The organism is Microbacterium sp. C5A9, assembly GCF_022627955.1.
Classification (GTDB): domain Bacteria; phylum Actinomycetota; class Actinomycetes; order Actinomycetales; family Microbacteriaceae; genus Microbacterium.
In genome coordinates, this window is record NZ_JABXGD010000001.1 from 1 (window position 1) to 230,686 (window position 230,686).

Sequence of the window (230,686 nt, forward strand, 5' to 3'; positions counted from 1 at the left end):
CACCCCCCAAATCCAAGGACCCCCCTGGTGGGACCCCCACCAGCACTGGCACACCCCCACACCCAGCCTCCCCGACACGGGACTGCCCGACGACACTTTCCCCGACAACAGTTCTCCCGCGCCGCTGTCCGAGCCTGCCGATACGGTGAGGACATGACCTCCCTCGCCATCGGCCCCGACGATCGCGCCCGCTGTGCGTGGGTGGGTGATGACCCCGAGTACCGTCGCTATCACGACGAAGAGTGGGGCACCGCGCTGCACGGTGACCGGGCACTGTTCGAGAAGATGGCCCTCGAGGGCTTCCAGGCGGGGCTCTCGTGGATCACCATCCTCCGCAAACGTCCCCGCTTCCGCGAGGTCTTCGCGGGGTTCGACGTCGAGGCCGTCGCGGCGTTCGACGAGGGCGACGTCGAGCGGCTGATGGCCGACGCCGGCATCATCCGCAACCGGGCCAAGATCGAGGCGACGATCGGCAACGCTCGCATCGTCCGCACCATGGCGGACGGCGAGCTCGACGAGTTGATGTGGTCCTTCGCGCCCGCGCCCGCGCCCGGCGCTCGGCCCGCGACGCTGTCGGACGTCCCCGCCGTCACCGCCGAGTCGACGGCCATGAGCAAAGAGCTGCGGCGGCGTGGCTTCCGATTCGTGGGGCCGACGACGATGTACGCGCTCATGCAGTCGGCGGGCATGGTCGATGACCATGTCGTCGGATGCTGGCGAAGGCTGAGCGGGCTCCGCGGATATACTCGGTGACCGGGGGGAACGCCTTGCGCGTGGCGTCAGGCTCAGGCACGGCGCGGTCTCCCTGCACCGACCGTGAGGAGCATGAGTGGCCACGCGCATGGCATCGACCCCGCCGACGTTGGCGGGGTACAGCTACGTGCGCCCCCTCGGCTCCGGCGGATTCGCCGATGTGTTCCTCTACGAGCAGGACATGCCTCGCCGCGTGGCCGCCGTCAAGGTGCTGCTGGCCGACGCCGTGAACCCCGAGGTGCTGCGCACCTTCAACGTCGAGGCCGACATCTCGGCACGCCTCAGCGCGCACCCCTCGATCGTCACGATCTACCAGGCCTCCATCTCGGCCGACGGGCGCCCCTACTTCGCCATGGAGTACTGCCCCGACACGATGAGCGCGCGGTACAAGAAGGCTCCGCTGCCCCTCGCCGACGTGCTCGACACCGGTGTGCGCATCGCCGGGGCGCTCGAGACCGTGCACCGTGCCGGCCTGCTGCACCGCGACATCAAGCCCTCGAACGTGCTGATCAACTCCCTCGGCGCCCCCGTGCTCGCCGACTTCGGCATCGCCGCCGCCGTGATCGACGACGGTGACGGCGAGACGATCGCGATGTCCGTGCCGTGGAGTTCACCCGAGGTGCTGCAGGAACGGGTGACCGGATCCGTCCCCAGCGAGATCTGGAGTCTCGGCGCCACGCTCTACACGCTCCTCGCCGGCCGCAGCCCGTTCGAGCGAGCCGACCGCGGTTCCAACTCGCGTGATCAGCTGACCGACCGCATCATCAAGGCGCGCTACACGGCCGTGCCGATCCCCGGCATCCCGCCGATCATCGACGACATCTTCGCGACCGCCATGCAGCGCGACCCCGCCAAGCGCTTCACCAGCATGGCCGAGTTCGCCGAGCGTCTGCGCTGGGCGCAGTACGAACTCGGCATCCACCCCACAGCTTTCGAAGCGGCCTCGGCCGAGTGGGCGGCCGCCGCGCCCGTGAGCTTCTCCGACTCGGCACCGCGAGGCCCCGTCATCACGACTGTCGCGCCGGACTCGCGCCGTGCCGCACGCGCCGCCCGTCCGCACGCGGCACCGCGTGATCGCGATGACCTTCCGTCCACGCCCCGGACGAAGACCCGCTCGCCGCTGGTCGCCGGTGTGATCGGCGCCGTCATCGGGGCGGCCGTCCTCGCCGGCGTCGGCGTCACGGCGCTGTTCCTGACGGGAGTCCTGTGATGGCGATCGGCGACCGCACGAGAAGCGAAGCGACCCCGCGCCCACGCCGCCGGCTCATCGCAGCGGTCTCGGGCATCGCCGCCCTCGCCGTCGTCGTGACTCTCGCGATCACCGCGCAGGGCTACGAGTCGCAGGAGGTGCCACGCCTCGAATCCGCGGTCTGGGTGATGCGCGACAGCGGACAGTACGCCCGCGTGAACACCGAGCTCGCCGAGATCGACACCGTGCGCAACGTCGACGACCCCGAGGCGGTGTGGCAGAGCGGTTCAGCCGCCGTGCTCTACGCCCAGGGCAACCGGCAGCGCTGGGACGTCGACCCGGCCAGCCCCACGGACCTCCTCTCCGACCCGTCGGCCGAGGGAGCCCCGATCGCCTCGGAGCCGACACCGGCGGGCACGCGCGAGATCATCTCGGCAGGCCCCTACGTCGCCTACCGCACGGATACGGGGCAGGTGTCCGTGACGACGCTCGACACCGGAGCCGCGACGGCGCTCGTCGACCCGTTCGCCGAGGTCGAGGTGGAGGAGGGCGAAGATCCGCCCACCTACACGGCGGACGCCGTCGGCCTGTCACCGGACGGCCTGCTGGCGCTGTACTCGGCCGAAGAGGGCGCCGTCCGACGCTTCGACATCGACGAATACCGCTTCCTCGACGACGGCACCGCGCTCACCGACGCACCCGACGCCGGTGACGACCTCGACCTCACCGTCGTCGGCGACCGCTGGGCGATGCTGCAGGCGAGCTCGGGCGATCTCTGGATCTCGGGTCGTGACGAGCCGACGACGCTCGACGTCGCGGAGGACGCCGCGCTCCAGGCAGGATCCGCCCGCGGCGACGACCTCGTCATCGCGGACTCGGACGGACTCGTGACCGTCGATCTCGCCTCCGGGGAATCCGACCGCACGGTCGACGCCTCGGGAGTCCCCGCGACTCCCGTCGTGGTGGGCGGCGAGACCTTCGCCGCCTGGCTCGACACGGCATCCGGCACCCTCTGGGCCGATGGCGAGACCGTGCCGCTGATCGTTCCCGACGAGGCCCTCGACTCCGCGACGATCGAACCCGTGTTCCAGCAGAACGGCGATCGCGCGGTGCTGAGCGAACTCGGCACGGGACTGATCTGGACAGCCCCCGACGGCGTGCTGATCCCCCTCGAGCAGTGGGCCGTCGAAGACGAGACGGAGCAGGAGGAGGGCACCGTCATCGTCGAGGACGTCGCCGAGCAGATGCCTCCCGTGGCCGTGAACGACGCGTTCGGCGTGCGTTCCGGCCAGCAGGTGCTCCTGCCGGTGCTCTTCAACGATCACGACCCGAACAAGAAGGACGTCCTGTCGATCGATCCCGGGTCGATCTCGGGGCTCGCCGACTCCGGGTTCGGCGACCTGTCGCTCGTCGCGAACGGGCAGTCCCTGGTCGTCAGCGTGCGCGCGGGGTCCGGGCAGACCAGCTTCACGTATGCGGTGACCGACGGGGCAGCGATCTCGGCGCCCGCGACGGTCACGCTCACGGTGGTCGATGACGCGTCGAACTCCGCGCCCGTGTGGTGCGGTGTCGATGCGTGCCAGCAGGAGTGGCCGACCCCGCAGCTCCTCCCTGGCGGCAGCACGATCGTGTCCGCCCTGTCGGGATGGGTCGATCCCGAGGGCGACCCCTTCGTCCTGAGCGATGCCTACGAGACCGATCCCTCGTCGCCGGTGATGGTCGTCCCGATGGCCGACGGGCGGGTCGCGATCCGTCACACCGATCCCAACGCGGCGGATGCCGTGATCCCGGTCACGGTCGTGGTCGAAGACGTGCACGGCGCGACCGCCGAGAAGACCCTCGAGGTGCAGGTGACGGGCAGCCCCGCGCTGATCGCCGCTCCGGTCGCCATCACGGCCCGCGTGGGGGAGCGGCAGTCGATCCGCGTCTCCGACCACCTCTCCGGCGGCTCCGGCTCGTACCGGCTGGTCGATGCGGTGCAGACCGCGGCGACCGCGCAGGGGCTCGAGGTCACCCCCAACACGGCTGCGGGCACCGTCGAGCTGACGGTCGCCGAACCGGGTCAGTACGTCGTCACCTACACCGCGCAGGACACCTCGACCCAGGCGGAGCAGTCGGCCGTCATCCGCGTCACCGCGGTCGACGGGTCGTCGGCGCTCGCGATGGCGCCTCTCACGGCCTTCGTGCGCGAGGGCGAGGACACGACGGTCGACGTGCTCGATTCCGTGCAGAACACCAGCGGCCGGGTGCTGATGCTCTCGGATGCGGTGAGCTCCACGCCGCAGCTGAACGTGCGCGTCGTCGGCAACGAGAGCATCCGCGTCAACGGCACCACCGAGAGCGGCGATCCCGGGGTGATCGGCACGGCGACCGTGACGGTCGCCGACGGCGCGGGAGCGGCCGTGCAGGGCACCGTCACGGTGTTCCTCGCGCCGCCGTCCACGGTCACCCGGCCGATCGTCTTCCCGGATGCCATCACGGTGCGTGCCGGATCGCTCACCCGCATCAGCGTCGCGGCCAACGACGTCGCTCCTCGCGGCGAGCCCCTCGTGGTGCTCCCCGAGGTCACCGGCTCCGGAGAACCGGGCGAGCTGGTCTTCGCAGACGGCAACGCGCTGCGCTATCTCGCTCCGTCGACCCCCGGCACCTACCGCCTGACCTATTCGGTGTCGCTCGAGCGCAACCCCTCGCTGTACGACAACGGCGCGGTCACGGTCACCGTCCTCCCCGCCGGCACGAACCGCGCGCCGACGCCGACCACGCTCACGGGGCGTGTGCTGAGCGGCCAGACGGTGTCGATGCCGGTGCCGACGACGGGCATGGACAGCGACGGCGACCGTGTCGTGCTCGCCGGCGTCGATCAGCCCGAGCGCGGTACGGGCACGGCGACGATCTCGGCCAGCGGGGACTCCATCGTCTACCGTGCGCCGGCCGGCGGCGTGCCCGGCGGGCAGGCGTCGTTCCGCTACACCGTCCGCGACCCGCAGGGCGAGACCGGCACCGGGATCGTCCGCGTCGGAGTCCTGGACGCCGACGTCGACGACGCCGCTCCCGTGACGTTCAGCGACTACGTGCGCGTCGAGGCGGGGTCCACGACCCCCGTCGTCCTCGACCCGCGCTCGAACGATCTCGACCCGGCGCAGAGCGAGCTCGAGATCACGGAGCTGGTGCCCAACGCCCCTCCGGTCAAGGGGAACCCGCTGTACGACCGGCTCACCTCGCTGATCGACCCCGACACCTCGCTGAAGGACGGGCGGATCGTGCTGCGGGCCGGCGACACCGCGGGGACCAACTCGTACTTCTACACGGTGAAGTCGACCCGATCGTCGAGCACGTCGCAGGGCCTGATCGTCGTCACGGTCACGGACGGCGCCGTCACCGACCAGCCGACCGTCGCCGACACCGTGCTCACAGCGCGGGACAGGGACGAGATCGCCGAGCGCGGCATCGATGTCGTCACCGGTCGCGTCAACTGGCCGTCCGGCGACGTGGGCTCGCTGAAGCTGAGCCTCTGGGGCGACCAGCCAGGGTTCGCGGTGCAGGGCGACCGCATCGTCGGCGAGGCGCCCGAAGAGGGCGCACTCGTGCCCTTCCAGCTCACCGGCACGGCGCAGGGCGGGCGCGATGTGGTCGGACACGGGTTCCTGCACATCCCCGCCTTCGACGACATGCAGGTGCAGATCACCCCCGGTGCCACACCCGTCGTGGTCGACGAGGACGAATCGGTCTCCTTCGGGCTGAGCGACTACGTCGACCTGCCGGCGTCCGACACCATCGAGGTCGGCACGGGGCAGTTCACGGCGCAGCGCGCTGCGGCGACGTGTGCCGCCGACGGCGCCGGCGCCGCGGCGTATCAGGCCGGCAGAGAGGCACCCTGGTCGGACACGTGCCTCGTGCCGGTTCGGCTGCAGGGCCAAGAGCGGTGGTCGTACATCGACGTCCCGATCAGCATCCGCCCGGCGGAACCGCAGCTGCTGCTCTCGTCGATCTCGCACACCGTCGCCCCGGGGGCGTCCGAGAGCATCGACCTGTACGCGAACATGGCGAGCTGGGAAGGCGGTCGCGAAGGCGACGTCGGATCGCTCGACTACCGCGTCGTCTACAACGGTTCGGCCTTCATCGTCAACCAGAACGGGTCGGCGCTCACGATCGAGGCCAGGGCGGATGCGCGTCCCGGAAACACCGAGACGGTGAGCGTCACGGTGCCCCGGTACGGGGAGCCCTCGGCATCCGTGCGTCTCGTCGTCGGCGCCGCGCCACCGGATGCGCCCAGAGGCGCGACGTTCACCCGCCAGTGCGTCGTCACCGATCCCAGCTGCTCGATCGAGGTCGTCGACGTCGCCGGCGAGTACGACCCCTTCGCGGGCAAGGCGGGCTCCGGGCTCCGGCTGGTGTCGCTCGGCAGCGGCGCGCGGTGCGACGTCGCGTCGATCTCGACGTCGGGCAGCACCGCCATCACCGCCAGCTGGCCGGGCGGCGGTCAGGCGCCCGGCGGCCAGTGCGTCATCCCGTTCGTCGTCTCCGACGCCCAGGGGCGCACCGGCACCGGCACGCTGACGCTCGACCTGCAGGGGTTCCCGCAGGCTCCCGCGAGCGTCTCCACCGTCGGGTTCACCCGGTCGACCGTCGAGCTCGAGGTCCCGCTCGGAGAGGCCGGACGAGCGCACCCCGCCGTCAGCGCGATCACCGTCCTGCAGGACGGCGCACCCGCGAACGCCTCCTGCAGCCCGGCGGGCGGCGGCGTCTATCGCTGCACGGTCAGCGGTCTCGTCAACGGAGAGCCCCACGCGTTCACCGCCTCCGCCGTGAACGCGGTCGGCACATCGGCCCCCACGTCCGCCCACACGACCTGGGCGTACGCGGCACCCGTCGTGTCGAACGCCTCGGCGGCTCCCGTCTATCGCCCCGGCGTGACCGAGCGCGGTCGCGGAGTGGCCGCGCTGTCGGTCGCGGCATCCGACGACGCCCGAGCGTTCCGCATCGAGGAGACCGGTCAGGTCATCGAGCGCACCGGCGCCACGACCACGGCTGACATCAGCCTCTCGCCCGGTGCGCAGACGCTCACCCTCGTGCCGATCAGCCAGTTCCAGCCGCCGACGGGCGACGGCGGGAACGAGGGCGGCGCGTTCCGCACCTCGGTGACGGTCGCCGGGACCGTGTACTTCGATCCCGCGGGCACGCAGGCGACCGCGGCGTCGAACACCTCGGTGAACGTCGCGGGTGTGCGGGCGCAGGCCAACGGCAGCGCGCAGGCCCTCGACGTCGTGTATCTCGCCTGGCGCTCGGGCAACGCGAGCTGCACCGCCGACGGCGACGGTCGCCTCGTGGTCTCGGGCGCCGAGGTGCAGTCCGCGTCCGCGACACTCACCAAACTCGCCGAGTACTCGATGTACAAGGTCAAGGCGTGTGCCTCGAACGGCTACGGCGTCGCCGAGTCCGCCACGGCCGAGGTGTTCACGTTCGTCTTCGTGGACGGTCCGAACGGGAACAGGGGCTACACGGTCGCGACCCAGCCCGCCTTCCAGGACAACCGCTACGCGTACGGGCTCGAGTCCGCACCGGACATCGCGGTGCGCGACGGCTTCGTGCCGCAGTACACCATGTACGGATCGCCGCGGACGAACTTCGAGCTGAGCCCCGACGCCTCTCCTCTGCCTGTCAGCGTGCGCTCGTGCCACGCCGTGCTGACGATGTACTGCTCGGATCCGGTCGAGATCGTCCCCCGCACGGCACCGACCACGGTGGGCGTGCAGTTCCAGCAGTGCGTGCCTGCGAATCCGCGGGACGTTTTCACGGTGACCGCCGCGGCACGCGGCTCGTACACGCCGACCTTCACCCCGAAGATCGTCGACGGCGTCTCGGTGGTCGACGTCAAGATCACCTGGAACGGCGCGTTCGCCTCGCTCAAATCGATCACGCACCGGGCGCCGCTGTGCACGCAGCCACCGCCCCCGAAGCCCCCGGCCCCCGAGCCGACCGATCCCGATGACCCACTCGACCCCGTCGTCCCCGCCGACCCCGAGGGCTGAGCGTGCCGCGATGACGACTCCCTCCACCCCACCGACCCGCACCCCACCGCCCTGCACTCCATCGCCCTGCTCCGTGCAGGCGCCCGAGACGAATACGGTTGCCCTATGCCTGCTCCCTCCGCTGCTCCCGTGACCATCGCCGCCGAACAGGCCGCCTGGTTCCAGGAGACGTTCTCGATCCTCACCGCCAACGTCGAACAGGCCATCCTCGGCAAGAGGCACGTCGTCGAACTGGTGCTCGCCGCGGCCGTCAGCGGTGGTCACGTGCTGCTCGAGGACTTCCCCGGCACCGGCAAGACCGCCCTCGCCCGAGCGATCGCGCAGACCGTGACCGGCACGAGCACCCGCATCCAGTTCACGCCCGACCTGCTGCCCGGCGATGTCACCGGGATCACGGTCTACGACCAGAAGGAGGGCGCCTTCGAGTTCCACGCCGGTCCCGTCTTCGCGAACATCGTGCTCGCCGACGAGATCAACCGGGCGAGCCCGAAGACGCAGTCCGCGCTGCTCGAGGTCATGGAAGAGGGCACGGTCACGGTCGACGGCGTGACCCGTCCGGTGGGCTCGCCGTTCCTCGTGATGGCCACCCAGAACCCGATCGAGCAGGGCGGCACGTACCGCCTGCCCGAGGCGCAGCTCGACCGCTTCATGATCAAGACCTCGATCGGCTACCCCGACGAGGCGGCGACCATGCGCATCCTGCAGGGTGCCGCGCAGCCGAAGCACGTGCTCGACGGCATCGTCAGCACCGACACCATCCTCACGATGGCCGAGATGTCGCGCGGCGTGTACGTGAACCCGCTGGTCTCCGACTACATCATGCGCATCGTCGACGCCACCCGCCGTGCCTCCGAGGTGCGCCTCGGTGCCAGCGTGCGCGGCGCCCTCGCCCTCTCCCGCCTCGTGATGACCTGGGCCGCGAAGAACGGGCGGACGTTCGTGACGCCCGACGACGTCCGCGAGCTCGCGGTCGTCGCGCTGGCGCACCGTCTCGTGCTCGAGCCCGAGGCCGAGTTCGACGGCGTCACGGCCGTCGCCGTCGTCGGTCAGATCCTCCTCGACGTCGAGCCCCCGCGCGAGAACGGCACTGCGTGAGCTTCAGCACCGAATCGCGTCTGACGCGCACCACGGCGGGCACGAGCACCTCGACCCGCACGTCGACGGTGACGCGCTACGATCGCACGCGCCGCGGCCCCGTCCGCGGTGCGGTGTTCGGCGTGCGCCGTGCGCTGCGCACCACGCGACGCGCGGTCCGACGCAGCGCAGCGTGGGTGCGAGAGACGGTCACCGCCGCCGGGCTGCTGGTCGTGGTGGCGCTCGTGCTCGGCGTCGTCGCCGGCCTCCTCTTCGGATGGGTCGAGGCCTGGGCCGTCGCAGCGATCGCCCTGGTCCTGCTGATCGTCTGCATCCCGTTCATCCTCGGCGCGCACGACTACCGCATCGACCTCGAACTCGATCGTGACCGCGTGGTGGCCGGTGCCGAGATCGGCGCGACGCTCGACGTGCGCAACAACGGCGAGCGGCTCTCGCTCCCCGGCGTCGTCGACGTGCCGGTCGGCGAGGGACTCGTCGAGGCCCACGTCCCGCTCCTGCGACCGGGAGCGCATCACCGCGAGCAGCTCACGATCGCGGCGCACCGCCGCGGCGTGATCGATGTCGGACCGATGACCATCACACGCGGAGACCCGATCGGCATCCTCCGGCGCGAGCTGCGCTGGCCCGACGTGCAGCGCATCCACGTGCACCCCGTGACCGTGCGACTGCCCAGCACGAGCGCGGGACTCATCCGCGACCTCGAGGGCACGCCGAGCACGGCGCTCGTCGACGCCGACCTGTCGTTCCATGCCGTGCGCGAGTACGTCGTCGGCGATTCGCAGCGGCACGTGCATTGGAAGTCGACCGCCAAGACCGGCAAGCTCATGGTGCGCCAGTACGAGGAGTCGCGGCACGCGCGCATCGCCATCATCCTCGACCTCGACGCCGAGTCGTATGAGACCGACGACGAGTTCGAGAACACGGTGAGCGCCGCGGCATCCCTCGCCCTGCAGGGGGTGCGGGACGGGCGCGAGGTGCTGTTCTCGGTGAGCAACGAGATCCCCGAGCACAGCGGGACCGAGGTCCTCTCGATCCGCACCCTCCCCACGGTCACGCCGAAGGCGCTGCTCGACGCCACCTCGACCATCGATGCGGCCGACCGGGTGATGCGACTCGAAGCGGTCACGGCGCTCACCGCCCAGTCCTACCCCGACCTGTCGATCGGGTTCCTGCTGACCGGATCCCGGATGCCGCTCGAGAGGCTCCGTCATGCCGCAGTGAAGCTGCCTGCGGCGGTCGAGGCCGTGGCCGTCCGCAGCGAGCTCGGCGAGCAGCCGACGATGCGCACCGCACGCGAACTCGCCGTCATGACGCTCGGCGCCCTCGGCGACCTGCCGCAGATGCTCGCCCGCGGAGCCCTCCGATGAACGCCGCGGGGCCTCGGCGGCCCGGCGTCCGGCGAGGCGCCGCTCAGCGCGGTGGCATCCGGTGGGGTGGCGTCGACGGTCGGCGTCGGTTCGCGATCTCGCCGCTGATCCTGTGGTCGTTCGGATACGTCGTCGTCGGCATCCTGCTCGCCACCGCTGCGGCCTGGCCCGTCTACGAGGCGCCGCGGGCGCTCGTCGTCGGCATCGTCGGCGGGGTGCTCGGCATGCTCGTCGCCGTCGTCGCGCGGATGCTGCGCTGGGGGCTGCTGCTCGCCGCGCTCGCCGCAGCCGGCGTCTACCTCGTCGTCGCCGTGCCGCTCGCGATCCCCTCGGCGCTCACCTCGGTGCCGGCCTTCCTCGGCGGGCTCCGTGACGCGGTGCTGGGTGTCGCGCTGGGCTGGAAGCAGATGCTGACCCTGAACCCGCCGCTCGGCGAATATCAGGCGGTCCTGATCCCGTTCCTCGTGGTCATGATCTTCGGTGCGTTCTTCGCCACCCTGCTCGTGATGCAGCAGGGGCGTCGCGCGACGATCGCGGTGCCTGTGGTGGCGGCGATGAGTCTGTTCGGCATCGCGTTCGGCCTCAGCGGCACCTCGTCCGCCGTGACCGTGCTGGGGGTCGCGCTGCCCGCACCGCGCGAATGGCTCATCGGCGTCGCCGTGTTCGTCTCCGCTCTGGTGTGGCTGGTCGGGCGCACGCGACTGCAGAGGGCCCAGGCACTGCGCGCCGTCGCCGCGGCCCACGTCTCCCGCCGCGCGACACCGGTGTGGTTGAACGTCCGTCGCCACCTCCTGTCGGCGGGTCTCGCCGTCGTGGCGCTCATCGCGGGATTCGCGATCGCGCCGGCGGCCGCCGGGTGGACCGACCGCTCGGTCCTGCGCGACGAGGTCGAGCCCATGGTCGTCGTGCAGCAGCAGGCCAGCCCCCTCAGCTCCTATCGCTCGTGGTTCGCGAGCGACCGGCTCGACGAGACGGTGCTGCAGGTCGACGGCGACCCGGGCGCCGTCGACCGCATCCGTCTCGTCACCCTCGACTCGTATGACGGCGAGGACTTCCACATCGCACCCGAGGACCGCTTCAGCCGCCTTCCGCGCACGGCGCTGCCCGGTCAGGGGCGGGTGTCTCTCGACATCACGATCGGCGACGCCTACCGCGGCATCTGGGTGCCGGCGCCCGCCGGGCTGGCCGAGGCTCCGCAGTTCGCAGGGGAGCGCGCCGATGACCTCGCCGACGGCTTCCACGTGAACGAGGGCGGTGACACGGCCATCACGGTCGCGGATGCCCCGGGCGGCACGCAGGGACTCGTCCCGGGTGACAGCTACTCGGTGCTCGTCGACGCGCCGTCCGACGGCATCGATCTCACCGCGGCGCAGGGCGGGAGCTCGAAACTCGACACCGACCTGTATCCCGCGCTGGCCGAGTGGGCAGAGCTGCAGGAGCAGCCGCGATCGGGCGCGGGCTACCTCGAGCTGATCGACCGGCTGCGGTCGCGGGGCTACCTCAGCCATGCGCTGCTCGACGACACCTCGGCAGCGGCGTGGATCGCCTCGCTCAAGGAGGCCGACGGCTACGCCTTCGCCTCCAGCTACGCGGGGCACTCGGTGTCGCGCATCGAGCAGCTCTTCACCGAGCTCATCGAGCAGGAGCGTCGAGCCGGATCCGATGCCCGTCCCGAGATGCTCGTGTCGGCCGTCGGCGACGACGAGCAGTTCTCGGTGGCCGCGGCACTGCTCGCCCAGCACTTCGGCCTCGAGTCGCGGATCGTGATCGGTGCACGGCTCGCCGGGGCCGCCGAAGTACCGGGCATCCCCGCCTGCGGTGAGGTGTGCACGGGGGCCAACATGAGCGCCTGGGTCGAGGTCCGCGCTTCCGGAGGCGAGTGGATGCCGGTCGACACGACCCCGCAGTACGCGATGCTGCCCAGTTCCATCAAGGAGGGCGAGCAGCTGCCGGAGCACCCGACCGTGCCCGAGCAGCCGCGGTCCGAGGCGCTCGACCCGCCGCAGGCGCAGAGCGATTCGAACAACGACGCGCAGCCTCTCGACGAGCCCCGGTCCGCGGTGCTGTCCGTCCTGCTGCCGATCCTGCGTGGCGTCGGCCTCGGGCTCCTGGCGCTCGTGCTGCTCGTGCTGCCGCTGGTCGTGCTGCTGCTCGCGAAGCGGCAGCGCGCACGATCCCGGCGCACGGCCGACGACCCCGAGGTGCGCCTCGCCGGGGCATGGGAGGAACTCGCCGACATGTACGCCGATCACGACATCGCGATGGATGCTCAGGGCACGCGTGCGCAGCGCGCGCGGTCGACCGACCGCGCGGCGGCGGCGCGGCTCGCGGCGCTCGTCGATCGCGGTGTCTTCTCGGAGCATCCGCCCACGGATGACGACGCGTCGGCCGCATGGGCGATCGTCGAGGCCGAGCGGGCGGATCTCGTCCGTGCGACGAGCCGGTGGCGTCGCATCGTCACCCGGGTGCGACCGCGGTCTTTCATCGAGCGGGTGCGACCGGCGCGTGGCACCGCGTTCTTCGGGGTGCGGCCCGCTCTCGGTACGCTCGGAATGACCGGATCGCTCGACGATCCGAAGAAGGGGATCTCATGACGGACTCTCCGGAGACCGGCCTCGTCACGATGCTCGCCATCGTCGGCGGCCTCGGACTGCTCATCGGCATCGCCGTGTACGTCTGGTACGCCCTGGCGCTGTCGCGTCTGTTCCCGCGCATCGGCGGGGAGGGATGGAAGGGCTGGGTCCCGGTCCTCAACGAGGCCGAGATCCTCGCGCGCGGCGGTGTGCCCGCGTGGTCGGTGGTCTTCTACTTCATCCCGATCGTCCAGCTGTACGGCCTGTACCTCAAGGTCGTCGCGACCCATCGCATCAACGGCCGCTTCGGCCGCGGCGCCGGAATGACGGTGCTCGCGATCCTGCTGCCGCCGGTGTGGGCGACCGTGCTCGCCTGGGGTGCGGCTCCCTACCCTGAGGGAGAGCGACTCGCGGCGCTGCAGCCCGGACCGCGCCGCACCACGCCTCCGTCGGCCTCCCCGGCGCGCGATGCCTCGGGCTACACGATCCCCTCGCTGGCTCCGCACACGGCTGCGCCCGCCGAGCCGCCGGCACTCGTCTTCCCCGACTACGCAGCCCCGCCCCGCCCCACGCAGCCGTCGGAGTCTCCGGCCGCAGAGGGTGCCGCGCCCGCCGCTGCGGCGCCGTCGGTGTGGGGTGCTCCGCCGCAGCCGCCCGTCGCGGGTGCTCCCGTCGCCCCGGGTGCTCCGGCGGAGTCGTTCGCTCCGCCGACCCTCGCTCCGCCGACGTTCGCTCCGCCCACCTTCGCTCCGCCTCCCGCAGACGTCACACCGGCTCCTGCATCACCGGCTCCCGCTGAGCACGCCGCGCCCGCCGTGCCGCCGCAGCCTTTCGCGCCGCAGCCGCCGGCTTTCGTCGCTCCGCCGTCGCCGTCGCAGCCGCCTGCTCAGCCCCAGCCGCCCGTCGCGTCCGCGCCACCTGTCGCGCCGACGGCCGTGCCGCTGCCGCACGTCTCGTCCGACGCGCCGCAGTTCAGCGGTCACGCCGAGTTCGACGCCTACGCGAACGACCCTGGCCGTGTCGCGTCTCCCACCGAGGGCCGCGAACCCGGCAGCGATGACGCGCACCCGGCGACGGGGATCATGGCGGCCATGGGCGGGGCGCCGTCCTCGGCACCTGCTCCCTCGGCACCTGCTCCCTCGCCACAGGCGCCCGCGGCATCCGCCCCTGCACCGTTCGCTCCTGTGACGCCGTCGCCCGCATCGGACGAGCCTGCACCCGCATCGGACGGCCCGCTCGAGCAGCCGGCCCGCGCTGTCCGACCGGTGCCGCCGTCGTTCCGTGACACCGGCGCCGTCGATGCAGCGCCCCCGGCCCCGAGCATCCGTCCCGCCCCGATGCCGAGCACCGAGCAGCCGCCGGCGCCGGCCGAGTCGGCTGCGCCGATCGGAATGCCCGCCCCGGTGGCACCCCCGGCCGGTCCCGACGCCGGGCTCGCGGGCGACGTCGACAAGACGGTGGTCACCCCGCGTCCCACCGACGACGATCTCGATGCGACCGTGGTCGTGGCCCGCAAGCGCGGGGTGCGCCGATCGCTCGTGCTCGACGACGGGCGCACCTTCGCCCTCTCCGGCGCGAGTGTCGTGATCGGTCGCAACCCCATGGGCGATCCCGGAGAGCAGCGTCTCGCGATCACGGACACGACCCGCACCCTCTCGAAGACGCACGCGCGCCTGGTCGTGCACGATGACGAGTGGCGCCTCACCGACCTGCATGCCACGAACGGCGTCGTCGTGGTCGAGGAGAACGGCACCGAGACTCTGCTCGACCCGGGCGAGAGCGTGACGGGCAACGGACGCTTCATCCTCGGCGAGGTCGGGATGCACGTCGTGGCGGAGCGCGATTCGTGACCGTCTCCTCCGTCGTTCTCAACGTCGCGGCGCTCTCCGACACGGGGCTCACCCGCACCGCGAACGAGGACTCCGTGCTCGCGGCGTCCCCGGTGTTCCTCGTGGCCGACGGGATGGGCGGGCACGAGGCGGGAGATCGGGCGAGCGCTGCCGTCGTCGCAGCGTTCGAACCGCTCGCGGGTGCGACGATCGAGGTCGACGACGTGCGCGAGGCGCTCGGTCGCGCGGCGGAAGTGGTCGAGGGCATCGCGGCGGAGCACAAGCGCGGGGCGGGAAGCACCGTCTCGGGGGTGGCGCTCCTCGAGCACGAGGGCACTCCGCACTGGCTCCTCTTCAACGTCGGTGATTCTCGGGTGTATCGCCACCACGGCAACGAGCTCACCCAGCTCACGATCGATCACTCGCTGGGTCAGGAGCTCGTGGATGCCGGCGAGCTGCGCCCTGAGGACCTGGCGACCTTCGCGCAGCGCAACGTCATCACCCGGGCGATCGGCGGTCCGGACAGCACCGCCGACAGCTGGCTGCTCCCCGTGATCGACGGCGAACGGCTGCTCGTGTGCTCCGACGGGCTGACCGGCGAGGTCAGCGATGAGGGCATCCGCGCGATGCTCACGATGAACGGGCGACCCGAGACCGCCGCTGCGGCGCTGATCAGGCGGGCACTGCACGCCGGCGGGCGTGACAACGTCTCGGTCGTCGTGATCGACGTCGTGTCCGGCGGCTCCCGCACGCGCCCCGCTGACGACGGCACGGCAGGCCTCGCCGCGGCATCCGCCCTGACCGACTCGATGCTCGAAGGCACGACGATTCCGGTGCGGGTGAGATGACCGACGACGAGAACGTCGAAGAGACGGTCATGCTCACGCGCCGCGATCGTCGCCGCGCGGGGGCGAAGGCTGCGGCTGACACGGGCGAGACGCCCGCGGCGTCCGACGCAGAGAAGGCGTCCGACGGGGAGACGGCGTTCGACGCAGAGAAGGCGTCCGAGGCGGAGAAGGCGTCCGACGGGGATCGTGACTCTGTCGATGAGGCCACGGTCGTCGTCGACCGCTCGCGGCCTAGTGCGGATGACTCCGCCGATGAGGCCACGGTCGTGGTCGACCGCTCGCCCGAGCCGGCCCCTGACGTCGACGATCCCGACGATGCTCCTGCCGATGAGGTCACGGTCGTCGTCGACCGCTCGCGGACCGCTGCGGATGAACCAGCCGACGAGGCCACCGTCGTGGTCTCGCGCGCACCGCGCCGCTCCCGACGTCGGAGCGAGTCGACCGATGAGCTCGTTGAGACGGATGAGCTCGATGAGACGGACGAGCTCGATCCGTCGGGCGCGAGCGTCGACCCCTTCGCGGCACCCGCGGTACCCGAGCCGGCCATCTACAAGCCGCGTCCGGCACCGGTGGCGCCGAGCGCGCCTCCCGTCGTGATCGGCGGGGCGGCCCCCACACGCGTTGCGGATCCGGAGCGCCCCTCCGTCGCCAAGCGCGCGCGTCGGTGGAGCACGCTCACGCTCGCGGCATTCGCGGCTGCCTGCGTGGTGTCGGCGGCCGGTCTGGTCGGCGTCGGATTCCTCGTCTTCGGATGACGGCGTTCGTCAGCTGACCCGGGTGGCCTCGGCGTTCGGGTCCGGACGGTTCAGCAGGCCGCCTTCGCGCTCGATCTCCGCCGGATCGATCACGGGGTCCTCGCGGCGGCGTCGGAGAACGATCAGGATGCCGAGCACGCCGAGCAGACTGGTGCCGCCGATCGCGGTGAGCAGCGCGGCGTCGCGGGTGAGCAGGAAGGGCGATGCGCCGTGGTCGGGGCTCACGGCCGCCGCCGGGGGACGGGCAGCGCTGTCCACCGTGTCGAAGAAGGGGCTGGCGGGGCCGCGGGTCGTCTGATCGGGCAGCAGCTCGATCGCGGCCGCCGGCTGGATGAAGCCCCACCCGTTCACGTCATCTCGGTTGTCCGCGTCGGCGCGCAGGGCTGTGGCGGCGAGGCGGTACGCCCAGCCGGCGGGGGGATCCTCGGGGTGGGCCTCGGCGACGAGAGCCGCTGCCGCGCTCGCGTACCCCGTGGCGAAGCTCGAGGCGGGGGCGTCGGAGGCGAACACGCAGTCACCGCCGCCGGGGAAGGCTGTCAGCACGTCGCTGCCCGGCGCTGTCACATCGACCTGCGGGCCATGGATCGACGAGTCCGTCGCGAGTCCGCGCGGGTCTGCGGCGCTGACGCCGAGCGCCTGCTCGTAGGCAGCGGGGTAGCGCGCGGCATCCTCCGCGTCCGCGTCGGATTCCCGGTTGCCCGCGCTCGCGACGACGAGCGCCCCGACCGCTGCCGCATGCTCGACGGCGGCGCGCAGCTCCGCGGAATCCGACGTCTGTGACATCGACACGTTGATGATGTCGGCGCCGTTGTCGGCCGCCCAGTGGATGCCGTCGGCGAGGCGCTGCGAGGTGGGCCCGAATCCCTTGTCGACGTCCTGCTTGCCGTCGCTGCGGAACACGCGGACCGACAGCAGCTTCGCGTCGGGAGCGAGACCCACGACCCCCGATCCGGGGACCGGCTGCGCGGCGATCTGGCCCGCGATGGCAGTGCCGTGCCCTGTCGTGTCGGTGAGTCCGTCGCTGCTCTCTCCGTCGCCCACGAGGTCGACCCCGCCGATCACGGTGCCCGCGAGGTGCGGATTGCCCGCATCGACTCCGGAGTCGACGATCGCGACGACGACCCCCTTGCCCGTGGCGAGACGGTTCGCGTCCTCCGCGCCGAGCCGCGCGAGCGCCGAGGGCGCCTCGGCGGAGAACACGACGGTTCCCGGGGTGCAGGCCTCTCCGGCGGTCGCGGCCGGCACGGCATTCGTGTGCACGGTGCTCGGGCCCGACGAGAGGGGCACCGTCGCGGATGCGGGCGCGGCGGCTCCGAAGACGGCGGCGCCCAGGGCGAGGGCGGCGACGGCGGTCAGTCGGCGACGCATCAGTTCGATCCGGAGCCCGGGGTCTCCCGCGCGGCTTCGGGGCTCAGCGCAGGGCCCGCCGCGAAGAACTCGAGCCACGCGTCCGACACGCGGCCCACATCCGACAGCGAATAGCCGAGCTGGGCGATCGCACCGCTCGCGGCGTCTTCGGCACTCTCGTCGAGCGTCGCACCGGGAATCGCGTAGGCGGTTCCGGACTCGTCGATCAGGACGGCCATTCCCACCGCATCCTCCGATGCGCCGGTCACCTGCATCAGCGCGCCGCCACCGACGGTGACGTCGACGCGGGAGCGGTCCTCGGGCAGCTCCGCGGTGGTCGCGCCGAGGACGGTGCGGGCGTCGTCGGCCAGAACCGCGCAGGGTGTCTGGCCGGACTCGAGGGTGGTGAGCGGCTGCGCGGGCCAGTCGGTGCCGCCGACGTTCGGGATGGTCGGGATGTCGCCCACCTCGGCGGGGGACACCTCGACCTCGCGGGCCTGCGCTCCGCTGCCGAGCAGGTAGAGCTGGTAGGCGAGGGGGCTGAGCAGCCCGAGTTCGCCCGAGGCGAGCGCGACGTATCGCTCGTCGGCCGGTCTGCCCTGCGTGTGCACGATCGTGCCGGCGGTCAGATCGGTGCCGGGCACCGAGGCGCCGAATCCGTTGATGCGGATCGGGCCGAGCTCGTCGCCGGATGCGAACAGGTTGAGCCAGCGTCCGTCGACGTCGAGGATCTCGCTCGCGCCGAGACCCGCGGCGCGCAGCACGGCGTTCGCATCGTCGGGGGCGACCGCGTAGCGCAGGCCGTCGGCGATGACGAACAGGTCTTCGCCGCGCGTGACGACGGCACCCGTGCCGGCCGAGATCGCGGCGACGGGGTCGTCGGACACGGTGACCGCGGCGCCGGTGCCGTCGTCGATGCACGCCGTCCACGACGAGTTGATCAGAGCGTCGGGCGCGGGCAGGTCGTCGGGCGCGCCGAGGATGCCGATGGCGGGACCGACCGGGATGCCGTCGAGGGCCGCCTGATCCGTGCGCACGACCTTGAACTCGCCCGCCGGGATCAGCAGGCGCGCGCTGGCGGTGTTGATCACCGGATACAGCGTGCCCTCGACCGACACGTACCGCGAGCCGGTGTCCGTCGCCACGATCAGCCGGTTGTTCTGCCAGTCGCCGGGAAGGCCGGGCTGCATGATGCCCCAGAACACGCCGACGAGGATCACGCCCACGGTCAGCGCGACACCCGCCACGACGGCGCGCAGCGGCTTCGCCGGGTCGAGCTCCTTGCCGCCGGGGGCGCCGCCGGTGAAGGCGGACAGCAGACGGCGGCGGCTGAAGCCCTGGGCTTCGATCAGATCCTTCTTGGTCGCCATCGGTCAGACGAGCCCCGCCGTGATGACGCCCAGCGGCAGCAGCAGTGCGAGGGCGATGACCTCGACCGTGTCGCCGAGGCGGGTGAGGCGCAGACGCGCACGCGGCGTGAGAAGCGTGAGCCCGACGAGGATGACCGTGGCGACGACGAGCACCAGCAGCATCCAGGTGCGCACGTCGGGCAGTGCGAGAGCGACGGTGATGCCGGTCGCCGCGAGTCCGATCGCGCCGATCGCCATGAGAACCAGCACGCCGAGGCGCGCGTGGATCTGCCGCGACTGGAACATCATCCCCACGAAGGCGAGCACGCACAGCACCGCGCCGAACGCTCCGCTCGCGGCCACGAGCGGTGTCGCGACGAGCGCCGCGAGGCCGAGTGCGGCCCGCAGCGCGATGAGCGTGCGCGTGCCTGCAGCGGCGCGGCGCTTGACCTCTTCGGCATCGATCGGCTCGGGGGCCGAGAACATGTCTGCGTCGCTCTGCGGAGAGATCACGCGGATGCGGGTGGAGCTGAGCGCGAGCCAGGGGATGCCGTTGGCGAGAAGCGCCGTCGTGGCCAGCATGATCGCGTAGGGGGCGAGGGCGTCGCCGAAGAGCGCCGCGGCGGTGGCGGTGACGCCGATCGAGGCGCCGAGGGCGATGGGCACGAGATGGATCTCGGGCTTGTCCTGCGTGACGGCCAGGCCGATACCCCCGACGATCACGAGACCGAGTCCCATGGCGGCGAGCGGCCAGCCCCAGATGCTCTGCACGGGGACCGCGAGATACCCGGCGAGGCCACCGTAGGCGGCGGCGGCGAGGCCGAGGGCGTGCCCGGCCTCGGGCTGACGCAGCCGCATGAGCACGGCCGCGGCGACGCTCAGCACCACCGCGCCGGATCCCGCGATGATGGCGGGGATCAGCGAGGTGGGCGGAGTGGCCACCAGCAGCAGCGCGCACAGTGCCAGGAAGGTCATGCTGATGAAGAGCGCCGTGCGCGAGCTGTCGGCCGGTGTCCACGACCCGTGCTGCTCGGCCGTCGCATCGATCACGGCCTCCACGACGTCGTCGTAGACGCGGGGCTCGCTGGTCAGCCCGCCGCGGACGAGAGTGAGGAGCTCACCCTCGTGCACGCCCTGCGCCGCGGCTCCGCGCGCCGGATCGAGCGGTGTGCCGTCGGCGCGCTGCAGCGCGTAGCCGCCGTGCGTGAGCGTGGGGTCGAGCACGCCGAGGCTGCGGGCGAAGCCGGGGATGATCTCGATCAGCGGTACCTGCGACGGCACGCCCACGTCGAGTCGCCGGTCGTCGCTGACGACGGAAAGTCGCAGCACGGTGCCTGCCGTGGCGCTGCTCTGAGTCATGGAACGAAGCCCCCTCCATGGTGTGCAGCCGCGAAGGAGGACGTGTGGCTGCGCATTCCGCCTCTCACCCTAGTTGAGGCATCCGACAACGCGTAGTCCTGGGGCGGCCTATTCATCCATCGAATGCACGATCTCGGTGCGGACGGCCGCGCCGCTGTGGAGATCGGTGCGGATCTGATCTAGCCTGGCCGCTGAAACGTATCGTGGGGGCCGTTTCGATGTCGTTCCGTTCAGGGACGCGCCTCCGCGTGCTCGGAGCACGACGAAGGGGCGGTATGAGCGACACCGATTTCTGGCTGAATCCGGCCGGGCTGCGTGAGCAGGCGGGAGCCTTCACGCAGTACGCGGATCAGGCGGCGAGCGCTCGCGCCTGGCTGGAGGACCACACGATCACCGACGACGGGAGCTTCGACGCCTACACGCGGGTCGCGGGTGCCGCGATCGAGATCCGGTCGTCGCTGATCGACTGGTTCGATCACCTCGAGCAGGTGCTCGACGGCACGGCCACCGAGCTCATCGCCGTCGCCGACGAGGGCGAGGGCATCGACCAGGAGCAGGCCGCGCTCATCGACGCGACCGACCCCGACGTCTACAACGACAACACCCAGTCGCCGTCGGGGAACCCGGAGCTCGCCCCCAGCTACGACCGCACCGACGACTCGCTCCCGGTCTGGGGACCGCCCACCGGGGGAGCCGCGTTCTTCTGCGACCTCGGCAGCTACGACGAGCTGAACCAGCTGAGCACCAACCTCGTCCCTGGCGACCTCCTCAGCCCGAGCGAGTGGATCGACACGGTCTTGGGATGGCTGGGCGCTCAGACCCTGCCGCAGCGTGTCCTCGAGACCTACGGCGGGCGCTGGGGCGATGTCCAGCAGTTCGCCGACACGATCAACGGCCTCGCATCGCTCGTGGACGACATGCACGGTCACCTGGCCAGCGCCGTCGCCTATGCGGGCATCCAATGGCAGGGCTACGCGTCCAACAGCGCGCAGGCCTATCTCGAAGACCTCCTCAACGCTCTCTCCGATGCGCAGAGTGCGCTGGCCGACGCGGGAACCGTGTTCTCCGACTACTGCACCGGGGTGATCCAGTCCGCCGAGCAGATCGCCGGGGCGATCTACGGACTCTACGACGCCGTTCTCGTCGCGGCCGCGGGCGCGGCCTTCGGCACCGGCACGGTCTGGACCGGCGGAGGAGGGCTCATCGGCTACGGCACGGCCGGCGTCTCGCTGCTGTGGGCCGCCAAGAAGCTCGCCGACGTGAATGGCATCCTGCAGGACATCTCGGCGTTGTACTCGATACTCGAAGCGCTGGGCAATCTGTCCGGCGACCTGTCGAACTTCGCCGCGACGATGCCCGTGCCGACGATGGAGCAGACCTCATGACCCTCGATCCCGCCGCGGACCGGAACCCGGAGCCGCTCGACCCCGATGCGGCGTTCGCCGGTCGCGTGAGTTCCGAGCGAGCGCCGTTCGCGCTCTCGACGATCGCCGCGAGCGCCCCGGTTCTCGTGCAGCTGGCGAGGCAGATGCGCGAGGTGCGCGCCGGCACCGACGACCCGCAGCTGCGTGAGGTGCTGGACGGCATCCTGAACGGTCGCGCTCCGCTGTCGGCGCTGCTCGCGGACGGTGTGCTCCCCGCTCCGCCCTCAGCCATGCCGGATACACTGCGCAAGCTGTGGGAGTCGAACGAGGAGGCGCAGCGATGATCGGTGTGAAGGTGTCGACCGCCAAGGGATCGCTCACGGGCATCGACGGCGGGATCGACGAGATCGCCCGCATCCTCGAGGCGCTTCGCGATGAGATCGCCGCGCTCGAATCCCGCTGGGACGGCGAGGCGCGTGAGGCGATGTCCGTCGCGGTGCGCGACTGGAACGCCTCCCTCGAACGACTGCGGCTCATCGGCCGGGATGCGAGTCGCGCCGCGGGGCAGACGGTCGACCGGGTCGATGCGTTCGACCGTCGCCGAGCCGGCGCGTGGCACCGGTGAGCCGGAGGGCGACCGCAGCTGGGCTCGCCGCAGCCGCCGTGGTGCTCGCCCTCACAGGATGTGCGCCCGGAGCGTCGACAGGACTCACCGTGGCCTATGAGGCCGACGGCGTGCAGCGGACGGTCACGCTCGATCCCGACCAGATCACCTGCGACGAGGGCAGCGTGCACGGGCTCGCGATCTCGAACGACCCGCAGGGGCGCTTCTCGATCGGACTCGGCGGCGATCGCCGCGGGTCGGTCGGCGCCGGAAGCGACGAGGGATTGGTGCTCTTCGAGGGCACCGAGCTCGACCTGTCCGCATCGGGCACCGTGCTCACCGTGGGGTCGTCGGAAGGAGAGGTCTCCGTCATCGAGGGGTGGGAGACCGGTGACGACGTGAACGTCTCCGCCGATGATGCCGTGCAGTACCCGGCTGTCCTGTCCGGATCCATCTCGTGCGACGATCCCGTCTCCGTGCCGGTCCCCGACGAGGGCTCGTCCGAGTCGGCTCCGCCCGTGGGTGTGAGCGTGACGTTCACCGCCGCAGGCGCGGTGCGCACGGCCGCATTCGTGCCGACCTCCGTGTCGTGCGACGCCCGCGTGACGGCGACCGGCATCGATCCGCATCCCGGCACGTTCTCCCTCGATCCGTCGGGGCGGGTGCAGATGACCGTCTCCGACGAGGAGGGCACGACGGAGTTCCGCGCAGACGATGTGGACGTGGCCGCCGAGAGCGACGGCTCGTACTGGCTGAGGAATATCGAGGGCGACGTGCGATTCTGGGCCGGCCAGACCGGTGGGAGGCTCTCTCCCGATGACGCCGAGTCGGACACCGGGACGCTGAGCGCCCTGATCGTGTGCCCGTGACGGGAGCTCGCGGCGGATCCCCCTGCCCGGGGCGAGGAACCGGACTCCGTTTTCTCCATCGAACGTACAAACCGTCCGCGGATGTCCCCCGTGTTCTGGCGATTCCGGGAGATCTGATCTAACCTGGCTCCTGAAACGAATCGTGGGGGGTTGTTTCGAAGTCGTCCCAGCACAGGGATGCGCTCCCCGCACGTGTGTCCGTGAGGACCGGAGGGAGTGAGTTATGGCTGATGTCATCTCCGCAGAAGAGGGGGCTCTGCGCCGCGGAGCCCAGGCGGTGCGGGAGACCAAGTCCGGGATCGACCAGCAGACCAAGAAGGTCCGCAGCGAGATCGAGCAGCTGCGCGGCTTCTGGACGGGTGCGGCAGCCGCATCGTTCACCACGCTGATGTCCCGCTGGGACGAGCAGGCTCGTCAGCTCAACGAGGTCCTCGTGACGCTCGAGGATGCCCTCGCCGGCACCGAGCGCGACCAGGCCGCGACCGAAGAGGCGCACCAGCAGACCATTTCGGGCCTCGGCTCGATGATGTCGGGCGCCTGAGCGCTCGCATTCACAGGACTATAAGGAGAACATGATGCAGTCGATGTCAGTTCGCCCGGAGCAGGTCAACGCTCTGGCAGCTCAGATCCGCAGTGGTTCGCAGGGCATCCGCTCCGAGCTCGACCGTCTCGAGTCCGAGGTCGGCAAGCTCCGCGCAGCCTGGGACGGTTCCGCTCAGCAGGCCTACGACCAGGCTCAGGCGAAGTGGAACCGCTCGCTCAGCGAGATGCAGCAGCTGCTCACGCAGATCGCTGGAAAGACCGAGGAGATCTCGGGCCAGTACGTGCAGACCGACAAGTCGGCTGCCGGGCGGTTCGGGGCCTGATCCCGTGGCGCGGGCCCGGTGCAGAGATGCCCGGGTCCGCGCCGTCTGCTGTGCTGTTCGGCCCGTCGGTCGGAGGGCAGCGCAGATGATTCGGGATCATTGCCGTTGTGAAGAGGAGGGGCGTCGATGAGCATCGCAGTCGACTTCGATGGAGTGTTCGCCGAGCTGAAGCGGCTTCTGCGTGAACTGCAGGAGTTCCCCAGCCCGGACGAGGTGGCCGTCGCTGAAGGAGATGTGTCGAACTCGACGCGCGAGTTCCACCAGGCCGTGGCCGGCGCGGCACAGTCGATGGGAATCGCCACGGAGAAGGTCCTGGCCAAGCTCCAGAACACGCACGACACGATTCGGGCTGCGATCCTGCAGATCGCGGAGCAGGACGAGGCGCTCGCCGACGAGACGAAGCTGATCGTGTCGCTCCTGGACTCCGCCGTGGAGCAGGGGAATGCGCCCTCTCCCGCGTCGACCGGTGCGTCGGCGGGGGCGAGCGGCGGGGTCGCGAACGGCGTCGAGGCCGGTGGCGAGACATCCGACGGCACGGGCAAGGGCGTCGACTACTGATGCGACGCACGCACCGCCGAGTGATCACGATCGCCGGGGCTGCGGCTCTGGCGATCGCTGTCGCCGTGCCGTCGAGCGCCGCAGCCACCACGACCGCCGAGTCCGGCCTGTGGTGGTTCGAGCGAGGCAACGTCCAGGCAGCGCACGACGCCGGATTCGACGGCACCGGTGTGAAGGTCGCGGTCATCGACAGCCAGATCAACCCCGACGTGACCGGTCTCCGCGGCGCTGACCTGACGCTGCGCGAATCGTCGTACTGCTACGACGCCTCCGGCGAGCCCATCCCCACGGTGTCGACCGACTACGTGGCGGCATCGCACGGGACGAAGGTCGCCTCGATGATCGTCGGAACCGGAGAGGCACCCGCGGGCGGCGCTCCGATCGAGGGAGTGGCGCCCGGAGTCGAGCTCCTGTACTACAACGCCGGCGCGGTGCTGGACGGCGTGGTCGGCGACGATGGAGGCGATGAGGCCTGCCTGCAGGCCGACGGGACCGATCTCGGCGACGACCGTCGGTTCGGTCTCGATCGCGCGATCTCCGATGCCGTGACCGACGGCGCGGACATCATCTCGATCTCGACGGGCAGCCTGACCGACGTCTCTCAGGGGCTTGCGGAGGCGTATGCGAACGACGTCGTGGTCGTCGCCGCGATGCCGAACGATGATGGCATTGCCCTGTGGCCCGCGGGCCTCAACGGGGTCGTCGCCGTCCAGGCATTCGGCGAAGACGGCATGATCCAGAACGGCGTGAACGGCAAGCCGAACCTCAGCGACGATGTCGCGATCGCCGCCCCCGGCATCCGCCTGCTGACCCCGGGGTCCGCGGATTCCTGGGACGCGCAGTCGCTGGGTTCCGGGACGTCGTACGCCACACCGATCGTGGCCGGCTTCCTCGCGGTCGTGAAGCAGAAGTACCCCGAGGCGACATCGGGGCAGCTGATCCAGAGCCTGATCCACAACACGGGAACGAAGGGCGAGCACGAGCCCCAGTGGGACAACGCTGCCGGGTACGGTGCGGCCTCTCTCACGGGAATGCTGGCCGTCGATCCGACGAAGTACCCCGATGAGAACCCGCTCTTCAACGCCGACGACCCCAACGACCCGCCGTCGCTGAGCATGGTGAACGAGGCGAAGGCAGCACTCGGCCAGACCGACCCGACCGCTGCGCCGTCGTCTCAGCCCGATGCCACGGACTCGCCGTCCGCATCCTCGTCGATGACGCCGTGGCTCGTCGGCGGCGGAATCCTTCTCGTGCTGTTGATCATCGGCGGCATCATCCTCGCGATCGTGCTGACACGATCCTCACGACGACAGAACACCGAACAAGGGGGCAACCATGGCCGGTAAGCAGAGTGGCGGAGGCTACGAGGCGGAGCTGAATCGCATCCGCTCGCTGTCGGACTCGATCATCCCGAAGACCTCGGCGCTGCTGAACTCCCTGGCGTCGCTCGACCGCGCACTCTCCACGGTGCGGCTCTCCGACTCGTGGACGGGCAGCGCGGCGGAGAAGGCGACCGCGGACGTGGACGAGATCCGCACGAAGTTCAGTGACATCCGCGGCCTCGTCGAGGCGATCGACTCGGCCGTCGGCGAGGGCAATGACGCGCGACGCACCGCGGCATCCGCCGAGCTGCCGTCGGCGTCGATCGATCCCTTCTGGGCGAACGCGGCGAAGGGGGCATCCTTCGTGATCCACCCGGTGCTCGGACCGCTCGCCGCCGACACCGCGCTGGACGCGATCGGCGACTTCATGGGCAACCAGCGCGAGGAGGCGGCCAAGCAGGCGGTGGAGAACGTCCAGAAGTCGCTGGTCGATCCGACGGACAGGATCAGAGCGGCCTCGAACAAACTCAACGGGATCGAGGTTCTCGATTCGGACGATCAGAAGATCAACGACGGCGGCCTCGACGGCCCTCAGATCAACGCTCCCCGCATCGGCACCCCGGGGATTCCGAGCGGTCCGTCCGGCTACACGCCCGGTGGCGGCGGCTACACGCCCGGTGGCGGGGGCGGCGTCGGAGAGTACGTCCCGCCGGTGCCCATGAACCCGGACCTTCCGACCTACCCGACGACGCCGACCTACCCGACGTTGCCTGACGGGCCGGGCAACTGGGAGTACGACCCCGATGGGCCGGGCGGCCCGGGCGGTCCCGGCGGTTCGGACGGCAGCGACCCCACGGTCGACTTCCCGGGCGGCGGCGTTCTGCCCGGCGGCCCCGGCGGAACGGGCGGCGGCTACCCGCTCAATCCCGGCGGCACCTTCCCCGGCGGGACCATCGGCGGTGGCGGCGGAATCGGAACGGGCATCGGCGGCGGTATCGGCGGAGTCGTCGGCGGCGGTGCCGGAGCTGCGGCGATCGCCGCGGGATCGAAGATCGCGGGCATCGGCAGCATGGGCGCGCTCGGAGGCTCCGGCCTCGGCGGCGCGTCGGGTGCCGGGCTCAAGGCGGGCGGCGGGCTGCTCGGCAACTCCGCGCTCGGCGGTGCCGGCGGTGCAGGCGGTGCGGGCGGCTCTGCCCGGCCCGGAGGCATCGGCGGTGTCGGCGGTGTCGGCGGCGCGGGCAGTGCCGGTGGTGCGGCGGGTTCGTCGGGTGCAGCCGGATCCGGCATGCGCCCGGGGATGGGCATGATGGGTGGTGCCGGCGGTGCTGACGAGGAGGAGAAGGCCAAGCGCTCCGGACTCGGCGGTCCGGTGGCCCCGAAGCTCGAGGACGAGGAAGAGCGGGGACCGCGCGCCAAGAGCGCACAGGCAGGCTCCCGCGACGATCACGCAGAGTGATCCGCGTGAGCGGAAGAGGGGGCGTGCGGCCGAGGTCGCACGCGGTCGATAGGGTGCAGGTGTGTCTGTCGAGATCGTAGAGCGGCGCCGCATCGTGCTCCAGAGCGAGGACCGGCGTATCGACCTGTCGCTTCCGTTCGACGAGACCCTCGACGATGCGCTGGTTCTGAGCGGGCTGTCGACGGCGGAAAGCTTCGTGACCGTCGGGCCCGGAGGATTCGAGGTACCCGGTGACACGGAGTGCGCGGACCTCATCGACGGCGGCCTGTATGCACTGATCGATCGCTCGGCACTCGCTCCCCGAGCGGTGCGCGACGCGGCCCATGCCCCCACCCGGGTCGACCACGGCGCACGATGGTGGATGCTCGCCGTGAGCGGGCTTCTCCTCGTCGCCGTGTTCACCCAGGGGGCCGGCGACCCGCTTCTTCGTCTTCTGGTCGCGCTGGTCCTCGTCGTCGGAACCCTCGGTGGCGCGATCGCCTGGGCGCGACGCGACTCGATGGCCGGCGTGCGCGGCATCCTCGGGGTGCTGGCGCCGGTGCTGACGTCGTTCGCGGCCGGTGCGCTGCTGATCCCGGCGGACCTCGAGTCGAGCGCTCACCTCTCGACCGCCGCGGGGTTCCTCGCCGCGGGCATCACGACCGCCCTCGTGGCGGTCTCCGCACGAGCACGTCCGATGCGCGCCGCTGCGGGGACGGCCACCGTGCTGCTCGTCAGCCTCTCGGCCGTGTGGGGGCTCGCTCTCCTGCTGCGCTGGGGCCCCGCCGATGCCGCGGCCATCTCACTCGGCCTCGTCCCGCTCGGCCTCCGCGCGCTCCCCAGCAGCCTGGTCAACCTTCCCGAGGGCTATTTCATCGACTACAAGCACTTCATGACGAGTCGCTGGACCGTGCGCGGGGCGATTCCCGACTCGGTCGGCATCCTGCGGACCGAGCGCATCACCGCGGTCGTCGACGACTCGTCGGCGCGGCTCGTGGCGGGCACCGCCGTGCTCAGCGTCGTGGCGGCGATGATGGCGCCGGTCGCCTTCCTGCGGCCCTGGTCCGCCGACCCGATCGTGGTGTCCGGCGGCATCGCGTTGCTGGTCTGCGTCATCCTCGCCCTGCTCCTCACCCCGCGCCACACCACCTCACGCGTGCTCCGCTGGCTTCCTCGTGCCGCCGCGGGCGCGGTCTTCGTCGTCGCCGCGCTCCAGACCGCCCTCGCGCTCGGCGCGGGCTTCCAGGTGCTCGGCGCCACGGCCCTCTTCGCGATCGCCCTCGTCTCGGTCGCCGTGGTCGTCCCGATCTCGCGCGGCTCGAGTTCCCTGATCTGGTCGCGCTTCGGCGACGCGTTCGAGTGGCTGGCCGTGGCCCTGTCGCTTCCCGCCGCGCTGCTCTTCGCGGATTCGTTGTCTCTCCTCCGTGGAATGATGGCGTGATGAGCGGGAACGGTGAACCACAGCCCCGGCCGGGAAGTGGCCCGATCCCTCCGATGCAGCCCGGTGCGGTTCCTGCTCTGCCCCCCGCGCTGATCGCGGCTCCTCCCGGTGTCGACGGTGCTCCGCTCCAGCAGACGCCGGCGGCCGCCGCCCCCACACCGCTGGTGACCTCGCGTGTGCGCGAGCGTCGTCCTGCCGAGGGACTCGGCCCGGCTTTCGTCGGCGTCCCGGCATCCACCGGGCTGCGCATCGCCGCGTTCACGCTCGACGCCGCGGTCGTGATCCTCGCTGCGGCCGTGGTGCTGATCACGACGCGCAGCGTGCTCCTCGCCGGGTTGACCGTCGCAGAGCTCGCGATCTTCTTCTGGGTGCTCGAAGCGCGGACGGGACTCACTCTCGGCAACCTGGTGCTGCGCCTGCGCAGCGCTCGGGGTGATCGTCCGTACTCTCCGGGTGTCGGTCGGCAGTTCGTGCGCGGTGCGATCACCGGCGCCGGTTTCCTCGTCGCGGTGGGCAGCTGGGTCGTGGTCGCCTCGAGCGCCTGGGACCGCGACGGTCGACGCCGCACCTGGGCCGACCGCATCGCGGGCACGGTCGTGGTGTCGGTGCCGCCGCGCGCAGCCGCGAGCGACCCCGCCGACGTGGCGTCGCCGTCGCTTCCTCCCGCCGTGGCCGAATCCCTCGCGCCCCCGCAGGTCGTCGCTCTCGGTGCGCATCCCGTGCAGATCGACGAGGATTCCGAGCCGACGGACGCACGGGCCGCATCCCACCGGGCGGAGCCGCAGATCTCCGCGACGTCCGGCGAGGAGAAGCCCCTGTTCAGCGTGGCGCCGCAGACCGGTCAGCAGCCGGTCGCCGATGCTCCTGCGGCGTCCGACACCGGCGCGCTGCTGCTCATCTTCGACACGGGGCAGCGGGTGCAGCTGCCGCTTCCGCTCGCGGCCAACCTCGGTCGCGGTCCTGTCGCGAGCGCGCATGACGACCGCCTCGTGATCGTGACCGACCCCGACTCCTCGGTGTCGAAGACGCACCTGCGCATCGAGCACTCCCGAGGCCGCACCTGGGTCACCGATTTCGGATCGACCAACGGATCGGACGTGCGCTCCGATGACGGGCAGACGACCGAGCTCGTCGCGGGTGAGCGGATGCTCCTCGACGACGCCGATCGCGTGCGCATCGGAAACCGCAGCTTCACCATCAGCCTCCTGCTGGGCACCGACAGCAGTGCCGGAGAGAGAGCATGACAGGACCCCGTCTCGCACCGCCCCGCGTCCCCTCGGGAAAGGTGCCCGTCCAGGCTCCTCCCGAACTGCAGCCGAACGACGGCGGCATGGGCGTTCTGGGGTCACTGCTCCCGATGCTCGGCAGCGTCGGCGCGATCGTCATGGTGACGATGTCGAACCAGTCGGTGACCGGTCTCCTCACCGGAGGCATGTTCCTGCTGTCGTCCCTCGGCTTCGTCGCGGTCAACGGGTGGCGCCAGCGCTCGCAGCGTCAGGCGGCCACCCTCAGTTCGCGCCGCGAGTACCTCGCCTATCTCACCGAGCTGCGGCAGACCGTGCGCGTGGCGGCGCGTCAGCAGCGCCGCGCCGCCAACTGGCACCTGCCGGCCCCGTCTGCGCTTCCGTACATCGCCGAGGAGCGCACCCGGGTCTGGGAGCGCAGCGTCAATGACCCCGACTTCCTCTCCGTGCGGGTCGGCACGAGCGATCAGCCGCTGTGCATCACCCTCGAAGCGCCCGAGCTCCCTCCGCTCGCGCAGCTCGATCCCGTGGCCGCATCGGCGGCGCACCGGTTCATGCTGACGCACGAGATGCAGAAGAACCTCCCCGTCGGCATCACGCTGCGCGACTACGCGCGGATCGAGATCACGGGTGACGAGAGCGAGTCGCGGGCCCTCGCCCGTGCGATGCTGCTGCACGCCGCGACGATGCACGACCCCGACACGGTGCAGATCGTCGTCGCCGCGGATGCCGCCGTGCTGCCGCAGTGGGAGTGGGCCAAGTGGCTTCCGCACACGCATTCGCGCACGGTCCGCGACGGACTGGGCGCGGCGCGCATGATCGGATCGCAGCTGTCGGAGCTCGAGGACATGCTGCCGGCCGAGGTCCGCGAGCGCCCTCGGTATGCGCGAGACGGCTCGTCGCCCACGGTCCCGCACATCGTGATCCTGACCGACGGCGCGAGCACCTCGTTCACCGACGTGCTCGTGAGCGGAGACGGCGTGCAGGGTGTCACGGTCATCGATCTGCCGTCGCGGTGGGCCGACCTCGAAGACCCGCACGCGCTCCGCATCGCCTTCGACCCGGCGTCGAAGGGTTCGCGCGCCGAGCTCGTCAGCCTGCAGGTGTCGACGCGCCCCTTCGAGGCCGACGGCATCAGCATCGTCGAGGCCGAGGCGACAGCGCGCCGGCTCATGCCCCTCTACTCCGGCGGCACGGCGATCGCGAAGAAGAAGAGCTCGACGGATCAGGCCGAGCTCGTCGAGCTTCTGGGCCTGCCCGACGTGCGCGACATCGACCTCGATGCGGCCTGGTCGCCGCGCCTGGAGCGCGACCGTCTGCGGGTGCCCATCGGTCAGACCGAAGACGGCAGTCCGCTGATCCTCGACATCAAGGAATCCGCGCAGCAGGGTATGGGACCGCACGGTCTCATCATCGGAGCGACCGGTTCGGGAAAGTCCGAGGTGCTCCGCACGCTCGTGCTCGCGCTCGCGATGACGCACTCGCCCGAGCAGCTCAACTTCGTGCTCGTCGACTTCAAGGGTGGCGCCACCTTCGCGGGCATGGCGGACATGCCGCACGTGTCGGCGATCATCACCAACCTCGGCGAGGAGATCTCGCTCGTCGACCGCATGCAGGATGCGCTCCAGGGTGAGATGGTCCGACGTCAGGAGCTCCTGCGTGCGACGGGGCCGTTCGCCAACGTCGCGGACTACGAGAAGGCCCGACGCGGGGGGCGCACGGATCTCGCTCCTCTGCCCGCGCTGCTGATCGTGGCCGACGAGTTCTCCGAGCTGCTCTCGGCGAAGCCCGAGTTCGTCGACACTTTCGTCAACATCGGCCGTCTCGGACGATCGCTGCAGGTCCACCTGCTGCTCTCGTCTCAGCGGCTCGAGGAGGGCAAGCTGCGCGGCCTCGACACCCACCTGTCGTACCGCATCGGTCTGCGCACCTTCTCGGCCGCCGAATCGCGCACCGTGCTCGGCGTGCCCGACGCCTATCACCTGCCCACGCAGCCGGGTGCCGGCATCCTGAAGTCCGACACCGAGACCATGACCCAGTTCCGTGCCGCATACGTGTCCGGACCCCCGCCCCGCCGCCGGCGGCGGGCGTCGTCCGGGTCGACGCAGACCACGGGGTCCGCAGCGGTCGAGCTCTTCACCGCCGCCCCGGTGTGGCGTGCCGAGACGCCGGTCGACGAACCCGAGGTCGTCGTCGATGCCGAGCCCGAAGAGAAGCGCAACACGTTCGAGATCGCGGTCGAGATGATGAGCGGTCGCGGGCCCTCCGCGCACCAGGTCTGGCTGCCGCCGCTCGAGACCCCGGCGACTCTCGATCAGCTGTTCGGCGATCTCGTCGAGGACCCCGCACTCGGCCTGATCTCGCCGCGCTGGCGGGGCGCCGGGGCACTCACGGTCCCGCTCGGGATCGTCGACGTGCCGCTCGAGCAGCGTCGCGAGACCCTCGCGGTCTCGCTGGGCGGTGCCGCGGGGCATATGGCCATCGTCGGCGCCCCGCTCAGCGGAAAGAGCACCCTCGCCCGCACGGCGCTGGTCGCGCTGGCGCTCACGCACACCCCGCAGGAAGTCCAGTTCTTCGTCATCGACTTCGGTGGCGGCAGCTTCGCGGGTCTGCACCGATTCACCCACGTCAGCGGTGTCGCGACGCGCTCGGAGCCCGATATCGTGCGGCGTACCGTGGCCGAGGTCACGAGCCTGCTCAACGCCCGCGAGGTGTACTTCCGCCAGAACGGCATCGATTCGATCGACACGTATCGGCAGCGACGTGCCCAGGGCATGGCCGATGACGGCTACGGCGACATCTTCCTCCTCGTCGACGGCTGGGGCACCCTGCGCGCCGAGTTCGACATGCTCGAGCCGCAGATCCAGGCGATCGCCGCGCGCGGTCTCACCTACGGCGTGCACGTCGTGATCACGGCGGCGCGGTGGATGGAGGTTCGCGCGAATCTCAAAGATCTCATCGGCACGCGCATCGAGTTGCGTCTCGGAGACCCCTCCGACTCCGAGGTCAATCGCAAGGCGGCTGAGAACGTCACCTCGCTCCCCGGACGTGGCCTCAACGGCAACGGGCTGCAGATGCTGACCGCACTGCCGCGCATCGACGGCGTCGACGATGCGTCCTCCCTCTCGGACGGCATCGACGACGTGGCGCGCAAGGTCGCCGCGGCCTGGCACGGTCCCGCCGGTCCCAAGCTCCGCCTGCTCCCGTCGCAGATCGGGCATGCCGACCTGCGCGCCGTCGCGGCCGCCGCATCGCCCGACGGGACGGAGCCGAGAGAGATCCTGCTCGGCATCGACGAGGCGAACCTGGCGCCGTTCTCGATCGATCCGATCGCCGAGCCGCTGCTCTACCTCTACGGCGACGCCGACTCGGGCAAGTCCTCGATGCTGCGCGGAGTCGTGCACGAGATCACCCGTCTCTACGCTCCCAACGAGGCGAAGATCTTCGTGGTCGACTACCGGCGCGCGCTGCTCGGCGAGATCCCCCAGGAGTACCTGGGCGCGTACCTGACCTCGCACGAGATGACCGAGGGAGGCATGAGCGAGCTCGCCCAGTTCTTCCAGAGCCGCATCCCCGGGGCCGACGTCACCCCCGACCAGCTGCGCACGCGATCGTGGTGGACGGGCGCCGAGGGCTTCGTGCTCATCGACGATTACGACCTGGTGTCGACCTCGCAGGGCAACCCCATCGCGGTGCTCGCCCCGCTGCTGGCGCAGGCGGCCGACCTCGGGCTGCACGTCGTCCTCACGAGGCGCACGGGTGGGGCGAGCCGCGCTGCCTACGATCCGATCATCCAGCGGATGACCGATCTCGGCGCGACCGGCATCCTGCTCTCCGGAAGCCCGGAGGAGGGCCAGCTCATCGGCAAGGTCAAGGCGATCCCGGCGATCCCCGGTCGAGCGCAGATCGTCAGCCGCGATCGCGGACTCGTCTCGGCGCAGCTGCTCTGGGTGCCGCCGAAGTACCAGTGATGCACGCACGATGAACGCCGACGGGCCCGCCGATGTCGTCGGCGGGCCCTTCTGCGTGTCTGCTAGCGAACGGCGTCGGCGAGGTGACGCGCGTTGTGGCTCAGCACCTTCACGATGATGCCGTGGCGGCGGAGTTCGGCCGCGGTGCGCACACCCTCATCGGCGTCGCGGCCCAGGGCGTTGATGTTCGCCACGACGAGCACGTCGCCCTTGTTCAGGGTCGCGATGAGGCGCGACAGCCGGTCGCTCCAGCTCTCGAGGATGTCGGGTGCCGGGTGGCGGAAGCCCTCGATGGGGACTCCGAAGCGCGTCAGGTCGTCACGCTGCTCGACGACGGAGGGCATGCCCTCGCGCGACACGACGAGTCCCACGAGGCGGGAGCCGTCGGGGCGGGCGAGCCAGAAATCACGGTTCTGCTGCAGCTCCGTGAAGCACTTCGGGCATTCCGCTGCGGCGTGCGGCAGATGCAGCGGGCTGGTCAGCGCCTCATCGACGGATGCCGTGGTCTTCAGCGGATCGATCGTCTCGCTCATCGCGCACCTCCGCCATCCATTCTGCCCTGTCAGAGGGCTCGACGGGGAACGTTCACAGCAGCCCGAGGGATCTGACGGCGTCGCGCTCCTCGATCAGCTCGGCGACCGACGCGTCGATGCGCGCACGTGCCCAGTCGCTGACCTCGAGACCCTCGACGATCTGCCACTCGCCGTCGACGGAGAGCACGGGGAACGACGAGATCAGTCCGGCGGGCACGCCGTACTCGCCGTGCGACATGACTCCGGCCGACGTCCAGTCGTCGGTGCCGTGCACCCAGTCGCGCACGTGATCGAGGGTGGCGTTCGCGGCGGATGCCACGGATGACGAACCGCGCACCGCGATGATCTCGGCCCCGCGCTTCGCGACCCGGGGGATGTAGGTGTCGGTGAGCCAGGAGGGCACGTCACCCACGATCGCATCGAGCGCCTCGGTCACGGGGCGTCCGGCGACGGTCGCGTGCGACACGTCGGGGAACTGGGTCGCCGAATGGTTGCCCCAGATCGGCACCCGTCGGATCGTGTCGACGGGAGCGGCGAGAGTCTGCGCGAGCTGGGCCCTGGCGCGGTTCTCATCCAGCCGCGTCAGCGCGGTGAAGCGCTCGGCGGGAACGCCGTCGGCCGAGGCCGAGGCGATGAGCGCGTTGGTGTTCGCCGGGTTCCCGACCACGGTCACCCGGACGTCCGGCGAGGCGTTCGCGGCGATCGCGGCGCCCTGCGGTCCGAAGATGCCGGCGTTCGCGGCCAGCAGGTCGCCCCGCTCCATCCCCGGTCCGCGCGGACGCGCACCGACGAGAAGGGCCAGGTCGCATCCGTCGAAGCCGACGGCGGGGTCGTCGGTGACCTCGACGTGCTCCAGCAGCCCGAAGGCGCCGTCCTGCAGCTCGAGGGCCGCGCCCTCGGCGGCACCGAGCCCCTGCGGGATCTCGAGCAGTCGCAGCCGCACCTTCTCGTCCGGGCCGAGCAGATCCCCGGCGGCGATGCGGAAGAGCAGCGCGTACCCGATCTGTCCGCCTGCGCCGGTGATGGTGATCGTGGTCGTCATGACACGAGCCTACGACCGCAGGATGCCGGTGTGCATGGGATTCGGCCTGTACCCCGCGTCTCGCCGTGCGCCCGCGAGGTGGCGTGTGCTCGGGAATCCGCCCGCAGAGTACCCTCATGGCATGACCTTCAATCCCGACGCCGACGTCTCCGGAAACACCGCCCGTCGCCGTGGCCGTGGTGCGGTCGTGGCCGGAGCAGGCGGTGTCGGCCTTCTCGGCATCATCGCGCTGATCGCCGGTCCGCTGCTCGGCATCGATCTCACGGGACTGCTCGGCGGCGGCGGGGGAACGGGCGGCGGCACGGAACCCGCCGAGGGCAGCGTGATCGAGAACTGCCTGACCGGCGAAGACGCCAACGAGCGGGTCGACTGCCGCGTGGCGAGCTCGCAGCTGGCACTCGACGGCTTCTGGGAGGACCGCGTCGACGGGTACCGCGCCCCGGGCTTCATCATCGTCGACGGGGCGACCGGCACCGGATGCGGCACCGCGTCGAACGCCGTCGGCCCGTTCTACTGCCCGCCCGACGAGACGGTCTACATCGACCCCACGTTCTTCGAGCTCATGCAGCAGCAGTTCGGCGCGTCGGCCGGCAACCTCGCCCAGCTCTACATCGTCGGACACGAGTGGGGCCATCACATCCAGTACATCACCGGCGACATGGAGCGGTACCCGAACAACGGCACGGGGCCGGACAGCAACGGCGTGCGCATCGAGCTGCAGGCCGACTGCTACGCCGGGGCCTGGATCGGGCAGATGACGCAGGAGACCGACAAGAACGGCGTCCCCTATCTGCAGACGCCGACCGAGTCGCAGCTGCAGGACGCCGTCAACGCGGCGTACACGGTGGGAGACGACCACATCCAGGAGCAGTCGGGCTTCGTGAACCCCGAGAGCTTCACCCACGGCACGAGCGCACAGCGCCAGGCGTGGTTCGCGACCGGCTACAAGTACGGTCTCGACACCTGCGCCGAGCCTCTCACCGCCTCGGCCGGAGAGCTGTGAGGCTGGAGTCATGAACCTCGACGCGCTGTACCCGCCGATCGAACCGCACGAGACGGGGGAGCTGCTCGTCGGCGACGGGCACCGTGTCTACTGGGAGGTCAGCGGCAACCCCGACGGCAAGCCGGTGGTGTTCCTGCACGGAGGGCCGGGGAGCGGCACATCGGCCTGGCAGCGTCGCTTCTTCGACCCGGAGCGCTACCGGATCGTGCTCCTCGATCAGCGCGGATGCGGGCGCAGCACCCCGCACGCGAGCGATCCGGAGGCGGATCTGCGCTTCGTCACGACGGCGCACCTGATCGCGGACATCGAACTGCTGCGCCGCAACCTCGGCATCGAGACGTGGCAGGTCTTCGGCGGGTCCTGGGGCAGCGCCCTCGCGCTCGCCTACGCGCAGGCGCACCCTGAGGCGGTCAGCGAGCTCGTGCTCCGCGGCATCTTCACGCTTCGTCGCGAAGAGCTCGAGTGGTTCTACGAGGGGGGAGCGGCGGCGCTGTTCCCCGATCTCTGGGAGGAGTTCGTCGCGCAGATCCCGGTGCTCGAGCGCTCGCACATGATCGACGCGTACCACCGTCGCCTGTTCGATCCGGATCCGGCCGTGCACGAACCGGCCGCCCTCGCGTGGTCGCGCTGGGAGGCGTCGACCGTGACGCTCCGGCCGGACGCCGCGCAGATCGAGGCGATGTCCGATCCGCGCGCGGCCACCGCGTTCGCGCGCATCGAGAACCACTTCTTCGTGCACCGCGGATGGTGGACAGAGGGGCAGCTGATCGCCGAGGTCGATCGCATCCGCCACATCCCCGCGGTGATCGTCCAGGGGCGCCATGACGTGTGCACGCCGATGATGACCGCGTGGGATCTGCATCGTGCATGGCCCGAGGCGGACTTCGTCGTGATCGACGACGCCGGCCACTCGGCCGCGGAGCCGGGAATCCAGGTCGCGCTGCGAGAGGCGACCGACCGCTTCGCCGGCTGACTCCCTCCTGGGTCGTCATCCCGGCGCCGACCCTCCCGCCGACCTCCTGCGCGGTCAGGCACGCAGTGCCGCGGTGAGCGTTCTGATCAGTCCGAGTGCGCCGCCGTTCGCACGGAAGCGCGTGAGGCCCTCGCTCACGACTGCGCCCGTGCGGGCCGAGACGAACCACGGCGGCTTCGGCAGGATCGTGCGACGGCTGCCCCGTCCGGACGGGCGGAGCGACCCGCCGATCCAGCGCGGGAACGGGCGGAAGGGTGCGCGCAGCACCGAGCGTTCCACGCGGTCCAGCAGCAGGGCGTTGTGCACGACGCCGATGCCGCTGCCGACCTGATCGATCGTGTTGCCCGGGAAGGCGCCCCAGGTCAGCGTGGGGGTGATGAAGGCGAAGGCGGTCCAGCCGTTGATGGCGATCGAACCGTAGCGCAGTGCGGCGATCGCCCGATCGAAGCCGGTGCCGAGTGACCTCTCGGTGGCTGGATCGATCAGCAGGTTGGCGCCGAGCGTGCCCTGCAGCCGGTCGTTCGCGTACGACACGGCGGCATCGAGGAACTCCTGCCCGTGGCCGGGCAGAGACACGACGCCCAGCACCGGTGCGAAGTACTCGGTGTTCTGCAGCGCCGTCGCGTCGTCGTCCGACTCGATCTCGACGAGCATCCGGTCGCCCAGCACGAGCGCATCGGGGTAGTCCTGCGCCGCGAGATCCATGCGCGAGGACGACCCGGGGTACCAGGTGGGCCGCTCGGGGGCGTTCGCGTACGCTCGTCGCAGCGCGGCTCGGAACGCGTCGGCCTGCGCCCAATCCGACGACATGACGACGACCTGTCCGGCGATGCAGTTGTGACCGCTGTTCTGCAGGCGCATCGTCGCGACGTGCTCGGCCTGATAGGCGAGGTCGGCGTCGGTCCACTCGCCGGGCACGACGATGATGGGCGAGACCCCGCCGAGCTCGGCGGTGATCGGCTTCTTCAGCTGCGGGCGGTTCTCGCGACGTCGCCGTGCGGCGCCCGGTCCCGTGCCCCAGACGATCGCGTCGAACGTCGTCGCCGATCCGGTGATGTGCACGTGGGCGAGGTCGGGATGCGAGGTCAGATAGGCGCCGACGGCGGGGCCGCCGCGAACGATGCGCAGAAGGCCGAGGGCGATGAGCGGTGCGAAGGCGCGCTTGTACACGGGGACGAGGGAGTCCTGGGTCGGGTTGACCTTGAGCAGGGCGGTGCGATTGTGCGCCAGCAGCTCGTAGAGCACGTCGAGCACCGGGATCGACGTGACATTGCCCGCGCCGAGCACGAGTCCGACTCCTCCCGATTCGCCGGGGATCCGCTGAGCGAGCCCGGCGGCGGCACGCGCGGCATTCGGGGTGACTCCGGGCTCGAGCCAGACCTCGCCGGCGAAGCCCGAGAGCAGGAAGCGGTCGATGCCCGTGAGCGGGAAGGCGTGCACGCGCGTGCGTCCGCCGGGAGCGCGGTCGAGGCGGATGCCGTCGAGAGGGTTGGTCCCCGACGACAGGCGCGAGAGCGTCTCGATGTACGCGTCGAGCGCGCCGAGCACGCTGTACGGTCCGCTCAGCCACTCCTCGCCGCGCAGCGGATGCCGGGAGTCGATGCCCTTGGAGGAGGCCGCGGTGGTCGCCCAGTCCTCCGCGACGGCGGCGGTGCTGGTGCGCACACCGTGCAGCAGCGTGACCCGCTGCGCGAGCGACAGGGCAGCCCAGGTTCGCGAGCCGATGTGCAGCTCGCGGATCGCCGCATCGAGCCGTGCTCGTTCTCCTTCGCCGAGTTCCGGCTGATCGCTCGCGGGCTTCCGGCCGGCGGCCTTCGTCGGGGTGGACGGCGTGGTCGCAGAGGTCATCGGCGGCTCCTTCGAACGGGATCCCAGCTTATGCCGGAGGGGAGACGTCGATGTCGGATCGACGCAGGCGGTAGCGCCGCAGCGTGACGAGGCTCGCGGCCATCAGCGTGGCGGGCAGAACGCTGAAGCTCAGCGCGATGCCGGCGACGGCGGCATCCGGCTGCGCGGTCGTGACTCCTGCCACGGTCGAGACGTATCCGGTCGAGGCGAGGGTCGCGGCCACGGCGGACGCGCCGAGAGCGAACCCCACCGTCTCGCCGGCCGTCCACACTCCGGTGAACGTCCCGGCCCTGCCGCGTTCACCCCCGGCCACCCGCTCGTCGTGTGCGATCACATCGGGGAGCATCGCCATCGGGAGCGCCTGCAGGCCGGCATACGCGACGCCGGCGACAGCGACCGAGACGTAGATCCAGTCTCCCGGCGACCACACGGCCAGAGTCAGAGACGCTGCGGCCGTCAGGAACAGGGTGCTGGCGATGCCGAACGCACGTTCCTTGCCGATCCGTCGTGCCAGGGCCGCCCATGCAGGCGTCGCGACGAGCGCGGGGCCGACGAGTGCGAGGAAGACGAGCGTCACGGCATCCTCGGAGCCCAGCACCCAGGTCGCCACGTACTGTGCGGCTGCCAGCATCGTGCCCGTCGCCAGGGCCTGCAACAGGTAGGTGCCCAGCAGGGCGCGGAAGGGCTGGCTCCGTCGAAGCACCCGCAGGGCCGCCGCGTACTGCGTGCGCAGACCGGTCGGGATGGTCGCGTGGTCCTCGGGCGGGGGCGGCGCGGCGGCGACATCCGCCGTTCGAGAGGCCACCCACATGCCCAGGCCGATCGCGACACCGGCCACGCCACCCATCAGCAGATAGCCCAGGACGGGGTCCGATGCGGCGCTGCGCAGTTCGGGACCGCCCGCCCCGAACAGCAGGATCGCGGCCGTGAGCACCACGACGCGCCACCCGAGCAGTCGCGTCCGCTCGTCGTAGCCGGAGGTGAGCTCGGCCGGAAGCGCGATGTACGGGACCTGGAAGAGGCTGAACGCCGTGGCCGTCGCGAGAAAGGCGAGCAGCACGCAGATCGCTCCCGCCGCCGGCCCCCAGGACGGCGGCACGGCGAACGTCGCGGCGAAGAAGAACGGCAGCGAGAGGGCCCCCGCGACCATGAAGCCGCGGCGCGATCCGGTGCGGGCGAACTGCCGGTCGGATGCCGCGCCGATCACCGGGTCGATCACGACGTCCCAGATCTTCGCGACGGTGACGATCGCACCGGCCACGAGCGCCGAGACGCCGAGGTTGTCGGTGAGGAAGTACGTGAGTACCAGACCGGGCAGGGTCGCGTAGCCTCCCGAGCCGAGCGAGCCGGCGGCGTACAGCGCCACGGTGCGGGGGGACAGGCGAGCAGACACGCGGCCGGACGGGCGGTCCGATCGGCGACGGTCCGGCCGACCCGATGCGCGCTCAGGGCGAGCCGGGGTGCTCATCGCGCCAGTGTAGCGGGGCGCGAGAACCGGCCGCGGGGCCGAACCTCCGGTGCCGGTGGGGGATCGGCGGCGGGGTCAGATGAGGGAGAGCTCGCGCAGCTTCGCCTCGACGTCGGCGTTGGACGGCTCGACGTGGTGCGAGCGGTCGGGGTAGACCACCACGGGGATGTTCGTACGTCCGGAGATCTCCTTCGCCACATCGGCCGCGGAGGGATCGGCCACGAGGTCGACGTACGTGTACTCGACGCCGAGGGCGTCGAGCTGCTTCTTGGTGCGGATGCAGTCGCGGCACCAGTCGGCGCCGAACATCGTGATCGCGGATTCTGCGGCAGAGGTCATGTCTCAAGCCTACGGCGGTCCAGCTGAGCGCGGACGGAAAGCCAGGCATTGTTCGGTACGGCTAGCCTTACCTATACTGGTCGCATGAACCACGCGTGCGAGCACCTCGACGATCCGGACTGGGAGAACATCGAGGGAGCCGTGCTGATCGCCGGCGATGCCGCCGATGCAGGCGTGATCGCCGGCATCGCCGCACGACTGCCCTGGGATGCGGAGGGCGTGATCCTCCTCGAGGCAGCCGCGCGCATCCAGTTCCGCCACATCGACGTGCCCGAGGAAGTCTCGGTGCGCTGGCTGCTGCGCGGCGACGGGGCGCGCCAGCATGCCAAGGGCGAGCGGCTCGCGAACGCCGTGCACTCCTGGCTCATCGAGTGGACGTGCTCGGAGCCGCCCGCGCAGTGGACCGTGTGGCTCGGCCCGCACACGCCGCCGCATGTCGCGCGCATGGCGCGCAGCCTGCTCGGCGTCGCGAACTGACGGAGTCCCGCAGCCGGCAGAGCGTCAGACCGAGGCGAGTGCCGCCCCGCCCATCGCCGTGCCGCCCAGGTTCGCGCCCGCGGTGATCGCGTCGAGCGCGCGTCGCAGCGATGAGCTCGAGGTGTGGGCCGTGTACGGGAAGTACACGACCTCGACGCCGACCTCGGCGAACTCGCGCTCGAGCCGCAGGCCCTTCTCCGTGCCGCGCCAGTCGTCGCCCTTGAAGAAGTGCGTGAACTGCACGTCTCGCCACGAGTCCATCTTCGACGGAGTCGTCTCGACGTACACGTCGTCGACGAACGAGATGTGGCGGACGATCTCCGCACGCTCCGCGGTCGGGATGACGGACTCGATGCCCTTCACCTCCCGCAGCATCTCATCGCTGACGACACCCGCGACGAGAACGTCGCAGTGCTGCTTGGCGTGACGAAGAAGGTTCAGATGCCCGACATGAAACAGGTCGAAGGCACCAACGGCATAGCCGATGCGCGTCCCCATGATCTCCCCAGATCAGTGATTCCCCAGGAGCGGATCCCCATCCGCTCAGCGACTCCCACAGCCGCATTCCGGAAGTCTAGCAGGTACGGGTTTCGCCGTGCATAGGAACACATGGAACTATGGATGCCGCAGCGAATGCTCGCACAGGCGAAGGGGGATGCTCGTGGCGACAGCGGTCACCGTCATCGTGCCGACCTTCAACGAACGCGACAACGTCGCCGAGCTCGTCGAGCGCACGGCGGCGGCGCTCGCCGCGTACGACGCGGAGATCCTCTTCGTCGACGACAGCTCCGACGACACCGCGTCCGAGATCGAACGCGTCGCGGTCGATGCCGCGATCCCCGTGCGGGTCATCCACCGCACCGAGAACACCGGAGGGCTGGGCGGAGCGGTCGTCGTCGGACTGCGCGCGGCCGCATCCGATCTCTGCGTCGTCATGGACGGCGATCTGCAGCATCCGCCGGAGCTCCTGCCCGCGCTGCTCGTGCGTCACGCCGAGGGCGACGCCGATGTCGTGGCGGCCTCGCGGTACGTCGGAGGCGGCGACACCAGCGGTCTCGGCACGGCCGTGCGCTTCGGGGTCTCCCGGTCAGCGACGTGGCTCACCCGAGCGATGTTCCCCATCCGCCTCGCCCGCAGCACCGATCCGATGACGGGCTTCTTCCTGGTCGACCGCAGTCGTCTCGACCTCGATGCGCTCAAGCCGCAGGGCTTCAAGATCCTCCTCGAGATCCTGGCGCGCACGGATCTGCGCATCGCCGAGATCCCGATGGAGTTCGGCGAGAGGCGCCACGGCACCTCCAAGGCCAGCTTCCGTCAGGGGGCGACGTTCGTCGCCCATCTGACGAGACTGCGATTCGGCAAGATGTCGCTCTTCGCCCTCATCGGTGCCATCGGCGCCGTCGCCAACCTCGGCATCATGTGGGCGCTGACCGCCGTGGGCGTGCCCTACATCTGGGCCGCGATCATCGGCGCCGAGGTCACCATCATCGGCAACTTCATCCTGCAGGAGAAGTTCGTCTTCGCCGACATGCGCACGGACGCCCGCGGGCTCGGAAGGCGCTTCGCGGCGTCGTTCACCTTCAACAACATCGAGGCGGCGCTGCGCATCCCGGTCATGGCTCTCATGGTCGAGACCTGGCACATCTCGAGCGTTCTCGCGACCGGGCTCTCGCTCATCGTCGCGTTCTTCGCGCGCTTCCTCTTCCACTCCCTCGTCGTCTACGCGCCGGCGCGGCGCGGACGCACAGAAGCGGCGGTGTCCGAGCCGAAGCCGGACACCGCCGCGATCCGAGTCCTCCGTGCCATAGACGCGGAGGCGATGAAGCCGGGAGAGCTCTAGCGCAGCTGAGCGCTCAGACCCGACCAGGGTGAGGTCACCGCGCGCGGGGCGACCTTCGACAGGTAGCCCATGATGCGGATGTTGTCACCGGTCGCCGCGGTCGCGCCGCCCTTGGCGGTGATCTGCCAATCGGGCTCGCTGGCGTCGGCGACCCAGGCCTTCGCGAGGACCTTGCCGTTGACGACACGGATCGAGACGCGCACATCGTCGCCGGGTGCGTAGGAACCGCGTCCGGCCACCACGACGTCCTTCAGGACCTCGGTCTTGTTGCCGGTCACCTTCGCGAGCGTCAGGCGGAGGGTGCCGGATGCCTTGAGGGTGACGGTCGCGCGGTAGCCGTTCTTGCCGTCATCCGACGAGAGGGCCTGCAGCGAGTGGTACATCACGCCGGTGCCGATGTTCTTGGGCACGGTGAAGGTGACAGACCCCGCGGTGCCCCCGGCGGTGGCTCCCTTGTAGTCGTGGCGGATCTCCTGGCCGGGGCGCAGCGTGAACGCGCCGGACTCGACAGCGGGCGGCTTCACCACCGGAGGCTTGACCACGGGAGGCTGTGTGACGGGAGGCTTCGGCGCGGGCGGCTGCGTGACAGGCGGCTTCGTCGCGGGCGGCTGCGTGACAGGAGGCTGCGTGACAGGCGGCTTCACGACGGGAGGCTGCGTGACCGGAGGCTTCACGACGGGAGGCTGCACGACCGGAGGCTGCTGCTGCTCGCCCGGCTTCGCCATGCGCCAGATCTTGAGGCTCTCGAGCTTGATCTGTCCGCCCTTCCACCCGGAGGCGGGAAGGCCGATGCCGCACGAGGGCTCCACCGGCGGGCAGCCGATCTGCAGGGTCACTCGCGGGTACCAGGTCGCTCCAGGCCGCTCGAAGATGGCGTCCCAGTCGAACCCGGCGCGCACATCCTCGGGACCCGCGTCGAGCATGACGTGTCCGTCGACGCTGATCACGATGCGATCCGGCGTCTTCTCCATCACGTATGTGTGGACGCCCGTGGGGTTGGAGTTGGGAAGATGCTCCCAGCGCACCGAGCCCTGCAGGCTGCGGTGGGTGGAGCCGTACTCGTTGTGGATGGTCGCGGCGGGACGCGCGTCGTCGCCGAAGACCTCCATCAGGTCGATCTCGCCATGGGCGCTGTCCAGCGGACGCAGCCACATGAGAGCGGGCCACAGCCCGGGGCCGAACGGCACCGAACCGGTCACCTCGACCCGCGAGTAGTTCGGGATCTCGATGTCGAGTCCCTTCGCGTCGCCGGAGGTGTACGCCGCGTTTCCGCGCGCCTGTGCGGCGCCGCGGACGGTCAGACCTGTCGATCCGAACGAGACGTTGCTCGGGATGTCGTACGACGAGGTGTTCGCCGCCTGGCCGGTCTCCAGCGTCCACCGGCTGGAATCCGTCAGGTCGACGTCTTCCTGGTGGATCCACCCGGGCAGGTCTTTGTCATCGGCGGCGGTGGCTGGTGCTCCGCCGAGCAGGGAAATGGTGAGTATGGCTGCGCCGAGCGCAGCAAGAGACGTCTTTCGGGAGATGCTCATAGTTCGGAAAACTCATTCCGTCGGACCCCCTCCGCGGAAAAATAACGCTTTCATCACAGCATGTCGCCGCCCCCGCGGTCAAATTACCGGAGCGCCATATGACAGTATGCCGGACTGCTGGGGATTTTCTCCGAGACTCTCAGAACCGCATCTCGCTGGCGGGCGAGGTGACGACGGCACCCGCGGGAACATCCTTGAAGACGACCGCATTCGGGCCGATCCGTGCTCCCGCGCCGACCGTGACGGCTCCGATCACGACCGCGCCGACGCCGATCTCGACGCCGTCCTCGATCGTGGGGCAGTCGTCTGCGCGCTTGCGATTGCCCAGGGTCACTCCCTGCCGGATCATGACGTCGGCCCCGATGCGGCTGGCCGGATTGACGACGACACCCACTCCGTGGCGCAGCCGGAGACCGGGTCCGACGGTGGTGCTCACGGGCAGCTCGATCCCCATGAAGCCCTCGGTGACCACCTTGTAGGAGCCGCCGATGAGCAGGAACAGGAGTCGCGCGACGGGGCCCCGCTCGGCGCGCCAGCGCTGAGCCCGTCGGAACCAGCGCAGCACGAATCTGCTCTTGGGGTACGACGCGTTGGCGCGTCTGTCGGCGGTCACGGCGCGGCGATAGGCCTGCCGGGGAGTCGCGGCGGAACTCGCGGCAGAGCCGTCGGAGGACCGTCGCGCTGACAGGGCAGGCACTGCGTCCGTGGTGCCGGGGCGCGTGTCCTCATGGACGCGACCGGCGAGCCAGGCGCGGCGTTCCGCGAGCTTGCGGCGCAGAGCCCGGCGGGCGGACTGCGAGTGCGATTCGACCGCGCGGTCGAAGTCGATCGCGAACCGGTCGACCTCGGCAAGCTTCTCGTCTGCGGACCGACGGTCGTCGATCGAGAGCGAGGTGATGCGGACGGCGGGGGAGCCGAGCAGCCGCTGCGCCAGAGACGAGTACGCCTCTGCGAGCTCGGGGTTCTCCCACGACGACCGGCGCCAGTCGGCGGACGCGGTGACCTGCGAAGGGTGCACGCGGTACGCGAGCCCCGGCAGCGCGAGCCTCTGCAGGCGCATGCCCCGGGCCGCCATGCGCAGCCAGAGGTCGTAGTCCTCGGTGGGGAGCTCGCGATAGCCTCCGGCGTCGACGACCGCCGACCTCCTGCCGAGGAAGGTCGAGTGCGCCACGGGGTTGGTCAGCAGCAGGTGCATGCCGAAGTCCTCCGGGGCGATGCCCGACGGGCGTGGCACCCCCGGTACTCCCGATCCCCACGTGACGACGGTGCTGAAGACGCCGTCGACGCCGCTGTCCATCGCGCGCAACTGGCGCCGGAAGCGTCCGGGGAGCACGATGTCGTCGGCATCCATCCGAGCGACGAACTCGCTGTCGGTCGCGTCGAGCAGGTCGTTGAGCGTGGCGGCCACCCCGCGATTCGGTCGGGACAGCACCCGGATGCGCTGGTCATCGACGGCGCGAGCGGCATCGGCTGTGCCGTCGGTGCTCCCGTCGTCGAGGACGACGACCTCGGCGTCGCGCGGCAGGGCGCGCACGGTCGACCGGATCGCTGAGGCGATGGTGTCCGCCGCGTTGTAGGCGGGCACGATCACGGACAGGCGAGGCATCTACATTCCTCGGCCGCGCTTGTTCAGCGCGGACACGACGCGCTCTCCCGAGACGAGGCCCATGCCCACGACCATCGCGAGATACGCGCGCGGCTGGCGGATGTCGTGTCCGATCGCCCGTCGCGCCCACGAGCGTGCGCGGGGACGGTCGCCGAGCGCACCGTGCGCGAAGGCGATCTGGCCCTCGATGCGCGCCTGCCCCTCGCCGCTGCGGACGAACTCGGGGTGCTTGGCGAGGAGGTAGCTCAGGCCGTCTGCGATGCCCTGCCACTTCTCACTGAAGTACGAGGTGCGATCCCAGTGGATGATGGTGTGCGCCTCGGAGACCGCCACGACGCGCCCCGCCTTGGCAGCGCGCAGCAGGAGGTCGTAGTCCTCGCCGTACGAGGCCGGCAGCTCCTCGTCCACGAGGCCGATGGCTCCGCGGAGGGCGTCGGCGCGCACGACGAAAGAACTCGGGTGCAGCTCGGTGATGCGGGAGCGGAGCAGATCGTCGAGCGTGACCGATGCCGGCGAGAGACGCGCATGCGTGCCGCCGGCGGAATGGATCTCGATGCCCGTCGCCGCGAGGACCACGCCCTCGTCGTCGAACAGCGGCAGCTGCGCGGCGAGCTTGGCCGGCTTCCACTCGTCGTCGTCGTCGCAGAACGCGATGAGATCGGCGGACGCCTCGAGGATGCCGGTGTTGCGTGCCCCGGCGAGTCCCGGAGTACGGGAGTTGTTGACGGCACGCAGCGTGTGCGGCCCGCGCTCGAGGTCGGCCAGCTCGTCGATGTCGGTGCCGTCGTAGACGAGCACCACCTCGATCGGCTGCACGGTCTCCTGCGCGAAGACGGATGCCACAGCGCGACGAAGCAGCTGTGGACGGTTACGCGTCGCCATGACGACGCTCACGATCGGTTGCACCATGGACTCCCCAAAGTCGTGGTAGAAATCCGCACTTCCCCAAAAGCACGGTCCGCTCATTCTAGCGGGTGGGTGTCGGCGGAGACAATGACGTCCTTCTCAGCTCGCGCATCGCGAGCGCCGCCGCCGGGAAGGTGAGGATCAGGCCGTTCGGCAGCACTCCGTAGAAGAAGACCTCGACGAGGATCACGAGCTGCACCGTGTGCAGGACCAGCAGAGCCGTGTTGCCCGTGCGCATGGTCGCGAAGAACATCCACACCAGGGCGCCGAGGAAGCAGATCAGCGCGGGGAACCCGTGTGAGAACATCACCATCCACAGGTGCCCCTGGGTGCCTGCCGAGGGAGCACCGTCGGTGAACGACGGGCGGGGCGCGCCGTAGCCGAAGAGCGGCGACTGGAGCGTGCGGACGAAGGTCTCCTCGTACAGGTTCGCGCGGTCCTCGGTCGACGAGCTCGTCTCGACACGGTCCGTGAGCTTGCTCCCGATGTCGAGGGCGACGGCCGCGATGCCGGCGATCACGCCGATGACGCTGAGGAGGGCGACGGCACGCAGCTTGCCTGCGAGGGCGAAGCGGACGAAGAGATAGGCGGCAGCGACCGCCAGGCCGATGAACATCCCCCGGTTCAGAGTGAGGAACGCGGGGATGAGCGACAGCGGGATCGCCAGGAGGATCAGCCAGAACCGTCGGCCCCGTGGGATCACCGTGAGGTAGGCGACGACCATCGGCAGTGTGATGGAGTACACGTTGCCCCAGCCGTTCGTGTACAGGAACGGCGCGGACGGACGGGGGTCGAGGGCGAGCCAGCTGTCCGGGTTGTACTGAGTGAGGCGTCGTACCACCATCTCGCCGATGAGCTCGTTCGCCTGCAGCCCCTGCGGCAGGATGTAGCCGAGCGGAGTGCGGAACGAGAACTCGGGGGCGATGATCCCGGCGAACCCGCCCAGCACCGCCCAGAGCCAGAACAGCGTGAAGACGCCGAGGACGTAGCGAAGCGTCAGGGTCTCGCGTGCGTTGTACACGTACACGAAGACGACCGTGATCATCAGATAGAGCAGTGCGCGGTAGACGAATCCGATCATCCGGCCCGAGGTGTCGACGCCGATGACCGAGGCACACATGAGGACCACGAAGAGCAGCCAGATCGCGAACCCGCGGGGGACCTCGATGCCGCCCCTGCGCACCATGAGAACGACCATGCACGCGGCGAGAGGGATCCACGCCATCTCCGCGAAACCGAGGACCCACCACAGCGGGAAGAAGGCGAGCATCGCCGTGAACGGCCACCGCGGCAGCTCGGCCCGCGGCGTGCCGGTGACGGGCGCGAGCGAGCGCGCTCGACCCGCCAGTGCGATGTGAGAGTTCACCCGTCCTCCATGTCCCCAGGGTTCGCCCCTAGGATAGGCGCACAGACTGTTATGTAGGCGGAAAAACCTGGGGACGACTCCGCGGCAGTGTGAAGGCGAGGGGGATTCGTCCATGGACAACACCGATCAGGCAGGCGCGGCGACGCTCGGATTCGAACAGTACGTGTTCGTGCTCAAGCGGCAATGGCGTCTGCTCGTCGCGGCCACGGTGCTCGGCGCCGTCGCCGCAGGGGGCTACCTGCTCCTGGCCCCGCAGACGGTCACCGCCACCACGACGATCAACCTGAACGTCATCACCACCGAGCCGTTCAGCGCGCAGCGCGCGGCGTCAGGTCTGCTCGACGACGCCACCGAGACCGCGATCGCACGATCCCACGTGGTGGCATCACGCGCCGCGGACCTGCTCGACGGCGACGTGTCGGCGAGCGAGATCCGCAGCGCCTCGACCGTGGCGACCTCGTCGGGCGCCGCCGTCGTCACCGTCGACTACGACGCCTCGACGGCGGCCGACGCGGTGCGCGGAGCGGATGCCGTGGCATCCGCCTACCTGTCGTTCCGCAGCGAGCAGGCGCAGGAGCGCATCACCGTCATGGTCACCAACCTCAACGAGCGCATCGACGCGCTCAACACGACACTGGGCGAGGTGAACCAGCAGCTCGTCTCCGCCGACCCGAGCGGCGCGGCCTACGCGCAGGCGACGACTCAGCGGCAGCAGATCATCACCGAACTCGACGGTCTGCTCACGCAGCGGAACGGCCTGCAGAGCGTCGACACCACCGGCGGAATCGTCCTCTCGGCCGCCGAGGACAACGAGCTCGGCGTCGCGCCGGCACGCACCATCACGCTGCTGACCGGGCTCGCCGCGGGCCTCGTCGTCGGAATCATCGCCGCGTTCGTGTGGAACCCCTTCGACCGGCGCCTGCGCAACGCCTCGGAGATGACCCGAGCGCTCGGCGCCCCCGTGTTCGCGACACTCGATGCGAAGCGCGAGGATGTACCGGCCAAGGGCGCCGCGGCCGATGCGCTGCGCGTCACCCGCGAGCGTCTGCTCGTCGACATCTACCTCGGCACCACCGTCCTGGTGATCGACGCGACCCACTCCGACGAGACCTCGCCGACGGCGGTGAACCTCGCCGTCGTGACCGCGCAGGTCGGCCACGACGTGCAGCTGATCGTCCCGGCGGGCAGCGACGACTTCCGCGAGCACCTGGCGAACGCGCTCGCCCTCGAAGAGTCCGAAGGCGGAGTGGCCGCGTCGAAGACGGTCCCTGCGCTGAGGGTGTTCACCGCCTCGGACTCGGGCGACGAACGCCAAGGCGATCTGCTCCTCACCGAGCAGACGCACGCGGCCATCGCCGGTGCCGACGACGAGACCCTCACCTTCCTGGTGCTGCCCTCGTCCGCGCACCCCGCGAGCATCCTCGCCGGACTCCGACTCGCGCAGTCCGTGGTCGTGGTCACCCGCGAGCACGACACGACGACGACCGAGATCCGCTGGTTGCGCGACGAGGCGGATGCCATCGACACCGCCGTGCTCGGCGCTGTCGCCGAGCGTCGTGTGCGGCGTGAGCGACACGACGCCACGGGGATCTCCTGGCCGTTGGCGACGCGGGCGGAACGCGGAACCGCCGCCCGTACGAATGCACGGGCGGCGGTGAAGGTCGAAGTCGGAGCCGACTCCTGATCGTCAGCGGGAGGCGAGCTTGCGGTACTTGCGTCGCATCGACGCCGCCGAGTGCACGCCGTTGATGACGAAGAGCGCGCCGTAGACCACGAGGAACACCGGGGGCGCCGCCCAGAAGGCGAAGCTCCAGCACAGCACACCGGTATCGGTGGGCAGCAGCATGAGCGACTTGCGCGTTCCGGACGCCTCCGCCGACTCGCCGCCGGAGTTGCGGACGAGCTGCTCGGCCAGGATCTGGCTCATGAACTGCCCGACGCTCATCAGCGTGAAGGCGAGCGCGATGACGGCCAGCCAGATGAGGTCCGGTCGGTGGAGCAGTACGGCGATCGCGACCGTGAGGTGGATCGCCGGGGTGCGGATCGCGTCGACGACGTGATCGAGCCATTCGCCTGCCGGGCTGGATGTGCCCGTGAGGCGCGCGACCTGACCGTCGGCCGAGTCGAAGACGTATCCGGCTGCGAGCAGCGCTGCGGTCGCCAGAGCCGACCACCACGACGGCTCCACGACGACCATGATCGCGAGCCCGATCGCCGATAGTCCCGCACTGATCATGGTGACCGCGTTCGGCGACAGCCCGAGGGTCGCCGCAGATGCGGCGACGCCTCGAGCGAGTCGACGATTCACCCAGCGGGTGTAGGCGGGCACGCCCGCCCCGCTCTTCTGAGCGCGCGTGAGATCGGCGAGGTGGTCGCGGAACCCGGGTCGGGGAGCGGTGGCCACCTCGGTCATGATGCCACGGCCGAGAGCTCGAAGCTGTGGCTCGGTGTCGAGCGGTAGTTCGAGTGGACCTCGACGGCGATGACGTTGGTGCCGACCTGGAACGCGGATGCCGGGACGTCGAACACGAGCGGGGTGTTGACGGCGGCGGATGCGGACACCGCGGCGTTCGCGTAGGTGCTCTGCGTTACCGCCCCCGCGCCGATGTTCTGCCGGGCGACCTCGACTCCGTTCACGTACACCACGACTCCGTCGTCGGCACGTGTCGTCACGGTCACCTTGCTGAAGTTCAGGGCGCTGATCGTGACGGGCTGACGGTAGTAGCTGGTGATCGGTCGGGGCGACAGGGTCGTGTCGAGCGGGGTGGCGAGACCGGTGTGGCCCCAGCCGAAGGCACCCGCACCGGTGCTCCAGGACGCCGCGTCGAAGTCGACGGCCGTCCAGTTCGCGGGTGTCGCGTCGTTCGTGAAGCGATACGACCAGGTCGATCCGGCAGCGACCACCGCGGTGGTGGCGGGTTCGGGCTCGGGCTCCGGCTCGGGCTCCGGCTCGGGTTCGGGCTCGGGTTCCGCGGGCGGGGCAGGCTGGGTGCCGATCGTCGCCACCGCCTCGAGTTCGAAGCTGTGGCTCGGGGTCGAGCGGTAGTTCGAGTGCACCGATGCGGAGATCACGTTGACCCCCGTCGTGAACAGGTAGCCCGGCACCGTGACGACCTGCGGGTTCGCCACGGCTGCGGCCGCGCCGACCGCAGCGGTCGCGTAGGTTCCGACCCCCGCCGTGACGCCGTCGCCGACGTTCTTCCTGAAGACCTCGGTGCCGTTCACGTACAGGACGATGCCGTCATCCGCCCGGGTCGTGATCTTCACCGACTCGAGGGTCGAGGCGTCGGCGACCTGGAAGGCGTGCCGATAGAACGATGCCAGCGGCTTCGGGGTCACGGTCGTGGTGAGCGTGGTCCCGAGCGTCGGCTGTCCCCACCCGAGAGGTGCGGCACCGGACTGCCACGCCGAGCTGTCGTACGCGGCGGTCGTCCAGGCGCCGGAAGGGCCTGTCGCATCGTAGACGTACGACCAGGTGGAGCCGGCCGCGACGAGCGTCGCGTAGGTCGGCTGTGCGGGAGGCGCGACCGCGGTGACCCCGGCCGTCGATGCCGAGGCGTTGCCCCGGGCGTCGATCGCCCGCACGAAGTACAGCGTGCCGGCGGGGGCGGGCGGAAGCGTGGCTGTCGTTCCGGTCACGGTGGCGACCACGCGGTCGTGGCGCAGCACCTGGTAGGCGGTGACGCCGCGGTCATCGGTCGATGCGCCCCAGGTCAGCGAGACCCCGTCCGTCTTGGTGGTGACGGCGAGATTGGCGGGAGTCGTCGGGGCGGCCGTGTCGCGCTGAGCGTGACGGACGAAGCCTCCGGACCACTGGCGGATGTATCCCGGCTGCGTGGAGTAACTCCAGTCGCCGCCCTGCCACAGGGTGCCCTTCGAGTCCACGAAGAGCGCCCAGGAACCGGCGCCCGCACGGGTGTCGAAGTCGCCGTTGAAGCTCGTGATCCGCTCGCCGCTCGTGGCGCTCCAGGCGCCCGATCCGTACACGGCGTTGGCCGAGGTCCATGCGGTGCCGATCGGGTTCCACGTGGTGGATCCGTCGTACTGCGTCTCGAAGCAGTGGCATCCGCCGTACACGGCGTTGCCGTCTGTCGCGATGGCCTGGAAGTCACCGCCGGCGTTGCCGACGGACGAGCTCACGAGGGTCAGTGCGTCGCGGGAGTAGCTGAACAGCGAGTGCTCCGAGCCGCCGAGCCACACCTTGTCGCCGACCTCGAGGACGGCCTGCTGGTAGCCGGTGCGTCCCGAGTTGCGGTTCGAGAAGACGACCGCCCACGGAAGGAGATCGGTGTTCGCCGAAGACATCGCGGCCGCCTTGTCGGCAGGACGCGACTTCGACGTGGAGAAGAAGCCGGCGAAGTACACCCGGTCGCCACGTGCCGATGCATCGACGCTCATGACCGTTCCGTTGAACTCGGGGTTCCAGGTGCCGTCCGGCGTGCCGTTGTTCACGTTGAACCGAGCGGCTCCGCGTGTGTAGGCCTGTGCGCTGGACGTCCCGCCCGTGGAGTGGGTGAACGTCCCGGCCGCGTACAGCCAGCCGTCCTGCACATCGAGCGTGCGGACCACCGGGACTCCTCCGCTGAGCGCGTTGATCAGACGCCCGGTGAAGGTCGGGTCGATCTCGCCCGTCGTGGCGTTGAGCACCACGAGTCCTGCCACGTTCTGGCCGTTGACCTGGGTGAAGTAGCCGCCGACGGCGAGCCGGTTGCCCGGAAGCGCGGCGAGCGCCTTGATCTGGTTGTTGAACGTCGGACGGAACGTCGGGATGAACTCCGCCGAATCGCGCTGGAATGCGGCGAGGTAGGCCTGCGGCTGCGAGCTGCCGCCACCGGCGGTCTTCTGCACGGTGGTGAAGTTGCCGCCGGCGAAGACGGTGTTGCCGACCTCGGCGAAGGCAGACACCTCGTTGCTTCCCTCGATGGTCGACGGTCCCGCTCCGAGACCGGCGACGCCCCAGTTCTGCGTCTGGGCGAAGCTGTCGACGACGGCCTGGTTCGTCACGGCAGGCGTGCCGGCAGCCGCGATCGGCGTCAGCGAGGCCGTCGAGATCTGCGGGCGGATGAAGACCTGCGTGAAGGGGCGGGCGTATCCCGTGTTGGTGTCCTTCGACCACAGGAAGCTGGTCGAGCTGGGGTTGCCTCGGATGTTGCTGCCGAAGCCGAAGCCCATCGCCCAGCCTTCGGTGGCGCCGGTGATGGTGCGCACCCGCACGTAGTTGTTGTCGTTGCCGAAGTTCGAGGTCTGCCCACCGGTGCGGGTGGTGGTGCCGATCTTGTACGACGCCACCCGCTGCTCGTTGTTGAACATCCAGGTCCACTTGTCGCGGGGGCTGGAGAAGGTGAAGGTGAGGTCCTGCCAGGTGGTGCCCGCCTGGTTGGTCGCGCGCACCAGTCGGATGCCCTCGGTGAGGTTCTTGATCGGCTGGTTGTTGTTCAGCTGGTCGATCAGCTCGCCCGACAGCTGACGCGGCTTGAATGCCGCGGTCCCGGTGACGTCGGTGCGGACCTGCGCCGGCGAACCGGAGCCGTTGGTCGAGGTCGCCCACGCCTCACGACCGCGTCCGACCAGCAGCCAGCCACCGCCGTTGGTGGTCTGGTCGCAGTAGAACTGATCGGCGGCGACCATGGCCGGGGTCTTCAGCCAGTACACGCCGTCGGCGGACTGCGGGTTGCGCTGCTTGATCTCCCAGCACGAGGCTGCGGCGGTGAGTTCGGAGAGACCGTCGGCTGTCGGCAGCGGCGTCTCCGCGGCGCTCGCCGCGGTCACCGGCACGAACATGGCGGCGATGGACAGCGCGGCGGTCGCGGCGGCCACCACGAGACGGCCCTTGAACCGGGTCGGCTTGTTGGTCATTTCAGGACGCCTTTCGTGAGCGGCGAAGGTCAGCATGTCGGATCATTCGGGAAACTGTGGCTGGCGATGCGCCAGATGTCGTCTTCTCCCTGGACCAGGGAGAAGAGGTGCAGCGCGCGCGGCATCGTGGCCGTGTCGTCGCCGATGCGATCGCCGTTCGAGTCGAGGATCGTCACTGCGGACGAGTCGATGCACGCCGTGATCTCGGCGGTCGCCGGATCGGCGTCGGCATCGACTGCAGTGACATCGCTCGAGACCAGGGCTGGCGCGCCGGTGATGGTCCATCCCTGGGAGACGAGCTCCTGCCACTGCGCTTCGAGCTCGGCGGCGTAGGAGTCGACGGCGACATCCTTGAGGAGCACCGCGAGATCCTCCGAGGTGCCGACGGTGCTGATCGGTGCGGCGAGAGCGGTCTCGACCGTGATCAGAGCCTCCTCATCGTCGATCTCGCCCTCGACCGGCGGTGCCGCAGGTGCGGGCGTGGCCGTCACGGTCGGAGTCGGTGCCGGGGTCGACGTCGCCGACGTGCCCGTGCCGCTGCTCCCGCCTCCGCCCGCGTCGGGAGAGGTGCTCCCGCCGCCGGAGGTCGTGACCGCGTACGCAGTGACCGCGCCGAGCACGACCACCGTCGCGACGGCGAGTGAAATCCATAGAGCCTTGCGCCTGCGCGCAGCAGGCGTCGCTAAAACGTCCCCAGACATCCCCTATTTCCCCAGTTAGTAGTTGCTCGTCCCACCGAGCGGGCTTCTCCGTGCAAAGAGACGAGAAGCTTCCCCAGGCGCAGAATATCACAAGGCGTGAAGTTCTGACCAGTGTTTTCGTCGTCGATTACCGAGCCGGCCTCCGCAGCTCGTCGAGGTGCAGCCGGCGCCGGTCGAACCGGCACCAGGCGAGGAACAGCAGTGCTCCCGCGGCCGCGGCCAGGAGCAGAGCAAGCCAGGTCGCTCCCAGCGTGAGACGCAGTGCGATCGCAGGCACGGCGACCGTGATCAGCGCCACCACCAGCGGGTACAGGCCGGGCAGGGGGGAGACCCGGAGTCCGAGGACGAATCGCACCTGCACGGAGGCGAGGGCGGCATCGAGCGCACAGGCGACTGCCCACGCCACAGCGGCGCCCGTGATGCCCCAGATCGGCACCAGGACGTAGATGAGTGCGACGTTCACGGCGACCGCGACGGCCTTGTTGAGCGCGGCGAGGCCACTGCGTCCGCTCATGAGGAGCACCGAGTGGATGTTGCCCGCGAGGAACGTGATGATCGAGCCGATCGACATGACGATGAGCACCGCCTGGCCGTCCGCGAAGGACTCGCCGAGCAGCGACAGCGCGACGGGTGCGAAGACCGCGAGCAGCACGTACACAGGAGTGCTGAACAGTACGAGCCAGACGGTCGCGGTCCGGTACACGCTCTCGAGCGCGGGGGTGTCGTTGCGGTGGAGCATCGTGCTGAACATCGGCGAGACGACGACGCGCAGGGCGGTATCGACGATCATGCCGGCCGCGACGAACCTGCTGGCCGCGCCGTAGACCCCGGCGGCGGCGGGGCCGGCGAGGGTGCCGACGATGATCACGGCGAGCCAGATCAGGAGCTGCTCCAGGCCCGAGGACACGACGCGGGGGAGCGCATAGCGGATGGTGCGCGCGGGCACTCCCGAACGCAGGAATCCCGGCTGCGCGGTGCGGCCCAGACGCCGCAGCTGCCACAGCATCACGACCACGGCGGCGACCGCGGCCGGCAGCAGGGGCAGCGCCCAGGCGACGGCGGCCCCGACCGCGCCCGCGCCGATGCCCACGGCGGTCGCGATCGCGAGAGGACGAAGCGTCGGCAGCAGTACGTTGCCGACGAGCACATACGCGTTCACCTTGCCGAGCGCCCGCGTCGCCGACAGCGCGGTCAGCATGACGGAGGCCACAGGGAGGAACCAGACGATCGAGCGGATGGCGGCTGCCACGTCGTCGCCGGGATTCTGCGCTTCCGCGATCAGCACCCCGACGAACAGCACGCCGGCGCACACGAGCCCTGCGATCGCCGACACCAGCACCAGGAATGCCCCGGTGGGTCGCAGCATCGCCCGGTCGTCCTCCAGCTGGCGCGGCAGGATCCAGATCGCCGCCGAATCCATGCCGAAGCGCGCCACGCCGAGGGCGATCGTGAATGCGCCGACCGCCTGCAGCACGACACCGGACCCGGCGTCGCCGAGCAGCCGCCCGAGCACGATGATGAGCACGAGACCCATCACGGCGCTCACGGCCGAGCCGACGAAGCTCAGTGCACCTCCGCGAGCGAGCTCGGAGCGTGCGGTGGGTGGGCTGGTCATGCGCGCGACCTGCGAAGCATCTGCGCGGCGACGGCGGCCATGAAGGACGGGTTGCCGAGAAGGTAGCGCTTCGCGAGTCTGCGAGGTTCGATCATCAGGCGCCAGAGCCATTCGAGTCCGGCGCGGATCATCCATTCCGGCGCACGGCGGTTCGATCCGCTCAGCCAGTCGAACAGCCCGCCGCACGTGAGCACCGCGGCAGGAAGACGGTCGCGGTACGTGTCGACCCACAGCTGCTGTGCCGGGTCGCCCATGCCCACGAACAGGATGCGTGTGCCGTGCGCCGCGATCTCGTCGAGCACCGCGGGCATGTCTTCAGGCGAGACGTAGCCGTGATGCGTGCGCAGCTTCAGCCCGGGTATTCTGCCGCGCAGGATCGCCGCCGCTCGCTCGGCGACGCCCTCGGCGGCCCCGAAGAAGTAGACCGGTATGCCCTCGGCGGCGGCGGAGCGGAGCAGCGGTTCGGCCACATCGGTCGTCGCGAGGCGCTCGGGCAGGTGCCCGCCGAGCAGCTTCGCGGCCCACACGACCGACTGGCCGTCGGCGTAGGCGATGCTCGAGCCGAGGAGTCGCCGCAGTCGCGCGTCCTTGCGGGCGAGGTTGCAGACGTGCGCGTTGACTCCGACGGCGACCTGCGTGGTGTCGCCCTCGGACATCTCGAGCACACGCCCGATCAGCGCGGACTCGGTGAATGCCTCTACACGCACGCCGGTGATGTTGACGGACGTGGTCGCGTCGATCGGATTCCTCTCACTCATCCGCTCAGTATGCCCCGCTGGGCTGCACCATGACTTTGGCGGTGCGCCACATGATCTGCAGGTCGTTCATCACGGACCAGTTCTCGACGTAGCGCAGGTCGAGACGCACGCTCTCGTCCCACGACAGGTCGCTGCGCCCGGACACCTGCCACAGTCCCGTGATGCCGGGCTTGATGTAGAGGCGACGGTACACGGTGCCGTCGTAGGCGGTGACCTCGCTCGGCAGCGGCGGACGCGGACCGACGACGCTCATGTCGCCGACCAGCACGTTCCAGAACTGCGGCAGCTCGTCGAGCGACAGCTTGCGCAGAATCCGGCCCACGCGAGTGACTCGCGGGTCGTCCTTCATCTTGAACAGGAGTCCGGCGCCCTCGTTCTGCTCCTTGAGCGCGACGAGCTGCTGCTCGGCGTCGGTCTTCATGGAGCGGAACTTCACGATCTTGAAGGTGCGGCCGTCTCGGCCGACACGCTCCTGGAAGAAGAAGAGAGGTCCCGGCGAATCGAGCTTGACGAGCAGCGCGAGGATCGGCGTGATGAGCGCGATCGGGATGAGAGCGACGGCCGCGACCATGATGTCGAGTGCACGCTTGAGCAGGTGCCGACCGCCCTCGTAGGTCGGGATCTGCACCTGGATGAGGGGGAGGCCCTCGACCGAGGCGAACGAGATGCGCGGGCCGGCGACGTCGGTGAGGCGGCTCGACAGGACCAGCTCCGCGGCGGTGCCTTCGAGCTGCCAGCTCAGCTGCTTGACGAAGTCGGGGTTCCCCTCGGGGCGGCTCGCCACGATGATCGTGTCGGCGCCGAGCTCGGTGGCGACGGAGGACACGGTGTTGACGTTGCCGAGAACCGGGAACTGCACGCCGTCGATGTCGACATCGCGGGCGTTGCCGTCGAGCAGCGTGGCTCCGACGACCTGATAGCCCGAGGGGCCGATCGGGTGCAGAGTGCGGACGACGTACTCGACGTCGTCTCTGTTGCCGACGACGAGCGTGCGCGAGGCGAACCGCCCCCGCGCACGCTGCGCCGTCAGCCAGTGCCGCCACACCCACCGGGTGATGAGCAGCGTGAGGACACCGAGTGGCAGGCCGACGAGAAGCACGAGCTGCATCGTCTGCCAGCCGAACACGACACCGAACATGGCGATGATCCCGAACGCCAGTCCGCTGGCGTGCGCGACGCCGCGGTATTCGGTCGCGCTGGCGCGGAACAGCGCTGCATCACGAGTATGCAGAGCGCTGAGCATCAGATACCACAGTGCGGCCAGCGGGATGCCGGTGCGCAGGGCCTCTTCCCCTGTGACACCGGTCATCATCTGGACCGCTGCGGTGATCGCGACGGCGAACAGGATGACCCCAGCATCCGAGACACGCAGTCGCATCCGATAGCGTCGCTCCCATTGGCGGCGTCGCTCCAGCGTCGCGGACACGCGTGGCGTGACCGCCGTGTGCGTGACCGACTTGGTGGCTCGCGGTGCGGCGATCGGCGTGAAGACCGACCCCGTGCGAGTGATGCTCAGAGCATCCTCGACGGAAGTCATGCCGAGGCCCCTTGAGCCGTACAGGTACGCAAAATTCCCCAGTGCGCCATGTTTTTTCCCCAGTTGTCCCCAGACCAGGGACCCCACGTCCCCAGTGTCGTCTGCATCCCGACCCCTCGGGTCCTGCGTGCATCCGTGATCCCACATCACGGTTTGCGAACACCGTCCCACACGGTGTTGCTGGCAGCAGGTACTGCAGACTTCGTTCACTCTAGCGGAACCAAACGTTCAGCGGAAGGTAATTCACGCGAGTGGACGAACCAGCATTCCGGTACTCATGAATACAGCGTGGGCCGCCGTCGGTATCCTGACCGCGTGACCACCGCCGCGACGCCCCGATTCCACCTCAGCCGCATGCGGCCGCGTGATCCCGCGCAGCCGCATCGCACGGCGAGCACGCTCGAGCTCTTCTTCGACCTCGTCTTCGTCGTCGCCGTCAGCATCGCGTCGGCGCAGCTGCACCACTCGCTGAGCCACGGTGACTTCGTGCACGGCGTCACCGCGTACGCGATGGTGTTCTTCGCCGTGTGGTGGGCGTGGATGAACTTCACGTGGTTCGCGACGTCCTTCGACACCGACGACTGGCTCTACCGCGTCACGACGATCGTGCAGATGGGCGGCGTGCTCGTCTTCGCGGCCGGCATCCCGGCGGCGTTCGAGCGCGGCGACTTCACGATCCCGGTCCTCGGATACATCGTGATGCGGATCGCGATGGTCGCGCAGTGGCTGCGCGCGTCGCGCGGCGCCGGTGAGCTGCGGTCGGCCACCCGACGCTATGCGCTGGGCATCGCCGCTGTGCAGGTGCTCTGGGTGCTGTTCCTGCTCATCCCCTCCGGGACTGTGCAGATCGCCGCCTTCGTGGTGTTCGCCCTGATCGAGGTGAGCGTGCCGGTGTTCGCGGAGTACCGCCGGCAGACCCCCTGGCATGCGCATCACATCACCGAGCGGTACGGCCTCTTCACCCTGATCGTGCTGGGTGAGAGCCTGCTCGCCTCGGCAAACGCGATCGTCGACGCCGGCCGCGAGCTCGAATCGCTGGTGCCGTTGATCTCCATCTCGGTGCTGACACTCGTCGTGACGGCATCGCTGTGGTGGATCTACTTCTGGCCGCCGCATCACCGCGCGATCACGACCTTCGCCCGCTCGCTGCGGTACGGGTACACCCACTACCTCGTGTTCGCGGCGGCCGCCGCGTTCTCGGCCGGCATCGAGGTCGAGCTCGACGTGCTCACCGGCGAGAGTCATCTCTCGAACGTCGTCGCCTCGTTCACCGTGACGATCCCCATCGCGATCTTCCTGCTCGGCATCTGGTGGATCGCGATCCGCGAGAGTGCCGACCGTGTCGTCAACACGGCGATCCCCGCGGGTGCGCTGCTCGTGCTCCTCGACCCGATCCTGCCGATCCCCGTCGCGATCACCGCCGTCGTCCTGGCGGTGATCGTCGTGATCCTGGTGCTCCGCCCGCCGCTGCCTCAGCGCTCATAGATACTGCATAGGCGAGGCATAGCTCGCTGATCGTCTGCTCGGTGACCATGGGTGCAACGACACCCATCGATCCGAGAGGAGCACGATCATGAGCCGCATCCCCGAACCCGTCCAGACGCCGGAGGGTCCCACCTACGAGGGTCGCCTGCTCGACCGTGTCGACGAGGAGGTCGTCGATCAGGGCGCGGCCTTCGACATCCGAACTCTCGTGACGCGCCGAGGAGTTCTGGGCCTCGCCGGACTCGGCGTCGGAGCGATCGTGCTGGCGGCCTGTGCTCCGGCCGCGACCGGAACGGCGACGACGGGCGACGCGGAGGCGTCGACCGGCGACTCGACCGAGGGTTCCGGCACCGACAGTGCGTCGGGGTCCACGGGCACCGCCGACGGGGAGATCCCGGACGAGACCGCAGGGCCCTATCCCGGCGACGGGTCGAACGGACCCGATGTGCTCGAGCAATCGGGCATCGTGCGGCAGGACATCACGACCTCGATCGACGGATCCGCGACGGCGGAGGGAGTCCCCCTCACCTTCGAGTTCGAGGTGCTCGACATGGCGAACGGCGGCGTCCCCTTCGCCGGAGTCGCGGTCTACGCGTGGCACTGCACCGCCGCAGGGGAGTACTCCCTGTACTCCTCGGGCCTCGAGGACGTCACCTATCTGCGCGGGGTGCAGGTGGCGGATGCCGACGGCAGGGTCTCGTTCTCGTCGATCTTCCCCGGGTGCTACTCCGGACGCTGGCCGCACATCCACTTCGAGGTCTACCCGGACGTCGACTCGATCACCGATGCGGCGAACACGATCGCCACCTCGCAGATGGCACTCCCCGAAGAGGCGTGCGCGGCGGTCTACGCGGATTCCCGGTACGACGGCTCGGCGCGCAACCTGGCACAGACCAGCCTCGCGAGCGACAACGTGTTCGGCGACGACTCGGCGGCCCTGCAGCTGCCCACCATCACCGGCGATGCGACCACCGGATACGCGACGGCGCTGGTGGTCGGCATCGACACCACGACGACCCCCACCGCCGGCTCCGCTCCCTCGGGCGGCGACGGCGGACCCGGTGGCCAGCCGCCGACGAACTGACGCCCCACGAGAACACCCTCAGGAAGAAGGAGAGAGAAATGCTGCAGAACCTCACGGGCTGGCACGCCCTGATCATCCTCGCGATCGTCGTCCTGATCTTCGGCGCCGCGAAGCTCCCCGCACTCGCCAAGAGCGTCGGCCAGTCCCTGCGCATCCTCAAGACAGAGGTCGCCGAGCCCGTCGCCGAGACCTCGGCCCCGGTCGCGCGTCCGACGGAGTAGGCCGTGACCGCTCTCGCCACGTCATCCGTCGCGACGCAGGCCCCGGCGGGGATGCCGCTGTCGGCGCACCTGCGGGAGGCGCGCGTGCGCGCCTCCCGTGCGGCGGTGGCGCTCCTGGTGGGGGTGGTGATCGGATATCTCGTGTCCGATCAGGTCATGGACGTGCTCCGCGCCCCGATCGCCGCGCTCGCCGAGTCGCGCGATGCGAGTCTGAACTTCGACAGCATCACCGGGGCGTTCGACCTCACGGTCAAGATCGCCCTCTTCACAGGGATCGCGCTGTCGAGCCCGGTCTGGATGTACGAGCTCCTCGCGTTCCTCGCCCCGGGCCTCGCACGGCGGGAGAAGAGGTACACGTTCGGATTCCTCGCGGCCGCGGTACCGCTGTTCGTCGCCGGATGCGCGGCGGGTCTGGCCCTGTTCCCACGGATGGTCGAACTGCTCGCGGGCTTCGCCTCGACCGAGGACAGCACGCTGCTGCAGGCCTCGTACTACGTCGACTTCGTCCTGAAGATCGTTCTCGCGACCGGGCTCGCCTTCGTGCTGCCCGTGTTCCTCGTGGTCCTGAACCTGCTGGGGATCCTCTCGGCACGCTCCCTCGTGCGCAGCTGGCGGGTCGTCGTCGTCGCGATCGTGCTCTTCAGCGCGACCGTCACCCCGGCTGCCGACGTGCTGTCGATGTTCCTCATCGCGGTGCCGATGACCGTGCTCTTCGCCGCTGCGCTGCTTCTCGCGTGGCTCCACGACCGGGGCGTGGCCCGGCGCTCCGCCCTCCTCGCGGGTACCCCCTCGGATACGCCTTCGCACGCCCCCTCGGACCAGGAGTGATCATGTTCGGACTCACGATCGAGAAGCTCGTCGTCGTCGCTCTCCTCGCGGCCGTCGTCATCGGCCCGCGGCGCCTGCCCGTCTACGCGAGCCGCGTCACCGCACTCGTGCGCCGTCTCGCGGTGCGGGCGAGCGATGCCGCCCGCCGGGCCGAGAACGAGACCGGCATCGCCGCCCTGCGAGACGACTGGACCACGCTCGACCCGCGGCAGTACGATCCGCGGCGCATCATCCGCGAGGCGTGGGCGGCGAGCGGCGCCGGGGAAGGCGTCGCGGCCACACCGGGCGACCGCGACGCGGCCTCGGGCCCCGCATCGACCATCCTCGAACGGCATGTCGAGGGGGAGTGGGTGACGGTCGGTTCGTCGGGGCATCCGCGGCGGGTCTGGGTGCCCGCCGAGTGAGGCCGGACCGGCTCTGCTGCGGATATTGGTGTCATCTGTTAGACTGTGTGAGCTACGTGTGACATGGCCTCCCTCCAGGCCGCCGCGTCGCCACTGATCAGGGCCATAACGGACCAAGCGCATCGACGCGCGCGATCCGCCTTCGATCTCACATCTTCGCGAGCCGCATCCTGCGTGCCCGCCGCACAGCAATGAGTATCACCATGAGCACGACCACCTTTCCCACTTCCGATCCGCTGACCTGGAAACAGGCAGACACCGATGTGCACGTCGCGACCCGTGCCGGCGAGTTCGCCGGTTTCGTCGAGTTCGACGGCACCACCCATCTCGTCCGCGACCAGCGCGGTGTCGAACTGGGCACTTTCGCCTCGCTCGACGATGCACAGGAGGCGCTCGAAGGCGCCCACGCGCCCGCAAGACCGCCGCTGAGCTTCACGTTCACGCTGCCGCGCGTGCTCCGCAGACGTCCCCGGAGAGCCCGCGCCTGACGGCCGCGAAACCGTCGACCTGAGAGTTGTCAGGGCATCCCGACGTATTCCGCACGGTGCATGTGGGGAGGGTTAGCCTGAGTTAAGCGTTGGGCGATCTGCCTTGGGCTTCCACAGCTCACGGGCTCCAATCGACAGGAGAGCATCATCTCCATTGCACAGGTCGAAACGACCGCAGCCACCCTCGGACCGGTACGCCAGACGTACTCCGGCAACGCAGAATTCCCTCCCATGGCGCAGGCGTACAAGCAGGTGTCGCAGGTGGTGAAAGAGACCGGCCTCCTGCAGCGCGCAGGGTGGTTCTACCTCCTGGTCGGCGCCGGCCTCGCCGTCGCCCTCGGCGGAGTGATCACCGGATTCATCCTGCTCGGGGACAGCTGGTTCCAGCTGCTCATCGCCGCAGCGCTCGGCATCATCCTCACGCAGGTCGCGTTCCTCGCCCATGAGGCGGCGCACCGCCAGATCCTCTCCTCCGGTCCCGCGAACTTCCGCCTCGCGCGCATCCTGGCAGCCGGTGTCGTCGGCATCAGCTACGCCTGGTGGGACTCGAAGCACACCAAGCACCATGGCAACCCGAACCAGGTGGGCAAGGACCCCGACATCGAGGTCGACACGATCTCGTTCCTCGAGACGGATGCCGCGCAGTCGCGCGGAATCGTCCGCCTGATCACGCGCAAGCAGGGGTGGCTGTTCTTCCCGCTCCTGACGCTCGAGGGACTCAACCTCCACTACCTCGGCGTCAAGCACCTCGTGACCGGCAAGAAGGCCAAGGGTCGCTGGATCGAGCTCGGCCTGATCGCCCTCCGTTTCGCGATCGTGCTCATTCCGGTCTTCCTGATGCTTCCGCTCGGCATGGCCTTCGCCTTCATGGGCGTGCAGCTCGCCGTGTTCGGCGTGTACATGGGCGCCTCGTTCGCTCCCAACCACAAGGGCATGCCGATCATCGACCCGAACGCGCGTCTCGACTTCTTCTCGAAGCAGGTGCGCACGTCGCGCAACATCCGCGGTGGATGGTGGGCCACGTGGCTCATGGGCGGTCTCAACTACCAGGTCGAGCACCACCTGTTCCCGAACATGCCGCGCCCGCACCTCTCGAAGGCGCGCGAGATCGTGCGCGACTACTGCGTCGCCAACGACGTGCCCTATACCGAGACGAGCCTCGGCCGCTCGTACGCCATCGTCATCGAGTACCTCAACCGCGTCGGCCTCGCCGCCGGTGCCGACCCGTTCGACTGCCCCGCAGCCGCTCAGTTCAGCCGCGCCTGAGCACTCCACGAAAGGGCCCCATCCGATCCGGATGGGGCCCTTTCGTATGCGCCGGGCAGGGCCGCCCGCCCGTGCGTGTCAGAGCACCCCGAGCTCCAGCGCGAGCGTGACCGCACGCGTGCGGTCCGAGACTTCGAGCTTCTCGAAGACATGGATCAGGTGGGTCTTCACCGTGGCCTCGCCGATGAACAGGTCGCGAGCGATCTCGGGGTTGCTGCGTCCCGCCGCCACGAGCCGCAGCACCTCGAGCTCGCGAGGGCTCAGCGGAGGGCGTTCGGGGCGGTCTCCGCGCATGCGCGTGACGAGCGTCGCCGCGATCGCAGGCGCGAGCACGGTGTGCCCCTCGGAGACCGCGCGGATGCCGGCGACGATCTCCTCCTGCGGGGCCGCCTTGAGCAGATAGCCGCTCGCTCCCGCCTCGATCGCGCCGAGGATGTCGTCGTCGGTCTCGTAGGTCGTGAGCACGAGCACGCGCACATCCGGCTGCGCCGCCGTGATCCGGGCGGTCGCCTCGATGCCCGACGTGCCCGGCATCCTGAGATCCATCAGCACCACATCGGGGCGCGTGCGAGCGGCGAGGTCGACGGCCTCCTCGCCGTCGGAGGCCTCCCCGACGACATCGAGACCCGGATCGAGCGCCAGGAGTCCGACGATGCCGGAGCGGACGATGGGATGGTCGTCTGCGACGATCACGCGGATCATGACGCGTTCTCCCTCTCTCGGGCCAGCGGTATCCGCACGGTCAGGTCGGTCCCGGGCGAATCGCCGTCCGTGACGGTCAGCGTGCCGCCGACGAGCGCGACGCGATCCCGCATCCCGGCGAGTCCGAAGCCCCGGTCGTCGTCGATCGACACGCCTCCGAGACCGCGTCCGTCATCGCGGATGCGGAGCTCGGCGGACTCGGACGTCAGCAGTGTGATGCGGGCCGCGCCCGCTCCGGAGTGCTTGCGGACGTTCGCGAGCCCCTCCTGCGCGCAGCGCAGCAGCACGACCTGCACGTCTCGGGCGAGCGTGGCATCGGAGGCCGCGACCTCGACGCGCATGCCGGTCTCGCGGGCGAACCTCTCACCCAGCCGGCGAAGCGCCTCGCCGAGCGAATCGGCCGACGGCGCCGGCGAGGTCACCGCGACCAGGGCACGCGCCTCGAGCAGCGCCTCGCGTGCCGCATCCTCGATCAGCCCGACGGCAGCGGGAGATCCGTCGAGACGGGCCCGCTCGGCGAGCATGACGATGCTGGTGAGGCTCTGCGCGATCGTGTCGTGCACGTCGCGGGCCAGGCGAGCCCTCTCCTCCATCGCCCCGGCCTCGCGGCTGGCGGTCTCGAGGCCGGCCTGCGCGGCGGTGAGCTCGGCGAGCAGCGTCTGGCGCTCGGTGCCCCACTCCGCGATGCGGGTGATCCACAGACCGAGGGCGAGGCTGAACGCCGTCGACAGTCCTGCGGTGAGGAAGCCGCCGGCGACGGCATCCGCCGCCCAGTCGCCCCAGGCGGCATAGGAGAGGGCGAGGATGATCCCGTTGCCGATCGTGACCAGGATCGCCTGGACGGTGGAACGAGAGGTCATCCAGATCAGGGGAAGCACGAGCGTCTGCAGCAGCAGCATGTTCGGCTCGAGCACGACCCCTGCCGCGAGGAGCATGATCAGCAGGACCTGGAGCACGGCGGAGCGGGCGGGCGAGGGATCCTCGATGCCGTCGCTGATGCCGACATAGGGTCGCGCCCCCAGGGCGTAGACGAGGAAGACGCCGACCGCGATCCCGATCAGGACCCACCGAGAGCCCGGAAAGCTCTCGGGCACGGAGAGCACGAGGCCGGCCACCGCGAGCACCAGCACCGTCGCGGCGATGTCCCAGCCCCACCGCTCTTTGCGGATCCCACGCGTCATGACCCCACTCTTCCAGTCATCCGTCGCGCCGGATCCACCGGAAGGTGGCGCGGCTGAGGACGATCCCGACGACGAGCCAGACTCCCAGCACGATCGCCACCATGCCGAGGGCCCATTCCCCGCCCGGTTCGACCGCCTTGAAGGAGTCGGGGAGGATCGCGGCGCGCATGCCCTGGGCGATCCACTTGAGCGGGAAGACGGAGGCGACGTTCTGCAGCCACTCGGGCAGCGAGGTGAACGCGATGTAGACGCCCGAGATGAACTGCAGCAGCAGGACCACGGGGATGACGACAGCGGAGGCCGTCTTGCCCGAGCGCGGCACCGACGACAGCGCGACGCCGAGCAGCGCGCAGGTGAGCAGGCCGAGCACGAACACCCAGGCGAAGCGGATCCATGCCTCGGGCTCGGTCGGCAGCTCGACGCGATACAGGACCACCGCGACGACGAGGAGCAGCGCGATCTGGAGGATGGCCGTGACGAACACCTCGCCGATCTTGCCGATGAAGTACGTCGCGGGCGAGATCGGCGTGCTGCCGAGGCGCTTCAGCGTGCCGTCGCTCTTCTCGACGGCGATCTCGATGGACAGCCCCTGGACCCCCGAGAGGAAGATGCCTCCGGCGATGAGGCCGGGCAGGTAGTAGGTGGCCATGCTGATCGTGTCGGGTCCGCCGCCGATGTCGCCCGTGAAGATGGTCGCGAAGATCAGGTACATGACCGTCGGGAAGAGGAACGTGAAGAAGACCTGATCGCCGGCACGGAAGTACTGCCTCAGCTCGAAGCCGATGCGGCGCACGCCGAGACGGATTGTGCGGGACAGGCCGAATCGGGTGGGTGCGGTCGTGGTGGTCATGCCGGCTCCGTGACGTCGGTGAGTGCGGCGGCGTCATGCGCCCTGATCAGTCCGAGGTAGATGTCCTCGAGTGTGGGCCGCACGATCTCCAGCCCTCGCGGCTCGCCCGCATCGCGGTGCAGGTCGGCGACCACGGCGGCGGGGGTGGGGGTGCGCTGCTCGTGCGGCACGCCCGCCGCGTCGATCCAGCGCACCACCGGCGTTCGGGCCTCGGGCCCTCCGATCTCGCCGATCTCGCCGATGGCGGCGATGCGGCCCCCGACGATGACGGCGGCGCGGTCGCCCAGCTGCGCGGCTTCGTCGAGATAGTGCGTGGTGAGCAGGATGCTGGTTCCCTCGGCCTTCAGCGAGCGGATCAGGTCCCAGAACTGGCGCCGTGCCTCGGGATCGAACCCGGTCGTCGGCTCATCGAGGAACAGCAGCTCCGGGCGCCCGATGATGCCCAGAGCGACGTCGAGGCGTCGCTGCTGGCCGCCCGACAGCCTGCCGGCTCGCGCACGCTGCTTCTGCTCCAGGCCCACGGCGGAGATCACCTCGTCGATGTCCCTCGGGTTCGGGTAGTAGCCGGCGAACTCGGTGAGCAGTTCACGCACCGTGAAGGTGCCGGCCTCGCCGGTCGACTGCAGCACGATGCCGAGGCGGGCCTTCCAGTCCAGGCCCCCGCGCTGCGGATCGATCCCGAGCACGCGCACGTCTCCGGACGTGCGGTGCCGGTACCCCTCGAGGATCTCGATGGTCGTCGACTTGCCCGCGCCGTTGGGGCCGAGCAGAGCGAAGGTCTCGCCACGGTGGATGTCGAAGCTGATGCCGTCGACCGCGGTGAACCCGGCGTAGTCCTTGCGAAGGTCGCGGACCTCGATCACGCTGTCTGTCATGTCTCCAGCGTGCCCTCCCCGGCTCGCGGGCGGTAGCCGTAGGGCGGATGATCTCGGCATCCACCGATCGGTTGATGCCGGCCGCGTACGACAGAGGGGGCGTGCGCGGATGGTTCCGCGCACGCCCCCTCTGCGTCGTCCCTGATGTCAGGGGAGGATGCTCAGCGCGAGGACTTCTCGTCGGCCTCGACGACCTCGATCGTGATCTTGCCGTCGATCGTGGCCGCGTCGTCATCGAGCAGCTCGTCGTCGAGAGCCTCGTCGCCGCGGAACTCCTCGACCTGGGCCGCGGTGTCGAACTCGTCGTCCGACTCGTCGACGACCTCGGCGTGCACGGTCTCGATGTCGTCCGCATCGTCGGCGGCGTCTGCGTCGGCATCGCCGAGGGCGGCGACCGACGTGCCCGCGGCGGACGTCGAGGCGGGCGCGGCGTCGCTGAAGATGCCGTCGGGGCGGATCAGCTCACGCACCTCGGCCATGAAGCTGGCGAGCTGCTGCTGCTGCCAACGCAGCTGGCGCGCCTGGTCCTCGGCGTCGCGCAGCACCTGCGACGTGTGCGAGGTGACGGAGTCGACGATCTTCTGCGACTTCACGCGGGCGCGGTCGAGCGTGTCGCGGGCGCGCACCTGAGCATCCGCCTCGATGGTCTGGGCCTGCGAACGCATGAGGCGCTCGTAGTCGTCGGCCTTGCCCGAGATGCGCTGCGCGTGCTCGAGCGATGCGGTGACCTGCTCGTTGGCGTCGGCGGTGATGCGCTCGGCGTGCGCGACGGCCTGGTTGTGCAGCACCAGGAACTCCTGCTGAGCGTCGTCCTGTCGACGGGTGAGGGTCTCTTCGAACTCGAGCACGCGCGCGTTCATCTCGCGCACCTCGCGCTCGGCGTCGGTGCGCAGCTGGGTCGTCTCGCGCGTGACGAGAGAGCGCAGCGCGGCGGCGCCCTTCTCGGCCTCGGTGCGGATCGCGGTGGCCTCCTGCGTGGCCTGGTGCACCTTCTCTGCGGCGTGGGCGGCCTCGCGCTCGATCGTCGCCTCGTGGGCGGTGTACTCGGTGTCGATCTTCAGGCGGATCTGGTCGGCGTCGTGCTGAGCCTGAGTGATGATCCGCGTCACGTCGGCCTCGGCCTCGGCGCGCTGCGTGGTGACCTCTTCGCGGGCTGCCGCCATCAGGCGGTCGGCCTGCACCGCGGCGTTCTGGATGAGGACGTTGGCCTGGTCCTCGGCGACGCGCAGGATCGTCTCGAACTGCTCGCGCGACGGTGCGTCCTGCCCATCGGCGCGGGGGGTGTCGACGAGCTCGTTGGTGAGCGTCAGCACCTGCTGCTCGGTCTCGGCGGCCTTCGCCTTGATGGTGGTGATCTCGGCCTCGAGCTCTTCGCGGGCCGTGCGCTCCTCGTCGCGGACAGCCTCGAGGGCGTCTTCGTGGCGCGCCTCGGCGTCGGCGAGATCGGCCTTCGCCTGCTGCAGCTGGTTGCGCAGCGTGCTCAGCGCGGAGTCGACCTCGGCCTTGTCGTAGCCGCGGAACGAGGCGGTGAAGCCCGACTGCTCGCGCGGCGTCTCTTCGATCAGCTTGTCGAAGAAGTCGGGGGTGCGATCGTTCGAGGGAGTTTCGCTCATGGGTCAGCCTTTCCGGCGCAGGTCACAGACACGGAAACTGTGACGAGAAGTGGTGCCGTCGTGGTGCCGACCGCGGTCACGGGTCGGTGGTCGCCGGCACACGACAGCCTAGTTGCGTCAGGCCGAGTTCGCTCGCCCGGCTTCGCTCGTGACGACGATGCCGTCCGCTGCGGCGCGGGCGGTGACCAGTGCGCGCAGCTCGTTCCAGAACGCCGCGCCCTGAGGCATCCCGAGATAGTCGCGGGAGCGCTCGATCTGCATCCGCGTGGTCGTGCCGTCGGAGACGAGGCGGACGACCGCGTCGTCGGGCTCGACGAATCGGATGCCGTAGCCGCCGTCGCCGAGCACCGTGAACTCGCGGGGACGCTGCAGCACGATCGGGTCGACCAGCTCGCGCACGACGGATTCGGGCGCGTGGAGCACGACCGTGGTGCCGAGGTCATGGAGGATCTCGGTGCGGCGGGAGTCGGCCAGACGGCGCTGCTCACGGTCTGCCGCCGACATCGTCGATCGCCGCACCCACCGCGGCAGGAAGATCGCGAGCACGATCACCGCGGCGATGAGCACGAGGAAGACGAGTGGGCTGTCCACCGTTACAACCTAGGGCGTCGGGGCGCGGGTCAGCCCAGCAGCACCATGATGAGCACGAGCACCGGCAGGCATCCGACGGTCGTGAGGAACACGGTGTCGCGCGAGATCGTCTCGCCGATGTCGTAGCGCTGCGAGTAGTTGAAGACGTTCTGCGCCGTCGGGAGGGCGGCCAGCACGACGACGATCAGCACCTCGGCGGAGGAGAGCCCGAACACGAACTCCGCCAGGGCCCAGGCGATGAGCGGCATCGCGATGAGCTTCAAGACGCTCGCGACGATGATGTCGCGGCGCCGGCCGGGAGCTCCCAGCACGCGCTGGCCGTGCAGCGAGATGCCGTAACTGATCAGCAGCACCGGCACGGCGGCGTCGGCGATCAGCTGCGCCGGCTGCATCACGATCTCCGGCACCGGAATGTCGAACACCGAGACGAGGGTGCCGAGGACCGACCCGATGATGATCGGGTTCGTGGCGGTGCGCACGAGCGTCCTGCGCAGTGACACGCGGTCGCTCGTCACCGCGTCGAGGATCGTGAGCGAGATCGGCGTGAACACGAGCAGCTGCAGCAGCACGACCGGGGCCGGGTACGCGGCGCTGCCGAGGAGGTACAGGGACAGCGGGATGCCGATGTTGTTCGAGTTGACCTGCCCGGCCGACAGCGCGCCGATGAGCGTCTCGCCGGTCGAGCGCTTCCACCACAGTCGGGCGATGAGCGAATGGATCACGATGACGGCGACCGCGGCGATCGCCGAGACCGGCAGCAGGGAGGAGAACAGCATCTTCGCGTCGGCGTGCGCGAGCACCGTGAAGAGCAGGAACGGCGACAGGACGAAGAAGATCAGGCGACCGAGCACGTGACGGGCGTGCGGCCCCAGCAGATCGATGCGCCCGATGACGTAGCCCAGGATGATCGCGACTCCGACGACGGCGAATCCGGTGAGAGTCTCGAGCACCCCTCGAGCGTATCCTCTTAGCAAGTCGAGGGCTGCGAGTCAACGGTTGGGCCGTCATCGGCGTCCGGAGAGCATCCGTCCTACGCTGAGAGCACGTCGAGCCGCCTCGCGCCGCTCTCCGTCGGTCGAACCAGACGTCGTCCTCGGGTTCTCTCGGTCTCGAGCACGAAGATGGGGGTGGGCGCGCCTGCGTGCCTTCTCAACACGACTGCTCCGGTCCCCCTGTTCGGGCATGGGGGACCGGAACCAACTCCTTCTGTGTCAGCCCTGCGCCTCCGCGCCGCGACGCACCCGCCGGTTGTGCAGGCCGATGATCGCGAGCGCGGTGAGAGGGCCTGCCACGACGACCATGGCCGTCCACTGCCAGCCGGCCGTCCCGACGAACACGGCGCCGAGCACGATCAACCCCGCTCCGAGCGCGCGCATCGGGACCGATCCGTGCGGGCTGACCGGCGGTCTGCTGCCGAAGGGAATGCGCGCGGTGGCGTTGGCGGTGATCGTCCGGCCCAGGGCGGTGTGGAACAGTGCGATCCCGGCGACGGCGGCGAGGACTCCCACGATGAACATGCATCGACGCTATCAACGCCTCTCGCTGTTGTCCGAACGGCGACGCGCGGGGTACCATGGCGGAAGCATCGTATACGATGACATCCGCTTCGAAGGAGAGGTGGTCTCCCGATGCTCATCACCCGAGAAGAGCGTACGCACGGCGAAGTCCTGGGCATCAGCCGGTTCCGCGCCGCCGTCGACGACTCGTTCGTGCCGTTGCAGGTGTCGGTCGAGCGCCCTGACCGATTCCGCGGCGTCGTGCGCGGCGCGCAGATCGACGACGTCCACATCACCGATGTGCGAGCGACCGCGCACGTCGTCGAACGCACGCCCGAGCTCGTCGCCCGTGGTGCCAGCCCGTACTTCAAAGTCAGCATGATGCTGGCGGGCACAGGCCTGCTGATCCAGGACGGGCGGGAGACCACGCTGGGCCCCGGTGACCTGGCGATCTACGACACAGACCGTCCGTACACCCTGGCCTTCGACGAGGCGTTCCGGACCATGGTCATGATGCTCCCGCGCCATCTGATCGCGCTCCCCGCCGAGGTGATGGGACAGCTCACGGCGGTGCGCATGTCAGGTTCCGAGGGTGTGGGGGCGTTCGTCGCCCCCTACCTGACCCAGCTCGCCGAGAACCTCGACCAGCTCTCCGGAGCCACCGGAGCCCGGCTCATGCACAGCGCCGTCGACCTGTTGACGACGGTGTTCACCCGCGAGTCGGGGATGGACGACGCGAGTGATCCGCATCGGGCCCTGCTGCGCCGCATCTACGGCCACATCGATCGCCACCTCGCGTCGGCGGATCTCGGTCCGGCGTCCGTCGCTGCGGCGCACTACATCTCCACGCGCCATCTGCATGCGCTGTTCCACGCGCAGGGGACGACGATCTCGACCTGGATCCGCACGCGCAGACTGCAGCAGTGTCAGCGCAGCCTGCTGGATCCGGCATTCGCCGATCGGCCCGTCTCGGCGGTCGCCGCCCACTGGGGCTTCCCCGATGCCGCGCACTTCAGCCGCATCTTCAAGGCGGCGTTCGGAGTCTCTCCGAGCGAGTTCCGCGCGACGCACTGACCGCGATCGCCGCGCGGAACGCCGGGCTCGGGCTCAGCCGTTGACGATGTGCGGGACGGCGACGGACTTCAACCCCTCGACGCCGAACTCCAGCCCGTAGCCCGAGCCCTTCACGCCGCCGAACGGGATCATCGGGTGCACGCCGCCGTGGGAGTTGATCCACACCGTGCCGGCCTGGATCCGCGTGGCCACCCGGCGTGCCTCGTCGCGGTCTCCCCACACCGAGGCCCCGAGACCCACGTCGAGACGGTTCGCGCTGCGCACCGCGTCATCGACATCCGAATACCGCACGATGGGCAGCGCCGGGCCGAACTGCTCCTCGTCGACGAGCGCCACGCCGTCGGTCACGTCGGTCACGAGGGTGATCGGATAGAAGAGCTCGCCGAGCTGCGTCGCGGGCGATCCGCCGGTGACGACCCGGCCTCCGTTCGCCTTCGCGTCGTCGACGAGCCGTGACACGATCTCGAACTGCGCGCGGTTCTGCAGCGGGCCGAGCACGCTGCGCTCGTCGAGGCCGTTGCCCATCGGCATCGCGGCCGCGACCTCGGCGAGGGCGGCGACGACCTCGTCGTGCAGCGAGTCGTGCACGTACAGGCGCTTGAGTGCGGCACAGGTCTGGCCGGTGTTGATGAAGGCGCCCCAGAACAGGTCCTGCGCGATGGCCTTCGGGTCGGCGCTCGGCAGGACGATGCCGGCGTCGTTGCCGCCGAGCTCGAGGGTCAGTCGTGCGAGGTTCTCGGCCGAGCTCTCGACGATCTTCCGCCCGGTGCGGGTGGAGCCGGTGAACATGATCTTGCCGATCGAGGGGTGCGCGGCGAGGCGCTCACCGATCTCGCGATCGCCCGCGACGGCGATCAGCACGTCGGCGGGGAGGACGTCGTTCAGCACCGAGACGAGGGCGAGCACGCTGAGTGTCGTGTACTCGCTCGGCTTGACGATGGCCGTGTTGCCCATACGCAGCGCCGCGGCGATCTGCCAGATCGTGATCATGAGCGGCCAGTTCCACGGACCGATCGCACCTACGACGCCGATCGCGCGGTAGGTCAGCTCGGCACGCGTGGTGCCGTCGTCGACGACGATCTCGGGCTCCAGCGGCGTGGCGGCCGCGGTGCGCAGCCAGGCCGAGCAGGCGCCCACCTCGAACCGCGCATTGGGGCCGTTGAGCGGCTTCCCCTGTTCGCGCGAGAGCAGGCGTGCGAGAGCCTCGGCGTGCGCATCGATCGCATCAGCGGCCGCGTTCAGCAGGCGGGAGCGCTCGGCATGGCCGCGTTCCTCCCAGCCCGGTTGCGCCGCTCTCGCCCGTGCGATCGCCTGCTCCAGCTCGTCGGGCGTCTGCACGGGCGCGTATCCGATCGGCGTTCGCGTGGCCGCGTCGACGACCTCCCGACCGCCGTCGCCAGTCGCCTGGATGCGCCGCAGCAGGTCGTCTTCCGGAGCGGCGGTCGTCAGGTCTGCGGTGGGGTCGGACATCGATGTCTCCTCTGTGCGTGTGGTCTGCACGGGCGGCCCGTGCCGCGCATGCCGAGGGCTTTCGGCCCGCGCCTGGATTCATTGTGGGCGGCCCCGCGACGCCCGACTTGTCGCAGAGCGCGCGCCCGATGTGTCAGGGCGAACGGTCTGCGCACGAGCCGCGCGAGCCGTTGTCGCCGGGCATCCTCGCTCGTACGATCTGGCGTACGGGCGGGGGCGCGATGCCGCGTGCCCGCCGATACGTCGCAAGGAAGGGCGTCCCATGACCCACGATCATCAGCCGGTGCAGCCGCACGACAACGCCGATCTGCTCCCGGTGCGCTCGTCGCGCCGCCGGGGGACGCCGGTGCCGCAGCATCCGCTCGACCCGCTGAGACCTGAGGAGATCGCGCGGGCTCGGGAGATCCTCGTCGACGCGGGACTCCTGGACGCGAACGTGCGCGTGCCGATGCTGCTGCCCGACGAGCCGACCAAGGAGGAGATCGCCGCGTGGGCGCCCGGCGATCCGCTCGATCGGCGCGTCGACGTCACGCTTCTCCACGTCACGACCGGGGACGTGACCGAGGTGATCGTGTCGGTCACGCGCGGCGAGGTGGTGTCGTCGCGTCCGCACGACTCGCGATCGGCACCCTACGGTCAGCCGCAGTACCTCTTCGAGGAGTACGAGCGCGCGGCAGAGATCGTCAAGGCGTCTGCCGAGTGGCAGGCGGCGATGAGGCGCCGAGGTCTCGCGGATCGCATGGATCTCGCGTTCTGCTCGCCGCTCGCCCCCGGTTTCGTCGGGCGCGAGAGCGAGGTGGGACGACGGGTGATCCGCTCCCTCACGTTCCTCCGCGACAGCGAAGACGACATCGCGTGGGCGCATCCCGTCGAAGGGCTGATCGTGCACATCGATCTCATCGAGAACACGGTGATCGGCATCGAGGACGACGGGGATGTCCCCGTTCCGGTGGGCAGCGGGAACTACACCCCGGATGCCGTCGGCACCGCGCGCACGACGCTCAGGCCGATCGAGATCACCCAGCCCGAGGGGCCGAGCTTCGCGGTCGACGGATCGCACGTGACGTGGGAGAACTGGTCGCTGCGCGTGGATTTCAACGCGCGTGAGGGACTCGTCCTGCATGACGTGCGGTTCGACGATCGACCGGTGCTGACGAGGGCGAGCGTGCCCGAGATGGTCGTGCCGTACGGCGACACCTCGCCCACGAGGTTCTGGATCAGCTACTTCGACGCGGGGGAGTACCTTCTCGGCAAGAACGCCAACCACCTCGAGCTCGGCTGCGACTGCCTCGGGGTGATCCGCTACTTCGACGGCTACGTGGCGGACGACCACGGCAACCCGATGCAGATCCCGAATGTCGTGTGCATGCACGAGGAGGACTACGGAGTCCTGTGGAAGCACACCGAGCAGGGGCCCGTGGGCGGGCACGTCCGTCGCTCGCGTCGCCTGGTCGTCTCGTACTTCTCGACCATCGGCAACTACGACTACGGGTTCTACTGGTACTTCTACCTCGACGGCTCGATCCAGCTCGAGGCCAAGGCCACAGGCATCGTGTTCGTCGGGGGCGGCGTTCCCGGATCCTCGAACCCGCACGCGCCGGAGATCGCCCCCGGCGTCTTCGCACCGGTGCATCAGCACCTCTTCAGCGCCCGACTCGACGTCGCGATCGACGGGGAGGACAACCGGCTGGTCGAGATCGATGCCGCGCGCATCCCGATGGGGGAGGCGAATCCGTTCGGCAACGCCTTCACCTGGACGGAGACGCCGCTGCGCACCGAGAGCGAGGCGCAGCGCGTCGCGGACACCTCGGTCGCACGGGTGTGGGAGGTGCGCTCGGCGTCGACGAGGAATCGGCTGGGCAAGCCCACCGCCTACCATCTGCTGCCCCAGCCCACGGCGCTGCTGATGGCGGATCCGACGTCGACCGTGGCCGCGCGGGCAGCGTTCGCGACGAAGCACCTCTGGGGCACCGCATACGACCGCGACGAGCGCTGGCCGGCCGGACGCTACCCGAACGCACATCAGGGCGGTGCAGGGCTGCCCGCGTACACCCACGACGACCGATCGATCGACGGTGAGGACCTCGTGCTCTGGCACACCTTCGGCCTCACGCACATCCCTCGCCCCGAGGACTGGCCGATCATGCCGGTCGACTACGCGGGATTCTGGCTCAAGCCGTATGGCTTCCTCGACGTGAATCCGGCGATGGACGTGCCGGAGTCCGCCCAGGCGCACGGGCATGCGGGTGCGGATGGCGGGCCGGACGGCGGATGCGGTCAGGGAGCGGACTGCACCTGCGGCTGACCGGTACGACGAAGGGGGCGGATGCCACGGCATCCGCCCCCTTCGTGTCCCGCGATGGGTCAGTCGCGTGTCGTCTCATCGCCGAGACGCGGTGCCCCCGTCTCGTCGGCACCGTGTCCGATGCGCGCGTAGACCGCGGGCCTCGTGCGGCGCAGGCGCAGGCCCCAGAGCGTGGCGCCGATCGAGGGGAGGAGGATGACCGCGGGCAGGATGAATGACGTCGGCGTCGTGGCCTGCTGGCCGAGCAGCACATCCCAGTTCACCAGGATCAGCACCCACACCGTGCCGAGGGCGAGGAACGAGATCACGGGGGCGATGAGGCGACTGCCGACGCCGACATCACGCGGGTCGCGACGGAAGAAGCCGACCACCGCGACCGAGACGAGCACCATGAGCAGCACGAGACCGAACGCGCCCAGATTCGTCAGCCACGTGAACAGGGTCAGCACGGCGAAGGGGCCGTTGGCCGGATCCCACCCGAGCTCGCCGATCGCGAAGCCCACGATGACCACCACCGCGATCGCGGTCTGCAGCACGGAGCCCGCCCACGGCGCACCGCTCTCGGCGCGGATGGCGCCCAGACCGCGCGGGAGCACCCCCTCTCGACCGAGGGAGAACGCATAGCGCGCCACGGCGTTGTGGAAGCTGACGACGGCGGCGAACACGCTCGTGATGAAGAGGATCGACATGATGTCGACCCAGATCCCACCCAGCGCGGAGGAGACGAAGTCGAAGAACAGCGGCGGACCCGCCTCTTCCGGGGCGATGCCTCCGGGATCGAGGATCTTGTCGGGGCCGATCGCGAGCGCGAGCGCCCACGAGGAGATCGTGTAGAAGACGCCGATCACTCCGACCGCGAGGAACGTGGCGCGGGGGATCGTGCGCTTCGGGTTCTTGGACTCCTCGCCGTAGATGGCCGCCGACTCGAATCCCATGAACGCGGCGATGCCGAACGCGAGCACGGCACCCACCCCGGGCACGAACAGCGATGCGGGGGTCACCGGCGCGGCCGTGAGCTCTTCGGCCGGATTCGCGAAGGCGACCACATCGAAGACGATCACCACGAGGAACTCGAGAGCCACCAGCACCCCGAGCACTTTCGCCGACAGATCGACGCGATTCACCCCCATCACCCCGACGATCGCTATGCCGATCAGCACCCAGACCCACCAGGGCGTCGCGAGCCCCGTCTTCGCCTCGATGAGCGACGAGACCTGGAATCCGAACATGCCCCAGATGCCGACCTGCATGGCGTTGTAGGCGATGAGCGCGAGCACCGAGGCGCCGATGCCCGCCGGTCGACCGATTCCCTGAGCCACATAGGAGTAGAAGGCGCCGGCATTCGTGACGAATCGGCTCATGGCGGCGTACCCGACCGCGAAGACCGCGAGCACGGCGGCGAGCACGACGAATCCGAAGGGCACCCCCAGCACATGGGTCACCGAGAACGCGCTCGTCGACCCGCCGGCGATGACCGTGAGGGGCGCGGAGGCCGCGACGATCAGGAAGGCGACGGCCGGCACGCCCAGGCGGCGGTGCGCCTCGGTGCGGGTCGCCGCCGTGACGGAAGAGGACATGGCAGCTCCTTCGATGCAGGTGCGGCGCTCGCCGCATGACCATGCTCGCGTCACGAGCGCACAGCGGGTTGTCGCGGCGAGCACGGGACTTGCCTCAGCGGGCACGGCTGCGCGGTCGGCCGATGGCGCGGGCGAAGGACGCTGCAGGATGGGACGCGCGTCGGGGCTCGGCGCCCGTTCGAAGGAGACCGCATGCTCGCCGGGTTCCTGCACGGCGCCGGGCTGGTGCTCATGGTGCTGCACGCGGCGATCGTCGCGCGAGAGCGGACGGGTCGTCGTCGGGTGCAGGTCTGCGCCGAGACGCTGATGATCGTCGCGATGATCGACACCGCGGGCGGTCGCTGGCTCGCGCCCGTGTACTGGCTCGGGCTCTCGCTGCTGGTGGCGATGGGTCTCGTGCTGGGCTCGTCCCGGTCACCCGCCAGCGGCAGAGGCGGACGCGCACGAGTCGACGGTGCGACGGCGCATGCCTCGCTCGGACTGATCGTCATGGGGGTGCTGCTGATCGCCATGCCGTCCGCGAGCGGGGGCGGGCACCCGCACGCGCTGCACGATCACCCGGCGACGGCATGGTCGGTGACGGGGCTCGCGATCATCGGCGCCGCGGCGTTCGCTGTCGCTTCGGTCGCGATCGCGGTGGGAGCCCGGCGCGGTCGAGGGCGCACCGGGCCCGCGCTCATGGCAGCCGCCGTGGGCGCGATGGCCCTTCCGCTCGTGCTCTGAACCGGCGGCGGTCTTAGGCGACAGCCGTCAGGTGGAGGCGCGGACGACGAGACGGGTGGGCAGCACGATCGGCCCTCCCGACAGCTCGCCTCCCGCTGCGGCGTCGGCGAGCGCATCGACCGCCGCCGCGGCCATCTCGCGGATCGGCTGTCGGACGGTCGTGAGCGCGGGGGTGAGCCAGCGCGCGCCGCGAAGGTCGTCGAACCCCACGACCAACACGTCGTCGGGGATGCGTCGTCCGGTCGCGGACGCAGCCGCGTACACGCCCGCGGCCAGCTCATCGGAGCACGCGAACACACCCAGGCGCTCGCCGGGGGCGAGGTCGCGCAGCAGCGGGATCACGGCGTCGCGCGCCGAGGAGCTGCGCCACTCGGCCTGGACGACCGTGGCTGCGGAGCCGGGGAGGGCCTCGCGGAGCCCCTCGCGGAAACCGGCGTGCCTGGTGCGACCGTAGCGATAGCGGGGGAGGCCGAGCAGCACGGCGAACCTCGTCGCGCCGCGCTCGACGAGGTGTGCGGCGGCGGAGCGGCCGCCGTCGTGATCGGTCGTGTGCACGCGGGTGAGACCGCGCGGGGCATCGGAGCGCGGATCCATGAGCACGACCGGGATCGATGCGTCGGCGAGAGCGCTCAGCTGCGGTGCGGTGGGGGAGATCAGACCGAGCACGACGCCGGCCGAACCGCGTCGACGGATGCGCAGCGGCCAGTCGTCGTCGGGGGTGTCACGCTCCTCGGTGAGGACCAGATCGTATCCGGCGTCGGCGGCCGCGGTGCGTGCGCCCGCCGTGACCTCGGCGGAGTAGTCGTCGTCGTACGAGCCCAGGACGAGATCCAGGAGTCGCGCCGACCCGAGAGGGCGGCCGCCGACCGACGGCTCGCGCACGTAGCCGACCTCGCGGGCGACGGCGTGCACGCGACGCCTGGTCGCCGAGGCGAGGTCGCCCCGGCCGTTCAGGGCACGGGAGGCCGTCGCGATGCTCACCCCGGCGGCGTCGGCGACCGCCGCGAGAGTCGCACGCCGCGGCGCTGCGGGGTCGTCGACAGGGGGCATCGCCCCACTCTCGCCCAGCGCGCGGTTTTGCGCAAACTTCTCGACGGTGACCACTGCGGGTGGCATCGTCGGATGCGGAAAGGTGACACGATGACGAGCACACCGCCGCTGCGGATCGCGATGATCGGCACAGGCTTCATGGGCAGGATCCACTCGCAGGCCTGGAGCACGGCTCCGAGGTTCTTCGACCTGCCGTTTCAGCCGCAGAGCGCACTCATCGTCGGGCGCCGCCAGGACGCGACGGCGGATGCCGCGGCCCGCTGGGGGTGGGCGGAGCACTCCCTCGACTGGCGCGATGCCGTGGAGCGCGACGACATCGACGTGATCGACATCTGCACGCCGGGAGACACGCACGCGGAGATCGCGCTGGCTGCGCTCGCCGCGGGCAAGCACGTGCTGTGCGAGAAGCCGCTGGCCAACACCGTGGCCGAGGCGCAGCAGATGACGGCAGCCGCTCTCGAGGCATCCGAGCGCACCGGTGCGGTGGCGATGTGCGGCTTCAGCTATCGACGCACCCCGGCGCTCGCCCTCGCGCGGCAGCTGATCGCCGAGGGGCGGATCGGCGAGATCCGCCACGTGCGCGCCCAGTACCTGCAGGACTGGCTGAGCGATCCCGATTCCCCGCACACCTGGCGCCTCGACCGCGATCGCGCAGGAACGGGCGCGCTCGGCGACATCGGGGCCCACAGCATCGACACCGCGCAGTGGCTCTCCGGACAGCGGATCGCATCGGTCTCGGCCGCGCTGCGCACGTTCGTCGGATCGCGCCCCCGGCGGTCGAACGTCGAAGGGCTCGGCGGCAGCGCGGCCGACATCGCCGATCGGCTGCCGGTGACCGTCGACGACGCCGTCGCGTTCACGGCGCACTTCGACGGAGGCGCGCTCGGGGTGTTCGAGGCGACTCGGATGGCCACGGGTCGCCGCAACGCCAACCGCATCGAGATCAACGGCGATCGCGGATCCATCGCGTTCGACTTCGAGCGCATGAACGAGCTCGAGGTGTACGACGCGACGCAGGATGCCGCCCAGGGGTTCCGCCGCGTGCAGGTCACCGAGGCGCAGCATCCGTACGCCGGTGCCTGGTGGCCCGCGGGCCACGGCCTCGGCTACGAGCACCTCTTCACGCACCAGGTCGTCGACTTCGTGCGGGCGGTGGCCGGCGAGCAGTCGGCGACGCCGGGGTTCGCCGAGGCCGCTCAGGTGCAGCGGGTGCTCGACGCCGTCGAACGCAGCGCCGCACACGACAGCATCGGCACCCCCGTCGATGCCGATCCCACCGAAGGAGATCTCCGATGACACGCACCGCTCTCGTCGTCCGTGGGGGGTGGGAGGGACATCACCCGGTCGAGGCGACCGACTCGTTCCTCCCCTTCCTCCGCGAGAACGACTTCGACATCGTGATCGAGGACGACCCTGAGGTCTATGCGGACGCTGCCCGCATGGCCGAGGTCGACCTCGTGGTGCAGTCGGTGACGATGTCGCAGTGCTCCGCCGAGGCCGTGCGCGGACTGCGTGACGCGGTCGCCGCCGGCACGGGACTCGCGGGCTGGCACGGAGGCGTCGCCGACTCCTTCCGTGCGAGCGCCGACTACCTGCAGCTCGTCGGCGGGCAGTTCGCCACGCATCCGTCCCGGCATCCCGACCTGATCGTCGGCGATCAGACCGACAACTATCTCGAGCACACGATCGAGATCACCGAACTCGGGCGCACCCATGAGATCACCCTCGGCGTCGAGGACTTCACCCTCGTCACCGAGCAGTACTGGGTGCTGCACGACGACCTGATCGACGTGCTCGCGACCACCACGCATCCTGTGCAGCCGTACCATCCGTGGCATCGGCCCGTCGTGTCGCCCGCGATCTGGACGCGCGAGTGGGGGCGGGGCAGGGTGTTCGTCTCGACGCCGGGGCACAGCCTCGACGTCCTGCGCCAGAGTGACGTCCGCACCGTCATCGAGCGGGGGATGCTGTGGGCGGCGCGGTGACCGGGATCGGCATCGTCGGCCTCGGCGTCATCTCGGAGCAGTACCTCGCGACCCTGCTGTCGGCACCGGCCGTGCGCATCGTGGCGGTCGCCGATCTCGACGCCGACCGTGCCCGTGCGGTGGCCGAACGCATCCCCGGATGCCGAGCCCTGGCCTCCGCGCAGCTGTTCGAGGACCCCGAGGTCGATGTCGTCCTGAACCTCACCGTGCCGGCCGCGCATGCCGAGGTCGCGCTCGCCGCGATCGCGCAGGGCAAGGCCGTCTACGGCGAGAAGCCGCTCGCCGCGACCTTCGCCGACGCGATGCGGGTGATGGATGCCGCGGCTGCCGCCGGTGTCCGTGTCGGAGCGGCGCCGGACACGGTGCTCGGGACCGGCCTGCAGACGGCCCGCGCGGCGATCGACGACGGGGTGATCGGCGTCCCCACGTCGGCCACGGCGATGTGGATCTCGGCCGGTCATGAGGCCTGGCATCCGCATCCGGACTTCTACTACCGAGAGGGCGGAGGGCCGCTGCTCGACATGGGGCCGTACTACGTGACGGCGCTGGTGCAGCTGCTCGGTCCGGTCGAGTCCGTGTCGGGAGCCGCATCGCGGTCACGCGACGAGCGCGTCATCGCCTCGGGGCCGCGAGCCGGCGAGACGATCCCCGTCGAGGTCGACACCCATCTCACGGGCATCCTGCAGCATCGCTCCGGCGCGATCTCGACGGTGACGATGAGCTTCGACGGCGTCCGCTCCGACGCCCCGCCGATCGAGGTGCACGGCACCGAGGGGTCGCTCATCGTGCCCGACCCCAACGGCTTCGCCGGAGAGGTGCGCGTGCATCCTCGCGGTGGGGAGTGGGACGTGCTCGAGCCGTCGGCCGGGTTCGAGGATTCCGGGCGCGGCGTCGGCCTGATCGACTTCGCGAGAGGGGAGGGGCGTGCCGACGGCGCGATGGCCCTGCACGTCCTCGAGGTGATGTCGGCCCTGTCGACGTCGGCGCGGTCGGGGGTGAGGGAGGCCCTGTCGACCACGGTCGAACGGCCGACGCGCGTGCCGCTGACCGCCGCGAGCGTCTGGCGTGCACAGGCGTAGCCTGGGCGCATGACCACCACAGCCCGCACGGCCCTCGAGGTCGCCGACTGGCGCCGCCGCGTCTTCGCCCTGTACTCCACGGTGCGGCACGCCGACTCCCCCGAGGAGGCGCACGAGCTCTGGCGCATCGAGCGCGATGAGCTGATGCTGCACCATCCGGCGACGCCGCTGCTGCCCGACGACCGCCTCCTGTTCGAAGGGCTGCCGATCGCCTCGTACGATCCGGCCTGGCGCTTCGAGCTTCCGATCCTCGATGCCGAGCCCGGGGGATTCGACTTCGCGACCGGCACCGACGGGGTGGTGCCCTTCGAGCGGGTCGGCAGGGTCGAGATCCCTGACACGGGATCTCTCGACGTCTGGCGGCTCACGACCTATGGCGGCGGTCTGTTCATCCCGGTGCGCGACGCGCTGGTCGGCACACCCGGAGGCACGTACGGGGGAGGGCGCTACCTGGTCGACACGATCAAGGGCGCCGACCTCGGATCCGACGCGCATCGCGGCACGATCGTGCTCGACTTCAACTTCGCTTACAACCCCTCGTGCGCCTACGATCCCGCGTGGGCGTGCCCCCTCGCGCAGCCGGGCAACGTGCTCGACGTCGCCGTGCCGGTGGGCGAGCTCTACGGCGAGTGACCGGGGCAGCGCGCTGTTCGGCGCGGGGAGGACTCAGAAACGCAGCAGACTGCGGATGGCCAGCACGGCCCCGGCGCGTGCCCACTCCGTGAACTCGAAGGGCTGTACGTCGAGGGGCACGGGCAGGGCGCTCGGCAGTCGTGTGGCCTCGATCGTCTGCACGACGCGCTCGCCCTGAAGCTCCATGACGGCCAGGCCGTCGCCGGTGAGGACGATCTTCTGGGGGTCGAGACCGTTCACGACCGTACCGATGATGATCCCGAGCGCGCGCGCCGCGTCGTCGAAGGCGCGAAGCGCGATCGGGTCTCCTGCCCGCGCTCGCGAGACGGCGGCGTCGTAGTCGAGGCCGTCGTCCGTCTCCTCGTCGGCGTCGCTGATGGCCTGCACGATGCACGCGCTCGGCAGGTAGGCGCTCGCGCAGCCGCGGTGACCGAGCCCGCACTCGGGCCCGGTGGTGTCCACCAGCAGGTGGTCGAGCTGGCCGGCGCGACCGTTGTGCCCGGTCACCACCCGCCCGTCGACCACGAGTCCGAAGCCGATGCCGGCACCGACGGTGACGAGCGCCAGCGACTCGCAGCCGGCGCCGGCGCCGAACCAGTGCTCGGCGGCGGTCAGCGCGCGCACGTCGTTGTCGGCCGTCACCGGGATGCCGAGGCGCTCGCTGAGGAGGGCGGCCAGGGGGACATCACGCCAGCGCAGGAAGAACGAGGCGATCACGATCTGCTGTCCGTCGACGGTCGCGAGGTCGCCGGCCAGGCAGACGCCGGCCGCGTGGATGTCGCTGAACGTCTCGGAGAAGCGCGCGTGGATCCTCGCGATCTGGTCGACCGTGTCCTGCACCGAGTTCGACACCAGAGGCTCCTCGACCGAGGCGACCAGCCGCGCGCCGAGGGTGGTCACGACGGCGAACACCGCGTCGCCGGTGAGCTTGATGCCCAGAAGGTGATGCGCGTCCTCGCTGACCACGAGCATCTCGCTGGGGCGACCCATCGCTCCCCGCAGGGTGATCTCGTCTTCCGCGATCAGGGAGTGCTCGACGAGCAGGCGGGTGGCTCTGGTCATGCTCGCCCGCGACACCTGGAGACGTCGCGCCAGCTCGGCGCGGGGGAGCGGGCCGTGGATCAGCAGCTCGCGCAGCGCGCCGCGCTCGACACCGGTGAGATGGGGCCAGGTGCGCATCTCCGCGCCAGGGTCGTGCTGGGTCACCTGTCCTGCTTTCGGTTCTTCGACACCCGGATCATACCTCCGGGCTATACTGGTGTCACTTTGTAAACTTAGGTAATAAAGTCGCTCAACGCAAGGACGCTCATGGCACTTCGACCTCTCCACGACAACTGGACGCTCACCGCGGTCTCGGGTCCGATCCCGGCCGACATAGCCCTCGACACGACAGCCGCGACCGTGCCCGGCTGCGTGCACACCGATCTTCGCGCGGCGGGGCTGATCGCCGCGCCGTTCGACGGTGACAACGAGTCCGCGCAGCAGTGGATCGGCAGCACCGTCTGGCGCTACGAGACCGAGTTCGACTGGCACGACGACGGGTCGGATCGTCACGACCTGGTCGCCGACGGACTCGACACGGTCGCGACGATCGAGGTCAACGGGCGGATCATCGCCGAGACCCAGAACCAGCACCGGGGCTACCGCTTCGATCTCGGCGCAGACCTGCGCGACGGCGTCAACACGCTCGCGATCACCTTCGCGGCGCCGGTCGACGAGGCGGAGTCGCGCAGCGCCGAGCACGGACCGCGTCCGCATGTGAACCATCACCCCTACAACGCCCTGCGCAAAGCCGCGTTCAACTTCGGCTGGGACTGGGGGATCGACTTCGCCACCAGCGGCATCTGGCGGCCGATCGGCCTCGACAGCTGGTCGGGCGTGCGGATCGCCGCGGTGCGGCCGCTCGTCGACCTCGCTCGCCGCGAGGGCGGAGTCGACGGGGTGCTCGAGGCGCACATCGACCTGGAATGGTCGGCGGTGTCGACCGGAGAGCCGGTTCTCGTGACGGTCGGCGTCGGCGGAGCGAGTGTCTCCGAGCAGGTCACCCAGGGCACGACCGAGGTCGTCGTGCGCGTCGAGGTTCCCGACGTGCGGCCCTGGTGGCCGATCGGCCACGGCGACCAGCCGCTCTACCCCGTCGAGGTCGCGCTGGATCGTGCCGGCGAGGCGGCGGACCGCTGGGCGTCGCGAGTCGGATTCCGCACGGTGCGGGTCGACACGGCCCCGGATGCCGAGGGCGCGCCGTTCACCCTGATCGTGAACGACGAGATCGTCCAGGTGCGCGGCGCGAACTGGATCCCCGACCACGCGTTCGTGACCGAGATCGACGCCGACCGCTATCGGCGTCGCGTCCGCGACGCCGTGGAGGCGAACATGAATCTCCTCCGCGTCTGGGGCGGCGGCATCTACGAGTCCGACGACTTCTACGCCGCGTGCGATGAGGAGGGCCTCCTCGTCTGGCAGGACTTCCTGTTCGCCTGCGCCGCCTACGCCGAGGAGGACTGGCTCGCCGACGAGATCGAGGCCGAGGCCAGACAGGCGATCGTGCGGCTCAGTCCGCACCCCTCGCTCGTCATCTGGAACGGCAACAACGAGAACATCTGGGGGCACGAGGACTGGGGCTGGAAGGAGCCGCTCGACGGTCGCACCTGGGGGCTCGGGTACTACCTGTCGCTGCTGCCGTCGCTGGTCGCCGAGCTCGACCCGACGCGGTTCTACTCCCCGGCCAGCCCGTACTCCTTCGACGAGGAGATCCATCCCAACGACGAGTCCCACGGCACCATGCACATCTGGGACGTGTGGAACACCCTCGACTACTCCGAGTACCGGCGCCACCGTCCGCGCTTCGCCTCGGAGTTCGGATTCCAGGGCCCGCCCGCGTGGACGACCCTCGTCGACGCGGTGCACGACGAGCCGCTCGACCCGTACGGTGCGCAGATGCTCGTGCACCAGAAGGCCGCCGACGGCAATCTCAAGCTCGAGCGCGGAATGACCGGGCACCTGCCCGAGCCGCGGTCGATCGAGGAATGGCACTGGGCGACGCAGCTGAACCAGGCCGCCGCCGTGCGATTCGGCATCGAGCACTTCCGTTCGCTCTCACCGCGCAACACCGGCGTGATCGTCTGGCAGCTGAACGACAGCTGGCCCGTCGTGTCGTGGGCGGCGGTCGACTTCGAAGAACGGCGCAAGCCGCTCTGGTTCGCGCTGCGCGACGTCTACGAGCCGCGTCTCGCGACGTTCCAGCCGCGCGAGTCCGGTCTCGCCCTCGTCGTGCTGAACGACACGGACGACGCGTGGCAGGGCGAGGTCACTCTGCAGCGGACGACGTTCGACGGCCGCGTGCTCGCGCAGTCGGTCACGGCGCAGTCGATCGCGGCCCGGGGCGAGGCGACGATCGTGCTCGACCCCGAGCTCACGGAGTATGCCGACGCCGCGGGGGAGATCGTCACCGCACGCCTCGACGGGTTCGCCACGGCCGTGCACAACCCCGTCGAGCTCGTCGCGCAGAGGCTGGATCCGGATGTGCTCGACGTCGACGTCCTTCCCGCGGCAGGCGAGCCGGGGGTGACGCTCGTGCAGGTCACGGCCCGGGCGTACGTGCGCGACATCACGCTCCTCGTCGACCGGTACTCGGCCGACGCGACCGTCGACCGGGGACTCGTCACGCTCCTCGCCGGTGAGTCCGCGGTGTTCCGCGTCCGCAGTGCGGGTGGCGGAGAGCCGGAGAGTCTGCGGGATCCTGCCGTGCTGCAGCACGGCAACGCGCTGCTGCGCGGGCGCACAGCCGCGCAGTAGACGACACCTCGGAGGGTGTCTCGCCCGGCCGATCGCGACGAGCGACCGGCCGGGCGATTCTCGTGCCTCAGGCTGTTCGCCCGCGTCGCACGGAGACGGTCATACCCGGACGAGGTGCAGCACCACGGCCTGAGCGGGCCAGAACGGCGGGATCTGCAGGCCCACGGTGCCCAACACCGCCCCCGGCAGCGTCACGCCTGCGGATTTCAGCCACTCGGGTGTCGCGAACCCGTGCGGCGCGGCTCCGATCTCGTCGCGGACCCGGAGCCGATACCGGCCGTCGGGGTCGAGTCCGTGCAGTCGGATGCGCTCGGGCAGCGAGTCCTCGAGCGTCGCGACGCTCGCGATCGTGAACACGGCCTCCGATCGGTCGACGCTCACGGCGCCGACGACCCGGAGCGCGGGGTCGCGCACGTCGGCGTGCACGGCGGTTCCGGTGTGGATCGTGGTGCGGAGCTCTTTGTAGAGTGCCGCCCACCGGCGCAGGACCTCGAGCTCGTCGGGGGTGCAGTCGGCGATGTTCCACTCGAACCCGGCAGAGCCCATCAGGCTCGTCGCGAGACGGAACGCGAGCGACGTCGTGCGGCCGGACGAGTGCGCGGTCGTCGGACCGACGTGCCCTCCGACCAGTTCGGGGGCGAGAAGCAGCTGGGTCCAGCGCTGGATGTCCTGCCGCTCGACCGGGTCATTCGAATCGCTCGCCCACACCCGGTCGGCGACGCTCAGCACACCGAGATCGCTGCGCGCTCCTCCCGACGAGCACGACTCGATCTCGAGACCCGGGTGACGCGACTTGAGCTCGCCGATCATCCGGTACGCGGCGAGCGTCTGGGCGTGCGTGCCCGGTGCGCCGCCGTGCTCTGCCTCGACCAGGTCGCGATTGTGGTCCCACTTGATGAAGTCGATGCCGAGCTCGGACACCAGCGCGTCGATGCGGCCGATGATGTGCTCGTAGACCTCGGGCCGCGCGATGTCGAGCACGTACTGCGACCGCCAGGAGAGTCGCGCCGGGGTCGGCAGGTGATCGGCGGGATGCAGCAGCCAGTCGGGATGCTCACGGGCGAGGTCGGAATCGAGGTTGATCATCTCGGGCTCGAACCAGAGTCCGAATTCCATGCCGAGCTCGTGCACGTGATCGGCGAGCGGAGCGAGCCCGTCCGGCCACACCGCGCGATCGACGATCCAGTCGCCGAGGCCGCTCCTGTCATGGCGTCGGCCGAGGAACCATCCGTCGTCCAGCACGAACCGCTCGACTCCCACGTGCGCCGCGCGGTCGGCGAGCGTCTGCAGGAACGCCGGATCGTGGTCGAAGTACACCGCCTCCCACGTGTTCAGCACGAGAGGCCGCGGGCGGGTCGGATGCTGCGGGCGGGTGCGCTGGAATCGATGGAACCGCTCGGACAGCCCGTCCAGGCCCGCGCCCGACCACGCGAAGTACGCGGTGGGCGTCGTATAGGTCTCGCCGTCGCGCAGTGTGACCTCGCCGGTGCGCAGCAGCTCGCCCGCGCCGAGGACGTCGACGGAGTCCGGCATCCGATCGTTGCGATAGGTGACATCGGCGCTCCAGCCCAGGTGCACGCCCCACAGCTCGCCCACACGGTCGCGCGGGGCATCGATCGAGACGAGGTAGAGCATCGGGGAGTCGTGCCCGCCCCGGCCGCGCCTGGTCTGCCGCACCGTCGATCCGCGGGGGATCGACCCCGTGTGCGGAACCTTCTCGCGGGTCCATCGGCCCGCGAACGTGGTCAGATGGTCGACGGCCTTCGGGGTCGGGAGGGTCGCTTCGAGCCAGCCGATCGAGAGTCCGTCGACCGAGCGCCCGCCGCCCACATCCTCGTTCCCCGTCGCGGTCAGCGAATGCTCCACCGTGACGACTCCGCCGACCTGCATCGCGATGGTCGACGTGAGGCGCATGCCGTTGCGCGTGTCGTCGGCGACGATCGAGAGCGCGTGCGCGTCGTCGTCGACCGCGCAGTCGATCCGATCCCACCGCGGGTGCACGGGGAGCCCTCCCCGTGAGACGGCGAGCCCAGGTCGCCCGGCCCATCCGTCGCGGTCCACCGGCAGGATCGACGCCTGCCAGGCGGCGTCGAGATCTCCCGCGCCGTGCTGGCGGCTGACCGCCGAGGCCAGATCGACGAGCTCATCGGCGGTCGGGGACCCGAGGTCGGCCCCCCAGAACAGCACCTGAGGCAGGCTCGGGGCGACGTCGTCGGGCGCGCCGCCCGCGGAGTTCTCGACGAGCAGGGAGACGCCGTCGCGGCGGAGATGGGTGAATCGCACAGCGGTGTTGCGGTCGTGTCGCACGGCGTCAGTGCTGTCGTGTCGCACAGCGTCAGTGCTGCGCGAGGGGGGAAGTGCGAGGTCGGTCATGGTGCCCTTTCGCGGCTGAGTGCGCTCGGAGTGCTTCTCGGAAAACGCTTGACGGACATAGTTTAGCTAAGTAACAATGGGGCCGGAAGGTGAGATTCCTCGATCACCACCACACAGTCGGCGCCGACAGCTCTCAGCGGACGCGCCTGAGAAAGGACCAATGATGTTCCGCAGAAAGCACGATGCTCGACCCTCCGCGCGGCTCTGGATCGCGGGTGCCGCGGCCGCTGCGACCGCCACGCTCCTGCTGTCGGGATGCGCCCCTGCAGGAGGGGGATCGTCCTCGTCGTCGAGTGCAGACACCCTCGTCGCCTACACCGGCCAGTCCGGCGACTACCAGATCAACTTCAACCCGTACTCGCCCTCGCAGATCGGCGGGATCGGCACGATCTACGAGTCCCTCTTCTTCGTCACGAACGTGAACAACGACCCCTACGTGCCGCTGCTCGGCACCGAGTACACATGGAACGACGACGGCACGCAGCTGACCGTCGCGATCCGCGACGGAGTCACCTGGTCGGACGGAGAGGCGTTCACCGCGGCCGACGTCGCGTACACGTTCCAGATGCTCCTCGACACCCCGTCTCTGAACAACGGCGGGTTCGACGGCACCGTCGAGGCCGTCGACGACACCCAGGTGGTGTTCACCTGGGACTACCCGGCATTCGTGAGCGGGCCGACGCTGCTCGGCCGCACCCCGATCGTGCCCGAGCACATCTGGTCGGGGATCGACCCGACCACCGACGTCATGGCCGAGCCGATCGGAACCGGACCGTACACGCTCGGCAACTTCAAGCCCCAGGCCTTCACGCTCGAGTCGAACCCGGACTACTGGGACGGCGAGCCCGCGGTGAAGGCCGTGCGCTACCTCTCCCTGTCGGGGAACACCGCGGGCGCCGATGCGCTCAAGGCCGGCACGATCGACTGGCAGACGGGCCCGGTGCCCGACATCCAGAACGTGTCGACCACCTACCCCGGCTACGACGCCATCACGATCCCGCAGAACCAGGTCGCGCTGCTCACCTGCTCGAACACAGAGCTCGGCTGTGTCGGGCCCCAGACCGATCCGGCCGTGCGGCAGGCGATCTACGCGGCGCTGAACCGCGACCAGATCAACTCGCTGGCCTTCCAGAACACCGCGAGCGAGATCTCCCCGACGCTCGCGCTCACCACCACGCAGAAGGACCTGATCTCCGCGGCCGTGGCCGAGCCCGTCGCACCGAGCACGCCCGACCCCGAGGGTGCCGGCGAGATCCTCGAAGCGGCCGGCTGGGCGAAGGGCGCCGACGGGATCTATGCCCGCGACGGTGAGACGCTCGCGCTGACCGTCGAGGTCGTGACCGGATGGACCGACTACATCACGGCGATCGACACGATGGCCCAGCAGCTCAAGGCCGCGGGCATCGAGCTCAAGGTCTCGCAGTCGTCGTGGAACGAGTGGACCGACAAGAAGGGCAAGGGCACCTACCAGCTGGCGATCGACTCGCTCGGCCAAGGCGCGGCATCCGACCCCTACTACCTCTACGACAAGTACTTCAACACGGAGTTCACGGCCCCCGTCGGCGAGGTCGCCCCGCAGAACGTCGCGCGATTCAGCGACCCCGACGTCGATGCCGCGCTCGCCGTGCTCAAGGCGACGGACCCCGCGGACACCGCCGCGCGCCAGGCGCAGTTCGACATCATCCAGGCCGAGATCGTCACCTCGATGCCGTACATCCCGGTGCTGACCGGCGGCACGACGAGCGAGTTCCACGCCGACAAGTTCACGGGCTGGCCGACGCTCGACGACCTCTACGCGTTCCCGGCGATCTGGGCATCGCCCGACAACGCGCAGATCTTCAAGTCGCTGAAGCCGACGGGGGAGTGAGCGTGATCGCCGCCGCGAAGGAACGCGTGGGTCGGGACGGAGGACGGACGCCGTGAACTATGTCGTTCGAAAGCTGGGGTTCTACCTCGTCGCCCTGTGGGCGGCGCTGACCCTGAACTTCCTGATCCCCCGGCTGCTGCCGGGCAACCCGGTCGACATCCTGCTCGCGAAGCTGCAGCAGAGGGGTGGCATCGTCACCCCGGCGACCCGCGATGCCTACGAGCTCCTTCTCGGCGGCGACTCCGACCAGCCGCTGCTCCTGCAGTACTGGAACTACCTCGTCAACGTCTTCCGGGGCGACCTCGGAGTCTCGGTGAGCTACTTCCCCACGCCGGTGACCGAGGTGATCAGCACCTCGCTGCCGTGGACCATCGTGCTCGTCGGGGTGGCGACGGTGCTCGCCGCGGTCATCGGCGTCACCCTCGGCGCGATCGTGGGGTGGAAGCCGGGCACCTGGCTCGACTCGCTGGTGCCCGCCACGACCCTGCTCGCCGCCGTGCCGTACTTCTGGCTGGCGCTGATCCTGGTGTACTTCTTCGCGTCGACGCTCAAGATGTTCCCGTCGCAGGGCGGATACGACGTGGTGCTCGATCCGGGGTTCAGCTGGGAGTTCATCGGCTCCGCGATCCAGTACGGGTTCCTTCCGGCGCTCACGATCGTCATCGCGTCGGTCGGCGGGTGGCTGCTCGGCATGCGCAACATGATGGTGTCGACGCTGTCGGAGGACTACATCGTCACCGCACAGGCGAAGGGGCTCACGCCCGGACGCATCCTCCGCAGCTACGCGGCCCGCAACGCGGTGCTCCCGTCGATCGCCGGCTTCGCGATCTCGCTCGGGTTCGTCGTGTCGGGCTCCATCGTCACCGAGCAGGTGTTCTCGTACCCGGGCATCGGATCGAAGCTGCTCTCGGCCGTCACGAACAACGACTACGCGCTGATGCAGGGGCTGTTCCTGTTCATCACCCTCGCCGTGCTCGGCGCCAACCTGATCGTCGACCTGTTCTACGGCATCATCGATCCGCGCACCCGGGTGAACGCATGAGGCGCTCGACGATGACCGCGGACTCCGCATCCACGCTCCACCCCTCGGAAGGATTCGGCGAATGACGAACCTCTCACCTCGGACCGAGCCCACCGTCGCCGATTCGACGATGACGCTCGCGACCGCTCGGGCGGAGCGGGGCAAGCCGCCGCGGTCCGCCTGGCGCATGATGCTGCCGACCATGACGCCGTGGCTCGCCTTCGGACTCCTCCTCATCGGCGGCATCACCCTGTTCGGAGTCATCGGACCCCTCTTCGTGCAGGATCCGACGACCATCCGCGACACGGGTCTGCAGCCGCCGAGCGCCGAGCACATCCTCGGAACCACGCAGACGGGGCAGGACGTGTTCGCACAGCTCGCCCACGCGACGGCCGGATCCCTGCAGATCGGTCTGATCGTCGGTGTGCTGGCGACGCTGCTCTCGGCGTTCTTCGGCATCCTGGGTGCCTACATCGGCGGTTTCGCCGACGAGGCGTTCTCGCTGTTCTCGAACGTGTTCCTCGTCATCCCGGGGCTTCCGCTCGTGATCGTGATCTCCGGCTTCGTGCCGCAGGAGCAGCGCGGTCTGTGGACGATCGCGGTCGTGCTCGCGATCACGGGGTGGGCGGCATCCAGCCGTGTGCTCCGCGCGCAGACGCTGTCGATCCGCAACCGCGACTACGTCGCCGCATCCCGGGTCGCAGGAGAGAAGGCCGGACGGGTGATCGCGGTCGAGATCCTCCCGAACCTGCTCCCCGTGCTCGCCTCGCAGTTCGTGTTCGCCGTGATCGCGGCGATCCTCGGCGAGGCGGGACTCTCGTTCCTCGGTCTCGGCGCCTCGAACTCCTCGACGCTGGGCACGATGTTGTTCTACGCGCAGAACGGCTTCGCCCTGTCGCTCGGCGCCTGGTGGTGGTTCGTGCCGCCGGGACTCATCATCGCCCTGTTCGGCATGGGGCTCTCGCTCGTCAACTTCTCGATCGACGAGATCATCAACCCCAAGCTCAAGAACGTGCGGCTGCACCGTCGCCGCGCGCGGATCGCGGCCCGCGAAGAGCGCGCCGTCGCCGCCCGCGAGACCCGCGAGAGAAAGGCCCTGGCATCATGACACTCACCGAAGCACCCCCGCGCCGATCCGAGCGGGCGGCGGTCATCAGCATCGACGACCTCTCGGTGGTCTACGAGGTCGAGACGCCGGTCACGGCGGTGAAGAACGCGAGTCTGACGCTCGCCCCCGGTGAGATCCTCGGGCTCGCGGGGGAATCCGGATGCGGCAAGACGACGCTCGCCTATGCGATCAACCGGCTGCACAAGCCGCCGGCCCGCATCGCCTCGGGGACCATCACGTTCCACGACCGCGACGGCTCCGACCTCGACCTGATGGCGCTGGAGGACGACGAGCTGCGGGCCTTCCGCTGGACGAAGCTGTCGATGGTCTTCCAAGGGGCGATGAACGCGCTCAACCCCGTCACGACGATCAAGGCGCAGCTGTGCGATGTGCTGCTGACGCACCGGCCCGAGCTGTCGAAGCGGCAGCGCGTCGAGCGGGCGGGCGACGTGCTCGAACGCGTCGGCGTCGATCGGGCGCGGCTGCAGTCGTACCCGCACGAGCTCTCGGGCGGCATGCGGCAGCGCGTGATGATCGCGATGGCGATGCTGCTCGAACCCCAGGTCATGATCATGGACGAGCCGACCACGGCGCTCGACGTGGTGGTGCAGCGCGACATCCTGCGTGAGATCGTGCGCCTGCGGGACGAGCTCGATTTCGCGGTCATCTTCATCACCCACGACCTCCCGCTGCTGCTGGAGATCAGCGACCGCATCGCGATCATGCTGCGCGGCGAGATCGTCGAGCTCGGCACGGCCGAGCGCATCTACCGCGAGCCCGAGCACGAGTACACGCGACAGCTGCTGTCGTCGTTCCCGAGCCTCAGCGGGTCACGCGGCGGCTTCATCCGCACCGGAGACGACGAAGGACAGGGGGACCACCGATGACCACCATCCGCGTGTCCGAGCTGACGAAGGACTACACGATCAAGAAGGGACTCGGACGCAGCGCGTTCCGCGCCGTCGACCGGGTCTCGTTCGAGCTGGTCCCGGGGCGCACCGTCGCGCTCGTGGGGGAGTCGGGGTCGGGCAAGTCGACCATCGCGCGCATCCTGTCGCGGCTCGAGAAGCCGTCGGGAGGACGCATCGAGGTGACGAGGGACGACGGCACGCCGGTGCCCCGTTCGCTCTACCGCCAGCACGTGCAGATGGTGTTCCAGGACCCGTTCGCGTCGCTCAATCCCTTCCACACGATCGAGCACCACATCGCTCGGCCGATCCGCATCCATCACCCGGACCGCAATGCTCGCGCCGTGCACGAGAAGGTGCTCTCGATGCTCGAACGGGTCAACCTGCACCCTGCGGATGACGTCGCGGCGCGCCGGCCGCACGAGCTCTCGGGCGGACAGCGGCAGCGCGTCGCGATCGCCCGGGCGCTGGCGCCGGGTGCCGAGGTGCTCATCGCCGACGAGCCCGTCTCGATGCTCGACGTGTCGATCAGGCTCGGGGTGCTCAATCTGCTGGGCCGGCTGCAGCGAGAAGACGATCTGGCGCTGCTCTACATCACCCACGACCTCGCCACCGCCCGGCACTTCTCCGATGAGATCCTCGTGCTGTACCGCGGACGCATCGTCGAACGGGGTCCGGCCGACGACGTGATCCTCAACCCCCAGCACGCGTATACGCGCCTGCTCGCCGTCGCCGCTCCCGACCCGGAGAAGATCGGCAAGGTCGTCTCGGGCGAGGTGGTCACCGACCGGTCGACGCTCGACAACACCGTGTGCTTCAACCACTACACGCAGTCGTGGGAGTCGGCGGATCGGGAGCCCGCTCATGCCTGACCGCGGCGTGGGTTCGTGCACCGACCCGGCTGCGGAGGGGGATCGCGGATGACGTCCAGCACCGAACCCGTCGTCGCGGCGCGACGCCGATCGACCCCCTGGCCGACCGAGGGGATCTCCTTCGGCGGCGACTACAGCCCCGAGCAGTGGCCGTGGGAGGTGGTGCTCGAGGACATGGCGCTGATGCGCGAGGCCGGGGTCACCCTCGTCACGCTCGGCGTCTTCTCCTGGGCGGTGCACGAGCCGCGTGAGGGGGTCTTCGACTTCTCCTGGCTCGACCGCATGCTCGACCTCCTGCACGAGAACGGCATCGCTGTCGACCTCGCGACGCCCACGGCCGCCGTGCCGATGTGGCTGCACCGGCTGCATCCCGAGATCCTCCCGCAGGACCGGAACCGGCATCCGCTCGCTCCCGGCGGTCGCCTCGGCTGGTGCCCGTCGTCGCCCGTGTTCCGCGGGTACGCGCTGCGCATCGTCGAGCGACTGGCCGCGCACGTCGCCGGCCACCCGGCCGTGCGACTGTGGCACGTCAGCAACGAGCTGGGCGGGGGGAACGCGCGCTGTCACTGCCCCGTCTCGAACGCCCGATTCCGGGAGTGGGTCGAGGCGAAGTACGTCACCGTCGACGCGCTCAACGCCGCGTGGGGCATGTCGTTCTGGGGCAACACCTACTCGTCGTTCGAGGAGGTGACGTCGCCCTGGGGCGAGACGGCGCACAACCCCGGCCAGCTCCTCGACTACGAGAGGTTCTCGTCCGACGAGCTGCTCGACCACTACCGCGCCGAGAAGCAGGTGCTGCAGCGGCTCGCCCCCGGCGTGCCGGTGACCACGAACTTCATGGTGGGTCTCGGCCCCGACGTCGTCGACTACACGCGCTGGGCCGACGAGATGGACGTCGTTGCCAACGACCACTACACCTTCGGGCCCGACCCTCTGCGCCACCAGGACCTGGCTTTCAGCGGCGATCGCATGCGCGGACTCAGTGCCGGCGGCCCCTGGATGCTCATGGAGCACGCCACGGGAGCCTCGAGCTGGCATCGCATCAATCAGCCCAAGGAGCCGGGGGAGCTCGCCCGGCACGCGCTCGCCCATGTGGCCCGCGGCTCGGACAGCGTCATGTACTTCCAGTGGCGGGCCTCGCGATCGGGCACCGAGCAGTTCCACTCGGCGATGCTCCCGCACTCGGGCCCGCAGAGCCGCGTCTTCCGCGATGTGGTCGATCTCGGGGCGCAGCTCGAGGCGCTCGCCGAGGTGCGAGGCACCACCGTCGCGCCCGCGGACGTGGCGATCCTCCACGACAACGAGGCCGGATGGGCGCTGAAGTCGGGGTTGAAGCCGATCAACGACCTCCGTTACGCCGACACCGCCCGGGCCGTGCACAACGCCCTGTTCGCTCGGGCGGTGACGGCTGATGTCGTCGCCCCCTGGGCCGCTCTCGACCCCTATCGGCTGGTCGTCGTGCCCGGGCTGTTCCTCGTGTCCGACGAGAACGCGCGCGCCGTGCACGACTTCGTCGAAGCCGGCGGCACGGTGCTCGTCACCTGGTTCTCCGGCATCGTCGACGAGGTCAACACCGTGCGCCTCGGCGGGTATCCGGGAGCATTCCGGGCGATGCTCGGCGTGACGAGCGAGGAGTTCTCCCCGCTCGACGCCGACCAGGCGCTGCGTCTGGACAACGGCTGGACGGTGCGCCGCTGGGCCGAGCGACTGCGCGAACCCGAACCCGACGACGGCACCGAGGTGCTGGCGCGTCACACCGAGGGACCCCTCGCCGGCGGGCCGGCTCTCACCAGGCGTCGCGTCGGCGCGGGATCGGCCTACTACCTGTCGGTCGATCTCGACCCGGAGAGCCTGGGAGCGCTCGTCGACCGACTGCTGGCCGAGAGCGACATCGAGCCGACCGCTGTCGTCTCACCGGGCGTGGAGGCCATGCGGCGGGTCGGCGACGGCGTCTCGTATCTCTTCCTCATCAACCACTCCGCCGAGGAGGGGCGGGCCGAAGCCTCGGGCGTCGACCTGCTGACCGGGGTCGAGTATGCGGGGACCGTGTCGGTTGCCGCGGGAGCCGTCGCGGTCATCCGGGAGGCTGCCTAGGGCGTGTCTCCCATTGGGCGGACTCGTGTCGTGAAGACTGCGCCGCGGGAGCTCGCGTTGGGGTTGCGGGAAGATGCTGTCAGAGGCCTGCAGCTTTCAGAGCAGCCGCGACGTGTAGCGCGGTCGTCGGGAACACCGGTACTGGTGCGTCCTGCTGCGTGATGAGGAGCTCGATTTCGGTGCATCCGAGGATGATTCCTTCGGCTCCGGCGGCGACCAGGTTCGCGATGACGTCGCGGTACCTCTGTCGTGACTCTTCGGTGACGATGCCCAGCACCAATTCGTCGTAGATGATGCTGTGCACCGTCGCTCGATCCTCAGCGTCCGGGATCACGGCGGTGATGCCGTGCAATGCGAGGCGTTCACGGTAGAAGGCTTGTTCCATCGTGAAGGCGGTCCCGAGCAGGCCGACCGTTCGCAGATCTGCTGCGCTGATCGCTTCTGCCGTCGTGTCTGCGATGTGCAGGAACGGAACGCGGATCGCGTCGGTGATCCGGTCGGCGACCAGGTGCATCGTGTTCGTGCACAGGACGACGAGCCCTACGCCGGCGGCCTCAAGACCCTTCGCATGGGCGGCGAGGACCGCGCCCGCCGCTTCCCAGTCACCGGAGGCTTGCAGCGCTTCGATCTCGGCGAAGTCGAGCGAGTCCAACAGGACGGGGGCGGAGTGGAAGCCGCCAAGCTCTTGCCGGACCTTTTCGTTGGCGAGCCGATACCAGTCCAACGACGACTCCCAGCTCATGCCACCGAGCACGCCGATCATCTGCATGCGTACATGCTATCGACGGAGCCCAGGGCGTGGATCACATCAGTCGGATCCCGGTGCGATACCGCGAACCCCGTCGACCTCACACACTCAGACTGCCGCGAGCCCCACCACCGATAGGGGAGACGCGTCCTAGACGACCGCGTCCACCAGGCGCTGTCGCTGGGCGCCCAACCCGTCGATGCCGATCTCGACGACGTCACCCGCTCGCAGATACGGGAACCGCCCCGAGAGGGCCACGCCCTGAGGTGTGCCGGTGTTGATGAGGTCGCCGGGTTCGAGCACGAGGTACTGCGACAGGTGGTGCACGATCTGAGCGACGGTGAAGATCATGTCGGCCGTGTTCGAGTCCTGCCGCGTCTCGCCGTTGACGGCCGACCAGAGGCGCAGTGCCTGCGGGTCGACCTCATCGGCGGGCACGAGAGCGGGGCCGAGCGGGTTGAATGTCTCGGCGTTCTTGCCCTTCGACCACTGGCCGCCGGACTGCTCCACCTGGAAGGCGCGCTCCGACACGTCGTGCGACACCACGTAGCCGGCGACGTGCGTGAGCGCCTCTTCCGGGCTCGAGAGGTACCGCGCTCGCGTGCCGATCACGACGCCGAGCTCGACCTCCCAGTCGACCTTCTCGGCGCCCGGCGGGATCAGCACGTCGTCGAAGGCTCCGACGACCGTGTTGGGGTGCTTGTGGAAGAGGATCGGCACGGTCGGCGGGGCATCCCCGGACTCGGCGGCGTGGGCGGCGTAGTTCTGCCCGATGCAGAGCACGGCCTGCGGGCGCGCGATGGGGGCGCCGACCCGCAGCAGGTCGGCCCCTTCGAAGACGGGCAGGTCACCGGCATCCAGGGCCGCGCGAGTCCGCGCGATGCCGTCGCCTGCGAGGAAGGCCCCGTCGATGTCGGGTGTCAGGGAGTCGAGACGCAGGATGCGGCCGTCGTGGCGCACTGCGGGGGTTTCGGTGCCGGCGTCGCCGAGGCGGAGGAATTCCATGGGTGTTGCTCCAGGTCAGTGGGTGTACGGGCGGTGCTTGTCGATGGCGTCGGAGAGCTCGACCCCGAAGCCGGGTGTCTCGGGAACCTTCAGTCGCCCGTTCACGGGCACCGGTTCGCCCACGAGCATCGGCGAGAACATCGGCACGACCTCCTCGGCGGTCGGATGCATCATCAGGAACTCCGCGAAGGGGCTGTTCGTGCGGGTGACCACGAAGTGATACGAGTAGACCGACGAGCCGTGGGGGACGACCATCGTGCCGTGTGCGTCGGCGAGGGCGGAGATCTTGATGAGCTCGGTGATGCCGCCGCACCAGCCGACGTCGGGCTGGATGAGGTCGACACCGGTCTCGAGCAGCTGGCGGAAGCCCCACCGCGTCGCCTCGTGCTCGCCGGTGGTGATCATCATCGACGAGGGCGCGCGCGTGCGCAGTTCGGCGTAGCCCCAGTAGTCGTCGGGGATGAGAGCCTCTTCCAGCCACTTCAGGCCGTAGTCGGATGCGGCGTGCGCCAGGCGCGTGGCGTAGTCGACGTCGAGTGACATCCAGCAGTCGTACATGAGCCAGAAGTCGTCGCCGACCTTCTCGCGCATGTCGGCGAGCAGCGCGATGTTCTTGCGCAGTCCCTCCTCGCCCTCGGCGGGTCCGTGATGCAGCGGCATCTTGCCGCCGATGAATCCGAGTTCCTTCGCCCTGTCCGGGCGGGCGCCCGTGGCGTAGAACTGCAGTTCGTCGCGGACGGGTCCGCCGAGCAGCTCGAAGACGGGCACCTGGCGGATTCGTCCGAGCAGGTCGTAGAGGGCGAGGTCGACTCCGCTGATCGCGTTCAGCACGACCCCGCGCCGACCGTAGTACAGGGTCGACTTGTACATCTGGTCCCAGATGCGCTCGATGTCGGTGACCGCGCGGCCCTCGAGGAACCGGGCGAGATGCTTCTCGACGATGAACGCGCCGATCTCGCCCGCTGTCGTCACCGAGAATCCGACGGTGCCGTCGCTCGCCTCGATCTCGACGACGAGCGTGCCCAGCACGTTGATGCCGAAGCTCTGCCGCGACTGGCGATACTCGGGGTAGACGCTCATCGGGGTCGCGATGTGGTCGTCGATCCAGTGCTCGGCGCCCTGATCGTGGTAGTCGGCGCCGCCGCCGCGCACTGTGTAGGCGCGGACCTCGCGGATGGTGGGTGTGCCGGTCATCGTGTCTCTCCGTCTCGGTCGAATCGGACCAGGATCTTGCCCGGGGTGCCGTCGCCCTCAGCGAGCGCGGCGAAGGCGGCGTCGGCGTCGGCGACGTCGATCTCGCGACTGATCAGTGCGCGGTATGTCTCGGGGTCCGCGCCGATCACCCGGGTGGCGTGCGTGAAGTCGTCGGAGCCGTAGGTGAAGCTGCCGATGAGCGAGCGCTCCTCGGTGCTGACGAGGAACGCGTCGACCGCGACCTGGGGCGATCCCATGCCGACGAGGACGATCGGTGCGCCGAGCGCGGTGCTCGTCAGGGCATCGCGCACGGTCGGAGTGATGCCCACGGCATCCACCGCAGCGTCCGCCAGTCCGCCGCGTGCGCGGAGCTGGTCCGCGAGCGGCCCGTCGGCCGGGTCGATGACCTCGGCGCCGAGCTTCTGCACGAGCCCGCGTCGTGCGGCATCCATCTCGCTGACGACGATCGTTCCGGCGCCCGCATCGCGCAGGGCGATGACGACCGACTGTCCGATCGGCCCGCCGCCGATCACCAGCACGCGCCCGAGGTTCTCCTTCGGCAGTCGGCGCACCGCGTGCACCGCCACGGCCAGGGGCTCGATCAGTGCGCCGAGTGCGATCGGCAGGCCGTCGGGCAGGGGGACGACATTGCGGGCGGGCACGAGCACGTAGTCGGCGAAGGAGGCGGGGATCGCCGCGGCGACGCCGATCACGTACTTGTCGGGGTGGTGCTGCTCGCGCCCGGCGAACTCCGCCGCATCCTCGGCGGGCACCACGACCGGGTTGAAGGTGACGGGCATGCCCGCGGTGAGGTCGCCCACGCCGGGACCGACTGCCGCGATCGTGCCGCTCGATTCGTGGCCCATCACCTGACCGGGGTGGCGTCGTCCGTTCTCCCCTGTGTAGCCGTGCACGTCGGATCCGCAGATCCCCGTGGCGGCGATCCGGATGAGGACCTCGTCGGGTCCGGGTTCCGGTATCGGGGTCTCGCGGACGTCGAGGCGTCCGATCTCGGTGAGTACGAGCTCGCGCATGGCGTGTCTCCTTGCTTCTGCCGACCGGGGTCAGCGCTGGCTGGCGGTTTCGGGGGTGGTGAGTCCGACGCCGTCGTTCTCCCGCACGGCGGGGCTGACGACGCGGCTCAGGGCGATGAGCACGGCGCCGAGGAGGGCGATGGAGGCGAGCACGATCAGACCGGCGGAGTCGCCGAAGGTCGCGTCGGCCCAGTTCTTCAGGATCGGCGCGAGGAAGCCGCCGAGGCTGCCGAGCGAGTTGATGAGGGCGATCCCGCTGGCGGCGGCCGCCCCGAGCAGGAACGACGTCGGCAGCGTCCAGAACACGGGCTGCACGGAGATGAAGCCGGCGGCGCCGACGCTCAGCGCGGCGAGGGCGACGATCGGGTCCTGGATGACCGCGGACAGCACGATGCCGACGCCGGCCGCCGCGAGCGCGCAGGTCGCGATGAGGCGACGCTGCCCCGTGCTGTCCGCGAGTCGGGAGAGCACGAAGGTGATGATCAGAGCGAAGGTCCACGGCACCGCGGTGAGCAGGCCGACCTCGAGTCCGACCGGCTTGCCGACGATGGTCGCGATCTGCGTCGGCAGATAGAACGTCACTCCGTAGACGCTCATCTGGATCGTGAGGTAGATGGCGGCGAAGTACAGCACGACCGGGTTGCCGAGTGCTCGCAGGGCGCCGCGCGGGGAGTGGTTCTCCTTGGCGCTGTTCTCCGCCTCGAGCGCGCTGAGCAGCGTCGACCGCTCGTGCTCGCTCAGCCACTTCGCATCCTTCGGCCCGTTGTCGAGGTAGAAGAACGCGACGATGCCGACGAGCACCGTGAGGATGCCGGTGACGAGGAACATCAGCTGCCAGCCGTGGATTCCGACCTTGCCGTCGAGGTCGAGGAGGATGCCCGAGAGGGGGCCGCCGAAGATGAACGCGAGCGGTGCGCCGAAGTAGAAGAGGCCGTTCACGCGGGCGCGGAACTTGAGGGGGATCCAGTAGGTGAGGAACAGGATGACCCCGGGGAAGAAGCCGGCCTCGGTGATGCCGAGCAGGACGCGAAGGATGTAGAAGATCCACTCATTCGTCGCGAAGACCATCAGGGAGGAGACGATGCCCCACGAGACCATGATGCGCGCCAGCCAGATCTTCGCGCCGACCTTGCGCATGATGAGGTTCGAGGGGACTTCGAAGAGGGCGTACCCGAGGAAGAAGATCCCGGCGCCGAGGGCGTAGGCGGCGTCGCTGATGCCGGTGTCGGCCTGCCAGGCGACCTTCGCGAAGCCGAGGTTGGCGCGATCGAGGAAGGCCAGGATGTACATGAGCAGCAGGATCGGGATCAGCCGGAGCGTGACCTTGCGGACGATGGCGGCGAGTTCCGGCCGCGCGGGGGACTGAGTGGACATCGGTGCATCTCCATTGACGAGGGTTATCCAATGCGTTCACGTATGTGAACTGACCGTCTCAGACCTGAACGCGCGATAGTGTGACACATCGCCACCGCGCGCACAACTCACCCTCAGGAGGACGCATGACCGAGCAGGAGCAGGTGTCGGGCTCGGTGAAATCCGCCGGTCGGGCCCTCGAGATCATCGAGCACCTCGCTGCGGTGGAGGGCCAGACGTTCCCGCAGCTGGTCGCCGCGCTCAGCCTGCCCCGGTCGAGCACTCACGGCCTGCTCAAGACACTCGTGGCGGCCGGCTGGGTCGAAATCGACGTCGAGACCAAGCGCTACTCGCTGGGTCTCAAGGCGTGGCAGATCGGCCAGCGCTACGACGGGCACCGTCTTCTGCTCGAGTCGGGGCCGTCGCTCATGGCCGAGCTCACCGATGAGACGGGGGAGACGGTGCAGATGGCGCGTCTCGATGGTGTCGAGAACGTCTACATCGCGATCAGCCCGTCGCCGAATCCCATGCGCCTCGCCTCGAACGTCGGCATGCGACTGCACGCCCATGCCACGGGAATCGGCAAGGCCCTGCTGAGCACACTCGACGACGACGACGCCCGGCGGCGATTGCATCAGGTCGCGATACCCCGCCTGACGGCGAGGACGCTGACCGACCCCGACGACATCCTGGCGGCGATCGGCCGGGGGCGGGATCTCGGATTCTTCGTCGACGACGAGGAGTTCATCGACGGATGCCGGTGCGTCGCGATGCCGCTGACCTGGCCAGACGAGACCGGGGTCGCGGCGGCACTGAGCATCACCATGCCCACCAGCCGCACCGACGACCGATGGCCGCACTCGATGGTCGAGCCGCTGCGTCGCACCGTGACGCGACTGCGCGCGCAGATGAACCTCGACGGCGCGACGGCACCCCGGCCGTTCGTGGGCTGAGCGGCGACAGCGCTGATCGCCCCCGCGCACCGGCACAGCATCCCGGGCCTGCGCTGCGTCCCGCGCGGGTTGCTCTACGACAGAGAGTCGGAGCTTCGGGTTCACGCGTCGATCCCACCCTGAACCGGGGCAAGGCAAAACCCCCGCCATGTAGAAGCTAGGCGAGGGTTTCTGGGGTGATTGTAATGATCACCCTTGTGGCTCCGACGGGCGTCGATCCCGTGACCTCACGATTTTCAGTCGTGCGCTCTACCAACTGAGCTACAGAGCCGTGCGACCGGCTGAACCTGTCGCATCTAGACGAAAGGCCCTCCTTGAAGAAGAAGGGCCCGTCGCTTAGAGCGACCCTGACGGGACTTGAACCCGCGACCTCCGCCGTGACAGGGCGGCACGCTAACCAACTGCGCTACAGGGCCATACTTGTTTTCAATTATACCGGAAGGAGTGACCCCAACGGGATTCGAACCCGTGCTACCGCCGTGAAAGGGCGGCGTCCTAGGCCGCTAAACGATGGGGCCGGAGTCAGTCCCGGGGGACTTCCTTGCCGACGCTCAAGCATAAGGGAAGATTCGAGCAAAACGCGAATCGAGGGCGAGTCGGCTTCCGCCCGGGCGTGTTCGGGAGGACGATGGACCTGTACGCCCGTGTCGCTCGACCCCCGCCGCGACCTGTTGCGGATGTGAAAGTTGTTGTTAGTGTGGCATCTGTGAATCCGGCGGAAGGGGCCGAGTGAACGACAAGCAATCGCCCGTGGATGCTGCTGCCATGGCGGCGTCCGAGGATTGCGGCTGCGCGCCCACTCCCGCCGAGAGCCGCGCCTTCTGGCAGAAGGGCTCCCTGAGCCGCCGCGGCGCCCTCGGGGTCGGACTCGGTGCACTCAGCGTCGTCGCCCTCAGCGCCTTCGGTGTGACCAACGGCGTCACCGCCGCCTACGCCGCGTCGTACCCCAGCTGGGATGACGTGCAGAACGCCATGCGCAACGAATCGTCGAAGGCCGCGGAGATCTCGCGCATCGAAGGCCTCATCGCCTCCCTGCAGCAGAAGGTCGCCGAGACCCAGGCCGCGGCCGTCGCCGCGGGCGACGAGTTCTACGCCGCGCAGCAGGCCTACTTCGAAGCGATCTCGATCGCCGACGAGCTGCAGGCTCAGGCCGACGCGCAGGCCGTGATCGCCGACGACGCTTCGCGCAAGGCTGCCCAGCTCGCCGCGCAGCTCTACCGCAACGGCGGCGACGACACGGCACTCGAGCTCTTCTTCGCGGGCTCTGCCGACAACGCCGACGAGCTTCTCTCGCGCCTCGGCACGATGGACAAGGTCTACCAGTACAACCAGACGGTGCGCGACAAGGCCACGGCCGCGCGCGACGCCTCGCAGTCGCTCACCGACCAGGCCGTCGTCGCCCGCACCGAGCGCGACCGTCTGCAGCAGGTCGCCGAGCAGAAGATGCGCGAGGCGCAGGCCGCCGCCGATGCCGCCCAGGCAGCGCTCGACGAGCAGTCCGCCAACCTCGCGACCATGCAGGCGCAGCTCGCCGCCCTGAAGGACCAGACCGCGACCACGGTCGCCGGCTACCAGGAGGGCGTGCGCGTCGCCGAAGAGGAGCGCAAGCGTCGTGAAGCCGAAGCTGCGGCTGCTGCCGCAGCGGCAGCCGCAGCTGCAGCAGCTGCCGGTGGTGGCGGAGGCGGCGGTGGCGGTGGTGGCGGCACCGGAGGTCAGCCGGGTACCGGCGGATGGGTTCGTCCGCAGGGCGGCTACCGCAGCGCCGGCTACGGCTCCCGCCCTCGTCCCTGCCCGGCCTGCTCGGCGTTCCACTACGGCGTCGACCTCGCCAACGGCTGCGGCGCTGCGATCTTCGCCGCGCAGTCGGGAACCGTCGACTACGCGGGCCCCAACGGCAACTACGGCAACTACATCCGCATCCAGCACGGCGGCGGCGTCGCCACGGGCTATGCGCACATCAAGCCCGGTGGGTTCAACGTGCGCAGCGGCCAGTGGGTCGGCGCCGGTCAGGTCATCGCGTACGCCGGCAACACCGGAGCATCCGTCGGCTGCCACCTGCACTTCGAGGTCTACATCAACGGCGCGTACACGAACCCGATCGACTTCCTCGCGGGACGCGGCATCTCGGTCTGAGAGCCCCGCCCGCATGCACGAGACCCCCGGCCGCTGAGCGGAACCGGGGGTCTCGTGCGTCGGGCCCAGGCCCGGCGGATGCTGTGTCAGTGGCCCTGCTCGCCGAAGCGGACGATCGCCTCGTCGAGGATGCGCTGCGCCTCGGCAGCGTCGCCCCACTCGTCGACCTTGACCCACTTGTTGGGCTCGAGGTCCTTGTAGTGCTCGAAGAAGTGCGCGATCTCCTTCTTCGTGTACTCGGCGATGTCGCCGATGTCCTGGATGTGCGCCCAGCGCGGGTCCTTCGAGAGCACGGCGACGAGCTTGTCGTCTCCGCCGGCCTCGTCGCTCATCTTGAGCACGGCGACGGGGCGCACCTCGACGACGACGCCCGGGTAGATGGCGTGGTCGAGCAGCACGAGCACGTCGAGCGGGTCGCCGTCCTCGCCGAGCGTGTTGTCGAAGTAGCCGTAGTCGGCCGGGTACCCGAAGGTCGTGTAGAGCACGCGGTCGAGGTGCACTCGTCCGGTCTCGTGGTCGACCTCGTACTTCACGCGGCTGCCGCGCGGGATCTCGATGACGGCGTCGTGTGCGCCCATGCGTGTGCTCCTTGGAAAAGACGGTTGGATGCCGCGCACTAGCCTACCCGTGGCCGACGGGCGCCCCCGGATGCGCGATCCAGGAGCCTCGTGACGACACCGGTGAGCAGCAGGACCAGCAGTCCCGCATAACCGACCGGGGAGACGAAGACCGAGAGCGCCAGCGCGATCAGGAAGAGGATTATCGCCGCGAGGTCGCCCGTGATCCCACGGCGCACGACGTCGGCGGGCGTGGTGGTGAGCTCGGGGTGGCGCAGCAGGTAGACCCAGCCGGCGAGAGTGGTCAGCTGCGTGAGGATCAGCGTGCCGATGTAGACGAGCGGCTGCAGCGTGTCGGTGTCCATCTGCCCGATCATCGCGGTCGGCACCGGCAGCCAGACGATGGTCGCCATCCACGCGATGTTGATCCACAGCAGGGGTGGAGTGATCCACTCCACGTCGCGGTACTGGCGGTGATGCCCCATCCAGAACGTCGCGATGAGCACGAAGCTGAGGCCGAAGCTCAGCAGCTGCCCGGAGTGCTCGACGAAGAACTCCGCTGTGCCGAGCTTGTCCGTCGCGGCGTCCGACACCGACTCCATGAGCGGCAGGATCAGCAGCGTCATCGCGATCGCCACGACCGCATCGACGAACGCCTTGAAGCGCTCGGTCCTGAATCGCCCGTTCCCGGCTTCCTGGTCGACCTGATCTTCCACGTCGTCAGGTTAGAGCGATGCGGGGTGCCGGCGCGACCGCCGGGACGAGATCTCGTCCGGTGATCTAGCGTGGAGCTGTGCCCTCGCTCTCACCCGTCATCGCCGAGATCCGCCTCGCCGTGCGCACCGCGCTCGCCGACCTGCCCGAGGGGTCGACCGTGATCGTCGCGCTCTCCGGGGGAGCCGATTCTCTCGCGCTCGCCGCCGCGACCGCGTTCGAGGCGCCGAAGCTCGGTCTTCGTGCAGGCTCGCTGACGGTCGACCACGGGCTGCAGAACGACTCGGATGCCGTCGCCGCGCGCGCCGCGAAGACGGCTGCAGGGCTCGGACTCGATGCCCTGATCGTCCAGGTCGACGTCGGGGTCGACGGCGGACCGGAGGCGGCCGCTCGGGACGCGCGGTATCGGGTCCTGAAGGACGCCGCGGCGGATGCGGGCGCCACGGCCGTGCTTCTCGGCCACACGCTCGACGACCAGGCCGAGACCGTGCTTCTCGGCCTCGCCCGCGGGTCCGGAGCTGCCAGCCTGCAGGGAATGGCCCCTGTGCGCGAGGACGACGAGGGAGTGCGCTGGATCCGGCCGCTGCTCGGCGTGCGGCGCGAGACGACGCGCGCGTTCTGCGCGGCATCCGACCTCGACGTCTGGGACGACCCGCACAACTCGGAGGAGCGCTTCGCGCGGGTTCGCGTGCGCGACCGCGTGCTGCCGGTTCTCGAGTCCGAGCTCGGGCCGGGCATCGCCGAGGCCCTCGTGCGCACGGCCGAACAGCTGCGCGAAGACGCCGAGGCGTTCGACGAGATGATCCACGAGACCATCGAAGACATCGTCGAGCACGCCGAGGCGGGCATCTCGGTCAGCGTCGCGGCTCTCGCGGCCAATCCGGCGGCGCTGCGCAACCGGATCATCCGTCTCGTGGTCGACAGCGAGTTCGGCGTGAGCCTGACGCGACTGCAGACCATCGAGGTCGCCCGGCTCGCCACGGACTGGTCGGGTCAGGGCCCGATCGACCTGCCCGCCTGCTCCGCCGCCCGACAGGGCGGGCGCATCGTCTTCACCGCGCGCTGAGGGTCGGCGACGAAACGCGCTTCGTCGGTTACTTCTTGCCGCCGAGGAGTCCGCCGAGGAGATCGCCGATCCCGCCGCCGCCCGAGGACTTGCCGCCGCCGAGGAGTCCGCCGAGCAGGTCGCCGATCCCGCCGCCGCCCGAGGAGTTCCCGCCCCCGAGCAGGCCGCCGATCACGTCGCCGATGCCTCCGCCGCCGGACTGCGCCTCTGCGGTCTCGGTCTTCGCGCTCTTGTCCTTGTTCGCGTTGGCGATGAGCCCCATCACGATCGGGGCGAGGATCGGCAGGAGCTTGCCGAAGTCGATGCCGGCCGTCTGCGGCGACTCGGTGAGCTTCTCGGTCACCTTCTTCTCGTCGGCGCCGAGGATGTGCGAGACGATCTTGCCGCCGTCGGCCTGATCGATCTCGTCGACCTTCGCGGCTCCGGCCTTGCCCTCGTGACGCTTCAGCGCGTTCTCGATCGCGGACGAGCCCTCCGACGTGGAGGCGTTCTTCGCGAGGCCGCCGAGCAGCACGGCACCGCCCTGCTCGACCCCGGCCTTCGCGACCTCGGGGGAGACGCCGAGCTGCGCGGCGATGTCGTCGATCGGCACCTGCTTCAGGATGTCGTCAAGAGCCATGGAGAGTCCTTCCGTCAAGGGCATCCGCCCGTCTCACGGCTCAGAGTAGTGCGGATGCCGGGGGCGCACCCGGAATTCTGTAAGCCGATCTGCGGATCCTGTGCGGGAGCATCCGTGCGCGTCGCCTAAAATCGATCCATGCGCGCCGCGGAAATCCAGGACGACCTTGCCCAGATCCTCGTCACCGAGGAGGAGATCATCGCGAAGCTCGACGAGCTGGCAGCGCAGGTCGCCGTCGACTACGAGGGCAAGGAGCTGATCCTCGTCGGTGTGCTCAAGGGGGCGGTCATGGTCATGGCCGACTTCGCGCGGGCGCTGCCCTTCCACGCGCCGATGGACTGGATGGCGGTGTCGAGCTACGGCGCCAGCACCAAGTCGAGCGGTGTGGTGCAGATCCGCAAAGACCTCGACACCGATCTGAACGGCAAGCACGTGCTGATCGTCGAGGACATCATCGACTCGGGGCTCACCCTCAGTTGGCTGCTCGAGAACTTCGAGTCGCGCGGTGCCGAGTCGATCGAGGTGCTCGCGCTGCTGCGCAAGCCCGAGGCCGCCAAGGTCGTCATCGACTGCAAGTACGTGGGTTTCGACATCCCGACCGACTTCGTCGTCGGGTACGGCCTCGACTACGACGAGCGCTACCGCAACCTGCGCGATGTGGCGGTGCTGGCACCGCACGTCTACAGCTGACGACGACGGAGACGACGGCGGACCCTCGAGCCCGCCGGAGGGTACGCCGTGGGTGAACGCACAGCAGGCACCTAGCGCCTGCGCGATACGCTGATCCGACCATGGATGTCAAGAAGCTCACGCGGAACCCGCTGATCTACGTCGCTCTGATCGGTCTGCTGCTGTTCGGCGGCTTCCTGCTGATCTCGAACCTCGGCGCGCCGAAGCAGATCACGACGCAGGAGGGCCTCGAGCTGCTCTCCGGCGAGACCGTCACCGAGGTCGTCACCACCGACGGCGATCAGCGTGTCGACATGACGCTGTCGAAGGCGTTCGAGGGTTCCGAGAACGTGCAGTTCTACTACGTCGAGGCCCGTGCCGCCGAGGTCGTGAAGGCCATCAGCGCCGCCGACCCGAAGGACGGCTTCAACGATGCCGTCCCGCGAGCCACGTGGTTCGACGGCATCCTCTCCCTTCTCCTTCCGCTCGTGCTGCTCGGCCTGCTGTTCTGGTGGCTGCTGTCGTCGATGCAGGGCGGCGGTGGCAAGGTGATGCAGTTCGGCAAGTCCAAGGCCAAGCTCGTCAACAAGGAGACCCCCACGGTCACCTTCGCCGACGTCGCCGGTGCGGACGAGGCGATCGAGGAGCTCCACGAGATCAAGGAGTTCCTGCAGGACCCGGCCAAGTTCCAGGCCATCGGAGCACGCATCCCGAAGGGCGTCCTGCTGTACGGCCCTCCCGGAACCGGCAAGACCCTGCTGGCCCGTGCCGTGGCCGGCGAGGCAGGCGCACCCTTCTACTCGATCTCGGGTTCCGACTTCGTCGAGATGTTCGTCGGTGTCGGCGCCTCCCGCGTCCGCGACCTGTTCAACCAGGCCAAGGAGAACTCGCCCGCGATCATCTTCATCGACGAGATCGATGCGGTCGGCCGTCACCGCGGCGCCGGCATGGGCGGCGGAAACGACGAGCGCGAGCAGACGCTGAACCAGATGCTCGTCGAGATGGACGGCTTCGACCCGAACGCGAACGTCATCGTCATCGCGGCGACGAACCGCCCCGACATCCTCGACCCCGCGCTCCTGCGCCCCGGCCGCTTCGACCGTCAGATCGGCGTCGACGCTCCCGACCTCAAGGGCCGCCAGAGGATCCTCGAGGTGCACAGCAAGGGCAAGCCGCTGGCGAAGAGCGTCGACCTCGAGGTCGTCGCCCGCAAGACCCCCGGATTCACCGGTGCCGACCTCGCGAACGTCCTCAACGAGGCCGCACTCCTGACCGCGCGCTCGAATGCGCAGCTCGTCGACAACCGTGCCCTCGATGAGGCCATCGACCGCGTGATCGCAGGCCCTCAGCGCCGCACGCGTGTGATGAAGGACAAGGAGAAGCTCATCACCGCGTACCACGAGGGTGGTCACGCGCTCGCCGCGGCGGCGATGAACTACACCGATCCCGTGACGAAGATCACGATCCTGCCGCGTGGCAAGGCTCTCGGTTACACGATGGTGCTGCCGCTCGACGACAAGTACTCCGTCACCCGCAACGAGCTGCAGGATCAGCTCACCTATGCGATGGGCGGCCGCGTCGCGGAGGAGCTCGTGTTCCACGACCCGACCACCGGCGCCTCGAACGACATCGAGAAGGCGACCTCGATCGCCCGCAAGATGGTCATCGAGTACGGCATGACCACGCAGGTCGGCCCGGTCAAGCTCGGCAGCGAGGGCGGCGACATGTTCGTGGCCCGCGACATGGGTCGGGGTCGCGAGTACTCCGAGAAGGTCGCGGAGCGGGTGGATGCCGAGGTGCGCGCGCTCATCGAGCAGGCCCACAACGAGGCCTACGAGGTGCTGAGCGCCAACCGCGACATCCTCGACAAGCTCGCCCTGGCACTGCTCGAGGAGGAGACGCTCGACCACAACCAGATCGCCGAGATCTTCACCGAGGTGCGCAAGCTGCCCGAGCGGCCGCTCTGGCTGTCGAGCGAGGCCCGTCCGGTCTCGGAGCTGCCCCCGATCGAGGTGCCGAAGAAGGACGTGCCGATCGCGGCATCCGTCGAGGCCCCCGTCGCCGCTCCGCGCACGCAGCCGGGATCGGCCGGTGCCGGTCAGGCGCGACCCGCGACGGCCTGACCCGTGTCCGTCGACCGCGCACGCGTCGAGAGGATCACGCGCGAGCTGCTCGAGGCGATCGGTGAGGACCCTGATCGGCCGGGGCTGAAGCAGACCCCGTCGCGCATGGCCGACCTGTACTCGGAGTTCTTCGCCGGCGTCGGCGAAGACCCTGCGGCTCCGCTGGCGCACACGATCAGCGTGACGCGAGGGCCTGCTCCCGACACCCTGCCCTCGGGTGCGGTGCTGCTGCGGGACATCCGCTTCCGCTCGGTGTGCGAGCACCATCTGCTGCCGTTCGCCGGTCGCGCCCACATCGCATATCTGCCGGGGGAGCAGGTCGTCGGACTCGGCGCCCTCGTCCGGGTGGTCGAGATCCTCGCGACACGACCTCAGGTGCAGGAGCGCCTGGGCGAGCAGATCGCCGACACGATCGCCGAGAACCTCGACACCCGAGGCGTCCTCGTGGTCCTCGACGCCAGCCACGGCTGCGTCACGATGCGCGGAGGTCGGCAGCCCGAGGCCTCGACGCTGACGATCGCGGCCCGAGGCGACTACACCGACGCCGTCTCGCGCGCCGAGCTCATCGCTTTGATCGGCGCAGGGGCGTCGCACGGATGACCGGCATCTGGGGCATCGTCAACGTCACCCCCGACTCGTTCAGCGACGGCGGGCGCTACCTCGACGTCGACCGGGCCGTGGCGCACGGTCTGCGGCTGCGCGCCGACGGGGCCACGGTGCTAGACGTCGGCGGCGAGTCCACACGACCCGGTGCCGAGCGGGTCGGCCCCGATGTCGAGCAGGAGCGGGTGCTGCCGGTGATCGAGCAGCTCGTCGCCGCCGGCGCCCCCGTGAGCATCGACACCTTCAACGCCGCGACCGCCGCCGCCGCCGTGCGCGCCGGAGCGCGCATCGTGAACGACGTCTCGGGCGGACTCGCGGATCCCGACATGCTGGCCACCGTCGCCGAGACCGGAGCCGACTATGCGATCGGGCACTGGCGCGGATTCTCGTCCGACATGTACGCGCAGGCGGAGTACCGCAGGGTCGCTCGGGAGGTCGCGAGCGAGCTGAAGGAGCGGATGGGCGAGGCCGCTGCCGCGGGCATCGCCCCGTCGCGTCTGATCGTCGATCCCGGCATCGGTTTCGCGAAGGCGGGCGCCCAGAACTGGGAGCTCCTGCGCGGGCTCGACGAGATCGTCGCCCTGGGGCCCCGTGTGCTGATCGGCACATCGCGCAAGCGCTTCCTGGCGGAGGTGCTCACGCATGCGGCGCCGGACGACGACGCAACCGAGGCGCGACGCGACCTCGCGACCGCGGTCACCAGCGCGCTGGCCGCCCGAGTCGGAGTCTGGGCGGTGCGGGTGCACGACGTGGCAGCCACGCGGGATGCTCTCGCGATCGCCCACGCGTGGGAGGGTTGACGCATGGATTTCCTCGACGAGATCGTGCTGACGGGACTCACCGTGTTCGGACGCCACGGCGTCTACGACCACGAACGCCGGGACGGGCAGGAGTTCACGGTCGACCTGACGCTGCGGATGCCGCTGCGGCAGGCGGCGGCATCCGATGACGTCGTCGACACCGTGCACTACGGCGAGCTCGCCGAGAAGGTCGCTGCGGTCGTCGCCGGAGAGCCCGTGAACCTCATCGAGACGCTCGCGGAGCGCATCGCCGATGTCGCACTCGCCGACGAGCGGGTGCACTCGGTCACGGTCACCGTGCACAAGCCGCACGCTCCGATCTCGCTCTCGTTCGCGGACGTCGCCGTCACGGTGCACCGCGCGCAGACCCCCTCGGCCGTCGGGTTCTCACGATGAGCCGCAACCTGACGAACCCGCTCGGTCAGCCCGTTCCCCGCGAAGGGCGTCCGGAGGCGACAGCGGTGGTGGCGTTCGGCGCCAACCTCGGCGACCGCGAGGCGACGATCCGCGCGGCGGCGGAGCGCATCTCGCGACTGCCCCTCGTGAGCGAGGTGCGCCTCTCGCCCCTCATCGAGACCGTGGCACTGCGGCTTGACGGTCCCGACCCCGATGCCCCCGGCTATGTGAACGCCGTCGCTCTCGTGCGCACGCGCCTCGCCCCGTCGATCCTCCTGGGGATGCTGCACGCGATCGAGGACGAGTACGGTCGCGAGCGGCACGAGCGCTGGGGCGACCGCACGCTCGACCTCGACCTGGTCGCCTACGGAGCCGAGACCTCCGACGACGACCGCCTGCTGCTGCCGCATCCGCGCGCGGTGGAGCGCCTGTTCGTGCTGGAACCGTGGCTCGCCCTCGACGCCGATGCGGAGCTGCCCGGGCACGGCCGCGTCGCGGACCTGGTCGCCGGCCTGCGCGCCGCGGACCAGAACGCCGGCGACCAGAGCGCCAGGGACGAGTGATGACGCGATGAAGCGCACGTCTGTCGCACTCCTCGCGGTGCTCGCCCTGCTCGCGGCGGGCGGAGGATTCCTGCTCGACCACATGCTGACCGCGATGGGGCGCACCACCTTCACTCCGTCGCTGCTGCTGCCCGTGCTGCTCCTCATGATCGCGGGGGCCTCACTCGGGGTCGCCTGGCCCGTGCGAACCAGCGTGCGCAGCGGCAGGCGCATCGATCCGTTCCGCGCGACCCGCGCCGTGACCCTCGCTCGCGCGTCGAGCCTGGTCGGGGCGATCATGGCCGGGTTCGGCGCCGGGCTTCTCGTGTTCCTCCTGTCCCGGCCGATCGATCCCCCGGTAGGGTCGACTGTGGCGATGCTGGCGCTGATCGGAAGTGCGGTCGTGCTCTCCGTCGCCGCGCTCATCGCCGAACAGTTCTGCACTCTGCCGAAGGATCCTGATGACTCAGAACCCACAGACCGAGCCGGAGACCCCGGCCCCGCTGAACTCGGCGGAAGTCACTGACGCCGGAGCCCTCGACCAGGGGACCTACTCGCAGCTGCGCACGGCGCGCAACACCGCGAGGCTCGAGCTCGACGGCAGCTGGCACCAGATCTCGCCCCGATACGTCGTGTCGCAGATCGTGCAGAACGTGATCTTCGTCGCCTTCATCGTCGCGGTCGCCGCCGTGCTCGCTCTGGCGCTCGGCCAGACCTGGGCGTGGATCCCGGCGGGCGTGATCGTGGTGATCACGCTGGTCACGCTGATCATCCTGCCCCGTCAGGCGAGGGCGATCGGCTACATGCTCCGCTCCGATGACATCGTCTTCCGCAAGGGCATCCTCTGGCAGCGCATGATCGCCGTGCCGTACGGACGCATGCAGCTCGTCGACATCACCCAGGGGCCGCTCGACCGCGCCTTCGGCGTCAGCCAGCTGAAGATGGTGACCGCGGCGGCGACGACCGGAGTGCAGATCCCCGGGCTCACGCAGGCGGCCTCCGAGGCTCTGCGTGACACGCTCATCGAGGTCGCCGAGACCCGTCGGACCGGCCTGTGAGCGAGCCCCAGCTTCCTCCGACCCCTGCGCCGCCGACGGCGGCGGACTCCGAGGGCCCCACGACGCTCGCCGACGGCGAGTGGCATCGGATGCATCCGCTCACCCCGCTCTTCAAGGGCGGGCTGGCGCTGATCATCATCGCGGGCATCGTGGTGACCAACATGCGCGATCGCCTGATCGCGTGGGCGATCGACCTGTTCTCGCCCGAGGCGCACTACGGCGACTACTCGGGCGGCGACCCCGTCGACTGGGTGCTCGAGAACAACCTGATCCTCATCGCGCTGGCCAGCGTGCTCGCCCTGGTGCTCGTGCTGGTCGGGATCTTCTGGTTCGTCTGGCGCTTCCACCAGTTCCGCATCACCGGCGACCACGTCGAGGTGCGCAAGGGGATCGTGTTCCGCTCGCACCGCCGTGCGCCGCTGGACCGCGTGCAGGGAGTGAACCTCACTCGGCCGTTCCCTGCCCGCATCATCGGGCTCGCGAAGCTCGAGGTCGTGGGAGCGGGAACTGACGCCAACGTCGATCTCGAGTACCTCGCCACCGGCCGCGCGGAATCCGTGCGCGCCGACATCCTTCGACTCGCATCGGGAGCACGGGCCGCACGCCGCGGCGGTGCCGCACCGACGTCCGGTGCGCAGGCCGCATCCGGTGCGACGGCAGGCGTCGATGTATCCGCAGCGTCGGGCGCACCCGCCTCGGTGCGCGGCCAGCTCGTGGGGTCGATGAACGAAGGCGTCAACGGACTCATCAGCGGCGTGGACCTGGCCGACGTCGAACCCGAGAGCGTGGTCAAGATCCCGACCGGGCGCCTCGTGGGATCGCAGCTGATCTCGAGCGTGCTGTGGTTCGTGTTCTTCGCGGCCATCTTCGGCGTCGCGGTGGGCGGCGTCGTGATCGGCTCGCTGATCGACGGCGATCCGATCGAAGGGTTCCTCGGCCTCGGCATCACGCTCGGCATCGGGATCCCGATGATCATCGCGATCGTCGGTATCACCTGGGCGCAGATCTCGAAGTCGCTGCGGTACTCGATCGCCCCGACTCCCGACGGCGTCCGCATCACCTACGGGCTGCTGACCACCGTGACCGAGACGCTGCCCCCGGGGCGCATCTTCGCCGTGGAGGTCACGCAGTCGCTGCTGTGGCGTCCGTTCGGATGGTGGACCATCAGGATCAATCGCATGAGCGGCAAGAGCGCCGCGCAGCAGTCATCCGGATCGGCCCAGCAGTTCAACGTCGTCCTTCCGGTCGGCAAACGCGCCGATGTCGAGCGCGTGCTGTCGCTCATCGTCCCCGATGTGCAGCCCGCCGACATGGCGCTCATCTGGGAGCACGGCATCCTCGGGCCGGTCGACGGCGACCCGTACCGCGTGATGGCGCGTCGCGCCTGGTGGCGGCGACCGCTCTCGTGGAAGCGTCACGGCTACGTCCTCACCGACATCGGTCTTCTGCTGCGTCGCGGCGTGATGTGGCGCAAGCTCGCGATCTTCCCCCTGGCCCGACTGCAGGGAGTGTCGCTCTCCCAGGGGCCGATCGATCGCGCACAGCGCGTGTCCGGAGCGCAGGTGCACACGGTGCAGGGCCTCATCACGGGGTACCTCTCCGGCCTCGAACGCGACGACGCGCTGTTCCTGATCGACGGCGTGACGGCGGCCGCCGCGGCCGCCGCCGAGCGGGATCACAGTCACCGCTGGGGCGAGTACGCGGCCGCGGATGTCACGGTCGCACCGGTGCACGACGGAGCCCTGCCGGCTGCGCCGGAGGGTCCCGCGTTCGCCTACCCGGCTCCGCCCGCCGTCTCCGTCGAGCCTTCGGCGCCGCCTGTGGCTCCGCCGGTTGCGCCGCCGGTTGCGCCGCCGCCTGCTGCTCCGCCGGTCGCGCCGCCGCCCGCTGCTCCGCCGGTCGCTCCGCCGCCTGCTGCTCCGCCGGTTCCGCGCGATGAGTGAACCGGTTCGTCGGGACGGTCGCCTCGGGGTCGGCATCATCGGAGCGGGCCGCGTCGGACCGGTGATCGGGGCCGCCCTCGCGGGCGCCGGCCACGCGATCACGGGCATCACGAGCGGTTCCGACGACGACCGCGCCTCGGCGGTGCTGCCGGACGTTCCCGTCCTCGATGCGCTCGAGGTCGTGCGTCGCAGCGAGCTCGTCGTGGTCGCGGTGCCGCACGACCAGCTGCCCTCGCTGATCGCGGGGATCGCAGAAGTCGGCGGGTGGCAGCTCGGGCAGCTGGTCCTGCACACCGATCCCGGTCACGGCATCGAGGTGCTGCGGCCGGCGGCCGAACGCGGGGCGATCCCGCTCGCGGTGCACCCGGCGATCACCTTCACCGGCAACTCGATCGACCTGCGTCAGCTCCGTGCGGGCTACGCGGCGGTCACCGCCCCCGCCGCCGTGCTGCCGATCGCTCAGGCTCTCGCGGTGGAGATCGGATGCGAGCCGGTCGTGATCGCCGAGGGGGATCGTGCGGACTACGCCGACGCGATCCACACCGTCACCGAGTTCTCGCGCTCGATCATCGCGCAGTCGACAGCTCGCCTGAGCGAGATCGGCGTCGAGAACGCGGGAGGGTACCTCTCGGCCCTCGTGCAGTCAGCCGTCGAAGGCGCCCTCCGCGACGCCTCGCCGCCGACACCGTTGCTCTAGAGGCTCCCGCGGGATCAGCGACCGCCCGAGAATCCGCCTCCGCCGCCGCCGCCCGAGAATCCTCCGCCGAAGGATCCGCCGGCGCTCGACGAGCTGCTCGCACTGGGCGCCGAGTAGGTCGCTGAGGCCTGGGACGAGACCGCGAACGCCACCAGCTGCGCCCTCATGAACGGGGCAGCGGGGTCGCCGATCCAGGTCGCGCCCCGCTGCTCGAACGCGTACACGTGCTCGAGCACCGCACCCCACTCGTCTTCCATGCCGAAGACCATGGCGTAGGGCAACAGTCGCTCGTACACGACGATGACGTTCGCCGTGCCGTCCTGTCGGCGCTCCGCCCCCGAGTACGACTGCAGCATCTGCAGTCGATCGGCCTCGGCGACGCGGATGAACTCCTTCACGCCCATGAGGTACTCGTACTGACCGGCTCCCTCCGGGGTGAGGACCGTGTGACGCGCGAATGCGTAGAACGACGAGAGCAGCACGAGCACCGCCCCGACGCAGATCGCGACGAACGCGGGCAGCGCCGTCACCCGGCCGGCGACGATGCCCCAGAGCCCCAGCCCGAAGCCGGCGAGGACCAGCACGATCGCGAGCGACTGCAGCAGCACGGCCGCGCGACTGCGGGCCTTCGTCGTGAGGCCGCGGGAGGCGGCGGCATCCGTGCCGCTCTGCGCGAGGGCCTTCATCCGCGCGGCGAAGGTCTCGCTCTCGGAGGGCAGCTCGGCGACGCCGTCGGCATCGGCCTCCGCGAAGAGGGCATCCAGCGCCTCGACGTCGAGCTGGTCGGGGATGCGGGCGTCCGGGATGCGGCGCAGCCGCGGCTGTTCGACATCGGAGCCCTCTTCGATGCGGAGTGTTCCGCGCACGGCGAGGTGGACGATCTCGGCCGGGATCGCATCCTTCGCCTTCGGCACGATCGCCGCCGCGAGCAGCGGCGGCATGCTGTCGGGCACGTCGTACTGCGCCACCACGATGCCGGTCGCCGTCCTGCGCGACCTCGAGAAGGCGGTGACGGCGAACCATCCCCCGACCGATACGCCGAGCGCGCCGAGCGCCGCGATCGCGGGCACCGTGTCGGTGACGGGATTCGGCTGCCGCGCGGAGGGCTGCGTGGCGGTGCCCTGATCGAATCCGAGCGCCACGGTGACGCCCTGGCCTGCGGAGAGGTCGCTCGCCTCGACGGCGAACGTCGCGCCGTCGGCCGTCAGAGGGCACTCATCGGTCGACCCGGAGTATCCGACGTAGCAGCGTGCATCGCCCGTGAGGTGTTCGGCGAGCGTGTCGTCGAGGGTGATGTCAGCGCGGAAGCTCTCGATCGGCTGCGTGCTGTCGAGGGGGAGGAGGTCCCAGTAGAACTCGTCGACGCCCGTGTCGGCCGCGAGGATCACGTCTCGCATCTCGTACTCGATCACGTACGTCGTGAGGCCCTGCACGTAGTCGTCGTCGCCGGTGAGCACCAGGAGGAGTCCGTCGTCCTCGTCGGTGTCGTACGGCACGGGGGCACCGGTCTCGTCGGTCACGGACAGCACACGGACATCGAGCCACGCGTTCTCGTAGGTGGTCGGCAGCCCGCGGACGATGCCCTTGTTCTGATCGGTGTCGGGGAACCGCGCGGTCAGCGATTCGGTGACGTGCATGTTCGCCCGCCCCTCGGAGTCGAGCCCGATGTCGTAGCTCGCATCCCACGACGCGTAGGAGAAGTCGTCGACGTCGGCGCTCGCCGCGGAGGTGGGGACCAGCAGGGCCGCCGCACAGAGGGCGACGGCGGTGAGGGCGCGGGCGAGTCGGAAGGCTGCCATGTTTCGAGGCTACCCAGACTCGACCGCAGGGCGAGGGAGGAGACCTCGGTAAACTGGACGGGACTTTCAAGGAGCCCCGAATGACTGACGCGTCTGCCGCGCCCGAGCCGACCACCGCCGCCCCCGAAGAGGACGTCCACGAGCAGAAGGCCGTGCGTCTCGCGAAGCGCGAGCGACTGATCGCGAAGCGGGCGGATGCCGCCGGCGGGGCTTTCCCCGTGGGAGTGCCGGTGACGCACACGATTCCGGCGCTGCGCGCGGAGTACGACGACCTCGAAGCCGGTGCCGAGACCGGTGTGATCGTGGGCGTCGCCGGACGTGTGGTGTTCAGCCGCAACACCGGCAAGCTCTGCTTCGCCACGCTGCAGGCGGGCGATGGATCGCGGATCCAGGCGATGATCTCGCTCGCGAACGTCGGTGAGGAGTCGCTCGCCGACTGGAAGGAATACGTCGACCTGGGCGACCACGTCTTCGTGCACGGCGAGGTGATCTCCAGCCGTCGTGGTGAGCTCTCGATCATGGCCGACGGGTGGGAGATCGCGTCGAAGGCGATCCTTCCGCTCCCGAACGCCTACTCGGAGCTCAGCGAAGAAGGGCGCGTGCGCAGCCGCTACCTCGACCTGATCGTCCGCGAGCAGGCGCGCACGACCGTGCGCGCACGGGCCGCGGTCAACGCCAGCCTGCGCGCGACGTTCGGCAGCCACGACTACCTCGAGGTCGAGACGCCGATGCTGCAGGTGCAGCACGGCGGCGCTTCGGCTCGCCCGTTCATCACCCACTCGAATGCGTTCGACACCGAGCTCTATCTGCGCATCGCGCCGGAGCTGTATCTGAAGCGCGCCGTCGTCGGCGGCATCGAGCGGGTGTACGAGATCAACCGCAACTTCCGCAACGAGGGCGCCGACTCGACGCACAGCCCCGAGTTCGCGATGCTCGAGGCCTACCAGGCATACGGCGACTACAACCAGATGGCCGCTCTCACGCAGGAGCTCGTGCAGCAGGCGGCGATCGCGGTCGCCGGCTCGACGACCGTGACGTGGGCCGACGGCACCGAGTACGACCTCGGCGGCGAGTGGGACCGCATCTCGATGTACGAGTCGCTGTCGGCGGCGTCGGGCCGCACCGTCACCCCTCAGGATTCGGTCGAGGACCTCATCGCCTTCGCCGAGGCGAACGACGTCGATCTGCCGCCTCAGGCCACGCACGGCAAGCTCGTCGAGGAGCTGTGGGAGCACTTCGTGAAGGGCGATCTCGTGCGCCCGACGTTCGTGATGGACTTCCCCGTCGACACCTCGCCCCTCGTGCGGGAGCACCGCTCCATCGACGGCGTCGTGGAGAAGTGGGACCTGTACATCCGCGGCTTCGAACTCGCGACCGGATACTCCGAGCTCGTCGATCCCGTCATCCAGCGGGAGCGGTTCGTCGAGCAGGCGAAGCTCGCCGCCCGCGGTGACGTCGAGGCGATGCCCGTCGACGAGGAGTTCCTCCGCGCGCTCGAACACGGCATGCCGCCGTCCGGGGGCATGGGAATGGGAATCGACCGTCTGCTCATGGCGATCACCGGGCTCGGCATCCGCGAGACCATCCTGTTCCCCCTCGTGAAGTAAGACGCCGGTCACGCGCCTCGCCGGAACGCCCACTCGGGCAGCACGGCGGCGCCGATCATGGTGTCGAGCAGTGAGGCGAGCCCGTACTCGGGCTCGATCGCGCGTGCGAGATCGAGGTAGTGGCCGGCATGGCTCGCGCGACCGAGCGCCCAGGAGATCCATGCGGCGACCGTGAGCGGCGCCGGGCGCGAGAGGCGGGGCGCTCTGGTCGCCGACGCGCGCACCGTGTCGAGAGCGCGGCGCAGGCGTGCGGGATCGGGTGCGGGGCCCCTGCCGAGGAACACGTCTCCGAGGTCATCGGGCACCGCGGTGTGCCCGCCCGAGAAGGCGAGCTGCGCCTCGAGCGTGCGTGCGCCGCCGAGCAGGTCGGTGGCCCACTGCGTGAGCGCGACATCGCGGAAGATCGGGCGATTCAGGCACCACAGCAGTGCCGCGTGCGCGAACGGCGGAAGATCGTCCGGGCTCGCGAGCACCGACTCGAAGAAGGCGGGCAGGTCTTCGAGCAGCGCCAGTGCCGCGATCGCCTGCGGATTCTCCCGGCCGGTGACCCCGCCGATCCGCTCGTGGGCGAGCAGCTCGTCGAGGTCGCGCAGTGCGCGGGCCACGCGCTCCTTCTCCGCCAGGTCCGCATGCGGCAGGTCGGTGCCCGCGAGCTGGTCTCCGGAGACGTCCCCGAGGCCCGCGACCTGAGGAGCCGCCTCGTCGAGTTCGCGGAGCCCCGGCTCGTCGTCGAGATAGCTCGCCCATCCCGACGGCGTCACGCAGAGCGCGTCGACGATGCGCAGTCCGCTGTCGGCTGCGCGGCCGAGCACCTCGTCGATCTCGACCGTGTACGGCAGGACGAGTCCGTCGCGTGTGGAGTACGCCTCGACATCGGTGTAGACGACGACGGCGACGGCATCCGTCTTCTCCACCCGTGCGACCAGGCCGACAGCGGCGTCCGCGTACTCCTCGAGAGACACGTCGTCGTCCGGCAGATCGATGCGCATCGCGCCGTATGTGCGGGAGCCGCGGAAGGGGAGCAGCACGAGACTCCGGCGCGGCGTGAAGCCGGCGAGGGAGGGCACGATGCTGAGGAATTCGGAGGAGCCGGAGGCTCGGAGCACTGTTGTCATCCGGCGAGTGTCGTCGAGCGCTCGACGACGTGGGCGGGGTCCACAGCCCGCGGCGGCGACCGCGCGGGAGGCTTCGGATGTGCAGGAGCAGTGGCCGTGCGTCGCCGAGGGTCGCGTACCATGGAGGCATGGAGAACTTCTGGGTCGCAGCGGCATGGTCGATCCTTCCGACCATCGGTGTGAGCGTCGTGTTCTTCTTCGTGATCCGAGGGATCCTGCGCTTCGATCGCACCGAACGCAAGGTGCACGCGCGCATCGAGGCCGAAGAGCGCGCCGCCCGGGGTCTCCCGCCGCGCTCCTGAGCTCTGTCTGTCGCATCCGCTACTGTGTAGCCAACGCACCGCCACCGGTGCCCACTGAGGCGCATCCCGTCGAAGTGCCGACCCGTCGGGAGGACGAGGTATGACACCCGACACCTGGGCAGCGTGGATCGCGGCGTTCATCCTCGTCCTCGATCTGACGATCCGCATCACCGCGATCATCGTCATCCCGCGGAACCGGCGCCCCACGGCTGCCATGGCGTGGCTGCTCGCCGTCTTCTTCATCCCGTTCGTCGGCGTCTTCCTCTTCCTGCTGATCGGCAATCCGCGTCTGCCGCGAGCCCGACGGCGCAAACAGGATCAGATCAACGAGTACATCGCCGAGACGAGCGAGCACCTGCACTTCGGCACGCTGCGACCGAACGCCCCGAGCTGGTTCCCGCCACTGGTCGAGATGAACCATCGCCTCGGGGCTCTTCCGCTCTCGGGCGACAACGGCGCCCACCTGATCGCGCGCTACCAGGACTCTCTCGACGCGATGGCCGACGAGATCCGCAAGGCCGAGGACTACGTCCACATCGAGTTCTACATCCTGCAGTCCGACGCGTCGACCGACAACTTCTTCCGCGCGATGGAGGAGGTCGCCGCCCGCGGCGTGCACGTCCGCGTGCTGCTCGACCACTGGGCGAACAGGTGGAAGCCCAAGTACCGGCAGACGATCAGACGGCTGAATGCCATGGGTGCGCACTGGCACCTCATGCTGCCCGTGCAGCCGCTCCGGGGGCGCATGCAGCGGCCCGATCTGCGCAACCACCGCAAGCTCCTCGTCGTCGACGGCAAGGTCGCCTTCCTCGGTTCGCAGAACGTCACGGACTCGACGTACAACCTGCCGAAGAACATCAAGCGCGGACTCCACTGGGTCGACCTCATGGTGCGCATCGACGGTCCGGTGGTGCTGAGCGTCAACGCGATCTTCCTCAGCGACTGGTACAGCGAGACCGATGAGGTGCTGCAGGAGATCGACATCTCGCACGCCGAGGCCGGCTCCGGTGACCTGGACTGCCAGGTGGTCCCTTCGGGCCCGGGGTTCGAGGTCGAGAACAACCTCCGTCTCTTCCTCGGGCTGCTGTATGCGGCCAAGGAGAGGATCATGATCGTCAGCCCGTACTTCGTCCCCGACGAGGCGCTGCTGCTGGCGGTGACCGCGGCGGTGGACCGCGGCGTCGAGGTCGAGCTGTTCGTCTCCGAAGAGGGCGACCAGGCGATGGTCTATCACGCCCAGCGCAGCTACTACGAGGTGCTGCTCAAGGCGGGCGTGCGCATCTGGATGTACCGCAAGCCCTACATCCTGCACACCAAGAGCCTCACCATCGACGACCAGGTCGCGGTGATCGGCTCGAGCAACATGGACATGCGCTCGTTCGGTCTCAACCTCGAGGTGTCGATGCTGGTGCGCGGCGAGGAGTTCGTCGCCGAGATGCGGGTCGTCGAAGACGAGTACCGGTCGCTCAGCCGCGAGCTCACACTCGAGGAGTGGAAGCAGCAGCCGCTGCGCTCGACCGTGCTCGACAACCTCGCTCGCCTCACCTCGGCGCTCCAGTAGCGCCGGTGCCACCGAACGGGGTGTCAGAGAGCCGAGCAGGGCGATAATCTGTGGGGCATGGCACTCCCCACACGCGCCGTGTCTCTGCCGGCGACCGCGCTGTCGGCCGCAGCTCTCTCGGCTTCCGCGCTCCTGCTGCTCGTCGGATGCACCGCGGGGCCCGGAGCCACCGCTCCCAGCTCCACGCCGTTGCCGTCGAGCTCGTCGAGCGCCGACGGAGGAGATGACCTCGACGACGTCGAGGCGACGATCCTCGACGAGGGGCGCCTGTTCGCGGTCGTCACGTGGGGGTCGTCGACCTGCATTCCTCAGGTCGACTCGGTGTCGGCCAGCGGGCAGACCGTCTCGGTGGAGCTCATCGACTCGGGTGATGCCGATGCCGTCTGCACCGCCGACATGGCGCAGCGCGCGAGCATCGGCGGCCTGCCCGAGGGGGTGGACCCCACGCAGGAGATCACGCTGCAGGTCACGTACGGCGATGTGACCGACGATGTCGACCTCGACGGGGACCCGTCGTTCACCGGATCACCCGGTTCGTCGACCGAGTACACGCCGTCGGCAGGCTGGTTCGACGACGGCGCGCTGGTGCTGCTCACCTGGGGATCGTCGAGCTGCCCGCCGATCGTGGACGGCGTCGAAGGCTCCGGTGCGACCGGAACCGTGACCTTCGCGGCCGACGACCGAGTGTGCACGATGGACATGGCACCGCGAGCGACGATCATCTCGTTCGGGGACGATCAGGTCGAGGACGACGACTTCACGCTGAACCTCGTGGGCGACGGGCTGGACGGCACCGTCCGGGTACGCGGCTGATCAGAGCGCCACGATCGGGTGCCCCGCCGGAAGGGCGAGCAGCAGCGCATCCGGATCCACCCGGCAGGTGACGCGCACGGCGAGGCCGAACTCGTCGCCGTCGAGCTCGATCGGGATCGGCCGGGGACCCGCCGCTTCGGCGGCCACCCCGCGGAAGTAGTGCACGGATGCGTCGCGGCCCCGTCTCTCGAGCACGCGACGGCCGGCGCGAGAGCGGCGCAGCACCGAGTTGTCCCACCAGATCTTGCGCCACACGCCCAGCCATCCGAGAACGCCGGTGGGCTGGATGACCGCGACGTCGAGGGTGCCGTCGGTGATCGACGCGTCGGGGATCAGCGCGATGCCGGCGGGCAGGGTGCCGCAGTTCGCGAACAGGATGCTGTGCACCTTGGTGGTGTGCAGGCGGCCGTCGTCGATCTGGAAGACCGCACGGAAGGGCTCGGCGGTCACGAGCGATCGTGCGGCGCCGTCGACGTAGGCGATCCAGCCCATGGACTTCTTGAGGTCGGGGCGGGTGTTCGCGATCATGTCGGCATCGAGACCCATGCCGGCGAGCACCACGAAGGCGTGTTCCGCATGCTCGCCGTCTTCTCGCGTGAGGCGTGCCCAGCCGATGTCGATCGGGTGGCGGAAGTCGCCCAGCGCCGCGCGGATCATCTCGTCAGGATCGGCCAGCGGCAGCCCGAGGTTTCGTGCGAGCAGGTTGCCGGTGCCGCTCGGCACGATCGCCAGCGGCACGCCGCTGCCGGCGATGGCTTCGGAGACCGCGCGCACCGTGCCGTCTCCTCCCGCGACGAGGACCACGGAGACACCGCGTGCCAGCGCCAGCGCGGTGAGTCCCTGCCCGGGGTCGTCGATCGTGGTCGGATAGAACGCCGGACGTTCCCACCCCGCATCGCTCGACAGCGATCGAACCCGCTCGCGGAGGTGCTTCTCGTCGACCTTGACGGGGTTGTAGATGAGTGCCGCCTGCCGTCGGACGGGGGCGCTCTGGGTCATGGCGCTACTCTAGCCGCGCGGCTGACGCGCCCGGCGCGCACCATAGACTTGGTGGATGATCGACCTCGCACTCCTCCGCGACAACCCGGAGATCGTCCGCCGTTCTCAGGCCGCCCGTGGCAACGACCAGGGCACCGTCGACATCGCACTCGAGGCCGACCGATCGCGCCGAGCCGCGCTGTCGGCGTTCGAGGAGCTGAGGGCCGAGCAGAACGCCTTCGGCAAGCAGGTCGCGAAGGCGCCGAAAGACGAGAAGGCCGCGCTGGTCGCGCAGGCCAAGGACCTGGCTGAGCGCGTCAAGCAGGCGCAGCAGGCCTCGAACGAGGCCGCGGCGACCGCATCCGCTGCTCTCGCGCGCATCGAGAACGTCGTCGTCGACGGCGTGCCCGCGGGTGGCGAGGCGGACTTCGTCGAGCTGCGCCGCGTCGGGGAGGTGCCGTCGTTCGACTTCGAGCCGCGCGACCACCTCGAGATCGGCGAGATCCTCGGGGCGATCGACATGGAGCGCGGCGCGAAGGTGTCGGGAGCGCGCTTCTACTTCCTCCGCGGGATCGGCGCGCGTCTCGAGATCGCCCTCATGAACCTTGCGCTCGACAAGGCGCTCCAGAACGGCTTCGTGCCGCTGATCACGCCCACGCTCGTGCGTCCCGAGATCATGCAGGGCACGGGGTTCCTCGGCGAGCACGCCGATGAGGTCTATCACCTCGACAAGGACGACGACCTCTACCTGGTCGGCACCAGCGAGGTCGCTCTCGCGGGCTATCACAAGGACGAGATCCTCGACCTCGGCGCGGGCGCCCTGCGCTACGCCGGCTGGTCGACCTGCTACCGCCGCGAAGCCGGATCGCATGGCAAGGACACCCGCGGCATCATCCGGGTGCACCAGTTCAACAAGCTCGAGATGTTCGTCTACACGACGCCGGAGGATGCCGAGGCCGAGCACCTGCGCCTCGTCGTCCTGCAGGAGGAGATGCTGACGTCTCTCGGCCTCGCCTACCGCGTGATCGACGTCGCCGCGGGAGACCTCGGTTCCAGCGCCGCGCGCAAGTACGACATCGAGGCGTGGGTGCCCACACAGGGCGCGTTCCGCGAGCTGACGTCGACCTCGAACTGCACGACTTACCAGGCGCGCCGCCTCGACATCCGCCACCGGCCCGCTGCCGTCGGCTCGGGGGCGCAGGAGGGCCAGGTCGCGAAGACCCAGCCCGTCGCGACGCTCAACGGCACGCTCGCGACCACCCGCTGGATCGTCGCGCTGCTCGAGACGCACCAGCAGGCCGACGGATCGGTCAGGGTGCCCGAGGTGCTCCGACCGTACCTGGGTGGTCTCGAGGTCCTGGAGCCGACCGCGTGACGGCTCGCTGGCTCGTCGGCCTCGACGTCGACGGCACCATCCTGCTGCAGGACGAGACGATGAGCCCCGGAGTGCCCGAGGCCGTCACCCGGCTGCGCGACGCCGGTCACGAGGTGACGATCGCCACCGGACGCAGCTGGATGGCGACCCGGCGCTACGTGGAGCAGCTGGGCCTGACGCCGCGGTTCGTGGTGTGCTCGAACGGCGCGGTCACCATGCGCCGCGTCGGCGACGAGTGGGAGCGGTGGCACGTCGAGACGTTCGACCCCTCGCCCGTGCTCGCGCTCCTGCGCGATCGGCTGCCCGACGCCCGGTACATGGTCGAGCTCGGCTCCGGCCTGCGCCTGTACACCGAGCACCTCGATGACTGGACACTCGACGGCGGCCGTCAGGTCGATTTCGACGAGCTCGCGGCCGAGCCCGTCTCCCGTGTCGTCGTGGTGTCGCCGGGGCACGATGAGGACGACTTCCACCGACTCGTGGCGGACGCGGGCCTCAACGAGGTGTCGTACGCGATCGGCTGGACCGCCTGGCTCGACATCGCCCCGCAGGGCGTCGACAAAGGCACGGCCCTCGAGCGCGTGCGCACCGAGCTCGGGTTCGATCGGGGACATGTGCTCGTGGCCGGCGACGGTCGCAACGACATCGGGATGTTCGGGTGGGCGCTCGGTCTCGACGGTCGCGCGGTGGCGATGGGTCAGGCGCCCGACGAGGTCAAGGCCGCAGCCGGTGAGGTGACCGAGGACGTGAACGCGGGAGGCCTCGCGATCGCCCTCGACACGCTTCCAGCAGCCGCCCAGGTCAGCGCGGGAGAATAGAACTCGGCTAGACTCACGGCTTGTCGGCGGATTCGTCTGTCGGGAGGGTTGTCCGAGCGGCCGATGGAGCTGGTCTTGAAAACCAGTGGGCAGAGATGTCTCGTGGGTTCGAATCCCACACCCTCCGCTTTCTTGAGCACGGTGTCCCCACACCGGAACGCCGAACCGAAAGGCCCCGAGTGAGTCAGAACACCCGCCGCCGCACCGTCGCCCGTCATGGACAGCAGAAGACCCCCGGCGCGGTCAGCCAGCTTCTGAAGTTCATCGCCATCGGTCTCGCCGTGGTCCTCGTCAGCGGCTTCGGTGTCGCGGCCTACATCGTGTACGACCTCTCGAGCACGGTCTCGGCGAACGCGGTCGACCTCGACGGCCAGGAAGACCTTCCGCCGGACATCAGCGCCTACGAGGGCGGGTTCAATCTGCTCCTCACCGGTGTCGACGTCTGTGAAGAGGCCTACGCGCAGTACTTCGGCGACCGCTGCAGCGGCGGCGACTCGGGCGGCACTCTCAATGACGTGAACCTGCTCATGCACGTCTCCGAAGAGCCGCGCCGCATCACGGTCGTGAGCTTCCCCCGCGACATGATGATCCCGATCCCCGAGTGCGAGGACGAGCAGGGCAACGTCCACTCCGCCATGAGCAAGCAGCAGCTGAACGTCGCGTACACCGACGGCGGCCTGAACTGCGTCGCGAAGACCATCACCGATCTCACCGATCAGGAAGTGCAGTTCGCGGCATCCGTCACCTTCGGCGGCGTGATCGAGATCACCAACGCGATCGGCGGCGTCGAGGTGTGCCTCGCCTCTCCGATCAAGGACCGTCACACCAGCCTCGACCTCGCGGCGGGCAACCACGTCATCGAGGGGCTCACGGCACTGCAGTTCCTGCGGACCCGCCACGGCGTCGGCGACGGCAGCGACCTCGGCCGCATCGGCAACCAGCAGCAGTACATGTCGAGCCTGGCCCGCAAGCTCATCAGCAGCGACACCCTGGGCAACGTGCCGATGATGCTCAAGCTCGCCACCACCGGCCTCGACAACGTCAAGGCCAGCACGTCTCTCGCCGATCCGATGAAGATCGTGCAGATCGCACTCGCCGTGAAGTCCGTGCCGTTCGAGGACATCGTCTTCCTGCAGTACCCGACCTTCACCGATCCGGACGACCCCAACCGCGTGGTGCCGGACAAGGCGTCCGCCCAGACGATGTGGGACGCGATCAACGCGAACGCACAGCTGCAGGTCACGCACGAGAACACCGCGAACGACGGTGTCATCCTGCAGGACCCGAACACCGGTGCTCCGGTGGAGACGCCGACCGAGGGCACGCCCACGGAAGAGGTACCCGACCCGACGGCGACCACTCCCGGCGTCGTCGCCCTGCCGGACTCGATCAAGGGCAACTCGGCCGCACAGCAGACCTGCTCGAACGGCCAGGTCGACGGCTGACCCACGCCGAGCTCACGAGAGGACCCCTTCCGCTGCCGGGAGAGGTCCTCTCGTCTTCCGGGCGTCAGGCGCGCGGGGCGGGGGGATAGAGCACGTCGAGCAGGGCCTCGACGATGCCCGGCATGTCGACGCTCGGGTCGATCATCCACTGCAGCTGCAGGCCGTCGGCCACGGCCTGCACGACCCGGGCCGTGGTCTCGGGGTCGAGCACCGCGCGGCGCTCGGCGTCGGCGTCATGGCTCTGCGTGATCGTCTCGCGCAGCCTCTCGCTGCGGTCGAGGAAGAACCCGTGCGCAGGATGCTGCGGGTCGACGGCATCCACCGCGAGACGGGAGAACAGCTCGACCACGCCAGGGGTCCGGGTGTTGCGCCGCACCACGTCGAGGAACACGGACTTGGCCTCGCCGGGATCGAGCTGCTGCGGGTCTCGGCCCTCGTGCTCGTCGCGCTTGCGCAGCACCTCGGTGAACAGCTCCTCCTTCGACCCGAAGTAGTGCAGCAGCGCCGCCGGAGTGACGCCGACGACCTCGGCGATCTGCTTGAGGGAGGCGCTCTGATATCCCCTGGTCGCGATCACGTCGAGCGCGCTCTCCAGGATCTCCTCGCGTCTGGCGACGCCCTTCGCGTATGAACCTCGTCGTGCCATGCCTCGACACTAATCCTGAACGACGTTCGACAACGAACGGCGCCGCGACCGGCTCAGGCGGGGAGGACGAGAACGCCGTTGCGGCGATGCGGCAGGCGCGCCAGAGCGTCGTCGCGCAGAGCAGCCGGCAGCAGCGCCTGAGGAGCATCCTGGAACGCCAGGGGCCGGAGGAACCGGCGGATCGCGGATGCTCCGACCGACGTGTGCAGCGAGGTCGTCGCCGGCCACGGTCCGCCGTGCTGCTGCGACCAGGTCACCGCGACGCCTGTGGGCCAGCCCGCGAACAGCACGCGCCCTGCGCGCTCCTGCAGCAGCTCGAGCGTCTCAGCGGGGTCGTCGTCGGGCTCGGCGTGCAGCGTGGCGGTGAGGCTGCCCGGAACCCGGGAGAGCGCGGCGTGCAGATCGTCGGCGGAGTCGTAGCGCACCAGCAGCGTGACGGGACCGAAGCACTCCTCCAGAAGCGTGTCCGGGCGATCCGCCACCGCACGAGCATCCGTCAGCAGGGCGACCGGGCGCACGCCGTCGACCTCGATGCCCTGCGCGACGACCTCGACGGAGGGATCGTCCTCGAGATGCGCGAGACCGGTGGGGAAGGCCTCGGTGATGCGCTCGGTGAGCAGGGGGCCGCCCGAGGCGGCAGGAACATGCGCCGCGACCAGGTCTTCGAAGCCGGCGCCCGCCGGGATGAACACCACGCCCGGCTTGGTGCAGAACTGTCCCACGCCCAGGGTGAAGGATCCGACCAGACCCTGTGCGAGAGACTCGCCCCGCGCGGCGACGGCGGCCGCGGTGAGCACCACGGGATTGATGCTGCCCAGCTCGCCGTAGAACGGGATCGGATCGGGGCGCCCCGACGCGAGGTCGAACAGCGCGCGGCCGCCCGAGACCGACCCCGTGAAGCCGGCGGCACGGATCAGCGGATGCTGCACGAGCGCGTTGCCCGCCTCGCGACCCTCGACGAGGGCGAGCGATCCGGCGGGTGCGCCCGCATCTTCGAGCGCGGCCGCCACGAGCTCCGCCGTGCGGACCGAGAGACGCGGATGCCCCGAGTGCGCCTTCACGACCACCGGGTTGCCTGCCGCGAGCGCCGAGGCCGTGTCGCCCCCGGCGACGGAGAACGCGAACGGGAAGTTCGACGCCGAGAACACGGCCACGGGTCCCAGCGCGGTGAGCAGTCGGCGCAGCTCCGGGCGAGGCGGCGTGGCAGCCGCATCGGCGTCGTCGACGGTGAGCTCGAGATACGACCCCTCCTCGACGACCGTGGCGAAGAGGCGCAGCTGGCCGCTCGTGCGTGCGACCTCGCCGGTCAGCCGCGGGACCCCGAGCCGGGTCTCCTCGTCGGCGATCGCGACGAGCTCGTCGACATGTGCGTCGAGCACTGCGGCGGCGGCGCGCAGCCAGCCCGCTCGGTCGGAGGCGGAGGAGCGACGCCAGATCGGTGCCGCCGCGGCGGCGGCCTGGACGATCGCGTCGAGGTCTGCGGGGGAGGTGGTCACGAGGGTGCCTTTCCTGCGGTGAGCGGGTCGTCGGTGTGCGGGTCGTCGGTGTGCGGGTCGCCGGTATGCGGGCGGTCGGTGCGCGTGGGGTCATCGGTGAGCAGGGGTGCGAAGCGCATGCCGAGCCCGAAGTGCTCGTTCTCGGTCAGGTATCCGCCGCTGATCGTCACGGGCGCGGGGTCGACGAGCGCGCCGAGGGCGCCGAACCCGGCATCCTCCACATCCTCGACCAGTACCTCGTGCGCCGTGTCGGGCAGAGCGAGCGCGACCTGACCCGAGAGCTCCGGGAGCAGATGAGGATGAAGCGCGGCGCCGTGCGCGGCGGCGAGCTCGGCGATGCGGAGGAACGGCGTGATGCCGCCGACCCGCACGATGTTCGGCTGCACGACCTGCGCGGCTCCCGCGCGCAGGAAGTCGCCGAACCGGTGCACGGTGTGCAGGTTCTCGCCCAGCGCGAGGGGCACGTCGATCCGCCGGGCGAGCTCGGTGTGCCCGTCGAGATCGTCGGCGCGCAGCGGCTCCTCGATCCAGGCGAGGTCGAAGCGTGCGAGTGCGTCGACCGAGGCGGTCGCGCGCTCGAGATCCCATCGCTGGTTCGCGTCGATCATGAGAGACCGATGCGGTCCGAGTAGCGCGCGTACGGCAGCGACCCGATCGACGTCCTCCGCGAGGTCGGGTCTGCCGACCTTGATCTTGACGGCGTCGAACCCGGCCTCGATCCAGCGCTGCACCTGCGCGAGCAGTTCGTCGAGCGGGTAGTGCAGATTCACCCCCGACCCGTAGCCGCGCACGCGTTCGCGGCGGCGCCCGAGCAGGTGCGACACCGAGGTTCCGGCCGAGCGGGCCTCGGCATCCCACAGGGCCAGGTCGAGTCCGGCGAGAGCGATCGTGGTGAGGCCCCCGCCGCCCGCCTCGTGCAGGTGCTCCCACAGGCCCTGCCAGGCTTCGCCGGGAACGGCGGAGCGCCCGACGGATGCCGGGGCGATGTCGTGCTCGAGCAGGGCCTGCACCGCAGGCGCGCCGATCTGCGGGCTCCACGAGAACCCCCATCCCTCGCTGCCGTCGGAGCGCACGACGTGCGTGGCGACGACTCCGACCGAGGTCACGTCGGCCGCCCACGGCCGCGTCAGCGGCACGCGCTGCAGACGCGTCGTCAGGCTCCCGATCGTGGTCACAGCAGTGCGCGTCCCGCCGCGAGGATCTCGGCGAGCCGTGCTTCCTGCGCCGGCGTCGGGTCGACGAGCGGCGCGCGCACCGATCCGACGGCGAGGCCGGAGAGGCGGAGTCCCGCCTTGATCAGCGAGACGCCGAAACCGGGAGTCTCGTCGCGCAGCTCGACGAGCGGGCGGTAGAAGCCGTCGAGCAGGGCGAGGCGGCGCTCCTCGTCGCCCGCGGCATAGGCGCGGTAGTAGGCGTTCGCGATGTCCGGCGCCATGGCGAAGGCGGCGGAGGAGTACAGGGGCACGCCGATGCCGCGGTAGGCGCCCTGGGTGAGCTCGGCGGTGAGCAGCCCGTTGAAGAACGCGAAGTCCTCGCGGCCCTCTTCGGCGACGGCGCGCACGATCAGCTGCGTCGTGCCGATCTCTCCCGTGCCGTCCTTGAAGCCGACGATCTTCGGGTTCGCGGCGAGACGTCGCACGGTGTCGACCGAGTACTGCGCGCTTCCGCGGTGGTAGATGATCACCGGCAGGTCGGCGGCGTCCGCGATCTGCTCGACGTAGGCCGCGAGTCCGGCCTGGGTGCCGCCGACGAGGTACGGCGGCAGCACGAGCAGCCCGTCGGCACCGGCATCCGCTGCCGCCCTGGCGACCTCGATCGCGTGGCCGAGCGGGCCGCCGGTTCCGGCGATCACGGGGACGCGACCGGCCACGGCGGCGACCGCGGTACGCGTGACGGCTGCGGCCTCGGTCGCCGAGAGCGCGTGGAACTCGCCGGTTCCGCAGGCAGGGAACACGCCGCCGGCGCCGGCCTCGACGCCCGTGGCGACATGGGCCGCGAGCAGGTCGTGGTCGATCGTGCCGTCGGCGGCGAACGGGGTCACGGGGAAGAACAGGATTCCGGAGAAGTCCATGGCGGTCCTTTCAGGAGACAGGAGCGGCGGAGTCGGTCGTGGCGCTGACGAGCTCGTCGCGCCAGGTGCGGGTGGGGCGCCAGCCGAGCAGACGGGTCGCCTTGGCGGAGGAGAAGGCGGGGGCGGTGCCGGTGAGCGCCGCCGCCGCACGCTCGGTGCCCGGGTGGAACTGCGGCAGCAGCTCGCTCAGGGGACGACGGGCGAGGGAATCCTCCGCGCCGACGAAGAACACCTCGCCGTTCGGGATGTCGTCGAGGGCGGCGAGCAGGGTGTCGGCGAAGCTCGCGACGTCGCGGGCATCGACGTAGTTGAACAGCGCGGGGGCCGAGAGGGCGGGGTCGTCGAGGCGCTCCAGCACCGTGTGGCCCTGCTGGGTCAGCGCGCCCGCCCACTCCTCGGGGGCGATCACGTAGCAGGGACGGAACGACGCGAAGCGCACGTCGTCGCCGGCCTGCCGCCGCAGCATGGCGACCGTCTGCTCGATCAGCAGCTTCGACAGGGCGTACGCGTTCCAGGGTTCCGTGGCGGATTCCTCGTCGAGCGGGAGGCTGTCGGGGGTCCAGCCGCGAGGAGCGCCGTAGCCGATCACGGTCGGGCTCGACGCGGCGACGACCCGGTGGATGCCGGCACGCACCGCTCCTCCGAGCACCGACTGCGCGAGTGCCGCGTTGGTGCGGAGGATGACGTCTTCGGGTGCGCTGAACGGCACGGCGATCGCGGCGAGGTGGATGAGCGCATCCGCGCCCGTTCCCGCGAGCGTCGAGGCGGTCGCCTCCGCATCGGTCAGGTCGAGGGAGAGCTGCTGGATCCCCGGGCGTTCGAGATGCGCGCTCGGCGAGCGGTCGATCGACACGAGGTCGTGACCGGCATCCGCGAGGCCGGTCACCAGAGACCGGCCCAGTCGACCGGATCCGCCGGTGACGGCGATCCTCACCGGACCGTCTCCAGCAGGGCGATGCCGAGCTCGGCGACCTTCACGGGAAGTCCCGTCTCGAGCGAGCGGTTGCCGGCGATGCCGACCGCGATCGAGCGGATGCCGTCGGTCCAGTCCGCCGGGCGTGCGAGCGGGTCGTCGCCCGGACCCTCGAAGACGTCGGACAGGAGCAGCTCGTCGCCGCCGCCGTGCCCGCCGTCGCCGCCGTCGATCGCCACCTCGTACGCCTCTTCCCAGTGCCGCTGCACGAGGATGCGCTCGCCCTCGGGGCGCAGCGTGGTGGTGCCGTCGCTGCCCGAGAGACTCGGGTCGATGTGCGGGTGCAGCCCTTCGCCGGCGAGCACGGCACCGCGCTCGACGACCTCGAGCTCGACTCGGCCGAGCGTGCCGTTGACCGCGACGCGGTAGCCCTCCCAGGGGGAGTGCGCGTTGAGCGAGTACGACAGGGTCGCGCCCGAGGCGTAGTCGACCACGAGCGCGAGGTTGTCCTCGATGGTGATGCCCTCGCTGAACACGTCGAGGTCGCGCACGTAGCCGTCGTGCTGCTCGGCCTCGAGGTACAGGGCGGTCAGTCGCTCGTCGGTGCGGAGGTCGAGTTCGAAGAGGTCGCCGCCGTCGTGGGTGCCTCGCGCCGGTCGTTCGCCCAGGCCGCGGCTCGCCGCGTTGTCGGCGCCGTAGAAGCGCAGTCCGCCCGAGGCGAAGACGCGGGTCGGCTGCGAGCGGATCCACCAGTTGACGAGATCGAAGTGGTGACTCGACTTGTGCACGAGCAATCCGCCGGAGTTCTTCTTGTCGCGGTGCCAGCGGCGGAAGTAGTCGGCGCCGTGATTCGTGTCGAGCATCCACTGGAAGTCCACCGAGGTGACCTGCCCGATCGTGCCGTCCTGGATGATCTGCCGCAGTGCGCTGTTGCGCGGGGAGTAGCGGTAGTTGAACGTGAGCACGACCTGGCGGCCGGTGCGTTCGACCGCCTCTTCGATGCGGGCGGCGCTCGCCGCATCGATCGTGAGCGGCTTCTCGACGACGACGTCGGCGCCCGCCTCGAGCGAGCGGACGATCAGCTCGGCGTGCAGGTCGTCGCGGGAGCAGATGATCACCCGGTCGACGCGCTCGTCGCGGATCACCTGCTCGAGTTCGTCGGGGGTCGCGAGCCGGGGAGCGGCGACGCCCGCCTCGGCGGCGCGTGCGGCGTGGAAGGCGGCGCGCACCGGGTTCGGCTCGACGATGGCGACCAGCTCGGCACGATCACGGTGCGCTCCGGCGATCGCCTCGACGTACATCTGCGCGCGGACTCCGGCACCGGCCAGGGCATAACGGGTCTTCGTCATCGTGATCCTTCTTTGATCTCGAACGTCAGGAAACGTTTTCTTGACGATAGCACAGGAGATCCGCCGCGCGACCGGAAGGCGGAGTCGGAGTGCCGGCCTCAGACGGTGCGGGGCGGGGCGGAGCTGCCGCGCACGACCAGCGTCGGCGTCAGGGTGAGCATCGGCGTGGCCTCACCGCCGGTGAGCTGCGCGTGCATGGCCGCCCAGGCGCGTTCGCCGAGCTCCACCGCGGGAACCGCGGCGGTCGAGAGGGGTGGCGAGGTGTATGCCGCGAAGGGGATGTCGTCGAAACCGGTGATCGAGATCGCCTCGGGGACGGCGACCCCGCGGGCGGTGAGCGCCGAGAGCAGGCCCATCGCGACGAGGTCGTTGTACGCGATCACGCCCGTGGCTCCGGTCGCGAGCACCTGATCGGCGACCGCGGTGCCGCTGTCGAAGTCGACTCCCGCCGCGATCTCCCGGACGTCGAGATCGGCGGTGCGGGCGACCGCTTCGGCGATCGCCCGCTGTCGTGCCCGGTGCGTCACGCTGCGGGTCGCTCCGGCGAGGTACACGAGTCGTCGGTGACCGAGTGCGGTGAGATGATCGACGATCTCCCGCATCCCCGACTCGTAGTCCGCGCCGACGACGGGCGCGCCGTCCTGCGCGCCGCGGTTGATCACGACGGCGGGGGAGAGCGCGGACAGCAGCTCGCCGAGCTCGGCCTCGGGCATGCGGGGTGCGCAGAGGATCACGCCGTCCGTGCGCAGCCGCGTGGCGCGCGCGAGGGCCTGCTCGGCATCGAGGTCCTCTCGCGAATCGGCGACCAGCACGTGGAATCCGTCGGCGGTGGCGGCCCGACTGAGTCCGCGCAGGACCGCCTGGAAAGTCGGGTTCTCGAGGTCGGGGATGACGACCGCGACCGTCTGCGTGCGGCCGAGCACGAGGCTCCGTGCCACGGGGTTGGCGGTGTATCCGAGCTGCACGGCTGCCGCCTGCACGCGCTCGGCGAGCGCCGGGTCGACGGTCGGGTTGCCGTTCATCGCCCTCGACACCGTCGACAGCGAGACTCCCGCGAGCTTCGCGACGTCGGTGATGCCCGGGCGTGACGATGCGCGTGCCATTCGCGGCTCCTCTGTTACCGCGATCGGCCGCGGCTGTGGTCATACTACGAGAAAACGTTTTGTGAGGAGAGCTCATGGTCGGATCGCCCGAGGACCGCATCGAGAAGCAGGATCGGATCGCCCGAGTGCGCCGCGGCGCCGGGGGAGGCCCGCTCGTGCTCACGTCTCACGAGGCCGTGTCGTGGTACCTCGAGGGAGTGCGGACGCACGTGTCGCTCGCAGGACCGCCCGTGCTCGCCGTGCGGGCGGAGGACGGCGGTGACGTGATCTTCGTGGCCGACAACGAGGCCGATCGACTGATCGCCGAGGAGATGCTGCCGGACGACGTCGACCGTGTGGTCCGGGTGCCGTGGTGGATCCCGCCGGCGGTCGCGGCGGCCGAGACGGCCGGTGTGCCCGAGGCGGAGATCGCCGCCGAGCTGCGGGCCGCCCGGGCGCGCATGCTCCCCGCGGAGCGGTCGCGGTACGGATCGCTCGGGCACGAGACCGCCCGGGCCCTCACCGATGTGCTCGACCTCGTGGGTCCCGAGCAGGGTGAGCGCGAGGTGGCGGCGGCCGTCGCCGGCGCGCTCGCGGTGCGCGGGATCGATCCGCTGGTCGTGCTCGTCGCGGGCGCAGAGCGCGGGGCGTTCCGGCATCCGCTCCCCACCGACGGCGTGCTCGGCGAGCGCGCCATGGTCGTCGTGTGCGGTCGGCGGGACGGGCTGATCGCGAACGCCACCCGGTGGGTCGGAGAGTCGGTCGACGACGAGCGGCTGCTCGGGGTCGAGCGTGCCTTCCTCGACGCCTCGGTGCCCGGGGCGCGGCTCGACGAGGCGTTCGCGGCGGGGACGGCGGCGTATGCGCGCTTCGGATTCGACGCCGACGAGTGGCAGAGGCATCACCAGGGCGGACCGACCGGCTATGCGGGACGCGACCCGAGAGCGACGGCATCCACGACCGATCTGCTCGTCGAGGAGCAGGCGTTCGCGTGGAATCCGACCGCCCAGGGGGTGAAGGTCGAGGACACGATGGTCCGCACCGAGAGCGGCTGGGAGGTGCTCACGGTCGACGAGCGATGGCCCTCGGTCGACTACGAGGGGCTGCGCCGACCGGCCACGAAGCCGTACGGCTCCTGATCGGCGCCCCTCGGGCGTGGACCGTCCGGTCGCGGGCCGGCCGCGCGGCTCAGGCCCGCGACACGCGCACGGCCATGAACGGACGACCGGGAAGCTCGACCCGCACGGATCCCGCGCCGTGCACGCCCGGCAGGCGGTCGACGGTCATGTTCCAGGTGTCGATGACGTCGATCGTCCAGGCGCCGTCGTCGAGCAGGACGTTGCGGAAGCGCGGGCGGTTGAAGCCGAAGTAGCCGACGCGCAGCTCGCCCGCCACCCCGCCCCACGGCACATCCCAGTCGCCGGGCAGCGGATCCCACACACCGTCCGGGGCCTCGGCGAGAAGCTCCTCCAGGAAGCGGATGCGGTCGGGCGACGAGCCGTGCAGCACTCCGCCCTTCGACCACCAGAGGATCTCGTCGTCGAGCCCGAGCGCCGACGGCAGATACGTCTCGCCGTGGCCGACGTACCCGCCGCGCACGGCCCCCTCCCAGAACCTACGGACCATCTCCTCCCCGGTGATGTTGCCCCAGCCCTGATCGATGTCGCCCTCGTACGCGCACTCGTCGATCACGACGGGCTTTCCCCAGCGCTCCCGCCACTCGTCGGTGTTCTCCGCCGTGCGGTACACATCGACGCGCTGGATGCTCACGTGCGTGATCCACGGCGCCGAGTAGTCGTAGAAGGGGCGGCAGTTGTGGATGGAGTTGAGGTGGCCGAACGCATCCTCCTCGCCCACCACGGCCGCGAGGCGCTCCCAGTCGGCGGTGTCCTTGGCCCAGAGCAGGTCGTACTCGTTCGCCATCGACCACCACACGTTCGCGAAGCCCGACAGCCGGCGCACCGCATATCGCAGGTAGCGCTCGTCGACGGCGGGTCCGAGATCGGCGAAGCCCCAGCGATCGTACGCATGGAAGAGGATGAGATCGGCTTCGATGCCCAGAGCGGCGAGACGCAGGATCCGATCCTCCAGACGCCGGAAGTGCGCGGGATCGAAGCGCTCGAGGTCGAAGCCCTCGGCGAGCGAACCGGGGAACGGGAAGTCCGCCGGCTCGTTCGCGTTGTAGAGATACGACTTCGGGAAGACGCACATCCGCATCTTCGTGAAGGGTGCCTCGGCGAGCGTCGCGAGAGTCTGCTCCTGCAGATCGTCGGGCTGATGGGTCCACGCGTACGCGGTGGTGCCGAGCGGGCGGTGCCGCGTGCCGTCCGCGTGCCGGAAGTGGAAGCCGTCGACCCGCACGGGGCCGTGTGCACCGTCGGCGGCGGGGACCACCGTGATCGTGCCGCGCAGGCCGTCGAGCGACCGCGCGGTCGACCGCGTCTCGAACGACCAGTCGCCCGTGGCGTCGGCGAGGGCCCGGATGACGTATGCGCCGTCGCCGTCGTAGAACCCGCCCACCCGCAGCTCGGACCCGTCGCGCACGAAGACCGCGTCGAGCTCGACGTCGACGAACGGATTGCCGTGCGAGGGGCCGTCGATGCGGATCTCCAGCGGCGCCCAGAGGGAGACGGACGCGGGCGACGTCATCGACGCAGACGCCCGGGGCACGGTCTCCGGTTCGTACGCGGGGTCGGGCGCGATCGCCGGTGCAGAGGGTGCGCGCTGCACGTCGTCGCCGATCTCGGCGAGCTCGGCCCAGAGCCGGTCACGGGCCTCCTGCGTCTCGAGCGCCGGCACGAGGGCCACGAGTGACCCGAGCCGTCCGTCGCGGAACTGCACGGCCATCGGCGAGGCGGCGAATCCGGGCATGAGGCGTTCGAGCACGGCGCGTGCGCCGGGATGGTCGAGGGCTTCTCCGAAGGTGGAGCGGCGATCGAACATGACGATCCTTCCGGTCAGGTGGTCGGTGTGTGCAGGTGTGCGGTTGTTCAGGCGGTGGCGGTGCGGACGGCCTCGTCCACGCGGGCGAGCACGGCGGGCGGGCTGAACATGAGGGCGGTCGCGAGGGGACGGCCCGAACCCCAGACCGTGTCGGCGCGGACCGCGTCGACACGCTCGGGAGCCACCTCGGACAGGGCGTCGAACAGCGCCCGATAGGCGCGCGGGTCGTCGATCACCTCGGCGAGCGAAGCGGCGAGGCCCGGCAGCGCCCGGCGGGGACTCGGCTGAGGGGCCGCGTAGCGCCACTCGTGCGACCCCGCAGCGACGTCGTCGGGTGCGCCGGGCACCGACACCGCTGCCGTCGTGTTCGGGGGGACCACGGCCGTCACGACGATCTCGTCGCCGTCACGACGCCACGACACGGATGCCGTGCCGTAGGGCGTCTCGTGCCGTGCGGACGCGTGCTCGAGACCGGCGAGGGGCCGGGGTGCGATGCGCAGACGCCGATAGCCGGCACCGGCCGGAGCGAGCCCTGCCACGGTGCGATGCATCCAGTCGGCGACCGCGCCCAGCGCGTAGTGGTTGAACGAGGTCATCTCGCCGGGGTTCACCGATCCGTCGGGCAGGAGCGAGTCCCAGCGCTCCCACACGGTCGTCGCCCCCTGCGTGACGGGGTACAGCCACGAGGGGCACTCGGTCTGCAGCAGCAGTCGCTCGGCGGCATCCAGGTGGCCGGCGTTCGTCAGCGCGTCCGCGACCAGGGGAGTGCCCACGAACCCGGTCGCGATGCGGTAGCCGCCCTCGCGCACCAGCGCGGCCAGGCGGTCGCCGAGACCCTCGCGGTGGCGCGCGTCGGTGACCAGATCGAACTCGAGTGCGAGCGCGTAGGCGGTCACGGCGTCGCTCATCATGCGTCCGGCGGGCGTGATGTACTGGTCGACGAACGCCTCGCGCGTGCGCTCCGCGAGAGCGCCGTAGCGAGAGGCGTCGTCGAGATGCCCGAGGAGTCGGGCCGCGTCGGCGACCTGACGCAGCGACCGCGCGAGGTAGGCGCTCGCCACGATGTCGGAGTCGACCCGCGCCTGACCGGGCTTGTCGGCGGGGGCAGCCGGGTCGAGCCAGTCGCCCAGCTGCATCCGTCCTGCCCACAGCCCGTCGTCGCCGGCGTCGCGGAGCACCGCGTCGACCCACGCACGCATGCTCGGGTACTGCGCGGCGAGCACCGAGACGTCTCCGAAGCGCTCGAGCAGCACCGTCGGAACCACGGTCGCCGCATCTCCCCACGCGGCGGGCGTCGCCGCGTCGGCGCCACCGAATCCGGGCAGCGCCGCGGGGACGACGAGCGGCACCGCTCCGTCGGCACGCCGCTGCTCGAGCGCGAGGTCGCGCAGCCATGACGTGAGGAATCCGTCGCAGTCGTACAGGAAGCTCGCGGTGGGGGCGAAGACCTGGATGTCGCCGGTCCAGCCGAGGCGCTCGTCGCGCTGCGGGCAGTCGGTGGGGATCGAGAGGAAGTTGCCGCGCATGCCCCAGCGCACGTTCTCATGCAGGCGGTCGAGAAGCGGGTGGGAGGACTCGAACCATCCGGTGCGCCGCATGTCGGTGTGCAGCACGACCGCCTCGACGGCATCCGGCGACACCTCGACGCCCGTGATCTCCGCGTAGCGGAAACCGTAGAACGAGAACCGCGACTCGAGCACGTCGTCGTCGCCCGAGAGGTCGAAGGTCGCCGTGGCGGCGGCGTTGCGGAGCGGGCGCAGGGCGAGCTCGCCGTTCTCGAGGACCTCGGCGTGGCGGACGACGAGGCGGGCTCCCTCGTCGCCCCGTACGCGGATGCGCAGCCTGCCGACGAGGTTCTGGCCGAAGTCGAGGATCCGTCCACCGGACGGCGTCACGATCACCGACGCCACGGGCAGGGTGTCGGTGCGTCGGACCGGCGGTGCGATGCGGGCTTCGGGCACGGGCACGTTCTCGTAGCCCGGGAGCGCGGCGGCGCCGATGCGCACCGGTGCCCACGACGACGGGCTGCGGCGCAGGTCCTGGTGCTCGCCCGGGTAGATGCCGCTGTCGACGACGGGTCCGTCGCCGGCGGCCTGCCACCCTTCGCCGGTCGCGGCGACGGTCTCGGTCGTGCCGTCGGCGTACGTGAGGCGGATCTGGGCGAGGAACGACGGCTGTGTGCCGTAGAGCCGCGCCGCGAAGGCGAAGAAGCCGTATCGCTCGGTGTACCAGGCCCCGGCGATGGTCGCACGCAGCTCGTTGACCCCGTCGTGCAGGAGCGCGGTGATGTCGATCGTCTCGTGCACGAGACGATCCCGGTAGGCGGTCCAGCCGGGGGCGAGCACGTCGTCCGAGACGGCGGCGCCGTTGACCTCGGGCTCGGCGACGCCGAGCGCGGTCCAGAACAGCAGCGCCCGCGCGATCGGACGCTCGAGCGTGAACGACGTCCGCACCTCGGCCGGCTGGGCCTCGCGGTCGGGGTCGGCGAGGCCCACCGGCTGTGCGACCCACTCGCTCTCGGCGAGGAAGCCCGAGGCGACGGCGAGCGGTCGGCTCCACGGCGTGCTCGACCCGCCGACGGAGTGCGCGCGCACGCGGACGGAGCGGACCTCGCCGGCCGTCATCGGCGCGAAGGGCCAGTCGACGAGCACGCTCTCGCCGCCGTCGAGCGCGACGGTCTCGAGTCCGTCGGCGATCTCGACGGACGACTGCAGCCAGCCGTCGTCGGGCGACACGACGGTCCAGCTCAGGCGCGGGGTCGGGGTGGCGACGAACGGGGTGTCGTCGCGCAGCTCGGCCCTGACCGTCGCGATCTGCGCGGTGCCGCTCACTCGTCGTCGCCTTCGGCGGTCCACCGCAGCACCGCCACGTCGCCCGAGCGGGCGTAGACGCCGATCACCCGTCCCGTGAACGACTCGGTGGTCTCGGAGGAGAGGAAGCGGCCGTCGACCGTGGCCAGCTCCCGGCGCTCGCCCTCCGTCGTCACGGCGAGGTGGAACACGTCGGAGGTCTTCGGCAAGCCGCCACCGGCGGCGGGTCGGCGCGACTCGATGTGGAGGTCGAGCACCTCGGACGTCAGCGGGATGCTCCACTCCTGCACGAGATCGGCGACGACGGCCCGGGCGATCACGACGCCCGCCCCGGCCTCGAGCTCGACGTGGAAGCGCTCGTCGTAGCGCACCGCGAGACCGCCGACGCCGGCACGCACGTCGACCGTCACGGTGACGGCGTTCGTGAGGTGCTCCTGACGGCGGCCGAGGAAGACGGGGTGCGGATCGTCGAGCGTGCGTCCCGCTCCGTGCAGCACCAGGGCATCGGGGCGCGCGTCGAGGTCGGCGATCGACGCCGGAGTGGTCCGCACCGCGATCCACTCGCCGTCGAGCGTGCGCTGCGCGGAGAAGTCGACGTCGACGCGGGTGCCGGGTCGCGGGTTCAGCGGCACCGGGTCGATGGCCGGCCAGCCGTCGTCCCGCCAGTGCACGGTCGTCACGAAGGTCTCGCGACCGAGCGCCGAGAACGCGCGGGTCATGCTGCGCGGACGCACGCCGAGCAGCACGCACAGCCAGTCGCCGTCCGGCCCGATGACGAGGTCGCCGTGGCCGGTGTTCTGCACGGGGCGGATCGTGGACCGCGCGGACACCAGGGGGTTCTGCGGCGCGGTCTCGAAGGGGCCCTCCGGCGAGTCGCCGCGCGCGATCGAGATGCCGTGGCCGCGCTCGGTGCCGCCCTCGGCGATCATGAGGTACCAGCGTCCGTCGACCGCGTACAGATGCGGCGCCTCGGGGAACTGGCCCCCGGTGCCCGACCAGACCGAGCGGGGCTCCTCGAGGGCCACGTGCTGGTCGAGGTCGACCCTGACCTGCTGGATGCCGAGATGCTGGCCCACCCCCTCGCCGCTCAGGAGGAGTCCCGAGTAGGTGATGTACACCGTGCCGTCGTCGCCCCAGGCGATGTCGGGGTCGATCCCGTCGAGCGAGCGCGACCCGTCGTGCGTGCGGATCAGCTCGCCGTCGCTCCAGGGGCCGGCGGCGTCGACCGCGGTGAAGTGGAGCATCCCTCGCCCCATCGCATCCGTGATGACCAGATGGAACACCCCGTCGCGGTGTCGGATCGTCGGAGCCCAGGCGCCCCCCGCGGTGGGGACGTCGGCGACCGCGAGCTGATCGTCGCGCGTGGCCACGTGCCCGATGAGCTCCCAGTTCTCGAAGTCGCGTGAGCGGTGGATCGGGATGCCGGGCAGGTACTCGAACGTCGAGGTGGCGAGGTACCACTCGTCGCCCACGCGCACGACCGACGGGTCGGGGTGGAAGCCGTTGAGGAGCGGGTTGTACAGCGTCGTCATGAGGATGCTTTCCGAGTCGGGGGCGTCAGAGGGAGAGGAGTCGACCGAGGTCGCGTGCGAGGGTCACCGCGCGGGGGTCCGCGCCGCCGGGCCAGGGCCCCCGGGCGATGGTCCACGCGAACGCGATGCCCGTGTCGGGGTCGACGCAGGCCAGAGCGCCCATCGCGCCGTCGTGTCCGAAGGAGCGCGGGCCGCCGAAGGCCAGCTGCTGCGAGGGCTTCTGGAAGACCACCGCGTGGGCGCGGTCGCTCTGGTGCAGCACCTCGTCGTAGCCGCGGATCTGCTGCTGGCCGATCTGGGCGACCGTGTCGGCGGAGAGGAGCGGCGGTCGGCCGTCGACGCCGGTCACGCCGACCGCCAGCAGTCGGGCGATGCCGCGTGCGGTGCCCGCGCCGGACCCGGCCGGATGACCGTAGCGCCAGCTGCGCGGGGAGTGGGCGAGGTCGACGTCGTCGGGAAGCGCGAACACCACGGGTCCCAGGGCGGACGCTGCCGGCGGATTCCCGCCGGAGGGCGGAACGACCATCGGCAGCAGCGGCACCAGTCTGTCCTCGTGCTCGGCGGGCAGTCCGAGGAAGAAGTCGATGTCGTGCGGGCCGCGGATGTCGTGCTCGTAGAGCTCGTGCAGTGTGCGCCCGGTGACGCGGTGCACGAGCTCGTCGGCGAGGTTGCCGATGGTGATGGCGTGGTAGCCGAAGGCGCTGCCGGGGTGCCAGAACGGGCGCTCCTCGGCGAGGCGCGCGGCGGCCGCGTGGTGGTCGAGCAGCTCGTCCCAGGTGAGACCGGGCGATGTCTGCGGCAGGCCCGCCTGGTGCGACAGCAGCTGACGCACGGTGACCGCCGCCTTGCCCTTCGCGGCGAACTCCGGCCAGTAGTGCGCCACGCGCTCGTCGAGGTCGAGCTCGCCGCGCTCGACGAGGAGCCCCACCACCACCCCGATGATGTTCTTCGTCACGGAGTACGGGACGGTGAGCGACCGCTCGTCGAGATGCGGTCCGCCCCACGCGTCGAGCACCGGCGCTCCGTGCCGATACGCGGCGACCTGGAAGGACAGGTCGGGATCGTCGGCGAGGGCGTCGTCGAGCCGGGCGACGAGCACCGCGAGGCGCTCGTCCGCCCGACCCTGCAGCGCGCCGGTGAGGCGCACGAGATCGGTCATCGCTGATCCCAGTCGACCCGCAGCGGCAGATCCGTCGCCGAGCATCCGACGTGCAGCGTGAAGCGGCCAGGCTCGACGACCCAGCCGTCGGCCCAGTGCGCGAGTCGTCGCGGAGCGACGGGCACGACCGCCGTCACGGTCTCACCCGGCTCGGCGTGCACCACCGCGAAGCCGACCAGCCACAGGAGCGGCCGTTCGACCGAGGAGTCGGTGCGCTCCGCGTAGACCTGCACCACCTGCTTGCCGCGGCGCGAACCGGTGTTCGCGAGGGTCACCTCGACGGTGTCCTCATGCCGCTGCGCGGTGCCCCACGACCACGTGGTGTACCCGAGCCCGTGACCGAAGGCGTACGCCGGGGGCGTCTCCTGCTTCAGCCAGGCGCGGTAGCCGATGTGCAGTCCCTCGCCGTACACGAGGCGACCGTCGGTCGGGGTCACGTCGGTCACCGGCACGTCGTCGAGCGAGGCGGGCCACGTGGTGGGCAGGCGCCCTCCCGGCTCGGCGGCACCGGTCACGACATCGGCGATCGCGTGTCCGAACTCCTGTCCGCCGAAGTACCCCTGCACGATCGCCGAGACCTCGCCCGCCCACGGCAGCACCACGGGAGAGCCGGCGTTGACGATCACGACGGTCGGGGTGCCGGTGGCGGCGACCGCGCGCACCAGGTCGTCCTGGCGTCCGGGCAGGTCGAGGTCGACGCGGTCGTAGCCCTCGGACTCGACCTTCGCGTTCGTGCCCACGACGACGATCGCGACCTCGGAGTCCCTCGCGGCCTCGACCGCACGGGCGATCAGGGCATCGGGGTCGGTGCGCTCGGGAGCGATGCCCAGCGTGATGCTCAGCGCCCCGTCGAGCGCGCCCTGCGATGCCCGCGTGATCTCGACGCGGATGTCGATGGCGCGGCCCGACTCGACGGAGACCGCGGTGGTGAGAGACGGAGGATTGAGGAACGCCGCACCGAGGTCGGTGCCCTCGAGCACGGGGGTGTCGTCGAGCACGAGGTCGCCGTCGACGAAGACGCGACCCGGGTTCGCCCCGGCGAAGCCCAGCTCGATGCTGCCCGTCTCCGACGGCGTGTACCGGGTGGAGAGCACCACGGTGCGACTCGCCCCGATCGGTGCGTCTCCACCGAACCAGACGAGAGCGGTGGCGCGACGGTCCTCGGCGAACAGCTCGTGCCCCGCCTCGTCGAGGAAGCTCACGCGCAGTCCGGGGTCGCCGGTCACGGGGTTGACGATCGACGACAGGGGGATCTCGGCCACGCCCTCCTGCACCACGGCGCCGATCTCGTAGCGCACGTCGGCGTGGGCGAACGCCGCCCGCAGCGCATCCCACGGAGACACGACCTTCTCGGGCAGCACGGTGGCGGACCCGCCGCCCTGCGTTCGCGCCTCGGTGGCGTTGTGGCCGATGACCGCGACGCGGGTCAGGGTGCCGGAGTCCAGCGGCAGCACCCCGTCGTTCTGCAGCAGCACGGACCCCTCGATCGCCGCCTCCCTCGCGAAGGCGGGGCCGTCGATCGGGGCAGGGACGAGCGCGGCGGTGCCGTCGAGGGCACCCACCCGCTCGGCCAGGAGGAGGATGCGCAGCACCTTGCGGTCGATGTCGCTCTCGCGCACCCGACCGTCGCGCACCGCGGCGACGAGCTCCGACCACGCCGGCGCGGGCCCCGGCATCGCGAGGTCCTGCGCGGCGGCGACGGCGTCGAGCGAGCGCACGGCCGTCCAGTCGCTCACGACGACCCCGTCGAAGCCCCATTCGCTGTTCAGCGGCGTCTCGAGCAGCTCGTTCTCGGTCATGGTGACCCCGTCGACCGCGTTGTACGCGCTCATGATCGACCACGCCCCGGCCTCGACCGCACGCTCGAACGGCGCCAGGTACAGCTCGCGCAGCACCCGCTCGTCGACCTCGACGTCGACCGTGAAGCGGTCGGTCTCCGAGTCGTTCGCGACGTAGTGCTTGGGCGTCGCCGCGACGCCGTTGTCCTGCAGGCCGCGCACGTAGGCAGCGCCCAGCTCCGCGGTGAGCTCGGGGTCTTCGCTGAAGCACTCGAAGTGACGCCCGCCGAGGGGGGAGCGATGCAGGTTGATCGTCGGTCCGAGCACGACGTCGACGCCCTTGCGTCGCGCCTCCGAGGCGGCGGCCGCGCCGTAGCGGTGGGCGAGCTGCACATCCCACGACGCGGCGAGGGCCGACCCGGAGGGGAGGTTCAGCGACGGCTCGCGCTCGTCCCATCGCGGGCCGCGCACTCCGGCGGGTCCGTCCGACAAAGTGAGCGCCCGCAGACCGATCTCGGGCAGCGGCACCGTGGTCCAGAAGTCCGCACCCTGCACGAGCGCGGCCTTCTGCTCGAGGGTGAGCCTGTCGAGCAGCGGTCGCAGATGCGCGGTCGATGCGGCGGACTCCCCGGACCCTGTGGAGGCGGGGGCGACGATGTCTGAGGAGGTCATGCGGCGGATCCTTCGGAGGTCTGCGCGTCGATGAGAGCGCGCCGGTCGACGCGTCGCTGCTGCTGCGCGTCCGGGTCGGGGACAGGGGCGGCGAGGAACAGCCGCTGCGTGTAGGGATGCTCGGGACGTGCGGTGACCTGGTCGCCGTCGCCGGTCTCGACCAGCTCGCCCCGATACATCACCGCCACGCGGTGGCTGATGTGTCGGACGACCGCGAGGTCGTGCGAGATGAAGAGGTACGCGACGCCCGTGCGCTCCTGGATCTCGATGAAGAGGTCGAGCACGCGGGCCTGGGTCGACAGGTCGAGGGCCGAGACCGGCTCGTCGCAGACGATCAGTCGGGGGTCGAGCGCCAGCGCGCGCGCGATCGCGACGCGCTGGCGCTGCCCGCCCGAGAACTCGCGGGGCAGCCGGCGGGCAGCATCCGCCGGCAGCCCGACGCGATCGAGCAGGTCCGAGACCCGGGCGTTCGCCTCGCGTGCGGCGACACCTCGGGCGGTGAGCGGCTCGGCGAGGATCTGCGCGATCGTCATCGAGGGGTTCAGCGAGGAGTACGGGTCCTGGAAGACGACCTGGATCTCACTCGACAGCGTGCGCCGTTCGCGTCGGTTGAGGTGGCCGATCTCCCGACCGTCGTAGCGGATCGAGCCCTCGGTCACCGGGGCGAGTCCCAGCACCGCGCGTCCGAGCGTGGTCTTCCCCGACCCCGACTCGCCCACCAGGCCCACGGTCTCACCGGGGCGGATGTCGAGCGACACCCCCTTGAGGGCGTGGAACGGCTCGGCGCGGAATCCCTTGCCGGGGTAGGTGACGTGGAGGTCCTTGACCTCGAGCAGCGTGTTCACGACCGGCCTCCTTCGGCGGTTCCTGCGGAGATGAGCGGGCCACGGGCCGGACCCTCGTCGAGGATCGCGTCGAGCAGCGACTGCGTGTAGGCGTGCGAGGGAGCCCCGAGGATGGTGCGCACGGGCCCCTGCTCGACGAAGAGTCCCTGCTGCATCACCGTGACGCGGTCGCACAGATCGGCGACGACGCCGAAGTTGTGCGTGACGAGCAGCATCGCCATCTGCCGCTCCCGCTGCAGGTCGCGCAGCAGATCGAGCACCTCGGCCTGCACCGTGACGTCGAGCGCCGTGGTGGGCTCGTCGGCGATGATGAGGTCGGGGTCGGTCGACACCGCTCCGGCGATCAGCACGCGCTGCGCCATGCCGCCGGAGACCTCGAAGGGATACGCCTCGAAGGTGCGCTTCGGGTTCGGGATGCCGACGCGGTCGAGCAGCGCGAGCGACTTCTCGGTCGCCTCCTTCTTCGACAGGCCCAGGTTCTTGCGCAGCGGCTCGACGAGCTGGTACCCGATCGTGAACGACGGGTCGAGATTGCTCATCGGCTCCTGCGGGATGTACCCGATGCGCCGACCGCGGATGCCGGCGTAGGCGCTCTCCGACGCGTCGGCGAGCTGGGTGCCCTCGTAGTCGATCGACCCCGCGGTCACCCGGCCGCCGCGCGGCAGCAGGCCGAGCACGGCGAACGCGGTCTGCGTCTTGCCCGAGCCCGATTCGCCGATGAGTCCGTGCACCTCTCCCTTGCGGATCTGCAGCGAGACACCGTGGACGACCTCGATGTCGTCGCCCTCGGACTGCTCGTACGCGACACGCAGATCGGAGACCGTGAGGATCGGCGTCGATCCGAGAGAGCTCGTCCTCGCGTCGTCGGGATGCACGATCGTGTCGCCCACGACGGGCAGGGGCGCCGAGTCGTCGAGCTCGGACGCGTCGCCGCCCGACAGGCTGAACGAGGTCGTCACCGCAGCGATCGACCCTGTCGCGGTCGTGACCGCGCGGCGGCGGCGCCGACGCACGACCGCCGTGCGCTCGAGCACGTCGCGCATGCCGTTCGCGAGAAGGGTGAGTGCGATGGCCGTGAGGCCGATGGCGAGCGAGGGCCACAGCATCAGCAGCGGCTGCTTGTAGATGTTCGCGAAGCCGTCGTTGAGCATCCCGCCCCAGGTCGGGACGCTCATGTCGCCGAGGCCGAGGAACTCGAGCCCCGACTGGATGGCGATCGCGATGCCGGTGATGATCGCGGACTGGATGATGATCGGGGCGCGCACGACCGACAGGATGTGGCGGCCGATGATGCGCACGTCGGAGAGGCCAGACACCTTCGCCGCGTCGACGTAGAGCTCGCCCCTGACCCCGGTGACCGCGGCGTAGACCAGGCGGTAGTAGGCGGGGGCGAGCAGGATGCCGAAGATGAACATCGCGAGCCACACGCTCGGGCCGAGGACGGCGCGGGCGGCGAGCAGCACGACGATGCCGGGAAGGGCCATGACCAGCGAGGTGACCCAGGAGGCCACGGCGTCGAACCACCCGCGGTAGTACCCCGCGATGAGGCCGGAGACGACGCCGATCACGAGGGCGGTGACGACAGCGACGAGTGCCGCCGCGAGCGTGACCTGGGTCGCCGCCAGCAGCCGCGACAGCACGTCGCGGCCGGCGCTGTCGGCACCGAGCAGGTGCTCGGAGCTCGGCGGCGCGAGCACCAGCTGCAGCGAGGCGAGGTTGGGGTCGAACGGGGCGATCCATCGGCCCGTGATCGCGATCACGGCGACCACGACGAGGAAGACCAGCGAGATCAGCGAGACGGGGCGTCGCACGAGTCGACGAAGCAGCGAGGTCTTCGCGTGCGGCGTGGGCACCGCGACGGGAACGTCGATAGCGGTCATGAGAGTCGCACCTTCGGGTTGAGCGCTGCCTGCGCGAGGTCGATCAGGAGGTTCACGATGAGGACGATCACCGCGAAGGCGATCACCACGCCCATGACGACGGGGATGTCGCCCTGCGTCGTGGCCGACACGGTGAGCTGACCCATGCCGGGGAGGGCGAACACCTGCTCGACGATGACGGCGCCGCCGAGCAGTCCGATGAACTGCACCGCGAGCACCGCGAGGGCGGGGCCGCCGGCATTGCGCAGCACGTGCTTGTAGACGACGCTGCCCGAGGAGAGTCCGCGGGAGCGGAGGGTGCGCACGTAGTCGCGGGACATGGCGTCGACCACCGAGCCGCGCACCTGCTGCGCCACGGCGGCGATCGCGCCGATCGACAGGGCGGCGATCGGCAGCGTGACCGAGGCGAGCCAGCCGCTGAACGACTGCGCGATCGGGATGTACCCGGTCGCCTTGAACCAGTGCAGGTTGATCGCGAAGATCAGCACGAGGTAGAGCGCGATGAGGAACCCGGGGATCGCGAAGCCGATGACCGAGATGAACTGGACGACGGTGTCGACCCAGCCGCCGCGACGGGCGGCGAGCACGCCGAGCACGATGGCGAGGACGGCGGAGATGAGGGTCGCGCCGATCACCAGCGACAGGCTGACGCTGAGACGACCGCTGAGACTCACGGACACGAGCTGACCGTTGAACCAGGAGCGACCGAGGTCGCCCGTCAGGGCCGAGGTCAGCCAGTCCCAGTACTGCACGGCGAGCGGGCGGTCCAGGCCCAGCTCGGCGGCCTTCTGCGCGACGAGCTCCTCGGTGGCGTTCTGGCCGAGGATGCGGCGGGCGATGTTGGCGCTGTCGAGGAAGAGGAGTCCGAAGGTCACCATCGAGATGACGGCGAGCAGGACGATGCCGGCGAGGATCCGGCGCACGATGAACATGAGCATGCTGCGCTCCTGTGGTGGGAGGGATCGGGGTCCGGTCCTCCCGCCGACGGGCGGGAGGACCGGAGGGTCCGCGTCAGGACTTCGGCGTGAAGTCGTAGATCGCGGGGTAGGCGTTCGTCGGGAGGACCTCGACGGCCGTGTTCGCATCCGTGGCGAAGCTGCCCTGCACGCGGTAGAACGGGGCGAACCAGGCCTGCTCGACGATGTACGCGTTCAGCTCCTTCGCCACCGATTCCTGCGTGGCCTCGTCGCCGAACTGGATCTGCTGGATGTACTCGTCGACCTTCGGGTCCTCATAGCCGAACGGGTTGAAGATCGCGGACGGGGCGATCATGAACTGGATCAGCTGCCAATCCGGGTTCTGCTCCAGGGCCATGAACGATGCGGGGAACTTCGGCGCGAGGAGGTCGGCGATGAAGTTGTTGCCCGGGTCGGTGTACTCCACGCCGATTCCCACGTCCGCCAGCTGCTGCTCGATGAGCGTGTAGGTGGTCGCGCCGAGAAGCGTGGACGACGGCATCGACAGCGTGAGGCCCGTCGCGTAGCCGGCCTCGGCCAGCAGCTCCTTCGCCTTCTCGGGGTCGTAGGTGTAGTACTCGTCGAGCGCGGGGTCGTAGGCCGCCGAGCTCTCGGGGAACACCTGCGTGGTGACGGTGCCGTTGCCGAGCTGCAGAGCCTCGAGCAGGCCCTCGCGGTCGAACGCGTAGTTGAGCGCCTGACGCACCCGCACATCGGCGAGCGCGGGGTTCATGGTGCCGGCGCGGTCGAGGAGCAGCATGCCCTGGAAGTCGAGCTCGTTCGCGTTCACGGTCCAGCCCGCTCCCTCGACCTCGGCGAGGTTGTCGTTGCTGGCGAGCTTGACGCCGTTGGCCTCTCCGGCCTTGATCGCGTTCAGCGAGGCCGTGGCGTCGGCCAGGACGTTGATCACGAGGGTGTCGTAGTGCTGGACGTCGGGGTTCCAGTAGTCCGGGTTCTTCGTGTACGTGTAGCTCGTGCCGGTCACCGTGGCTCCGGTGTCGAGCACGTAGGGTCCCGAGCCGACCGGGTCGGTCGCGAGGTTGTCGTTGCCGAGCGACTCGCCGCTGGCCACGAGTCCGGGGTCGCGGGTGAGGTAGTTCAGGAGCGCCGGGTCGGGGGCGCCGAGCGTGATGACGACGGTGGTGTCGTCGGGAGCCTCGAAGCTCGTGATGCCCGCGAAGTAGTTGGCGTCGGGCGAGGTGCCGTCCTTGAAGCGCTGGAGGTTGTCGACGACGACCTGGCCGGTGAGGGCCGAGCCGTCGGAGAACGTGACGTCGTCGCGCAGCGTGAGGGTGAGGACGGTGTTGTCCTCGTTGTACGACCAGTCGGTCGCGAGCCAGGGCTCGATGGTGCCCTCAGGTGTGGCGAGGAGAAGAGTGTCGAAGACCGCCTGGTAGAACGGGGCGCGGTTGCCCCACTCCGAACCGGCGGGGTCGAACGTGGTGGGCGGAGTGATCGCCCCGAGTGTGAGCGTGCCGCCGCTCCCGTCCCCCGAGCCGCCGTCTTCGGTGCCTCCGGCGCAGCCGGTGAGCACGAGAGCAGCGATGGCGATGGTGGCTGCTGTGGCCTTCCAACGGAACATCCTTTGTCCCTTTCGTGGGTGGCGGTACCCCTGCGGACCGCCTCTGGAGGGAGAAGCTAGCAGCAAAAACTAGCGATCGCTAGGTTTTGAAAATAAAAAGCTAGCGAACGCTCGGATTTCGTTATAGAACGGTATCCGGAGGCTCGCGATCGGAGTGGATGGCGACCGCCGTGACGGGGGATACGGTGACAACGATGACGAACACCATGAACAAGGGACCGAAGGTCAGACGCGGTGTGCGCGGTCAGTACGCCAAGACGCGCGAGCGCCGGAAGGCGATCCTCGACGCCGCGCTCGAGGTGTTCTCCGAGGGCGGGTACCGAGCCGGATCGCTCCGGGAGATCGCCCAGCGGGTCGGCATCAGCGAGGCCGGGCTGCTGCACCACTTCCCGAACAAGGGCGCGCTGCTCGAGGCGGTGCTCGACCACCGCGACGACCGCTCGCGCGAGATGGTGCCGCTCGAGTCCGGCGACGGCGCCGCGATGATGCGCGGCCTGATCAGGCTGGCCGAGTACAACGCCTCCGTGCCCGGCGTCGTCGAGCTCTACTGCACGCTGTCGGCCGAGGCGACCTCGAGCGACCACCCCGCACACGGCTACTTCGTGCGGCGCTATGTGTACACGCGCACCAACATCGAGCGCGGGTTCGCCAACCTCGCCGACCGGGGACTCCTCCGTCCCGGGGTGACCCCCTACCGCTGCGCGGTGGCGCTGATCGCCCTGATGGACGGCCTGCAGGTGCAGTGGCTGCTCGACCGCTCGGTGGTCGACATGGCGGATGAGCTGCGGGCGTGGGTCGACGGCGTCGCGGACATCGACTGGACCACGGCGGACGCCGAGACCCCCGCCGTCGACGAGGAGCACGACCGATGAGCCGCATCCCCTTCGTCGACGGCTGGAGCGTCGGCCCGAAGCTCGGCGCCTTCGAGGCGCGCGACGACTCCACCGCCTCGGTGCCGGTGCACCTGCCGCACGACGCCCTGCGCGACCTGCCCCGCTCGGCCGATTCGGTGCAGGGAGTGCACAGCGGATACATCCCCGGCGGCGTGTTCGAGTACACGAAGACCTTCGAGGCCCCGGCGGAGTGGCGCGACAAGACGGTCCGCGTCGAGTTCGAGGGCGTCTACCGCGACGCGACCGTCTTCGTGAACGGCGACTTCGCCGCCCACGAGGCCAACGGATACGCGGCGTTCGTGGTGGACCTCGATCCGTTCCTGCGTCTCGGCGAGGTCAACACGATCTCGGTGGAGGCCCGCGTGCATCGCGACAGTCGCTGGTACACCGGGGGCGGCATCTACCGCCCCGTGCACCTGCTCGTCGACGACCCTGTGCACCTCGCACTCGACGGCACGCTGGTCGTGAGCCGCGACATCGACGACGAACGCGCCATCCTCGAGGTCTCCACGCGCGTCGAGAACCGCACGCGGTACACGGCGACCCGGCGACTGACCTGGACGGTCACCGACGACGACGGGGCGATCGCGGCGACGGGCACATCGCCGGTCACGGTCCTGCCCGGTGGCGACGCCGTGGCGCGCGTGCGACTCGCGGTGGACTCCCCGCGGCTGTGGGGGCCCGATTCCCCGCACCGCTACCGGGTGCGCGCCCTGCTCGACGACGGCGGGACGCCGACCGACGAGACCACGACCGCCCACGGCATCCGCCGGCTGCAGCTCGACACGCGGCACGGGCTGCGCGTGAACGGCGTCTCCGTCGACCTGCGCGGCGCGTGCATCCATCACGACAACGGTCCGCTCGGCGCGGTCTCGATCGCGGATGCCGAGGACCGTCGCGTCCGGCTCCTCCGCGAGGCGGGGTTCAACGCCATCCGCAGCGCCCACAACCCGGCCAGCCGCGCCCTGCTCGAGGCCTGCGATGCGCACGGGATGCTCGTGATGGACGAGCTGACGGACGTCTGGACGAAGTCGAAGACAGCGTTCGACTCGTCGATCGGCTTCGAGGAGAGGTGGCGGCGCGACGTGGCCGCCCTCGTCGCGAAGGACGCGAACCACCCGTCGGTGATCCTGTACTCGATCGGCAACGAGATCCTCGAGCTCGCCACCCCTCATGGGGCGACCTGGAGTCGGCGCATCGCCGAGGAGTTCCGCACCCTCGACCCGACGCGCTTCGTCACGAACGGCATCAACGGCATCATCGCGAACCTCGGGCGGATGGCCGACGCGATGGCCGAGGCCGCGGCATCCGACCCCAACACCATGATGGCGGGCATGGGCGAGCAGATGGCGCGCATGAACTCCTCGGCGCTCGTGACCGAGTCGACGGAGGAGTCCGCCGCGGTGCTCGACGTGGTCGGTTTCAACTACGCCGACTCGCGCTACGACCTCGATGCGGAGCTCTTCCCGAACCGCGTGATCGTGGGCTCCGAGACCTTCCCCGATCGCATCGCCTCGCTGTGGTCCGACGTGCGCCGGCTGCCGCATGTGATCGGCGACTTCACGTGGACCGGGTGGGACTACATCGGCGAGGCCGGCATCGGACGCGTGGACTACACGGATGCCGAGGGCTACACGCCCACCGGCACGGCCGGGCCCTTCCCGTACCTGCTCGCCCAGTGCGGCGACATCGACATCACGGGTCATCGCCTGCCGGCCTCGTACTACCGCGAGATCGCCTTCGGTCTGCGTTCCGAGCCCGTCATCGCGGTGCATCGGCCCGCGCATCACGGCCGTCCCGTCGCCAAGACACCGTGGTCGTGGGACGACGTCGTGTCGAGCTGGACGTGGGATGCTCCCGCGGGGTCGCCCGTCACGGTCGACGTCTACGCCGACGCCGACGAGGTCGAGCTGCTCCTCGACGGTGAGGTCGTCGGGCGCGTCACGGTCGGGGCGCCCCGTGCGCTCGTCGCCCGCTTCGAGACCGAGTACCGCCCGGGCGCCCTCACGGCGGTGGCCTCTGCGGGCGGAGCCGAGGTCGCGCGCACGTCGCTCGCGACCGCCGGCCGTCCGCTGCTGTCGGCGAGGGCCGAGCGTGACGAGATCGCCGCCGACGGTATCGGCTATGTGGAGATCACGATCGCCGACGACCAGGGCACGCTGCACTGCGACCGTGACCGCCCGGTCGCGGTCGAGGTCACGGGCGGCGAGCTGGCCGGGCTCGGCTCCGCGAGGGCGCGCACGGAGGAGTCGTACGGCTCGTCGTCGGCGACCACGTTCGACGGGCGGGTGCTCGCGATCGTCCGTGCGGGGTCACCCGGAGAGATCCGTGTGACGGCGACGGCCGAGGGATTCGCGCCGGCGACTGCGGTGATCGCGGTCCGCTAGATCTCCTCCGAGAGATCGCGTCGGGAACGCGTCGAGCCCCCACGACCGGGCGGTCGCGGGGGCTCGTGGCATCCGGATCGCGTCAGTCGCGCGGTGCGAAGAGCTCCGGCCGGTGGGTCGCGGCGACCAGGGCACGCAGGTCCTCGAGCGACGCGGGCGCCGCGCCGAGTGCCCGCGCCTGCACGAGCACGTTGCCGAGAGCGGTCGCCTCGACCGGGCCCGCCAGCACGGGAAGACCCGAGCGATCCGCCGTCGCCTGGCACAGCAGGCGGTTCAGCGACCCGCCGCCCACCAGATTGATGCTGTCGAGCGTGCGTCCCGACAGGTCGGCCGCCGTCTGCACGGCCTCCGCGAACGCGGTCGCGATCGACTCGACGATCGCGCGCGCGAACGCGGGACGCGTCGTCGGGGCGTCGTCGCCGAGCAGCGCCGCGATGCGCGCCGGCATGCCGCCGGGAGCGCTGAGGCTCGGATCGTTCGCATCGAACAGCGGCGCCTCGTCGGTCACGGCGGATGCCGCGGCGAGCAGCTCGGGCAGGTCGATCGACGTGCCGTCCTCCGCCTCCCACGCGCGCACCGTCTCGCTGAGCAGCCACAGTCCCGTCACGTTGTGCAGGAACCGGTAGCGGCCGTCGACGCCCCGCTCGTGCGTGAAGTTCGCCTCGCGCGCGGCATCCGTCAGCACGGGCTCCGCGAGCTCGACGCCGACCAGGCCCCAGGTGCCGCACGAGATGTAGGCGGAACGCGGCGTCGCGAGGGGCGCCGCGACGACGGCCGACGCCGTGTCGTGCGACCCGACCGCGGTCACGGGCAGGTCCTTGCCGATGCGCGCGGCGATCTGCGGTCGGAGAGTGCCGATGGTCGCGCCGGGGTCGACGAGCGGCGGGAGCACGCGGGTCGGGATGCCGAGGCGGTCGGCGAGCGCCGTGTCCCACTCGCCGCTCGTGACGCCCAGCAGCCCCGTGGTCGACGCGTTGGTGCGCTCGGCCACGGCCTCGCCGGTGAGCAGGAACGCGATGAGGTCGGGGATCAGCAGGGCGGTGTCGGCGTCGGCGAGACGGGCGTCGACGCGGTACTGGTAGAGCGTGTTGAACGGCAGGAACTGCAGTCCGTTGCGCTGGTACAGCTCCTCGGGCGACGCGATCGGGTGCACCTCGTCGACGCCGCGGGCGCTGCGCTCGTCCCGGTAGTGGAACGGCTCGGCGAGCAGTTCCCCGTCGGCCACCAGCCCGTAGTCGACGGCCCAGGAGTCGATGCCGATGCTCTCGATGTCCGGCTCTCGACGCACCGCCTCGGCGAGGCCCTCGACGACGTGCGCGAACAGCGCGTCGAAGTCCCAGTGCAGGCCGTCCTCGCGTTCGACGGGGCCGTTGGGGAACCGCGAGACGAGCTCGAGGTCGAGCCGGCCGTCGCCGATGCGCCCGATCATGACGCGGCCGCTGGTCGCGCCGAGGTCGACCGCGGCGACGGTGCGGACCGTCATCGCAGGAACGCCGCGGCGACGCCCGAGTCGACGGGGATGTGCAGGCCGGTCGTGCGGCTCAGCTCGGGGCCGGTCAGCACGTACACCGCGTCGGCCACGTTCTCGGGAACGACCTCGCGCTTGAGGATCGTGCGGTTGGCGTAGAACTGGCCGAGGTCCTCTTCGGCGACGCCGTAGGTCGCGGCGCGGTTCGCACCCCAGCCCGAGGCGAAGATGCCGGAGCCGCGCACGACGCCGTCGGGGTTGATGCCGTTGACGCGGATGCCGTACTCGCCGAGCTCGACGGCCAGCAGGCGCACCTGGTGAGCCTGGTCGGCCTTGGTCGCCGAGTACGCGATGTTGTTCGGGCCGGCGAACACCGAGTTCTTCGACGAGATGTAGATGATGTCGCCGCCGAGCTTCTGGTCGATGAGCACGCGCGCCGCGGCCTTGGACACGAGGAACGATCCCTTGGCCATGACGTCGTGCTGCAGGTCCCAGTCCTTCTCGGTGGTCTCGAGCAGGGGCTTCGACAGTGAGAGGCCGGCGTTGTTGACGACGAGGTCGACGCCGCCGAACGCGAGCACGGCGTCGTTCAGTGCAGCCTGGATCGCGTCGGCGTCTGCCACGTTCGCCGCCACTCCGATCGCGACGTCGGTGCTGCCGAGCTCGGCCGCCGCGGCCTGGGCCTTCTCGAGGTCGAGGTCGGCGATGACGACGCAGGCGCCCTCGGCGGCGAGGCGGGTGGCGATGGCCTTGCCGATGCCCGAGGCGGCGCCGGTGACGAACGCGATGCGCCCCTGGTGGGACTTCGGCTTCGGCATGCGCTGCAGCTTGGCCTCTTCCAGTGCCCAGTACTCGATGCGGAACTTCTCGGCGTCGGAGATGGGGGAGTAGGTCGACAGCGCCTCGGCGCCGCGCATCACGTTGATCGCGTTGACGTAGAACTCGCCGGCGACGCGGGCGGTCTGCTTGTTGGCGCCGTACGAGAACATGCCGACACCCGGCACGAGCACGATGAGCGGGTCGGCGCCGCGGATCGCGGGCGACTCGGCCGTCGCGTGCGCGTCGTAGTAGGCCTGGTAGTCGGCGCGGTACTCGGTGTGCAGCTCGTGCAGGCGGGCGATCTGCTCGTCGACGGATGCCGTGATCGGCAGGTCGAGGATGAGCGGCTTGACCTTGGTGCGCAGGAAGTGGTCGGGGCAGCTGGTGCCGAGGGCGGCCAGCTCGGGGGCGCGCTCGGAGGCGAGGAAGTCGAGCACGACGTCGGAGTCGGTGAAGTGACCGACCTGCGGCTTGTCGGTCGAGGCGATGCCGCGGATGGTGCCCGCGAGGGCGGCGGCCCGCTCGCGGCGCTCGGCCTCGGGGAGGGCCTCGAATCCGGCGCGCACACCGCCGAAGGGGTCGGCCGCGCCGTTCGCCTCGATGTATGCCGCGGCGGTGTCGATGATCCAGAGCGAGTGGGCCTCGGCCTCCTCCGACGTGTCGCCCCAGGCGGTGATGCCGTGCCCGCCGAGGATGCATCCGATCGCGTCGGGGTTCGCTGCCTTGATCGCGGCGATGTCGAGTCCGAGCTGGAAGCCGGGGCGGCGCCACGGCACCCACACGACCTTCTCGCCGAAGATCTTCGTGGTCAGCGCCTCGCCGTCGGCGGCGGTCGCGATCGCGATGCCCGAGTCAGGGTGCAGGTGGTCCACGTGCGCGGCGTCGACGAGGCCGTGCATGGCGGTGTCGATCGAGGGGGCGGCTCCACCCTTGCCGTGCAGGCAGTAGTCGAAGGCGGCGACCATCTCGTCTTCGCGGTCGAGGCCGGGATACACGTCGACGAGCGCGCGCATGCGGTCGAGGCGCAGCACCGCGAGGCCCTGCTCCTTCAGCGTGCCCAGGTCTCCCCCCGAGCCCTTGACCCAGAGCAGCTCGACCGGCTGACCCGTGACCGGATCGGTCTCGGTGCCCTTCGCCGAGGTGTTGCCGCCGGCGTAGTTGGTGTTCTTGGGGTCGGCGCCGAGGCGGTTCGACCGCTCGATGAGGGCGGCGGCGGTGGGGTTGGTCATGGCTGTTCCTTGTTCTCGGGAGTCGTGGCGAGGATGCGGCGGGCGAAGCGGTCGATCGATGCTGTCGCCGCCGCGAGATCAGGCTTGTTGAGGTGACCGTGGCGGGTTCCCGACGCGGTGGAGATGTCGAGCTCGACGCCCGCGGCGCGCAGCGTGGCGCCGAACGCCTCACCCGAGACGCGGAGCTCGTCGATCTCGTCGTTGATCATGATCGTGGCGGGGAAGGCGCGCAGATCGTCGACGGATGCCGTGCCCGGCACCGCGTAGACGTCGCCCTGCTCGGCAGGGACGCCGAGATAGTTCTCGTACATGACGCGCACGGGATCGGGGCCGAACACGTCGGCCTCGGGATCCGCGTCGAGCGCGGCGCGGAGCTCGTCGTCCGGCGGGCCCTGCACCGCGTGCAGCGTCGGATACGCGAGCACGGCGAGAGCCGGAATCGGACCCGTGCCATGGCTGAGGCGCAGCGCGGCACCGGTGGCGAGGTTGCCGCCGGCGCTCGCGCCGCCGAGCGCCCAGGGGCCGGCGGCGAGGCCCGATGAAGCGGCCCAGCGGAAGGCATGCTCGACCTCGTCGGACGCGACGGGATAGTGCACGCCGTCGCGTCCGGGGGCACCGGCGGCCGCAGCCCAGGTGCGAGGGAACGGCGCGAGCGAATAGTCGACCGACACCACGACGATGCCGCGGTCGGCGAAGCTGCGCGCGACCCAGTCGGCCTCGGGCATCTCCAGCTCGCCGGCGGCGAATCCTCCGCCATGCGCCCAGACGAGTCCGGGTCCCGCAGGTTTCTCCGGCTGGTACACGCGCAGGGGAAGGGGGCGGAGGGGCCCATGGGGCACCCGATCGCTCACGGCATCGGCCCTTCTGTGAGAGGGGCGTCGGGACGCGGGGATCGGCTCCCGCATCCCGACGGGTCTCATGGTGTCAGCGGCCGAGGATCAGGCGCCCCAGCCGGCCTGCACGCCGCCGACGCGCTCGGCGGCGATCTTCTGCTGGTAGCCCGACTCGGCGTAGGCCTTCATCGGGTCGGCGGCGAGGCCGCGCGACTCGCGCCATTCGGCGAGGGCCGGGCGCACGTCGGTGTAGAAGGCGTCCATGAAGACGGCGTTCGCGGCCAGCACGTCGCCGGACTTCTGCGCGGCGGCGAGGGCGTCGCGGTCGACGATGAGGGCGCGGGCCGTCATCTCCTGCACGTTGAGCACCGAGCGGATCTGGCCGGGGATCTTGTCTTCGACGTTGTGGCACTGGTCGAGCATGAACGCCACATCGGGGTTGTTGAGGCCGCCGCCTCGGACGACCTCGAACAGGATGCGGAAGAGCTGGAACGGGTCGGCCGCGCCCACGATCAGGTCGTCGTCGGCGTAGAAGCGCGAGTTGAAGTCGAACGAGCCGAGCTTGCCGAGGCGCAGCAGCTGCATGACGATGAACTCGATGTTCGTGCCGGGGGCGTGGTGACCGGTGTCGAGGCACACCATCGCCTTGTCGCCGAGCGACGAGACCTGGGCGTACGACGTGCCCCAGTCGGGAACATCGGTGTGGTAGAAAGCCGGCTCGAAGAACTTGTACTCGAGCACGAGGCGCTGGTCGTCGCCGAGACGCGCGTAGATCTGCTGCAGCGACTCCTGCAGGCGGTCCTGACGACCGCGGAGGTCTGCCTGACCGGGGTAGTTCGAGCCCTCGGCGAGCCAGATCTTCAGGTCGCGGCTGCCCGTGGCATCCATCACGTCGATACAGGCGAGGTGGTGATCGATCGCCTTCCGGCGGATCGCCGCGTCTTCGTGCGTCAGCGCGCCGAACTTGTAGTCGTCGTCCTGGAACGTGTTCGAGTTGATGGTGCCGAGCGTCACACCGAGGTCCTCCGCGTGCGTGCGCAGGTCGGAGTACGAGTCGACGAGGTCCCACGGGATGTGCAGGGCGACCGAGGGAGCGAGCCCGGTGTAGGTGTTGACCTGGGCGGCATCCGCGATCTTCTCCCACGGGTCGCGGGGGGTGCCGGGCGTGCCGAACACCTTGAAGCGGGTGCCGGAGTTTCCGAACGCCCAGCTGGGGAGCTCGATGCCCTGCTGCTCGAGAGCGGCGAGGTTGTCGGACGAGAGGATGCTCATGAGGCGCTGCCTTCGGTGTCGTTGCGGTTGTCTGGGGTGGATGCTGCGGGCCCGCCGACGTCGGCGAGCTGGTCTTCGAGGTGGAACACCTCGGTGAGTGCGGTGGCCGCCTGGTCGGGGCGACCGTCGAGGCCCAGGAAGAAACGGCCCATCTCGGCCTCCCAGCGGGCGGCCACGGGGGAGGCGGCGAGATACGCCTGGGCGGCCGCGTCGTCGTCGACCTCGTAGTAGCCGATCAGCGTGCCGCCGTCGGCGAGGAAGAGCGAGTAGTTGCGGCGGCCGGCGGCGGCGATCTCCGCCAGCATCTCGGGCCAGACCGGGGAATGGCGGTCGAGGTACTCGTCGAGCAGCTCGGGCCGCACCTGCAGCCGGAAGCACACGCGTGTGGGTGTTGTCATCGTCGACGACTCCTGGGTTGGTTTGTGAATCGTTTCAAGTGTACGGATGCGGCGAGGATCGCGCAAGCTCGGCGCGCGGGCTTGTATCGTTTCATCGACAGTGATCGTCGACGGCGCGAAGGAGCGGGCGTGGAGCATCAAGAACGGGCGTTGGACGCCTATGTCGCACAGGTCTCGACGGACGAGGACGTCCTGGGGGTCGTGCTCGTGGGTTCGGTCGCGCACGGCACCGAGCGCGAGGGATCCGACGTCGACGTGTATCTGGTCGTGACCGAGGAGGCGTTCGCCCGCGCGGCCGCCGACGATCGGTGGGCGTGGATCGATCGGGTGGGCGTCGACTACCCGGGGTCGTACATCGACGTCAAGCTCGCAGACCTCGACTATCTGCGCGCGGCGGCGGAGCGCGGCGACGATCCGACCAGGGCGTCGTTCGTCGATGCGCGGGTGGCGTTCAGCCGCACCGAGGAGCTGGCGGGGCTCGTCGCCGCGATCAGCGCTCTCGGCGACGAAGTGTGGGCGGAGCGCGTCCGCTCTCACATCGCACAGGCGCACCTGTACGGCGGCTACTTCCTGCGTCAGGCCGAGGAGAGGGGCGACCCGTTCCTGCTGCAGCACGCGACCACCCACCTCACGCTCGCGGCGGCGCGCGCCGCGCTCGCGGCATCGCGGCGGCTGATGCCCGGCCCCAAGTACATCCACGCCCTGGTGCGCGAGGTGCCGACGCCTGCGGGCTTCGTCGAGGCCTGGGACCGTGCGCTGACCGAGCAGTGCACTGCCGCGGGCGATGCGCTGATCGGCCAGCTCGATCAGTGGCTGGGCGCGGGGCAGACGCGCGACGAGTCGCTCTCGGTCTTCATCCGCGACAACGAGCTCGCCTGGCTCCGCGGGACGATCCCCGCCGAGTTCTTCTGACGCCACTCAGCCCTTCACCGCCCCGCTCGTCATTCCCGCGACGATCTGCCGGTTGAAGAAGATGTACATCACCAGCGGGGGGATCGTGATGAGCAGGATGTTCATGAACAGCAGGTTCCACTGATTGAGCGACTGGCTCTGGAAGTTGTAGAGCGTCAGCTGCACCGTCGCGTTCGCGTCGCCGGGGAGGAAGTACAGGGGTCCGGTGAAGTCGTTGAACACGGCCACGGACTGCACCACGATGACCGTCACGGCCACCGGCTTCAGCAGCGGCATCACGACCTGGAAGAACAGCCGGATCGGCCCGGCCCCGTCGATGACCGCCGCCTCGTCGAGCTCGCGGGGGATGGTCGAGATGAACGCGCGGAAGAGCAGGATGCAGAAGCTCAGGCCGAACGTCGCCTCGATGAGGATCATGCCGGGCATGGTCTTGAAGAGCCCGATCCCCTGGAGCACCCAGATGGTCGGCACGACGGCCGGCGGCACGATGAGCCCTGCCAGGACGAACACGTTGATCACGTGGTTCCAACGCGACCTGCGCCGCTGCAGGATGTAACCGACCATCGCGGCGAAGACGACCATGATCGCGACGCTCGCGACCGTGAGCACCGTGGAGTTGATGAACGCCGTCACCAGCATCCAGTCCCTCGTCTGCAGCACGGTGACGATGTTCTCCCAGAGGAACCAGCCCTGGGCCGGGAGCGAGAACTCGAAGAGCGCCGCCTCCTGCGGGTTCTTCACCGCGGTCAGGAAGATGAAGGCGAACGGCACGATGAACACGATGATCGAGGCGAGGATCGCGACGATCCCGACCAGGTAGCGCGTGACGAAGAGCCTGGGGGTGAGGGGGCGGCGGTCCGCCCGCCTGATCTTCGCCTTCGACGACCCCGCGGTCGTGATGGTGCGCGTGAGCGTCATTGCTCCACCTGCCTCTTGTTCAGGATGTACTGGATGGGCACGACGATCGCGGTCACCACGAGGAAGAGCACGACGTTGCCCGCGGTCGAGAGGCCGTAGAAGCCGGCCTGGTACTGCTTGTAGATCACCGAGGCGATCACATCGCTGGTGAAGCCGGGCCCGCCCTTCGTCATGGCCCAGATCAGTTCGAACGAGCGCAGGCCGCCGATCAGCGAGAGCAGGATCACCGTGGCCGTGGCGGGCTGCACCAGCGGGAGGGTGATGTTCCGGAACCGCTGCCACGCGCTCGCGCCGTCGACCTTGGCCGCCTCGAAGTACTCCTGCGGGATCGCGACGAGGCCGGCGATGAAGATCAGGGTCGCGATGCCCACGCCCTTCCACACGTCGACGAGGGCGACCGACAGCAGCGCCCATGCGGGGTCGGTGAGCCACCCGGGGCCGGTGATGCCGACGGCGGCGAGAGTCTGGTTGATGAGGCCGTCGAACGGGTCCATCAGCACCTTGAACGTGATGCCGATGCCGACGGTCGAGACGAGCACGGGGAAGAAGATCGTCGAGCGCAGGTACCCGCGGCCGAGGATGGATCCCGTCAGCAGCAGCGCGAGCGCCAGGCCGAGCACGACCTTGAGCGCCGATGTCACGAAGCCGTAGACGAACGTGTTGACGAAGCCCTGCACGAGCATCGGCTCGGTGAAGAACTGCGCGTAGTTCTCGAACCCGATGAACTCGATGTCGAAGAGCGACCAGCGGGTGAGGCTGAAGTAGAACGAGGCGAAGGTGGGTATCGCGAAGAGGACGATGTACAGCACGGCCGACGGGATGTAGAACCAGGTCGGGTACGAGCTGCTGAGGCCGCGGCGTCCGCGTGCTCTCTTCGCGGGGGGTGCGGCGGGTGTCGTGGCGGGTGGGGTGGCGAGTGCGGTCATGGTGTCTCCGTCGAGTCGGGATTCCGGGATGCGGGCGCGGGGCACCCGCATCCCGGAGATCAGCGCGTGGTCACCAGCCGTCGAGGCCGAGCTGCTGAGCCTGCTTCTTGACGTCCTCGTCGTAGAGGGCCGCCGCGTCATCCGCGCCGCGGATGCCGCTGCCCACCTCGACGGTGATGTTCTCGAGGTTCGGGCCCTTGATGGGAGAGAGGAACTCCAGTGCGGGGTTCGTCCGGTCCTCGTCGAAGTACACCTGCATGTCGGTCAGCAGGCCGGGCACGTCGGCCGGCAGCTCGCACGTGCTGATCGCGTACGGACCGGAGGGCACCATCGCCGTGTTCTGCACGTCGCAGCCGGCGGGGGAGTTGATGAACGCGACGAACGACTTCGCCGCCGCGAGCTGGTCGCCCTCGGTCGTCTTCGGGATGTACACGCCGTTCGGCAGCCACACCGTCAGCTTGGTGTCATCGGCGTTCGCCGCCGGAAGCGCGAACACGCCGATGTTCTCGAGGTCGCCCGGGAAGTTCTGCTGGAAGGTCGACACGATGCCGGTCAGGATCGGGTAGTGCGCGCCCTCGCCCGTCGCCACCATGCGCGCTCCGTCGTCGTAGAGCGCCGAGGCGAAGTCCTCGTTCCACCAGCCCTTCTCGAAGCCCTCCTGCTGGTTCGCGAAACCGGCCAGCGCGGGCTCGTCGACGTATTTGCGGTCGCCGGACGTGTAGCCCTCGGCCCAGTCGGCGTCCTGGGCGAGCACGTTCCCGAAATCGCCGAGGATGAACAGCTGGCTCGTCCAGGTGTCGCCGTACGTCTGGATGACGGGGGCGATGCCCGCGGCCTTGATGGTCTCGTTGTTCGCGGCGAACTCGGCCCAGGTGGTCGGAACCGTGAGGCCCAGATCGGCGTAGATCTTCTTGTTGTAGACGACGGCGCCGGCCTGCGTCGCGCCGAAGGGGGCGCCGTACACGCCGTTCTCGGTCGAGACGACCGCGGCCATGTTGTCCTGCATGTCGCCCACCCAGTCCTGGTCGTCCAGGGCGACGAGGTTCTGATCGGGGTTCAGCGCCTGGAAGAGCGAGCCGGAGTTGTACCAGAACACGTCGGCCATCTCGCCGGTGGCGAGCTTGGTCTTCATCAGGTTGTCGCCCTCGGTGCCTGCCGGCTGGGACTCGACCTTGACGGTGATGTCGGGGTTCTCTTCTTCGAACGCCGCGATCATCGCCTCTGCCGATTCGACGTTCGTGCCCGAGTTGGGAACGAGGAACGTGATCTCGGTCGTGCCGTCGTCGCCGCCACCGCCGGAGCTGCATGCGGCGAGGGGGAGTGCGAGAGCCGCGACGCCTGCTGCGGCGACGAGGGCTCTCCGAGTACGGGTGCTGTTCATCCTTTACCTCTCTGTAAAAGCTGGACTCCGGACGCATCCTCATCGTCGAGGTCCGGTGCGGTCGAACGGCATTGAATCCATTCAACTCTCGGTAAGATACGACGATCCCGAGCCTGCGTCAATGATTCGTTCGGAACTCGTCCCGATCCTTGACATCGAGTATTGAATGCATTCAATATGGCTGTGCGCGGTGATACGCAGCCCGCGATGCGATGACGCACCCACCCGGAAGGACCCATGCCATGGCGGCAGCCCCCGATCCCTCGCTGACCGACGCCTCCACTCGGGTGGTGTCCCTGCGCTCTCAGCACGGCGCGGATCTCCTCGGAGTCCCTGGCGCCGGAGTGCGGCTCACCTGGCGGTGGGAGAGCGATGACGAGGAGGCCGAGCAGCGCGGCTACCAGATCGCCGCGGGAGGCGACGGTGCGGCTCCGACGCCCGGCGACGTGGTGCACTCGGGAGACTCGGTCGCGATCCCCGCGGGCGACCTCGCCTCGGGAGAGCGGCGCACCTTCTCGGTGCGCATCGCGACGGCGCGCGGATGGACCGACTGGAGCGCCCCGCTCGTCGTGGAAGCCGGGCTCGAGTCCGCCGATCTCCGGGCGCGGGTGATCGGCATCCCCAGCGAGGTCGAGGGGCCCGCGGCGCTGCTGCGCACCGAGTTCGCCGTCGACACCCTGCCCGAGCGTGCACGGCTCCGCCTGAGCGCGCTCGGTCTGGTGGACGCCTGGATCAACGGTCGGCGTGCCGGCGACGCGCGCCTCACCCCGGGGTGGACGTCGTATCAGGAGCGGGTGCTGCTCGACACGATCGACGTGACCGGCCTGCTGCACGAGGGCACGAACGTCATCGTGCTCGAGGTGGGCGACGGCTGGTATCGCGGGCGGATGGGCTTCGCGCAGCGCACCGAGATCTACGGCGATCGCTCGGGCGCTCTCGCGCAGATCGACACCGAGCACGGGGTGCTCGTCTCGACCGACACGTCGTGGCGCGGCGGCTTCGGCGCGGTGCGATCGGCGAGCATCTACGACGGCACCGCGATCGACCTGAACCACGCGCCAGCGGGTCTGCATACGCCCGGCTTCGACGACGCGCAGTGGACCGCCGCCGAGGTGATCGACTCCGACCTCGGCCGGTTCGAGCCCCGGTCGGCGCCCCCGGTGCGGATCGTCGCCGAGCTCGACATGGCCCGCACGGCCCACGGGAGTGGAGCGCAGTTCGACGCGGGACAGAACATCACCGGCTGGGTCAGGCTCGTCGTGCGCGGCACCGCCGGCGACCGCGTCACCATCCGCCACGCCGAGATCCTGGAACCGTCGGGCGAGCTCCACACCGCTGCGCTCCGGACCGCCGCGGCGACCGATCACTACATCCTCGATCGCGACGGCGAGCACGTGCTCGAACCGCAGTTCACGTTCCACGGCTTCCAGTACGCCCAGATCAGCGGCGACGTCGAGGTGCTGTCGGCGACGGCGGTCGCGATCTCCAGCGATCTGCCGCAGCGGTCGAGCTTCCGCTCCGCATCGGCCGCGCTGGACCGCTTCCACTCCAACGTCCTCTGGTCGCAGCGCGACAACTTCGTGTCGGTGCCCACCGACTGCCCGCAGCGCGACGAGCGCCTGGGCTGGACGGGCGACGCACAGGCGTTCGCGGCGACCGCGAGCACCCTGATGGATGCCGAGGCGTTCTGGCGCAGCTGGCTCCGCGACCTCGAGATCGATCAGACCGACGAGGGCGGCGTCGCCTCGGTCGTGCCCGACATCATCCGCTTCGAGGACATGCGCATGGGGTCGGCATGCGTCGACAACATGGGGCGGGCCGGATGGGCGGATGCCGCCACGATCGTGCCCTGGGCGGTCTACGAGGCCGGCGGCAGCGACGAGGTGCTGCGGCAGCAGCTGCGGAGCATGCGCCGCTGGGTCGAGCACCTGCGTGGCAGGGCCGGCGACGACGTCGTGCTGCCCACCGAGCCGTTCCAGTACGGCGATTGGCTCGACCCCGATGCGCCCGGTGCGCAGCCGTGGCAGGCGAAGGTGTCGAGCGACTACGTCGCGAACGCGTTCTATGTGCACTCGGCCCGTCTGCTCGCGCGGGCCGAGGCGCTGGTCGGCGACGACGCCCGTGCCGGTGAGTACGCCGACCTCGCCGATCGGGTCGCGGCGGAGACCTGGCGGCGGTGGGGAGCCGAGGCCGCCACGACCCAGACCGGCGCCGCGTTGGCCCTCGAGTTCCGCATCGCCCCCGACGCCGAGCGCGAGTCGATCGCCGCCGGCCTGGCCGCGAACGTGCGCGCCGAGAACGGGCGCATCTCCACCGGATTCCTGGGCACACCGCTCGTCCTGTTCGCGCTGTCGAACACCGGCCACCTCGACGAGGCGTACCTGATGCTCCTGCGTCGTGAGGCGCCGAGCTGGCTGTACCAGGTCGATCGCGGGGCGACCACGGTGTGGGAGCGCTGGGACGCGATCCTCCCTGACGGGCGCATCCACTCGGGGGCCATGGATGCCGGGTCGAAGGAGGAGGGCGGCAGCATGCTCTCCTTCAACCACTACGCGTACGGGGCGGTCATCGACTGGGTGTACCGGACCGTCGCGGGCATCGCTCCGGCGCAGCCCGGCTATCGCGTGTCGCGGATCGCGCCGCGCCCCGCCGTCGGCATGGACGAGGCGGCGGCATCGGTCGACACACCGTACGGCCGCCTCGCGATCGACTGGCGACTGGACGGCGACGTGCTGCGGATCGCCGTGGAGGTGCCGTTCGGCACGACCGCCGACCTCGATCTGCCGGTCACGGCCGACTCCACGGTCACCGTCGACGACGGCAGCGCCGCGGTGCGGGTGGGCCCGGGAGCGCACGAGATCACGGTGACGGCGCCCGCCGTCGCCCGACGATGAGAGAGATGCAGGAGAGACATGAGTCTGAGAGTCGCGCGCGTCACCGTCGACGCGCCGCACGGCAGTGACACGGTCGCCACGGCGACCCCGGCCATCGGGTGGGTGAGCGAGTCCGATGCCCGCGGATGGATGCAGTCGGGTGCCGAACTCGAGCTGGAGCTCGACGGCGAGACCCAGATGCATCGGGTCGGCGGTCGGGACTCGGTGCGCCTGCGGTGGCCGTTCCGCCCGCTGCAGCCCCGGGACGAGGCGACCCTGCGCGTGCGGGTGACCGGCTCCGACGGGGCGGTGTCGCCGTGGAGCGAGCCGCGACGGATCGTCGCGGGATTCCTCGCCGACGGTGAGTGGACCGCGCGCACGATCGCCGTCGCCGCACCGACGACGTATGCCGAGCCGGCGACTCTGCGCACGACGTTCTCCGTCGACGGAGAGGTGCGCCGCGCGACGCTGTACGCCACGGCCGTCGGGGTCTATCAGGCGGCGTTCAACGGGGAGGAGGTCGACGATCAGGTGCTGAAGCCGGGGTGGACGCCCTTCCACACGCGCACCGTGCACGAGAGCACGGACGTCACCGCCCTCGTGCGGTCAGGGGAGAACGCCGTCACCGTGCGTCTCGCCGGTGCCTGGGCGACCGAGCACTATGGCTTCCGCGAGAACGCCGCGCCGGTGTACGAGGAGCAGCCCCGCTTCGCGGCGCAGCTGCTCATCGAGTACGCGGACGGTCGTGTGCAGACGGTGCGGACCGACGAGTCGTGGCAGAGCGCGCCGAACGAGGTCACGGCCAGCGGGCTGTATGCGGGCGAGGATCACGACGCCCGCCGCGGCACCTCGGACTGGTCGCCCGTCGCGGTCGTCGCCGACGTTCCCGTGCCCGGAGCGCGGGTGTCGCCGTTCGTCCGGCGCATCGAGGAGCTTCCCGTCGCCGAGGTCATCACGACCCCGTCGGGCCGGACCGTGCTCGACTTCGGCCAGAACCTCGTCGGCCGCCTGAGGATCCGCGTGCAGGGGGCGTCCGGCACGGTCGTCACACTTCGCCACGCCGAAGTGCTCGAGCACGGCGAGCTGGGCACCCGCCCGCTGCGTGCCGCGGCGGCGACCGACCGGTACACGCTCGCGGGCGACGGCGTCGAGGTCTGGGAGCCTGAGTTCACGTTCCACGGATTCCGCTACGCCGAGATCGACGGATGGCCCGGCGTGCTGGACCCCGCCGACATCTCCGCCGTCGTGATCCACAGCGACATGGAGCGCACCGGCTGGTTCGACACCTCGCACGAGCTCGTGAGGCAGCTGCACCAGAACGTCGTCTGGGGGCTGCGCGGCAACTTCCTCTCCGTCCCCACCGACTGCCCGCAGCGCGACGAGCGCCTCGGCTGGACCGGCGACATCCAGGTCTTCGCACCGACGGCGAGCTTCCTCTACGACGTGCGGGGGTTCCTCGACTCGTGGCTGCGCGACCTCGAGATCGACCAGGTCGACGGCGTGGTCCCGTTCGTGGTGCCGAACGTGCTCGGTCCCGCGCGCGCCGCCGCCGCGTGGGGAGACGCCGCCGCCGTGGTCCCGACCGTGCTCTACGAGCGCTTCGCGGATCTCGACACTCTGGAGCGCCAGTTCGACAGCATGAGGGCCTGGACTGACGTGATCGTCGGCTACTCCGGCGATCGGCGCCTGTGGGAGGGCATGTTCCAGTTCGGCGACTGGCTCGACCCCGACGCGCCGCCGCAGCATCCGGCGAAGGCGAAGACCTCGGCCGACATCGTGGCCACGGCCTACGTGTTCCGATCGGCCGACCTCACGGCGCGGGCCGCCGCTCTTCTCGGACGCGAGAGCGAGGCACGCGAGTACGCGGGGATCGCCGAGGAGGTGCGGCGGGCCTTCGTCGCCGAGTACGTGACGGAGTCGGGGCGCATGGTGTCCGACGCGCAGACCGCGTACTCGCTGGCCATCGTGTTCGACATGGTCGACGAGAGTCGTCGTCAGGCGCTCGGCGACCGCCTGGCCGAGCTCACCCGGCTCGGCGGCTATCGCATCGGCACCGGGTTCGTGGGGACGCCGATCATCCAGGATGCGCTCACCCGCACGGGTCACCTCGACACGGCGACGAGACTGCTCACCCAGACGGAGAACCCGTCGTGGCTGTATCCCGTGACCATGGGAGCGACCACGATCTGGGAGCGCTGGGACTCGATGCTGCCGGACGGCACGATCAACCCGGGGCAGATGACCTCCTTCAACCACTATGCGCTCGGGGCCATCGCCGACTGGCTGCATCGCACCGTGGCCGGTCTGGCTCCCGCGACCCCGGGCTATGCGCGGATCGCCATCGAGCCGCACCCGCTCGAGGGGTTCGACGATGCCGAGGCCTCGCACCTGACTCCGTACGGAGAGGCGCGCGTGCGCTGGCAGCGGTCGGGCGAGTCGATCATCGTCGAGGCGACCGTGCCGGCGAACACCGACGCCGACGTCGTGCTGCCCGACGGCAGGCGTCACACGGTCGGATCGGGGTCGCATCGGTGGACCTCCGCCGCACTTGCACCGCGGCCCGAACCCGGCGAGGTCGGGCCCGAGTCGACCCTCGCGCAGATCATCGATGACAGCGAGGCGTATCAGGCGATCGTCGAGGTGCTGGGCGAGCTCCGTCCCGCGATCGCGGAGGACTTCCGCGACAACACCGAATGGAGTCCGCGGCTGACGCTCGGCGAGCTGTTCGCCCGGCTGCTGGGCCCCGAGCCCCGGGCCGCGGTCGAGAGACGCCTCACGGCGCTGAACACCGCGCGGTCCTGACGACGGATCGGCTCGGACGACGTCGATCTCCGCAGAACGGGGCTCCGCAGAACGGGACTCAGTAGAACTCCACCGTGTCGACGCGGTTCATCAGCGGTTCGCCGTCGATGAGCCGCGTCGCGTTGGCGGCGAACAGCTCGGCGATGCGGCGCTCCTCGTCGATGTCGGTCCCGGCGTTGTGCGGGCTGACGAGCACGTTCGGCATCGACCACAGGGGGCTCGTCTCGGGCAGCGGCTCAACGGCGAACACGTCGAGGGCGGCGAACCCCACCAGGCCGCTCGCGAGCGCATCGATGAGCGCGGGCTCGTCGACCGTCGATCCTCGCCCCACGTTCACGACGGTGATGCCCGGCTTCGCCTGCGCGAGAACGGCGCCCGACAGCATGTCGCGCGTCGCGTCGGTGCCGGGCAGCGCGAGCACCACGGCATCCGCGGTCGAGAGGGCGTCGCCGAGCTCGGACGGAGGGCGGATCTCGGCCACCCCGGGGGCGTCGACGGTCCGCCGATGGATGCCGGTGACCCGCGCCCCGAGCGCGTGCAGCTTGCGGGCGACGGTGCGGCCGATGCCGCCCAGCCCGACGACGACCACGTGGCTCCCGTCGACCTGCGGCACCGGGCGGCGTGCGCCCCACTCGCGTCGATGCTGGTCGGTGAGCAGGCGCGCGAGGTTCTGGGCACCGGCGAGCACACCCAGCACCGCGAACTCCGCCAGCGGACCTCCGTGCACACCGCCCGAGGTCGTGAAGGCGATGCGGGCGAGCTGCTCGTCGGTGAGGGCGGCGTCCTTGACCTGCGCGCCGCCGCCGGCCGGAGTCGTGTGCACCCAGCGCAGCGACGGGTTGGCCGCCGCCGTGCGGTGCAGCTGGGTGGGGGACTGATCGGGGACCCCGTAGAGCGCTTCGGCCTGATCGAGCAGCTGCTCGAAGCGCAGCTGCTGCGCGGCCGACCGACGGAACGCGGGGTCGCCGAGGTGGTCGCCCTGATAGAGCTGCGGCGGCAGCAGACCGGGGTCGCGGATCAGCTCGATCCGCGGCTCGAGCTCTGCGATCAGCGCGCAGAGGTCGTCGGGGAGCGGGGTCGGGACGAACACGCGGAGTGCGGTCATGGGTTCTCCGATCGTCGATGCGCGCGTGCGCCGATTCCGACGCACCGTCGACACTAACGCTATAGTTGGTATCGAATTCATAGACGAATGGATATTCACATCGTGTCTTCCCTCACGCAGGAGACGTCCGCCACGCCGGAATCCTCCCCCGCACTCTCCTCCCTCGACGAGCCCGAGGAGGGAACCCTGTGATGACCGACCGATACTGGGAGAGCACCGCACCGGGTGCCGGACGGCGGCGTCCCCGCGCCGATGCGATCACGGACGCGGCCCGCCTCAGCCTCAACGGCACCTGGAGGTTCCGCCTCAGCCCCACGGCGGCCGGCACCGGCCAGGCGTTCCTCGCGGACGACTTCGACGACAGCGCCTGGGACCCCATGGCCGTGCCCTCGCACTGGGTGCTCGAGGAGTTCACGCCCCTCGCGGGCGGCGAGCGGCGACGCATGCTGGGCACCGCCGAAGGGCCGCTGTACACGAACACCGCCTATCCGATCCCGCTCGATGCCCCCCGCGTGTCCGAGGCGAACCCGACCGGCGACTACCGACTCGTCTTCGATGCGCCGGATGAGCTCGAGAACGCCGTGCTGCGCTTCCAGGGCGTCGATTCGTGCGCGAAGGTGTGGCTGAACGGCGAAGAGCTGGGATGGTCGACGGGCAGCCGCCTGCCGTTCGAGTTCGACGTCGCGCTGCGGCGCGGTCGTAACGTGCTCGCCGTGCGCGTGCACCGCTGGTCGGCGGGCACCTACCTCGAGGATCAGGACATGTGGTGGCTGCCGGGCATCTTCCGCGATGTCGAGCTGCTCGCCCGCCCGTCCGGCGCGATCGACGACCACTTCGTGCACGCCGACTACGACCACCGCACGGGCCTCGGCACGCTGCGCGTCGAGGCGAGCGTCGACGCCGTCGTCGACATCCCCGCGCTCGGCATCTCGATCCCGGCGGGCGCGACCGCGCAGGTGCCGGTCGAGCCGTGGAGCGCCGAATCGCCGACGCTGTACCGCGGCACGCTGCGCTCGGCGGGGGAGACGGTCGAACTCGCCGTGGGCTTCCGCCACGTCGAGATCGTCGACGGGGTCTTCACGGTCAACGGGCGACCCGTCACGTTCCGCGGGGTCAATCGGCACGAGCACGATCCGCACCGCGGGCGCACGCTCGACGCGCAGACCATGCGCGAGGACATCGTGCTGATGAAGCGCGCCAACATCGACGCCGTCCGCACCAGCCATTACCCGCCGCACCCCGATTTCCTGCGCCTGTGCGACGAGCTGGGTCTGTGGGTGGTGCTCGAGAACGACCTCGAGACGCACGGGTTCATCTATGAGGGGTGGGAGCACAATCCGCCGGCCCTGCCGGAATGGCAGGATGCGGTGCTCGATCGCATGCAGCGCAGCGTCGAGCGCGACAAGAACCATCCGAGCATCGTGATCTGGTCGCTCGCCAACGAGAGCATGACGGGCGAGGGGTTCGCCGCGATGCGCCGCTGGCTCGGCGAGCGGGACCCGTCGCGGCCCGTGCTCTACGAGCGCGACCCCACCTATCAGGACTCCGACTTCTACTCGCTCATGTACCCCTCTCTCGAGCTCCTCGACCAGATCGGGCGACGCGAGGAGCCGCGGGGCGGGCGGCTCAGCATGCACGGCATGGTGTTCGGGGAGAAGGATGCGGATGCCGATGTGGCCGTCGATCCCGTCGACGAGCGCCGCCGCGGGCTGCCGTTCCTGCTCGTGGAGTACGCCCACGCGATGGGCAACGGCCCGGGGTCGCTGTCGGACTACTGGCGGATCATGCGCGAGCACGACCGGATCTGCGGAGGGTTCGTCTGGGAGTGGATCGACCACGGCTTCGCGACGACGACGCCCGACGGCATCCGCTACATCATGCACGGAGAGGACGTCGACTACGAGCCGAACGGCGGGCGCTTCTCGCTGCACGGCCTGGTCACGTCGGACCGCACCCCGACATCGGGTCTCGTCGAGCTGTCGAAGGCCTATGCGCCGCTGCGCATCGAGGTCGACGCCGCGTCGATCGTGATCCACAACGACCGCCACACGACCTCCACGGCCGACCTGCGCCTCCTCTGGCGCATCGAGCAGGGGGCGACGACGGTCGACGCGGGGGAGCTCGATCTGCCGCCGATCGCCGCGGGAGGATCGGCGACCGTGCCCGCCCCCGCCGGTGACGGCCTCGTGACCGTGAGCGCTGTGCTCCGCGACGACACGGACTGGGCAGACGCCGGACACGTCGTGTCGTGGGGGCAGCGGCAGGCGTCCCCCCTGCCGGTGCCCGTGCTCGCGCGTCCGACCGGAGGTGCGGCGCCGGCGTCGGACACCGAGGGTCCCGACGCCGTGCACGCGGGTGCCGTGCGGCTGGGTGCCGCGGAGTTCGACGGCGCGACCGGGCGCCTGCTCTCCCTCGGAGGAGTGGAGGTCGACGGCCCCTGGATCGACCTGCACCGCGCGCCGACCGAGAACGACCGCGGTCAGGGTGAGACCAACAACATCGCCAAGGTGTGGCATCAGACCGGGATGGACCGTCTGGAGCATCGCACCGATCGGGTGCGCACGGGCGACGGCTGGCTCGAGGTCACGGGGCGGACGGCACCGTCGACGCATCCGCACGGGGTCGTCTGGACGATGCTGTGGCAGCAGCAGGGCGACGGTCTCGAGCTGTCCGTCTCGGCGGACTTCGTCGGCCCCTGGGCCGACACCCCGTACATGCATCGCGACATCTGGGTGCCGCGACTCGGGCTGCTGCTCTCTCTGCCGGGCGGCTACGCCGATGTCGAGTGGCAGGGCCGCGGTCCCGGCGAGTCGTACGTGGACTCCTTCGAGGCCGCGCCGCTGGGCCGGTACCGAGCGGCGATCGACGACCTGCAGGTGCACTATCCGGTGCCCCAGGAGAACGGCAACCACATCGACACGAGCCTGCTGCTGCTCTCGGGCGCCGAGCTGCCGACCCTGCGTGTCGACGGCAGGAGCGTGTTCGACTTCACCGCCCGCCGGTGGACCTCGAAGGACCTGCAGGCGGCGACGCGTCCGTACGAGCTGGTCGACTCCGGGCGGGTCTGGCTCAACCTCGACCACGGGCAGCTGGGCCTCGGCTCCGCATCCGTCGGGCCCGCGACGCCCGAGCGGTACCGGATCCCCCGTGAGCGGACGAGCTGGCGCCTGCGCCTCTCCGTCGGCTGATGCGCCTCTCCGTCGGCTGATTCGATCGTGCCCTCCCGCGCGCCGCAGGCGCACCCGCGGGAGGGTGCGGTCGATCGGATGAGCGTCCCCCGGCCGTCAGGATCCGCCCGGCCGTCAGGATCCGAGGGAGCGGATGTCGTCGAACAGCGTCTCGGCGCCGACCTGACCGCCCTTGAGGAGCAGCTCGAGGCCGTCGATGTCGGGGTCGTCCGAGGCGGCGCGCAGCAGGACCACGTTGCCGATCGGGTTCGCCGCGATCTCGAGCGACGTCACGCCCAGCAGCCGGGTGACGCGCCCGGAGGTGTCGCCTCCCGCCACGATGATGCGGCGCGCGAGGTCGGCCGCGCCGCGGATCGCATCGGCGGCGATCGTCGCGATGCGTTCGAGCGTGTCGGATGCGGCGGGGGCGTCGTCAGAGGTCAGCGCGACGCTGCGGCCGGTCTCCAGGGCAGCGCGCACGAGAGCGATCTGCGCGGCCTGATCCGTGAACGAGAGCGGGGCGACGAGCCAGCCCGCGGCCTTCGCATGTTCGAGCTGGCGTCTCGTCTGCGCCGAGCGGCTGCCCGAGACGGCGAGCACCGGGCCGCGGGACGGCGTCGAGGTGGGGAGGGCGACCGCGTCGCCGGGGTCGGCCGCGCCGATGCCCCAGCTCAGGCCGCCCGAGCCGATCGCGAACACGGGGGCCGGGGCGTCGAGCACCGCTCGGCCGACGATCGCGGCATCGGCGTTGTCGAGCGCGTCCAGCACGACCGCCGCCTGCGGCGACCGGCGCAGCGATTCGCCGAGGCCGGCATACGCGGTGCGCGGGATGCCGCCGATCGGCAGCGATGTCTGGGCGCCGATGTGCCGAGCCAGATCGGCTTCGTGCATCGGGGTCGAGGGGTGCGTCGACATCGTCGGCTGGCGATCGAGGCGGTGGATCACCCCGTTCTCGGCGGCGAAGTGCGTGCCGAACACGGTGTAGCGTCCGAAGTCCGGCTGGGCGAACAGCATCGGCACAGGACGCTCGCCGATGATCTCGCGCCCCAGCTCGACGACGCGGCCGATGCTGCCGATCGACGGAGACGAGTCGGCCGTCGAGCACGCCTTGTACTGCACGATCCGGGGTCCGAGGGCGCGCAGGGCCTCGAGTGCGGGGCGCACCTCCGCCTCGATGCGCGCGGTGGGCAGCGACCGTGCGATCCCCGCGATGCCCACCACGTCGTGAGCGGAGGCCGCCTCGCGAAGCCGCTCGGCATCCGGCACGCCGACGAACAGGCGTCCCGACCATCCGTGCCGGGCGAACTGCAGCAGCACGTCGACGCTGCCGGTGAAATCGTCGCCGTAGTACCCGACGCGCATCGTCGTCGCGGCGAGGGGCACCGTGGGCTCAGACACGGGCCGGACCGAAGCGCTCGACCGCCCGTCGCAGTTCGACCGAGGCGCGGAGCGCGTCGTCGATCGTCTCGCCCCGCTCTGCCGACGCCCATGCCTCGCGCATGCTCGACACCCCGGCCGCGGCGCCGTCGGGGTGACCGTGGATGCCACCGCCCGCGAGCACGAGAACATCGCTCGTGCCGACGGCCGAGTAGGTGGCGTGCGCCAGCCCGCCCCACTGTCCGCTGGAGAGCACGGGGACGGTCGGCGTGATGCCCAGGAGCGGCTGCCGCACGGCGGCGATCGAGTCGAGCACCTCAGCGTCGGTCTCGTAGAACTTGTTGCTGATGCCGTTGGTGTGCAGGTGGTCGGCCCCCGAGAGCCGCGCGATCTTCTGCCATGCACGGAACCCTATCCCCACCTGCTCCGAGCGCATGATGCCCCCGAGCATGGTGCGATGGCCGTGGATCGGCACCTCGGCGTGACGGTGCAGGAACTCCAGCCCCGCGAATCCCACCAGGTTCACGCAGGCCATGACGCAGGTGCCTCCGGCCGACACCACCAGATCGTGGTTGGCCTCGAGCCGACCGATGTCGTCGGTGATGTTGAACGCGTACATCGGCATCACGCCGGTGCGGTCGGCATGCCGCAGGAGCACCGGCATCACGGCCTTCACGCGCGCCTCGAGGGGAGCCGCGGGGCCGTTGCCCTGCAGCTCGTCGTCCTTGATGAAGTCGACCCCCGCGGCGGCGAGCTCACCGACCAGATCGCCCAGCTGCTCGGGCGTGAGGCCGATGCTGGGCTTCACGATGGTGCCGATCATCGCCCCGGCGGGGCGCGACATCAGGCGTCGGGTGCCGTCGATGCCGAACTTCGGCCCGGGGTAGCGCACGGCGAAGGCGGGCGGCAGGTCGAGGTCGATCAGCTTGATGGCCGCCAGTTCCTTGATCTCGAAGAGGTTGCCGGCGACGGCCGCCATCAGATTCGGCAGCGACGGGCCGAAGTTGTCGAGGGGGAAGCGCAGGCGCAGCACGGCGCGGCGGCGGAGTGCGGGGTCGCCGACGGCTCCGGGCAGCGGCGATGCGCCGGTGAGGGGGATCTCGGTGAGGCTCTCGACCTGTGCGGCGAAGCGCGCGCGCACCTCGTCGGACTCCCGCTCGACGCGGACGAACGTGCCCGTCGACTGCTCTCCGGCGAGCACCTCCGCGGCGTGGGCCAGGGGCAGCGAGGTCTCGATGACGTAGGTCGCGATCACGTGCTCTGCGCTCATCGCCATCACCAGACCACCGGCAGCCACACCGACATCTCGGAGGGGCCGCGGTTGCCCCAGGCGAAGTAGGGGATGAGAGTGACCGGCACGGTCAGCAGCTCCGCGTCGTCGAGGTCGGTGTAGAGGGCGTCCTCATCGGCATCCGGGATCACGGCGAGCTGCGTGGTGAGCACGGTCACGGGGGAGCCGGCGATCTCGCGTCGACCCGTCTCGAAGGAGGCGCCGCGGCGCACGGCGGCCTGCTCGAGCACGACGCCGTCGGGCAGATCGGTGCTCTCGAGCGCGTAGACGACAGGACCGCGCTGCACCGCGACCTGGTTCGTGATCTCCTCGGCCAGGCGGTGTCCCCGCAGCACGCGCACCGGCATGGGCAGGGTGAGCACGATGACGTCGCCCTCGGCCCACGTGCGGTCGAGACGCGCGTAGGTGCCGGGCGTCGGTGCGGGTTCGGCGCGGCCGTTCACCGTGAGCGTCGCGCCCGACGACCAGCCGGGGATGCGCAGGTGCACGGGCACTCCGCCCTCGGTGGCCGCCGTGACCGTGAACGCGATCTGCTCGCTCCAGGGGTAGTCGCTGTCCTCCCGCAGGCTCAGCACACCGCCGGCGAGATCGAGCGAGCTGCCGCCGTACTGGTGCACGAAGAGCCCGTCGGACGAGAGCGAGGCCGCCCGCTCGTGGAAGCGCGCGAGGGTGCGGGCGATGTTCGGAGGGCAGCAGAAGCAGCTGAGGTAGCGCTCGCGGAGTCGCTCGTCGGAGGGAGGCGGACTCGGCACGGGGTGGATCGCCGTGTCGCCGGGGCGACGCAGCGGGAACGGCAGATCGCGGACCTGCCGGAGCGGATTCGTGTAGAAGTACTCCGATCCGTCGAGGCTGATGCTCGAGAGCAGGCTGTTGTAGGCGATCTGCTCGATCACGTCGGCGTAGCGGGCATCGCCCGTGAGCGCCAGCATCCGTTCGCTCCACAGGATCATGCCGATGTTCGCGCACGACTCGTTGTGGGCGGTCGTGTTGGGCAGCTGGAACGCGCGTCCGTATGCCTGGTGCACGCGACTGATGTCCTGCTGCCAGGGGGAGGCGTCGGGCGAGGCGCCGTCGTACAGGGCGCCGCAGCCACCGGTGATGTAGAGCTTGGTGTCGACGACGTCGTTCCAGATGCCCTCGAGCACCTCGAGCAGCTCCCGGTCGCCGTTCTCGGCGATCAGATCGGCGAGCCCCGCATACAGATAGTTGGCGCGCACGGCGTGCCCTGCCGCGACCTTCTGCTCGCGCACCGGCAGGCGATCCTGATTGTCGTCGCCGCCGTCGAAGTCGTCGCGGACCCGCAGGAACGCCTCGGCGAGGTCGAGGTACTGCGGGTCGTCCGTCGCCCGGTACAGCTCGATGACGGCCATGTAGTGCGAGGGGCAGATCGCGCTGCGGGCGAGCTCGACCGGCTTGTTGACGGCCAGATCCTCGAGGAACGACGCCGCGCGGCGGGCGACGTCGAGCAGCGTGGTGCTGCCCGTGACCTCGAAGTGCCGCACGCCCATCGTGATCAGATGACCGAGGTTGTATGTCTCGAAGTGGAACCGGTCGGCGAGCGCGACGGCCTGCTCGGCCTGGCGGCTCTGGATGAGCACCGGCGTGTGCAGGTAGCCGTCCTCCCGCTGCACCGAGGCGATCAGCTGCGCGAGCTCCTCGATCTGCGCCGCGAGCGCGGCGTCGGGTGCGACCTCGAGCTGTGCGATCGCCGCCTCGAGCCACTTGTAGAAGTCGCCGTCCATGAAGGGCGGTCCGTCGTGCGTGCCGGCGTCGAGGCCCGCCGCGATGCGGAAGTTGCGCAGGCCGGGGCTGACGTCGCCGTCGCTCAGCGACTGCCAGATGCCCGGCACTGTCGAGGTGAAGGTGCGGTCCTGCACGGATCCCCAGAAGCCGCTCGACCAGCGCGCCTCTGCGGCGTGCAGCGGGCGGAGCGGAGCGTGGGGGGAAGAGGTCGTCATTGAGCGGTCCCTGTGTCGAGTCGAGCGGTCGTTCGAATGGCAGTATGGCACGTTTTCGAGCCCAAGTGAATATTCTTTCAGTACTGAGTGTTGACACGCACCGACAAAATCCGTAACGTTTCACTCACACCGACACACAGCACCATCGACGTCAAGGAGGACGCCTCAATGAACTCTCGCCGCACTCCCCGTGCGCTTCTCGCGTCGGGATTCGCACTGCTCACGATCGCATCGCTCGCGGCGTGCTCGACCGGTGCCGCCGAGGGCGGCGACGGCAGCGCCGGCAGCGGTGCGACGGGCACCGATCCCGACAGCTTCACCGTCCTCAGCGCGAACGAGAACACCACCCTCGCGACCGAGCTCGACGCCCTCGCCGAGGGCGCGTGCAAGGCCGAGAACGAGGCCCTGCCGCTCGAGCACCAGACCGTCGCGCAGGCCGACGTCGTGCAGAAGGTCACGCTGCTCGCCAGCCAGGACTCGCTGCCCGCCCACTTCATCGCCGGCACCGCCATGGTCCGCCCCGACGGGGATCTCGGCGCCGCCGACCTCGTGCTCGACTACAAGAAGGCGCTCGACGACCTCGGCGTCTGGGACCAGATCCTCCCCGCCGCGTCCTCGACCATCGAGAACGTCTACGGGCAGATGGTCTCGCTGCCGTACCAGTACAACCTCGAGGGCATCTTCTACAACAAGGAGATCTTCGCCGAGCTCGACATCGACGAGCCGCAGACCTGGGACGAGCTGCTCGACGCCAACGACACCCTCCTCGCCGCCGGCTACACACCGATGGCCGAGGCCGGTGCCGCGGCCTGGCCCGTCACGCGCCTCATCGGCATGTACGCCTATCGTCTCGCCGGCCCCGACGCGATGACCGCCATCCGCGACGACGAGGCCAAGCTCACCGACCCCGACTACGTCGAGGCGGCGCAGGCTGTCGCCGACCTCGCGGCGGCCGGCTACTTCGGCGACGGCTTCATCTCGAAGGATCCGGCCGCGGCCACCAACGACTTCCTCTCCGGCAAGGCCGCGATGAAGTACGACGGCACCTGGCTCCTCAGCAACATCAACAACGAGGACGAGAACCAGATCGGCATCGACAACGTCGGGTTCATGCCGTTCCCGGCCGTCGAGGGCGGCAAGGGCTCGATCGACCAGTGGCCGGCCAACGCCGGCACCGCCTTCGCCATGAACCCCAAGACCTTCGGTCCGAAGGTGGGTGACTGGCTGTCGTGCATCGCCGAGAACTACGGCGCGCAGGCGCTGTCGGACGCCGGTGTCATCTCGGGCTTCAAGGTCAACGAAGAGGTCGCCGACCTCCCCGTCACCACGCAGGCGATCCAGGAGAAGGTCGCCGAGGTCGAGGAGACCGTGCTCTGGTTTGAGGCGCTGATGGACGGCAAGTCCACCAGCCTCGCCCAGTCCAACATGTCGCTCCTGGTCTCGGGTCAGCTGTCGGCCGAGGACTACATGTCCCAGCTGCAGCAGAGCATCGACCAGAACCGATGACGTCCCTCGTCCACATCGGACACTGACCCCCCGGCCCGGGCCCGCTCCGTGCGGGCCCGGGCCGACACACGTCACGAAAGCACGCCCATGAATCGCGTCTTCGGTGATCGCAAGACGATCATCATCCTGCTGGCTCCTGCCCTCATCCTGTACGTCGCACTCAAGCTCGTGCCGGTCGCCTGGTCGCTCGGTCTGTCGTTCTTCGAGGGCAACACCCTGCGCGGCTTCGAGTTCGTCGGCGTCGACAACTTCGCGAAGTTCTTCCAGGACCCGGCCGGCATCCAGTCGCTCTGGGTGAGCATCATCTTCGCGGTGCTCGCCACCGCGGGGCAGATCGTCTTCGGCTACCTGCTCGCGCTGCTGTACGTGTTCGTGCTCCGCAAGGGATCCGCGTTCCTGCGCACCGCGGTGTTCTTCCCGATGGTGCTCCCGACCGTCGCCGTGGCCCTGCTCTTCAAGAGCTTCGTGGCCGTCGGCGACAACCAGGGCCCGGTGAACGACCTGCTCAACTTCCTCGGACTCGGCAGCGTCGAGTTCCTGGCGTCGACGGTCGGCACCATGAGCGTGGCGCTGGCGATGACGTGGTGGAGCTCGATGGGCTTCTACGCGGTGCTGCTCTACACGGGCCTGCTCGACATCCCCGACGAGGTCATCGAATCCGCGCGCATCGACGGCGCCAACGGCCTCAAGCTCGTGCGGCACATCGTGGTCCCGCTGTCGCTGCCGATCCTGATCTCCTCGATCATCTTCAGCTTCAACTCCACGCTCAAGGTGTTCGACAGCCTGCTCGCCCTGAACGGCGGCGGCCCCGGCACCTCGACCGCGCCGCTCACCCTGTACATGTACCGCACGGCGTTCGAGTACGCCGAGTACGGCTACGGCAGCACCATCGCCCTCGTCCTGACCATCCTCTGCCTGGTGTTCACACTCGCGGTGTTCCGGTCGTCCAGCAAGAAGAACGCGGAGGCCTGAGATGACCGAGACGCAGACCCTGGTGAGCGCACGCCCGCTCTCCCGCAAGACGCCCTCGCCGAAGGCCGGGCGGCAGCTGCTGCGCACCATCCGACGGATCCCGGTGTGGTTCGTCGTCACGCTGCTGCTGATCATCGTGCTGTATCCGCAGGTGTGGATGATCCTCGGATCGTTCAAGACGCAGTCGGAGTTCCTGTCGAACCCGACGTGGGCGCTGCCCGAGACGTTCAACATCGACAACTACATCCAGGCGTTCACCCGCGGCAACGTCGCGACGAACTATCGCAACAGCCTCCTGGTCACGCTGCCGTCGGTCGCCCTGATCGTCCTCCTCGGCGTCGCCGCCGGGTACGCGCTCGAGGTCATGATCTGGAAGGGACGGCACACCACGCTGCTGCTCATCCTCGCCGGCATCATGGTGCCGGGCCAGATGATCCTCGTGCCGCTGTTCACCGTGTACTTCAAGCTGGGGCTCACCAACTCGCTGTGGCCGCTGATCATCACCTACACCGTGATGGGTCTGCCGCTGACGACCTTCCTCATGGCGACGTACTTCCGATCCGTGCCGCGCGAGGTCTTCGAGGCCGCGACGATGGACGGATGCAGTCCGCTGAAGCAGTTCTTCGTGATCGGGCTCCCGCTCATGAAGAACGCGATCCTCACGATCTCGCTCGTGCAGTTCTTCAGCGTCTGGAACGACCTGCTGATCGCCCTGACGTTCACGTCCAAGCCGGAGCTCGCGACGATCCAGGTCGGACTCCTGAGCATGAACGACGAGTACGGGTCGACGCAGTACGGCCCGCTGTTCGCTGCGATCAGCATCAACATCGTGGCACTGTTGATCGTGTTCGTGTTCCTCAACAAGAAGATCATGGCCGGCATGGCCGCCGGTTCCGTGAAGGGATAGTCATGACCCGTATCGCATTCCTGCACACCGGCGCCGTCGTCATCCCGCCGGTCGCGGAGCTCGCGGGGCGTCTGATCCCCGAGGTCCAGACCGTCAACTACCTCGACGACAGGATCGTCGCCGACCTCGCCGACGCCGAGCGGGCGGCCTCCGTCGGGGAGCGCCTCGAGGATCTCGTGCGCGCCGCGCAGTCGGCCGGCGCCGACGCGGTCATGCTCACGTGCTCGTCGATCTCCGGATTCGCCGCCGACCTCGGCGCCGCCGTCGGCATCCCGGTGCTGCGCATCGACGAGGCGATGGCCGACCAGGCCGTCGCCGCGGGTCCGCGCATCGCGGTCATCGCGACGCTGCCGACCACGCTGGGCCCGACGACGGCGCTGATCGCCGAGCGCGCAGCTCTCGCGGCCGCGGATCCCGAGATCCTCAGCGAGGTCGTCGAGGGCGCGTTCGCCGCCGTGGCATCGGGTGACCGCGCGACCCATGACGCGCTCGTCGCGGCCGCGATCGAGCGACTGGCGGCGCAGGCCGACGTCGTCGTGCTCGCACAGGCGTCGATGGCGAGCGCGGCAGCCGCCGTGCACGTCGACGTGCCGGTGCTGACGAGCCTCGAACCCGGGATCACCCGGCTCCGAGATGCGCTCGCCGCGCGCTGACGGGTCGAGCTCAGGAATCGAGCAGCGAGCGTGCCGTGCCCAGGTCGGTCACGAGGGCGTTGACCCACCCTCCGGCCAGTGCGCCGCGGATGGCGTCGACCTTGTGGGCGCCTCCGGCGATGCCCAGGCGGCGGGGGATGCGGCGCAGATCGTCGACGGGGATCGCGATCACCCGCTCGTCGAAGCCCTCCTGCACGGGGCTGCCGTCGAGCCGGTAGGTGCGGTGGCAGATGTCACCGACGGCGCCGTCGGCCAGCAGCTCGGCCCGCTCGTTCGCGGCGAAGGCGTTGCCGCTGGAGGCGAGCACGTCGCTGGGCTCGATGTTGCCGATGCCCATGATGGTCATGGTGAGCTCGCGCCAGCGTCGGCTGATCTCCTGCATCGAGGGATCCTCGAGCAGGGAGTCCCTGATCGCGGCGTTCGCGACGATTCCCGGAGCCTGCACGTGCACGGCCTCGGCGCCGAGGATGCGCGCGAGGTCGCCGAGCAGGTGGTGGCTGTGACCCTGCACCTCGGGTGCGCCGGAGCCTCCGAGCAGCTGCACCACCTCGGTGGCGCCGCGCGCGGCGAACGGTCGCATGCGGTCGACGACCGCGAGCAGGGTCTGGCTCCACGACGAGACGCCGATCCTGTCGGTGCCCGAGAGCGTCGCCTCGAGGTACGCCGCGGCTCCCGCGCCGATCGCCGCCAGGGTCTCGTCGCGGTCGGCATCGGGGTCGACGTCGACCACCACGGCCTCGGCCAGGCCGAAGCGCTGTTCGAGGAGCTCCTCGGTCTCGGCGTAGACGCCAGGGGCCACCGTGACGATCGTGCGGACGATACCCATGGTCGTGGCGCGCTTGAGCAGCCGCGAGACCTTGGCCTGCGAGATGTTGAGGGCGTCGGCGATGTCGGCCTGACGGATGCCGCGCTCGTGGTACATCCGGGCGACCTTGGTCATCAGTCGCACTTGTCCGTCGAGCGGTCGGCTGTAAGTATTCGAAGGCACCAGCGCCGTCCTCTCTCGCGATCTCATGATGATTCGCTAACGAAAGAATATTCAATGCGAGGCGTGTGCGCCACTCGCTACGCCGCACGCACCCACTCATCACCCAGAGGAGCCTGCACATGATCATCGGCGTCACCGGCAGCGAAGGCAAGCTCGGCAGGGCGACTGTGGCGCGACTGCGCGACGAGGGCCACGAGGTCGTCGGCTTCGACCTCGCAGGTCCGGCGGGAGCGGGGTTCACGCGGGTCGACCTCGGCGACTACGGGCAGGTGCTGGATGCACTCCTCGGCGTGACCGCGCGCCACGCCGGTCTCGACGCGCTGGTGCACCTGGCCGCCATCCCCGTCAACGGACTCGTGCCCGACGTGACTACCTTCGAGAACAACGTCATGGCATCGTTCCACGTGCTCCTCGCGGCACACCGCGCGGGCATCCGCACGATCGTCACCGCATCGAGCATCACCGCCACCGGCTTCCCCTACGAGGTGCCGCCGCCCTTCCTGCCGCTCGACGAGAGCCACGCACAGGCGTTCACCACCTATGCGCTGGGCAAGGTCGTCGAGGAGGCGATGTCGGCGCAGCTGGTGCACTGGGCGGACGGCACCTCGATCACCGCGCTGCGCTTCACCAACGTCGTGGCCGCCGATGAGTACGCGACGTTCGAGCGCGCCGCCGAGCCCGGGTACCGTCGTGATCTGCTCGGGTCGTGGGTCGACGCCCGTGACGGGGCACAGGCGGTCTCTCTGGCGCTGCGCCACGCGCAGCCGGGTTTCGAGATCTACCACGTCGCGCATCCGCTCTCCGGCATCGCTGCTCCCTCGCGCGACGCGGCCGAGCGATGGTTCCCCGGAGTGCCCGTGGCCGACGACCTCGGAGCGCACGAGTCGCTGTTCTCGGTGCGCAAGATCCAGGAGCGTCTGGGGTTCGCCCCCGAGTTCGACTGGCGCACGCCCTCGGTCGGACCCGGCCGGAGCTAGTCCGCCGCGCCGGTGCCGGTCAGGAGCGTCCACTCCCCGCCGGCCAGCTCGACGTCGATCGTGGTGACACCGACGCCCGCACCCGCACCGCCGCTGTCACGGGAACGGGAACCGTGCACGCGCACCGAGAAGCGCCGCGTCTGCCGACCGACGTTCGCGGCGAGGACCACGTCTGCGCCCTCCGATCGCGATCCGATCGCCCAGATCAGACCGTCGGGACTGTCTCCGGTGAGCAGCGCGGCGTCGTGCGCGCCGAGGCCGAGAAGCGCCGTCATCGCGTGCTCGGCCGGGGTGCCCGCGAGGCCTCGTGCGCCGGAGGTCTCGAACCATGAGATCGTCGCCACTCCCGGCACCGCGAGTGCGGCAGCGCTCGCGACCAGCCAGGCCGCCAATCCGTCGGCCCGCTGCCTGGCGTCGTCCGCGCCGGTGAACTGCGCCCCGTACCCCTCGCTGAGGTCTGCGCGCGTGGGGCGCGGCTCCGGGCTGGTCGCGACGTTGTTAAAGCGCGGCCGAAGCGCCACGGGGCCGATGTGCACCGGCGGTCCCGCGGCGATGTCGACGCTCTGGCGGGCGATGAGCCGCTGCATCGGCAGCGACTCGATGAGCTGCTCCGTGTCCGCGGTGTGGAACAGGGGGGTGGTGGTGACGGCGATCCCGTCGACGTCGCGGGGGATGCGCTGCTGCTCGCGGTTGAGCTCGGTGAAGTGCGAGCGCGCACCCGCGAGGATCGCCGCGTCGACTCCGGTGCCGGCGATCGCCGCTCGCAGCGCGGCGACCGTCGGGCCGTCGCTCACGTGCAGCACCGAATCGAAGGCCGTGAGGCGGACGACCTCGTACCCGCTCATCGCCCGCGCGGCCTCGCGCAGGGGGGCGGCGGTGCCGTCGGTGATCAGCCGTACGTCGAGCGGGATGCCGTCGTCACCGGCGCGGGCGAGTGCCGCCGCCCAGGTCGGGGTCGTGAGATCGAGCTCGACGACCCGGAAGTCTCCGAGGCGCGACGGTGCGACGGGTGCAGGGGCCGTGGACGCCTCGACGCCGATCTGCGGGAACGCACCCTGCTCGTGCAGGTCGATCACGCTCGCCGCCGGGGCCGGAGGAGGCCCGTCGGGGGAGTGCTCCGCCGCGTCGACCGTGATCGTGATCGTCTGATGCACGCGCTCGCCGGCAGGCAGGCGGTACGGGTACGGCAGGTCCAGCGGTCGGCTGTACGTCTTGAACGAGGCGTCGGTCCAGTTGCGCTGATCCTCCATCTCGAACACGTCGCCCTCGAAGCGGATGCCGGTGCCGCCGTCGATGCGCAGCTCGCGGATGTCCCTGATCGGCTGGTGCGGGCTGATCGCGGTGGGGAACCGCGTCGCATCGACGCTGTCGTCGGGGTGCACCACCGTCACGCCGCTGCCCGCGCTCGCCGCGGGGTGCAGGGTGACCAGGCCCACGCGACACGTGTCCAGGTCGGTGTGGTTCGTCGCATCCCAGTCGATCGTGAGCCGGTGCGCCGCGGCGGTCACCGTGAGGCGTGACGAGATCCGCGCGCCGAGGCCCTCGTGTCGCAGGGTCAGGATCAGCGTGTCGGCCGCCGACTCGACGGCGTCCACGCTCGCCGGGACCGTCAGCCAGCCGTGGTCGCGCACCGCCGCGCGCACCGCACGCACGAGCATCCGCCCGTCGTGCCGGATCTCCGCCAGCTCGTCGCCGCGCCGTGCGATGCTCCAGGCGCCGGAGGTCCACAGCGCCTCATCGTCACGCCACCAGGAATTCCTCGTCGAGTCCACCGTGCCAGCCTAACCGGTTGACCAATCCGGGGCGACGGATGCGTGGGCCGTCACGCCTCGGCGCGGGTGCCGGCGGAGCCGATCGTGCTCTCTCCCGGGCGGATGCGCACGGGCAGCGCGACCCTCTCGTGCACGTGGTCGTGCTCCTCCTCGGCGGCGAGCAGCCGCACGCCCTCGGCGCCCATCGCGAACCCGGGGAGCTCGATCGACGTCAGGGTCATCCAGTCGGCACCGTCGTCGCGGTGATCACCGTCCATGCCGACCACGGCGACGTCGTCGGGCACCCTCAGCGCGCCGTGCTCGCGGAGGAGCTGCAGCACCCCGAGCGCGACCTTGTCGTTGACGGCGAGGATCGCGCATCGCTCCCGGGCGAGCAGAGGAAGAAGGTCTTCCGCGGCGCGACGGCCGTCTGCCGCCATGAGCCCGGCGGCATCGATCTCGGTGAGCCTTACGCCGCGCTCGGCGGCGGCCTGCCGCAGGCCGCGACGGCGTTCGACGACCGGCTGCACGATATCGGGGATCGACACGAAGAACGCACGGCGGATGCCCAGATCGGCGATGTGATCGACGGCGGCCCGACCCACCTGCACGTTGTCCATCAGCACGGTGCACCAGTCGGCGCCCGGCACGTCGTAGTTCACCACCACGATCGGCCGCACGTGATTGCGGATCCTCGCGATGCCCGCGGTGGGGTCGCGCATCGAGGCGACCATCACGCCGCCGGTCCTCGCCTCGGCGAAGTGCTCGAGGAACTCGTCCTGGAGGTCGTGCTGCACGGTGCCGGAAGCGAGCTCGTGCGCGTTGAACAGGCTGTTCGCCATCATCAGGTAGCGGCCGTTCGCGGCGGCCGTGAGCTGTGCTCCGCGTGAGATCTCGACGAACAGGACGTTCACGAGGTCGGGGGTGATCAGGCCCAGGGCGTCCGACCGGTTGCGGATCAGCGTGCGACCTGCCGAGCTGCGGATGTAGCCGAGGCGGTCGATGACCTCCTGCACGCGCTGCAGGGTCTCGGGCGCGAGGCGTGCCGGGGCGTTGATCGCGTTCGACACGGTGCCCACCGACACCCCGGCTTCACGAGCCACGGCGTTGATCGTGGGATTCGCTCGGGAATCCGGCATGGGCACCCCCTCACGGTTTGCACTGTGACGCAATCGTAGGGGAGTGCGGGGACCATCGACGGATCCCCGCACCGTGCCTCGACGTGTCCCCGTTCTCGGAGACGCGTCCTCGCTCTGGGAGACGTGTCCTCGACCTCAGAGAGAGGTCATCCCGCCGTCCACGGCGAAGAGGGCTCCCGTGGCGAAGTCGGCGTCGCTGCTGGCCAGGAACACCATGATTCCCTCGACATCGGCGGGCGTGCCCGCGCGGCCGACGGGGATGCGGCCCACGATGGCGGCGCGCGACTCCGGGTCGTCCGAGATCGTCGACACCAGCCCGGTCTCGGTGTACGCGGGCACCACGGTGTTCACGCGGATGCCGTCGCGCGCGTACGCCGCGGCGACCGTGCGCGTGAGGCCGTGGATGCCGGCCTTCGACGCGGAGTATGCCGTGAAGTCCTGCCCCTCGCCGGTGAGCCCGGTGGGGCTGCCGGTGAGGATGATCGAGCCTCCGTCCGAGGCCAGCATCGCCCGGACCGCGTGCTTCACCGTGAGGAACGTGCCGGTCAGGTTGACGTCGATCGTGCGGCGCCAGACGTCGAGGTCGAGGTCGGCGGCCTTCGCATCCTGACCGAACAGCTGCACGCCGGCGTTCGCGACGACGACGTCGGGCGACCAGCCGTCGGCCGCCGCCTCGGTGAAGGCGGCCTCGACCGACGACTCGTCGGAGATGTCGACGACGACGGCACGCGCCCGCTCGCCGATCGACGCGGCGACGGAGGAGGCGGCATCGGCGTCGCGGTCCGCGATGATCACCCGTGCACCCTCCCGCGCGAAGCGCTCCGCCACGCTGCGTCCGATGCCCGCTCCCGCTCCCGTGACCAGGGCGGTCCTGCCTTCGAGCCGGGCCATGTCAGCGCTCGATCCGGTCGAGGTGCAGCATGCGGGCGAGGTTCTTGTCGAGCTCGTCGTCGCGGAAGATCTTCTTCCAGTCGTCCTTGATGATGCTCTCGCGGCCGTAGTCCATGGCGATCAGGCATGCGTCGGAGAACGGGTTGTCGCCGCGCAGACCGTTGGCGAGCGCCACCTGGGTGTGGCCGTAGAGGATGCTGCGGGCGGCCGCCTCAGGCACGCCCATGGTGGTCACGGCCTCGTGCAGCGCTTCGTTGAGCAGGGCGCCGATCATACAGGCGACCGTCTCGACGAGCGTCGGCTCGAGCTGGGCGAGCTGCTTCACGGTGACCCAGTGCACGTCGATCACGGGGGCGTAGATGGCGCGCACGGTCTCTTCGACGATCGCCCGGGCGGCCGGGTCGTCGCTCTCGACGGCGGCGATGGCGTCCTGAGGCGCGGCGATGCCGCCGAACGTGTCGGCCCACTGCTCGGGCGTCTCGCGCTGCAGGAAGATCGACGGATGGCACGGGTGCGCCACGGCCTGGATGACGTCTTCGCGCGTGGTCAGGAGTCCGGCGTAGGCGGCGGCAGGGTCGAGCGTAAGCACGATCGCGCCGGAGCGCAGCTGGGGGACCAGCTCGGCCGTGACCGGCCCGAGAGCGAGGTCGGGCACGGCGAGCACGACGATGTCGGCGTCGGCGACGGCGGTCGCCGCGTCGGTGAGCGTGCGCCCGGCGTCGGTCGTGCGCTGTCGGCCGGCGGGGGAGTTCTCGACGTACCAGGCGGTGTGGTCGGTCCGCGCGAGGTTGTCGGACACGCGCATGCCCATCTTCCCTCCGGCGCCGATGACGGCGATCTTGTGGCTCATGGTGTGCTCCTCAGGTGGTCCAGGGTGGTGCGGGTCCAGGCCCGCTCGGTGCGGATGGTGGTCTCGGCGTCGCCCTGCCAGGGCAACCAGTGCTCGACGATCTCGTTGATCCCGCGTTCGCGGGGCGAGACCGTGCGGAGCAGGTGGGGATAGTCGTGCAGTCCGGCGCCCATGGCGGCGCCGGAGTAGGTGAAGCCGACCCAGCCGTCCTGGCGGGCGAAGGCGAAGTCCTTGACGTGCACGTTGCGAACATACGGTGCGGTCTGCTCGACGCAGGTGCGGGGGGTCTCGAGTCGGGCGACGACGTTGGCGGGGTCCAGGCAGATGCCGAGGTGATCGCTGCCGACGCTCTCGACGAGATCGACCAGGTCGCTCGTCGCGACCTGCTCGTAGGTCTCGAGGGCGAGGGTGACGCCCGCCGCCTCGAACGAGCGGATGCCGTCGCGCAGCCACGCATCCGCCTCCGGGAGGGAGGGTCGGGAGCCGGGCCCGTGCACCATGCTGCGCAGGAGTGCGGCGCCGAACACCTCGGCGATCCGGAGCTGACGGGCGAGGTGCCGGGGCTCGATGCCCTTGGTGCCCAGCTCGATCGTGAGTCCGAGGTCGGTCGCGGCCGCCGCGGCGTCGCGGAGCTCGGCGTCGCTCATGTCGTCGAGGGGCGCGTAGTCGCAGATCTGGAAGAGGTCGACGCCCTGGGCGCGGGTGTCCTCGAACGCGCCGATGAGGCTCAACGGCTCGGGGACGCGGTCGGAGTGCTGCCAGAAGTAGGCGTAGGTGCCGAGCCCGATCACGACGGCCTGCCGGTGGCGGCCAGCGTGCGTCGAGCCGCGAGTGCCGCGGCCTCGTCGAGCACCGTGACCAGCGCTGCGGGGTCGTGCGCGAAGCGGCCGAGGAACACGCCGTCCACGGCGTCGCCCAGCGCGGTCAGGAGGCCGGGGCCCGCGGCCCCGCCGTAGATCACCACGGATCCCGCACGGGCGGGGTCGGCGTCGAGTGCATCACGCAGGGCGGCGGCGACGATGCGGATGTGGTCGTGCGCCGCGGGTTCCGGCGCTCCGATCGCCCACACGGGCTCGTAGGCGACGATCACCGCTCCGGGGTCGGCGCCCTCGACCGCCGAGCGCAGCTGGGCCACCGCGACGATCGCCGCGCGCGCGGCATCCTGCTGCTCGACCTCCCCGATGCACAGCAGCGGGGTGAGGCCGGCGCCGCGCGCCGCGCGCGTCTTCGCGGCGACGATGTCGTCGGTCTCGCCGTGCAGCCGGCGCCGCTCGGCATGTCCGATCTCGGCGATGGTCGCGCCGACCTCGGCGAGCTCGGCCGCGGTGACCTCGCCGGTGTGCGCGCCCGGGCCGTCGGCGGACACATCCTGACCTCCCACGCGCACCGGCGTCCCGTCGAACGCGGCGATCGCGGGGAGAACCTGCAGGTAGGTCGGGGTGATGAACAGCTCGACCGCACCGGCGGCGACCGCGTCGTGGCCGCGCACGAGCGCCGCCACCTCGTCGAACCACGCGCGAGCCCGTTCGTGCCCGAAGTACGTCTTCAGGCTCACGCCGACCGTCACCCGTGACATCAGCAGGATCCGGTGCTCTCGTACTCGTCGATGACCGCGACCTTGTCGGCGCTGGCGCTCGTGGTGTCGAACCGGTACCCGAGCCATTCGCGCACGAGGCGGCGCGCGAGCTCGATGCCCACCACGCGCTGGCCCATCGTGAGCACCTGCGCGTTGTTCGAGAGCACCGCGCGTTCGACCGAGAACGAGTCGTGGGCCGTCACCGCACGCACGCCCGCGACCTTGTTGGCCGCGATCGCGACGCCGAGCCCGGTGCCGCAGATGAGCAGAGCGCGGTCGGCCTCGCCGCGTGCGACGAGCTCGGCGGCGGCGATCGCGACGCGCGGGTATGCGGTGTGCCCGTCGGCGTCGACGCCGACATCCACCACCGAGGCGACGCCGGTGCTGTCCTCGAGGTCCTTCTTGAGGATCTCCTTGTAGTCGAAGCCGGCGTCGTCGCAGCCGATCACGAGGCGGAGCTGGTCGGTCATGGTGTGCCTTTCAGGGGGTGACCCGGGCGAGCGAGCCGCCCAGTGCCGTGACGATGAGCGCGAACGAGACCGCGCCGGGGTCGGGGGTGCCGAGGGCCTGCTCGCCGTGGGTGCGTGCGCGGCCCATCTTCGGCAGCAGGTCGGCCGAGGCCGTCGCCGCCGTGCGCGCGGCGTCTGCGGCGTCGGCCCAGGCGTCGACGAGGGTCGCGCCCCCTGCCACCGCGGCGGAGAGGGCATCGGTGAAGGGGATGAGCGCGTCGACCATGGTCTTGTCGCCCACCTGCGCCTTGCCGTACGTCTGCACGGCGCGCACGGCGTCGGCGACGCCCGCGCTCAGCGCGTCGGCACCCGGGCGTCCCGAGTCGCCGAGATGCTCGGCGACGGCGCGCAGGATGACTCCCCAGAGAGCTCCCGAGGTGCCTCCCGCGCGGTCGGCCCAGGCGTCGGCCGCGCGCAGGAGAGTGGTCCGGGCCCCCGCGCCCGCGTCGGCCGCGGCGGTGCCCGCATCGAGGGCCGCGTGCGAGCCGCGCTGCATGCCGATCCCGTGATCGCCGTCGCCGGCGATCGCGTCGATGCGGCCGAGTTCGTCGGCGTGCTCGTCGACCGTGGCCACGATGACCTGCAGCGCCTCGCGCACCTCGTGCGCGACGGCCTGCGAGGTCTCATCGCCCGGGGTGAGCGTCTCGTCGAGGTGGTCGACCGAGGTGACCACCGCCTGCTCGGCGGTCGCCACGGACCCTCGGCGGTAGGCGGGTGCGTCGACAGGCGTGTCCCAGAGACGCTCGAGCTCCTCGTCGAGCCAGAAGAGGGTGAGCGAGGTGCCGGCCATGTCGAAGCTGGTGCAGTACTCGCCGACGTGCGGGTCGACGAGCGAGACCCCCGCCGCCTCGAGCAGCTGCGCGATGCGCCGGTAGACGACGAACATCTCCTCGTACTTGAGCGAGCCGAGGCCGTTGAGGATCGGCACCGCGCGGGCGCCGTCGACCACCACGCCGTCGGGCACCTCGGCGAGCAGTCGCTGCACGAGCAGTTCGGCGAGCTCGTCGGCGGTGGGGATGTCGACCTCGTCGATGCCCGGCTCGCCGTGGATGCCGAGCCCGATCGCCATGCGTCCCGCGGGGACGGTGAACAGCGGTGCCGCAGCGCCGGGAAGAGTACACCCCGTGAAGGCGACGCCGAACGAGCGGGTGCGCTCGTTCGCGAGGGTCGCGACCCGGGTCACTCCGTCGAGGTCGTAGCCCGCCTCGGCCGCAGCGCAGGCGGAGCGGAACACCGTGAGGTCGCCGGCGATGCCGCGCCGGCGGTGCTTCTCGGCCGCCGGGGCGCTGACGATGTCGTCGGTGACGGCGACCGTGTGCGCGGGGATGCCCTCGCGCCGCAGCCGATCCTGCGCCGCGTCGAAGTTCAGCACGTCGCCCGCGTAGTTGCCGTAGCTGAAGAAGACGCCGCCGCCCTGCTCGGCTGCCCTGGCGACGGAGTACACCTGCTGGGTCGACGGCGAGGCGAACAGATTGCCCATCGCCGCGCCGTGGGCGAGTCCCTGGCCGACGAGTCCGCCGAACGCGGGGTAATGGCCCGAGCCGCCTCCCACGATCACGGCGACCTGTCCCCGCGGGACGACGGTGCTGCGGACGACGCCGCCCTCGACGCGACGGACCGACCGTGCGTGCGCGGCGACGAAGCCGTCGATCATCTCGTCGGCGAAGGCGGCCGGGTCGTTCCACAGGCGGGTCATGCGGCGGCGCTCGCGGCGGCGTGCCGAGCGCGGGGCGCGGCGGGGATGATCTGGTCCACGGTGACTCCTGGCAGCGACGGCGGTCGAGGGGTGACCCTAGTGTGGCAAACCGGTTGACCAATTGCAAGCCGGTCGGCGATACATGACACCGCGGTCGCCCGCCGTCAATTTGCCAAACCGGTTGACCAAAAGCGATGCCGCGATCCGCGCGACTGCCGTATGTTGTCGTACATGCCCGCCTTTCCCGACGACCGCTCTTCGGAGATCACGGCCGCACTCGGCGTCCTCCCCACCGGCACCCCGGTCTCCGAGGTCGCCCGGCGCATGCTCGACCTCTTCACCGGGGGGTCGATCGCCGCCGGCACACGGCTTCCGCCCGAGCGCCAGCTCGCCACGACGCTCGGCGTGGGCCGCTCGGCGGTGCGTGAAGCGCTGGCGGCGCTGGAGATCCTGGGCATCGTCGATGTGCGCCCCGGCTCAGGCACCTACCTGCGCGGGGCCGCGAGCGAACTGCTGCCGCAGACCCTCCGATGGGGGCTGCTGATCGGCGAGCGCAACACCACCGAACTCCTCGAGCTGCGTGAGGGTCTCGAGATCTTCGTGGCCCGCCTCGCCGCCGCGCGGGCGGATGCCGCCGTGATCGCCCGACTCGAGAAGGACGTCGCCCGCATGCGCGAGTCCTACGACGATCTCGCCGTCTTCGCGCGTGCCGATCTCGACTTCCACCACGCGCTCGCCGAGGCGGCGGGCAACCACACCCTCACCGACCATCTGCACGTGATCCGCTCGCTCCTTCAGGTGTACGCGGATCGCGCCGTGCACGACCGTGCGCATGCGGAGGTCGCGACAGCTGAGCACGAGGCCGTGCTCGCCGGCGTCCGCGACGGCGACGGCGATGCCGCGGCGTCGGCCATGGCGGTGCACATGGCCACCGCGACCGCACGCCTGCTGGCCGAACGCGCCGACTGACGGCTCACCACCGTTCACCACCCCTCACCACACCAAGGACGACATGATCAACGACGATCGACGCACTCGCCGCGTCATCATCAACTCCGACGTGAAGAACGAGGCGGACGATCAGTTCGCCATCGTGCACGCGCTTCTCTCGCACACGCTCGACGTGCGTGGTGTGATCCCCGCGCACTTCGGCACCCACCGCACGACCGAGTCTCTCGCGGAATCGCGGGCGGAGCTCGACCTGGTCCTCGGTCTGCTCGATCTCGATCACGAGGTGCCCACGGCCGACGGGGCACCGGGGGCGCTGCCCGACGAGCAGACCGCCATCGACAGCCCCGGCGCCCGCCTGATCATCGACGAGGCGCGGCGCACCGACGCCGGGCCGCTGTTCATCGCGTTCCTCGGCCCGCTCACCGACATGGCGTCGGCGCTCCTGCTCGCGCCCGACATCGCCGACACCGACACGACCGTGATCTGGATCGGGGGACCGCCGTACGGCGACCTCGTCTCGGTCGGCTCGTGGCCCGAGTTCAATCTCCGCAACGACATCGCCTCGGCGAACGTCGTGTTCGACTCCGGCATCCGCCTCTGGCAGGTGCCCTCGAACGTCTACCGGCAGGTCAACGTGGGATACGCCGAGCTGGAGGCTCGGGTCGAGCCGCACGGCGAGCTCGGGCGCTATCTCGCCCAGCAGGTGGTCGACTTCAACTCGCGGTTCCACCGCGTGGCCGTCGAGTCGCGCTCGCTCGGGGACTCACCGGCGATCGCCCTCATGATCGACCCGTTCTGCGCCGCGATGCGCCGGCAGGCCGGGGTGCGTTTCACGGCGGACGGGCACTATGAGCCCGCGGACCCGGAGCGCGAGATCCTGGTCGTCGAGAGCGTCGACGTGCGGTTCCTGCTCGAGGACATGTTCGCCAAGATCGCCCGGCACGCCGGCTGACCGCGGCGGATCTAGAGCGCCGCCACGATCGCGTTGTCGAGCTCGTCGGCGTCCACGCCCGGTCGCACGGCCGCGTTCGTCAGCAGCACCCAGGCGATGCCCGCATCCGGGTGCACCCAGAACTCGGTGCCCGCCCATCCGCCGTGGCCGTAGGTGTCTCGGTCGATGAGTCCGGGGGCGCGGGAGCGCAGGTTGACAGTGAATCCCCAGTCCTGGCCCCGCTCGTCGGGGTACGGGTCGAGGCGGGGGATGCCGCCGGTGAGCGGCCGGCGCATCATGGCGAGACCCGCGGGCGACAGGATGCCGTCGCGCGAGTCCTCGTGGATGCGCAGCAGCTCGGCGCCGAGATGCAGAAGGTCCTCGGCCCGCCCGAGGAGCCCGGCGCCCGGAGCGCGCGTGGCGTGGAACCGATCGAGGTCGAGCCCGCCCGCCGCGGCATCAGGCACGCCGACCGACTCGGCGGTGTCGAGCGTGAGTCCGATCGCGCCGATGTCATGCGCCCACTCGAAGGTGCCGGCATCCCACGTCGTGCCGGTGGCGTGTTCGATCATGGCGGCGATGCCCTCGAAGGCGAGCGTCGAGTACCGCGATGCGGTGCCCGCCGCGAAGTCGCGTCCGCGGGTGAGGAGCTCGTGACGAAGGGGTACGGCGGTGTCGAGCGGAGGCTCGGAGATCCCCGACGTGTGGGAGGCGAGATGCCACAGCCGCACGATGTCGTCGCGCGAGGCGCCGAACGCCGGCAGGGCATCGGCGAGCGGGGTGTTCGGTGTGAGCGCACCCCGTTCGATCGCTCTCATCGCCGTGATGCCGGTGAGCATCTTGGTGATCGAGAACAGCGGGTAGACGGCATCGGTCGCGGCGCCGAAGCCCTCGAGGTCGACGATGCCCTCGGCGGTCGCCATGCCGAGCACGGCGGTCGGCAGCCGCTCGGCCTGCACGTGGCGACGGGCCCAGTCGAATGCGGTGTCGAAGGTCATGCGTCTCTCCCGGCGATTCAGGTCGTCGCGCTTCCGTGGCGACAGTGTTGACCCTACGATAGAAGCATGGCACAGAAAGCGCTTTCCCATGCGACCGCGCTGATCGACGGACGGCATCCGGCGCGCTCCGTGCTGCGCCTGCTCGGCCGCAGGCCCTGGCGCCTCGCGATCGCCATCACCGCCTTCGCGATCAAAGAGATCCCGATGTGGTTCCTGCCCGTCATCACGGCGGCGATCATCGACGTCGTGGCGACCGACGGCGAGGTGAGCGAGGTGCTGTGGTGGTTCGCGCTCGCCGCCGTGCTGCTGCTGCAGAACTATCCGAACCACATCATCTACACGCGCAACTTCATGACGGTGGTGCGCGATCTCGGGGCCGACCTGCGCAACGCCCTCACCGCGCGGCTGCAGAGCCTGTCGATCGGGTACCACACGCGCGTCAGCTCCTCGATCGTGCAGACCAAGGTGGTGCGCGACGTCGAGAACGTCGAGCTCATGCTCCAGCAGGTGACCCACCCGCTGCTGTCGTCGGCCATGGTGATGGTCGGCGCGCTCGCGATGACCGCCATCACCGTGCCGCAGTTCCTTCCCGTCTACGCGCTGGCGGTGCCCATCGCCATCGGCATCCGCTACGGCATGCGCAACCGCTCGCAGCGGCGCAACGAGATCTTCCGTCGTGAGATCGAGACGCTGTCGGCCCGCGTCGGCGAGATGGCGTCGCTGATCCCGGTCACCCGCGCCCACGGGCTCGAGTCGACCGCCATCGACCGCGTCGCGGGCGGCGCCGACGGTGTGCGCCGAGCGGGCCTCGACCTCGACCTCCTGAACGGTCGGGTCGCCTCGATCTCGTGGGTCGCGATGCAGGTGCTCGGCGCCGCGTGCCTCATGCTCGCCGCCGTGTGCGCGCTCACCGGATTCCTCCCCATCACTCCGGGCGAGGTCGTGATGCTCTCGAGCTACTTCACCCTGCTGACCGGCGGGCTCACGCAGCTGCTCATGCTCATCCCCGTCGGCGCCCGTGGGCTCGAATCCGTCCGCTCGATCGCCGAGGTGCTGCAGGAGCCCGACGTCGAGCAGAACTCCGGCAAGCGGGTGGTCTCCTCCGTCACCGGGGAGATCGTGCTGGATTCCGCGACGCATCGATACGCGGATGCCGAGGAGGACGCGCTCGTCGACATCGACCTGCGCATCGCCCCCGGAGAGACGGTCGCCTTCGTCGGCTCCTCGGGCTCGGGCAAGTCGACCCTCCTGAACCTCGTGCTCGGCTTCGTCCGGCCCTCGAGCGGGCGCATCGCGCTCGACGGTCAGGACATGCAGGAGCTCGATCTGCGCACCGTGCGCCGGTCGATCTCGGTCGTGCCGCAGGAGTCCGTGCTGTTCGAAGGCTCGATCTTCGACAACATCGCCTACGGCATGCCCGACCTCACCCCCGATCGTGTGGAGCGCGCCCTGCGCGACGCGAACGCCTGGGAGTTCGTGCGTGAACAGCCGCACGGCTGGGACACGGTCGTCGGCGAGCGGGGAGCGCGCCTCTCCGGCGGCCAGCGACAGCGTCTGGCGATCGCCCGCGCTCTCGTGCGCGACCCCCGCATCCTCCTGCTCGACGAGGCGACCAGCGCTCTCGACCCCGAGTCGGAGGGCCTGGTGAAGGACGCACTGGAACGGCTCATGCGCGGGCGCACGACGCTCGTGGTCGCGCATCGCCTGTCGACGATCCGGCAGGCGGACCGCATCGTGGTGCTCGAGCACGGCCGCATCGTCGAGCAGGGCTCGCACGACGAGCTCCTGGCCGCCGACGGGCGCTACGCTCGGCTGCACCTGGTGCAGAGCGGCATGCGATGACAGAGCGGCGTGCGATGACAGAGACCCACTGCCCTGAGGAGGACGGATGACTTCCGACAAGACCCTGCGTGCTGCCCTGGTGGGAACCGGCGGCGTCGCGAACCTTCATGCCCAGGCCGTGGCCGCGTACCCCCGCGCCGAGCTCGTCGCCGTGGCCGACCTCGATCGGGCGAAGGCCGAGGAGTTCGCCGGCCGCTACGCCATCCCGACCGCCTACGGCGACCTCGACGAGATGCTCGCCGCCGAGAAGCCCGATGTCGTGCTCATCTGCACGCCGCCGGCGCCGCATCGCGCGCAGTCGCTCGCCGCGTTCGCCGCGGGTGCGCACGTCATCGTCGAGAAGCCCCCGGCACCCTCCCTCGACGAGCTGGACGACATGCGGGTCGGTGCCGAAGCCGCCGACCGGCAGCTCGCGGTCGTCTTCCAGCAGCGCACGGGCACGGCAGCCGCGCACGTGCGCGATCTCCTGCGCAGCGGGGCGCTCGGGCGACCGCTCGTCGCCGTGTGCCAGACGCTGTGGTTCCGCGATGCCGAGTACTTCGCGGTGCCCTGGCGTGGCCGGTGGGAGACCGAAGGCGGTGGCACGACGCTCGGCCACGGCATCCATCAGATCGATCTGCTCGCCCATCTGCTCGGCGACTGGACCTCGGTGCGGGGCGAGCTCTGGCGCCTCGATCGCGAGACCGAGACCGAGGACGTCTCCACGGCGACGGTCGTGTTCGAGCAGGGTGTCGTCGCCCAGCTGGTCACGAGCGCGGTGTCGCCGCGGCAGGCGAGCTCGATCCGCATCGACACGCAGAAGGCGACGATCACGGTCGACCACCTCTACGGCCACGGTCACGAGAACTGGCAGATCACGCCCGCCCCCGGATTCGAGGCCGAGGCGGACGGGTGGGCCTTCCCCGACGCCGAGGAGCGCAGCGACCATGCGCCCCTGCTGCGCGACGTGTTCGACGCGCTGATCGAGGGCGAGCCCCTTCCGGCCACGGCGGATGCTCCCGCCCGATCGCTCGAGATCGTCGCGGCGATCTATGCCTCGGCCGCCGCCGACGGCGCTGTGGTGACGCCCGAGATCCTGGCGGCGCATCCGACCCACCGGGCCGGGTTCGCGAGCCCCGTGGCCGATCTGCGCCGATGATCGAGCTCTACCGCGACCCCGTCTACGACGGCGCCACGGATCCGCGCGTCGTGATCGACGCGCGGGGGAGGTGGTGGATGTTCTACACCCAGCGCCGCGCCGGGCTGGAGGATGCCGGGGCGGGGGTGTCGTGGATCCACGGCAGCCGGATCGGCGTGGCGACCTCGTCGGACGGCGTGGGGTGGGTCTACGACGGAACGCTCGAGCCGGTCGCATCCGAGCTCGTGCTCGAACCCGGCCCGCCGCCGGCGACGGTGGACCGCACGCACTGGGCGCCCGAGGTCGTCTGGGACGGTGCGCGCTGGCGCATGTACCTCACCGAGATCGACGGCATCCCCGACCGGTGGCCCGGGTTCGTCCGCGAGATCGTGGAGTACCGGTCCGACGATCTGCGGCGCTGGACACGTGTCGGTCCGCTGCGCCTGAGCAGCGATCGGGTCATCGATGCGGCGGCCGCGCGCACACCGGACGGGCTGTGGCGGCTCTGGTACAAGGACGAGGCGGCGGATTCGGTGACCATGGTCGCCTCGTCGGCCGATCTGCAACGGTGGAGTCTCGACGGCGTCGCCATCGGCGGGCGGCCGCACGAGGGGCCGACGGTGTTCGAGCTCGGCGGTCTCTGGTGGATGATCGTCGACGAGTGGCGGGGGATGGGCGTGTACCGCTCCGACGACGGCATCCGGTGGGTCCGCCAGGGCGATGACGATGCCGTGATCCTGGCCGACGCTCCCGGCGGAGGGCATGGGAGCCATGGGGCGCACGTGCGTCACGGCGAGGACCTCTGGTTCTACTTCTTCGGCACCGCCGAGACGGGTCCCGTGCACGCGGGCACGGGAGAGATGCGGCGCTCAGCGGTATATCGGTTGCGTCTCGACGTCGAGGCGGGGGAGCTGGTCGTGAGAGGATCGGAAGTCCCGCGGTAAACGATGTAAGGCGGGCGAGAACTGCCTGTTGCGAAACGTTTCAATTTCGATTAGCGTGCAGGTAAGCGTTTTCCGTCGCACCTCGGAGGACGTACCCGCACCACATGGACACTGACGTTCCGCGGCCCTGCCGAACGAGGACGTTCACCAGAGAGGACAACGATGTTCAGCAAGAAGCGTCTGGCGGCCGCAGCGGCCGTCGCCACCAGCGCAGCGCTGGTACTCGCCGGCTGCGCCGGCGGCGATTCCCCCGAGGCGGGAGCCACCTACGACCCCGACGAGAAGGTCACCCTCGACCTCGCCTTCTGGGGCAACGACGTCCGCGCCGACCTGTACAACCAGGCGATCGACGCGTTCAACGAGGAATACCCGAACATCACGGTCAACGCCACCTTCCTCGGGTTCCCCGAGTTCTGGGAGAAGCGTCAGACCGAAGCCGCCGGTGGCGGACTCCCCGACGTGATGCAGTTCGACTACTCGTACCTGCGTCAGTACTCCGAGAACGGCCTGCTGCTCGACCTCGAGCCCTACCTCGGATCCGTCATCGAGACCGACCCGCTGCCCGAGAACATCCTCGGCATCGGCGTCGTCGACGACACGACCTACGGCATCGCCACCTCGACCAACGCCTGGGGCATGTTCACCAACCCCACGCTCCTCGCGACCGCAGGTGTCGAGGAGTTCGCCGGTGGCGACTGGGAGGACTACGACGAGTGGATCGGCGAGGTCACCGACGCGAGTGGCGGGGCGTTCTGGGGCGGGTCCGACTGGACCGGCCGCATCCAGAACTTCGAGATCCAGCTGCGCAGCGAGGGCAAGAACCTGTTCGATGAAGACGGCACCCCCGGCTTCGACGAGGACCGCCTGAAGGAGTTCTGGGAGGCGGGAACCGACATCCGCGACGGCGCCGTCGTGCCGCAGCAGACGGTCGAGGAGCTCAACCCGCTGACCGCCTTCGACGCGGCCAAGAACGCCAGCGAGCTCACCTGGGACAACTTCGGTGCCGGCTACCTCGCCAACCTCGGCGAGAGCTACCCCGAGCTGGGCCTCGTGGCTCCTCCCGTGACGAAGGAGGGCGCGAAGGACCTCTACCTGAAGCCCTCGATGCTGCACACCATCTCGGCCAAGACCGAGCACCCCGAGGCGGCGGCGACGCTCGTCAACTTCCTCGTGAACTCGCCCGAGTCCGGTGAGATCTTCGGCACGAACCGCGGTCTCCCCGCGTCCCAGACCGCGCTCGATGCGGCTGACCTCGACCCGATGAGCCAGCTGGTCAAGGATTACGAGGAGTCCATCGCCGACCGTCTCGGCGACGCCCCGCCCGTGCCGATCGTCGGCTACGGCACGCTCGAGGAGAAGTTCCGCGTGCTGGGCACCGAACTGAACTTCGGCACGACGACGGTCGACGAGGCCGTGGAGCAGTTCTTCTCCGAGATGGACGTCGTCCTCAACCAGTGACCCCGTCGGTGGGCCGGGCGATCGTGCCCGGCCCACCGCACCCCACACACTTCGGAAGGAGCTGTCATGAGCACGACGGCGACGAGGACGATCGTCACGGGCAAGAAGTCCGGGCGAGGGAGGGCGCTGCGCAGCGGCCGCCGTCCAGAGAACGAGCTCGACCGGCCGGGGCAGAAGGCCCGTCTGCGCCGGGAGACGGCGACCGGATACGCGTTCCTGACGCCCTGGCTGATCGGCTTCTTCGGTCTGACCGGTGTGCCGATGGTGTACTCGCTGTACCTGTCCTTCACGAAGTACAACATCTTCCAGCCTCCGAAGTGGATCGGGCTGGACAACTACATCCGTCTGTTCACGAGCGACCCGAACTTCATCCAGTCGGCGCAGATCACCCTGGTCTACGTCTTCATCGGCACCCCGATCACTCTCGCCGCGGCCCTCGGCGTCGCGATGCTGCTGAACTACCGCGACAAGGGCGCGGGCTTCTTCCGCTCGGCGTTCTACGCCCCCTCGCTCATCGGCGGCTCGGTCTCCGTGGCCATCGTGTGGCGGGCGATGTTCTCGTCCGACGGCCCGGTCGACAGCGGCCTGCAGATCTTCGGCGTCGACCTCGGAGGCTGGATCGGCAACCCGAGCCTGGTGCTGCCGATGATGATCCTGCTCGCGGTCTGGCAGTTCGGAGCCACGATGGTGATCTTCCTCGCCGGCCTCAAGCAGATCCCGAAGGAGCTGTACGAGGCGGCCGAGATGGACGGCGCGAACGCGTACCGCCGTTTCCGCGCGGTGACGATCCCGATGCTCTCGCCGGTGATGTTCTTCAACCTGCTGCTGGGTCTGATCGGCGCGTTCCAGGTGTTCGCCTCGGCGTACATCATCTCCAACGGCACCGGCGGTCCCGCCGGCATGACGAACTTCATCACCGTCTACCTGTACAAGCGCGGCTTCTCCGACGGACAGATGGGCTACGCGGCCGCGATCGCGTGGGTGCTGCTGGTCGTCGTCGCGATCATCGCCTTCATCCTCTTCCGCACTCAGAGGTCGTGGGTGCACTACTCGGGAGACGACAAATGAGTACCTCCAACCAGGCCACCACGTCCGGCGCGGCATCGACGCCGTTGTTCGCCGCACAGCAGACCACGCCGGCCGGCCCTCCCGCTCCTCGCCGCAGGGTCAAGCGCAAGACCTGGCAGACCGTCATCTGGTTCATCGGGCTGATCGTGCTCACCGCGGTCGTGCTGTACCCGCTGCTGTGGCTGTTCCTGTCGACGTTCAAGCCGAACTCCGAGTTCGGTCAGAACCCGGGTCTGTTCCCGCAGGCGCCGACCATCGAGAACTACGGCAAGGTCATGGAGGGCATCGCCGGAGTGCCGATGTGGCGCTTCTTCCTGAACTCGCTGATCCTCGCGGTCTCCGCCGTGGTCGGCACCGTGCTCTCGTCGGCTCTCGCGGCCTACGCCTTCGCCCGCGTGCAGTTCAAGGGCCTCGGAGTGCTGTTCGCGGCGATGATCGGCACGCTGCTGCTGCCGTTCCACGTCGTGATCATCCCGCAGTACATCATCTTCAACCAGCTCGGCTGGGTCGACACGTTCATCCCGCTGATCCTGCCGAAGTTCCTCGCCACCGAGGCGTTCTTCGTCTTCCTGCTCGTGCAGTTCATCCGCCAGATGCCCCGCGACATGGACGAGGCGGCCCGCATCGACGGCGCCGGTCACCTGCGGATCTTCTGGTCGATCATCCTCCCGCTCATCAAGCCGGCGCTGATCACCTGCGCGATCTTCTCGTTCATCTGGGCGTGGAACGACTTCCTCGGACCCCTCCTCTATCTGACCAGCCCCGAGAACTACCCGCTGCCCATCGCCCTGCGTCTCTACAACGACCAGACCTCGTCGTCCGACTACGGCGCGACCGTCACGGCCTCGTTCGTCGCCCTGCTGCCGGTGCTGCTGTTCTTCGTCGTCTTCCAGCGCTTCCTCGTCGACGGCGTCGCCACGCAGGGACTGAAGGGCTAGTCATGTCGGTCATCAGCGGCGATCGCAGGGCCCACCGGGCGGCGAAGCGTGAGGCCCGCTCCGGTGCGGGCCCCACGGTCGCCGGTGTCGAGCCCGGGGCGAACCCCGGTGCGACGGCGAAGTTCGGTCTCTTCGGCGAGGTGCTCACGATCGGGCTCATGATGACGATCGTCGCCCTCGGCGTGGTCACCCTGCCGATCGCCCTGGCCGCCGGCATCCGTCACCTGCGTCGCTTCGTCGCCGCGGAGGACTCGCGGGCGGGTCTCTTCTGGGACGACGTGCGCGCGGGCATCCTGCCGTCGCTGATCGTGGGTGTGCCGGCCGCACTGATCGCGGCCGTGCTCACCGTCGACGTGGTGCTCGCGGGGTCCGGGGCTCTCCCCGGCGGTGAGGCCATCGCGGTCGTCGGCTGGGCGGGCCTGCTGGCGCTCTCGGTCGCCGTGCTCGTCGCCGCCGGAGCCTGGTCGCCGGATCTCGGGTGGAAGGCGGCGGTCCGCGCCGTGCCCGGAGTCGTCAGGGCGGATGCCGCAGGCGCGGCGTACATCGCCGCTGCGGCGATCTTCACCGGCGTCGTGACCTGGGCTCTCGCGCCCCTGTTCATCGCGGGGATCGGCTGCGCGGCGCTCGCCGTCGTCGCGGTGCCCGCGCGTCGCAGACGCGGAGAGAACCGCGCGGGATGAGAAGGTAGTCGTTGGCGCACGCGCAGACGGACGGAGGCACGCCATGGCAGTAGGGGTGAAGGACGTCGCGGCTGCGGCCGGCGTCTCGGTCGGCACCGTCTCGAACGTCCTGAATCAGCCCGAGCGCGTGTCCGCGCGGACGGTCGAGCGCGTGCAGCGGGTGATCCAGGAGCTCGGCTTCGTGCGCAACGATGCGGCTCGCCAGCTGCGAGCCGGTCGAAGCCGCAGCATCGGACTCGTCGTGCCCGACATCGGCAACCCCTTCTTCGCCGAGGTGGTGCGGGGCGCAGAGGATCGTGCGGCGGATGCCGGCATGACCGTGCTGCTCGGCAACAGCGACGAGCGCGATGAGCGGCAGCTCGCGCATCTGGAGCTCTTCCAGGAGCAGCGGGTCAACGGAGTCCTGCTGACCCCGGCATCCGACGACCTCTCCACCGTCCATCGTTTCGCCGCCGGCGGCATGCCGGTGATCCTCGTCGACCGCGAGGTCGAGGAGGGACTCCTGCCCTCGGTGTCCGTCGACGACGTCGAAGGCGGTCGTCTCGCGGCCGAGCACCTGCTCTCGGCCGGGCGGCGCCGGTTGGCGTTCGTCGGGGGACCGCAGTCGGTCCACCAGGTCGCCGATCGTCTCCGCGGAGTGCGGACGGCGGTCGCCGCCCACCCCGAGGCGTCACTCGAGGTGTTCGAGCAGTCGGCTCTCACGGTGCTGCAGGGGCGGGCAGCGGGGGAGCAGATCGTCGCGCGCTCCGAGGCGGCGCGCCCGGATGCCGTCTTCGCCGCGAACGACCTCCTCGCCGTCGGGCTGCTGCAGGCGTTCAGCTTCGGCTCCAGCATCCGCGTTCCCGACGACATCGCGATGGTGGGCTATGACGACATCGACTTCGCCTCGGCGACCGTCGTGCCGTTGAGCTCGGTGCGTCAGCCCGCGAGGCTGCTCGGGTGGACGGGCGTCGACCTGCTGCTCAAAGAGCTCGACGGCGTGGAGCACGACAGGCGCGTGCGGTTCCAGCCCGAGCTCGTCGTGCGGGAGTCCAGCTCCGTGGGCATCCCCGGTCGCTGAACGACGCCACGCAGTCGACCTCCGGTCTTGAGCGACGGCGACGGAGACGACACGTCGCGATCCGTTCTGCGCTGCCTGTCCCGTGTCGTCTCGGGCCGCGTCGCGGGCCTCGCTCGACGATCGGTACGGCGATTCGTGACTGCCGCTCGAACCCGTTATGATTGCAGGGTGCATCCGGTCTTCACGGAGCGGATGCCTGGAGACGTCGCATAGTCCGGCCGAGTGCACCACCCTGCTAAGGTGGAGTCCCCTCACGGGGACCAGGGGTTCAAATCCCCTCGTCTCCGCAGTTGAGATCCCTGCTTCGGCAGGGATCTTCTGTGTACGGGGCAGTGTCCCAGGGCGCCGCTCTATCCGCCGTACGAGCCGTCGAGGACCTCGACGACGTCTTGCGAATCGGGGTACTTCACGCGGGTCGAGACCTCGTCCTGACCGAGGTCGACGCAGATCGACGAGACGCTGTCGAGGTGCTCGTTGAACGAGTCGAGGTCTTCGGGCAGGATGACGGTCGTGCTCTCGAGTTCGGGCGCGGCGTCGCCCGCGGCGGCGATGGCGTCCTTCAGGTCGCCGTCGGGCAGGGAGATGCCCTCGCGCAGGTGATCGCCGGCCGTCACGAGAGCCGTCGGATCCGCGGAGATCATGCTGTTGTTGGCCTGCGTGGCCACGGTATCGACCCACGAGCACGCCGCGCCGTTCAACGCCGAGGTCGTCTCATCGTCCGTCGCCGGTGAGCAGGCCGAGAGGCCGAGGGCCAGGAGGGCGAGAGGAACGACCGAGGCGAAGCGACGCATGCCGACGAGGCTAGCAAACGCGTGGTCAGACGATGAGCTCCTGCGCCGCGATGGCCTTCTCGAGGTACGAGGCCGTCGTGCTCCCGGTCGCCGCGGCGACCGAGCGCGGAGTCCCCTGCGCCACGACCGTCCCTCCGAGGTCTCCGGCGCCTGGGCCCATGTCGATCACCCAGTCGGCCTGGGCGACCACGCGCATGTCGTGCTCGACCATCACCACCGTGTTGCCGGCGTCCACCAGATGCTGGAGGTGGACGAGCAGTCGATCGGTGTCGGACGGATGCAGTCCCGAGGTGGGCTCGTCGAGCAGGTAGAGCGTGTCGCCGTGCTGAGCGCGCCGCAACTCGGAGGCCAGCTTGACGCGCTGCGCCTCGCCGCCCGAGAGCTCCGTCGCCGACTGACCCAGGGGCAGATACCCGAGTCCCACGTCGAGAAGGGCGTCGAGGTGTCGCGAGACGTCGGCGTCGTCGGCGAAGAGGACGCGTGCGTCGGTCACGGTCATCGCGAGGACGTCGGCGATCGTATGCCCGAGGAGGTCGATCTCGAGGGTCTCCGGGTTGTATCGGGTGCCGCCGCACGTGCTGCACGGGGCATGGACGGTGGGGAGGAACAGCAGCTCGACCTCGACCGTGCCCTCGCCCTTGCAGGTGGGGCATCGCCCGCTCGGCAGGTTGAACGAGAACCGACTCGCGGCGTATCGCCGCTTGCGCGCCTCCGGCGTCGCGGCGAACAGGGCGCGAACGCGGTCGAAGAGCCCGGTATACGTCGCCACGTTCGATCGGGACGTGCGGCCGATCGGCTTCTGGCTGACCTGCACGACGCGCCGCACGCGGCCGGCGGGACCGGACGCACGGCCCGTGGTCTCGGCTATGGGCGAGGAGAACAGCGGATCCGCTGTCGCGCTGCTCTGCTCGTCGCCGGATGCATCGGCCACCGAGCCGTCCACCTCGCTCGACAGGCTCCTCTGCAGCAGATCGGGCAGGGCCTGGGTGACGAGAGACGACTTGCCCGACCCGGAGACTCCGGTGACGGCCGTGAGGCATCCGAGGGGGATCGACACCGAGACGTCGCGGAGGTTGTTCCGCGAGACACCCGTGAGCACGAGCTCGCCGTCGGGCTCGCGAGAGGCGGGCCTCGGTGACGTCGGCTGTTCGGCGCGCAGCTCGTCGGCGAACAGATACCGCCGGGTCTGGGAGTGCTCTGCCGCTCGGAGCCCGTCGATCGGGCCCGAGTAGACGATCTCGCCCCCGGTGACGCCCGCACCCGGGCCGATGTCGACGATCCAGTCCGCGTGTCGGATCACGTCGAGGGAGTGCTCGACGAAGAAGACCGTGTTGCCCGAGTCCCTGAGCGAGCGGAGAATGCGCACGAGTGCTTCGCCGTCGGCGGGATGAAGACCGGCCGAGGGCTCGTCCAGCACGAACATGACCCCGAACAGCTGGGAGAGCACCTGGGTCGCGAGCCGCATGCGCTGCAGTTCTCCCGACGAGAGGGTGGGCGTCGAACGATCGAGCGAGAGGTATCCCAGACCGAGTTCAACGATGGGCGAGACCCGATCGCGCAGCTCGTCGACCAGTCGTCGCGCGGCGAGCTGCTTCTCGGGTGCCAGCGCCTCCGCCGCGGATCCACCGGCACGCACCCCGCCGTCGGACGGGTCGAGTGCCGTCTCGAGCAGAGCCGCGAGATCGGCGAGCGGCATCCCGGCCATCTCCGTGATGTCGAGACCGGCGAACGTCACGGCGAGCGCCTCCGGCTTCAGCCGGCGTCCCTCGCACAGCGGGCAGCGGACGCTGACCATGAAGCTCGCCGCCTTGTCGCGCATCTTCGCGCTCTTCGAATTCGCGAAGGTGTTGAGCACGTACTGCCTCACGCCGACGAACGTGCTCATGTACGACGGCTCGATGCCGGCGGCGACGGCCTTGCGGACCTGCGCCGGGCCGCGGTCGGTGAACACCGGCACCTGAGGGGACTCCTCGGTGTACAGCACCCATCGGCGCTGCTCCTCGGGCAGGTCTCGCCAGGGGATGTCGATGTCGTAGCCGAGCGAGATCAGGCTGTCGATGAGCTGCTTGCCGTGCCATGCCCTCGGCCAGGCGTCGAGCGCCCGGTCGCGGATCGTCAGCGACTCGTCGGGGACCATGAGGTGCTCGGGCACGTCGTACACCTGCCCCAGTCCGTGGCACTGCGGGCAGGCGCCCTGCACGGTGTTCGCGGAGAAGTCCTCGGCGAACAGCGGCTGCGCCCCGGGCGGGTACGTGCCGACGCGGGAGAACAGCATGCGCACGACGTTGCCGATCGACGTGGCGCTGCCGACGGTCGAGCGCGCGCTGCCGGCGGTGCGCTGCTGGGGGAGGGCGACGGCCGGGGGAAGACCCTCGATGGCGTCGACGTCGGGGATGTCGACCTGGCTCATCAGACGCCTCGCATAAGGCGCCACGGATTCGAAGTACCGACGCTGGGCTTCGGCGTAGAGGGTGCCGAATGCGAGGGAGCTCTTTCCGGAGCCTGAGACTCCCGTGAACGCGACGAGGGCGTCGCGGGGTATCGCGACGTCCACGTCACGAAGGTTGTGCACACGTGCTCCGGTCACGACGATGGCATTCGACGTGCCGGAGAGCTTCGACGGTGGGGTCCCGCCCATGATGGACCTCTTCTCGTTGACTCTGCGCCACGCTACCCCGCACGTCCGACTTCCTCGGCGTCCTTGACAGCGGCCGGTGCGACCTGATGGGTTCCCGATCTCCACCGCGAGCACCGGAGCGCAGGAGCGGCACGGGGTCTCCGGCCGGCAAGCGCTATCCTGAACGCGTCCCCTCCCCGCATAGGAGCATCCTTCATGCCCATCGCCGCTGATGACCCCCGCCTGACGTCCCCCTACGAGGCGTCCCTCACCCGCTACAAGGATGTGCCGTTCCAGCGCGCAGGCTCCAGCGGCGTCCAGCTGCCGAAGGTCTCGCTCGGCCTGTGGCAGAACTTCGGCCGCGACCGCACCTTCGACAGCCAGCGGGAGATCGTGCTGCACGCGTTCGACCGCGGTGTCGTGCACATCGACCTCGCCAACAACTACGGCCCGCCCTACGGCTCGGCCGAGTCGACGTTCGGTGCGGTGCTCGACAGCGGCCTGGCCCGCTACCGCGACGAGCTCTTCGTGACGACCAAGGCCGGATACGACATGTGGCCGGGACCGTTCGGCGACGGCGGATCGCGCAAGTACCTCACCCGCTCGCTCGAGCAGAGCCTCACGCGAATGAACACCGACTACGTCGACGTGTTCTACTCGCACCGCCCCGATCCCGAGACGCCTCTCGAGGAGACGGTCACGGCGCTCGCCGACATCGTGCGCAGCGGCAAGGCGCTGTACGTCGGCATCTCGAACTATCCGGCCGAGCTGGCTCGCCGTGCCTACGAGCTGTTGGCCGATCAGGGCGTGAAGCTGCTGCTGCACCAGCCGCGGTACTCGCTGTTCGACCGCACGCCCGAGGCAGAGCTGTTCCCGGCGCTGCGCGAGCTCCAGGTCGGCAGCGCGGTGTTCTCGCCCCTCGCCCAGGGCCTTCTGACCGCCAAGTACATCGACGGCGACGTGCCCGCAGACTCGCGTGCAGCCAACAGTCACTTCCTCAACGGGTCGGCGCTCACCGACAGCTACCTCGAGCGCATCCGCGGCATCGACCGCATCGCCCGGGACGCCGGCCTCTCGATCCCGCAGCTCGCGATCGCGTGGGTGCTGCGCGATCCGGTGGTGACCACCGCGATCATCGGCGCGTCTCGCACCGGCCAGATCGACGACGCCGTCGCCGCGAGCCAGGTCGTGCTCTCGGTCGACGTCATCACCGCTCTCGAGGAGTTCGCGGCGACGCCCGGCGCCACCGTCGTCTGACCGCAGGCGGAGCCCCGGGATCCGACGCCGCATGTCCGAGCCGTCGATAGAGTCGGATGCATGACTGCGACGACGGTGTTGTTCATCGGTGGAACCGGAATCATCTCCTCGGCGGCGAGTGCGCTCGCCGCATCCCGGGGCATGGAGGTGACGCTGCTGAACCGCGGGCAATCGCGGCGCGAACCCGCCGACGGCGTCGAGGTGCTGACGGCGGATGTGTCGGATGCCGCAGCCGTCGACGCCGCCCTCGCCGGCCGCGAGTTCGACGTCGTCGCCGACATGATCGCCTTCACGCCCGAGCAGGTGCAGCGCGACATCGACCGCTTCGAGGGGCGCACGGGACAGTACGTCTTCATCAGCTCGGCATCCGCGTACCAGAAGCCGGTGTCGCGTCTTCCGATCACCGAGTCGACGCCGCTGCGGAACCCGCACTGGCAGTACTCGCGCGACAAGATCGCCTGCGAGGATCTGCTCACCGCGGCGTATCGCGATCGCGGATTCCCCGTCACGGTGCTGCGTCCCTCGCACACCTACGACAGGTGGACGATCCCGGCATTCGGCGGGTGGACGGCGATCGACCGCATCCGCCGCGGCGAGGAGATCATCGTGCACGGCGACGGCACGTCGCTGTGGACGCTCACCCATGCGAACGACTTCGCGGTGGGGTTCGCCGGCCTGCTCGGCAACCCCCTCGCCTACGGCGACACGTTCCAGATCACGAGCGATTTCGTCTACACCTGGAACGAGATCTACTCGATCCTCGGACGTGCCGCGGGCGCTGAGCCGAAGATCCGGTACGCGACGAGTGCGGCGATCGAGGATGCCGCGCCCGAGCGGGCCGGTCAGCTCACGGGCGACATGGCGCACTCGGTCGTCTTCGACAACACGAAGATCCGTCGCCTCGTGCCCGACTTCGCCCCGGTCGTGCCGCTGCACACCGCCGCACGCGAGATCATCGACTGGCACGACGCGCAGCCCGAGCTGCAGCGCGTCGATCCGGCGATGAACGCCCTGTTCGACCGGCTTCTCCGCTGACGGCTCCGCTCAGCCTGCGGCCAGCACGGCGAGCACGTTGCCCGCGGGGTCGCGGAACCAGGCGATGTCGGGGCCGCGATCCGGACCTCCGTGCAGGATGCCCTTGTCGTCGGTCGCGAACTCCGAGTCGTCGTAGATCTTGGTCACCACGCCGCGACCGTTGAGGTCGTCGACGGCCGCGTCGACGTCGTCGACGGGGAAGTTCAGGATCGTGAAGCTGGCGGGTTCGTGATTCGGCTTGGCGTACACGAGGACCGACCCGCCGTCGGGCAGATGGATATCGAGGAAGCCCATGGCATTGGTCGTGACGTCCAGCCCGAGGGTGTCGCCGTAGAAGGAGCGGGCGGCGTCGATGTCGTCGACGCTGAATCCGCTGAACGCGTGGGTGGTCTGAAAAGCGGTCATGCGTTCAGCATGCGCCGGTGGCGACGTGCTGTCCAGGCCCTCAGGGGTGCACCTGGTTCACCAGCGGGTCACCCGCGGCGAGGCGTGCGGCGTTCGCATCGATGAGGGCGCCGGCGCCGATCGGCCGGTTGCCGGCGACGTGCGGGGTGAGGATCAGGTTCGGAGCATCCCAGAGCGGATCGGATGCCGGGAGCGGCTCGGAGGTCGTGACATCGATCGCGGCCGCCCGCAGTCGTCCCGACTCGAGCGCGTCGATCAGCGCACGCTCGTCGACGGTCGCACCGCGGCCGACGTTCACGAAGACCGCGCCCGGAGTGAGCGCGGAGAAGATCGCCGAGTCGAACAGATCGGTCGTCGCCTCGGTCGCGGGAAGGATCGACACGAGCACGTCGGTGTCGGCGAGCACGTCCGCCGCGTCGGCGTCCGCGTGCACCGGGTACCCCGACCGGGTGCCGGCCGAGCGTGCGATGCCCCGCACGTCGGCGCCGAGAGCGGTGAGCAGGGGAGCGAGGGTCGCCGCGATCGACCCGAAGCCCCAAATCGTCACGCGGGCATCGGCCAGCGTGTAGTCGCGCTGCGAGTCGCGGGCGCTCTGCACGTCGTTGAAGTCCTCGTCCCAGCGATGCTCGAGCTGTGCGTCACGCAGCCGGTCGAGGCGGCGCACCGCGCTCAGGATCAGCGCGAGCGCGTGCTCGGCGACGGGCCCGTCGTGCAGAGACCGGCCGGAGCAGATCCGCACCTCGTCGGAGAACCCGGCGTTCAGCACGACATCCGCGCCCGACGCGAGCGCCTGCACCAATCGCAGGTCGGTCAGGTATCCGGCGGCGTCCTGCAGCCAGGATGCGCTGTTGTGCCACACGACCAGCATCTGGGCGTCGCGGTGCTCGACGGGGATCTCGGAGCGGATGTCGTACACGACGACCTCGGCGTCGGCGGAGACCTGCAGGGCGATGGTGTCGGGGATCAGGATCTTCATGGTTCCTCCACGCTACTCACTGGGCTGGGGTGAGTCGGTCGACTCGCGCCACACCACCGTGAGCAGATCGTCGGGTCGCGCGGGCGCCTCGGTGCCCCGCACGGCAGCCATCAGGCGCTGCATCGAATGAGCTCCGAGCCGCTCGCGATCCTGCGACACGGTCGTCAGCGACGGCACCAGGAACGCGCTCTGGTAGTGATCGTCCCACCCGGTCACGGCGACCTCGGCGGGCAGACGCCATCCGCGGCGGGTGGCCGCACGGATCGCGCCCGTCGCGACGAGATCGTTGGCGGCGATCACGGCGAGCGGGGGCGCGTCCGACGGCAGCGCGTCGATCGCATCCGCTCCCGAGTCGCCGCTCCAGTCGCCGTCGACCACGCCGATCGACTCCAGTCCGAGACGGGAGACGGCGTCGAGGTAGGCCTGTCTGCGCGATCGCGCGGAGGGGAAGTCCGCGGGGCCGGCGATGTGCAGGAACCGGCGGTGTCCCTGGGCGGCGAGGCGCTCGATCATCTCGACGATCGGACGGGAGTCGGTGAACGCCCCCGTCATATGCATCGCGTCGTCGAACTCGGCGACCGAGAGCACCACCGGGCCGCCGGTGCTGTCGCCGGCTCCGCCGTCGAGGGTCGGGAGCGGGGTGAACGAGAGGATGCCCTCGTACTGCCCCGAATCGACGAGCTCGGCGAGTCTCTCGTCACGCGCGCCCGATTCATCCGGCAGGCTGACGACCTCGACCACGTAGCCTTCGTCGCGCGCGGCGGCGATCGCCCCCGACAGCAGCGTGAGCGGGTTCATCGTCGCGATCGGCACGACCACCGCGAGGCGTCCGGTGCGCTGGGTGCGCATGGATCGCGCGGCGAGGTTCGGCCGGTAGTGCAGTTCTGACGCGGCGCGCAGAACCCTCTCACGGGTGGCGTCCGAGATGCCGGGCCGGCCCGTGAAGACGAACGACACCGTCGACTGCGACACCCCGGCGAGGTGCGCGACGTCGTGACTGGTGGGACGTTTCTCCACGGCGGATCCTCTCGGGGGTTGACGGGACGGGTGTGCCTCTCGATAGTATCTACTACGTCTTAGTAATACGTAGTAACGCTCAAGGAGGAGTACGCGACATGCTCAGGATCGGGATCATCGGCACCGGCGGCATCGCCGATGCGCACATCGAGGGATATCTCGCATTCCCGGCGGAATGCGAGATCACGGCCCTGGCCGATGTGGTGCCCGGCAAGGCGGCGCAGAAGGCCGATGCGTTCGCGCTCGCCGGTGTCGCGGCCTTCGACGACCCGCTGGCGATGATCTCGTCGGGGCTGGTCGATCTCGTGAGCATCGCGACCCCGCCGTCGACGCACGCCGCTCTCGCGATCGCCGCACTTGACGCGGGGGTGCACGCGCTGGTGGAGAAGCCCATGGCGCCGTCGCTCGAGGAGTGCGATGCGATGCTCGCGGCGCAGGAGCGCTCCGGCAGGGTCCTGTCCGTCGTCGCCCAGAATCGCTTCCGCGATGACCTGGCGACGCTCAAAGAGGTCGTCGACTCCGGGCTGCTCGGGTCGATCTCGCACGTCCGGGTCGATTCCGCGTGGTGGCGAGGGCTGCCCTACTACGACCTCTGGTGGCGAGGAACGTGGGAGAAGGAGGGCGGCGGCTGCACTCTGAATCACGCCATCCACCACATCGATCTGCTGCTGTGGCTGCTCGGCAGTCCCACCGAGATCACCGCCATGCTCGCCAACGCGCAGCACGACAACGCCGAGGTCGAGGACCTCTCGGTCGCGGTGTTCCGCTACGACCGCGGGCTCGCCCAGCTGACCAGCTCGGTCGTGCACCACGGCCAGGAGCAGGCGATCGTGATCCAGGGTGCGAACGCGCGGGTGTCCCAGCCGTTCTCCGTCGTCGCCGAGCGCACCCGTCCCGACGGCTTCCCGGAAGAGGGCGGTGCCCCCGACGTCGTCGCGCGCATCCACGAGCTGGTCGCCTCGCGCACGCCGCTCGCGCACCTCGGGCATGAGGGCCAGATCGGCGATCTGCTGAACGCGATCCGCGACGGCCGCCCGCCGATCGCGGGAGGACAGGACGGGCGGAACGCCGTCGAGGTGGTCACCGCCATCTACAAAGCGGGCTTCGAGCGTCAGTTCGTGTCTCTGCCGATCGCGGCATCCGACCCCTACTACCGCGCCGGCCAGCTGGTCGCGAACGCGCCGCATTTCTTCGAGAAGACGGCGTCGCTGGTCGAGGCGGCATCGTGACCGCCTCCTCCTTCCCCGGCGGAACCTCGCTGTCACACCTCGACGTCTACACGGATGCCGCTCCCGACGGCGTCTGCGGAGGCAGTCCGCACATGCACCTCGTGTCGACCGAGGCATACATCGTGATCTCCGGAGACGGCGCCCTCCAGACGATCGACGGCGACGGCTACCGCGAGACCCCGTTGTCGGCGGGGTCGGTCGTCTGGTTCACGCCAGGCACGATCCATCGGGCCGTGAACCGCGGCGACCTCCGCGTGGTCGTGCTGATGAGCAACGCCGGGCTGCCCGAGGCGGGGGATGCCGTGATGACCTTCCCCGCCGAGGTCGTGGCCGATGCCGATGCCTACGCCGCCGCCGCCACGCTGGGCGACGACGCCGGTCGTGCCGCCCGTGCCGCCCGACGCCGCGACCTCGCCGTGACCGGGTTCGAGACGCTGCGCGATGCGGTCGTCGCCGGCGACCCCACCGCGCTCGACGCCTTCCGCACGGCGGCCGGTGCGCTCGTGCGCGACCGGGCGCAGGCCTGGGGCGACCTGGTGCGTGAGCGTCCGCTCGCTCAGGCCCGGCAGTCGCTCGCGCTCGCCGACGCCGTGGCATCCGGCTCGGTGTCGCACCTCGCGGATGCCCGCCTCCACCAGGCCGTACCCTCGGTGGGGGACCGCGGTTTCGGCATGTGCGGACGCCTGCGTACCTACGACGTGACCGACGAGGAGAACGACCGATGACCCGCACCTACACCTTCGATCCGCTTCCGCGGCCCGTCGTCGGCCCTGGCGAGTTCGTGTTCGCGGCCGTGGGCCTCGACCACGGGCACATCCACGGGATGGTCGAGCAGCTCGTGCACGCCGGCGCGACACTGTCGCTCGTCTTCGACCCCGACCCGGCGAAGGTCGCCGACATCCTCGAGCGCTTCCCGCAGGCGCGGACGGCGGCGAGCGAGCAGGAAGTGCTCGACGATCCCGAGGTGCAGCTCGTCGCAAGCGCGTCGATCGCGAATCAGCGGGCATCTCTCGGAGTGCGCGTACTCGATGCGGGCAAGGACTTCTTCGCCGACAAGCCGGCGATCACCACGATGGACGATCTCGCCGCCGCGCGCGAGGCCGTCGCCCGCACCGGTCGCAGGTTCGCCGTCTACTACGGCGAGCGGGTGCACTCCGAGGCGGCGATCCTCGCGGGGCAGCTGATCGACCAGGGCGCGATCGGCACGGTGCTGCAGGTGGCCTCGTTCGGGCCGCACCGCATCGGCTCTGGGCGACCCGACTGGTTCTACGACCCCGAGCAGTACGGCGGCATCATCTGCGACATCGGCAGCCACAACTTCGAGCAGATGCTCTATTACACCGGTGCGACCGCCGGGGAGGTCGTCAGCTCGACGGTCGCGAACTACGCGCACCGCGAGACTCCGGGGCTGCAGGACTTCGGCGACGCCCACGTCGTGCTCGACAACGGCACGACCGGCTACGTGCGCGTGGACTGGTTCACCCCGGCAGGGCTCGACGTCTTCGGAGACGGGCGCACCGTGCTGCTCGGCACCGACGGGTACATCGAGCTGCGCAAGTACACCGATATCACCACCGACAACGGCGGCGGACAGGTGCTGCTCGTCAACCAGGACGGCCAGTTCCGCTTCGACGCGACCGGTAAGACGGGATTCCCGTTCTTCGGCCAGCTGATCCGCGACTGCCTCGATCGCACCGAGCACGCGATGACGCAGGCGCATGCCTTCGCGGCGGCAGAGCTGAGCATCATCGCGCAGCGGGATGCCAGGGTGCTCGCCGGCTGACGGCTTCCGCATCCGGCATCCGTCCCCTGCTGCGACGGAGGCCTCTCGTAATGAAGGAGGTCTCTCGCAACGAAGGACCGGACGCGTGTTCACGTCCTTCGCAGCGCGAGATCTCCTTCGGAGCGTGGGGCAGAGAAGGATCAGAGGGGTGTCGGGCGGAAGATCCTCATGGGCCTGACGGTCACGTCGCGCCACACGTCGCCCGTGACGTACGGCTCCGCGTCGTACCAGGTGCGGAAGGCGGTCTCGTTTGCGAAGGCGACGTGCATCGACGATCCGATCATCCGACCCTCCTCATCGAGGATCGCGCCACCGCTCAGGAGTTCGCCTCGGTCGGCGAGGCGCTGGGCTCCGACGAGATGCGCGTCCCTGACCGCGAGACGGCGGTTCAGAGCATCCGCATCTGTTCCGTCCCAGGCGATCACGAGGTATTCGACGGGAGTGTTCATGCATCCAGCCTAGAACGGCCCTGGCCTGGAACAGCCTTGGCGTCAGTGCCTCGCGCGGAGGACGGCGCGTAGGGAGGACGGAGCGGTGAACACGTCCTCCCCTCGGACAGACCTCTGTCCGCGGGGCGTGCTCTCCAGAGTCAGACGACGAGCGACGCCGCCTGCCGGGCGGCGCCGAGTGCGACGTACTCACCGGGCTCGGGCACCTCGACCGGAAGGCCGAGGACGTCGGGCGCGATACCGCGCACCGCTTCCGACTGCGCGCCGCCGCCGATGAGCAGGGCACGCTCGAGCGGGATGCCGAGGTCGCGCAGCGCGTCGAGGCCTGCGCCGAGTCCGCGCAGCATGCCCTCGACCGCCGCGCGAGCGAGGTTCGCTCGAGTCGTGGATGCGAGCGTCATTCCCGTGAGGGATGCCGTGGCATCCGGCAGATTCGGCGTGCGCTCGCCCTCGAAATAGGGGACGAGCGTGAGGCCGGATGCGCCGGAGGCCGCGCTCAGTGCGAGATCGCTGAACTCGTCATGCGTCACTCCGAGCAGCGCAGCGGTCACGTCCACCACACGCGCTGCATTCAGCGTCGCGACCAGGGGCAGGAAGTTGCCCGAGGCGTCGGCGAAGCCCGCCACGGTGCCGCTCGCATCGCTGATCGGCGTCGTGCTGATCGCACAGACCGTGCCCGAGGTGCCGATCGATACGACGACGTCACCGGGAGCCGCACCCAGCCCGAGTGCTGCCGCCGCGTTGTCGCCAGCACCCGCGCCGACACGTCGGCCGTCGGCATCCGTCACGAACTCGTCGTGAGCGAGCACGCGAGGCAGAATCGCATCGTGACCGAGGGCCGCGACCAGCAGCTCGCGATCGTACTCTCCGGTCGCAGGACTCCAGTACCCGGTGCCCGAGGCATCCGAGCGATCGGTCACCAGTTCGTCGAGAACCGGGTTCTCGGGGCCGAAGCCGCGCAGCCTCCAGGTCAGCCAGTCGTGCGGCAGCGCGACCGCAGCCACGCGCGCAGCGTTCTCAGGCTCGTGATCGCGCAGCCAGCGCAGCTTCGTGATCGTGAAGGATGCGACCGGCACGAGCCCGGTGCGCGCGGCCAGAGCGGATGCTCCGAACTCGCCGATCAGATGTTTCGCCGCGCCGGCGGAGCGGGTGTCGTTCCACAGCAGCGCATCGCGGATGACGTTTCCGTCCGCGTCGAGCGCGACCATGCCGTGCTGCTGTCCGCCGATCGACCACGCGGCGATGTCGTCGAGCGACCCCGCCTCCGCGATCGCGGCGTCGAGAGCGCGCCACCAGGCCTCGGGGTCGACGGACGTCCCGTCAGGGTGCGACGCGCGCCCGGTGCGGATGACCGCCCCGGTCGACGTGTCGACGACCACGGCCTTGCAGGACTGGGTCGACGAATCGACCCCGAGAACCAGCGGCATGACGATCAGCGAGCGCCGAGCAGGTGCTCGGTCGCGAGCTGCTGCAGGCGGACGAAGCCGAATCCCTTGCCGCCGAAGTACGAGTTCGCGTCGAAGTCCTCGTAGGCCGAGCGGTCGGCGAGGAAGTCGTCGTACGATTCGCCCGGGTTGAGGGTCGGCGTCGAGAGCTCGTCGACACGGGCGGCGGCGAGAGCCTCCTGCACCTCGGGGTCGGCACGGAACGCGGCCGCGCGCTCCTTGAGCAGCAGGTACGTGCGCATGTTCGCGGCGGCCGAGTCCCAGACGCCGGTCTCGTCCTCGGTGCGGCTGGGCTTGTAGTCGAAGTGGCGGGGGCCGTCGTAGGCGGGCACGCCCCCGGGGCCGCCGTTCTCGAGCAGGTCGACGAGCGAGAACGCGTTGTGCAGGTCGCCGTGACCGAACACCAGGTCCTGGTCGTACTTGATGCCGCGCTGACCGTTGAGGTCGATGTGGAAGAGCTTGCCGTGGAACAGCGCCTGGGCGATGCCGGCCGTGAAGTTGAGCCCGGCCATCTGCTCGTGACCGACCTCGGGGTTCACGCCGACCAGTTCGGGACGCTCGAGCGAGTCGATGAAGGCGATCGCGTGGCCGAGGGTCGGCAGCAGGATGTCGCCGCGGGGCTCGTTCGGCTTCGGCTCGATCGCGAAGCGGATGTCGTAGCCCTTGTCGGTGACATAGTCGCCCAGCAGGTTGACAGCCTCGCGGTAGCGCTCCAGCGCCTGACGGACGTCCTTGGCGGAGTCATACTCGGCGCCCTCGCGGCCGCCCCACATGACGAACGTCTGGGCGCCGAGCTCCGCGCCCAGGTCGAGCTGGCGGAAGACCTTGCGCAGCGCGTAGCGGCGCACGGCGCGGTCGTTCGAGGTGAAGCCGCCGTCCTTGAAGACCGGGGCGCTGAACAGGTTGGTCGTCACCATGGGCACGATGAGGCCGGTGTCGGCGAGGGCGCCCTTGAGGCGGTCGATCTGCGTCTGGCGCTCGGCGGCGGTCGAGCCGAAGGCGAACAGGTCGTCGTCGTGGAACGTGAGGCCGTAGGCGCCGAGCTCGGCGAGCTTCTCGACGGCGTGCACGACGTCGAGCGCGGGGCGGGTGGGGCCACCGAAGGGGTCGGCTCCGTTGTAGCCGACGGTCCAGAGGCCGAAGGAGAACTTGTCGTCGCGGGTGGGGGTGGGCATGGCTGCTCCTGTGCAGGTCATCGGATAAGTTGTGATTGACAACATATCTCATGACACGGGGTGCGTCCACCCCCTACAGTGAAGGGATGCCGACACCGCCGAGCCCCGCGCTGGGCACCCGTCCGCACAACCTCGCCCGCATCCTCCGGCTCGTGCACGAGAACGGCGCGCAGTCCAGGGCGGCGCTGACCGAGCAGACGGGTCTGAACCGATCGACCATCGCCGACCTCGTCGCCGAGCTGGTGAGACGGGGGCTCGTCGACGAGCGGGTGCCCGACGTCCCCGGTCGCGTCGGACGTCCGTCACCCGTCGTCACGGCGTCGGCTCGGGTCGTCGCCATCGCGGTGAACCCCGAGGTCGATGCGATCGAGATCGCCGCCGTGGGCCTCGACCGCAGCATCCTCGTGCGCGAGCGGCTGCCGAACGAGAGCCTCCCCACACCGGATGCCGTGGCCGAGGTGATCGCGACGCGCATCGCCGCCTGGCGGGAGGGGCCGCTCGCGGCCGTCCGCATCGAGGCGGTCGGCATCGCCGTGCCGGGTCTCGTGCGCTCCTCCGACGGCGTCGTGCGCAACGCTCCGCATCTCGGATGGATCGACGTGCCGCTCGCCCGACGGGTGCAGTCGGCCACCGGGATCCCGACCGTCGTCGACAACGACGCCACGCTCGGGGCCATCGCGGAGCATCGCTTCGGCGCCGGTCGGGGCATCGACGACATCGTGTATCTCAACGGCGGTGCCTCGGGCATCGGCGGCGGTCTCATCATCCACGGCGCACCCGTCGCCGGGGCCGGGGGATACGCCGGAGAGTTCGGACAGAACCGGCCGCGCATCTCCGCCGACGACGACCGCCGCACCGCCGACGGCGTGCTCGAGTCGGAGGTCAGCCGCGCGCTGCTGCTCGCGGCCGTCGGGTTGGAGACTGCCGACGACGAGACGCTCGACGACGAGCTGTCGACGACCGATTCGCCGTCCGTCGCCGACGAGGTCACCAGGCAGGCGCATGTGCTCGCGAGCGCGCTGGCGAACGCCGTCAACGTGCTGAACCCCGCTCTCGTCGTCCTCGGCGGCTTCCTCGCCACCATCGCCGATCTGCGCGCGCCGCAGATCGAGGCCGACGTGCGCGCGCTGGCGATGACCGAGAGCGCAGAGGGACTGGAGATCCGCCCCGCGGCGCTGGGCGCGGACAGACTGCTCATCGGGGCGGCGGAGCTGGCCTTCGCCGCGGTGCTCGCAGACCCCGGGGGAGCGGAAGCGCAGGCCGACGCCACCTGACCGGATCCGACCGGAGAAGTCGGGTGGCGGTGCCACCGTCGAGCGCACGATGGTGAGGAAAGGAGGGCCCCATGATCGGAATGCTCAACGCACTGGTCGATCTCGTCGAGAGCGAGCCCGGCGGCGATCTCGACATCGGTGCGTTCGCCCGCGAACACGGCACCACGGAGTATCACCTCCGACGGATGTTCTCGGCCCTGGCGGGTATGCCGCTGTCGGAATACGTGCGTCGTCGTCGGATGACGCTCGCCGCTGCGGAACTCGCCGCGGGTTCCCCGAGCGTGCTCGACATCGCGGTGCGCCACGGCTACGGCTCGGCGGAGGCGTTCGGCCGAGCCTTCCGCGGCGTGCACGGGATCAGCCCGGCGCACGCGCGCCGAGACGGGGGCCCTCTCCGCACACAACCCACGCTCCGGTTCCGCCTGAGCATCGAAGGGAGCACCCCGATGGATGTCACCATCACCACCACCCCCGAGCTCGTCCTCATCGGTCACGCGACGCGCGTGCCGCTGATCCACGAAGGGGTCAATCCGCACATCCAGGCGCACATCGCGGCGATTGAGCCCGAGGAGCACCTCCGGCTCAAGGCCATGAGCGATGCGGAACCCGGAGGAATCCTCGCCGTCACCGGAGACATCGCTCCTGACGCCGACGAGGGCACCGAGCTGACGTATCTGCACGGCGTCTCGGTGCGCCAGGGGACGGCTGTTCCCGACGGCCTCGACTCGCTGCGGGTCGAGGCGGGCGCATGGGCGGTGTTCGCCGCATCCGGGCCGTTCCCCGAGACCCTGCAGAGCCTCTGGGCGGCGACGGCGACCGACTGGTTCCCGTCGAACCCGTGGCGCCTGCGCCCGGGCCCCTCGATCGTGCGATACCTCGAGTTCACCGGCACGCATGCCTCGTGCGAGCTCTGGCTCGCGGTCGAACCGGCGTGAGGCGTCTCGGGTGGGCAGCGCGGGCACTGCCGCACCGCCCACCCGATGTCCACCGCCCGTGCGACACTGTGACGACCGTCGGATGCCGATGCCGGCGTGAGAGGACCCGCGATGGCGATCGACCCCAAGAAGTCACTCGACGCCTACCGGGCGAAGCACGGTGAGTTCCGCATCCTCGAGGTGCCCCCGATGCAGTACCTGATGGTCGACGGCGCGGGTGACCCGAACAGTGCGCTGGCGTATCAGGATGCGGTGTCCGCGCTCTTCCCCCTCGCCTACACGCTCAAGTTCGCGAGCAGGGAGAAGCTCGGGATCGACACGGTCGTGATGCCTCTCGAGGGGCAGTGGCACGCACCCGACATGGAGTCGTTCACATCGCGACGCGACAAGTCGGCATGGCGGTGGACTCTCATGATCATGGTGCCGGAGCACGTCACCGACGAGATGTTCGACCACGCGGTCGACACGGTCGAGGCGAAGCTCGCGAAGAAGAAGCAGGCTTCTCCCGCGCTGCGGTCCGTGCGGCTCGAGACCCTCGACGAAGGGCTGTGCGTGCAGACTCTGCACGTCGGCTCGTATGACGACGAGGCCCCGGTGCTCGACGAGCTGCACCACCGATTCATCCCCGAGAACGGTCTGGGTATGACGGGGCTTCACCATGAGATCTATCTCAGCGATGTGCGCCGGGTCGAGCCCGCGAAGCTCCGCACCATCCTGCGTCAACCGGTGGAACGCATCGGCTGACGAGTGCCGAGCCCGTTCGGCGGAATCCCTCTGACGATCGTGGCGTCGGGCGATATCCTGCTCGGATGACCTCAGCGAAGGATGCCGCGCGCTCGGCGCAGCGATCCGATGCATTCCGACGCGTGGCGCGGGCGGGTTTCGTCGTGGTCGGCCTCGTGCACATCATCATCGGGGTGATCGCCGTCTCCATCGCCACCGGCGGCGGCGGCGATGCCGACCAGGACGGCGCGATGGAGCAGATCCGCTCGACGCCCGTCGGTGGGCTGGTTCTCGGGCTGGTCGCGGTCGCGCTGGTCGCTCTGGCCGTGTGGCAGATCGCCAGCGGTCTCCTCGCCGGCGGCAAGGAGCCCCGCAAGTGGGGGATGAGGATCAAGCTGATCGGCATCGCGGGCGCCTACCTCGTGATCGCCGGCCTGGCGCTGATCTTCGCCTTCGGAGGGCACGTCGAGTCCGAGACGACGCTGCGCGCTCTCAGCGCCGTGATCCTCGGCGCGCCGGGCGGAATCGTGGTGCTCATCGTCCTCGGCCTGACCGTGGCGGGTGTGGGCGTCGGGTTCATCGTCATCGGGTTCACGAGGGGCTTCGAGAAGACGATGGATGTTCCGGAGGGACCCTCGCGGCCCGGGATCATCGCCCTCGGCGTCGCGGGCTACACCGCCAAGGGCATCGCGATCACGGTGACCGGCTTGTTGTTCGTCGTGGCGGCGTGGACGCAGGACCCTGAGAAGGCTGCGGGCCTGGATGGGGCCCTGCGGAGTCTGGTCGACCTGCCCCAGGGCCGCGCGATCCTCTGGCTCGTCGGGGTGGGACTCGCGATCTACGGCCTCTTCTCGATGGTCCGCGCGCGCTTCGCCCGGATGTGACGCCGGGCCTCAGCCGTTCGCGGGCTTCTCGCTCCACAGCAGTAGGAACGCGCCGAGGCCGATCATGAGCCCACCTCCGGTCGCCCCCATGGCCTCGATGCGACGGGGAGATCGACCGAACCACTCGCGGGCGCCGCTCGCGAGCAGCACCCAGATCGCATCGCACGCGACACCGATCGCCACGACGATCGCGCCGAGCACGAACAGCTGCATCGGCACCGACCCCGCGTGCAGGTCGACGAACTGCGGGAGGATCGCCAGGAAGAAGGCGATCGACTTGGGGTTGGTGATCCCGACCACGAGACCCTCTCCCAGCAAACGCATGCCCGATCGCCTCTCCACAGGCCCGGTCACCGTGGCTGAGGCGGCCTTGCGGTGTCTGATCGCCTGGACGCCGAGGAACACCAGGTAGCCGGCGCCGAGCACTTTCACGATCGTGAACAGCACGATCGACTGGGCAACCATCGTGCCCACGCCCAGTGCCACGGCCACGACGAGCACGATCGATCCGAGCGCCGTGCCCAGGATGCTGAGGAATCCGCCGAGTCGCCCCAGAGCCATCGCTCTGCCGATCGTGAACAGCACCGTCGGTCCGGGGATGACGACCATGACGAATGCGGCCACGACGAAGGTCGCGAGAGTCTCGGCGCTGAACATGGTGCGAGCTTAGAGCAGCCCTCGGAGACCGATCGAAGAGTCTCCTTCTCGGGCCCGTCATAAAAAGTCCGCATCGAGGTCTGGATATGTGACGGGCAGCTTCTGCCTCGTGCGGGTGGGGAATCACCCGTCGGCTCACCGCACGCGGAGATCGCACAGAGATCGGATCTCCGCACTCGTCTGAGACTGCGATCGCGTCCGGGGGCGCAACAAGATGATGGGGATACACATGAGCCTGCGTGCAAGCCGTAAGCGTCTGCGCTCGGCCAGACTGGCGGGCCTTGCCGCCGTGGTCGGCGTGCTGCTGGCCGGAGGAGTCGTCACGCCCTCGACTCTCACCGCGTCTGCCGTGCCGGGCACGCCAGGAGCCCCCCAGTCGCCGACGCTGGTCTGGTCCGAAGGCTTCGAGAACGGCACCACCAATACGCCGTCGACCTTGACGGCGTATTCGGGCGCAGCAGGGCAGACCTACACAGCGGATGCGTTCTGGCGGAACTACCAGAACTGCAATGGCGTCATCACCAACTACAACGCGAATCTGCCGATAGTCGATCTCGTCCCCAACTTTCCCGCGGGACTGTGCAGCAACAGCGACGCCCCGCAGTCGCAGGTCAACGTGCGACGGATGGCCGATGTTCTCGGCCAGGTCAACGCGGGTGTCGCCGGGGGAACCACGGCGAGTCCTGCCAACGGCTCCACGGCGGCAACGCGGAGCAACCATGCCATGACGGCGTGGACAACCTCCGTCGACGGCGTGGCGAACGAGGTCGTCTTCCGAACCGTGAATCCGCTCGCCCTTGCGCCGGCGACGAGTCGCTATTACACGACGTCCGTCGACGTGGTGGAAGCGTCATGTGCATTCCTCGGGGGCATCAACAATTCGAAACTCAGCTTCTACCTCGTCATCGGCGGAGTGGAGACTCGAGTCAACCAAGCAGACATCAGAGCGTGTACCTCGCCTCTCGCTCGAGCCTTCACCTCACCCGTCGTCCCCAACTCGCTCCGGACCAACGCCACAGCGTGGGGCAGCGGCGGTCCGTCGGTGCAAGCAGGCAGGTTCTTCTCGGACAACGCGCTGCTTCTGACTCCGGCCCAGGTGTCCAACCTCGGCGTGGTGATGCGGAACGCCACAGGGGTTGCGCGAGGAAACGACTTCTCGTTCGACAACATCCGCCTGTACGACGCGACGCCGCAGGTCGACAAGGCCTTCAGCCCGACACTCATCCGCAATGGTGGAACCAGCACGATGACGCTGACCGTCACCAACACCTCGGACCTCGCCGCAAAGTCGGACTGGTTCATCACCGACGCGTTGCCGACGAACCTGAAGATCGCCGCCGTGCCGAACGTCGGCGGCACCTGCGTCCAGCGCGCCGGCGCCCCCTACGCGGTGGTGGCGCCCGCCGGCGGAACCACGGTGTCCGTCACCGGCGGTGATCTGGCGGTGAACGAGGCATCGTGCACCATCACGGTCGACGTCACGTCGACGGTCAACGGCACGTACGTCAACGGCCCCGCCAATGTCACGACGAACCTGAACCCGCCCGCCAACGCATCGCTCGAGGTCATCCAGCCCTCGATCGACATCGTCAAGAGCATCACCGCCGTGAACGGCGTCGCCGTGACCAGCGATACCGACCCGGACAAGGCGTACAGCAAGGTCGGCGACGTCATCACCTACTCCTTCGTGGCGACGAACACGACCCCCAAGGCGGCGACCAACACGACGCTCAACACGAATCTCACCAATGTGCGCATCACCGAGGACTCGTTCTCCGGGGCCGGCGACATGACCACTCTGTCGTGCATCCCGCCCCAGGGGTCCACGCTCGCCAGCGGGGCGAAGATGACCTGCTCGGCCACGTACGTGGTGCAGCAGGCCGACCTCGACAACGCCCCGCTGACGAACGTCGCACGCGCCAGCGGAACCCCGGCTGCGGGGCCGAACGTCACCGACACCGACGACGAGGTCATCCCGGCCACCTGGAACCCGGCACTCGTGATCGACAAGACGGCCTCGGTCGTCGACGTCGACCAGGACGGCGTGACCGGACTCGGCGACCACCTCCTGTACGCGTTCGACGTCACCAACACCGGAAACGTCACAGCCGCGAACATCGCTGTGGTCGACGACCGCCTGACGCAGCGCAGCATCACCGTCACCTGCACGCCCACGACGATCGCGCCGACCCAGGTCGCGCACTGCGTCGCGAATGCGCCGTATGTCATCGGCCAGGCAGATGTCGACGCGAAGGAGGTCATCAACACGGCCTACTCCACGGGAACCGATCCCAAGGGTGGCCCTGTGCGCTCGAACGACGACAGCATCGAGACGCCGATCGAGCCGTTCCGGATCTCGTTGAAGATCGAGAAGGTCGGCGAATCGGGCGCGAACACCTGGGTGCGCATGGACGGATCCTCGTTCGCCGTGCTCGCCGATGTGAACGGCGAGCCGGGTGCGGCTCTGCCCTTCACGATCAACGGCATCGAGACCGGTCTGTTCGAGATCGGCAGCATCCCGGCCGGCACCTATTGGCTGAGCGAACTCGAGGCGCCTGATGGCTTCAGCCTGCTGGCCGCCCCGGTGAAGTTCATCATCAACCCCGATCGCACCGTGAGCGTCACCGCGGGCGGCGACGAGGCGGTGACCGCCACCGGGCAGATCATCACGGTGCGCGACGAGCCGGCGCTGACCCTTCCGATCACCGGGGGGACGGGAGCCATGCCCTACATCCTGGCCGGTTCCCTGACCGTGCTCGGCGCGGGTGGGCTGGCCCTCTGGGTCCGCCGACGCAACGCACGCGCCGACACCCACGACTCGCAGATCTGATCGGCGCACCACCAAACCACCACCACATGCAATCCCCCCCAGGGCGACCTGGATACCTAGAGAGAGACCCCCAGTGAACACTCCCATCATCGGACGCGGATCCCGCGTCGCGGCCGGCCTGCTCGTCGCAGGCGTCGCCGCGCTGACCCTCGCAGCGCCCGCAAGCGCCGCGACGCCCAACCTCGTCGACCCGGATGCCGTCGGATCGCTGACGATCCACAAGTTCGAGGCCCCCGAGACGCCGACCGGCCTGCCGAACGACGGCACCGAGCAGAACGTCGCACTGGCACCGCTGCCGGGCGTGGGCTTCACGGTCTACAAGGTCGACGCCATCGACCTCACGACGAACCAGGGCTGGGTCGACGCGAGCGATCTGGCCGATCTCGCACCCGACAGCGTCGCCGACATCACCGCGGCCGGATACACCGCTGCCGCGGTCGGCGGACAGAGCCTCACCGACGCGAACGGCGAGGT

The 230,686-nt window shown here is 70.0% G+C and carries 190 protein-coding genes and 5 tRNA genes (1 of these 195 cut by a window edge); 102 read left to right on the plus strand and 93 right to left on the minus strand.

What is annotated here, in order from left to right; genetic code table 11:
- The first annotated feature begins 153 nt into the window (after window positions 1-153).
- The 9 genes from HWD99_RS00005 (at window position 154) to HWD99_RS00050 (ending at window position 16,438) form a co-directional block, all read left to right on the plus strand.
- Entirely contained in the window at window positions 154-753 is a 600-nt protein-coding gene (locus HWD99_RS00005) for a DNA-3-methyladenine glycosylase I (protein ID WP_241794145.1), read from the plus strand.
- Window positions 754-829: 76 nt separating this feature from the next.
- Entirely contained in the window at window positions 830-1,963 is a 1,134-nt protein-coding gene (locus tag HWD99_RS00010) for a serine/threonine-protein kinase (RefSeq protein ID WP_241794146.1), read from the plus strand.
- Window positions 1,963-7,971, plus strand: a complete 6,009-nt coding sequence (locus HWD99_RS00015) for an Ig-like domain-containing protein (RefSeq protein ID WP_241794147.1) — start codon at window positions 1,963-1,965, stop codon at window positions 7,969-7,971. The genes HWD99_RS00010 and HWD99_RS00015 overlap by 1 nt, the downstream gene beginning before the upstream one ends.
- A 129-nt stretch (window positions 7,972-8,100) precedes the next feature.
- Window positions 8,101-9,066 (plus strand): MoxR family ATPase, encoded by a 966-nt coding sequence (locus HWD99_RS00020; RefSeq protein ID WP_194765313.1) that lies wholly within the window; start codon window positions 8,101-8,103, stop codon window positions 9,064-9,066.
- Complete coding sequence (locus HWD99_RS00025; RefSeq protein WP_241794148.1) at window positions 9,063-10,433, plus strand: DUF58 domain-containing protein; 1,371 nt, start codon at window positions 9,063-9,065, stop codon at window positions 10,431-10,433. Before HWD99_RS00020 ends, HWD99_RS00025 begins: the two co-directional genes overlap by 4 nt.
- A complete protein-coding gene (locus HWD99_RS00030; protein ID WP_241794149.1) occupies window positions 10,430-13,027 on the plus strand; it encodes a transglutaminase-like domain-containing protein in 2,598 nt (865 codons plus the stop codon). Before HWD99_RS00025 ends, HWD99_RS00030 begins: the two co-directional genes overlap by 4 nt.
- Window positions 13,024-14,856, plus strand: coding sequence for a DUF5684 domain-containing protein (locus HWD99_RS18425; protein ID WP_274617891.1), 1,833 nt, complete (start codon window positions 13,024-13,026; stop codon window positions 14,854-14,856). Before HWD99_RS00030 ends, HWD99_RS18425 begins: the two co-directional genes overlap by 4 nt.
- Window positions 14,853-15,683 (plus strand): PP2C family serine/threonine-protein phosphatase, encoded by an 831-nt coding sequence (locus HWD99_RS00045; protein ID WP_241794150.1) that lies wholly within the window; start codon window positions 14,853-14,855, stop codon window positions 15,681-15,683. The genes HWD99_RS18425 and HWD99_RS00045 overlap by 4 nt, the downstream gene beginning before the upstream one ends.
- A complete protein-coding gene (locus tag HWD99_RS00050; RefSeq protein ID WP_241794151.1) occupies window positions 15,680-16,438 on the plus strand; it encodes a hypothetical protein in 759 nt (252 codons plus the stop codon). Before HWD99_RS00045 ends, HWD99_RS00050 begins: the two co-directional genes overlap by 4 nt.
- A gap of 9 nt (window positions 16,439-16,447) precedes the next feature.
- Here HWD99_RS00050 and HWD99_RS00055 read toward each other — a convergent pair whose 3' ends face one another.
- From HWD99_RS00055 to eccD, 3 genes are read right to left on the minus strand one after another with little or no spacing between them, the layout of a single operon-like run.
- A complete protein-coding gene (locus tag HWD99_RS00055) occupies window positions 16,448-17,806 on the minus strand; it encodes a S8 family serine peptidase (RefSeq protein WP_241794152.1) in 1,359 nt (452 codons plus the stop codon).
- Complete coding sequence (eccB, locus tag HWD99_RS00060) at window positions 17,806-19,155, minus strand: type VII secretion protein EccB (RefSeq protein ID WP_241794153.1); 1,350 nt, start codon at window positions 19,153-19,155, stop codon at window positions 17,806-17,808. Before eccB ends, HWD99_RS00055 begins: the two co-directional genes overlap by 1 nt.
- A 3-nt stretch (window positions 19,156-19,158) precedes the next feature.
- Window positions 19,159-20,493, minus strand: a complete 1,335-nt coding sequence (eccD, locus tag HWD99_RS00065) for a type VII secretion integral membrane protein EccD (RefSeq protein ID WP_241794154.1) — start codon at window positions 20,491-20,493, stop codon at window positions 19,159-19,161.
- A gap of 275 nt (window positions 20,494-20,768) precedes the next feature.
- On the opposite strand from eccD, the gene HWD99_RS00070 reads away from it, so the two are divergent.
- The 12 genes from HWD99_RS00070 (at window position 20,769) to eccCa (ending at window position 34,167) form a co-directional block, all read left to right on the plus strand.
- Complete coding sequence (locus tag HWD99_RS00070) at window positions 20,769-21,878, plus strand: WXG100 family type VII secretion target (protein ID WP_241794155.1); 1,110 nt, start codon at window positions 20,769-20,771, stop codon at window positions 21,876-21,878.
- Window positions 21,875-22,201: a hypothetical protein gene (locus HWD99_RS00075; protein WP_241794156.1), complete on the plus strand. Its 327-nt coding sequence runs from the start codon at window positions 21,875-21,877 to the stop codon at window positions 22,199-22,201. Before HWD99_RS00070 ends, HWD99_RS00075 begins: the two co-directional genes overlap by 4 nt.
- A complete protein-coding gene (locus HWD99_RS00080; RefSeq protein WP_241794157.1) occupies window positions 22,198-22,482 on the plus strand; it encodes a WXG100 family type VII secretion target in 285 nt (94 codons plus the stop codon). Before HWD99_RS00075 ends, HWD99_RS00080 begins: the two co-directional genes overlap by 4 nt.
- A complete protein-coding gene (locus HWD99_RS00085; RefSeq protein WP_241794159.1) occupies window positions 22,470-23,330 on the plus strand; it encodes a hypothetical protein in 861 nt (286 codons plus the stop codon). The genes HWD99_RS00080 and HWD99_RS00085 overlap by 13 nt, the downstream gene beginning before the upstream one ends.
- A gap of 223 nt (window positions 23,331-23,553) precedes the next feature.
- Window positions 23,554-23,871 (plus strand): WXG100 family type VII secretion target, encoded by a 318-nt coding sequence (locus HWD99_RS00090; RefSeq protein WP_067115405.1) that lies wholly within the window; start codon window positions 23,554-23,556, stop codon window positions 23,869-23,871.
- Between the two features lie 43 nt (window positions 23,872-23,914).
- Entirely contained in the window at window positions 23,915-24,196 is a 282-nt protein-coding gene (locus HWD99_RS00095) for a WXG100 family type VII secretion target (RefSeq protein ID WP_079113895.1), read from the plus strand.
- A 126-nt stretch (window positions 24,197-24,322) separates the two neighbouring features.
- Window positions 24,323-24,754: a hypothetical protein gene (locus HWD99_RS00100; protein ID WP_241794161.1), complete on the plus strand. Its 432-nt coding sequence runs from the start codon at window positions 24,323-24,325 to the stop codon at window positions 24,752-24,754.
- Window positions 24,754-26,100 (plus strand): S8/S53 family peptidase, encoded by a 1,347-nt coding sequence (locus HWD99_RS00105; protein ID WP_241794162.1) that lies wholly within the window; start codon window positions 24,754-24,756, stop codon window positions 26,098-26,100. Before HWD99_RS00100 ends, HWD99_RS00105 begins: the two co-directional genes overlap by 1 nt.
- Window positions 26,090-27,532: a hypothetical protein gene (locus HWD99_RS00110; RefSeq protein WP_241794164.1), complete on the plus strand. Its 1,443-nt coding sequence runs from the start codon at window positions 26,090-26,092 to the stop codon at window positions 27,530-27,532. Before HWD99_RS00105 ends, HWD99_RS00110 begins: the two co-directional genes overlap by 11 nt.
- A 61-nt stretch (window positions 27,533-27,593) precedes the next feature.
- Window positions 27,594-28,952 carry a hypothetical protein gene (locus tag HWD99_RS00115; protein WP_241794165.1) on the plus strand — a complete coding sequence of 453 codons (1,359 nt, stop codon included), beginning with the start codon at window positions 27,594-27,596 and terminating at the stop codon, window positions 28,950-28,952.
- Window positions 28,952-30,196 (plus strand): RDD family protein, encoded by a 1,245-nt coding sequence (locus tag HWD99_RS00120; RefSeq protein WP_241794166.1) that lies wholly within the window; start codon window positions 28,952-28,954, stop codon window positions 30,194-30,196. The genes HWD99_RS00115 and HWD99_RS00120 overlap by 1 nt, the downstream gene beginning before the upstream one ends.
- Complete coding sequence (gene eccCa / locus HWD99_RS00125; protein ID WP_241794167.1) at window positions 30,193-34,167, plus strand: type VII secretion protein EccCa; 3,975 nt, start codon at window positions 30,193-30,195, stop codon at window positions 34,165-34,167. The genes HWD99_RS00120 and eccCa overlap by 4 nt, the downstream gene beginning before the upstream one ends.
- A gap of 62 nt (window positions 34,168-34,229) precedes the next feature.
- Here the strand turns inward: eccCa and HWD99_RS00130 are convergent, their stop codons facing one another.
- Both HWD99_RS00130 and HWD99_RS00135 read right to left on the minus strand, forming a co-directional pair.
- A complete protein-coding gene (locus tag HWD99_RS00130; RefSeq protein ID WP_241794168.1) occupies window positions 34,230-34,700 on the minus strand; it encodes a recombinase family protein in 471 nt (156 codons plus the stop codon).
- Between the two features lie 52 nt (window positions 34,701-34,752).
- Entirely contained in the window at window positions 34,753-35,742 is a 990-nt protein-coding gene (locus HWD99_RS00135) for a malate dehydrogenase (RefSeq protein WP_241794169.1), read from the minus strand.
- Between the two features lie 121 nt (window positions 35,743-35,863).
- Between HWD99_RS00135 and HWD99_RS00140 the strand changes: the two genes are divergently transcribed.
- Window positions 35,864-36,745: a neutral zinc metallopeptidase gene (locus HWD99_RS00140; RefSeq protein WP_241794170.1), complete on the plus strand. Its 882-nt coding sequence runs from the start codon at window positions 35,864-35,866 to the stop codon at window positions 36,743-36,745.
- 10 nt (window positions 36,746-36,755) lie between these two features.
- Entirely contained in the window at window positions 36,756-37,718 is a 963-nt protein-coding gene (gene pip / locus HWD99_RS00145; RefSeq protein WP_241794172.1) for a prolyl aminopeptidase, read from the plus strand.
- 54 nt (window positions 37,719-37,772) lie between these two features.
- Here pip and HWD99_RS00150 read toward each other — a convergent pair whose 3' ends face one another.
- The 3 genes from HWD99_RS00150 to HWD99_RS00160 all read right to left on the minus strand — a co-directional run bounded on the left by HWD99_RS00150 (window position 37,773) and on the right by HWD99_RS00160 (window position 41,373).
- Complete coding sequence (locus HWD99_RS00150; protein WP_241794174.1) at window positions 37,773-39,566, minus strand: aldehyde dehydrogenase family protein; 1,794 nt, start codon at window positions 39,564-39,566, stop codon at window positions 37,773-37,775.
- A gap of 28 nt (window positions 39,567-39,594) precedes the next feature.
- Window positions 39,595-41,034 (minus strand): MFS transporter, encoded by a 1,440-nt coding sequence (locus HWD99_RS00155; protein ID WP_241794176.1) that lies wholly within the window; start codon window positions 41,032-41,034, stop codon window positions 39,595-39,597.
- A 75-nt stretch (window positions 41,035-41,109) separates the two neighbouring features.
- A complete protein-coding gene (locus tag HWD99_RS00160) occupies window positions 41,110-41,373 on the minus strand; it encodes a glutaredoxin family protein (protein WP_241794177.1) in 264 nt (87 codons plus the stop codon).
- A gap of 84 nt (window positions 41,374-41,457) precedes the next feature.
- Between HWD99_RS00160 and HWD99_RS00165 the strand changes: the two genes are divergently transcribed.
- The gene (locus tag HWD99_RS00165; protein ID WP_241794178.1) at window positions 41,458-41,850 is read left to right on the plus strand and encodes an SIP domain-containing protein; all 393 of its coding nucleotides are present in this window, start codon (window positions 41,458-41,460) and stop codon (window positions 41,848-41,850) included.
- 24 nt (window positions 41,851-41,874) lie between these two features.
- Here HWD99_RS00165 and HWD99_RS00170 read toward each other — a convergent pair whose 3' ends face one another.
- A complete protein-coding gene (locus tag HWD99_RS00170) occupies window positions 41,875-42,348 on the minus strand; it encodes an adenylyltransferase/cytidyltransferase family protein (RefSeq protein WP_241794179.1) in 474 nt (157 codons plus the stop codon).
- A gap of 157 nt (window positions 42,349-42,505) precedes the next feature.
- Between HWD99_RS00170 and HWD99_RS00175 the strand changes: the two genes are divergently transcribed.
- Window positions 42,506-43,690, plus strand: a complete 1,185-nt coding sequence (locus HWD99_RS00175) for a glycosyltransferase (RefSeq protein ID WP_374205439.1) — start codon at window positions 42,506-42,508, stop codon at window positions 43,688-43,690.
- On the opposite strand, the gene HWD99_RS00180 is transcribed toward HWD99_RS00175, so the two are convergent.
- From HWD99_RS00180 to HWD99_RS18635, 4 genes are all read right to left on the minus strand, one after another.
- Window positions 43,687-45,222 carry a family 16 glycosylhydrolase gene (locus HWD99_RS00180; protein WP_241794182.1) on the minus strand — a complete coding sequence of 512 codons (1,536 nt, stop codon included), beginning with the start codon at window positions 45,220-45,222 and terminating at the stop codon, window positions 43,687-43,689. The genes HWD99_RS00175 and HWD99_RS00180 overlap by 4 nt on opposite strands.
- 139 nt (window positions 45,223-45,361) lie before the next feature.
- A complete protein-coding gene (locus tag HWD99_RS00185) occupies window positions 45,362-46,828 on the minus strand; it encodes a glycosyltransferase (RefSeq protein ID WP_241794184.1) in 1,467 nt (488 codons plus the stop codon).
- A complete protein-coding gene (locus HWD99_RS00190) occupies window positions 46,829-47,737 on the minus strand; it encodes a glycosyltransferase family 2 protein (protein ID WP_241794186.1) in 909 nt (302 codons plus the stop codon). It abuts the gene before it with no gap.
- A gap of 58 nt (window positions 47,738-47,795) precedes the next feature.
- A complete protein-coding gene (locus HWD99_RS18635) occupies window positions 47,796-49,100 on the minus strand; it encodes an O-antigen ligase (protein ID WP_241794187.1) in 1,305 nt (434 codons plus the stop codon).
- 112 nt (window positions 49,101-49,212) lie between these two features.
- Here HWD99_RS18635 and HWD99_RS00200 point away from each other — a divergent pair, with 112 nt between their 5' ends.
- Entirely contained in the window at window positions 49,213-50,784 is a 1,572-nt protein-coding gene (locus tag HWD99_RS00200) for a YveK family protein (RefSeq protein WP_241794188.1), read from the plus strand.
- Window positions 50,785-50,787: 3 nt separating this feature from the next.
- Here HWD99_RS00200 and HWD99_RS00205 read toward each other — a convergent pair whose 3' ends face one another.
- The 6 genes from HWD99_RS00205 to HWD99_RS00230 all read right to left on the minus strand — a co-directional run bounded on the left by HWD99_RS00205 (window position 50,788) and on the right by HWD99_RS00230 (window position 59,567).
- Window positions 50,788-51,513 (minus strand): CDP-alcohol phosphatidyltransferase family protein, encoded by a 726-nt coding sequence (locus HWD99_RS00205; protein WP_274617892.1) that lies wholly within the window; start codon window positions 51,511-51,513, stop codon window positions 50,788-50,790.
- Entirely contained in the window at window positions 51,510-54,956 is a 3,447-nt protein-coding gene (locus HWD99_RS00210) for a fibrinogen-like YCDxxxxGGGW domain-containing protein (protein WP_241794191.1), read from the minus strand. The genes HWD99_RS00205 and HWD99_RS00210 overlap by 4 nt, the downstream gene beginning before the upstream one ends.
- 29 nt (window positions 54,957-54,985) lie before the next feature.
- Window positions 54,986-55,657: a hypothetical protein gene (locus tag HWD99_RS00215; protein ID WP_241794192.1), complete on the minus strand. Its 672-nt coding sequence runs from the start codon at window positions 55,655-55,657 to the stop codon at window positions 54,986-54,988.
- A gap of 127 nt (window positions 55,658-55,784) precedes the next feature.
- Window positions 55,785-57,272, minus strand: coding sequence for a polysaccharide biosynthesis C-terminal domain-containing protein (locus HWD99_RS00220; RefSeq protein WP_241794193.1), 1,488 nt, complete (start codon window positions 57,270-57,272; stop codon window positions 55,785-55,787).
- Window positions 57,269-58,030: a WecB/TagA/CpsF family glycosyltransferase gene (locus HWD99_RS00225; RefSeq protein ID WP_241794194.1), complete on the minus strand. Its 762-nt coding sequence runs from the start codon at window positions 58,028-58,030 to the stop codon at window positions 57,269-57,271. The genes HWD99_RS00220 and HWD99_RS00225 overlap by 4 nt, the downstream gene beginning before the upstream one ends.
- A gap of 4 nt (window positions 58,031-58,034) precedes the next feature.
- Complete coding sequence (locus HWD99_RS00230; RefSeq protein ID WP_241794196.1) at window positions 58,035-59,567, minus strand: sugar transferase; 1,533 nt, start codon at window positions 59,565-59,567, stop codon at window positions 58,035-58,037.
- 354 nt (window positions 59,568-59,921) lie between these two features.
- Here HWD99_RS00230 and HWD99_RS00235 point away from each other — a divergent pair, with 354 nt between their 5' ends.
- The 7 genes from HWD99_RS00235 (at window position 59,922) to HWD99_RS00265 (ending at window position 65,343) form a co-directional block, all read left to right on the plus strand.
- Window positions 59,922-61,052 carry a low temperature requirement protein A gene (locus HWD99_RS00235; protein WP_241794789.1) on the plus strand — a complete coding sequence of 377 codons (1,131 nt, stop codon included), beginning with the start codon at window positions 59,922-59,924 and terminating at the stop codon, window positions 61,050-61,052.
- Between the two features lie 88 nt (window positions 61,053-61,140).
- Window positions 61,141-62,136: an intradiol ring-cleavage dioxygenase gene (locus HWD99_RS00240; protein ID WP_241794197.1), complete on the plus strand. Its 996-nt coding sequence runs from the start codon at window positions 61,141-61,143 to the stop codon at window positions 62,134-62,136.
- A gap of 38 nt (window positions 62,137-62,174) precedes the next feature.
- Complete coding sequence (locus HWD99_RS00245; protein WP_241794198.1) at window positions 62,175-62,357, plus strand: twin-arginine translocase TatA/TatE family subunit; 183 nt, start codon at window positions 62,175-62,177, stop codon at window positions 62,355-62,357.
- Between the two features lie 3 nt (window positions 62,358-62,360).
- Window positions 62,361-63,185, plus strand: coding sequence for a twin-arginine translocase subunit TatC (tatC, locus tag HWD99_RS00250; RefSeq protein WP_308220665.1), 825 nt, complete (start codon window positions 62,361-62,363; stop codon window positions 63,183-63,185).
- Window positions 63,186-63,187: 2 nt separating this feature from the next.
- The gene (locus HWD99_RS00255) at window positions 63,188-63,589 is read left to right on the plus strand and encodes a Sec-independent protein translocase TatB (RefSeq protein WP_241794199.1); all 402 of its coding nucleotides are present in this window, start codon (window positions 63,188-63,190) and stop codon (window positions 63,587-63,589) included.
- A 203-nt stretch (window positions 63,590-63,792) separates the two neighbouring features.
- Window positions 63,793-64,077, plus strand: a complete 285-nt coding sequence (locus HWD99_RS00260; RefSeq protein WP_241794200.1) for a hypothetical protein — start codon at window positions 63,793-63,795, stop codon at window positions 64,075-64,077.
- Between the two features lie 144 nt (window positions 64,078-64,221).
- Window positions 64,222-65,343 carry an acyl-CoA desaturase gene (locus HWD99_RS00265; RefSeq protein ID WP_308220673.1) on the plus strand — a complete coding sequence of 374 codons (1,122 nt, stop codon included), beginning with the start codon at window positions 64,222-64,224 and terminating at the stop codon, window positions 65,341-65,343.
- A 78-nt stretch (window positions 65,344-65,421) separates the two neighbouring features.
- On the opposite strand, the gene HWD99_RS00270 is transcribed toward HWD99_RS00265, so the two are convergent.
- From HWD99_RS00270 to HWD99_RS00305, 8 genes are all read right to left on the minus strand, one after another.
- Window positions 65,422-66,045 (minus strand): response regulator transcription factor, encoded by a 624-nt coding sequence (locus tag HWD99_RS00270; protein ID WP_241794202.1) that lies wholly within the window; start codon window positions 66,043-66,045, stop codon window positions 65,422-65,424.
- Window positions 66,042-67,226 carry a sensor histidine kinase gene (locus HWD99_RS00275; RefSeq protein ID WP_241794203.1) on the minus strand — a complete coding sequence of 395 codons (1,185 nt, stop codon included), beginning with the start codon at window positions 67,224-67,226 and terminating at the stop codon, window positions 66,042-66,044. Before HWD99_RS00275 ends, HWD99_RS00270 begins: the two co-directional genes overlap by 4 nt.
- A gap of 16 nt (window positions 67,227-67,242) precedes the next feature.
- Window positions 67,243-68,076, minus strand: coding sequence for an ABC transporter permease (locus tag HWD99_RS00280; protein ID WP_241794206.1), 834 nt, complete (start codon window positions 68,074-68,076; stop codon window positions 67,243-67,245).
- On the minus strand, window positions 68,073-68,951 hold the full coding sequence (locus tag HWD99_RS00285) for an ABC transporter ATP-binding protein (RefSeq protein WP_241794207.1): 879 nt from the start codon (window positions 68,949-68,951) through the stop codon (window positions 68,073-68,075). Before HWD99_RS00285 ends, HWD99_RS00280 begins: the two co-directional genes overlap by 4 nt.
- 161 nt (window positions 68,952-69,112) lie before the next feature.
- A complete protein-coding gene (locus HWD99_RS00290) occupies window positions 69,113-70,564 on the minus strand; it encodes a cell division initiation protein (protein WP_241794208.1) in 1,452 nt (483 codons plus the stop codon).
- Between the two features lie 117 nt (window positions 70,565-70,681).
- Window positions 70,682-71,155: a hypothetical protein gene (locus HWD99_RS00295; protein WP_241794209.1), complete on the minus strand. Its 474-nt coding sequence runs from the start codon at window positions 71,153-71,155 to the stop codon at window positions 70,682-70,684.
- A 29-nt stretch (window positions 71,156-71,184) separates the two neighbouring features.
- On the minus strand, window positions 71,185-72,105 hold the full coding sequence (locus tag HWD99_RS00300; protein ID WP_241794210.1) for an AEC family transporter: 921 nt from the start codon (window positions 72,103-72,105) through the stop codon (window positions 71,185-71,187).
- 261 nt (window positions 72,106-72,366) lie between these two features.
- Complete coding sequence (locus HWD99_RS00305) at window positions 72,367-72,672, minus strand: hypothetical protein (protein ID WP_241794211.1); 306 nt, start codon at window positions 72,670-72,672, stop codon at window positions 72,367-72,369.
- A 111-nt stretch (window positions 72,673-72,783) separates the two neighbouring features.
- Here HWD99_RS00305 and HWD99_RS00310 point away from each other — a divergent pair, with 111 nt between their 5' ends.
- Window positions 72,784-73,725 carry a helix-turn-helix domain-containing protein gene (locus HWD99_RS00310; protein WP_241794212.1) on the plus strand — a complete coding sequence of 314 codons (942 nt, stop codon included), beginning with the start codon at window positions 72,784-72,786 and terminating at the stop codon, window positions 73,723-73,725.
- Between the two features lie 33 nt (window positions 73,726-73,758).
- On the opposite strand, the gene HWD99_RS00315 is transcribed toward HWD99_RS00310, so the two are convergent.
- Entirely contained in the window at window positions 73,759-75,195 is a 1,437-nt protein-coding gene (locus HWD99_RS00315; RefSeq protein ID WP_241794214.1) for an aldehyde dehydrogenase family protein, read from the minus strand.
- Between the two features lie 262 nt (window positions 75,196-75,457).
- Between HWD99_RS00315 and HWD99_RS00320 the strand changes: the two genes are divergently transcribed.
- Window positions 75,458-77,500, plus strand: coding sequence for a primary-amine oxidase (locus HWD99_RS00320; protein WP_241794215.1), 2,043 nt, complete (start codon window positions 75,458-75,460; stop codon window positions 77,498-77,500).
- 59 nt (window positions 77,501-77,559) lie between these two features.
- Here the strand turns inward: HWD99_RS00320 and HWD99_RS00325 are convergent, their stop codons facing one another.
- Window positions 77,560-79,077: an APC family permease gene (locus tag HWD99_RS00325; protein ID WP_241794216.1), complete on the minus strand. Its 1,518-nt coding sequence runs from the start codon at window positions 79,075-79,077 to the stop codon at window positions 77,560-77,562.
- 192 nt (window positions 79,078-79,269) lie between these two features.
- Here HWD99_RS00325 and HWD99_RS00330 point away from each other — a divergent pair, with 192 nt between their 5' ends.
- Window positions 79,270-79,800, plus strand: coding sequence for a hypothetical protein (locus tag HWD99_RS00330; protein ID WP_241794217.1), 531 nt, complete (start codon window positions 79,270-79,272; stop codon window positions 79,798-79,800).
- Between the two features lie 27 nt (window positions 79,801-79,827).
- On the opposite strand, the gene HWD99_RS00335 is transcribed toward HWD99_RS00330, so the two are convergent.
- On the minus strand, window positions 79,828-80,850 hold the full coding sequence (locus tag HWD99_RS00335; protein ID WP_241794219.1) for a LacI family DNA-binding transcriptional regulator: 1,023 nt from the start codon (window positions 80,848-80,850) through the stop codon (window positions 79,828-79,830).
- A 90-nt stretch (window positions 80,851-80,940) separates the two neighbouring features.
- Between HWD99_RS00335 and HWD99_RS00340 the strand changes: the two genes are divergently transcribed.
- Genes HWD99_RS00340 through HWD99_RS00355 form a run of 4 tightly spaced genes read left to right on the plus strand, consistent with a single transcriptional unit; the run spans window position 80,941 to window position 84,547 of the window.
- Window positions 80,941-82,146: a Gfo/Idh/MocA family protein gene (locus tag HWD99_RS00340; RefSeq protein WP_241794221.1), complete on the plus strand. Its 1,206-nt coding sequence runs from the start codon at window positions 80,941-80,943 to the stop codon at window positions 82,144-82,146.
- Window positions 82,143-82,835, plus strand: a complete 693-nt coding sequence (locus HWD99_RS00345) for a ThuA domain-containing protein (protein WP_241794223.1) — start codon at window positions 82,143-82,145, stop codon at window positions 82,833-82,835. The genes HWD99_RS00340 and HWD99_RS00345 overlap by 4 nt, the downstream gene beginning before the upstream one ends.
- Window positions 82,832-83,914, plus strand: a complete 1,083-nt coding sequence (locus HWD99_RS00350) for a Gfo/Idh/MocA family protein (protein WP_241794224.1) — start codon at window positions 82,832-82,834, stop codon at window positions 83,912-83,914. The genes HWD99_RS00345 and HWD99_RS00350 overlap by 4 nt, the downstream gene beginning before the upstream one ends.
- A gap of 9 nt (window positions 83,915-83,923) precedes the next feature.
- The gene (locus tag HWD99_RS00355; protein ID WP_241794225.1) at window positions 83,924-84,547 is read left to right on the plus strand and encodes a DUF1684 domain-containing protein; all 624 of its coding nucleotides are present in this window, start codon (window positions 83,924-83,926) and stop codon (window positions 84,545-84,547) included.
- Window positions 84,548-84,580: 33 nt separating this feature from the next.
- Here the strand turns inward: HWD99_RS00355 and HWD99_RS00360 are convergent, their stop codons facing one another.
- Window positions 84,581-85,753 (minus strand): ROK family transcriptional regulator, encoded by a 1,173-nt coding sequence (locus HWD99_RS00360; protein WP_241794226.1) that lies wholly within the window; start codon window positions 85,751-85,753, stop codon window positions 84,581-84,583.
- Window positions 85,754-85,855: 102 nt separating this feature from the next.
- Here HWD99_RS00360 and HWD99_RS00365 point away from each other — a divergent pair, with 102 nt between their 5' ends.
- Window positions 85,856-88,342, plus strand: coding sequence for a glycoside hydrolase family 2 protein (locus HWD99_RS00365; RefSeq protein WP_241794228.1), 2,487 nt, complete (start codon window positions 85,856-85,858; stop codon window positions 88,340-88,342).
- Window positions 88,343-88,441: 99 nt separating this feature from the next.
- On the opposite strand, the gene HWD99_RS00370 is transcribed toward HWD99_RS00365, so the two are convergent.
- Window positions 88,442-90,715, minus strand: coding sequence for an alpha-galactosidase (locus HWD99_RS00370; RefSeq protein ID WP_241794229.1), 2,274 nt, complete (start codon window positions 90,713-90,715; stop codon window positions 88,442-88,444).
- Window positions 90,716-90,875: 160 nt separating this feature from the next.
- Between HWD99_RS00370 and HWD99_RS00375 the strand changes: the two genes are divergently transcribed.
- The 6 genes from HWD99_RS00375 to HWD99_RS00400 all read left to right on the plus strand — a co-directional run bounded on the left by HWD99_RS00375 (window position 90,876) and on the right by HWD99_RS00400 (window position 98,585).
- Window positions 90,876-92,582: an ABC transporter substrate-binding protein gene (locus HWD99_RS00375; protein WP_241794230.1), complete on the plus strand. Its 1,707-nt coding sequence runs from the start codon at window positions 90,876-90,878 to the stop codon at window positions 92,580-92,582.
- 52 nt (window positions 92,583-92,634) lie between these two features.
- Window positions 92,635-93,624, plus strand: coding sequence for an ABC transporter permease (locus HWD99_RS00380; RefSeq protein ID WP_241794231.1), 990 nt, complete (start codon window positions 92,635-92,637; stop codon window positions 93,622-93,624).
- Between the two features lie 61 nt (window positions 93,625-93,685).
- A complete protein-coding gene (locus HWD99_RS00385) occupies window positions 93,686-94,711 on the plus strand; it encodes an ABC transporter permease (protein WP_241794232.1) in 1,026 nt (341 codons plus the stop codon).
- Window positions 94,708-95,598 (plus strand): ABC transporter ATP-binding protein, encoded by an 891-nt coding sequence (locus tag HWD99_RS00390; RefSeq protein WP_241794233.1) that lies wholly within the window; start codon window positions 94,708-94,710, stop codon window positions 95,596-95,598. Before HWD99_RS00385 ends, HWD99_RS00390 begins: the two co-directional genes overlap by 4 nt.
- A complete protein-coding gene (locus tag HWD99_RS00395) occupies window positions 95,595-96,491 on the plus strand; it encodes an ABC transporter ATP-binding protein (protein WP_241794235.1) in 897 nt (298 codons plus the stop codon). The genes HWD99_RS00390 and HWD99_RS00395 overlap by 4 nt, the downstream gene beginning before the upstream one ends.
- A 48-nt stretch (window positions 96,492-96,539) precedes the next feature.
- On the plus strand, window positions 96,540-98,585 hold the full coding sequence (locus HWD99_RS00400; protein WP_241794237.1) for a beta-galactosidase: 2,046 nt from the start codon (window positions 96,540-96,542) through the stop codon (window positions 98,583-98,585).
- 79 nt (window positions 98,586-98,664) lie between these two features.
- Here HWD99_RS00400 and HWD99_RS00405 read toward each other — a convergent pair whose 3' ends face one another.
- The 5 genes from HWD99_RS00405 to HWD99_RS00425 all read right to left on the minus strand — a co-directional run bounded on the left by HWD99_RS00405 (window position 98,665) and on the right by HWD99_RS00425 (window position 103,940).
- Window positions 98,665-99,354, minus strand: a complete 690-nt coding sequence (locus HWD99_RS00405; protein ID WP_241794239.1) for an aspartate/glutamate racemase family protein — start codon at window positions 99,352-99,354, stop codon at window positions 98,665-98,667.
- 129 nt (window positions 99,355-99,483) lie between these two features.
- Complete coding sequence (locus HWD99_RS00410) at window positions 99,484-100,338, minus strand: fumarylacetoacetate hydrolase family protein (RefSeq protein ID WP_241794240.1); 855 nt, start codon at window positions 100,336-100,338, stop codon at window positions 99,484-99,486.
- Window positions 100,339-100,353: 15 nt separating this feature from the next.
- Window positions 100,354-101,532: an L-rhamnonate dehydratase gene (rhmD, locus tag HWD99_RS00415; RefSeq protein ID WP_241794242.1), complete on the minus strand. Its 1,179-nt coding sequence runs from the start codon at window positions 101,530-101,532 to the stop codon at window positions 100,354-100,356.
- The gene (locus tag HWD99_RS00420) at window positions 101,529-102,566 is read right to left on the minus strand and encodes a zinc-binding dehydrogenase (RefSeq protein WP_241794243.1); all 1,038 of its coding nucleotides are present in this window, start codon (window positions 102,564-102,566) and stop codon (window positions 101,529-101,531) included. Before HWD99_RS00420 ends, rhmD begins: the two co-directional genes overlap by 4 nt.
- A 30-nt stretch (window positions 102,567-102,596) precedes the next feature.
- Window positions 102,597-103,940 carry an MFS transporter gene (locus tag HWD99_RS00425; protein ID WP_241794244.1) on the minus strand — a complete coding sequence of 448 codons (1,344 nt, stop codon included), beginning with the start codon at window positions 103,938-103,940 and terminating at the stop codon, window positions 102,597-102,599.
- A 125-nt stretch (window positions 103,941-104,065) separates the two neighbouring features.
- Here HWD99_RS00425 and HWD99_RS00430 point away from each other — a divergent pair, with 125 nt between their 5' ends.
- Window positions 104,066-104,872, plus strand: coding sequence for an IclR family transcriptional regulator (locus HWD99_RS00430; RefSeq protein WP_241794246.1), 807 nt, complete (start codon window positions 104,066-104,068; stop codon window positions 104,870-104,872).
- A gap of 198 nt (window positions 104,873-105,070) precedes the next feature.
- On the opposite strand, the gene HWD99_RS00435 is transcribed toward HWD99_RS00430, so the two are convergent.
- The 3 genes from HWD99_RS00435 to HWD99_RS00445 all read right to left on the minus strand — a co-directional run bounded on the left by HWD99_RS00435 (window position 105,071) and on the right by HWD99_RS00445 (window position 105,390).
- Window positions 105,071-105,143: transfer RNA gene (locus tag HWD99_RS00435), tRNA-Phe, on the minus strand.
- A gap of 71 nt (window positions 105,144-105,214) precedes the next feature.
- Window positions 105,215-105,288, minus strand: a tRNA-Asp gene (locus HWD99_RS00440).
- 29 nt (window positions 105,289-105,317) lie between these two features.
- Window positions 105,318-105,390: transfer RNA gene (locus tag HWD99_RS00445), tRNA-Glu, on the minus strand.
- 211 nt (window positions 105,391-105,601) lie between these two features.
- Here HWD99_RS00445 and HWD99_RS00450 point away from each other — a divergent pair.
- On the plus strand, window positions 105,602-107,005 hold the full coding sequence (locus tag HWD99_RS00450; RefSeq protein WP_241794247.1) for a M23 family metallopeptidase: 1,404 nt from the start codon (window positions 105,602-105,604) through the stop codon (window positions 107,003-107,005).
- A gap of 86 nt (window positions 107,006-107,091) precedes the next feature.
- Here the strand turns inward: HWD99_RS00450 and HWD99_RS00455 are convergent, their stop codons facing one another.
- Complete coding sequence (locus HWD99_RS00455) at window positions 107,092-107,583, minus strand: inorganic diphosphatase (protein WP_060926386.1); 492 nt, start codon at window positions 107,581-107,583, stop codon at window positions 107,092-107,094.
- Window positions 107,584-107,621: 38 nt separating this feature from the next.
- Window positions 107,622-108,278 carry a TMEM175 family protein gene (locus HWD99_RS00460; RefSeq protein WP_241794248.1) on the minus strand — a complete coding sequence of 219 codons (657 nt, stop codon included), beginning with the start codon at window positions 108,276-108,278 and terminating at the stop codon, window positions 107,622-107,624.
- A gap of 77 nt (window positions 108,279-108,355) precedes the next feature.
- Here HWD99_RS00460 and tilS point away from each other — a divergent pair, with 77 nt between their 5' ends.
- Window positions 108,356-109,342, plus strand: coding sequence for a tRNA lysidine(34) synthetase TilS (gene tilS / locus HWD99_RS00465; RefSeq protein WP_241794249.1), 987 nt, complete (start codon window positions 108,356-108,358; stop codon window positions 109,340-109,342).
- Between the two features lie 28 nt (window positions 109,343-109,370).
- On the opposite strand, the gene HWD99_RS00470 is transcribed toward tilS, so the two are convergent.
- Entirely contained in the window at window positions 109,371-109,961 is a 591-nt protein-coding gene (locus HWD99_RS00470) for a DUF937 domain-containing protein (RefSeq protein ID WP_241794250.1), read from the minus strand.
- 138 nt (window positions 109,962-110,099) lie between these two features.
- Between HWD99_RS00470 and hpt the strand changes: the two genes are divergently transcribed.
- The 10 genes from hpt to HWD99_RS00520 all read left to right on the plus strand — a co-directional run bounded on the left by hpt (window position 110,100) and on the right by HWD99_RS00520 (window position 118,792).
- A complete protein-coding gene (hpt, locus tag HWD99_RS00475; RefSeq protein WP_194762702.1) occupies window positions 110,100-110,651 on the plus strand; it encodes a hypoxanthine phosphoribosyltransferase in 552 nt (183 codons plus the stop codon).
- A gap of 101 nt (window positions 110,652-110,752) precedes the next feature.
- On the plus strand, window positions 110,753-112,753 hold the full coding sequence (gene ftsH / locus HWD99_RS00480) for an ATP-dependent zinc metalloprotease FtsH (protein WP_241794252.1): 2,001 nt from the start codon (window positions 110,753-110,755) through the stop codon (window positions 112,751-112,753).
- A gap of 3 nt (window positions 112,754-112,756) precedes the next feature.
- Window positions 112,757-113,353 carry a GTP cyclohydrolase I gene (folE, locus tag HWD99_RS00485; RefSeq protein ID WP_241794253.1) on the plus strand — a complete coding sequence of 199 codons (597 nt, stop codon included), beginning with the start codon at window positions 112,757-112,759 and terminating at the stop codon, window positions 113,351-113,353.
- Window positions 113,350-114,156: a dihydropteroate synthase gene (folP, locus tag HWD99_RS00490; protein WP_241794254.1), complete on the plus strand. Its 807-nt coding sequence runs from the start codon at window positions 113,350-113,352 to the stop codon at window positions 114,154-114,156. The genes folE and folP overlap by 4 nt, the downstream gene beginning before the upstream one ends.
- Before the next feature lie 3 nt (window positions 114,157-114,159).
- The gene (gene folB / locus HWD99_RS00495; protein WP_241794255.1) at window positions 114,160-114,552 is read left to right on the plus strand and encodes a dihydroneopterin aldolase; all 393 of its coding nucleotides are present in this window, start codon (window positions 114,160-114,162) and stop codon (window positions 114,550-114,552) included.
- Entirely contained in the window at window positions 114,549-115,115 is a 567-nt protein-coding gene (gene folK, locus HWD99_RS00500) for a 2-amino-4-hydroxy-6-hydroxymethyldihydropteridine diphosphokinase (RefSeq protein WP_241794256.1), read from the plus strand. Before folB ends, folK begins: the two co-directional genes overlap by 4 nt.
- Before the next feature lie 7 nt (window positions 115,116-115,122).
- Entirely contained in the window at window positions 115,123-115,620 is a 498-nt protein-coding gene (locus tag HWD99_RS00505) for a DUF3180 domain-containing protein (protein ID WP_241794258.1), read from the plus strand.
- Entirely contained in the window at window positions 115,556-116,152 is a 597-nt protein-coding gene (locus HWD99_RS00510) for a PH domain-containing protein (RefSeq protein ID WP_241794259.1), read from the plus strand. Before HWD99_RS00505 ends, HWD99_RS00510 begins: the two co-directional genes overlap by 65 nt.
- Complete coding sequence (locus HWD99_RS00515; protein WP_241794260.1) at window positions 116,149-118,095, plus strand: PH domain-containing protein; 1,947 nt, start codon at window positions 116,149-116,151, stop codon at window positions 118,093-118,095. The genes HWD99_RS00510 and HWD99_RS00515 overlap by 4 nt, the downstream gene beginning before the upstream one ends.
- Entirely contained in the window at window positions 118,088-118,792 is a 705-nt protein-coding gene (locus HWD99_RS00520; RefSeq protein WP_241794261.1) for a DUF2520 domain-containing protein, read from the plus strand. The genes HWD99_RS00515 and HWD99_RS00520 overlap by 8 nt, the downstream gene beginning before the upstream one ends.
- A gap of 14 nt (window positions 118,793-118,806) precedes the next feature.
- On the opposite strand, the gene HWD99_RS00525 is transcribed toward HWD99_RS00520, so the two are convergent.
- Window positions 118,807-120,591, minus strand: coding sequence for a DUF2207 domain-containing protein (locus HWD99_RS00525; RefSeq protein WP_241794263.1), 1,785 nt, complete (start codon window positions 120,589-120,591; stop codon window positions 118,807-118,809).
- A gap of 80 nt (window positions 120,592-120,671) precedes the next feature.
- On the opposite strand from HWD99_RS00525, the gene lysS reads away from it, so the two are divergent.
- The gene (lysS, locus tag HWD99_RS00530; RefSeq protein ID WP_241794265.1) at window positions 120,672-122,198 is read left to right on the plus strand and encodes a lysine--tRNA ligase; all 1,527 of its coding nucleotides are present in this window, start codon (window positions 120,672-120,674) and stop codon (window positions 122,196-122,198) included.
- 8 nt (window positions 122,199-122,206) lie between these two features.
- Here lysS and HWD99_RS00535 read toward each other — a convergent pair whose 3' ends face one another.
- Window positions 122,207-123,313, minus strand: a complete 1,107-nt coding sequence (locus HWD99_RS00535; protein ID WP_241794266.1) for a DUF4192 family protein — start codon at window positions 123,311-123,313, stop codon at window positions 122,207-122,209.
- 128 nt (window positions 123,314-123,441) lie between these two features.
- On the opposite strand from HWD99_RS00535, the gene HWD99_RS00540 reads away from it, so the two are divergent.
- The 3 genes from HWD99_RS00540 to HWD99_RS00550 all read left to right on the plus strand — a co-directional run bounded on the left by HWD99_RS00540 (window position 123,442) and on the right by HWD99_RS00550 (window position 125,989).
- A complete protein-coding gene (locus tag HWD99_RS00540; protein ID WP_194762715.1) occupies window positions 123,442-123,615 on the plus strand; it encodes a hypothetical protein in 174 nt (57 codons plus the stop codon).
- A 100-nt stretch (window positions 123,616-123,715) separates the two neighbouring features.
- Window positions 123,716-125,176 carry a cardiolipin synthase gene (gene cls, locus HWD99_RS00545; protein WP_241794267.1) on the plus strand — a complete coding sequence of 487 codons (1,461 nt, stop codon included), beginning with the start codon at window positions 123,716-123,718 and terminating at the stop codon, window positions 125,174-125,176.
- A 57-nt stretch (window positions 125,177-125,233) separates the two neighbouring features.
- The gene (locus HWD99_RS00550; RefSeq protein WP_241794269.1) at window positions 125,234-125,989 is read left to right on the plus strand and encodes a hypothetical protein; all 756 of its coding nucleotides are present in this window, start codon (window positions 125,234-125,236) and stop codon (window positions 125,987-125,989) included.
- On the opposite strand, the gene HWD99_RS00555 is transcribed toward HWD99_RS00550, so the two are convergent.
- Window positions 125,990-126,988, minus strand: a complete 999-nt coding sequence (locus HWD99_RS00555) for a diacylglycerol kinase family protein (protein ID WP_241794271.1) — start codon at window positions 126,986-126,988, stop codon at window positions 125,990-125,992.
- Between the two features lie 55 nt (window positions 126,989-127,043).
- On the opposite strand from HWD99_RS00555, the gene serS reads away from it, so the two are divergent.
- From serS to HWD99_RS00575, 4 genes are all read left to right on the plus strand, one after another.
- Complete coding sequence (gene serS / locus HWD99_RS00560; protein ID WP_241794273.1) at window positions 127,044-128,342, plus strand: serine--tRNA ligase; 1,299 nt, start codon at window positions 127,044-127,046, stop codon at window positions 128,340-128,342.
- Window positions 128,339-129,160, plus strand: a complete 822-nt coding sequence (locus HWD99_RS00565) for an HAD family hydrolase (RefSeq protein ID WP_241794275.1) — start codon at window positions 128,339-128,341, stop codon at window positions 129,158-129,160. Before serS ends, HWD99_RS00565 begins: the two co-directional genes overlap by 4 nt.
- 42 nt (window positions 129,161-129,202) lie before the next feature.
- Window positions 129,203-129,287, plus strand: a tRNA-Ser gene (locus HWD99_RS00570).
- A gap of 52 nt (window positions 129,288-129,339) precedes the next feature.
- A complete protein-coding gene (locus HWD99_RS00575; protein WP_241794277.1) occupies window positions 129,340-130,605 on the plus strand; it encodes an LCP family protein in 1,266 nt (421 codons plus the stop codon).
- A 64-nt stretch (window positions 130,606-130,669) separates the two neighbouring features.
- Here the strand turns inward: HWD99_RS00575 and HWD99_RS00580 are convergent, their stop codons facing one another.
- From HWD99_RS00580 to HWD99_RS00610, 7 genes are all read right to left on the minus strand, one after another.
- Window positions 130,670-131,251, minus strand: coding sequence for a TetR/AcrR family transcriptional regulator (locus HWD99_RS00580; protein WP_241794278.1), 582 nt, complete (start codon window positions 131,249-131,251; stop codon window positions 130,670-130,672).
- A gap of 53 nt (window positions 131,252-131,304) precedes the next feature.
- Window positions 131,305-132,747, minus strand: a complete 1,443-nt coding sequence (locus HWD99_RS00585; RefSeq protein ID WP_241794279.1) for an aldehyde dehydrogenase (NADP(+)) — start codon at window positions 132,745-132,747, stop codon at window positions 131,305-131,307.
- Window positions 132,744-133,922, minus strand: a complete 1,179-nt coding sequence (locus HWD99_RS00590) for a mandelate racemase/muconate lactonizing enzyme family protein (protein ID WP_241794280.1) — start codon at window positions 133,920-133,922, stop codon at window positions 132,744-132,746. Before HWD99_RS00590 ends, HWD99_RS00585 begins: the two co-directional genes overlap by 4 nt.
- A complete protein-coding gene (locus HWD99_RS00595) occupies window positions 133,919-134,818 on the minus strand; it encodes a 5-dehydro-4-deoxyglucarate dehydratase (RefSeq protein WP_241794281.1) in 900 nt (299 codons plus the stop codon). Before HWD99_RS00595 ends, HWD99_RS00590 begins: the two co-directional genes overlap by 4 nt.
- A gap of 10 nt (window positions 134,819-134,828) precedes the next feature.
- Window positions 134,829-135,752 carry an NAD(P)-dependent oxidoreductase gene (locus HWD99_RS00600; RefSeq protein WP_241794282.1) on the minus strand — a complete coding sequence of 308 codons (924 nt, stop codon included), beginning with the start codon at window positions 135,750-135,752 and terminating at the stop codon, window positions 134,829-134,831.
- Window positions 135,749-137,080, minus strand: a complete 1,332-nt coding sequence (locus HWD99_RS00605; protein WP_241794283.1) for a Gfo/Idh/MocA family protein — start codon at window positions 137,078-137,080, stop codon at window positions 135,749-135,751. The genes HWD99_RS00600 and HWD99_RS00605 overlap by 4 nt, the downstream gene beginning before the upstream one ends.
- A gap of 98 nt (window positions 137,081-137,178) precedes the next feature.
- On the minus strand, window positions 137,179-138,183 hold the full coding sequence (locus HWD99_RS00610) for a LacI family DNA-binding transcriptional regulator (RefSeq protein WP_241794284.1): 1,005 nt from the start codon (window positions 138,181-138,183) through the stop codon (window positions 137,179-137,181).
- 74 nt (window positions 138,184-138,257) lie between these two features.
- Here HWD99_RS00610 and HWD99_RS00615 point away from each other — a divergent pair, with 74 nt between their 5' ends.
- Complete coding sequence (locus HWD99_RS00615) at window positions 138,258-139,301, plus strand: Xaa-Pro peptidase family protein (RefSeq protein ID WP_241794285.1); 1,044 nt, start codon at window positions 138,258-138,260, stop codon at window positions 139,299-139,301.
- A gap of 49 nt (window positions 139,302-139,350) precedes the next feature.
- Here the strand turns inward: HWD99_RS00615 and HWD99_RS00620 are convergent, their stop codons facing one another.
- The 9 genes from HWD99_RS00620 to HWD99_RS00660 form a co-directional block, all read right to left on the minus strand.
- Window positions 139,351-141,105, minus strand: coding sequence for a DUF5605 domain-containing protein (locus HWD99_RS00620; RefSeq protein WP_241794287.1), 1,755 nt, complete (start codon window positions 141,103-141,105; stop codon window positions 139,351-139,353).
- Window positions 141,106-141,152: 47 nt separating this feature from the next.
- Window positions 141,153-143,936: an alpha-L-rhamnosidase gene (locus tag HWD99_RS00625; RefSeq protein ID WP_241794288.1), complete on the minus strand. Its 2,784-nt coding sequence runs from the start codon at window positions 143,934-143,936 to the stop codon at window positions 141,153-141,155.
- On the minus strand, window positions 143,933-145,447 hold the full coding sequence (locus HWD99_RS00630; RefSeq protein ID WP_241794289.1) for a glycoside hydrolase family 43 protein: 1,515 nt from the start codon (window positions 145,445-145,447) through the stop codon (window positions 143,933-143,935). Before HWD99_RS00630 ends, HWD99_RS00625 begins: the two co-directional genes overlap by 4 nt.
- Window positions 145,448-145,472: 25 nt before the next feature.
- Window positions 145,473-146,606, minus strand: coding sequence for a serine hydrolase domain-containing protein (locus HWD99_RS00635; protein ID WP_241794290.1), 1,134 nt, complete (start codon window positions 146,604-146,606; stop codon window positions 145,473-145,475).
- A complete protein-coding gene (locus HWD99_RS00640) occupies window positions 146,603-149,056 on the minus strand; it encodes a beta-glucosidase (protein ID WP_241794291.1) in 2,454 nt (817 codons plus the stop codon). Before HWD99_RS00640 ends, HWD99_RS00635 begins: the two co-directional genes overlap by 4 nt.
- Window positions 149,053-149,901 (minus strand): ATP-binding cassette domain-containing protein, encoded by an 849-nt coding sequence (locus HWD99_RS00645; RefSeq protein ID WP_241794292.1) that lies wholly within the window; start codon window positions 149,899-149,901, stop codon window positions 149,053-149,055. Before HWD99_RS00645 ends, HWD99_RS00640 begins: the two co-directional genes overlap by 4 nt.
- The gene (locus HWD99_RS00650) at window positions 149,898-151,781 is read right to left on the minus strand and encodes a dipeptide/oligopeptide/nickel ABC transporter permease/ATP-binding protein (protein WP_241794293.1); all 1,884 of its coding nucleotides are present in this window, start codon (window positions 151,779-151,781) and stop codon (window positions 149,898-149,900) included. Before HWD99_RS00650 ends, HWD99_RS00645 begins: the two co-directional genes overlap by 4 nt.
- Window positions 151,778-152,719, minus strand: a complete 942-nt coding sequence (locus HWD99_RS00655; protein ID WP_241794294.1) for an ABC transporter permease — start codon at window positions 152,717-152,719, stop codon at window positions 151,778-151,780. The genes HWD99_RS00650 and HWD99_RS00655 overlap by 4 nt, the downstream gene beginning before the upstream one ends.
- A gap of 73 nt (window positions 152,720-152,792) precedes the next feature.
- A complete protein-coding gene (locus HWD99_RS00660) occupies window positions 152,793-154,319 on the minus strand; it encodes an ABC transporter substrate-binding protein (RefSeq protein ID WP_241794295.1) in 1,527 nt (508 codons plus the stop codon).
- Window positions 154,320-154,513: 194 nt separating this feature from the next.
- Here HWD99_RS00660 and HWD99_RS00665 point away from each other — a divergent pair, with 194 nt between their 5' ends.
- On the plus strand, window positions 154,514-155,191 hold the full coding sequence (locus HWD99_RS00665) for a TetR/AcrR family transcriptional regulator (RefSeq protein ID WP_241794297.1): 678 nt from the start codon (window positions 154,514-154,516) through the stop codon (window positions 155,189-155,191).
- The gene (locus tag HWD99_RS00670) at window positions 155,188-157,599 is read left to right on the plus strand and encodes a glycoside hydrolase family 2 TIM barrel-domain containing protein (RefSeq protein WP_241794298.1); all 2,412 of its coding nucleotides are present in this window, start codon (window positions 155,188-155,190) and stop codon (window positions 157,597-157,599) included. Before HWD99_RS00665 ends, HWD99_RS00670 begins: the two co-directional genes overlap by 4 nt.
- 82 nt (window positions 157,600-157,681) lie before the next feature.
- Here HWD99_RS00670 and HWD99_RS00675 read toward each other — a convergent pair whose 3' ends face one another.
- From HWD99_RS00675 to HWD99_RS00695, 5 genes are all read right to left on the minus strand, one after another.
- Window positions 157,682-159,082 carry a rhamnulokinase family protein gene (locus tag HWD99_RS00675; protein ID WP_241794299.1) on the minus strand — a complete coding sequence of 467 codons (1,401 nt, stop codon included), beginning with the start codon at window positions 159,080-159,082 and terminating at the stop codon, window positions 157,682-157,684.
- Window positions 159,079-161,115 carry a bifunctional aldolase/short-chain dehydrogenase gene (locus HWD99_RS00680; RefSeq protein WP_241794301.1) on the minus strand — a complete coding sequence of 679 codons (2,037 nt, stop codon included), beginning with the start codon at window positions 161,113-161,115 and terminating at the stop codon, window positions 159,079-159,081. Before HWD99_RS00680 ends, HWD99_RS00675 begins: the two co-directional genes overlap by 4 nt.
- Window positions 161,112-161,966, minus strand: a complete 855-nt coding sequence (locus HWD99_RS00685) for an alpha/beta hydrolase (protein ID WP_241794303.1) — start codon at window positions 161,964-161,966, stop codon at window positions 161,112-161,114. The genes HWD99_RS00680 and HWD99_RS00685 overlap by 4 nt, the downstream gene beginning before the upstream one ends.
- An 87-nt stretch (window positions 161,967-162,053) precedes the next feature.
- On the minus strand, window positions 162,054-163,220 hold the full coding sequence (gene rhaI / locus HWD99_RS00690) for an L-rhamnose isomerase (RefSeq protein WP_241794304.1): 1,167 nt from the start codon (window positions 163,218-163,220) through the stop codon (window positions 162,054-162,056).
- Window positions 163,217-163,618, minus strand: a complete 402-nt coding sequence (locus HWD99_RS00695) for an L-rhamnose mutarotase (protein WP_241794305.1) — start codon at window positions 163,616-163,618, stop codon at window positions 163,217-163,219. The genes rhaI and HWD99_RS00695 overlap by 4 nt, the downstream gene beginning before the upstream one ends.
- A gap of 129 nt (window positions 163,619-163,747) precedes the next feature.
- Here HWD99_RS00695 and HWD99_RS00700 point away from each other — a divergent pair, with 129 nt between their 5' ends.
- Window positions 163,748-164,530: a nucleotidyltransferase domain-containing protein gene (locus tag HWD99_RS00700; RefSeq protein ID WP_241794306.1), complete on the plus strand. Its 783-nt coding sequence runs from the start codon at window positions 163,748-163,750 to the stop codon at window positions 164,528-164,530.
- Window positions 164,531-164,536: 6 nt separating this feature from the next.
- Here HWD99_RS00700 and HWD99_RS00705 read toward each other — a convergent pair whose 3' ends face one another.
- The 3 genes from HWD99_RS00705 to HWD99_RS00715 all read right to left on the minus strand — a co-directional run bounded on the left by HWD99_RS00705 (window position 164,537) and on the right by HWD99_RS00715 (window position 167,755).
- A complete protein-coding gene (locus tag HWD99_RS00705) occupies window positions 164,537-165,448 on the minus strand; it encodes a carbohydrate ABC transporter permease (RefSeq protein ID WP_241794307.1) in 912 nt (303 codons plus the stop codon).
- Entirely contained in the window at window positions 165,445-166,374 is a 930-nt protein-coding gene (locus HWD99_RS00710; RefSeq protein ID WP_241794309.1) for a carbohydrate ABC transporter permease, read from the minus strand. Before HWD99_RS00710 ends, HWD99_RS00705 begins: the two co-directional genes overlap by 4 nt.
- Window positions 166,375-166,444: 70 nt before the next feature.
- The gene (locus HWD99_RS00715) at window positions 166,445-167,755 is read right to left on the minus strand and encodes an ABC transporter substrate-binding protein (RefSeq protein WP_241794310.1); all 1,311 of its coding nucleotides are present in this window, start codon (window positions 167,753-167,755) and stop codon (window positions 166,445-166,447) included.
- Window positions 167,756-167,997: 242 nt separating this feature from the next.
- On the opposite strand from HWD99_RS00715, the gene HWD99_RS00720 reads away from it, so the two are divergent.
- Complete coding sequence (locus HWD99_RS00720) at window positions 167,998-170,649, plus strand: alpha-L-rhamnosidase (protein ID WP_241794311.1); 2,652 nt, start codon at window positions 167,998-168,000, stop codon at window positions 170,647-170,649.
- 18 nt (window positions 170,650-170,667) lie between these two features.
- Complete coding sequence (locus HWD99_RS00725; protein ID WP_241794313.1) at window positions 170,668-173,430, plus strand: alpha-L-rhamnosidase; 2,763 nt, start codon at window positions 170,668-170,670, stop codon at window positions 173,428-173,430.
- Between the two features lie 58 nt (window positions 173,431-173,488).
- Here HWD99_RS00725 and HWD99_RS00730 read toward each other — a convergent pair whose 3' ends face one another.
- The gene (locus HWD99_RS00730) at window positions 173,489-174,535 is read right to left on the minus strand and encodes a D-2-hydroxyacid dehydrogenase (protein ID WP_241794314.1); all 1,047 of its coding nucleotides are present in this window, start codon (window positions 174,533-174,535) and stop codon (window positions 173,489-173,491) included.
- A 191-nt stretch (window positions 174,536-174,726) separates the two neighbouring features.
- On the opposite strand from HWD99_RS00730, the gene HWD99_RS00735 reads away from it, so the two are divergent.
- A complete protein-coding gene (locus HWD99_RS00735) occupies window positions 174,727-177,723 on the plus strand; it encodes a glycoside hydrolase family 2 TIM barrel-domain containing protein (RefSeq protein WP_241794315.1) in 2,997 nt (998 codons plus the stop codon).
- Window positions 177,724-177,837: 114 nt separating this feature from the next.
- Here the strand turns inward: HWD99_RS00735 and HWD99_RS00740 are convergent, their stop codons facing one another.
- The 3 genes from HWD99_RS00740 to HWD99_RS00750 are packed head-to-tail and all read right to left on the minus strand — an operon-like array spanning window position 177,838 to window position 182,328.
- On the minus strand, window positions 177,838-179,100 hold the full coding sequence (locus HWD99_RS00740) for a four-carbon acid sugar kinase family protein (protein ID WP_241794316.1): 1,263 nt from the start codon (window positions 179,098-179,100) through the stop codon (window positions 177,838-177,840).
- A complete protein-coding gene (locus HWD99_RS00745; protein ID WP_241794317.1) occupies window positions 179,093-180,349 on the minus strand; it encodes a RuBisCO large subunit C-terminal-like domain-containing protein in 1,257 nt (418 codons plus the stop codon). The genes HWD99_RS00740 and HWD99_RS00745 overlap by 8 nt, the downstream gene beginning before the upstream one ends.
- Before the next feature lie 5 nt (window positions 180,350-180,354).
- Window positions 180,355-182,328 carry a glycoside hydrolase family 127 protein gene (locus HWD99_RS00750; RefSeq protein ID WP_241794318.1) on the minus strand — a complete coding sequence of 658 codons (1,974 nt, stop codon included), beginning with the start codon at window positions 182,326-182,328 and terminating at the stop codon, window positions 180,355-180,357.
- 168 nt (window positions 182,329-182,496) lie between these two features.
- On the opposite strand from HWD99_RS00750, the gene HWD99_RS00755 reads away from it, so the two are divergent.
- The 4 genes from HWD99_RS00755 to HWD99_RS00770 all read left to right on the plus strand — a co-directional run bounded on the left by HWD99_RS00755 (window position 182,497) and on the right by HWD99_RS00770 (window position 186,366).
- A complete protein-coding gene (locus HWD99_RS00755; protein WP_241794320.1) occupies window positions 182,497-183,834 on the plus strand; it encodes an ABC transporter substrate-binding protein in 1,338 nt (445 codons plus the stop codon).
- Window positions 183,835-183,921: 87 nt separating this feature from the next.
- Complete coding sequence (locus HWD99_RS00760) at window positions 183,922-184,806, plus strand: carbohydrate ABC transporter permease (RefSeq protein ID WP_241794322.1); 885 nt, start codon at window positions 183,922-183,924, stop codon at window positions 184,804-184,806.
- A 1-nt stretch (window position 184,807) separates the two neighbouring features.
- Window positions 184,808-185,713, plus strand: a complete 906-nt coding sequence (locus tag HWD99_RS00765) for a carbohydrate ABC transporter permease (protein ID WP_241794323.1) — start codon at window positions 184,808-184,810, stop codon at window positions 185,711-185,713.
- Window positions 185,714-185,715: 2 nt separating this feature from the next.
- The gene (locus tag HWD99_RS00770; RefSeq protein WP_241794325.1) at window positions 185,716-186,366 is read left to right on the plus strand and encodes an aspartate/glutamate racemase family protein; all 651 of its coding nucleotides are present in this window, start codon (window positions 185,716-185,718) and stop codon (window positions 186,364-186,366) included.
- Window positions 186,367-186,376: 10 nt separating this feature from the next.
- On the opposite strand, the gene HWD99_RS00775 is transcribed toward HWD99_RS00770, so the two are convergent.
- Window positions 186,377-187,306, minus strand: a complete 930-nt coding sequence (locus tag HWD99_RS00775; RefSeq protein WP_241794327.1) for a sugar-binding transcriptional regulator — start codon at window positions 187,304-187,306, stop codon at window positions 186,377-186,379.
- Between the two features lie 167 nt (window positions 187,307-187,473).
- Between HWD99_RS00775 and HWD99_RS00780 the strand changes: the two genes are divergently transcribed.
- Window positions 187,474-188,331 (plus strand): NAD(P)-dependent oxidoreductase, encoded by an 858-nt coding sequence (locus tag HWD99_RS00780; protein ID WP_241794328.1) that lies wholly within the window; start codon window positions 187,474-187,476, stop codon window positions 188,329-188,331.
- Here the strand turns inward: HWD99_RS00780 and HWD99_RS00785 are convergent.
- From HWD99_RS00785 to HWD99_RS00820, 8 genes are all read right to left on the minus strand, one after another.
- Window positions 188,328-190,103 carry a hypothetical protein gene (locus tag HWD99_RS00785; protein ID WP_241794330.1) on the minus strand — a complete coding sequence of 592 codons (1,776 nt, stop codon included), beginning with the start codon at window positions 190,101-190,103 and terminating at the stop codon, window positions 188,328-188,330. The two genes, HWD99_RS00780 and HWD99_RS00785, sit on opposite strands and share 4 nt — an antisense overlap.
- 50 nt (window positions 190,104-190,153) lie before the next feature.
- Window positions 190,154-191,221 (minus strand): LacI family DNA-binding transcriptional regulator, encoded by a 1,068-nt coding sequence (locus HWD99_RS00790; protein ID WP_241794332.1) that lies wholly within the window; start codon window positions 191,219-191,221, stop codon window positions 190,154-190,156.
- 135 nt (window positions 191,222-191,356) lie between these two features.
- A complete protein-coding gene (locus tag HWD99_RS00795; RefSeq protein WP_241794333.1) occupies window positions 191,357-192,112 on the minus strand; it encodes an SDR family NAD(P)-dependent oxidoreductase in 756 nt (251 codons plus the stop codon).
- A gap of 1 nt (window position 192,113) precedes the next feature.
- Window positions 192,114-192,962, minus strand: a complete 849-nt coding sequence (locus tag HWD99_RS00800) for a phosphogluconate dehydrogenase C-terminal domain-containing protein (protein ID WP_241794335.1) — start codon at window positions 192,960-192,962, stop codon at window positions 192,114-192,116.
- Entirely contained in the window at window positions 192,959-193,753 is a 795-nt protein-coding gene (locus HWD99_RS00805; protein WP_241794336.1) for a sugar phosphate isomerase/epimerase, read from the minus strand. Before HWD99_RS00805 ends, HWD99_RS00800 begins: the two co-directional genes overlap by 4 nt.
- Window positions 193,750-194,538 carry a triose-phosphate isomerase family protein gene (locus tag HWD99_RS00810; protein ID WP_241794337.1) on the minus strand — a complete coding sequence of 263 codons (789 nt, stop codon included), beginning with the start codon at window positions 194,536-194,538 and terminating at the stop codon, window positions 193,750-193,752. The genes HWD99_RS00805 and HWD99_RS00810 overlap by 4 nt, the downstream gene beginning before the upstream one ends.
- Complete coding sequence (locus HWD99_RS00815) at window positions 194,538-195,008, minus strand: ribose-5-phosphate isomerase (RefSeq protein WP_241794339.1); 471 nt, start codon at window positions 195,006-195,008, stop codon at window positions 194,538-194,540. Before HWD99_RS00815 ends, HWD99_RS00810 begins: the two co-directional genes overlap by 1 nt.
- Window positions 195,009-195,018: 10 nt before the next feature.
- The gene (locus HWD99_RS00820) at window positions 195,019-196,743 is read right to left on the minus strand and encodes a dihydroxyacetone kinase family protein (protein ID WP_241794340.1); all 1,725 of its coding nucleotides are present in this window, start codon (window positions 196,741-196,743) and stop codon (window positions 195,019-195,021) included.
- A 231-nt stretch (window positions 196,744-196,974) separates the two neighbouring features.
- Here HWD99_RS00820 and HWD99_RS00825 point away from each other — a divergent pair, with 231 nt between their 5' ends.
- Both HWD99_RS00825 and HWD99_RS00830 read left to right on the plus strand, forming a co-directional pair.
- On the plus strand, window positions 196,975-197,712 hold the full coding sequence (locus HWD99_RS00825) for a FadR/GntR family transcriptional regulator (protein ID WP_241794342.1): 738 nt from the start codon (window positions 196,975-196,977) through the stop codon (window positions 197,710-197,712).
- 43 nt (window positions 197,713-197,755) lie between these two features.
- Complete coding sequence (locus HWD99_RS00830; protein WP_241794344.1) at window positions 197,756-198,646, plus strand: nucleoside hydrolase; 891 nt, start codon at window positions 197,756-197,758, stop codon at window positions 198,644-198,646.
- A gap of 11 nt (window positions 198,647-198,657) precedes the next feature.
- Here the strand turns inward: HWD99_RS00830 and HWD99_RS00835 are convergent, their stop codons facing one another.
- Entirely contained in the window at window positions 198,658-199,623 is a 966-nt protein-coding gene (locus tag HWD99_RS00835) for a serine hydrolase (RefSeq protein ID WP_241794345.1), read from the minus strand.
- Between the two features lie 66 nt (window positions 199,624-199,689).
- Between HWD99_RS00835 and HWD99_RS00840 the strand changes: the two genes are divergently transcribed.
- The 9 genes from HWD99_RS00840 (at window position 199,690) to HWD99_RS00880 (ending at window position 209,017) form a co-directional block, all read left to right on the plus strand.
- The gene (locus HWD99_RS00840) at window positions 199,690-201,465 is read left to right on the plus strand and encodes an ABC transporter ATP-binding protein (protein ID WP_241794346.1); all 1,776 of its coding nucleotides are present in this window, start codon (window positions 199,690-199,692) and stop codon (window positions 201,463-201,465) included.
- 46 nt (window positions 201,466-201,511) lie between these two features.
- Window positions 201,512-202,603 carry a Gfo/Idh/MocA family protein gene (locus HWD99_RS00845; protein ID WP_241794347.1) on the plus strand — a complete coding sequence of 364 codons (1,092 nt, stop codon included), beginning with the start codon at window positions 201,512-201,514 and terminating at the stop codon, window positions 202,601-202,603.
- Window positions 202,600-203,526, plus strand: a complete 927-nt coding sequence (locus HWD99_RS00850; protein ID WP_241794348.1) for a hypothetical protein — start codon at window positions 202,600-202,602, stop codon at window positions 203,524-203,526. Before HWD99_RS00845 ends, HWD99_RS00850 begins: the two co-directional genes overlap by 4 nt.
- Window positions 203,527-203,688: 162 nt before the next feature.
- Entirely contained in the window at window positions 203,689-204,984 is a 1,296-nt protein-coding gene (locus HWD99_RS00855; RefSeq protein WP_241794349.1) for an ABC transporter substrate-binding protein, read from the plus strand.
- A gap of 66 nt (window positions 204,985-205,050) precedes the next feature.
- Window positions 205,051-206,052, plus strand: a complete 1,002-nt coding sequence (locus tag HWD99_RS00860) for a carbohydrate ABC transporter permease (protein WP_241794350.1) — start codon at window positions 205,051-205,053, stop codon at window positions 206,050-206,052.
- Window positions 206,049-206,990, plus strand: a complete 942-nt coding sequence (locus HWD99_RS00865; protein ID WP_241794351.1) for a carbohydrate ABC transporter permease — start codon at window positions 206,049-206,051, stop codon at window positions 206,988-206,990. The genes HWD99_RS00860 and HWD99_RS00865 overlap by 4 nt, the downstream gene beginning before the upstream one ends.
- 2 nt (window positions 206,991-206,992) lie before the next feature.
- Entirely contained in the window at window positions 206,993-207,670 is a 678-nt protein-coding gene (locus tag HWD99_RS00870; RefSeq protein ID WP_241794352.1) for a hypothetical protein, read from the plus strand.
- Between the two features lie 43 nt (window positions 207,671-207,713).
- Window positions 207,714-208,730 (plus strand): LacI family DNA-binding transcriptional regulator, encoded by a 1,017-nt coding sequence (locus tag HWD99_RS00875; protein WP_241794353.1) that lies wholly within the window; start codon window positions 207,714-207,716, stop codon window positions 208,728-208,730.
- 198 nt (window positions 208,731-208,928) lie between these two features.
- Window positions 208,929-209,017 (plus strand) — tRNA-Ser (locus HWD99_RS00880).
- A gap of 63 nt (window positions 209,018-209,080) precedes the next feature.
- On the opposite strand, the gene HWD99_RS00885 is transcribed toward HWD99_RS00880, so the two are convergent.
- Together HWD99_RS00885 and HWD99_RS00890 are read right to left on the minus strand one after the other, a co-directional pair.
- Window positions 209,081-209,521, minus strand: coding sequence for a hypothetical protein (locus HWD99_RS00885; protein WP_241794354.1), 441 nt, complete (start codon window positions 209,519-209,521; stop codon window positions 209,081-209,083).
- A gap of 25 nt (window positions 209,522-209,546) precedes the next feature.
- Window positions 209,547-212,159, minus strand: a complete 2,613-nt coding sequence (locus tag HWD99_RS00890) for an excinuclease ABC subunit UvrA (RefSeq protein WP_241794355.1) — start codon at window positions 212,157-212,159, stop codon at window positions 209,547-209,549.
- A 195-nt stretch (window positions 212,160-212,354) separates the two neighbouring features.
- On the opposite strand from HWD99_RS00890, the gene HWD99_RS00895 reads away from it, so the two are divergent.
- Window positions 212,355-213,395 (plus strand): aldo/keto reductase, encoded by a 1,041-nt coding sequence (locus tag HWD99_RS00895; protein WP_241794356.1) that lies wholly within the window; start codon window positions 212,355-212,357, stop codon window positions 213,393-213,395.
- Window positions 213,396-213,455: 60 nt separating this feature from the next.
- Complete coding sequence (locus HWD99_RS00900) at window positions 213,456-214,430, plus strand: NAD-dependent epimerase/dehydratase family protein (protein WP_241794357.1); 975 nt, start codon at window positions 213,456-213,458, stop codon at window positions 214,428-214,430.
- A gap of 9 nt (window positions 214,431-214,439) precedes the next feature.
- Here HWD99_RS00900 and HWD99_RS00905 read toward each other — a convergent pair whose 3' ends face one another.
- From HWD99_RS00905 to HWD99_RS00915, 3 genes are read right to left on the minus strand one after another with little or no spacing between them, the layout of a single operon-like run.
- A complete protein-coding gene (locus tag HWD99_RS00905; protein ID WP_241794358.1) occupies window positions 214,440-214,835 on the minus strand; it encodes a VOC family protein in 396 nt (131 codons plus the stop codon).
- A 40-nt stretch (window positions 214,836-214,875) separates the two neighbouring features.
- Window positions 214,876-215,811: an NAD(P)-dependent oxidoreductase gene (locus HWD99_RS00910; protein WP_241794359.1), complete on the minus strand. Its 936-nt coding sequence runs from the start codon at window positions 215,809-215,811 to the stop codon at window positions 214,876-214,878.
- A 12-nt stretch (window positions 215,812-215,823) separates the two neighbouring features.
- Entirely contained in the window at window positions 215,824-216,828 is a 1,005-nt protein-coding gene (locus tag HWD99_RS00915; protein ID WP_241794360.1) for a LacI family DNA-binding transcriptional regulator, read from the minus strand.
- A 98-nt stretch (window positions 216,829-216,926) separates the two neighbouring features.
- Here HWD99_RS00915 and HWD99_RS00920 point away from each other — a divergent pair, with 98 nt between their 5' ends.
- Genes HWD99_RS00920 through HWD99_RS00930 form a run of 3 tightly spaced genes read left to right on the plus strand, consistent with a single transcriptional unit; the run spans window position 216,927 to window position 219,840 of the window.
- A complete protein-coding gene (locus tag HWD99_RS00920; protein ID WP_241794361.1) occupies window positions 216,927-218,057 on the plus strand; it encodes a Gfo/Idh/MocA family protein in 1,131 nt (376 codons plus the stop codon).
- Window positions 218,054-218,782, plus strand: coding sequence for a cupin domain-containing protein (locus tag HWD99_RS00925; RefSeq protein WP_241794362.1), 729 nt, complete (start codon window positions 218,054-218,056; stop codon window positions 218,780-218,782). The genes HWD99_RS00920 and HWD99_RS00925 overlap by 4 nt, the downstream gene beginning before the upstream one ends.
- The gene (locus tag HWD99_RS00930; protein ID WP_241794363.1) at window positions 218,779-219,840 is read left to right on the plus strand and encodes a Gfo/Idh/MocA family protein; all 1,062 of its coding nucleotides are present in this window, start codon (window positions 218,779-218,781) and stop codon (window positions 219,838-219,840) included. The genes HWD99_RS00925 and HWD99_RS00930 overlap by 4 nt, the downstream gene beginning before the upstream one ends.
- Before the next feature lie 140 nt (window positions 219,841-219,980).
- On the opposite strand, the gene HWD99_RS00935 is transcribed toward HWD99_RS00930, so the two are convergent.
- From HWD99_RS00935 to xylA, 3 genes are all read right to left on the minus strand, one after another.
- Entirely contained in the window at window positions 219,981-220,289 is a 309-nt protein-coding gene (locus HWD99_RS00935) for a YciI family protein (protein WP_241794364.1), read from the minus strand.
- Between the two features lie 140 nt (window positions 220,290-220,429).
- Complete coding sequence (xylB, locus tag HWD99_RS00940) at window positions 220,430-221,716, minus strand: xylulokinase (RefSeq protein WP_241794365.1); 1,287 nt, start codon at window positions 221,714-221,716, stop codon at window positions 220,430-220,432.
- Between the two features lie 5 nt (window positions 221,717-221,721).
- Entirely contained in the window at window positions 221,722-222,909 is a 1,188-nt protein-coding gene (xylA, locus tag HWD99_RS00945; protein WP_241794366.1) for a xylose isomerase, read from the minus strand.
- A gap of 86 nt (window positions 222,910-222,995) precedes the next feature.
- Between xylA and HWD99_RS00950 the strand changes: the two genes are divergently transcribed.
- The 4 genes from HWD99_RS00950 (at window position 222,996) to HWD99_RS00965 (ending at window position 226,725) form a co-directional block, all read left to right on the plus strand.
- A complete protein-coding gene (locus HWD99_RS00950; RefSeq protein ID WP_241794367.1) occupies window positions 222,996-224,183 on the plus strand; it encodes an ROK family transcriptional regulator in 1,188 nt (395 codons plus the stop codon).
- Window positions 224,184-224,254: 71 nt separating this feature from the next.
- Entirely contained in the window at window positions 224,255-225,118 is an 864-nt protein-coding gene (locus HWD99_RS00955) for an AraC family transcriptional regulator (RefSeq protein WP_241794368.1), read from the plus strand.
- Window positions 225,119-225,229: 111 nt separating this feature from the next.
- On the plus strand, window positions 225,230-225,862 hold the full coding sequence (locus HWD99_RS00960) for a GyrI-like domain-containing protein (RefSeq protein ID WP_241794369.1): 633 nt from the start codon (window positions 225,230-225,232) through the stop codon (window positions 225,860-225,862).
- 65 nt (window positions 225,863-225,927) lie between these two features.
- On the plus strand, window positions 225,928-226,725 hold the full coding sequence (locus HWD99_RS00965; protein WP_241794370.1) for a DUF1206 domain-containing protein: 798 nt from the start codon (window positions 225,928-225,930) through the stop codon (window positions 226,723-226,725).
- Window positions 226,726-226,734: 9 nt separating this feature from the next.
- Here HWD99_RS00965 and HWD99_RS00970 read toward each other — a convergent pair whose 3' ends face one another.
- Complete coding sequence (locus tag HWD99_RS00970; protein WP_241794371.1) at window positions 226,735-227,382, minus strand: LysE family translocator; 648 nt, start codon at window positions 227,380-227,382, stop codon at window positions 226,735-226,737.
- Between the two features lie 229 nt (window positions 227,383-227,611).
- Between HWD99_RS00970 and HWD99_RS00975 the strand changes: the two genes are divergently transcribed.
- Together HWD99_RS00975 and HWD99_RS00980 are read left to right on the plus strand one after the other, a co-directional pair.
- Window positions 227,612-230,212 (plus strand): prealbumin-like fold domain-containing protein, encoded by a 2,601-nt coding sequence (locus tag HWD99_RS00975; protein ID WP_241794372.1) that lies wholly within the window; start codon window positions 227,612-227,614, stop codon window positions 230,210-230,212.
- A 73-nt stretch (window positions 230,213-230,285) separates the two neighbouring features.
- Window positions 230,286-230,686, plus strand: partial view of a SpaH/EbpB family LPXTG-anchored major pilin gene (locus tag HWD99_RS00980; protein ID WP_241794373.1) — the 5' portion only. 1,081 nt of this gene lie beyond the right edge of the window; only the first 401 of its 1,482 coding nucleotides appear in the window; the start codon lies at window positions 230,286-230,288; the stop codon falls past the right edge of the window.

Excerpts from the sequence above, each read along its gene's own strand:
- HWD99_RS00095 (WP_079113895.1), top strand. The coding sequence starts at position 23,915 with ATGTCAGTTCGCCCGGAGCAGGTCAACGCTCTGGCAGCTCAGATCCGC.
- HWD99_RS00855 (WP_241794349.1), top strand. The coding sequence starts at position 203,689 with ATGTTCAGCAAGAAGCGTCTGGCGGCCGCAGCGGCCGTCGCCACCAGC.
- HWD99_RS00890 (WP_241794355.1), bottom strand. The coding sequence starts at position 212,159 with ATGGGCGGGACCCCACCGTCGAAGCTCTCCGGCACGTCGAATGCCATC.
- HWD99_RS00555 (WP_241794271.1), bottom strand. The coding sequence starts at position 126,988 with ATGACCCAGAGCGCCCCCGTCCGACGGCAGGCGGCACTCATCTACAAC.
- xylB (WP_241794365.1), bottom strand. The coding sequence starts at position 221,716 with ATGCCGCTGGTTCTCGGGGTCGATTCGTCGACCCAGTCCTGCAAGGCC.
- HWD99_RS00130 (WP_241794168.1), bottom strand. The coding sequence starts at position 34,700 with ATGAGCGAGACGATCGATCCGCTGAAGACCACGGCATCCGTCGATGAG.
- lysS (WP_241794265.1), top strand. The coding sequence starts at position 120,672 with ATGACTGACGCGTCTGCCGCGCCCGAGCCGACCACCGCCGCCCCCGAA.
- HWD99_RS00390 (WP_241794233.1), top strand. The coding sequence starts at position 94,708 with ATGACACTCACCGAAGCACCCCCGCGCCGATCCGAGCGGGCGGCGGTC.
- HWD99_RS00165 (WP_241794178.1), top strand. The coding sequence starts at position 41,458 with ATGAACCACGCGTGCGAGCACCTCGACGATCCGGACTGGGAGAACATC.
- HWD99_RS00055 (WP_241794152.1), bottom strand. The coding sequence starts at position 17,806 with ATGCGTCGCCGACTGACCGCCGTCGCCGCCCTCGCCCTGGGCGCCGCC.
- HWD99_RS00200 (WP_241794188.1), top strand. The coding sequence starts at position 49,213 with ATGGACAACACCGATCAGGCAGGCGCGGCGACGCTCGGATTCGAACAG.
- HWD99_RS00220 (WP_241794193.1), bottom strand. The coding sequence starts at position 57,272 with ATGACCAGCCCACCCACCGCACGCTCCGAGCTCGCTCGCGGAGGTGCA.
- folK (WP_241794256.1), top strand. The coding sequence starts at position 114,549 with ATGAGCCGCAACCTGACGAACCCGCTCGGTCAGCCCGTTCCCCGCGAA.
- HWD99_RS00425 (WP_241794244.1), bottom strand. The coding sequence starts at position 103,940 with ATGTCCACTCAGTCCCCCGCGCGGCCGGAACTCGCCGCCATCGTCCGC.
- HWD99_RS00615 (WP_241794285.1), top strand. The coding sequence starts at position 138,258 with ATGGTCGGATCGCCCGAGGACCGCATCGAGAAGCAGGATCGGATCGCC.
- HWD99_RS00105 (WP_241794162.1), top strand. The coding sequence starts at position 24,754 with ATGCGACGCACGCACCGCCGAGTGATCACGATCGCCGGGGCTGCGGCT.
- HWD99_RS00050 (WP_241794151.1), top strand. The coding sequence starts at position 15,680 with ATGACCGACGACGAGAACGTCGAAGAGACGGTCATGCTCACGCGCCGC.
- pip (WP_241794172.1), top strand. The coding sequence starts at position 36,756 with ATGAACCTCGACGCGCTGTACCCGCCGATCGAACCGCACGAGACGGGG.
- HWD99_RS00800 (WP_241794335.1), bottom strand. The coding sequence starts at position 192,962 with ATGAGCCACAAGATCGCCGTCATCGGCGCCGGAGGGAAGATGGGCATG.
- HWD99_RS00650 (WP_241794293.1), bottom strand. The coding sequence starts at position 151,781 with ATGACCGCTATCGACGTTCCCGTCGCGGTGCCCACGCCGCACGCGAAG.
- HWD99_RS00385 (WP_241794232.1), top strand. The coding sequence starts at position 93,686 with ATGACGAACCTCTCACCTCGGACCGAGCCCACCGTCGCCGATTCGACG.
- HWD99_RS00190 (WP_241794186.1), bottom strand. The coding sequence starts at position 47,737 with ATGGTGCAACCGATCGTGAGCGTCGTCATGGCGACGCGTAACCGTCCA.
- HWD99_RS00520 (WP_241794261.1), top strand. The coding sequence starts at position 118,088 with ATGAGTGAACCGGTTCGTCGGGACGGTCGCCTCGGGGTCGGCATCATC.
- HWD99_RS00900 (WP_241794357.1), top strand. The coding sequence starts at position 213,456 with ATGACTGCGACGACGGTGTTGTTCATCGGTGGAACCGGAATCATCTCC.
- HWD99_RS00595 (WP_241794281.1), bottom strand. The coding sequence starts at position 134,818 with ATGGACTTCTCCGGAATCCTGTTCTTCCCCGTGACCCCGTTCGCCGCC.
- HWD99_RS00605 (WP_241794283.1), bottom strand. The coding sequence starts at position 137,080 with ATGACGAAGACCCGTTATGCCCTGGCCGGTGCCGGAGTCCGCGCGCAG.
- HWD99_RS00400 (WP_241794237.1), top strand. The coding sequence starts at position 96,540 with ATGACGTCCAGCACCGAACCCGTCGTCGCGGCGCGACGCCGATCGACC.
- HWD99_RS00135 (WP_241794169.1), bottom strand. The coding sequence starts at position 35,742 with ATGACGACCACGATCACCATCACCGGCGCAGGCGGACAGATCGGGTAC.
- HWD99_RS00535 (WP_241794266.1), bottom strand. The coding sequence starts at position 123,313 with ATGACAACAGTGCTCCGAGCCTCCGGCTCCTCCGAATTCCTCAGCATC.
- HWD99_RS00670 (WP_241794298.1), top strand. The coding sequence starts at position 155,188 with ATGAGCCGCATCCCCTTCGTCGACGGCTGGAGCGTCGGCCCGAAGCTC.
- HWD99_RS00750 (WP_241794318.1), bottom strand. The coding sequence starts at position 182,328 with ATGACGACCTCTTCCCCCCACGCTCCGCTCCGCCCGCTGCACGCCGCA.
- HWD99_RS00235 (WP_241794789.1), top strand. The coding sequence starts at position 59,922 with ATGCGGCCGCGTGATCCCGCGCAGCCGCATCGCACGGCGAGCACGCTC.
- HWD99_RS00510 (WP_241794259.1), top strand. The coding sequence starts at position 115,556 with ATGACTCAGAACCCACAGACCGAGCCGGAGACCCCGGCCCCGCTGAAC.
- HWD99_RS00310 (WP_241794212.1), top strand. The coding sequence starts at position 72,784 with ATGCTCATCACCCGAGAAGAGCGTACGCACGGCGAAGTCCTGGGCATC.
- cls (WP_241794267.1), top strand. The coding sequence starts at position 123,716 with ATGACACCCGACACCTGGGCAGCGTGGATCGCGGCGTTCATCCTCGTC.
- HWD99_RS00225 (WP_241794194.1), bottom strand. The coding sequence starts at position 58,030 with ATGAGTGAGAGGAATCCGATCGACGCGACCACGTCCGTCAACATCACC.
- HWD99_RS00320 (WP_241794215.1), top strand. The coding sequence starts at position 75,458 with ATGACCCACGATCATCAGCCGGTGCAGCCGCACGACAACGCCGATCTG.
- HWD99_RS00630 (WP_241794289.1), bottom strand. The coding sequence starts at position 145,447 with ATGACGACGCTGTACAACCCGCTCCTCAACGGCTTCCACCCCGACCCG.
- HWD99_RS00790 (WP_241794332.1), bottom strand. The coding sequence starts at position 191,221 with ATGCCGGATTCCCGAGCGAATCCCACGATCAACGCCGTGGCTCGTGAA.
- HWD99_RS00760 (WP_241794322.1), top strand. The coding sequence starts at position 183,922 with ATGAATCGCGTCTTCGGTGATCGCAAGACGATCATCATCCTGCTGGCT.
- HWD99_RS00550 (WP_241794269.1), top strand. The coding sequence starts at position 125,234 with ATGGCACTCCCCACACGCGCCGTGTCTCTGCCGGCGACCGCGCTGTCG.
- HWD99_RS00965 (WP_241794370.1), top strand. The coding sequence starts at position 225,928 with ATGACCTCAGCGAAGGATGCCGCGCGCTCGGCGCAGCGATCCGATGCA.
- HWD99_RS00370 (WP_241794229.1), bottom strand. The coding sequence starts at position 90,715 with ATGACCGACCTCGCACTTCCCCCCTCGCGCAGCACTGACGCTGTGCGA.
- HWD99_RS00075 (WP_241794156.1), top strand. The coding sequence starts at position 21,875 with ATGACCCTCGATCCCGCCGCGGACCGGAACCCGGAGCCGCTCGACCCC.
- HWD99_RS00260 (WP_241794200.1), top strand. The coding sequence starts at position 63,793 with ATGAGCACGACCACCTTTCCCACTTCCGATCCGCTGACCTGGAAACAG.
- HWD99_RS00140 (WP_241794170.1), top strand. The coding sequence starts at position 35,864 with ATGACCTTCAATCCCGACGCCGACGTCTCCGGAAACACCGCCCGTCGC.
- HWD99_RS00070 (WP_241794155.1), top strand. The coding sequence starts at position 20,769 with ATGAGCGACACCGATTTCTGGCTGAATCCGGCCGGGCTGCGTGAGCAG.
- HWD99_RS00365 (WP_241794228.1), top strand. The coding sequence starts at position 85,856 with ATGGCACTTCGACCTCTCCACGACAACTGGACGCTCACCGCGGTCTCG.
- HWD99_RS00755 (WP_241794320.1), top strand. The coding sequence starts at position 182,497 with ATGAACTCTCGCCGCACTCCCCGTGCGCTTCTCGCGTCGGGATTCGCA.
- HWD99_RS00255 (WP_241794199.1), top strand. The coding sequence starts at position 63,188 with ATGTTCGGACTCACGATCGAGAAGCTCGTCGTCGTCGCTCTCCTCGCG.
- HWD99_RS00960 (WP_241794369.1), top strand. The coding sequence starts at position 225,230 with ATGGCGATCGACCCCAAGAAGTCACTCGACGCCTACCGGGCGAAGCAC.
- serS (WP_241794273.1), top strand. The coding sequence starts at position 127,044 with ATGATCGACCTCGCACTCCTCCGCGACAACCCGGAGATCGTCCGCCGT.
- HWD99_RS00795 (WP_241794333.1), bottom strand. The coding sequence starts at position 192,112 with ATGGCCCGGCTCGAAGGCAGGACCGCCCTGGTCACGGGAGCGGGAGCG.
- eccB (WP_241794153.1), bottom strand. The coding sequence starts at position 19,155 with ATGGCGACCAAGAAGGATCTGATCGAAGCCCAGGGCTTCAGCCGCCGC.
- HWD99_RS00865 (WP_241794351.1), top strand. The coding sequence starts at position 206,049 with ATGAGTACCTCCAACCAGGCCACCACGTCCGGCGCGGCATCGACGCCG.
- HWD99_RS00205 (WP_274617892.1), bottom strand. The coding sequence starts at position 51,513 with ATGACCGAGGTGGCCACCGCTCCCCGACCCGGGTTCCGCGACCACCTC.
- folB (WP_241794255.1), top strand. The coding sequence starts at position 114,160 with ATGGATTTCCTCGACGAGATCGTGCTGACGGGACTCACCGTGTTCGGA.
- HWD99_RS00290 (WP_241794208.1), bottom strand. The coding sequence starts at position 70,564 with ATGAGCGAAACTCCCTCGAACGATCGCACCCCCGACTTCTTCGACAAG.
- HWD99_RS00470 (WP_241794250.1), bottom strand. The coding sequence starts at position 109,961 with ATGGCTCTTGACGACATCCTGAAGCAGGTGCCGATCGACGACATCGCC.
- HWD99_RS00525 (WP_241794263.1), bottom strand. The coding sequence starts at position 120,591 with ATGGCAGCCTTCCGACTCGCCCGCGCCCTCACCGCCGTCGCCCTCTGT.
- HWD99_RS00505 (WP_241794258.1), top strand. The coding sequence starts at position 115,123 with ATGAAGCGCACGTCTGTCGCACTCCTCGCGGTGCTCGCCCTGCTCGCG.
- HWD99_RS00395 (WP_241794235.1), top strand. The coding sequence starts at position 95,595 with ATGACCACCATCCGCGTGTCCGAGCTGACGAAGGACTACACGATCAAG.
- HWD99_RS00185 (WP_241794184.1), bottom strand. The coding sequence starts at position 46,828 with ATGCCTCGCCTGTCCGTGATCGTGCCCGCCTACAACGCGGCGGACACC.
- HWD99_RS00845 (WP_241794347.1), top strand. The coding sequence starts at position 201,512 with ATGACTTCCGACAAGACCCTGCGTGCTGCCCTGGTGGGAACCGGCGGC.
- HWD99_RS00430 (WP_241794246.1), top strand. The coding sequence starts at position 104,066 with ATGACCGAGCAGGAGCAGGTGTCGGGCTCGGTGAAATCCGCCGGTCGG.
- HWD99_RS00720 (WP_241794311.1), top strand. The coding sequence starts at position 167,998 with ATGGCGGCAGCCCCCGATCCCTCGCTGACCGACGCCTCCACTCGGGTG.
- HWD99_RS00330 (WP_241794217.1), top strand. The coding sequence starts at position 79,270 with ATGCTCGCCGGGTTCCTGCACGGCGCCGGGCTGGTGCTCATGGTGCTG.
- HWD99_RS00315 (WP_241794214.1), bottom strand. The coding sequence starts at position 75,195 with ATGTCCGACCCCACCGCAGACCTGACGACCGCCGCTCCGGAAGACGAC.
- HWD99_RS00030 (WP_241794149.1), top strand. The coding sequence starts at position 10,430 with ATGAACGCCGCGGGGCCTCGGCGGCCCGGCGTCCGGCGAGGCGCCGCT.
- HWD99_RS00420 (WP_241794243.1), bottom strand. The coding sequence starts at position 102,566 with ATGCGCGAGCTCGTACTCACCGAGATCGGACGCCTCGACGTCCGCGAG.
- HWD99_RS00780 (WP_241794328.1), top strand. The coding sequence starts at position 187,474 with ATGATCATCGGCGTCACCGGCAGCGAAGGCAAGCTCGGCAGGGCGACT.
- HWD99_RS00015 (WP_241794147.1), top strand. The coding sequence starts at position 1,963 with ATGGCGATCGGCGACCGCACGAGAAGCGAAGCGACCCCGCGCCCACGC.
- HWD99_RS00840 (WP_241794346.1), top strand. The coding sequence starts at position 199,690 with ATGGCACAGAAAGCGCTTTCCCATGCGACCGCGCTGATCGACGGACGG.
- HWD99_RS00175 (WP_374205439.1), top strand. The coding sequence starts at position 42,506 with ATGCTCGTGGCGACAGCGGTCACCGTCATCGTGCCGACCTTCAACGAA.
- HWD99_RS00655 (WP_241794294.1), bottom strand. The coding sequence starts at position 152,719 with ATGCTCATGTTCATCGTGCGCCGGATCCTCGCCGGCATCGTCCTGCTC.
- HWD99_RS00695 (WP_241794305.1), bottom strand. The coding sequence starts at position 163,618 with ATGACAACACCCACACGCGTGTGCTTCCGGCTGCAGGTGCGGCCCGAG.
- HWD99_RS00230 (WP_241794196.1), bottom strand. The coding sequence starts at position 59,567 with ATGACTTCCGTCGAGGATGCTCTGAGCATCACTCGCACGGGGTCGGTC.
- HWD99_RS00455 (WP_060926386.1), bottom strand. The coding sequence starts at position 107,583 with ATGGGCGCACACGACGCCGTCATCGAGATCCCGCGCGGCAGCCGCGTG.
- HWD99_RS00705 (WP_241794307.1), bottom strand. The coding sequence starts at position 165,448 with ATGACGCTCACGCGCACCATCACGACCGCGGGGTCGTCGAAGGCGAAG.
- HWD99_RS00935 (WP_241794364.1), bottom strand. The coding sequence starts at position 220,289 with ATGAACACTCCCGTCGAATACCTCGTGATCGCCTGGGACGGAACAGAT.
- HWD99_RS00100 (WP_241794161.1), top strand. The coding sequence starts at position 24,323 with ATGAGCATCGCAGTCGACTTCGATGGAGTGTTCGCCGAGCTGAAGCGG.
- HWD99_RS00305 (WP_241794211.1), bottom strand. The coding sequence starts at position 72,672 with ATGTTCATCGTGGGAGTCCTCGCCGCCGTCGCCGGGATCGCACTGTTC.
- folP (WP_241794254.1), top strand. The coding sequence starts at position 113,350 with ATGACCGGCATCTGGGGCATCGTCAACGTCACCCCCGACTCGTTCAGC.
- HWD99_RS00110 (WP_241794164.1), top strand. The coding sequence starts at position 26,090 with ATGGCCGGTAAGCAGAGTGGCGGAGGCTACGAGGCGGAGCTGAATCGC.
- HWD99_RS18425 (WP_274617891.1), top strand. The coding sequence starts at position 13,024 with ATGACGGACTCTCCGGAGACCGGCCTCGTCACGATGCTCGCCATCGTC.
- HWD99_RS00215 (WP_241794192.1), bottom strand. The coding sequence starts at position 55,657 with ATGTCTGGGGACGTTTTAGCGACGCCTGCTGCGCGCAGGCGCAAGGCT.
- HWD99_RS00770 (WP_241794325.1), top strand. The coding sequence starts at position 185,716 with ATGACCCGTATCGCATTCCTGCACACCGGCGCCGTCGTCATCCCGCCG.
- HWD99_RS00580 (WP_241794278.1), bottom strand. The coding sequence starts at position 131,251 with ATGGCACGACGAGGTTCATACGCGAAGGGCGTCGCCAGACGCGAGGAG.
- HWD99_RS00635 (WP_241794290.1), bottom strand. The coding sequence starts at position 146,606 with ATGACCGATCTCGTGCGCCTCACCGGCGCGCTGCAGGGTCGGGCGGAC.
- HWD99_RS00910 (WP_241794359.1), bottom strand. The coding sequence starts at position 215,811 with ATGAAGATCCTGATCCCCGACACCATCGCCCTGCAGGTCTCCGCCGAC.
- HWD99_RS00675 (WP_241794299.1), bottom strand. The coding sequence starts at position 159,082 with ATGACGGTCCGCACCGTCGCCGCGGTCGACCTCGGCGCGACCAGCGGC.
- HWD99_RS00950 (WP_241794367.1), top strand. The coding sequence starts at position 222,996 with ATGCCGACACCGCCGAGCCCCGCGCTGGGCACCCGTCCGCACAACCTC.
- HWD99_RS00920 (WP_241794361.1), top strand. The coding sequence starts at position 216,927 with ATGCTCAGGATCGGGATCATCGGCACCGGCGGCATCGCCGATGCGCAC.
- HWD99_RS00860 (WP_241794350.1), top strand. The coding sequence starts at position 205,051 with ATGAGCACGACGGCGACGAGGACGATCGTCACGGGCAAGAAGTCCGGG.
- HWD99_RS00005 (WP_241794145.1), top strand. The coding sequence starts at position 154 with ATGACCTCCCTCGCCATCGGCCCCGACGATCGCGCCCGCTGTGCGTGG.
- xylA (WP_241794366.1), bottom strand. The coding sequence starts at position 222,909 with ATGCCCACCCCCACCCGCGACGACAAGTTCTCCTTCGGCCTCTGGACC.
- HWD99_RS00730 (WP_241794314.1), bottom strand. The coding sequence starts at position 174,535 with ATGACCGCACTCCGCGTGTTCGTCCCGACCCCGCTCCCCGACGACCTC.
- HWD99_RS00285 (WP_241794207.1), bottom strand. The coding sequence starts at position 68,951 with ATGACAGACAGCGTGATCGAGGTCCGCGACCTTCGCAAGGACTACGCC.
- HWD99_RS00155 (WP_241794176.1), bottom strand. The coding sequence starts at position 41,034 with ATGAGCACCCCGGCTCGCCCTGAGCGCGCATCGGGTCGGCCGGACCGT.
- HWD99_RS00660 (WP_241794295.1), bottom strand. The coding sequence starts at position 154,319 with ATGTTCCGTTGGAAGGCCACAGCAGCCACCATCGCCATCGCTGCTCTC.
- HWD99_RS00710 (WP_241794309.1), bottom strand. The coding sequence starts at position 166,374 with ATGACCGCACTCGCCACCCCACCCGCCACGACACCCGCCGCACCCCCC.
- HWD99_RS00170 (WP_241794179.1), bottom strand. The coding sequence starts at position 42,348 with ATGGGGACGCGCATCGGCTATGCCGTTGGTGCCTTCGACCTGTTTCAT.
- HWD99_RS00870 (WP_241794352.1), top strand. The coding sequence starts at position 206,993 with ATGTCGGTCATCAGCGGCGATCGCAGGGCCCACCGGGCGGCGAAGCGT.
- HWD99_RS00150 (WP_241794174.1), bottom strand. The coding sequence starts at position 39,566 with ATGACCTCTGCGACCACGCCGTCCACCCCGACGAAGGCCGCCGGCCGG.
- HWD99_RS00375 (WP_241794230.1), top strand. The coding sequence starts at position 90,876 with ATGATGTTCCGCAGAAAGCACGATGCTCGACCCTCCGCGCGGCTCTGG.
- HWD99_RS00245 (WP_241794198.1), top strand. The coding sequence starts at position 62,175 with ATGCTGCAGAACCTCACGGGCTGGCACGCCCTGATCATCCTCGCGATC.
- HWD99_RS00905 (WP_241794358.1), bottom strand. The coding sequence starts at position 214,835 with ATGACCGCTTTTCAGACCACCCACGCGTTCAGCGGATTCAGCGTCGAC.
- HWD99_RS00275 (WP_241794203.1), bottom strand. The coding sequence starts at position 67,226 with ATGACGCGTGGGATCCGCAAAGAGCGGTGGGGCTGGGACATCGCCGCG.
- HWD99_RS00970 (WP_241794371.1), bottom strand. The coding sequence starts at position 227,382 with ATGTTCAGCGCCGAGACTCTCGCGACCTTCGTCGTGGCCGCATTCGTC.
- ftsH (WP_241794252.1), top strand. The coding sequence starts at position 110,753 with ATGGATGTCAAGAAGCTCACGCGGAACCCGCTGATCTACGTCGCTCTG.
- HWD99_RS00355 (WP_241794225.1), top strand. The coding sequence starts at position 83,924 with ATGACCACCACAGCCCGCACGGCCCTCGAGGTCGCCGACTGGCGCCGC.
- eccCa (WP_241794167.1), top strand. The coding sequence starts at position 30,193 with ATGACAGGACCCCGTCTCGCACCGCCCCGCGTCCCCTCGGGAAAGGTG.
- HWD99_RS00715 (WP_241794310.1), bottom strand. The coding sequence starts at position 167,755 with ATGAACAGCACCCGTACTCGGAGAGCCCTCGTCGCCGCAGCAGGCGTC.
- HWD99_RS00180 (WP_241794182.1), bottom strand. The coding sequence starts at position 45,222 with ATGAGCATCTCCCGAAAGACGTCTCTTGCTGCGCTCGGCGCAGCCATA.
- HWD99_RS00160 (WP_241794177.1), bottom strand. The coding sequence starts at position 41,373 with ATGACCTCTGCCGCAGAATCCGCGATCACGATGTTCGGCGCCGACTGG.
- HWD99_RS00270 (WP_241794202.1), bottom strand. The coding sequence starts at position 66,045 with ATGATCCGCGTGATCGTCGCAGACGACCATCCCATCGTCCGCTCCGGC.
- HWD99_RS00325 (WP_241794216.1), bottom strand. The coding sequence starts at position 79,077 with ATGTCCTCTTCCGTCACGGCGGCGACCCGCACCGAGGCGCACCGCCGC.
- HWD99_RS00665 (WP_241794297.1), top strand. The coding sequence starts at position 154,514 with ATGACGAACACCATGAACAAGGGACCGAAGGTCAGACGCGGTGTGCGC.
- HWD99_RS00810 (WP_241794337.1), bottom strand. The coding sequence starts at position 194,538 with ATGTCACGGGTGACGGTCGGCGTGAGCCTGAAGACGTACTTCGGGCAC.
- HWD99_RS00955 (WP_241794368.1), top strand. The coding sequence starts at position 224,255 with ATGATCGGAATGCTCAACGCACTGGTCGATCTCGTCGAGAGCGAGCCC.
- HWD99_RS00775 (WP_241794327.1), bottom strand. The coding sequence starts at position 187,306 with ATGACCAAGGTCGCCCGGATGTACCACGAGCGCGGCATCCGTCAGGCC.
- HWD99_RS00875 (WP_241794353.1), top strand. The coding sequence starts at position 207,714 with ATGGCAGTAGGGGTGAAGGACGTCGCGGCTGCGGCCGGCGTCTCGGTC.
- HWD99_RS00930 (WP_241794363.1), top strand. The coding sequence starts at position 218,779 with ATGACCCGCACCTACACCTTCGATCCGCTTCCGCGGCCCGTCGTCGGC.
- HWD99_RS00975 (WP_241794372.1), top strand. The coding sequence starts at position 227,612 with ATGAGCCTGCGTGCAAGCCGTAAGCGTCTGCGCTCGGCCAGACTGGCG.
- HWD99_RS00540 (WP_194762715.1), top strand. The coding sequence starts at position 123,442 with ATGGAGAACTTCTGGGTCGCAGCGGCATGGTCGATCCTTCCGACCATC.
- HWD99_RS00210 (WP_241794191.1), bottom strand. The coding sequence starts at position 54,956 with ATGACCAACAAGCCGACCCGGTTCAAGGGCCGTCTCGTGGTGGCCGCC.
- HWD99_RS00830 (WP_241794344.1), top strand. The coding sequence starts at position 197,756 with ATGATCAACGACGATCGACGCACTCGCCGCGTCATCATCAACTCCGAC.
- HWD99_RS00885 (WP_241794354.1), bottom strand. The coding sequence starts at position 209,521 with ATGCGTCGCTTCGCCTCGGTCGTTCCTCTCGCCCTCCTGGCCCTCGGC.
- HWD99_RS00745 (WP_241794317.1), bottom strand. The coding sequence starts at position 180,349 with ATGAGCGCAGAGCACGTGATCGCGACCTACGTCATCGAGACCTCGCTG.
- HWD99_RS00820 (WP_241794340.1), bottom strand. The coding sequence starts at position 196,743 with ATGACCCGCCTGTGGAACGACCCGGCCGCCTTCGCCGACGAGATGATC.
- HWD99_RS00080 (WP_241794157.1), top strand. The coding sequence starts at position 22,198 with ATGATCGGTGTGAAGGTGTCGACCGCCAAGGGATCGCTCACGGGCATC.
- HWD99_RS00335 (WP_241794219.1), bottom strand. The coding sequence starts at position 80,850 with ATGCCCCCTGTCGACGACCCCGCAGCGCCGCGGCGTGCGACTCTCGCG.
- HWD99_RS00735 (WP_241794315.1), top strand. The coding sequence starts at position 174,727 with ATGACCGACCGATACTGGGAGAGCACCGCACCGGGTGCCGGACGGCGG.
- HWD99_RS00610 (WP_241794284.1), bottom strand. The coding sequence starts at position 138,183 with ATGGCACGCGCATCGTCACGCCCGGGCATCACCGACGTCGCGAAGCTC.
- HWD99_RS00815 (WP_241794339.1), bottom strand. The coding sequence starts at position 195,008 with ATGACCGACCAGCTCCGCCTCGTGATCGGCTGCGACGACGCCGGCTTC.
- HWD99_RS00620 (WP_241794287.1), bottom strand. The coding sequence starts at position 141,105 with ATGTTCGATCGCCGCTCCACCTTCGGAGAAGCCCTCGACCATCCCGGC.
- HWD99_RS00825 (WP_241794342.1), top strand. The coding sequence starts at position 196,975 with ATGCCCGCCTTTCCCGACGACCGCTCTTCGGAGATCACGGCCGCACTC.
- HWD99_RS00405 (WP_241794239.1), bottom strand. The coding sequence starts at position 99,354 with ATGCAGATGATCGGCGTGCTCGGTGGCATGAGCTGGGAGTCGTCGTTG.
- HWD99_RS00725 (WP_241794313.1), top strand. The coding sequence starts at position 170,668 with ATGAGTCTGAGAGTCGCGCGCGTCACCGTCGACGCGCCGCACGGCAGT.
- hpt (WP_194762702.1), top strand. The coding sequence starts at position 110,100 with ATGCGCGCCGCGGAAATCCAGGACGACCTTGCCCAGATCCTCGTCACC.
- HWD99_RS00835 (WP_241794345.1), bottom strand. The coding sequence starts at position 199,623 with ATGACCTTCGACACCGCATTCGACTGGGCCCGTCGCCACGTGCAGGCC.
- HWD99_RS00280 (WP_241794206.1), bottom strand. The coding sequence starts at position 68,076 with ATGACCACCACGACCGCACCCACCCGATTCGGCCTGTCCCGCACAATC.
- HWD99_RS00090 (WP_067115405.1), top strand. The coding sequence starts at position 23,554 with ATGGCTGATGTCATCTCCGCAGAAGAGGGGGCTCTGCGCCGCGGAGCC.
- HWD99_RS00240 (WP_241794197.1), top strand. The coding sequence starts at position 61,141 with ATGAGCCGCATCCCCGAACCCGTCCAGACGCCGGAGGGTCCCACCTAC.
- HWD99_RS00410 (WP_241794240.1), bottom strand. The coding sequence starts at position 100,338 with ATGGAATTCCTCCGCCTCGGCGACGCCGGCACCGAAACCCCCGCAGTG.
- rhmD (WP_241794242.1), bottom strand. The coding sequence starts at position 101,532 with ATGACCGGCACACCCACCATCCGCGAGGTCCGCGCCTACACAGTGCGC.
- rhaI (WP_241794304.1), bottom strand. The coding sequence starts at position 163,220 with ATGAGCATCCTCTCGTCCGACAACCTCGCCGCTCTCGAGCAGCAGGGC.
- HWD99_RS00345 (WP_241794223.1), top strand. The coding sequence starts at position 82,143 with ATGACACGCACCGCTCTCGTCGTCCGTGGGGGGTGGGAGGGACATCAC.
- eccD (WP_241794154.1), bottom strand. The coding sequence starts at position 20,493 with ATGACTCAGAGCAGCGCCACGGCAGGCACCGTGCTGCGACTTTCCGTC.
- HWD99_RS00895 (WP_241794356.1), top strand. The coding sequence starts at position 212,355 with ATGCCCATCGCCGCTGATGACCCCCGCCTGACGTCCCCCTACGAGGCG.
- HWD99_RS00640 (WP_241794291.1), bottom strand. The coding sequence starts at position 149,056 with ATGACCTCCTCAGACATCGTCGCCCCCGCCTCCACAGGGTCCGGGGAG.
- HWD99_RS00120 (WP_241794166.1), top strand. The coding sequence starts at position 28,952 with ATGAGCGGGAACGGTGAACCACAGCCCCGGCCGGGAAGTGGCCCGATC.
- HWD99_RS00340 (WP_241794221.1), top strand. The coding sequence starts at position 80,941 with ATGACGAGCACACCGCCGCTGCGGATCGCGATGATCGGCACAGGCTTC.
- HWD99_RS00850 (WP_241794348.1), top strand. The coding sequence starts at position 202,600 with ATGATCGAGCTCTACCGCGACCCCGTCTACGACGGCGCCACGGATCCG.
- HWD99_RS00680 (WP_241794301.1), bottom strand. The coding sequence starts at position 161,115 with ATGACCAACCCCACCGCCGCCGCCCTCATCGAGCGGTCGAACCGCCTC.
- HWD99_RS00765 (WP_241794323.1), top strand. The coding sequence starts at position 184,808 with ATGACCGAGACGCAGACCCTGGTGAGCGCACGCCCGCTCTCCCGCAAG.